The sequence below is a fragment of the Leclercia barmai genome (assembly GCF_049312895.1).
Lineage (GTDB): Bacteria > Pseudomonadota > Gammaproteobacteria > Enterobacterales > Enterobacteriaceae > Enterobacter > Enterobacter barmai.
Map to the genome: position 1 here is coordinate 1 of NZ_JBMNWZ010000001.1, position 230,686 is coordinate 230,686.

The following is a 230,686-nucleotide window of genomic DNA, read 5'->3' on the forward strand; positions in this document are numbered from 1 at the left end:
AAGAAGCCCTGAGCTAACGCTCAGGGCTTTTTTCTTGCCTGTCGTTTGATTATTGCTTCTAACGCAAAAATCCTCTGCTTAATACGCTCTTTTTTCACATAGCACCGATAGCGATAATCCTCTTCATTAACAAACATGATGAAGAAAAGAGGAATTCATGACTATCCCTGCATTCGGTCTTGGCACTTTCCGCCTGAAAGACGACGTTGTTATCGCATCCGTTAAAACAGCCCTGGAGCTGGGCTATCGCGCGGTAGATACCGCCCAGATCTACGGCAACGAAGCAGCTGTCGGTCAGGCCATCGCAGAAAGCGGTGTATCGCGTGACGAACTTTTTATCACGACCAAGATCTGGACTGAGAACCTCAGTAAAGAGAAATTAATCCCAAGTCTAAAAGAGAGCCTGAAGAAACTGCGTACGGAGTATGTTGATCTGACGCTGATCCACTGGCCATCACCGAACGATGCCGTCTCCGTTGAAGAATTTATGCAGGCATTACTGGAAGCCAAAGCCCAGGGGCTGACGCGTGAAATTGGTATCTCCAACTTCACTATCCCATTGATGGAAAGAGCGATTGCCGCCGTTGGCGCAGAAAATATCGCCACCAATCAGATCGAACTTTCACCTTATCTGCAAAACCGTCAGGTGGTGGAGTGGGCGAAGCAGCACAGCATCCATATTACCTCTTACATGACGCTGGCTTACGGCAAGGCGCTGAAAGATGAAACCATTCTGCGCATTGCTGCTAAGCATAATGCAACCGCAGCACAGGTGATTCTGGCATGGGCGATGGGCGAAGGTTATGCGGTGATCCCGTCTTCAACTAAACGTGAAAACCTGGCGAGCAACCTGCTGGCGCGGGATCTGAAGCTGGATCAGGATGACAAAAAAGCGATCGCTGAGCTCAATTGCAACGATCGTCTGGTTAGCCCGGAAGGCCTGGCACCGAACTGGGATTAAGTTAACCCACCCTCTGTACTCCAAACCCTCTTACAGCTCCTTCGGGAGCTGTTTTACATGCTCGCTCAGAAAATCAATAAAGGCCCGGATCCGGGTACTCACCGCTCTGTCGCTGTAATAGACCGCGCTGAAGGGCATCTGAACCGGCAGGCGCTTATCCGCCATCAGCTCGACTAATTCACCCCGCGCGATCTCTTTATCAATCATATAATCCGACAGGCAAGCAATCCCATTTCCTTCCAGGCATAACTGTTTGAGCGTCTCGCCGCTGTTCGATGATAAACCGCAGACCACTTCATGCAGCTGGCCATCGTGGCAGGCAACGGGCCAGGTATTTAGCGATACCGGCTCCGTGAAGCCTAGGCACAGATGCTGCTTCAGCTCATCAATCGTCTCAGGCTTGCCGAAGCGGGCAATATAGTCCGGAGAGGCGATAATTTTGCGATAGCTGGTAAACAGAGGACGAGCCCGCAGACTGGAATCCGTTAATGTCCCGGCGCGGATCGCGACATCCACCTTGCGCTCGATCAGATTGATAAAGGTTTCTGAGGAGACCAGTGAGAGCGTCATTTCCGGATAACGTTCGCGGAAAGGCTTAATAAGAGGCATCAGGAAATGCAGCACAACGGGGGTCGCTGCATCGATACGTAATAGTCCTCGCGGTGTGCTGCGCGTTTCCATGATCTCTGTTTCGGCGGCGGCCATCTCCTGCAGGATGGACTGTACGCGCCGGAAATAGCGTTCACCTTCTTCTGTCAGGCTGAGCTGGCGGGTTGTCCGGTTCAGCAGGCTGACGCCCAGCTTCATCTCCAGCTTTTTGACCGAGCGGCTGACGGCAGAATTGGCCTGTCCCAGCTGTTCAGCCGCACGGCTAAAACTGCCGCTCTCAACGACGGCGACGAATATCGCCAGCTCCTCAGAGGTTGCTTTCATTGTTGCTTTATCCGCAAAATTTTATTGATACTTTGAGCATTTTTGTTATTTAAACACTGGCGCATACTTCGTGTCATCTTAATCCTGATGAGACGGAGTTTTTTATGCCTCTGGCGCTACTTGCCCTGACGATCAGTGCCTTTGCAATCGGCACGACTGAATTTGTTATTGTAGGTCTGGTTCCAACGATTGCTGACCAACTTGCTATCTCGCTGCCTTCAGCGGGTCTACTGGTTTCTATCTATGCTCTTGGCGTGGCAATCGGCGCGCCGGTGCTGACCGCGCTTACAGGCCGTCTACCGCGTAAGCAGCTGCTGATGGCATTGATGGTGCTGTTCACCGCGGGCAACATTCTTGCCTGGCAGGCACCGGATTATACGACGCTGGTCATTGCCCGCCTGCTGACGGGTCTTGCTCATGGCGTCTTCTTCTCTATCGGCTCAACAATTGCCACAAGTCTGGTGCCGAAAGAGAAGGCCGCCTCCGCCATCGCCATTATGTTTGGTGGTTTAACCGTCGCGCTGGTCACAGGGGTTCCGCTAGGCACCTTTATTGGGCAGCATTTTGGCTGGCGCGAAACTTTTCTTGCGGTCTCACTGCTGGGCGTGATTGCGCTGATTAGCAGTCTGGTACTGATCCCGTCCAATATTCCGGGGCGTGCGGCAGCGACGTTGCGCGATCAACTGAAGGTACTGACACATCCTCGTTTGCTGATGATCTATGCTATTACGGCATTGGGTTACGGCGGGGTCTTTACCGCGTTTACCTTCCTGGCACCCATGATGCAGGACCTGGCCGGGTTCTCACCGAGCGCCGTCAGCTGGATCCTGCTGGGCTATGGTGTTTCGGTGGCGATTGGCAATATCTGGGGTGGCAAGCTGGCGGATAAGCATGGTGCAGTCCCGGCCCTTAAAATTATCTTTGCCGCCCTGGTTGTGCTGCTTTTGGTCTTCCAGTTTACCGCCTCCATGCAGTATGCCGCGCTGGCGACGGTACTGGTGATGGGGATCTTCGCCTTCGGCAACGTACCGGGTCTCCAGGTGTACGTTGTGCAGAAAGCCGAGCTGTATACGCCCAACGCTGTGGATGTGGCCTCCGGTTTGAATATCGCCGCGTTTAACGTCGGTATCGCGCTGGGTTCGATTATCGGTGGGCAGACGGTTGAGCATTTCGGTCTGTCGCAAACACCGTGGATTGGGGCGGTCATTGTTCTCGTGGCATTTCTGTTGATTGGTCTTAGTGGCCGCCTGGATAAGCCTGCTCGCGTCGCTCTGGGATAGCTTAATGTAAGTACTTACTGACAAAACTACTCAGGAGTTTCTTAGTAATTGCGTTGAAAGTGTGAGCTGAAAACCCTATAACATTAGAACCCGCTCCTGATTCTGGACGGGTTCTTGTTGATAGAGGTCGTTTCACACCGTGCGAAAAAATACCTATGCCATGCGTTATGTTGCCGGACAACCCGCGGAGAGGATCTTACCTCCGGGGTCGTTTGCGAGCATTGGCCAGGCATTACCTGCGGGGGCGCCTTTAAGCAGCGACGAAAAAATTCGCGTGCTGGTATGGAATATCTTCAAACAGCAACGTGCTGAATGGTTATCTGTCCTGCAGAATTTTGGCAAAGATGCTCATCTGGTGCTGTTGCAGGAGGCGCAAACCACGCCTGAACTGGTCAGGTTTGCAACCACCAACTATCTCGCTGCCGACCAGGTTCCAGCGTTTGTCTTACCCCAGCATCCATCAGGAGTAATGACGCTTTCTGCTGCGCATCCCGTTTATTGCTGCCCATTGCGCGAACGCGAACCGCTTCTGCGCCTGGCGAAATCCGCCCTCGTCACCGTCTATCCGCTGCCGGATACCCGTCTGCTGATGGTGGTGAATATCCACGCGGTCAACTTCAGTCTCGGCGTGGATGTGTACAGTAAGCAGTTGCTGCCTATTGGCGATCAGATTGCGCATCACAGCGGCCCGGTGGTGATGGCCGGTGATTTCAATGCCTGGAGCCGCCCGCGAATGAATGCGCTGTATCGCTTTGCGCGTGAGATGTCGCTGCGCGAAGTACGCTTTACCGATGACCAGCGGCGCAAGGCCTTTGGTCGCCCCCTCGATTTTGTCTTCTATCGTGGTTTGAACGTGAGCGAAGCCTCTGTGCTGGTGACTCGCGCGTCCGATCACAATCCGCTACTAGTTGAATTCAGTCCCGGCAAACCTGAGAGATAGAGGTGCGTCAGGTCTGCCGTGGGGCAGGCCTGCGCGGGTGCTGCCCTTTATTTTTCATCAACCGAAGGACAGCAAAATGACAACACAGTCCCATCATGACAACGTAGAAAAACAGTTTGGCTCCCAGGCTAAGGCCTATCTGACGAGCGCGGTGCACGCATCCGGGCGCGATTTGCAGCGGCTGGCTGAACGTCTGGCCGATTTTCCTGAGGCCAGCGTCCTTGATTTAGGCTGCGGGGCGGGTCATGCCAGCTTCGTGGCGGCGCAGCAGGTGGCGCATGTGACCGCATACGACTTGTCCAGCCAGATGCTGGAGGTGGTATCAGCCGCGGCCAGTGAGAAGGGATTAAGTAATATCACCACCCGTCAGGGCTATGCGGAATCCTTACCCTTTGACGATCAAACGTTTGATATTGTGATTAGCCGCTATTCGGCGCACCACTGGCATGATGTCGGCCAGGCGTTGCGCGAGGTTAAAAGGGTACTGAAGCCGGGTGGTCTGGTTATCATCATGGATATCATGTCGCCGGGCCACCCGGTACGTGATATCTGGTTACAGACGGTGGAAGCGCTGCGGGATACCTCGCATGTCCGCAACTATTCCAGCGGCGAGTGGTTGTCCATGTTAACCGAGGCGGGGCTGATCTCGCGATCGTTGCAGACTGACCGGTTGACGCTGGAGTTTTCTTCGTGGATCGCCCGTATGCGCACCCCAGAGGCTCTGAGTCAGGCGATTCGCCTGTATCAGGATAGCGCCTCTGCCGAGGTCAAAGCCTACTTTGAGCTGCAGGAAGAGGGCTCGTTTACCAGCGATACCATTCTGGTGGAAGCCCAAAAGGCGGGATAAACAAAAAAGGCACCGAGGGGAATCGGTGCCTTTTTCACAGCTGGTCTCTGAAATCAGGAGTCCGGGGTGGCGTTATTTTTCACAAACAACGTTATCCGGTCGCCAGGCTGCAGATTGTCCGTATCGCTGTTCCAGCGCATCACATCTTTGATGTTCACGCCATGACGCTTAGCAATACTGGAAAGCGAATCACCTTTTTGTACGCGATAGGTAATGCTATCGCTGTTATTGGCGAGACGCTGCGCGCTGTTACCTGCGCCAATCGTCAGGTTCTGGCCCACTTTAAGGCTAGAGCCGCGCAGCTTGTTCCACTGCTGCAGATCTTTAGTGCTCACGCCGAGACGTGATGCGATGCCTGAAAGCGTATCGCCTGTACGTACCTGATAGCTACGGCTGTTAAGCAGTGTGTTATCCGCAATCAGCGTAGACTGAACCGCTTCAATTTCACCCGCCGCCAGAGATACCCGTAACTGTTCAGCGTGTTTCTGCGGCACCAGAACGTACTTCGGTCCGCTGTTACCAAGCGTAGAGCCTTTAACACCTGCGTTGAAGGCTTTCAGTTTGGTCACCGAGATACCTGCCATATCCGCAACCTGTCTCAGTTCAACAGGGTTGTTGATACGCACTCTCGCCAGCGCACGACTTTCGTCTGAGGTCGGCAACTGCACGCCGTACTGTTTGCTGTTTTTGAATATTTCACTCAAAGCCAGCATTTTAGGTACGTATAATTTGGTTTCCCGTGGCAGTGGAAGCGACCAAAAGTCGGTAGGTTTACCCCGTGCTTTATTCGCTTTCATTGCCTTCAGTACACGACCCTCACCGCTATTATAAGCAGCGACCGTCAGCAGCCAGTCACCGTCGAACATCTTGTTCAGACGTTGCATCATGTCGAGAGCGGCAGTCGTCGAAGCGACTACATCACGACGCGCATCGTAGTTGCGGGTCTGTTTTAAACCATAATTTCGCCCTGTGCTCGGTATGATCTGCCAAAGACCTGCGGCCTTGGCGCCAGACGTTGCGTGCGGGTCAAAAGCGCTCTCCACTATGGGTAGTAGTACCAGTTCCATGGGCATGTTACGTTTCTTAACTTGCCCTGCTATCCAGTACATATACGGCTCTGCCCGTAAAGTTACATCGTGGAGATAGCTCTTATTGCTTAAATACTTCTGTTTCTGTTCGCGAATCCGGCTGTTTTCCGGAATTCCCATCTTTAGCTCGTCGCCAATAGAGACCCACAAGTCTTGATCCTGTGCGAAAGACGTCCCATCGTCTGCCCATCGCGATTGACTTGTAAACTTCCCTGCTTCCCCTTGACCAGCTGCAGAAAGGCTCTGTGCGTGCTGTTGTACGTTGCCAGTGTTCTGAGACGCCTGGCAACCCACAAGCAGGACAGAGGCGAGTAATATCGCTTTTGCCTTCATGTGTGTGTCAATAGTTGCTTAAAAGACGAGCGATGATAACGACGAATAATTAAAAAGGCAACCCGCAATTGTCAGAAGTCATCTTTCTTTGACCTTAACCATGCAAAACAATCCTCAGGTTGTAACATATTTGTTTCTTCTTTAATTTTTTTAACTAAATCAATATCATCTGTTCTGAGAAATAAATTAATTTTACGTTCATTTTTCAGAGTTACGGGGAGTGTTTTTTGGTTTTTTGCGCGTAACTCATTCACTTTGCGATAATATTCCTGAATCGCTGTATCCTCTGGCAGGATGTGCATCGCAAACTTCATATTCGCTAAAGTGTATTCATGTGCGCAACAAATCAGAGTATCTTCGGGCAGGGCGTCAATTTTCTTAAAGGACTGATACATCTGGGATGGCGTGCCTTCGAACAGCCTTCCGCAGCCGCCAGAGAACATTGTGTCCCCACAGAAAAGATAAGGAAAACTGAAGTACGAAATATGTCCGGAAGTGTGACCAGGTGTGGCAATTACAGAAAATTCCAACCCAAGAATGAGGATCTTTTCGCCATCTTTGACTACGCGCGTTGTTCCCTTATTTTGTGTCTCTGCGGGACCGTATACCACAAGATGCGGAAATTTTGCGCAGATAGCCGCCACGCCGCCAACGTGGTCATGATGGTGGTGCGTCAGCAAAATCGCTTCCGGCTGCCACTGGTTTTGCTCAATGGCTTTCAACACCGGCTCAGCCTCGCCAGGATCGACAATCACACAACGACCATCATCATTGCTCAAAACCCAGATGTAATTGTCCTGAAAAGCAGAAATACTGTTAAGATTCATACATTACCTCTCATAGCGTGGCGGGTGTTTTGATGAAACCGGCAAGGATACCTCAGATTGTTACCGCACCGAAACACTGGGCCGAGTTGCCCTGGGGTGAATACTATCGTGAAGCGCTTGAGCAGCAGCTTAAGCCATGGTTTGCGAAAATGTATGGTTTTCACCTGCTTAAGATTGGCAATCTGAGCGCGGAAATCAACTCTGAAAGCTGCGCGATTTCGCATCAGGTCAATGTTTCTCTGGGCGGTGAGCCCGTTCAGGTGAAGGCCAACCCGTTACAGCTGCCGTTTGCTGAGAAATCCGTTGATGCCTGCCTGCTGGCGCATTCGCTGCCCTGGTGCGATGATCCGCACCGGTTGCTGCGGGAAGCCGATCGGGTGCTGATTGACGACGGCTGGCTCGTGATCAGCGGATTTAACCCGATGAGCCTGATGGGGCTCCGAAAGCTGGTGCCGGTGCTGCGCCGCACCCCGCCGTATAACAGCCGCATGTTTACCCTGATGCGCCAACTGGACTGGCTCTCGCTGCTCAATTATGAGGTGATGTACCAGAGCGGTTTTCAGGTGATACCCTGGACGCGGCAGGGTGGGAAGATGCTCAGCACCCATTTTCCGGCGCTGGGCTGTATGCAACTGATTGTGGCACGTAAGAGAACGATCCCTCTGACGCTAAATCCCATGAAGCAAAGCAAGGCAAAAACGCGGTTGCGTGCCGCCGTCGGCGCCACGCGACAGTACCGAAAGCCCTGATCAGGCTTCCGGTTTGTATCCTACATCCTCATGCTGAGGATTCATTGCGGCAGCGCGCGCCAGTTCGTCGCAACGTTCGTTTTCAGGATGTCCGGCGTGGCCTTTCACCCATTCCCACTGGATTTTATGCTGGCTAAGCGCCGCATCCAGGCGTTGCCAGAGATCGACATTCTTCACCGGTTTTTTATCCGCGGTTTTCCAGCCGCGTTTTTTCCAGTTATGGATCCACTGGGTGATCCCCTGGCGTACATACTGGCTGTCGGTGCTCAGCACGATATCACAGTGCTCTTTCAGCGCCTCGAGAGCCACAATCGCGGCCATCAACTCCATACGGTTGTTGGTCGTCAGGCGAAAACCTTCGTTGAAGGTTTTTTCGTGTTCACGATAACGCAAAATCGCACCGTAGCCGCCCGGCCCCGGGTTGCCGAGGCACGATCCGTCGGTGTAAATCTCTACCTGTTTACGCATCCTGGCAGACATCCTGTAATCAAAACGGTAAGTCTGACATAAATGGTCGCCATCAGCACTGCAAAATAAAGTCCCTGTGAATTAGCCTTTGAACGCCTGGTCAGGTTGTTTACAATGTCGTCGTTAAAACGAACAGGCTGACAGAATGAGTATTGCAGACACACATAACGCCGACAGGATCATTGTCCTCGATACCGAAACCACCGGTATGAACCAGATCGGTGCCCACTATGAAGGGCATAAGATCATTGAGATCGGTGCGGTGGAGGTGGTTAACCGCCGTCTTACCGGCAATAACTTTCACGTTTACCTGAAGCCAGACCGGCTGGTGGACCCGGAAGCCTTTGGGGTTCACGGGATTGCCGATGAATTTCTGCTGGATAAACCCACCTTTGCTGACGTCGCCGATGAATTCATCGACTACATCAAAGGCGGCGAGCTGGTCATTCATAATGCCTCGTTCGATATCGGCTTTATGGATTATGAATTCAGCAAGCTCAACCGAGGCCTGCCGAAGACAGACACCTTCTGCAAGGTCACCGATAGCCTGGCGATGGCAAGGAAGATGTTCCCCGGCAAGCGGAACAGCCTTGATGCATTGTGCTCACGCTATGAAATAGACAACAGCAAACGAACGCTACACGGGGCACTGCTCGATGCCCAGATCCTGGCAGACGTCTATCTGATCATGACGGGCGGCCAGACCGCCCTGGCATTTAGTTCCGATAGCGATGCACAGCAGCAGTCCGGCGAAAGCGAAATTCAGCGCGTTATTCGTCAGTCCAGTGCGCTGCGCGTCATACTTGCCAGCGATGAGGAGTTAATGGCGCATGAATCCCGTCTCGATCTGGTGCAGAAGAAGGGCGGAAGCTGCCTCTGGCGCGGATAAAAGTGGCTGAAACGCTGGTAAAATGACCGTTCGGATCGTTTTTGCAGCAAACGATTCAAAAGCTGAGAAAAAGCATTGACGGGATCGAGGGCAAACCGTAATATCTGCCTCGTTCCCAAGGGAACACAGCGGAGCGGTAGTTCAGTCGGTTAGAATACCTGCCTGTCACGCAGGGGGTCGCGGGTTCGAGTCCCGTCCGTTCCGCCACTATTCAGAAGGCCTGAGTCAGCAATGACTCAGGCCTTTCTCATTTTATTCGCCGGGTAAAATTTGCCGGGCAACCTCCAGGCCACCCGGCACACAGTTAACCGATACTGAACGGATCGGCATCCTGCCAGGCAGGAAACTTCTCCCGGTACTCTCGCAACGCGGTCAGCGACAGCTCGGCATCAATACGTGTGGCGTGATGCGGCTCAGCGGAGGCAATAATCTCGCCCTGCGGACTAATCACCCGGCTGTCGCCACGGTAGTGATGACCATTGCCGTCGGTACCCACCCGGTTGCAGCCAGCGACATAGGCCTGGTTTTCAATCGCCCGTGCCGTCAGCAGCGCCTGCCAGTGCAGCGAGCGTGGGGCAGGCCAGTTAGCGACATACAGGGCCAGATCATAATCGTTACGGTTACGCGACCACACCGGGAAGCGCAGGTCGTAACAGACCAACGGCAGGATGCGCCAGCCGCGCCACTCAAATACGACGCGCTCGTTACCCGCTTCGTAATGCTGGTGCTCGTCCGCCATGCGGAACAGGTGGCGCTTGTCGTAGAAATGCACCTTGCCTTCGGGCTCTACCAGCAGAAAACGGTTAACCGGCCCGCGCTCGGTCTGCAGCGCGGCGCTGCCAGCAATTAATGCCTGGGTTTGCTGCGCTCTGGCCTGCATCCAGGCGATCAGCTCGTCCTGTGGCAGGGACTGTTTAGCCGCTTCCATGGCAAACCCGGTGGTGAACATTTCCGGCAGGATAATGACGTCGCGTCCGGCGATCTCTTCCAGTTGACGATCAAAATGGCGCAGGTTGGCCGGACCATCCATCCACACCAGCGGTTGTTGCAAAAGCGTAATCTTCAAACCAGGCACAGTTAAGACTCCTCGAATAACCCCATTTTGACACTGTAGCACGACAATCACAGAAACGGGTGGCAATAAAAAACCCCGCACCAGGCGGGGTTTTGTCCACTGAAACGGGTTATGCGGCTTCAGGTTTACGCACTATCTCTTTCAGCTTTACCGGCTGCGTCGCCAGCTCTTCAGCGTCAAAATCATCAACGTTAATACTGCGCAGACGGCTCTCTTCCGCTTTGATCAGCAGGTCTGCTTCATCTTTAGTAATGATGCCGCCCGCCAGGGCTTCTTTAGCCAGTTCGTTCAGACGGGTGAACGGCAGGTTTTTACCCAGCTGTTTGCAGATCTTCTGATGAATCGGATCGGCAGCCATCACGTCCAGCAGCGCCTCTTCCAGCAGACCGACCGGGTTATGCTCGGTCGGGGCCAGATACTGACCGCGGCCGATACGTGAGCGGGTGGCGCTCGGAACCTGCAGGATCTTCGCAACTTTATGATCCAGCTTATCGGACGGTGCCAGATAGTGACGGCCGGTCGGGAAGATCACCACGCGCAGGGCGCCCGCCACAAAGCGGTTCGGGAAGTTCACCAGCAGATCGTCGATAGCCTGTTCCGCCTGATACAGCGCATCCTGCACGCCCCAGTGCACCAGCGGCAGATCCGCTTCATGACGGCCTTCATCGTCATATCGCTTCAGCACTGCCGAGGCGAGGAAGATCTGGCTCAGCACATCACCCAGACGGGCAGAAATACGCTCCCGACGCTTCAGGCTACCGCCCAGTACCGCCATCGACACGTCAGAGAGCAGCGCAAGGTTGGCACTCAGACGGTTCAGATGCTGGTAGTAACGACGGGTCGCATCGCCGGTTGGCGTGGCGCTGGTCAGGCCGCGGGTCAGACCCAGCCACAGGCTGCGCATTTTGTTGCTGCCGACGTGACCGATATGTTTAAACAGCAGCTTATCGAAGGCATCAACATCGTTGTTCTGGGCGGCAGCCATCTCTTCGAGCACGTAGGGATGGCAGCGGATTGCGCCCTGGCCGAAGATCATCATGCTGCGGGTCAGAATGTTCGCCCCTTCAACGGTGATGGCAATCGGTGCGCCCTGATAGCCACGCGCCAGGAAGTTGCCTTCACCCAGCATAATGCCTTTACCGCCGGCAATATCCATCGCATCGATGATGGACTGCTGTGCACGGTGGGTACAGTGGTACTTCACGATAGCAGACAGCACGGCCGGTTTTTCGCCCAGCATGATGCCGTAGGTAATTAAGGAAGCGGCGGCATCCATCACGTAGGCGTTGCCTGCGATACGGGCCAGCGGCTCCTCGATCCCTTCCATCTTACCGATAGAGATTCTGAACTGACGGCGGATGTGAGCGTAAGCGCCAATCCCCATTGCTACCGATTTCAGACCGCCCGTGGAGTTCGACGGCAGGGTAATGCCGCGGCCAACGGACAGACATTCCACCAGCATGCGCCAGCCCTGACCGGCCATTTTCGGGCCACCGATGATGTAATCAATCGGCACAAAGATATCCTGACCGCGGGTAGGGCCGTTCTGGAACGGCACATTCAGCGGGAAGTGACGACGACCAATCTCAACGCCAGGGGTGCTGGTTGGGATCAGCGCACAGGTGATGCCCAGATCCTCTTCGCCGCCTAACAGTTTGTCCGGGTCAGAGAGTTTAAACGCCAGGCCCAGCACGGTGGCAATGGGTGCCAGCGTAATGTAACGCTTGTTCCAGGTCAGACGCATACCCAGAACCTGCTCGCCCTGCCACTCGCCCATGCAGACCACGCCGGTATCCGGAATAGCGCCCGCATCGGAACCCGCTTCCGGGCTGGTGAGTGCAAAGCAAGGGATCTCGAGGCCACGCGCCAGACGCGGCAGGTAGTGATTTTTTTGCTCTTCGGTACCGTAATGTTGCAGCAGTTCACCCGGGCCTAAGGAGTTAGGCACGCCGACGGTGATCGCCAGGATCCCGGAGACGCCAGACAGTTTTTGCAGCACGCGAGCCTGGGCGTAAGCAGAGAACTCCAGCCCGCCGTACTCTTTCTTGATGATCATCGCGAAGAAGCGATGCTCTTTTAAAAATGCCCACAGTTCCGGCGGCAGATCGGCCATCTCATGGGTGATCTGGAAGTCATTCGCTATGCGGCAGGCTTCTTCAACCGGGCCGTCAATAAACGCCTGTTCTTCAGCAGTAAGGCGCGGCTGCGGGTAGTTATGCAGCTTTTTCCAGTCTGGGTTGCCCTGGAACAGCTCGCCTTCCCACCAGGTGGTGCCCGCGTCAATCGCCTCTTTTTCGGTACGCGACATCGGCGGCATCACTTTGCGGAAGCCACGGAATACCGGTGCAGAAATCAGCGATTTACGCATGGAAGTGACGTTGAACGGCACCAGAATAATCGCCAGCGGAACCAGCACCCAGGTGTTCCAGATGCCGGTTACGCCCAGCGCAGCGGTCCAGGCCAGTAAGATAAGGCTGCTCAGAATTAAGCTGACCCGGTGATAGAACAACACCCCGAGCAGAACAACGGTTAAGAGAATACTTAAAATCATCATAAAGAATTGCTCCCTGTCTTGTAGGAGGTCTGACCACTTGTGATGATATGGTTGTAGTGGATGTTATTTCTTTTAGCAATGCATTCACAAAATAATTACAACCTGGTTCACATTGTTCAGGTTTTACCCGGCACAAAAAAGCAAAACGCCCGACGATTCGCGCGGCTTTAGCTTCTCGCTTTTACCGCTATCCGGTAAACTTGCTCTGTTATTTCATCAATACTGAAGGATTATCCTCATGTACCAGGATCTTATTCGTAACGAACTGAACGAAGCGGCGGAAACGCTGGCCAACTTTCTGAAAGATGAAGCCAATATCCACGCTATTCAGCGCGCGGCGGTCCTGCTGGCCGACAGCTTCAAAGCGGGCGGTAAAGTCCTCTCCTGCGGCAATGGCGGTTCGCATTGCGATGCCATGCACTTTGCCGAAGAGCTGACCGGCCGTTATCGCGAAAACCGTCCGGGCTACCCGGCGATTGCGATCTCTGACGTCAGCCACATCTCCTGCGTGGGCAATGACTTCGGTTACGATCACATCTTTTCGCGTTATGTCGAAGCCGTGGGCCGTGAAGGGGATGTTCTGCTGGGGATTTCCACCTCAGGCAACTCCGCCAACGTGATCAAAGCGATCGAAGCCGCACGTGAAAAAGGGATGAAAGTGATCACCCTGACCGGTAAAGACGGCGGCAAAATGGCCGGTTCTGCGGATATCGAAATCCGCGTGCCGCATTTCGGTTACGCTGACCGTGTTCAGGAAATTCACATCAAAGTGATTCATATCCTGATTCAACTGATCGAAAAAGAGATGGTTAAGTAAGACTTCGCTGGGGGCAATATGCCCCCGCTGTTGTGGAGGTGATGTATGTGCGAACTGCTCGGGATGAGCGCCAATGTGCCAACCGATATCTGCTTTAGTTTCACCGGGCTGGTGCAGCGCGGTGGAGGAACCGGGCCGCATAAAGACGGCTGGGGTATTACCTTCTACGAAGGAAAAGGCTGTCGCACGTTCAAGGATCCACAACCCAGCTTCAACTCCCCCATTGCCAGACTGGTGCAGGACTATCCCATTAAATCCTGCTCGGTGGTGGCGCATATTCGCCAGGCCAACCGGGGTGAAGTGGCGCTGGAAAACACCCACCCGTTTACCCGCGAGCTGTGGGGACGCAACTGGACCTACGCCCATAACGGCCAGCTGAGCGGTTATAAATCACTGGAGACGGGCAACTTCCGTCCGGTGGGGGAAACCGACAGCGAAAAGGCCTTCTGCTGGCTGCTACACAAGCTGACCGAACGCTATCCGCGCACGCCGGGCAACATGACCGCGGTCTTTAAATACATCGCCTCGCTGGCGGCGGAGCTGCGGGAGAAAGGTGTCTTTAATATGCTGCTGTCGGACGGGCGTTATGTGATGGCGTTCTGCTCGACGAACCTGTTCTGGATCACCCGGCGGGCGCCCTTTGGTGTGGCAAAACTGCTGGATCAGGATGTGGAAATTGATTTTCAGACCGAAACCACACCCAACGATGTGGTCACGGTTATCGCTACTCAGCCGCTGACGGGCAATGAAGCCTGGCAAAAAATCATGCCAGGCGAGTGGATCTTATTTTGTCTCGGGGAGAGAGTAGTTTGACGCCAGCTGTGGCTGGACGACCTCGTGGCTCAGCGGCTTGCTGACCACGTAACGTCCATCCACCACCGAAACGGTCGGCGGCTTATGCGTCTGCTGGAAGTAGTCATAACCCGGCTTCAGCTGTTTCCAGAAATCGGCGTAGTATGAGCTCTTATGACGCTGCATATTGGCATCGGTCATGCGGAACGGATAGATGCTCACCTGCACGGCAGACTGGCCAAACACCAGCGCGCCGGTCACAAACTGGAAGATCTCATCAATACCGCTGTCCGTCATCGCGTAGCAACCCACCGACACGCAGGCACCGTGGATCATCAGGTATTTCCCGTCATAGCCATGCGCACGGTCAAAGGCATTCGGGAAACCAATGTTGATGGCTTTATAGAAGCGGCTGTCGGGTTTTAGCTGGCTACGCTGAACGCTGTAGAACCCCTCCGGGCTTTTGAAATCGCCCTGACGCTGTTTCGGGCCGAGGCCGCCGGAGTAGTTACAGATTTTATAGCTGTCGAGCAGCTGATACGTCTCACCCATCTTCACGAACAGGTCTAACGTGCGCTCTTCCTTATAGATCTGGATATAGACCGGAGAGCCCATCAACTGCTGTTTATATTCTTTGCTAATCGGCGTTGTTGAGCTGTTGCTGCTGAGCAGCCCGGCAAACGAAACGCACGGAATAAGAAGCATCGCAATGAACAATGCGATTTTACGCATACTACATGTTCCTTGATAAAACCTAACCAACTTGCCAGGACGGCAAAAGAGACCCGAACTCAGAATTATCTGTATTAGGAGCGCTCACATTAGCACCACTGCATTTTTTCGCAAGCGTCGGCGCGTGGGTTTACAAAATAGTTTTACCTTATAACCTGGATTGACTCCGCTGGCATTGAGAACTTTGCGTAATCGGTCGCATTTTAGCACCCGCCGCTGCGTTATCTCTGCCTCATGATGGTGGAAAATGGTACACTGCGCGCGTCTTACGACCGAAGGTCAAGAAAGGGAGCTTTTTCAGGATCATCCGCGATCCTGCTGGTCACATCAGCGACTTCTCGCCACCTTTCTTTTCCTGTGCAACGACTTCTGACTTGTCCGGCTTGCTGGCCGGAACGGTTATTCATGGATATCAATTAACACTATGATTAGAATCAGAAAAGGACTTGATTTGCCGATTTCCGGCATTCCAGAACAGCAGATTTCTCCCTGCGCGCCGCCCCGCCACGTTGCGATTCTGGGGGATGATTACGTGGGCATGCGTCCCACTATGCTGGTTCAGGAAGGCGACAGCGTCATCAAGGGGCAGGCGTTATTCGAGGATAAAAAAAATCCTGGGGTCCTCTTTACTGCGCCCGCCAGCGGGACGGTGGTCGCCATCAACCGTGGCGAGCGCCGGATATTGCAATCGGTGGTGATCCGGATTGAAGGGGAGGGTGAGCGCGAGTTTACCCGCCACGAATCTTCGGATCTCGCCACGCTCACCCGCCAGGCCGTACAGTCGCAACTGCTGGAATCGGGGCTGTGGACGGCATTTCGTACCCGCCCCTTCAGCAAAACCCCGGTGCCCGACACCGTCCCGGCGGCTATCTTTGTCACCGCCATAGACACCAACCCGCTCAGCGCCGACCCACAGCCCATCATTCTGGCCGAGCGTCAGGCTTTTGATGCCGGGCTGACCGTGCTTACGCGCCTGACGGAGGGCAAGGTGCATGTCTGCCAGGCGAGCGGCGGCAAACTGGGCGGGCATTCGCAGGGGCAAGTGACCTTCAACACCTTTGCCGGGCCGCATCCGGCAGGCCTTCCAGGCACCCACATCCATTTCCTGGAGGCGGTCAGCCTGACCAAACAGGTGTGGCATCTGAACTACCAGGACGCTATCGCCATCGGCAAGCTGTTCACCACCGGCCAGCTTTGTACCGAAAGGGTGGTCGCCCTGGGCGGCCCGCAGATGCGCAATCCGCGTCTGGTGCGCACCTGTATGGGCGCCGACATCAACGAGCTGCTGGTGGACGAAACCCTTGAGGGCGAAAACCGTCATATTTCGGGCTCTGTGCTGAGCGGCAGGCATGCGGTGGGCACCCAGGCATATCTCGGGCGCTTCCATTTACAGGTCAGCGTGGTGAAAGAGGGGCGTGAGAAAGAGCTGTTTGGCTGGGTGATGCCGGGCAAAGAGAAGTTCTCCGTGACCCGCACGACGCTGGGCCATTTCCTGCGCAACAAGCTGTTTAACTTCTCAACGGATACCAACGGTGGCGAGCGGGCGATGGTGCCTATCGGCAACTACGAGCGGGTGATGCCTCTCGATATTCTGCCGACCATGCTGCTGCGCGATCTGCTGGCGGGTGATACCGATAGCGCACAGGCGCTGGGCTGCCTGGAGCTGGATGAAGAAGACCTGGCGCTCTGCACCTACGTTTGCCCCGGAAAATACGAATACGGACCCGTATTGCGCGAGGTGTTAACCCGCATTGAGCAGGAAGGATAACTGATGGGCCTGAAACATCTCATTGAAAAAATAGAGCCGCACTTTACCCACGGCGGCAAGCTGGAAAAGTACTACCCGCTGTTTGAAGCGACGGCGACGCTCCTCTATACGCCAGGGCAGGTCACTAAAGGCGCCGCGCACGTGCGTGATGCCATTGACCTCAAGCGCATGATGATCCTCGTCTGGTTCGCCGTGTTCCCGGCAATGTTCTGGGGCATGTACAACGTCGGGCTGCAAACCATTCCGGCGCTGAACCATCTTTATGATGCACAGCAGCTGCAGCAGATCATCGCGGGTGACTGGCACTACCGGGTGGCGCAGATGCTGGGCGTCAGCTTTGCTGCGGATGCCGGTTGGATCAGCATGATGACGCTGGGGGCAGTCTACTTCCTGCCCATCTACATGACGGTATTTCTGGTCGGCGGCTTCTGGGAAGTGCTGTTCGCCATCGTGCGCAAGCACGAGATCAACGAAGGCTTCTTTGTTACCTCGATTTTGTTCGCCCTGATTGTGCCGCCGACGTTACCGCTGTGGCAGGCGGCGATGGGGATCAGCTTTGGCGTGGTGATTGCGAAGGAGATCTTCGGTGGAACCGGGCGCAACTTCCTTAACCCGGCTCTCGCCGGACGCGCGTTCCTGTTCTTTGCTTACCCGGCGCAAATCTCCGGCGATCTGGTCTGGACGGCCGCGGACGGTTTTTCCGGCGCGACGCCTCTGTCCCAGTGGGCTGCCCGCGGCGGGGAAGCGCTGGTCAATAACGCCACCGGACAGCCGGTCAGCTGGTTCGATGCCTTTATCGGCAACATTCCAGGCTCAATAGGTGAAGTCTCCACGTTGATGATCCTGATTGGCGGGGCCATCATTCTGTTTGGCCGCGTCGCCTCCTGGCGCATCGTGGCGGGCGTCATGCTCGGCATGATCCTCACCGCAACGCTGTTTAACCTGATTGGCTCGGCGACGAATCCAATGTTTGCCATGCCGTGGTACTGGCATCTGGTGCTGGGCGGTTTCGCCTTCGGCATGATGTTTATGGCTACCGACCCGGTTTCGGCGTCCTTTACCAATAAAGGAAAATGGTATTACGGGGCGCTGATTGGCGCGATGTGCGTGCTGATCCGTGTCGTTAACCCGGCCTATCCGGAAGGGATGATGCTGGCGATCCTGTTCGCCAACCTGTTTGCGCCGCTGTTCGATTACCTGGTGGTGCGTGCCAACATCAAGCGGAGGAAGGCGCGTGGCTGAGATGAAAAATAATGACAGCATCGGCAAGACGCTGATGGTGGTGGTGGTGCTTTGCCTGGTCTGCTCCATTGTGGTGGCAGGATCTGCGGTGGGACTTAAGTCCCGTCAGCAAGAGCAACGCGCCCTCGATAAACAAAGAAACATCCTGGCCGTAGCGGGGCTGATGAACGGTGAAATGAGTGCCGAAGACGTGGCGCAGACCTTTGCCTCACGCATCACGCCGCGTCTGGTGGATCTCAATACCGGCGAACTGCTCGAGACCGACCCGTCTGGCTATAACCAGGCTCAGGCCCTGAAAGATCCGCAGCGCAGCACCGAACTGGATGCCAGCCAGGATCCGGCAGGTATCAAACGCCGCAGCAATACGGCGGAGATCTATCTGGTGCGCGATGAACAACAGCGCGTTCAGGAGCTGGTCCTGCCGATCTACGGCAACGGCCTGTGGTCGATGATGTATGCCTTTGTGGCCCTGAATACCGATGGCCGCACCGTTAAGGGCATCACCTACTACGATCAGGGCGAAACCCCGGGGCTGGGCGGTGAAGTGGAAAACCCGGCCTGGCGCGCGCAGTTTATCGGCAAAAAAGTGCTGGATGACAACGGACAGCCAGCGCTGAAAGTGGTGAAAGGTGGAGCGCGTCAGGGTGATGAGTACGCTGTCGACGGCCTGTCGGGCGCCACGCTGACCTCAAACGGCGTGCAGCACAGCTTTGATTTCTGGATGGGCGAGATGGGTTTTGGTCCTTTTCTTAAGAAGGTACGTGATGGAGAGCTGAACAATGGCTGATGCGGGCGAACTGAAAGAAGTTAAACGGGTTCTTATCGGGCCGCTCATCGCCAATAACCCGATTACCCTGCAGGTGCTGGGTGTCTGTTCGGCGCTGGCGGTCACGACAAAACTGGAAACCGCGGTGGTGATGACCCTGGCGGTGACGCTGGTGACGGCGTTTTCCAGCATGTTTATCTCGATGATCCGCCACCATATCCCGAACAGCGTGCGCATTATCGTGCAGATGGCGATCATCGCTTCGCTGGTGATCGTGGTGGATCAGCTGCTGCGGGCGTTTGCCTATGAAACCTCAAAACAGCTGTCGGTCTTTGTGGGCCTGATCATCACCAACTGCATCGTGATGGGGCGTGCAGAAGCCTATGCGATGAAAATGCCGCCGCTGGCCAGCTTTATGGACGGTATCGGCAACGGTCTTGGCTATGGCGTGATCCTGCTGACGGTCGGTTTCCTGCGCGAGCTTATCGGCAGCGGCAAACTGTTTGGTATCACCGTGCTGGACACCGTACAGAACGGTGGCTGGTATCTGCCAAACGGCTTGTTCCTGCTGGCGCCCAGCGCGTTCTTCATTATCGGTTTGCTGATCTGGGCGGTGAGAACCTGGCGTCCTGAACAGCAGGAAAAGGAGTAACCGACAATGGCTCATTACATTAGTCTGTTTGTGCGCGCGGTGTTTGTCGAAAACATGGCGCTCGCGTTTTTCCTCGGGATGTGTACCTTCCTCGCGGTGTCGAAAAAGGTGTCGACGGCCTTTGGCCTGGGCGTTGCCGTTACGGTAGTGCTGGGTCTGGCGGTGCCGATCAACAACCTGGTCTTTAATCTGGTGCTGCGCGACAGCGCGCTGGTTGAGGGCGTTGATCTGAGCTTTCTCAACTTCATTACCTTCATTGGGGTGATTGCGGCGCTGGTGCAGATCCTCGAGATGATCCTCGATAAGTACTTCCCGTCCCTGTATACCGCGCTGGGCATCTTCCTGCCGCTGATTGCGGTGAACTGCGCCATCTTCGGTGGCGTGTCGTTCATGGTGCAGCGTGATTATAACTTTACCGAGTCGGTGGTGTACGGCTTCGGCTCCGGTATTGGCTGGATGCTGGCTATCGTGGCGATGGCGGGTCTGCGCGAAAAAATGAAGTATGCCAACGTGCCGGCCGGGTTGCGCGGCTTAGGGATCACCTTTATCACCACCGGTCTGATGGCGCTGGGCTTTATGTCCTTCTCCGGTGTGCAGCTGTAAGGGCAAATTTTATGGAAATTATTCTTGGCGTGGTGATGTTCACGCTGATCGTGCTGGTGCTCTCGGGGCTGATTCTGGTAGCGCGATCAAAGCTGGTCAATTCCGGCGATGTGATCATTGAGATTAACGATGAGGCAGACAAGCAGATCCGGACGCCTGCGGGCGACAAACTGCTGAACACGCTCTCTGGCAACGGCATTTTTATCTCCTCTGCCTGTGGCGGCGGCGGCTCGTGCGGACAATGCCGGGTCACTGTTAAAGAGGGCGGTGGCGATATCCTGCCGACCGAGCTGTCGCACATCAGCAAGCGTGAGGCGAAAGAGGGCTGTCGTCTGGCGTGCCAGGTGGCGGTGCGCCAGAACATGAAGATCGAACTGCCGGAGGAGATCTTCGGCGTGAAGAAGTGGGAGTGCGAGGTTATCTCCAACGATAACAAAGCCACCTTCATTAAAGAGCTGAAGCTGCGCGTGCCCGATGGCGAAGACGTGCCGTTCCGTGCGGGCGGCTACATTCAGATCGAGTGCCCGGAACATACTGTCGCCTATAAAGATTTTGATGTGCCTGAGCAGTACCGCGGCGACTGGGACAGATTCAACCTGTTCCGCTTTGTCTCTGAGGTCAAAGAGCCGACGCTTCGCGCCTACTCCATGGCTAACTACCCGGAAGAGAAGGGCATCATTATGCTTAACGTGCGTATCGCTACGCCGCCGCCAGGCGTGCCGGATGCACCACCGGGGATCATGTCTTCCTATATCTGGTCGCTGAAAGCGGGGGATAAAGTCACCATCTCCGGGCCGTTTGGTGAGTTCTTTGCCAAAGAGACCGACGCCGAAATGGTCTTTATCGGCGGCGGAGCCGGAATGGCGCCGATGCGCTCGCACATTTTCGACCAGCTTAAGCGTCTCGGCAGCCAGCGTAAAATCAGCTTCTGGTACGGCGCCCGCTCCCTGCGCGAGATGTTCTATCAGGAGGAGTTTGAGCAGCTGGCGCGGGATAACCCGAACTTTAGCTTCCACATTGCGCTTTCCGATCCGCAGCCGGAAGACAACTGGACCGGCTATACCGGCTTCATTCATAACGTCCTGTATGAAAACTATCTGAAGCACCACGCCGCACCGGAAGACTGCGAGTTCTACATGTGTGGTCCGCCAATGATGAACGCCGCAGTCATTAAAATGCTGCAGGATCTGGGCGTGGAAGATGAGAACATCATGCTGGATGATTTTGGAGGCTGATGATGATGACCTTCGTGCTGACCTTTGCCATCTTCGTGCTGGTGATATTTGGCATGTCCCTCGGCTGGCTGATTAAGCGCAAAAGCATTCAGGGCAGCTGCGGCGGCATCTCCTCCCTGGGGATGGAGAAAGTCTGCGATTGTCCTGAGCCGTGCGACGCGCGCAAAAAGCGCATGGAGCGAGAGGCACAGCGCCAGCAAAACAGGATCCTCTGAAATAAACAGGCCGCAAATAGCGGCCTGATTTTTTTACTTCAGCCACTCTCGCGCCTGAGCGGGAGAATCGACCATCACGCCGTCTGCTCCCAGGGCTTTTGCTTTCTGGTAATCCTCTGCGGAATTCACTCCCAGCAGGATAATGTGTCCATTACCCTGAGAGCGGAAACAGTCCATCGCCTCTTTATCCCAGGTCAGGGTTGCCGGAGAAACACCCTCGCCAAGGGTGAACTTTTCCACCACTTCCACCTTGCGGTTCAGCTCCAGCCCGTACCAGTACGCCTCCATTTTCTTTGCTGGCGTCTGGCACACGTGGTTCAGCGAGATATTTGCCAGCCGGGTACGGGTTTCACTCCGGGAGACAAAGCGTGGAATTTCGACTGGCAGAGCATCCAGATAGCGATCTTCCGTTGAGTACACGCGCACGCGTTTCAGGCTGTTGGTCTCTTTCAGCACGGTAAGCAGCTGTTTGCCCATTTCTGCCGGATCTGCATCAGGGGATTTGATATCAATGTAGAACGGAGTCTCAGGCCAGCGTTCAAGCACGGCTTTCAGCGTCGGGATTGTGGCGCCGGCGACATTCTCTTTCCATTTCGCGCCTGCATTAAATGTCGCGAGTTCCGCCTGGGTATACCGGGACACTTTTCCCTGCGCCGTGGTTAACGCACTTAAATCGCTGGGACGATACAGGACAGGCACGCCGTCACGGCTGAGCTGTACGGTAATCCAGATAGCCTGAGCGTGGTTTTCCAGCGCCAGCGCGATCGCCGGAAGGGTATTCTCTGGTGCGTCTGCGGTTCCACCACGGTGGGCGATAATCTGTGGGTCCGCCCAGGCGTGAGTGGCGATCAGCAGTGAAGCAATAATCATCTTTTTCATGAATAATTTTCCATTTAAAATATTTTAACTTAATGAATTTTAACGATTTATTGACGGGATCTTGTACCACGATTTAGTGACAGAATTGAGACAGTAAAACTGCTGATGCATTTTTTGTACTTTGTTATACTGGATGTAATTACAGGTATGGTGAAGACGATGCGCAAAATCATCCATGTCGATATGGACTGTTTTTTTGCTGCGGTGGAGATGCGGGACAACCCGGCGCTGCGGGATATCCCCATTGCCATTGGCGGCAGTCGCGAACGGCGTGGCGTGATCAGTACAGCTAACTATCCGGCGCGCAAGTTTGGCGTGCGCAGCGCTATGCCCACTGCGATGGCACTGAAACTTTGCCCGCATCTCACCCTCTTGCCGGGGCGCTTCGATGCCTACAAAGAGGCCTCCAACCATATCCGTGAAATCTTTTCCCGCTACACCTCCCTGATTGAACCCCTGTCGCTGGACGAAGCCTATCTGGACGTCACCGACAGCCTGCACTGTCACGGCTCCGCCACGCTGATGGCTCAGGAGATCCGCCAGACGATTTTCAATGAACTGCAGCTCACTGCTTCGGCGGGCGTCGCGCCGGTAAAGTTTCTCGCCAAAATCGCCTCGGACCTCAATAAGCCCGACGGCCAGTATGTGATCACCCCTGACGAGGTTCCGGCGTTTATCAAAACGCTGCCGCTCGGCAAGATCCCGGGCGTGGGTAAAGTCTCCGCCTCCCGGCTGGAGAGCATGGGGCTGCGCACCTGCGAAGATGTGCAAAAAAGCGATCTGGCGATGCTGCTCAAGCGCTTTGGTAAGTTTGGCCGCGTGCTGTGGGAGCGCAGCCAGGGCATTGACGAGCGCAACGTTAACAGCGAGCGGCTGCGTAAATCGGTTGGTGTGGAACGGACGCTGGCCGAGGATATCCACGAGTGGGCCGCCTGCGAAGCCATCATTGTTGAACAGCTTTATCCTGAACTGGAGCGGCGGCTTACGAAGGTCAAACCGGATCTGCTGATCGCCCGCCAGGGAGTGAAGCTGAAGTTTAACGACTTTCAGCAAACCACGCAGGAACACGTCTGGCCGCGTCTCAACAGAGAGGATCTGATTGCGACCGCGAAGAAAACCTGGGAAGAGCGTCGGGCAGGGCGCGGGGTTCGGCTGGTGGGATTACACGTCACGCTGCTGGATCCGCAGCTGGAACGACAGCTGGTGCTGGGGCTGTAAAAAAGCCCGGTGGCGCTAACGCTTACCGGGCCTACAAAGGGCATTAATCCGTATGGCACTGTCAGTAGGCCCGGCAAACGCAGTGCCGCCGGGCATCAGACCGCACCTTACTTAGCCGGAATCGCTTTCAGCAGTTCGGTCAGCAGGGTCCAGTAATTCCCCACGCTTTCGATATGAACCTGCTCATCCGGAGAGTGCGGACCGGTAATGGTTGGCCCGATGGACACCATGTCCATGTCCGGGTACGGCTTTTTAAACAGACCGCATTCCAGACCTGCGTGAATAATCTGGATGTTCGGCGTGCTGTTGAACAGACGCTGATAAGTTTCACGCACCAGCGCCATCACCGGAGAGCTTGCATCCGGCTGCCAGCCCGGGTAGCTGCCCTTGGCGACGGTTTTCGCGCCAGACAGTTTGCCCAGAGATTCCAGCGTGCTCACCACGTAGTCTTTACCGCTGTCGATCAGGGAGCGGATCAGGCAGATGATCTCTGCGCTGTCGTCACCCATGGTCACCACGCCGACGTTCAGGGAGGTCTCCACCACGCCTTTCGCCACGTCGGAGTTGCGGATCACGCCGTTTGGCGTGGCGTTCAGCAGCTGAACAAAACGATCGCGTGACTGTTCAGTCAGCGCCGCTTTATCGCTGGCGATTGCTTCCAGAACCATGGTCAGGTTCTTCTCTTTAGCTTCCAGTTCGTTTTTCAGGATATCCACATAAACGGAGGAGAGCTTTTTCAGCGCATCGGCTTTGTCTGCGGCAACGGCCAGGGTCGCGAAGGCTTCACGCGGGATAGCGTTACGCAGCGTACCGCCGTTGAAATCCACCAGACGCAGATCCAGTTCCGCAGCATGACCGGCCAGGAAACGGGCCAGCAGCTTGTTGGCATTGCCCAAACCTAAGTGAATGTCAGCGCCGGAGTGTCCGCCTTTCAGCCCTTTCAGCGTCAGCTTGAAGGTCTGGAACCCTGCCGGGATCGCTTCACGGGTCAGTGGCAGCGTGGAGATAAAGTCGATACCGCCCGCGCAACCCATGTAGATTTCGCCTTCCTCTTCGGAATCGGTATTGATCAGGATATCCGCCTGCAGCCAGTTTGCCTGCAGACCAAATGCGCCATCCATACCGGCTTCTTCGGTCATGGTCAGCAGCACTTCCAGCGGGCCATGCTCAACGCGGTCGTCGGCCAGCACCGCCAGCGCAGAGGCCATACCGATGCCGTTATCCGCACCCAGGGTGGTGCCGCGGGCTTTAACCCAGTCGCCATCGATGTACGGCTGAATCGGGTCTTTGGTGAAATCGTGAACGGTGTCGTTGTTCTTCTGTGGCACCATGTCCAGGTGAGCCTGCAGCACAACCGGTTTACGGTTTTCCATGCCTGCGGTAGCAGGCTTACGGATCAGAATGTTGCCAACCTGGTCGCGTTCGGCGTGCAGCCCTTTTTCCTTCGCCCAGCCCATAATGTGTTCGGCAAGCTGTTCTTCGTGATAGGACGGATGAGGAATGGAGCAGATTTTGGCAAAAATATCCCACAGCGGTTGTGGTGATAGTTGAGACAGTTCAGACACAGTAAGTCTCCTTGTCGATCTCCTGCAGACAATCTTGCAGGTCACGGGGTTAGCAGGTTTAGAGTTACCACAAGTCAGACTTGCGAGGTGGGTTTGAGAATACCACTTTCTCTGTCGGCTGGTAGGGGTAAGCAAGTAAAAACTCCCGCTGTAACCGCTTAGCACTGGTTTTTAGTGCTTCAGATCTCTATAATCTCGCGCAACCATTTTCCCCCTCGAACACTTTTTAAGCCGTATAAACACAGGCTGGGACAATTCACATGAGCGAAAAATACATCGTCACCTGGGACATGTTGCAGATTCATGCACGTAAACTGGCTGCACGCCTGATGCCATCCGAACAGTGGAAAGGCATTATCGCTGTCAGCCGCGGCGGTCTGGTACCAGGGGCGCTGCTGGCACGTGAGCTGGGTATTCGTCATGTCGATACCGTGTGCATCTCCAGCTACGACCACGACAACCAGCGTGAGCTGAAAGTGCTGAAACGCGCTGAAGGCGATGGTGAAGGTTTCATCGTGATTGACGATCTGGTTGATACCGGCGGTACGGCAGTCGCTATCCGCGAAATGTATCCAAAAGCGCATTTCGTTACCATCTTCGCCAAGCCGGCCGGTAAGCCGCTGGTTGACGATTATGTCATTGATATCCCGCAGGATACCTGGATCGAACAGCCATGGGATATGGGCGTCGTATTCGTCCCACCTATTTCAGGCCGCTAATAAATACATTTTTAACGCCCGGTGATGCCGGGCGTTATTTTTTTCGCCTCTGTCGCGTTACAATGATGCCCTCTGACGTATCTATAGAGGCAGCGCGCAATGTCCCAGGCGAATCTCAGCGAAATTCTCTTCAAGCCCAAATTCAAGCACCCGGAAACCTCGACGCTGGTTCGTCGTTTTAACAGCGGCGTACAACCCTCAGTGCAATCGGCGCTTGATGGCAAAAACATCCCGCACTGGTACCGCATGGTGAACCGTCTGATGTGGATCTGGCGCGGCATCGATCCCCGTGAAATTCTCGACGTGCAGGCGCGTATCGTCATGAGCCAGGCCGAACGTACCGACGAGGATCTGTACGATACGGTGGTAGGCTATCGCGGCGGCAACTGGATCTACGAGTGGGCAAAACAGGCGATGCTCTGGCAGCAGAAGGCCAGCCAGGAGGAAGATCCTCTGCTTAGCGGCCAGCACTGGCTGCACGCCTGTAACCTTTACAGCATCGCGGCATACCCGCACCTGAAAGGCGATGAACTGGCGGAGCAGGCCCAGGCGCTGGCGAACCGTGCCTACCAGGAAGCGGCCCAGCACCTGCCTGGCCGTATGCGCGAAATCAGTTTTACCATCCCCGGCGGCCCGGCGGTGACCGGCTTCCTGCATATGCCCCCAGGCGACGGCCCTTTCCCGACGGTGATGATGTGCGGCGGCCTCGACTCCCTGCAAACCGATTACTATAGCCTGTATGAGCGCTACCTGGCGCCAAAAGGGCTGGCGATGCTGACCCTCGACATGCCGTCGATTGGCTTCTCGTCAAAATGGAAACTGACGCAGGATTCCAGCTTGCTCCACCAGCATGCCCTGAAAGCGCTGGAACAGAATCCGTGGGTGGATCACACCCGGGTGGCGGCGTTTGGCTTCCGCTTTGGCGCCAATGTCGCCGTTCGTCTGGCCTATCTGGAATCATCACGCCTGAAGGCGGTGGCCTGTCTGGGGCCGGTGGTTCACGCCCTGTTAAGTGAACCCGCCCGTCAGGGCAGCGTCCCGGAGATGTATCTCGATGTGCTGGCCAGCCGACTGGGTATGCACGATGCCTCGGACGAGGCGCTGCGCGTGGAGCTCAATCGCTACTCCCTGAAAATGCAGGGGCTGCTGGGCCGCCGTTGCCCTACGCCAATGCTCTCGGGTTTCTGGAAAAACGATCCGTTCAGCCCGGAAGAGGAGTCCCGCTTAATCACCTCGTCATCTGTGGATGGCAAACTGCTGGAGGTGCCGTTCAGCCCGGTGTATGAGAATTTTGACAAAGCCTTGCAGCAGATCACGCGCTGGATCCATCAGAGATTGAGTTAAGAGATTGCTAATTTTTTGAGGTTTGGTAAAACAGTGGCTTCACAAAAGGAGATCGCAATGACGTTACCGAGTGGACATCCGAAAAGTAGAATGATCAAGAAGTTTATGGCTCTTGGCCCCTACATCCGCGAAGAGCAGTGCGAAGAGAATCGTTTCTTTTTCGATTGCCTGGCCGTGTGCGTTAACGTAAAGCCAGCGCCGGAGAAGCGCGAATTCTGGGGATGGTGGATGGAAATGGAAGCCGAAGAGTCACGCTTCACTTATAGCTACCAGTTTGGCCTGTTCGATAAAGAGGGTCACTGGCAGGCGATGGCCATTAAGGATCCGGAAGTGGTCCAGCGCCTTGAGCACACCCTGCGTGAATTCCATGAAAAAGCCCGTGCGCTGCTGGCAACGTTCGATCTTAAACTCGAGCCTGCTGATGATTTCACCAACGAGCCGGTGAAATTAACGGCATAACGTCTGGCGCGAAAAACAGACAATAAAAAACCCGGCACCGAGCCGGGTTTTTTTTATTTGCATAAATCAGAACTGGTAGGTCACACCCAGCGCAACGATATCATCGCTGCTCACGCCCAGTTTATTATCGTCGTCAATCTGGTTGATTTTATAATCAACAAACGCCGACATATTTTTGTTGAAATAATAGGTCGCGCCGACGTCGATATATTTCACGATATCTTCATCACCGATACCTTCAATATCCTTACCTTTAGACTGGACATAACCCAGGGACGGGCGCAGACCAAAGTCAAACTGATATTGCGCTACGGCTTCGAAGTTTTGCGCTTTATTAGCGAAACCACCAGAGATTGGCGTCATATTACGCGTTTCGGTGTACATGGCTGCCAGGTAAACGTTGTTCGCGTCATATTTCAGGCCGGTGCCCCAGGATTCAGCTTTTTCACCTTCGCCGCGCGCCAGCAGGTTCTGGGCGTTGGTACGATCAGAGTTGGTGTAAGCGCCGCTGATAGCGAAATCGCTGCCGCCGAAATCATAGGTCAGCGCAGTACCAAAGCCGTCGCCGTTCTGTTTTTTGGCTTCGCGGCCTTCGTTTTTACCCTGATATTGCAGGGTCAGATCCAGGCCATCAATGGCGCCGAAGAAGTCGGTATTACGGTAGGTTGCCAGACCGCTGGCGCGTTTGGTCATGAAGTTGTCGGTCTGCGCGGAAGAGTCACCGCCGAATTCCGGGAACATATCGGTCCAGGCTTCAACGTCATACAGCGCGCCCAGGTTACGACCGTAATCGATTGAACCAAAGTCCTTCAGCTTAATACCGGCGAAGGCCAGACGGGTTTTCTGCGTTGCGTCGCTTTCGGCTTTATTGCCGGAGAATTCTGCTTCCCAGCGGCCATAGCCGGTCAGCTGTTCGTTGATCTGCGTTTCGCCTTTAAAGCCGAAACGCACGTAAGTCTGGTCACCATCTTTAGCATCATCATCGCTGATATAACGCATGGCTTTTACTTTACCGTACACGTCCAGTTTATTGCCGTTTTTATTAAATACTTCGGCTGCCTGTACAGATGAAGTTGCCACAACGCTCATTACCACTAATGCCAGAGTACTCTTTTTCATTTTCAATCCTGGTTTTATATATACGCGCTAATATTCGCTGAACAGTCAGCTGATGCTTATGTTCCGTGAAAAAACAGGAAGGGTTTTAACTTTCTGTAATGAACGTTTTATGACAATCTCAGAATAATTTTAAATAAATGTATTTTTCTGTTTCAGTAATAAAAGTGTCAAAGTTTGCCGCTACGCTTCCTGATCCCGCGCAACAAAGTGGTGGCCTTAGTGCTAAGGCGGTTGGCAACAGGCCCCAGTCCTGATAAAAAGTCTGATTGATATCATTTCCCCTATTTTGAACGGCAGAGAATCATGAGTGACAGCCAGACGCTGGTGGTAAAACTCGGTACCAGTGTGTTAACAGGCGGATCGCGCCGCCTTAATCGCGCCCACATTGTTGAGCTTGTGCGCCAGTGCGCGCAGTTGCACGCCGCAGGGCACCGTATTGTGATTGTCACCTCCGGGGCGATCGCCGCCGGGCGTGAGCACCTGGGCTACCCCGAACTTCCCGCCACCATCGCCTCCAAGCAGCTGCTGGCGGCGGTAGGGCAAAGCCGCCTGATCCAGCTCTGGGAACAGCTGTTCTCTATCTATGGCATCCACGTCGGGCAGATGCTCCTGACCCGCGCCGATATGGAAGACCGGGAGCGTTTCCTCAACGCCCGCGACACCCTGCGCGCGCTGCTGGATAACAACATCGTTCCGGTGATTAACGAAAACGATGCGGTCGCCACCGCAGAAATCAAAGTCGGCGATAACGATAACCTCTCCGCGCTGGCCGCCATTCTGGCAGGCGCAGATAAACTGCTGCTGCTGACCGATCAGCAGGGTCTGTTCACCGCCGACCCGCGCACCAACCCGCAGGCTGAGCTGATCACCGATGTGAAAGGCATCGACGACGCGCTGCGCGCCATCGCGGGCGACAGCGTCTCTGGCCTCGGCACCGGCGGTATGGGCACCAAGCTGCAGGCGGCCGACGTGGCCTGCCGGGCGGGGATCGACACCATTATTGCCGCAGGCAGCCGTCCGGGCGTGATTGGCGACGTGGTGGAAGGCATTTCGGTAGGCACCCGTTTCCATGCCGAAGCCACCCCGCTGGAAAACCGCAAACGCTGGATCTTCGGCGCGCCGCCGGCCGGCGAGCTTATCGTGGATGAAGGCGCCACCGCCGCGATTCTGGAAAGAGGCAGCTCATTGCTTCCAAAAGGAATTAAAAGCGTGACAGGTAACTTCTCCCGTGGTGAAGTGATTCGTATCTGCAATCAGGAAGGGCGCGACATTGCCCACGGCGTCTGCCGCTACAACAGCGACGCGCTGCGCCGCATTGCAGGCCACCATTCACAGCAGATCGATGCCATTCTCGGCTATGAGTACGGCCCGGTTGCTGTCCATCGCGACGACATGATCACCCGTTAAGGAGCAGGACATGCTGGAACAAATGGGCGCCGCTGCCAAAGCCGCCTCGTACAAACTGGCGCTCCTTTCCAGCCGCGAGAAAAACCGCGTGCTGGAAAAAATTGCAGAGTATCTGGAAGCCCAGTCTCACGAGATTTTGCTCGCTAACGAGCAGGATCTGCTGGAAGCCCGCCGCAACGGCCTGAGCGAGGCGCTGCTCGATCGTCTGGCATTAAACCCCGCGCGCCTGAAAGGCATTGCCGACGACGTGCGTCAGGTATGCAGCCTCGCCGATCCGGTAGGGCAGGTGATTGACGGCGGACTGCTGGACAGCGGCCTGCGCATCGAACGTCGCCGCGTGCCGCTGGGGGTGATCGGCGTGATCTACGAAGCCCGTCCCAACGTGACCGTGGACGTTGCCTCGCTGTGCCTGAAAACCGGCAACGCCGCCATCCTGCGCGGCGGGAAAGAGACCTGGCGCACCAACGCCGCCACGGTAAAAGTGATCCAGCAGGCGCTGGAAGAGTGCGGCCTGCCGGCTGCTGCGATTCAGGCGATTGAAAACCCGGATCGTGCCCTGGTCAACGAAATGCTGCGCATGGACAAATACATCGACATGCTGATCCCGCGCGGTGGCGCAGGCCTGCACAAGCTGTGCCGCGAGCAGTCGACGATCCCGGTGATCACCGGCGGTATCGGCGTATGCCATATCTTTGTGGATGACACCGCCGACGTCGACCCGGCCCTTAAGGTCATCGTCAACGCCAAAATCCAGCGTCCAAGTGCCTGTAACTCGGTGGAGACGGTGCTGGTGCATCAGGGCATCGCCGACACCTTCCTGCCAGCGCTCAGCAAGCAGATGGCGGAAAGCGGCGTCACCCTGCATGCCGATGCCAACGCGCTGACACAGCTGCAGAGCGGTCCGGCGAAGGTTAAAGCGGTGAAAGCGGAGCAGTACGACGACGAGTTCCTGTCGCTGGATCTGAACGTGAAGGTGGTTGCCGATCTCGACGACGCCATCGCCCACATTCGTGAACACGGCACTCAGCATTCCGATGCGATCCTCACCCGCACCCTGAGCAATGCGAATCGCTTTATCAACGAAGTGGACTCTTCTGCGGTTTACGTCAACGCCTCTACCCGCTTCACCGACGGCGGCCAGTTTGGCCTGGGCGCCGAAGTGGCGGTAAGCACCCAGAAGCTCCACGCCCGCGGCCCGATGGGGCTTGAAGCGCTCACCACCTACAAGTGGATCGGCTTCGGCGACGATACTATTCGCGCGTAATCCCCTGCGCGGGCAGCAACCGCTGTTGCCCGCGCTATCCCTGATTATTCTGGCTTGCCCGTTCCTGTGCCGCCGAGTCCAGCGCGGCGATTTGCTCCTTCAGTGCCGTCAGGCTAAGCGGCCTGCTGATTAAATACCCCTGGGTTTCATCGCACTCCATCATCATCAGCTTTTGCAGCTGCTCTTCGGTTTCCACCCCTTCTGCGGTAATGCTCAGCGAGAACGCTTTGCCGAGGCCGATAATATTTTCGACGATGGTGTTGGCGCTGTCGCTCCCCGGCATGCCGTCGATAAAGGATTTATCCAGCTTGATGCCATCGAACGGGAAATTGCGCAGGTAGCTCAGGGAGGAGTAGCCGGTGCCGAAATCGTCCATCAGCAGCTTCACGCCCAGTTTCTTCAGCGCCAGCATGATTTCTAGGCTGTTCTCCGGGTTCCACAGCGTGGCATTCTCGGTCACTTCGATCTCCAGCCGGGCCGGATCCAGCTGCGACTCCTGCAGCGCCTCCCTGATGCGATCCACCACCTGCCAGGATCGGAACTCGACCGCAGAGATGTTCACCGATACCGAGAGGCCATGCAGCGTCTGCTGCGCATCCCGGCAGGCAGTTTTCAGCACCCAGTCGCTGAGCGGGATAATCAGCCCGGTCTCTTCGGCCAGGGAGATAAACTGATCCGGCATGATCAGACCAAGTTCGGGATGATGCCAGCGGATGAGTGCCTCCACGGCGATGATCCGTGATGAGTTGTGGCCATAGCGCGGCTGGTATACAAGACTGAACTGCTCTTTTTTGATGCCCTCGCGCAGGCTCTCTTCCATCTCCCGGCGCTGCACAATCTGCTCTGCCATTTCCGGGGTGTAGAACATCCACCTGTTACGCCCGGTGGTTTTGGCCCGGTACAGCGCAATGTCGGAGAACCGCAGCAGCTCGCCCGCGTCGACGGCATCATGCGGTGCCATGGCGATCCCGATGCTGGCCCCAATCACGATCTCATTTCCGTTGATCAGGAAAGGGCGCGTCAGCTCGGTGATGATGCGTTCGCACAGGGTCTCAATGTAGCGCCGGTCATGAATGTCGGAGATGATCAGAATAAACTCGTCCCCGCCCTGGCGCGCCACCAGATCGTAATCCCGGATGCAGGCCCGTAACCGGGCCGAGACCTCATGCAGCACGCTATCACCGGCACCGTGGCCGAACAGATCGTTGACCGGCTTAAACTTATCGAGATCGAGACTCAGCATCGCCAGCGGATGTACCTGCGTAGGCTGCGCCCGCAGCTTGCCCTCCAGAAACTCGCGCATGCGCACCCGGTTGGGCAGCCCGGTGAGATCGTCGTGTCGGGAGAGGTACTCCACGCGCGCCTGGGCCTCGACTTCGAGGGTGACATCCGTGGCGGTGCCGCGGTAGCCGGTGATCCCCTCCGGCGCGACAACGGGTTTGATCGCAATATGGCAGTAGCGCTGGTGGCCCATCGCCGACAGATAGCGGCAGTGCAGCAGGCGGCGATGGCCCGACTGGCCGGGCAGGGTGATCCACTCCGCCAGCGACTGGTTTTCTGCCTCCATAAACTCGCTGAGCGGGCGGCCGATCCAGGACGAGATACTGTGCCCCGTGATCCCCGGAAAACGCTCAGAAAGCCAGGTGAAACGCAGTTCGGTGTCCGTCTCCCAGATCCAGTCCGTGGTGGCCTCGGCGACGTCACGAAAACGTCTTTCGCTGGCGGTCAGCGCCAGACGGTTCTGCGCCAGCAGCCAGGTATTTTCGTCATACATACGCGCCTTTTTCAGCGCGTTGCGCCCTAATATCACGCCGGGAACAGCGGTGCAGAGCGCGAGCAGGATCAGCAGCGGCAGGATATAGCGCATCAGCTCCCGCCCCGGATCCTCACTTTTCCACTCAAAAGTGACCTGCTGACCATCAACCGGGAGCGTCGCCGTCCCGCGCCGACCAGCCAGCTTCGGCGCGCCCTTATGCTGCACGCGGGTTTCGGCGATTCCGTACTCCTCACCGAGCGCGGTGAGCTTACGCGCATCGAGCACGTCCACAAACACCAGCACCGAGGCGGACCCAGGAGCAACATTAATGCTTGAGTCATCACCCGTGGTGATGCGCGCTGCCGCCACGAGTGCCGGATGGCCATCCTTCATCACCACCGTACTCGCCACTGGCATGGCGTCAGGCTTATCTATTTTTTGCGTCAGGTCGGGCAGGGGATCGTCACCCAGCCAGGATTGCAGGGAGTGCGCCACCAGCTTGCCGTTAATCACGCTGTAGCGAGTCTGCCCGCTACCGTCGAGCACGAACACCCCTTCGTACTCAAAATCGCGCCACAGCGAAGCGCCCATATTCTGGCGGGTATAGGCCCAGTCAGTGTCCACCCTGGGGTGAAGATGCTGGTAGGCCTCGCCCCACCAGGCATAGTCTTTGATGTGGGTCGTGAGCGTATCGACACGGTTATAGATCGCCTTTTGCAGCAGCATGGCGCTGTGCTTATCGCTGTCTTCGTTGATATTGCGCACGATGGTCAGCAACGCGATGATGGCGATGATAAACAGCATCGCCAGCAGAGACACCATCACCAGCAGGGCGCGTTTGATAAAGCTGGCGGTTCTTTTCGGCTCAAGGTCCGTGCCGGCTACGTCATCGGAGACAAAAAATTTATGCATTATTCACCCACTCTCTCAGGCTTTTCTTCGTTCCGGTCTCTGTAAGTATCGACCTGTTCTGGCGGGGCTTGATTTTAATAAGTTAAAACTGAAGATAGACGATTCTGGAAAGATGCGGGGAGAGGGGGCAGGCAGTGTGGGTAAATAGTCGCCAGCGGAGCGGTTGAAAAAGCCAAAAGAGGGCAGTAACCCTTCAGTTTGTGTTGATTTTGTTCATGGTGCTGCAAAAAACAACAACCAAAAGGCGAAGGCTTGACGGGGTGGGCGCTTTTTCTTACCCTTTTACACCGAAGCACCCCTCCTGAAAGCCGATATAGCTCAGTTGGTAGAGCAGCGCATTCGTAATGCGAAGGTCGTAGGTTCGACTCCTATTATCGGCACCATTTCAAACTCCCATAAGAAGGTTGTGACACATCCTGTCCCAGAGGCTAATGATTTACTTATAGATTTCAGCAACCCCGTGCAACCGGCTATTCCCCGTGGTTGACAGGATTTTGAATGACGTTGCTCCTTGCTCATCAGCTTTACGGGAAAGCGCATTCGATAATTCATCAAGCGTATAGGCATTGCTGGCTGAGACGACACCGATCTTCTCTTTCCCATCGGCATGGTTAATTTCCTGAGCGGCAGAGGCGGAATTCACAGAAATAAATCCCATGACCAATGTAGTAATAAGCAATGCTTTCATATCTAATACCTCTTTTAAATTTATGTTTGAAACTGGAGTCATTTTCTCCATCTGTGTATTCAAATATACAGACCTAAGCTGTCATGATGCTGACCGCTTTATGACAAAATTGTCAGGGTTGTCGATTGGTTAATTTTTTTGAATACAAATTCAGCTCGTTAATAATGCACTCAGGTTCTTCACGCAGAAGCATATTGTCTATGTCCAGAACCCCATCAATTTTTTGTGGATCATCAGCCAGCAGATCTGCAAATAATGGGGTAAGATCCTGCTGTGCTTCACCTCGTTCAGCCACCAGCTCGAAGGTTTTATTTTTTGCCTCTTCGTTGGTCAGGGCACTGACCAGAACCAGGGCGATTTGCTCCCGGGATATCACACCATCTTCTGGTGTTCCCGCATGGCGACGATCTCCCTGAAGCATAACGATTCGGTGTTCATTGTCATTGTTGTAATCAAACCAGCCGGGCCGGACGATGGTATAGGGATGACCACTGGCCCTGACCAGACGCTCGGCACGTCTTTTCCAGTCATGAACCTCAGTACGTTGATTCCAGGTACTGAGTCGTTCAGTCACGCCAATCGTGGTCATCAGGCTGATATGAACAGGTGTATCCTTGAAAATTCGTAAAATATTACGCACTCCGCCGTAGTCGATCGCTCTGGCACCAATACGACCCTGACCATCAGAACCGAGCGTGAAAATGATGGCATCAATATCTTTCGGCAATTCGGTGAGTGTTTCAGGTAGTGATACATCGCCGTAAAAAACATCCGTTCCACGAGGAAGTAATTTTATTTTGCGTTTATTTCTGACCAGCGCGACGGGCTGATGGCCCATTTCAATAGCGCTATTCACGACATGAAGACCAATACTTCCTGTCGCGCCTGCTATGAGTATTTTCATGATAAACCTTCTGATAATTCGGACTTATTTTCGATAGGGTCACAATATCAATTATCATTATTGTCAGTAATAGGGCTAAAATGATTGTGTCTATGAACACCCTTCATGAGTGTGCGATGAAGGGAATGCCTCCATAAGGAAATCGCCGATGCTTAAAGAAAACTTCAATGAACTGCAAATCTTTCTTGTAGTGGCGAGGGAACGAAGTTTTACCAAAGCAGCGGGTAAACTGGGCGTTTCTCAGTCTGCACTCAGCCACGCGATGAAGGCCCTGGAAGAAAGGCTGAATATACGCCTCTTGACCCGTACGACCCGAAGCGTTGCCCCTACGGAAGCCGGTGAGAGAATTATTGCCTGTCTTGAACCTCGTATTGCCGATCTGGAGCAGGAGCTTGAATCGCTTGTTCAACTGAACGGCACTGCCTCCGGCAATATCCGTTTATCTGCCGGGGAGCATGCCGCACGAAGTCTGGTATGGCCGAAGCTAAAACCCTTCCTCAGGGAATATCCGGAAATCAATGTTGAACTGGTGGTTGATAACGGCTTTGTCGATATTGTTGAGGGGCGTTTTGACGCCGGGATCCGCCTGGGAGAAAGCGTGGATAAGGACATGATTGCGGTAAGAATTGGGCCGGACATGAGAATGGCCGTGGTAGGAGCGCCGTCTTATTTCGCTGCAAATCCTGCACCTGAAACGCCGCACGAGCTACAAAATCATCGGTGTATCAATATGCGCCTGCCAACAGCCGGTGGGCTTTACCACTGGGAGTTTGAGAAGGATGGGAAACCGTTACGGGTCAGAGTGGAAGGGCAGCTAACGTTTAATCTGCAGGCGGAAAGGATTGATGCGGCGTTATCGGGTTTTGGCCTCGCCTGCATACCTGAAGACAGGGTGCAGGATTATATAAAGTCGGGAGAGCTTATTCAGGTTTTGCAGGACTGGTGCCCATCTTTCCCCGGATATTATCTTTACTACCCGAGCCGTAAGCAGCATCCGCCCGCATTTGCGCTGATGATCGATGCGCTTCGCTACCATGAATAACGGGTCCGCCAGTCTCAGCGGACCCGTCCGGATATTAACGTCCTGTGCGGGCCTGATGCTCAGGAGAGTAACGTTCGCCGACGATTTTAATCGTTTCAAGCGCCTGGGTTATCTGTCGCGAGTCATCCTGAGAAAGGATGATGTCGGCGGCCCCAAGGTTTTCCTCCAGCCGGTGCAGTTTCGTGGTACCAGGGATAGGAACAATCCACGGCTTTTGTGCCAGCAGCCACGCCAGCGCGATTTGTGCAGACGTCACACCTTTCTCTGCCGCCAGTTCACCCAGCAATAAGACCAGTTTTTCATTGGCTTCAATCGCCTGCTCTGCGAAACGCGGCACTTGGCTTCTGTAATCATCCTTGCCAAAAGTGGTTCCTGGCTTAATCGAGCCCGTCAGGAAGCCCTTGCCTAATGGGCTGAAGGGCACAAAACCAATGCCCAGTTCTTCCAGCAACGGCAGGATCTCCCGCTCAGGCTCGCGCCACCACATGGAGTATTCGCTTTGAAGCGCAGTGACCGGTTGTACGGCATGCGCACGACGAATGGTTTGCGCACCCGCTTCGGACAGACCGAAATGTTTAACTTTGCCTTCAGCTATCAGGTCTTTTACCGTACCCGCAACATCTTCAATCGGGACATCCGGATCGACACGGTGTTGATACAGCAGGTCAATGACATCAGTCTTAAGACGGCGTAATGATCCTTCCACAGCTTCACGGATATGCTCCGGACGGCTGTTTAAAATCTGCTGCTTGTTGTCGTCGCCAAAAGTAAAACCAAACTTAGTGGCAATGACCACACGGTCACGAAGCGGTTTTAAGGCTTCGCCGACAACTTCTTCATTGAGGAAGGGGCCATACACTTCAGCGGTATCGAAGAAGGTGACGCCACGTTCAACCGCTGCGCGAATGAGCTCGATAGCCTGACGAGTATCGGTCGCCGGGCCGTAGCCGTGGCTTAAGCCCATGCAACCGAGCCCAAGCGCGGAGACTTCGAGTCCGGATTTACCCAGATAACGTTTTTGCATTGAATTAATACCTCTTTTATCGCGACTTAAACATCAAGTTTGCGGCCAGTCAGCCATTTCACCATCGCCGGGTCGCGGTGAGAGAAGAAGGCGCTGGTTGCGGTGTCGAGGGCGGAAATCTGCAGCATATCTTCAGAGCTGAGTTCAAAATCGAGAATGTTGATGTTCTCTTCCATGCGTTCTTTGCGCACCGATTTCGCCAGCGAAACGATGCCTCGCTGGAAGATCCAACGCAGCACAACCTGACCCACGCTTTTGCCGTACTTCTGGCCAATCGCCGTTAACACGGGATGCTGGAACAGGCCATTTTTACCCTCAGCAAACGGTGCCCAGGCTTCCGGTTGAATGCCATGGCTTTGATTCCATGGAACGGCATGCAGCTGCTGGTTGAAGGGGTTAACTTCAATCTGGTTCACCGCTGGGGCCACGTTGTTGAAGGCGATAAGGTCGGCCAGTCGGTCAGGATGGAAATTGCTGACGCCAATGGCGCGAATTTTGCCTGCCTGATGCAGTTCTTCCATAGCACGCCATGCTCCATGGACATCGCCATAAGGCTGGTGAATCAGATACAGGTCGACGTAATCAAGTTGCAGCCGATTCAGGGAGCGTTCGAACTGGGCTTTAGCGCCTTCGTAATTCGTATCCTGTAGCCAGAGTTTGGTCGTCACAAAGAGCTCGTTACGGGCGATACTGGTCTGTTTCAGTGCATTCCCGACCTGGGTTTCGTTCTGGTAAGACGCGGCGGTATCGATCAGGCGGTATCCCGTATCGATGGCATCAAGAACGGCTCTTTCGCATTCAGCAGCATCCGTCATCTGGAAGACACCAAAGCCCACCAAGGGCATTTCAATACCGTTGTTCAGTTTTACAGTTTGCATGACGTTATCCTTCAGCTGTTGTGTTGGAAAAGCATAACGCAAACTGATTTATTCGATTAGATGGGGTAATTAGCTAGGGTTTATTAGATGTGTTCATTAATCAAATGGTACTGGTTCTGGGTATCATCAAAAGGCTCTATTCTTTTCGTAAGGGATGCAGATATTTATCTGCATCCCTTAAATAAGCCCATAATTTACTCAGCTGGTTATTTGTGGTGACGTATATACTTAGCTTATTTTGATGTCATCCAGGTTAATATCCTCCTCTTCATGATCATTGTTTATGACAACATCCCGAGGAACATCTTTTTTGATAACTGCATAGACAGTCGCTGTGACCAATATATTAACCAGTAATGCCATAATACCCGCCATTGGGTGTGACATTGTTGGAATCATTAAAACGCCGCCAAAAGGGACGGTTGCATCTGCGCCATATACCATGGTGATGGCACCGCCACAGGCACCACCAATTGCAGCAGCCGCAATACCGCGAACGATGTCATTCATCACTATGGGTATAGATCCTTCAACAATATTGACTACCCCCATAGGAACCGCCGATTTTAACATTTCGATCTCTTCGTTATTGTAGATGTTTTTGCGAAGAAGTTTGGCGATAAAGAATGCAAGCCCGAAACCGATAGGTGTTGCCGTGTTAACTAACTGCAGAGCCGTAATGGGCTCATTTATACCTTGCGCCTGAAGCGTTAAAACGAATGCAAAGCACGTTTTATTAATCGGCCCGCCAAAGTCAATGATACATAGCGCTCCAATAACAGCACCTAAGAGTAAATTAGATGAAGTCCCCATACTTCTCAGGAAAGATGTCAGCGCATCGGTAAAAATACCAATCGGCGTACCGATGATATAGACCATGATTAACGCACTGAGAATCGATGCAAAAAAGGGCACAATCAGTGTCGGCATTAAGCCCCGGGCCCAGTCCGGGACCTTCATATTTTTAATGATAGCAAGGGCGATATAGCCTGAAATGTAGCCCCCGATCATGCCTCCGATAAAACCTGCACCAATGGCGTTAGCAGCCAGACCTACGACAAAACCGGGTGCAATGCCGGGCTTGCCTGCAATCGAGCCAGAAATACCGATGGCAATCACGACGGGTAATAGTCCGAGCGCCTTGGCTCCCATGGTTGCCAGGGCCTGCCACAGATCAAACTCACCGGGTACTAAAGCGTCCTGAACCGTACCCCCAAGACCCATACCGATAGCAATAATAAATCCAGCGCCACATACTATGGGAATTAAGAACGAGATAGCAGTTAGCAGATGACCTTTAGGATTCGCTGCTTTCCATATTTCTTTTATATTCATAAATTACGCCCTTTAATTTATAGAGGATACGCACAGGTAAAAGTTATGAATTCACTAATTCACCGAGCTTTTCAATAAGCTTGTTGGGAGATTTCACAGCCATTTCCGTTGGAACTTTTACTATTCTCTTTCCGGCGAACCGTTCTTCTCCAGATACCTGAACATCAGCGGCGAGCAGCACAATATCGGCCTGGGCAATTTCTTCAGCGGTTAAAGCGTTCTCGATACCAATAGTTCCTTGCGTTTCAATTTTGACATTGTGACCCGCTTTTTTTGCTGCAGTTTCAATTTTCTTTTGGGCAATATAGGTATGCGCAATCCCTACGGTACAGGCGGTAATTCCGACAATATTCATCTCTTTCACCTTGATTTATTTAATGGTAAGCAGTTACACAACCCATTTTTTAAACGCCAGCACCTTCGCTTTCAGCATTTAAAAGATCAATAATTCTCTGAGGGTCATTCTCTTGCAGTAATTTATCAATAATATCTTCATCCGCCAGCGAGCCAGAAACATGAGCCAGCAGCCGAATATGGGTCGCATTCTGATCGACTAAGCACACCGCAAATAAAATAATGCATCGGACATCACTGCCATCCATGGTTTCCCAGGGAATATCATGTTGGGTTCGTCCGATTGCCAGTGCCGTCCGCGCTACGCCGGAAGATTTGCCGTGCGGGATTGCAATATGATTTTCAAACCCGGTTGAATCCAGTTCTTCACGAAGCCAGACATCTTTCAAAAAATCAGCTTTATTAATGACGGCGCCATCCTGCACCAGGAGATCCGTTAATTCTTCAATGGCCTCTTCTTTCGTTTTTGCCGCCATGTTTAATTTGATGTTTTTTACATTAAGTACATGAGAAATATCCATCATCGACCTTCGTTAAAATAAAGTCAGGGTTAATTATCAAAGTGCATAGATTTCACCTTGATAATAAATGAGGTACAGCACCCTCAACCGTAAAAATCAGGCGCGAGGGCAAAGAGACAGACCGGTTAAATAGACTCTTAGTCCTGCGCGATGGCTCAATACGGCTGAGCGCGCTGCAATTTTCAGGCAGCGACTTCGCGCTGGTAGATATCGACCATTTTATCCCAGGCATCGCTGACATTATCCGCCAGCGAGAACAGGCCCGATGTTCCCACAATAAAGACGTCGACGCCGGACTGGGAGATGACATTAAAGGTCTTCTCGTTGCAGGAGCCGTCAATTTCCGTCAGGTAGTGGTAACCATGCGCTTCGCGCATCGCAATCAGTTGTTTGATTTTGTTGAGTGATTCTGGAATAAATTTCTGCCCCGCATAGCCTGGATCAACCGACATGACGGTTACTTTATCCAGCAGGTGCGCGTACTCTTTAATAGCATCCGCTGGAGTAGCCGGGTTCAAAACCACGCCACAGCGGCGACCAGCGTCTTTAATCTGGTTCAGCAGACGGAAGATTTTGTTATTCGCCGTCTCCGGATGGAAGCTGATAATATCTGCCCCTGCATCAATACACATTGGAATAATATCTTCCGGGTGATTCACCATCAGATGCACATCAATTGGCACATCGGTAATTTTCTTCAGGTTTTCGATAAAGAACGGTGATAGCGTAATATTCTTCACATAGTTACCGTCCATAATATCAACGTGATAAAAATCAGCCCGTCCGTTCATTGCCGTAATTTGTTCTCTGAACTGCGTTAAATCCATACACATTAACGAGGGCGAAAATTTAGCTGCCATACCTCACCTCCAAAAGAGTTAATTAATTAAACAGTGACACGACATGCCCAAGAATGATGCCAACAACGCCGAAGTCTGCATCGCCAAAGGTGGTGGATGCAAAGCCAAGGTCGCCCATCAGAGGCAGCAAAATCGCAGGCAAAAATGAAATCAGCAGACCGTGAGCGAATGCACCCACCACCGCGCCGCGCCGACCGCCGCAGATGTTGCCGTAAACGCCCGCCGTCGCGCCGCAGAAGAAGTGCGGCACCAGGCCGGGAACGATGACGCTCAATCCAAACAGTGGGCACAGGAACATACTCACCAGACCGGCGGCAAAGCTTGACAGAAATCCGACGATCACCGCGTTCGGGGCGAATGGAAAGACGGTAGGGCAGTCGAGCGCCGGTTTGGCGTCTTTCACCAACTTGTCGGCGATGCCTTTAAAGGCCGGAACAATTTCGGCAATAATCATGCGCACACCTGCGAGGATGATCCACACGCCTGCCGCGAAGGTCAGCGACTGAATAATGGCGAAGATGATAAAGTTCTGACCGCCGCTGATGCTGGTTTCAACGAACTCTTTGCCTGCTATCAGGACCAGAATCACGAACAGGATCATCATTGTCAGCGAAATGGCGACGGAGGAGTCACGCAGGAAGTTCAGCGATTTCGGGACCTTCAGCTCTTCAATCGACGGACTGCCTTTACCGATCGCTTTCCCCACCAGCGCCGACAGCAGATAGCCGGTTGAACCAAAGTGGCCCAGCGCCAGGTCATCAGTACCAGTAATTTTGCGTGTGAACGGCTGCAGAATAGCCGGAGAGACCATCATCATGATGCCGAGGATCATCGCCCCTACCAGTACCACCCAAAACGGCGACAGACCGCCGACAGAGAGGATGACAGCCAGCATTGCCGACATATAGAGCGTGTGGTGCCCCGTCAGGAAGATGTACTTCAGCGGCGTGATACGGGCAAGGACGATGTTAAACAACATCCCCAGCACCATGATCATTGCCGTCGCGGTGCCGTAGTTTTTCTGCGCCAGCGCTGCCATGGCGTCGGTATTGGGTACCACCCCCTGAATATGGAAGGAATGCTCAAACAGCTGGCTAAAGGTTGTTAACGTCGTGGCGACAATCGCCGCCCCGGATGTTAATATCACAAAACCCATAATGGTTTTGAGGGTTCCGGAAATAACTTCGGAAATGGCTTTTTTCTGCAATAATAAGCCGATCAGGGAAAACAGACCGACCAGTATTGCTGGTGTACCCAACACATCATGAATAATAAACTGCAGCATAGAATGACTCCGTAAGGCCGCAAATAATTAATCAGAGATTTTCGGAAAGAATTTCTTTGATTTTATTGTTATCCAGCAGATTAGATAAACCAAATACCTGTGCAGAATGGTTTGACAAATGTTCAGCAATATCTCTGGCGCTAAGAATAATATCGGCCGTTTCGCTTTTTGCTGACGTCAGATCGGTATGGGAAACCTCGGCTTCTTTATTCAGCTCTTTAATTATTTTTTTTACCTTCATTTCAACGATAAAACTGCTGCCTAAACCGTTACCGCAAACAATCAGAACTTTTTTCATCTCTACCTCACTGCCCGTTGATAACGGTCTGAATTGATTCCATTGATGATGCCTTCAGCAGTGCTGAGAGTCGTTCATCATCGCTAAAAATGTCCGCCAGGGCTGTAATCATATTGATGTGCTCATCTCCCGAAAGCGCACATAACATAATCACAACGTAAATAGGGTCATTCTCTTCTGCGGCAAAAGAAACGCCTTGTTTAATATGTAAAAGCGATAGCCCGTTTTTAATTGCTCCTTGTTCCGGGCGAGCATGAGGCATCGCCAGGCCAGGTGCCAGAACATAATAAGGACCAAGTTCCCGGTGGCTGTTAAAAATGGCTTGAATATAGTCTTCAGTAATCGTCTTTTTCGCCAATAAGGGTTGAGCCGATAATGTAATGGCCTGTTTCCAGTCGCTAACTGAATCTACAATCTGGATATTTTCTGCAGGTAACCATGTCGTAATCATAAATACCCCGATAGCGTTGAAAGTGGGACTACTATAGTGGAATGTTTTCGTGGCTTACCGTGATCATTCTCTCAAAGTTAGCGCTAACATGGATGTAATGTTAAAATTCTTGTTACCGCTAACTTTGCTAATCAAACTTATCATTACTTTTCAGTTGTGCAATGCGCAAAACGCTAAACATCAATTACAATGGCTGCCCATTCAGGCGAGAGGAGGACATCAGTGCAGACGTTAGAAGCGGACGATAGCGGGAGAGAAAAACGCAGAAAAAACACCGGTAAAATCACGCTCGCTGAAGTTGCTAAACTGGTCGGCGTTAGCACGATGACCGTGTCGCGCGCGTTACGTATGCCTGAAAAAGTGAATCCTGAACTGCGCACCCGTATCGAAGCGGCGGTGAGCGAGTTGGGCTATGTGCCAAACCTGCAGGCCCGTAGCCTTGCCTCTGCTGACTCCAGCCTGGTGATGGGCGTGGTTCCCTCTTTTTCCTCCCCGGGCTTTCTTGCCGTCTCCGAAACGCTGCAGACCGTGCTCGGGACCCAGGGCTACAGCATGATGTTTATCGAGTCCGGCCAGGGGGGGCAGAGTGAAGAGAATGCGTTTGCGCAAATGCTCGCCTACAACCCGGCGGCGATTGTCCAGTTCAATATTGATAACATCGGCAGTTGCTCGCAAATGATAATCAACACCGGCGTGCCGGTGGTTGAGATTGGTGCCATCAATCGCGACGCAAGCTGGGTCAGCATTGGCGTTGACTACGCTGCAGCCATCAAAAAGCTGGTCACGTCGCTGGTACAGGCCGGATATAAAAATATTGGCCTGCTTTGCACCGCCTCCAATAACATTATGTTTCGCCAGGTACTGAGCGGTTGGAACAGCGCTATGCTCTCGGTTAACAACTCCCCGCATCGCGTGGTTACTTCTCACCTGCCAGCGGGTATTACAACCGGTTTGAACCTGCTGGGCGATATTCGTATCACCTGGCCTGAGCTGGATGCCCTGATTTGTACATCTGATGAAATTGCCTGCGGCTGCATCATGGCCTGCAACGGTGCGGGGCAAAAAGTGCCCGACGCGCTGGCATTGGCAAGTTTGAGTGGAGGGACCCTTGCAGCGGTTTGCTCCCCGGCTCTGACTGCGGTCGAATTCCCCTGGAGTGAAACGGGAACTGTGGCAGGTAAAACGTTGCTGGATCTGCTGGCGGATAAATCGACAGATAAAGTCATTGAATTACCTTCAACTTTACAAGTTCGTGCCAGCACAAGAAAACAATAGGGCGATTAACATTATTGATTTGTTATCCCGCCAGATACGGCAGGATAACTGTTGGTCACTGGGCGTCGGCATGAGAGTGTGTCGGGCTGATACTCTCTGTTGATAACATTTCTCCCTATTGCAGATTTTTCTCTTTCAAAAATTGACTCACCAAATCAGCAATCTGCACATTATTTAAATCAGAGAACGGGAAGTGTGTATTCCCTTTGATTCCCACTTCTGGCAGATGTGTCACGGTGACATCCCCGCCATGCTTATTCACCACGTCACGCCACTCACGGGCCATCGCCAGTCTTACGCGCCAGCTGTCCTGCGCGGGCATGGCTACAGGTTTATCCGGTATGTTATCGCCGTAAATAATCAGAATCGGGATTTTGGTCAGTGCCATAAACTGCGCCATCGGCACCGGCTCACCCTTCAGCGTGTCGAACGCGCTTGGCATAGGGGCTGGGAGTTCTTTTTCCGGGAAGACAAAGCTGCTGCCGGGCTCGAAGGCGACAATGGCTTTGACCTTGTCATTTTTCATCGCCGTGTACCAGCCTGGTCCGCCACCCTGAGAGTGGGTGAAGAGGATAGCGGGGCCGGATTTATCCACGACGGCGGACATCGCATCAGAGATGACATTGATATCAAACGGCCCGGTATTTGGGGTCATCTGACGGAAATACTGATTCAGCGCTTCTTTGTCGTGAGAGAACTGAACGCCCTTAAAATACTCTGGCCACACGCCAACGCGGAACTGGTTGAACCACATCTGTTCATCCGGCTTAGGCGTAACAGTACCTTCTACAGTCGTGCGCCCGGCGCTGCCCCGACGCGGCTGATCGACAAGATAGGTTGAGAACCCGCGACGCAGGAAGATGTTCTGGAACCCTTCGCGACCATCCGGAGTGCTTTCCCATGTACGGGAGAACTGACCTGCGCCGTGCAGCATCACAATAGGGTATTTATGCGGATTCTCCGGGATTTGGTAGAACACAGAGGCATGATCGCCATGCCAGGTTTGGCCAGCTGAATTCAGCGGCTTTTTCGCGTCAAATGTTCCTGGTGCGGTTATGATAGTGCCACCAGCAGAAAAGCTTCCCTGTTCCTGAATGACCAGCGGCTCGGCGTATACCGACTGAGCCACCAGGCCACCCGCCATTACGCAGATGGCCAGCGTTTTTAAGATTGTCTTCAAGATTACATCCTCTGTTATGTTTGCCGTTCAATCATATCTGAGTAGTCAGCGTTAATTATTTAGCACCCCTGATTGCCCTTATTTGGCAGACTCATGAATGCGGACGATTAACTGCGTATTGTCTCTAACCAACTTGTTACCGTTTCAGTGGTTCTTCGCTCCTGGTCGCATTCAATGACCAGCGGTTTTTCCCGACGCGCAGTTGGGGCGAGACTGGCAAGGATGTCGTCGCTGTCTCCTTTACCGTAGCCACCGTGAGTAATAAAGGGGATGAGTAATTTGCCCGCAAGGTTGTGGCTGCTGAGAAATGCTTGCACGACAGGCGGCACGCTGGTCCCCCAGATCGGAAAGCCTAAATACAGGGTCTCGTAGCGTGAGATATCTGCAACGCTATTTTTTAATGCCGGTTTTACGCCTCGCTCACGCTCATTTTTCGCCTGTTCAACGGTCTGAAAATAGTCTTCCGGATAAGGCATAGCCGGTTCGATTTCAAACAGATCGGTATTCAGGCTGCGGTGAATGACGCCCGCAATCACCCGTGTATTTCCGCTGCGGGAAAAGTACGCCACCAGAACACGGCTTTTACCCTGCACGTTTGCGGTTCCGGTCGCAGCTGATGCAAAAGAAACGTTCGCCAGCGTCAGCCCGGCAAGTGCGGTGATTAACATTCTGCGGTTGGGATCATGCTCCATAATCCACTCCTAATTGTTTGCAAGCGCCTGCTGCAGCGCCTTTTCAGCTCGCGTTGCTGCATCACTTTCGCCATGTTCACGCAGAACCTGTGCCAGCTGGCGCAGCTGCGACGCCATCAGGCCGACCCGCATGCTTGCTCGCGTATGCGACAGCAGTTGTGATTCGACGCCCGGCGTGGCCGCTAATGCGCCAACCGTTGCCAGCTCGCGGCTTTGCCAGTCGAGGTTATCACGGGCGAAAATGTCGCCGAAAAGGTGCGTTTGCAGGAACTGGTTAATCACCGGGGCAAAATCAAACAGCGGGCCCTGGACGGGAGCGCCTGAGATTTTTGTCTGGTTTGCGGTACCGACACGGCGAAGCTCATCCCCGACAGGGATCGGGGCAACCGGTTCTTTACCCTCAACGTCTTTGATACCACGTTGTTTACGTGCTTCGACGACTTTCATCAGTTCATTAAGCGCATTCAGGCTACGAGGGAAGCCCGTATAGGCATAAAGCTGGACGAGAATCTCTTTGGTTTCGTTTATCGTAAGCCCGGCATCCAGTCCCTGATTCAGGGCTGCATTCAGCTTATCCATCTGACTGCTGGCCATCGATGCCGCAATCAACGGGATGGCCTGTTGGCGAGCTGACAGCGTATCTGAAACCTTTTGTTCGTGGTTCATTTCTGAGGCTCCTTTACTGACGGGTGCAGCATGTGCCGCGAGACCAAAACCAAAGGTCAGCAGTACCGCTGCCGCTAATGCTTTAATGGCCGTGGTATTGTTCATCTGTCACTTTCTCCATCCAGTTAACGCTTTTGCCATCCACAATCCCGGTTATCGCCAGATGCGTCATCGCGCTGCCGGGTGCCGCCCCGTGCCAGTGTTTGACGCCCGCCGGGCAAGAGACAACGTCACCGGCGCGGATAACCTGCACCGGCTGGCCTTCTTGTTGGGTGAGCCCAACACCCGAGGTCACAATCAGCCGCTGACCTGCCGGATGCGTATGCCAGGCGGAACGAGCGCCGGGTTCAAAGGTGACATAAGCCCCGGAAACACTGATGTCGTTATCCGGTTTGAAGAGAGGATCAACCCTGACGCGACCGGTAAAGTTCTCGGCTGACCCGAACACCGCATTCTGACTTCCTGCAGGGGCGATATGGACAGCGGGATTTCGCTCCGCTGCCCAGGATGAAAATGTAATAGGCAGTAACAACCCGAGGTAACGTAAATGTCCGATCATGCAAAGCGTCCTTATCAATGAAGAGGGGATTGCCTGCGATGATTTTATCGAGAGGGTGATGACGTCAGGCTGACGCCCCCCTGACAATTCTGTCAGTTAACCCGGGTCCCGGCTCAGCGCCGGATTGAGTATTGCCCGCCGCTTTATCCGCATGTATCGCAAAGGTGAGGCCAAATGTATTGATGCCACCTTCACTACGGGCAAAGACATCTCCCCTGTGCATAATGGCGACGGCACGCACGATCGACAGGCCCAGTCCATGATGGGTATCACTCCTGGCTCGGGAGGTATCAACGCGATAGAACCGCTCGAAAAGTCGGTGTAAGTGCTCTGGTGCTATCGGATCGCCCGGGTTTGACACTTCAATACAGGCTTGGTGACCGGTTTCGCTTAACCGCACCGTAACCGTACTGTCAGAGGGCGAATGCCTTGCGCTATTTTCCAGTAAATTAGCCAGTGAGCGGTGGAACAGTCGTCGGTCGATGTCCGCGGTGACGTCGCCCTGAACATCGAGAGAGAGCTGTTTTTCAGCAAAAGAGGGTTCCACATACTCCGCTGTTTTTAGGGTTTCTTCGCGCAGGGACACCTGCGTAAGCTGGGAAGCATGTTCACCCGCATGGGCATGGGACAGGAACAGCATGTCGTTAACGATAGACGTCATGCGTTCAAGTTCTTCCAGATTGGAACCCAGTAACTCTTCCAGTTCATCCTGCGAGCGTCGGCGCGAAAGCCCCAGCTGCGTCTGGCCGATCAGGTTAGTCAGCGGAGTCCGGAGTTCATGCGCAACATCGGCATTAAAGCTTTCGAGCTGCCGCCAGGCGACCTCCTGCCGTTCCAGCACGCCATTAAAAGATGATGCTAATTGCTGTAATTCGTCAGGTAATGCTTCGGTATTCAGGCGCTGACCATGGTCCCCGGGAGCGAGTTGCCTCGCCTGTTTACTGAGCGCCCCAACGGGACGAAGACCGATCCTTGACACGACGTATCCCAGTAAGGCGACAATCACGACGCCCAGTGCGGTAATGATCAGTAATGTACGCGTGAACGCATCGAGTGTGCCCATGTACGGCGTGGAGTCGATGGCAACCACATAGCGCAGCTCAGGCCTTTCACCGTTGGCGGGTATCGTTTTCACTAAAAGGAACAGCGAGCAGGCACCTTCTGATGCGCCGGGCACTTTATTAAAGCCTTCCTGTAAAGAAGACCACTGAACGCCCACCGGTGGCGTTCCCCCCATGCTAAAGCGTGGGTTATCGCTCACTATCCAGTAGCGAACGCGTTCACCTTCAGAATTGGTTAACACGGTGAATTTATTGGCAAGCAGTGACCAGCCGTCAGCCGAGGTTCGTGCGGTGATCCACGGACTCATTAATGATTCGCGAAACAGCAGCTCGTTGTGCATCTGCTTTTGCAAAGAGTCATGCAAGGAGCTTCTGAGCAGGATACCGATAACGGACACAATCAGCAGCGCGGATAAGGCAAACATCAGCGCCAGGTGAACGGAGATGGAACGCTTAGGCATGCTTATCCCCTTCATTTATTCGGACCGGACTTCGAGGACATACCCCATGCCACGAACGGTATGTAACAGCTTGATATCGAACGGCGCATCCACTTTGGCCCGAAGTCGTTTAATGGCCACTTCAACCACGTTGGCATCGCTGTCGAAATTCATGTCCCAAATCTGCTCCGCAATCATCATTTTTGACAGAATCTCCCCCTGATGCCGGGCCAGAAGGCTCAGCAGGGAAAACTCTTTCGCGGTCAGCTCCAGTCTCGTTCCGGCGCGAAATACGCGACGAGCCAGCAGGTCGAGATGCAGATCGTGAATTTGCAGCTGGGTGATGTCTGCGCCATCCGTAGCGCGGCGGCGCACCAGCGCCTGAATACGCGCCACCAGCTCAATCAGCGAGAAGGGCTTGGGCAGATAATCATCCGCGCCAAGACGCAGCCCTTTAACGCGCTCGTCGACCGAGCCGCGCGCCGAGAGCATCAGTACCGGCGTCTGTTTGACTGCCCGCACGCCCTCGAGAACCCGATAGCCGTCCATCCCCGGCAGCATCACATCCAGTATTATCGCGTCGTAGTCGAACTCCAGCGCGTAATGAAGACCTTCAGCGCCATCTGCAGAGACATCTACCGTAAACCCGGACTCACCCAGCGCACGGTTGAGATAGGTTGACGTTTTTTCTTCATCTTCGACTAACAACAGACGCATAACGGGACTTCCTCTTAACTATCCAATCGGGATCATTCTGCTTCTTGATTGCCAACATAAAGCTGACGGCTACCTGACAGCGCTGTCAGAAATGCTTCCCACCCGTTCTGTTCCTGACAAAAATGTTATTTCTCTGTCACTATGCTGACAGCCCTCTCCGCCTAATCTGAGCCTGCAAATTTGATTCTGCGGGCCTGTATAACCAGGCCGACACTCATCGGGAGAGACCATGAAATTCACGCTTATCAGTGCAATGCTACTCACGGCAATGGCTGGGGTGTCCTCAGTCAATGCGGCTGATTATAAAAAGAATCCATTCACACTCGTCTATGACGGTGCCATTACCGAGAACGTCAAAGGCAAGGTCAACATTCATCCCGTGAAATACGATCTGCATGGCATCCAGATTGCTGCGAATGTCTATACCCCTGCTAACTACGATCCCGCCAAAAAATACCCGGCGGTAGTGGTTGCACATCCTAATGGCGGCGTAAAAGAACAGGTCGCAGGGTTATATGCCCAGCGTCTCGCCGAACAGGGCTACATCACCATTACCGCCGACGCGGCTTATCAGGGTGCCAGCGGCGGAATGCCTCGCAGCGTGGATAAACCCGCTAATCGCATTGAGGATATCCATGGCATGGCTGACTACATCAGCCAGTATCCTGGTGTAGATACCGCCCGCCTTGGTCTGCTGGGTATTTGCGGTGGCGGCGGGTATTCACTTGTTGCGGCTGAAACTGACAAGCGGTTCAAATCGATAGCAACCATCAGCATGTTTAATTCAGGCCTTGTGCGCCGCAACGGTATGCAGGATTCACAGCTGGATACTGTCCAGCAGCGTCTTCAGCAGGCTTCTGACGCACGGGCTCAGGAAGCCGCCGGAGGCGAAGTCCTATACTCCGGCGATGCCAACCTGACTGATGAACAGATTGCTAAATTACCTTTTGCCTTATATCGCCAGGGCTACGAGTACTACTGGAAAACCCATGCGCATCCGAACTCCACGTTTAAATACACCACCAGCAGTCTTCTGGATTTGATGAGCTTTGACGTAACGGACCATATCAATCTCATCAATAAACCGCTGCTGATGATTGCCGGTACAAAAGCCGATACGCTCTATATGACTGAAGATGCGTTCGCGAAAGCCACCGGGACGAAGGACAAAGAACTCTTCCTGATCGACGGCGCTACCCATATCGAGACGTACTGGGTGCCAAAATACGTTGACCAGGCGATGCAACAGTTAGACGTCTTCTTCGATAAGAATATTTAACTAGCCTGCGATGACGCCCCAGCCGTACAGGCTGGGGTATGCCTGTCAGTTACAGCCACTTTCCGCTTGAATATTCACTCGATAGATTCAGATTAACGAAGTTGCGGTTAAAGATAATTACGCTATTTAAATAGGCGCTATGAGTTAAATTCATAAGCGTGGCGGAAATGTAATAGTCACTTTTTTATCTGAACAATCAGTGCCATCAGGACGCTGGCTGCTGTAAACAACGCAATTATCCAGCCCATCGTCCATGGCGTGCCATCACTGAACAGGGCGAGAAGCAGTGAAGAGATGATGCCGCTGCCATATTGTAACGCGCCCATTAGCGCCGACGCGGAGCCCGCCACATTAGGCACTGCGTCTAATGCGCAGGCCGTGGATGTCGCCGCGATGATGCCATTCATAGAGAAGAACACGAACACAGCGCCGACAATCACGGTAATTCCACCTACGCCCAGGCCGGTGGTGACCGCCAGCACTATTGCCGCAAGAGTGGCGATGAATACGGCATTCCTGAGCAACGCTTCCAGCGGGTAGCGGTGAACCAGACGTCTGTTGACCATGCTCACCGTCATCAGTCCAACAATGTTTACTGCAAACAGCCAACCGTAATGCTGCGGATCAACGCCGAAGTACGTGATGTAGACAAACGGAGAACCGGTGATAAAGGCATAGGCTGCAACGTAGTAGAACGTCAGGCAGAGGGTAAAACGCATATATTTTGCGTTGGTCAGTAATGCGTAATAGTTACTAAAGGCGCTGGATACGGAAGCTTTTGAACGCTTTTCAGCAGGTAACGTCTCCGGTAACCAGAATAAAGACATCAGCATTAATGTTCCGATAATCGCCAGCAGCCAGAAAATGGCATGCCACGAGGTAACTTTAATCATCTGCCCGCCGATCAGGGGCCCGGCAATCGGCGCGATGGCCATGATTATCATCAGTGTAGAAAGCATTTGTGCTGCACGAGTGCGGCTAAACAGGTCGCGGATCATGGCTCGTGCCAGCATCGGCCCGGTACAGGCACCTAACGCCTGAAAAACACGCCAGAAGACTATTTGCACGATATCTGTTGATAACGCACAGCCCACCGAGCCGATGATGAACAGCCCTAAACCGATAAACAGTGGCAGACGACGCCCATAACGATCGCTAATCGGCCCCCAAATCAGTTGCGCAATGCAAAAACCGATAAGAAACCCAGTGATTGTCAGCTCTGCATCACCCTGCAAATCTTTGGCCATCAGGGGCATAGCAGGAAGATAGATGTCGGTTGATAAAGAGGTAACAGCCATCAGGGCGCTGAGAATGAGTAAAAACGACAGGCCGGTTTTTTTCACTGTAGCCGACTGTGTTTGTGCCTGTTGATTAAGCATGGTGATCCGTTGGACATGAAAAGATAAAGCATGTTAACGGGTTTATGCTCGCTGATAATCACCGACGGGAGGATAGGGACTATGAATGGTGTTCATTAATGAAAGTTGATTTATCAGATAACGCGTTATAAGCCTCTTGCTATGCCCTGAATCGCCACCCCCTCTCAGGGCCAGCAACATTCTCTTTCGCAACCAAACAATCAACACCTCCCGCTCCTGCTTTTTGGTTAAGCAAAATTATCCACTGCCTTATCATATATTTATTTAATAATGTTTCTGTTAATGCAGGATATATTTGGCTTAAGTGAACTTATCTTCTCAAATAGCCCTCTTTTACAGCTTTTATTACACGATTACACATATTGACACTAATGTTGTCGATCGGTAATTATTGCGTAAAACAATAAGCTTATTCTTATTTTTAACTTGTTATTCCGGCCGTGCCATTTATCAAATCATTGTTATGTCGGGATAACCTGAGAAAAATCGTGATCGGTGGGCCATTTACTCTTTCTTCAATACAGGGCTCTTCAGACGATGGGGATTTTTCCAGGTCGACGCGGTTGCAACATCCTTCCTGCAATCATACTTTCTTTACCCTTTGTCATTTCTGTGACGACGACTCAGGCGAGGGACCTTTCGTCCTCCTCGCACTCTGTTTCTGACGACACCCCGGCAGGCGGTTTGTTTGCCGCACTGCGCAGCACAATGCTCCATCACCCCGGTCTGGCCAGTCAGCAGGCGCTTGTGCGTTCCAAAGAGGCCAACGCCGACAGCGCGCGCGCGGCACGTTTACCTACGCTTGGGGCCAGCGCGGGGGCGGGGCAAATTTCGGGTTACAATGATTCCAGTTCGACCACGCTGAGCGTATCGCAGCCGCTATGGGCTTTTGGGCGTATCGACAGCGCCATTGACTACGCCGACAGTGACACCCTTGCCCAGCAAGCTACGGCCTGGGCTACGCGTCGTGAACTGCTGGAAGAGACCGCAGTGGCCTATGCAAATGTGCAGGGTGTTCGCGAGCGTCTTGCCGTTGCACAATCGAATGTGACCAACCATCAGGCATTGCAGGAACAAATTCAGCGCCGTGCGCAGGGGGGACTGGCGTCTTCCGCTGATGTCAGCCTGGCGAAGGCCCGGTTGTTACAGGCACGCTCCTCGTTCGAACAGGCCAAATCGGACCTGCTTACCGCCGAATCCACGCTGTTATCCCTGACCCAGGAGCCGATCGCAAGCGACCTGCCGGTTCCTGACAGCATCCTCCAGCTGCCTGCCGATCGGTCTGTACAGGAACAAATTCTTGCGCAAAGTGCCACCGTGCGTGCCCGCGAAGCGGGGGTCACCCTTGCCGAAACGGATGTGGAACGTCAGCGCACCTCATCCATGCCGACCGTCTCCCTGCAGGCCTCTCGCAACGACTACTCCGGCATCCCCAACCAGAGAAATGACAACACGATCAATGTGGTGGTGACTGGCACGATGGAAGGTCTGGGACTGGTGAACCGCGGCCTCAGGAACGCCGCTCTGGAACGCGTGGAGTCCGCACGCCAGGATCTGGCCCAACAACGCCACAGCGAAGACATTCAGACGCGCCAGCTACTCGATCAGCGTGATGCTAACCAGATGCTGATGGCGGGTTATGAGCAGTCCGTCGTTGAACTCAGCGACACGCTGGCATCCTTCCGTCGCCAGTACGAATCGGGCTACAAGAGCTGGCTGGATGTCCTCAACGCCGTGCGCGAATTAACCGAACAACAACAAGCGCTGGTAGCGGTGCGATCGGCATGGCGGGTTGACTGCCTGCGCCTCGCCGCACGCACGGGTCGTATGGACGACACCTCTGGCGCCCTGCCCACGGGCACACAATTAGCTAACACGTCTGCGAGCCAACCCTGATGACACCTGTACCCCTCTCTGCATTACTGGCCCTGCTGGACAAGCTACACGCCCCGGTGAATAAAGCGGCTTTAACCCAGGCCTGGGCGCGTGCGCAGGCCGCTCCTCCGTTGACCGATCGCCCCCAGGATCATGTGCGCAATTTACTGTCAGACGCGGGGATGAAAGATGTCCGGCTGGCGTTGCTTCCCTGGCGGCGTTTTGATCCCCGCCAGCTCCCGGCCCTGATGTGGCACGAACAGTCATGGTGGCTGGCCGAGCGGCACAGTGAGAGAGGGAATACCGACACCCTTACGCTGACCCGTGAAGGTGCCGAATCCCGAACGCTGACGCCAGACGACATCGTGACCGGTGCGCCGGGTACGACTGCGGATGACGAAACGGCTGTGCTCTGGTTCAGCCTGGCGTCACCGGTACAGTCAGAAAACCTCGCTGATAGCGAAAACCCGGCCATGCGCCTGGTCTGGCGAGAACTGTTGCGCGACCGCCGCTGGGTATTTCGGGTCGTCGCCGCCACGCTGCTGGTGAACATCCTGGCCATTCCCACATCGCTCTTCGCGATGCAGGTCTACGATCGCGTGGTTCCCACCCTGGCCTGGGCCACACTGACCACCCTGGTGGTGGGGATGGTGCTGGTTGTGGGGCTGGACTGGCTGCTCAAAACGCTGCGTGCCCGCGTCATGGACAGCGTTGCCAGCAGTGTGGATAAACGCCTTTCCCAGCATGTCTATGAACACCTGCTGCACCTGCAACTCGACCAGCAGCCCGGCAGTCTGGGCACGCTGGCCGCACAGGTGGGAGCCCTGGATTCGGTGCGGCAGGTTGTCTCTGCCGGTCTGGTCTTCGGTATCGTGGATCTGCCGTTTGCCTTTCTGTTTATCGGGCTGATTGGTTTGATCGGCGGGCCCGTCGGCTGGGTTTACCTCGGAATGCTGCCTGTCGCGCTGGCGCTTGGCCTGTTCACCCGTCTGCGCTTACGCCGTCTCACGCGCCAGCAGATGCTTCGCAGCAATGAGCGTCTGGGCCTGCTGGTGGACAGTATTCGCGGTGCCGAGACGCTGCGGGCCAGCCATGCGGGCTGGCGTTTTGCACAAGACTGGCAGACGCTCAGCAATTCCATCGCCGGCTACAGTATTCAGCAAAAATCGCTCAGCCAGTTCTGTACTAACACCACCGGCAGTCTGTCGACGCTGGCGTATGTCATGGGGATCGTGGTCGGGGTCTGGGGCGTCGAAGCCGGATACCTGACCACCGGGGGCATGGTTGCCTGCAGTATTCTGGGGGGACGTGTCATCGGGCCAGTGAGTCAGGGCGTTCAGTACCTGATGCAGTGGCAGCAGGTCAGAGAAGCGCTGGATATGGTGAACAACCTGCTGCGCAAACCGACGGAGCGCCGCCCTGGGCAGACGCTGTTGTTGCCCGATCGCCTGCCAGAACATATCAGTGTGGAAAAGCTGCGCTTCGCCTTTCCGCAGTCTCCGGTGCAACAACTCAATATTCCCGCACTCCGCTTTAACGCCGGTGAACGCGTCCTGCTGTTAGGGCCCGTTGGCGGCGGTAAATCGACGCTGCTGAAGATCCTGGCCGGGCTCTATCGCCCCGGTGAGGGACGCGTGCGCCTGGGCGATGTCGATCTGTGGGAGATTGATCCCCAGCTGGTCAGCGCTCAGGTTGGCTATCTGCCCCAGGCGGTGCAGCTCTTCAAAGGTACGCTGCGAAGCAATCTTATGCTCGCCGGTGCAGTCAGCGACACCACGCTTACGGACGTCACCCGCGATCTGGCGCTGGATCAGGTGGCTGCCGGTAATCCGCTGGGTATGGATATGGCTATCAGTGAAGGCGGCTCGGGTCTTTCCGGCGGTCAGCGCCAGCTGGTCGGCCTGGCGCGTGTGCTGATGTCTCGTCCCCGTATCTGGCTACTGGATGAACCGACGGCCTCGCTGGATGGCGAAGCTGAGGCCCGCGTCTGGAAAGCATTACAGGCCCGGCTACAGCCAGAAGATATTCTCATCGTCGCCACTCACCGTCCGATGGCGGCTATTAACTTAGCCACCCGCGTACTGGTCGTGCAGGAAGGCACCATCGTGCGTGATGGTACGCCAGACAAGCTGCTGCCAGGAATGATGGCCCGCGCCGCAGGCTCGCGGCCTACCGTTGAAGTCATGAATGTCAAACCCCGTATGCCAGAAGCATCCAATACAGCAGGAGTCATAAATGGCCGTTGAACTGTTTGACGACGAGGTCGCTGACGCCGCTCGCGTGCAACGGCTGGAAAACTACCACCGTAGCCGACTCTCAGCCGGGCTGATCTGGAGCAGCGTCGCCCTGGTGCTGGGTTTTGTCATATGGGCTATGTATTTTCACATTGATGAAGTCGCCCGGGCACACGGTGAAGTTATCGCCAGCAGCCGGGTGCAGATAATCCAGACCGTGGACGGTGGCGTACTTTCCGAGCTGCATGTCAAAGAGGGTGACCATGTTAAGGCCGGGCAGGTTCTGGCTCGCCTCGACCCAACCCGCGTTGAGGCAGCGGCGGGTGAAGTGGACGCGCGCATCATCGGTCTCCGGGCGCGTATTGCCCGACTTCGCGCGGAATCAACGGGACAGTCAACTCCCCGTTTCCCTTCCGATCCCGACCCGGCATTGCGCGAGCAGGCAGACATTGAGCGCGCCCTGTTTGTGCAACGTCGTCAGAGCCTGCAGGAAGATATCAGCGCCCTGCAAACCGCCGTAAATTTAGCCAGTCAGAAGCTCAACCTGGTGAACGGGCTTGAACGTTCTGGCGATGTCAGCACCAGCGAGCGGCTTAACGCCCAGCGCGATCTCAATGAAGCCCGTGCACGCCTGCTGGGTCGGCGCAATAAGTTTTTGGATGACGCACGCGCCGATCTCACCAAAGCCGAAGATGACCTGGGCCAGACGCTGCAGCAGATGGCCGGCCGTCGCCAGCAGGTGCACGATACGGTCTTTACGGCTATGGGGCCGGGGATAGTCAAAAACGTCCGCGTCACCACCCTGGGTGGGGTATTACGTGCCGGGGACGAGATCATGCAGATCGTCCCGTCAGATGATGCTCTCATCGTTGAGGCCAAGGTTCTGCCTGCGGATATTGCCCGCGTTCAGGTTGGCTTGCCGGCCACCGTACGCCTTGATCCCTTTGATTACACCATTTATGGCGCACTGCAGGGGGAGGTGATCTATGTGTCGGCTGACACCCTAAAAGAAAACACACCACGTGGCGAGGAGATCTACTACCGCGTCCATGTTCGTCTGAAAAGCCATGCAGAAGACCTTTCAGACCCTCAGGAAGAGGGGCAGTTTGTGCGCAGTACGACAGGGCGTCGGCTGGACATCCTGCCGGGCATGACATCGCAGCTCGACATCCGTACCGGCGATCGCACGCTGATGGACTTCTTACTAAAACCTTTGCGTAAAACACTCAGTGAATCATTCCAGGAGCGATGACACCACAGGTGGTCGTTGCAACCCGATTTTCCTGTTCGCCCCAAATGAAACCAACACACAATGAACTCCGAGACCCAGATGAAGCCAAGCCAATACACGCTCAATACCGGTAAAAACCGTATCACTCTGCAGGCCGGGCAGACCAACATTCACAAGGCCGCGCCGGGTGAAACTTACCGGGTACTCAAGCGCCAGGGCGAAAAGGACCAGGACACGCTGGCCGACGACGTCGTGGCTTCGCGTCACGGACAAGATCTGCAGCTGGACTATGCCGATGGCACTACGCTGACCCTGCAGGACTGGTTTACGCAAAGCGATACCAGCGTAACCCTGCCTGCTGATGGCACCTCTACCCAGGTGATGACCCCCGACAGCACCGAAGGGGCGGCGTTGGCCGACGGCAGTCATGTTTTCTATGCGCACGGTTCTGCGGATGCGCTGGCCAGCATGACCTCAGGCCACCCGGGGTTAGAGAATATCTTAGCCGGCGTGCAGAATGGGTCAGTGGTGTCTGGCCATCCGCTAACCTACCTTCCACAATCGCACTCTTACGTGGGCTACCTCGCCGGCGCCCTCGGACTGGGGGGCGTGGTCGGGGTTGCCGCGGCGAGTGGCCATAGTGGGGGCGACAACGGCGGCAAGCACGATAACGGTGGGGAAGTACCCGCTGTAGAGAACGCCGTCGAGCTTAATTTTGTCGGCGGCCCGGCGCTCAGCAGCAACGATTTGAATGTGGAGATCTATCAGGCCGATGGCAAAACGCTGATTGGCACGGGGACGCTGGGGCCCAACGGCTCGGTAACCCTGTCTGCGGGCAGCTACAGCGGCGTGGTGATTGTTAAGCTCGTCAACAGCGGCAGTGCTGCTGACTACCTGGACGAAGCGACGGGCGCGGGTAAAGACCTCTCTGCCCAGCTCTGGAGCATGGGTGTTATCTCCGGCGACAACAGTACCCTCGTTCTCAATATTAACGTGTTGACCACGCTCGCCTATAACAAGGCGCAGGAAGCCCTCGGCGGCACGACTGACACTCCAGCCACCCTGAGTGCGACGCAGGTGGCCGACACCTCCGCCGCTATCGGCAGCCTGTTTGGCGTGGATGACATTCTGAACACCACGGTCGTCGCAACCAACGGCGGCAGTTATAACGCGACCGATGGCCTGAGTGCCGGTGAAAAATATGGTCTCCTGCTGGCGGCATTCTCCGGCGCGGAAGCTAACGCCGGTGCATCCACCCAGACCATCCTTGACGCCGTCACTGCCGGGATCACACTCGGCAGCACCATCAGTCTGTCCGATGAGGCGCAGTCGTTGCTGATTAAAGGCGCAGCCGCCGCCACCGACACCTCCGGCGGCCTCAGCCTTATTATTGACACCCATGCTCCTGTCTTCACCAGCGCCACTGCGGCCAGCGTGGATGAGAACATCGGGGCAGGCAAGGTGGTCTGGACTGCGGTCGCAACCGACCCGAGCCAGTTTAGCTACAGCCTGAGCACCGCCGGTGATAGCGCGTTGTTCAGCATCAATGCCTCCACCGGCGCGGTTACCCTGATCGGCAATCCGGATTATGAGAGCAAAGCCAGCTACAGCTTCACCGTTGTCGCCACCGATGCCGCAGGCAACGCCAGCAGCCAGACGGTCACGCTGGCTGTTAACAACCTCGACGATTCCGCCCCGACGATCACCAGCGGTACCACCGCCACGGCGATTAACGAAAACAGCGGTGCAGGGCAGGTGATCTACACCGCCACGGCCACCGACACCGGCGATATCAGCGGGGGCGTGACTTTCTCACTGAAAGCGGGTAGCGACGCGGGGCTGACCATCGATCCGACCACCGGGGCGGTCACCCTGACCGGTAATCCGGATTTTGAGAGCAAAGCCAGCTACAGCTTCACCGTTGTGGCTACCGATGCGGCGGGCAACGCCAGCGATCAGACCGTGACGCTGGATATCAACAACCTCGACGAAGTCGCCCCGACCATCACCAGCGGCACAACCGCCACCGCGATTAACGAAAACAGCGGTGCAGGGCAGGTGATCTACACCGCGACCGCCACCGACACGGCGGATATCAGCAATGGCGTCACCTTCTCACTGAAAGCGGGCAGCGACGCAGGGCTAACGATTGATGCGACCACCGGCGCGGTCACCCTGACCGGCAATCCGGACTTTGAGAGCAAATCCAGCTACAGCTTCACCGTTGTGGCTACCGATGCGGCGGGCAACGCCAGCGACCGGATGGTGACGCTCGGTATCAATAACCTCGACGAGGTTGCGCCGACCATCACCAGCGGCGCAACCGCCCCGGCGATCAACGAAAACAGCGGTGCGGGTCAGGTGATCTACACCGCCACGGCGACTGACACAGCAGATATCAGCGGGGGGGTAACTTTCTCGCTGAAAGCGGGCAGCGATGCTGGCCTGACCATCGATCCGATTACCGGCGCGGTCACGCTGACCGGCAACCCGGATTTCGAAGCTAAATCCAGCTACAGCTTTACCGTTGTCGCCACCGATGCGGCGGGCAATGCCAGCAGCAAGACGATCACGCTCGGTATCAACAACCTCGACGAAGTCGCCCCGACCATCACCAGCGGCGCAACGGCCACCGCAATCAACGAAAACAGCGGCGCGGGTCAGGAGATCTACACTGCCACGGCCACCGACACGGCTGATATCAGCAACGGCGTCACCTTCTCGCTGAAAGCGGGCAGCGATGCGGGGCTGACAATTGATGCGCATACCGGCGCGGTCACGCTGACCGGCAACCCGGATTTCGAAGCTAAATCGAGCTACAGCTTCACCGTTGTAGCCACCGATGCGGCGGGCAACCACAGCGACAAGACGGTGACGCTCGGTATCAACAACCTCGACGAGGTTGCCCCGACCATCACCAGCGGCACAACCGCCACCGCAATCAACGAAAACAGCGGCGCGGGCCAGGTGATCTACACTGCCACGGCCACCGACACGGCTGATATCAGCAACGGCGTCACCTTCTCGCTGAAGGCGGGCAGCGATGCGGGCCTGACTATCGACGCGAACACCGGGGCGGTCACGCTGATCGATAACCCGGACTTTGAGGCTAAACACAGCTACAGCTTTACCGTTGTCGCCACCGATGCGGCGGGCAATGCCAGCAGCCAGAAAGTTACCCTGGGTATCAACAACCTCGACGAAGTTGCCCCGACCATCACCAGCGGCACCACCGCTCCGGCCATCAACGAAAACAGCGGCGCGGGCCAGGTGGTTTACACTGCCACGGCCACCGACACGGCGGATATCAGCGGGGGCGTGACCTTCTCGCTGAAAGCGGGCAGCGACGCGGGGCTGACCATCGACCCGGTTACTGGCGCGGTCACCCTGACCGGCAATCCGGATTACGAAGCTAAACACAGCTACAGCTTTACCGTTGTCGCCACCGATGCGGCGGGCAACACCAGCGATAAGAAGGTGACGCTCGGTATCAACAACCTCGACGAAGTTGCGCCGACCATCACCAGCGGCATCACTGCCACGGCGATCAACGAAAACAGCGGTGCGGGCCAGGTAATCTACACCGCCACGGCCACCGACACTGGCGACATCAGCAACGGCGTCACTTTCTCCCTGAAAGCGGGCAGCGACGCGGGGCTGACCATCAACCCTAACACCGGCGCGGTCACCCTGACCGGCAACCCGGATTACGAAGCTAAATCCAGCTACAGCTTTACCGTTGTGGCTACCGATGCGGCGGGCAACACCAGCGATAAGAAGGTGACGCTCGGTATCAACAACCTCGATGAAGTTGCCCCGACCATCACCAGCGGCGCGACGGCCACCGCGATTAACGAGAACAGCGGCGCGGGCCAGGTGATCTACACCGCCACCGCGACCGACACGGCGGATATCAGTAATGGCGTCACTTTCTCACTTAAGGCGGGCAGCGATGCGGGCCTGACGATTGATGCGACCACCGGGGCGGTCACCCTGACAGGCAATCCGGATTACGAAGCTAAACACAGCTACAGCTTTACCGTTGTCGCTACCGACGCGGCGGGCAACGCCAGCGACCAGACGGTCACGCTCGGTATTAACAACCTCGATGAGGTTGCCCCGACGATCATCAGCGGCACAACCGCCCTGGCGATCAACGAAAACAGCGGCGCGGGTCAGGTGGTCTACACCGCCACGGCGACCGATACAGCGGACATCAGCAACGGCGTTACCTTCTCGCTGAGAGCGGACAGCGACGCGGGGCTGGCGATTGACCCGGTTACTGGCGCGGTCACCCTGACCGGCAATCCGGATTACGAAGCTAAAGCCAGCTACAGTTTCACCGTTGTGGCTACCGATGCGGCGGGCAACCACAGCGATCGGACGGTGACGCTGGATATCAAAAACCTCGACGAAGTTGCCCCGACCATCACCAGCGGCACAACCGCCCCGGCGATCAACGAAAACAGCGGCGCGGGCCAGGTGATCTACGCCGCCACGGCGACCGACACCGCCGACATCAGCGGGGGCGTCACCTTCTCGCTGAAAGCGGGCAGCGACGCAGGCCTGACCATTGACCCGGTTACCGGCGCGGTCACCCTGATCGACAACCCGGACTTTGAAAGCAAATCCAGCTACAGCTTCACCGTTGTCGCCACCGATGCGGCGGGTAACCACAGCGATCGAACGGTCACCCTGAATATCAACAACGTCGATGAGCAGGCCCCGAGCTTCACCACCGGCAACAGCAGCGACAGCTATGCCAGCGCCACGGTGAGCGTTGTCGAGAATACCGCCGCCAGCACCGTCCTCTATACCGCGCAGGCCGTTGATAATGACGCCGCCGACGGTGGCGAGCACGTCACCTACAGCCTGGCTGACGAGCCTGGTCGCGCAGACGCCCAGTATTTCACTATCGACGCCGTAACGGGTGCGGTCACCTTTAATTCCAGCCCCGACTATGAAGGTAACCACGCGCCGCAATACACCTTCAGCGTCGTTGCCACTGACGCCGCGGGTCACGCGACCACGCAGAGTGTCACCGTTAATGTGACCGATGTAGACGAAATCGCACCGACTGTCACGCTCGACGGCAGCACGTCAGGGCCGGTGATGTTGAGCCCGGCCACCTACAACATGCTTCCCAACGGTTTTGACACCACCGCGCTGGGTGACGGCAGCTTCCTGGTGACCTGGGCAGGCAACAGCAATGGCAGCTTCGGGATCTATGCGCAGCGCCTGAGCGCACAGGGTGTCGCGATGGGTGATGCCGTACAGCTCGCATCAGGTGCGACCACCACGTTCTACAACTGGTCAGACACTGTTGTCAGCGTGACGGCCATTAATGATGCAGGGGCTTACGCCGTGGCCTGGGTCGGCCAGGACGGCACCAGCAACGACACCAGCATTTATACGCAGTTGTTCAACGCTGACGGCACCGCAATATCCGCCGCTGTGAAACTTGATGGGGCCGCTTCTGTCCATGACGTTGCCCCGCAGATCGCGACGCTGGCCGATGGCGGCTATATCGTGACCTGGTACCTTAGCGGCGGCGACGGCATCTACGTGCAGCGCTTTGACGACGCCGGCGTTACGGTGGGCAACACCCTGCCACTGGCTGTGCCTGGCTCTTACAGCAATGCCAGCCCGCAGGTGACCGTTCTGGACAACGGCAGCTACGTGGTGACCTGGCAGGGCAACACGTCGGGCGACTACCACATCTACCTGCAGCAGTTCGACGCCAACGGCACCGGCACCGCCCCGGTGGTGCTGGATGCCACAACGGGAGTCGACCTCAACAACGAATCCCAGCCGCAGATCACGGCGCTGGCTAACGGCGGCTATGTCGTCACCTGGTCGAGCCTCGACTACAGCAACTCGAACTACACCAACAGCACCTGGGTGCAGCAGTTCGATGCCACCGGCGCGAAAGTCGGTGGCATAGTGGAACTGGACGGCGCAAATAACAGCGGCAATTTCGGTTACAACGATGCCAGTCCGTATGTCGCAGCGCTGGCCGACGGTGGCTACGTCATCACCTGGATGGAATACGACAGCACCAACGGCTCCTACGAAAACTCTGTCTATGTGCAGCAGTTCACTGCGGGGGGAAGCAAAGTGGGCGCTATCGTGCAACTGGATGCACCGCACAACAATACGACCATCAACTACGACGAAAATCCGCGCATCACGGCGCTGGGTGATGGCGGTTACGTCGTCACCTGGATGGGTAATGGCGGCCCGGGCCCGGACATCTATGTGCAGAAGTTCAATGCCAGCGGTGTCGCGGTAGGCGATATCGCGCGACTGGAAGCTTCCGGCGGCGCGATTGACCAGTTCCCACACGTTACCGCCGTCGGTGCAGACGGCGAATACATGGTCACCTGGTACGCTTTCAATCCTGCCAACGGTATTTTTAACTTCAACCTGTATGTGCAGAAATTTAACGCCGACGGCAGCACCTACGAAAACCTCGTCGTGCTGAACCATGACGGCCACGCGACCGTGCAAAGCAGCGAAAACGGCACCGTCTATCTGGTCAACGACACTGTGATGGTCAGCCAGCTCAACGACATTACCGGTGCGGCCAGCGACCAGTGGGCCAGCACAGCCGTCACCGCCAATACCCCTGCAGCGATCTCCGCAGCCAACCTCGCTGACGGCACCTACCATGCCTGGGCTGTTGATGCGGCAGGCAATCTGTCGGTCATTTCCGGCAGCAGCCTGATGGTGGATAACGTCGACCCTGTCTTCACCAGCGCGGCCACCGCCGCCGACATTACCGACAGCACCGTCGCTGGCGACACCGTCTACACCGCTGCGGCAACCGACGCGCACGGCGTCACCTACAGCGTGAACGACACCCAGCACTTCCGCATCAACGCCAGCACCGGCGTCGTGACGCTGATCTCCAGCCCGGCCATGGTCAGCGGTGCGCAATTCATTGTCACCGCCACCGATGCCGCCGGTAATCAGGCCACGCAGACCATCACCTACAACGTTGTCGACACCACGCCGCCTGGCGTCATGCTCGTCAGCGACCTGGATGGCGTGGAGAACAGCAGTGAGGCGGTTATCGTGCAGAGCTCCGAAGCGGGCACGGTTTACCTGGTCAGCGACAGCGTGACGGTGACGGATCTGAACAGCCTCACCCGTGCTGCTGATAACCTGGTGAACAGCGTTGCCGTCGCATCTAACGTCGGCACCGTGCTGGCGCTGACCGGCCTTGCCGACGGCAGTTACCACGCTTACGCCGTGGACGCGTCCGGCAATGTCTCTGCGATCTCCGGCAGCAGCGTGATCGTGGACAACACTGCACCTGTTATTGCAGGCGGTGCGACTGCTACCGGCACCGCCCTCACCAGCGGCGCAGCGGCGGGCACCCAGGTTTACGACGCCAACGCCAGCGATGCCAACGCCGTCACCTACAGCCTGGATCAGGACAGCCTCGGCTGGTTCGACATCAATGCGACCACCGGCGTCGTCACCCTGAACAGCGCCGCCGTGGCTGGTAGCTACAACCTGGTCGTGACCGCCACCGATGTGGCTGGCAACCACAGCAGCCAGACCGTTACCGTTGAGGTGGCGCAAGGCCTCAACCTTGATGGCAGCGCGATGGTCTCGGGCAGCACCAACGACACCTCTACCGAGATGACCATCAACGTCGGGCTGGAGAAGCTGAGTAACGGCTATACGGTTGTCGAGTATATGCGGCAGACCGGCGGCGACTATATCACCTGGGATCCGACCGGCGCGCTGTACGATGGCGTCGTCAGGGTGCTGGACGCGAACAACAACGTCGTTAAGACCCTGGACATCACCATTCCTGCGGGCTACACCATGCTGGATACGCAGATCAAGGCGCTGGCCAACGGCGGCTTCGTCGTGGCCTGGTCGCAGGTGGATACCCTTAACTGGAATGACTACAGCGTTCACTACGCTATCTACGACAACAGCGGCAACCTGCAATCGAGCGATACGCTGGCGTCGCCTGGCTCCGGCGTCACCATTGCGGCGCAGAGCAGCGCGAATGGTGGTGATTTCGCCATCGCCTACCAGACGATGGGCACTGGCACCGATCAGCAGCAGGCCGTCTCTGTCTTCCACTACAACGGCAGCGGAACCAGCTTCACCGAGGGTACACAGAACCTGATCGGCGGCAACAGCACGAGTCAAAACTTCGGCGGCGTTGCAAGCCCGGCAGTCCAGTTGCTGAAATTCCAGCTGTCGCCGGGTGTGCTGACGGCACTGAGCGATGGCAGCTATGTCCTGGCCTCCGAGGTCTACGACTGGATTGGCACGCCGGGCCAGTCGGCGACCAGCACGCCTATCGGTGCCTTCATCTTCAAGCTCGACTCCAGCGGCACGCTGGCCAATTTCGACGGCGGCACCACCTGGCAGCGCGTTAACTGGAATGACGAGCAAACGTCTCCGACCAACGTCATTGCGTTCGACGGCGGTTTTGCCGTCTTCAGCCAGGAATACCGCTCTGCGACCTGGGAGGTCACGCTCTACAACAACAACGGGACGCTGATCACCACCAACGTCCAGAGCAATACCGTCTATAACATGGGGACCCAGAGCTATCACGCCGTGGACGTTGGCGCGATGGACAAAACGCTCCATGACGAGCTGGCGTGGACCAGCAACGGCTCCGTGGCGGCATCGGCCACGGCCTACGACAACGGCACCGATCTGGTGTTTGTGTTCCCTGACGGTAACGGCGGCTTTAGCCAGGTCACCATTTCCAAAACTACCGGCGAGCTGACCAGTGCCGTGACCGACAGCGGTATCACGGTGCCTCAGGGCGGGCAGCTGTATAACCCGCGGATCGTCTCCGACGGCGCGGGCGGCTATGACATCACCTATTCTGTCCTGTTTGATTCCGACTCCAGCGATGGCAGCAAGAGCGGCTACTCAGTGGGTGGTATCTACCAGATCGGCCTGAATGCGCCTGTGGCGCCGACAGTGACCGATGCCCATATCGCCATCGCCTCCACGCCAGGCGGCGCAGACGGCAGCACCTACAAGGTCGGCGATACCGTTACCGCCGTGTGGGACAACTCCGCCAGCGGCGATGCCAATACCAACGCTGTGACCAGCGTCACCATGGACTTCAGCCAGTTTGGCGCCAGCACGCCGACGACCGCCTGGGACGACGGCACCCACGGGGACGCCATCGCGGGCGACGGGAAATACACGGCGCAATACACCCTCAGCGCCGGTGCCATTAACAACGTCGACAGCCGCAACGTCGCCGTTACGGTCATCACGGCGAACCACGGCACGGCGACGGCGGCGGACAGCACCGGCCTGACGGTCGACAACACTGCGCCGGTACTCACCAGCAGCACGCCGCAGGACAACGGCGGCAGCGTTGCCACGGGCACGAATCTCACGCTGACCTTCAGCGAAGATGTGCTGGCCGGCAGCGGCCATATCACCCTCGTCAACGAGAGCAACAGCAGTCTGAACAAGGTCATCGACATCACCGACAGCTCGCAGGTCAGCATCAGCGGTAACACGGTGACGATTAACCCGACAACGGACCTGGCGGCGGGGGCAAACTACCACGTCCAGATCGACAGCACTGCGCTGCACGATACGGCGGGCAACGACTATGCCGGGATCAGCACCTCGACGGGGCTGAACTTCACGACCGTTTCCGCCGGGATGGGGGATCCGTCCATCGTGGTCTTCGACCTGACGACGGGCCAAAGCTCCGATCACAACGGGCGCGTCTTTGATGCCAATACCGCCTACACCATCTATATCCAGGTCAACAGCAATTCCGGCTCGCTGGTTGGGCTGGACAGCAACGAGATGTGGTCGGGGGCGCAGAATCTGGGCCTGGACGACAAGATCGTGCTGGTGGGCACGGGCAGCGATGTTAAGGGACAGTGGGGCGACCCAGTGATGGATATGCATCACGGTGGGAATGCCGTTAACTGGGTGGCGGGGTTCTCTATCTCGATGTCCTCTTATAACGTCGCCGGCGTTGACGCAAACGGCCAGTTCACTCGCAATTACGGGAATAACGTGGATCTCTGGAACGGCACCTGGACCCTAAATCCGAATCAGGATAATACGTTTGCTCAGGCCTATCTGCCGGCTATGCCTGCTGGCCTCCTCACCTCGCAAGGACTGGCGATGCCATGACAGGTTCTCTGACGTTGCTCCGCCGTCTGATGGAGATGCAGCAGTTCGACGTGCTGCAAGAGGCCTGTTATAGCCTGCCGGTGATTTTACCGGCAGAACAGGTGCTGCTGGCTCTGGCCCGGGCCCATCTGGACCAGCCAGAGGCGGCCCGGCAGACGCTGATGGCGCTGGACCCGGCGGCACTGGAGGTCGACGTCCGCGTCGACCTGGCTGCCATCCACCTGTTTTTTGGGGAATGTGACGCGGCGCGGGTGCTGCTGGAGGCCACCCGCCCGGAAGCGCCGGACCACCCGCTTCTGCTGGCGCGTTTGGCTGCCTGTTACGTGGAGCATCAACGGGGGGAGGAGGCTATCCCCCTGTATGAACGTAGTCTGCGCCTGCAACCCGCTATCACTGTCTATCAGCAACTGCTGCGCCTCTACCTGCAACGTGCGGACCTGCCGCAGGCCGGGGAGACGCTGGCCGCCGCCGACCTCTTCTGGGCAGACGAGCGGGAGCACTGGCCCGCGCAGCAGGCGGCTCTGCACGACCAGCAGCTGCGCGGCCTGCGCCTGGAACTGTGGCTGGCCCGTGACGACGTTGCCCGCGCGGATGCCTGGCTGGAAGAACGCCATGCCGATCTGGCTGAAGAGGATTACTGCGGCCTGCTGACCGGTTATGCGCAGCGTCTGGCCGAGCGTGGACGCCATGCCCAGGCTGAAGATGCGCTGCGCCGTGGGCTGGGGCATTACCCGGAACAGCCGAACCTGTACCAGCAGCACGCTGAACTGGCGGAGTTACAGGGGCGACTGCCTCAGGCCATAGCGTTGCTGCACCGTGCCCTCTATCTGGCCGGGCAACAGCAAAAAATGACGCTTCCTTTGCGCCTGAAGCTGTCCAGTGTCGCCACTCAGGGCTATCCGGCGCTGGCACGTCAGATGGCCGAACAGGCTATCGAGGAGGCCGGGGCGCTGAGGCCATCACCCGCTATGGACGCCGCGCAGATCGCCCAGTGGCTGGCGCAGGCACAGGTGACCCTCGCCGGAGTGGATGTCCAGGAGCAGGACTACACCGGGGCAGAGGCGCGATACGTCAAGGTGCTACAAGCGCATCCCCGCCTGGTCCTCGCCCTGCAGGGGCTGGGGCATTTGTATATGCAACTGGGGCGCATCGACGAGGCCGTGGCGTTGTTCGAGCAGGTTCTGGCGATCGACCCGGCACGCGGTCATGCGGCCCTGATCAACGCCCGGCGTTTTCCGCAAGACGACGAGACGTTGCTTCGCCTGGAAAACCTGGCACGCAAGCCGGGCTTGTCCGGCCCGGTGCAGCCTGGACTGCTGCTGCAACTGGCTGCGGCCTGGGAAAAGCGCAAGGACTACACCAAAGCCTTCACTCTGGCCAACGAAGCCAACGCGGCCAGCCGCGCACTTCTGAGCTATGACCCGGCTGCACATCGGCAAGACTCCGCGCGGATCCGTCATGCGTTCAGCCGTTCGCTCTTTGAGCACCGACGCGGCATCGGCAACGACTCAACGCTGCCGGTGTTCGTACTGGGTATGCCGCGTTCCGGTACCACGCTTGTCGAACAGATCCTGGCGGGACACAGCCAAATCCACGGCGCAGGCGAGCTTGGGGTGATTCCCAGCACGATCGCCCGGCTGGAACGCTGGGAACGTCATACGGGTTCAGGACGTCATTACCCGGACTGCGTGGACGATCTGTCGGCCGATGTGGTAGCGGGTATCACCGCCAGCCTGCTCGAGGAACTGCGGGAAACCGTGCCAGAAAACGCGTCTGAAATCCGGCACGTGGTGGATAAGCTGCCGCACAATTTCGAGAACATTGGTCTTATCAAGCTGCTGTTCCCGAACGCGCGGATAATCTCAGTGCGCCGCGACCCACGCGATATCGCCATCTCCAATTACTTCACCGACTACTCAGCAAAGCACGGCGGTATGGGCTTCGCCTATGACCTGCGGTGGATTGGTGAACAGCTTGCCGACCACAACCTCATGATGCACCACTGGAACCAGGTGTTCCCTGGGGACATTCTCGAGGTGCGCTATGAGGACGTGGTCTCTGATCCGGAGCGCGAGGCGCGTCGCATGCTGGATTACGTGGGCGTGCAATGGGAACCGCAGGTGCTCGACACCACGGAACTGGACAGGCCGGTCAAGACCGCCAGCGTGTGGCAGGTGCGTCAGCCTATCTATCAGACCGCGCGCGAACGCTGGCGGCGTTACGCGGACTTTCTGACGCCGTTGATCGCCGGGACCAATGCGAAGATCCTGCATGAACCCGTTGAGATGGTGAGCCTGCCCGTACCCGGCATGCAGACCGATGGCATCGCGCACTATCGTCAGGGGAAGCTTGATGAAGCCGAGACGCTCTTCCGGCGCCTGCTGCACCACGTGCCCGAACACGCTACCGCGCATTTTATAGTGGGCCTGATTTGCGTTCGTAAAGGGCACCTGGCTGACGGCATTGCGCACATGGAAAAGGGGCACCAGGCATGCCCGTGGAATGGCAACTGGCGACGCGATCTGGCGCAGGCATATGAATTAGCGGGGCAAGCGGAAAAAGCACAGTTGTTAAGGGGGCGCCACGTGGGTACGGATGACAGGGTGGTGAGCGCAGGGGATATTGAGCAGGATGATGCAAGTCCGCAGGGCTTTTCCGTTCTCACGTTTGCGATGGCGTCGTTTTAGTTAACACCGGCACGAGCGGGCAGGGACGCCCGCAAACGTCTGAACGGGCCATACATTAGGAGAAATGATAATCCGCTTGTGTCAGAAGCGGACGTTGAGAGTATTAGCGATATGCTCTTCATCGAAGATGCGGGTTCACCCTGAGAAATCCTCAACGCATCGAAAATTTACTGAGAAAAGTCACCATGAATAAACTGGCCTTTTTACTGCTCATCATTTCCGGGTCAGCTTTTGCAGCCCCATCAATTAAAGTGGGTTTTTCTCCAGAGGGCAGTGCACAGAAACTGGTTCTGGATACCATTAATGCAGCGCATTCTTCTATCCAGATGGTTGCATATGCATTTCAGGCTAAAGATATTGTTGCTGCATTGGATGCAGCTCAACAGCGAGGCGTTCGAGTACAAGTTGTTATCGATAAACGTCGAAATAAAGGCACTACATCACTTGCTGCAATGCGCGACGTTACCCGCCATGGAGTGGAGCTTCGCATTGATGGGCATTACCATATTCAGCACGATAAGATGATGATTGTTGATGGTTCAACTTTAGAGACTGGCTCCTTTAATTACGCAAAATCAGCGGAGTATGAGAACAGCGAGAATGTCATCGTAATAAAAAAAATGCCTGAAGTCGTGGCTCAATATCAGAAGCATTTTGCTTCGCGATGGGCGATATCTGAACCCTTTGAACTTAAAAAAAACAGTTAGCCGTTCTTTACGCTAACGGCTTTGACGTTCTGCTTCTCGCTCAAAGCATCCTGTCTTCCTTAACACTTCTGTAGAATAGGAAGACAGGCTGCCCAGCGACGTTAAAACTGCGGCTTGGTCGCGTTTTGCTGATCCATAAATTTTATTCTGGCGTTTTGCCAGGCAGGATCGATCAACGTCAGTTTTGTGCTGGCCACTTTCAGTTCGGCTGTACCCTGTTCGCATCCCATGCCTGTCCCGGGCAGGGGTTTTTCACACCATATAGGGTTCGTATCAGGGGCGGAAACCGGGCCATATTTTGCCAGCGCGGCGTCCTTCATTGACGCTGCATTATCGCTCGTCCAGGGGATCTCATAGGAGATCAAGGCTGCAGCCATCGGGTTGCTTTTGTCGTAAGGGACGCGAGGTTCGAAACTCACCTGCATCCGCGTACCGTTGTTCTCATAGACCAGATACATAACCTGCGGGCTCCCGGTAATCTTGGTTGCCACCTGGTATGTCGCAGACTTAGAGGCTTCGATTTTGTCGGCTGAGACACCAAAATTTTTCTGCATCGCTGCACGGGCTTGTTCAACGCTCATCCCGGTCTTCACGCCGCCGACATCAAAGGATTTTACATCAACAGCATGTACCGGCTGCGCGGCGCTGGCGGGGGAGACGATACAAGGTAAAGCCATAAGAATGGCAGGGGGCAATGCGAAGAGAGTTTTTTTCATCTACTTTCCTGTAGGGGTTAGTTAAGTGCGATTTCCATTTTCAGCTTCAAGTGTGTGGTAACCCGTCCACACGATGAAACAGTGTTAAATAATTTAACATGCACTCAGGAAACCAGGCGTAAAATCAGCCCAACCCATTAATTTTGATAGGTTCTTCCTGATGCAAACGCGCCGCCGCCACGTCCGCCACCACCGACAGTGCCAGGGTATTCGCATCCCGCGCCTGAGGGAAAATCCCAATCGGCGCTTTGATGCGCGCGATATCCGCCTCTTCCCAGCCCAGCTCAAGCAGCTTCTCGACCCGCCGCTGGTGGGTGCGACGGCTGCCGAGAGCGCCAATATAAAAAGGTGCTGCCGTCAGGGCGGCCTCCAGCACCGGAAGCTCCTTGTGCCCATCGTGCCAGAGCAAAATCACCGCCGTGTCGGCATCCATCGGTTCAACCCTGCGCGGGTTGCACTGAACCTCATAACCCGCCGCCTGGGCCACGCGTGCGGTGGCCTGCGCCTCCACTGAGCCCCCGTAAATCAGTATCCGCACACTGGGGCGATAGCCCTGCTCAAAAAGATCGTCCTTCCAACCTGTCCGGGTTGTCCCGGGCACTGAGTGCAACGACTCCGACGGGGCGTGATAGCGCAATCCCACCGGTTTGCGCTGCGCCAGGCTGTTCAATACCGCCAGCAGCGGCTGCACCGAGCGCAGTTTATGGATGTTCAGGGTAATCCCGCCGCCGCAGGGCAGCACGATGTCGAACCACGGCGATCCCTCGCCGTACTTCACCTGACGGTCTTTGCCGCTGGCGAGGGTCTCCAGCGCCTCGTAAGCGGCAGCGGACTCCACGCAGCCGCCGGAGACATAGCCGCAATATAAGCCGTCCTCGCGAACGGCCATCTGCGCCCCTAACGGCCTGGCGGCACCGCCGCGGATCTCCACCAGGGTCACCAGCGCCACCGCCATGCCTGCGTTTAACCCCTCCGCCGCGAAGCGCAGCACCGCCACGCTGTCGTCGGTGGCAAAGGCCTGTTCGGGGATAACTTGTTCTGTCAGCGCAGCGCGTTGCAGCATTCTCTCTCCTTACACCACATCGGGTAGCGCTTCGATCAACTTGTCCAGGGTGATGGGGTACTCCCGCACCCGCACGCCCGTGGCGTTGTACACCGCATTGGCGATAGCCGCGCCCACGCCGCACAGCCCCAGTTCGCCCACCCCTTTGGCTTTCATGGGCGAGGAGATCGGGTCGGTGTCGTCGAGGAAAATGACCTTCTGCTCCGGGACATCGGCATGCACCGGCACTTCATACCCCGCCATGTCGTGATTAACGAAGTACCCCAGCCGGGTATCTACGGCCAGCTCCTCCATCAGCGCCGCGCCGAGCCCCATGGTCATCGCGCCAATCACCTGGCTGCGGGCGGTTTTCGGGTTAAGAATGCGGCCAGCCGCGCACACCGCCAGCATACGCCGGACCTGTACTTCCCCCGTCGCCACGTCCACCGCCACCTCGATAAAGTGCCCGGCAAAGGTCGACTGCTGGTACTGCTTGTCCAGATCGCCAAATTCGATACTGTCTTCGGCGGTCAGCGTGCCGTTGGCGGCGGCCTCGCGAATCTCCGCGCTGCGCGTATCCTGGGCGATCTTCCCGTCGCTAAATTGCGCCTGGTCGGGGTCGAAACCGAGTTTCGTGGCGATGGTTTCGCGCAGCTTCACGCAGGCGGCGTAAACCCCCGAGGTGGAGGTATTCGCCCCCCACTGTCCGCCTGAACCGGCCGATACCGGGAAGCTCGAATCCCCGAGGTGCACCGTCACGTTTTCCAGCGGCACGCCCAGCATTTCCGCCGCCGTCTGGGCAATAATGGTGTAACTCCCGGTGCCGATGTCCGTCATGTCGGTTTCTACCGTCACCTTTCCGTCGGCGTCCAGATGCACCCGGGCGGCGGATTTTTCTAACAGGTTATTGCGAAAACCGGCCGCCATACCGATGCCCACCAGCCAGCGTCCGTCGCGAACCTGGCCTGGCGTCGCGTTGCGCTGCTTCCAGCCGAACTCCTCGGCCCCGGTGCGCAGGCACTCAATCAGCTGACGACGGGAGAAGGGACGCTTGGGATCCGCCGGATCGACCTGCGTGTCATTGAGGATGCGAAACTCAACCGGATCGACGCCCGCTTTCTCTGCCATCTCGTCGATGGCAATCTCAAGCGCCATCAGGCCCGGCGCTTCACCGGGAGCGCGCATGGCGTTGCCCTCGGGCAGATCCAGTTTTGCCAGCCGCAGGCCGGTATGACGATTTTCACCCGCGTAGAGCAGTTCGGTCTGCTGCACCGCCGTCTCCGGCGTGCCGCCGGGCAGATTGCCGGACCAGCTGTCATGGGCGATGGCGGTGATTTTTCCCGCCTTGTCAGTGCCGATGCGAATGTGCTGAATGGTCGCCGGACGGTGAGTGGTGTTGTTAGGGATCGTCGGGCGCGCTAGCATCACTTTAACCGGGCGCTTCACGGCCCGGGCCGCCAGCGCGGCCAGCAGGGCATCGCTTCGCAGGAACAGCTTGCCGCCAAAGCCCCCGCCGATATAGGGGGAGATGATGCGCACGTTCTCCTCGGGGATCTTCAGCGTCGCCGCCAGGTCGGTGCGACACCATGCCACCATCTGATTGGAGGTCCAGAGCGTCACCTTATCGCCGTCCCAGACGGCCATAGAGGCGTGCGGCTCCATCGCCATATGGCTCTGATCGGGGGTGGTATAGGTAACGTCTAACTTCACCTCGGCGGCGCTAAAGGCGGCGTCAAAATCCCCGACGTTTTTGTCCGGGCTCTTCTCTGGCGGCTGGCTGACGGCGGGTTTTTCCTCCGCCAGCGAGTACGCGCCCTGATGACGCCGGTACTGAACCTGCACCAGCGACGCCGCCGCCCGGGCCTGCTCAAAGGTCTCGGCCACCACCAGCGCAACGGCCTGATGGTAGTGCTCGATCTTCGGCCCACCCAACAGTGTGGCCGCGTTGCGCTCACCTTTGCCGAGTGCGCCCGCGCTGCTGGCGGTGATCACCGTCAGCACGCCCGGCGCTTTTTTCGCGGCCTGGGTGTCGATGGTGGCGATCTCGCCTTTCGCGATGGCCGATCCGACCACGTAGCCATAGGCCGCGTTGGGCGCGGTGTCGTGCCATTCGTAGGCATAGTGCGCCTTGCCGGTGGTTTTTAACGGGCCGTCGATACGGTCATGAGGCTGTCCAACCACCTTCAACCGATCGATCGGGTTTTCCCCTGCCGGTTTCTCAAATTTCATACCTGAGCCCTCGCTTCTGTCAGCACGGAGGCAAGCGTTCGCTTCGCCAGGGTAAGTTTGAATCTGTTTTCAGGCGTCGGATGCGCGTCGGCAAACAACGCGTCATACACCGCCTGGGCCCCCTGCGCGACCTGCGCATCGGCCTGCGCCACCCGCCAGGGTTTATGCGCCACGCCGCCCAGCGCGACGCGACCGGTTCCGTCCGGCTGGACAATCGCCGCCACCGACACCAGCGCGAAGGCGTAAGAAGCGCGATCGCGGACCTTACGGTAAATGTGCTGCCCAGCCACCGGCGGCGGCAGGCTGACGGCGGTAATCAGCTCTCCGGGCGTCAGGACGGTCTCGATATGAGGCGTTTTCCCCGGCGCGCGATAAAAGTCGGCGAGGGGGATGTTGCGCGCTTTTCCGTCCGCGTTGATGGTTTCCACCACCGCGTCCAGCAGCCGCATCGCCACGGGCATGTCGCCGGGATGGGTGGCGATACAGGCTTCGCTGCTTGCTACCACCGCATGCTGGCGGCTAAACCCTTCCAGCGCCGCGCAGCCGCTGCCGGGAAGACGCTTATTGCAGGGCTGGTTAGTGTCGTAAAAGTAGGGGCAGCGGGTTCGCTGGAGAAGGTTGCCCGCCGTGGTGGCCTGGTTGCGCAGCTGTCCGGAGGCCCCGGCCAGCAGCGCCCGGGAGAGCACGGCATAGTCACGGCGCACGCGCTCATCGGCGGCCAGATCGGTATTTCGCACCAGGGCACCGATGCGCAGCCCGCCCTCGTCGGTAGCGTCAATCTTATCCAGCCCCAGGCCGTTCACGTCGATCAGATGGGTGGGGGTCTCAATTTCCAGCTTCATCAGATCCAGCAGATTAGTGCCGCCAGCGATAAATTTCGCGCCAGGGGTGCGCCGGGCGCTGGCCGCCGCCTCGGCCGGGGTTTGTACCCGTTCATAGGTGAAGGCTTTCATGATTTCTTCCCTCCGGCGACGTCTTCAATGGCGGCGAGGATGTTGGCGTACGCGCCGCAGCGGCAGATGTTGCCGCTCATGCGCTCGCGGATCTCCTGGGCGCTCATTTCGGGAGGGGAGACCAGATCGAGGGTCACATGGCTGGGGATGCCCGCTTCAATCTCTTTCAGCACCGCCACCGAGGAGCAGATTTGCCCCGGCGTGCAGTAGCCGCACTGATAACCATCGTGTTCGACAAACGCCGCCTGCATGGGATGCAGATTGTCAGGCGTGCCCAGCCCCTCGATGGTGGTGATGTCGGCGTTCTGGTGCATCACGGCCAGGGTGAGACAGGAATTGATCCTGCGCCCGTCAACGATAACGGTGCAGGCACCGCACTGCCCGTGGTCGCAGCCTTTTTTGGTGCCGGTCAGGTGCAGGTTCTCGCGCAGAGCATCCAGCAGGGTGGTGCGGGTATCCACCTCCAGCTGCTGCTGCTCGCCGTTGACGCGAAACGTCACCGGCATCATCTCCGGCGCGGGCGTGACGGCGGGTTGACCCTCGGCCAGCGCGCCACAAGGGTAAACCGCCGCGGTTGCCGCTGCTGCGGCGCTGACTTTTATCAGATCCCGACGGGACAGGCTGAAGTCGTGTGATCGTCCATCATCAGGGTATTCGCCTTGGTTGCTCATGCCAGGCCTCCGGTATTTAAGGGGATAAAAGTGAAAGAGGGTGCGACTGTGTCGTCTGTTTTTTAAACGTTAAGCATAGTCGGCGATGTGAGCAGGATTATTCTTAAATCGTGGATGCTGTTATGAGGCGGCCAGATAAGTACGAACGAAATGGAAGTCGGGCTGGGACCGTGCTAAACACAATATTTAAGCTTTCTTTGACATATATCCAGTCCATGCATAATTCAAAGGCCACACAAACTAAAACCCTTCCCGCTTAGGGCGTATGATGTGCCGCTGTTTACCGCCTGTACGCAACGTCAGGCGCTTATCCGCCAGCTAATGGCATTCAAAAACCCGCTTCCTTGATAAAGATGAAAAATAGACTTTTATTTCTGCTGCTATTCATGCCGTGTATGTCGTATGCAGCAGTATCCGTCACGTTCAACACCATTACGTCAGATCCCATCACTAACTGTTTCGTGATTGTTAACCTGGCTCTGGCCTTCTTTTTCACGTTTATACGCTTCGACAGGTTCGCCATTTCTCATGGCCCCGAAATACTTACTACCGTGGGGATTCTCGGTTGTTTTGCCGGTATTGCCACTTCGTTACTGCATTTTGATTCAACCAACGTGGCAGAGAGCGTACCGCACCTTCTGGAAGGGGTGAAAACAGCTTTTCTGGCTTCATTAAGCGGCGTTGGTGGGTCACTTCTTATTCGAGCAAGACACTATTTTCAGAAGCAGCCCATCCCACAGACACCTGGTACGCCTAAGGCAGCGAGTCTGGATGATGTCGTCGCCGCTACTCAGGCGCTTCAGCAGAGCCTCGCTGGCAGTGAAGACAGTAGTCTCCTGACTCAGCTTAAATTAATGCGTCAGGAACAGGGGGATGAATTACGAGCCCTGCGCAGCGCCTTTGATACGTTTTCTCAGAAAATGGCCGAGGATGGCTCTAAAGCGCTTATCGACGCACTCAGGGAAGTGATCAGCGATTTTAATGCGCAAATTAATGAGCAATTTGGTGAAAACTTTAAACATCTGAACGCGAGTGTTGAAAAGCTGGTTATCTGGCAGCAGCAGTACAAGGAGGAACTCGATACTTTGCAGGCTTTGCAAAAATCCTCTGCAGAAGATCTTAAAGAGGCATCTCTGGGGCTGGCATCCTTTATCGGCCAGGCTGCCAGTTTCGCCCGCACCGCAGATGCTCTGGACGAGACGCTTGAGGAGCTTGGCGTGCAATATGAGGATATCGTTCAGTCTCAGCGCGCCATGAGTGAGGTGTTATCGCAAATGAAAGAGGTAACGCCTCAATTCTCACGCAAAATTGATGAAATGACGGCATCAATGACGCAGGGGGTCACGAAGCTGCAAAACGAGGTCAGTGATATCGTTAAGGGCTTTGGTTCCCAGGCAGAATCCTTCTCCTCAGAAATAAAACAGTTTTTAACCGAGACGCTCAGGCAGTCTCAATCTGAAGTCAATGCTGGGCTGACGCAGTCAGTGGACAAGATCCATCAAAGTGTTGTTGCGCTTGATACGGGATTGCAGGAAGAACTGACGAAAAGCCTCGAAACGCTTGGTCGACAGCTTGCATCACTTTCCGAGAAATTTGTTGCTGATTACACACCACTGACCGAACGCCTGCGAGAAGTTGTACGGATCGCTTCTGCGACGTGAGAAGAATATGAATTTAGAACAGAGCAATCAGTCTTACTGGATACCCCTCGCGGATCTTATGACCGGTTTAATGATGGTATTCATGCTTCTGACTGCTGCATTTATGCTGCGCGTGGAGCAGACGACGACGCTGGTAGTAAAAGAGTATGAAGTCACGAAACGAGATATGCAGATGGCTTTGCAGAAAGAATTTGCGAAGGATTTGAAGCAATGGAATGCAGAAATTCTGGGAGATATGACCATTCGCTTTAACGATCCCTCGGTTCTTTTCGCCACGGGCTCTTCAGAATTGCGTCCTCGTTTCAGGGAGGTGCTTGCTGAGTTTTTCCCTCGCTATATCGCTCTCCTGACATCAGATAAGTATCGGGATGCTGTTAAGGAAATACGTATCGAAGGACATACAAGCACTTTCTGGAGTGGCGCTGCAAATGAAAAGCAGGCTTATTTCAAAAATATGGAGCTCTCTCAGGCAAGGACTCGCAGTGCGCTTGAGTACCTGATGTCATTATCCAAAGTGCAGAGTGAAGAAACATGGCTTGTCCAGCATGTGACAGCAAACGGGCTGTCATCTTCCCACCCTCTGTCGAATGAGTCATCCCAGGCGGCAAACCAACGCGTGGAGTTTCGTATTGTTACTAATGCCAGCGAGAAGATGGACCTCATAGCCGGGAAATTATCTAAAAAATGAGTTTCAAGTTACCTGATTTTCTAAGCTGGTCGTCGCTGGATACTTTACGAAAGAAAATGGGGGCTCCGCTTACGGATAACTTTGTGCTGGCTCCTGTAGATTCTAAAATATCTATTGTTGATCAACTAAATACCGGCGGCGTCGAAATCGATCTCGATGAAATTAGCGTCCACGAGGATGGAACATTAATCTATCGGGGTTATAGGGGACTGCTTCATATCCGGGATGTCGCTACTATTGCGGGTGATATTAGGATGCCAAGATATCATCTGGCTTATTGTCAAACCCTTGAGAAAATGAAGAGAAACTCCCGATTCGACCGATACGTTGTTGCACAAACAACCTCCGGGGAATTTAAAGTTAATATCATTGACCGGAATGTTACATCTGAACATGTAAGACTGAACGTATGTCAGAACTGTCTCGAAAGGATCCACTGGAAAGGTTTTAGCATATCTGGCATGTCAAGAATGGAGCGGCAGAACAGGGTTGAGGGTTTTTCGTTACCCGAATTTTTCAAAGAGTATCCCCGTGATCTGATTCGGGCTAAGCCTTTATATACTTCCGCTACCGCACCCCTGAATGACTATCCCAAAAACTGGGCTGAATTATCAAAAACGATCAGACTAAAACGCGGTTATCAATGTGAATCATGTCGAGAAACTTTCCAACCGGGTGATGGCCGATTCCTCCACGTTCATCATAGAAACGGCCTGAAGAACGACAACAGAGATGAAAACCTGGCAGCGCTTTGTATTGCCTGCCATGCGAAACAGCCTGAGCATGGGCATCTCAAGGCCCATCCTGATTACAAACTCTACATAACATCTTACAAGCGCTAATTACGTGAGACATCAGAACGCCTTTGGCCTGAATAATGACTAAGATTTTTGGACTGTCATGACTGCGGGGATCCTTTTATGTCAGGATCGCCCCGCAGTGGTTGTTGTATAACCCTGGTTACCAGTATTTCGTCCAGGTCTGACGCACCCGGGTCAGCAGCTCGAGGTAGTAATAATCACCCCAGCTACAGCACTCATCCACGCCAATACCGGCGGGCATGTGATACACCGAATGCTTCAGCAATCCTTCACACGGATCCTCGTCATCCGCCAGATAGTTCTCGGTCAGCGACTGGACGATCCGCAGCGCCATCTCCTCATAATGCGCCCGATGTTCATCCAGCACCGGCAAGGCGTTAACCAGCTCAAGCAGGCCGCAGGCGGCGATAGCTGCCGCCGAACTGTCGCGCACGGCATCGGTGCCCAGCAGGGCCAGATCCCAGTGGCAGACATCATCTTCCGGCAGGCGGTTGATAAAGTAGTGCGCCAGGCTGCGGGTCAGGTCTACCAGAGGCTTATCGCCGGTGTAGAGATAGCTGAGCATAAACCCATAGATGGCCCATGCCTGGCCGCGCGACCAGCATGACGTATTGCTGTAGCCCTGATGGGTATCACCAAAACGCGGCTCGCCGGTCGTCACGTCCATGTAAAAGGTGTGGAAGGTCGAGGCGTCCGGGCGGACGATGTATTTTGCCGCCTGCTGCGCATGAGCCGCTGCGGCTTCGGCGTAGCGCGCTTCGCCGGTCTGCTCGCTGGCCCAGTACAGAAGCGGCAGGTTCATATTGCAGTCGATGATCATCCGTCCCTGCTGCGCCGGATCGTTCAGGTCGCCCCAGGCCTGGATAATTTTCGCCACCGGGTTGTAGCGCTCCATCAGGATATCGGCCGCCTTAAGCGCGACCCGGCGGGCAGTATCATTCCCCGTTAAGCGCCAGGCGTTAACGCAGGAGAGGGAGTAGAGAAACCCCAGATCGTGGGTGGCCGTTTCAATGCGCTGCGCCAGTCGCGAGGCGAAAGAGGGCAGATAGCGCTCCGCCGCCTGGCGGTATTTATCCTCCCCGGTCAACTCCCAGGCCAGCCACAGCTGACCGGTCCAGAAGCTGGTGGTCCATTGCGTATTGTCTGAAGGAGTCCATTTTCCCCCTTCGCAGGCTTCGTTAGGGAATTTATCTCCCATCAGGGCCATCGTTTTGTCCAGCTTAGGCGTGATGCGGGTTATCGCCTCATCCAGCTTGCGGCGCAGCTGCAGGCGATCGACCTGATGCAGTTCCACAGGGCGCAGTGACTCGGTCACGACATTTGCAGTGACAGCAGAACGAATCATATTTTGTCCTCAGATTAGTGTTTTACCGGCTCGACCGGGGTAGGTTTCAGTTCAGGGGAAAAGGTGTCGGTCAGGCCACGTTGAGACTTGCAGGGCGAAAGGGTAAAGGCGGAAATCAGGGTAAACAGCAGGGCGCAGCTGCCCATCATCAGGTAGGTGTGCTCAAAGCCGATTGTCTCATACAGGTAGCCCGCAGGCGGTGCCACCACCACGGAGCCGACGTAGACCATCGCCTGATAGCCCAGCAGATACATGGTGGCATTCACTTTTTTATGGAAATGCTCGGCGATGTATTTGAAAACCGAAATCAGCAGCAAGGCAATTTCCACGCCATACAGCGGCTTGATAATCGAGATCATCAGCGGATCGGAGGTCAGCCCCGAGGCAATCAGGCGGATCCCCACTACCAGGCCGCACAGCAACAGCCCTTTTTTGGCGCCGTAATGGTTCACCAGCGCGGGGATAAACATCATCATCAGGAATTCGATCCCGGCCTGCAGGGTACCCAGATAGCCGTACCACGCGTTGCCCTGCTGTTTCGTCTCGAAGAAGGAGACGAAGTAGCGCGGGAACTGCTGCTCGGCGACAAACATCATCCACGCCACCCCGGCCACATAGAGGCTGAACATCCAGAACTTCTGGTTCTTCAGGAGCGAAATCACATCGGCAAAGACAATGCGGTTGTCGGCAATGACGTTGTTATTACGCAGCTGTTCGTCGCCTATTTTCAGGCTCATCAGCACCAGCAGCATCACCACGGAGGTCCCGCTGCTGACAAGAAAGTTCGCCAGCGGGGTGATGTTAAACAGCACGCCGGAGACCGACGCTGCCAGCGCCCAGCCTAATGATCCCCACATGCGAATCCGGCCAAACTCCAGGCTATACAGACGACTAAAGCGATCCGCGTAGGACTCCGCCGCCGCGACGCCGGCATACCAGCCGAGGCTCAGCCAGAACGCGCCGACGATAATGCCGATCGTGGTGTGGGTTAACAGTAGCGGCTGGTAGACCGTGACAAAAAACGGTGCCATCAGAGCCGAGATGACGCAGACAAAATAGAGCAACCACTTGCTCATGCCTATTTTATCCATGATGTAGCCGTAAACCGGTTTAAGGATCACCGCAAAGGCACCGTTAATCGCAAATACGCTGCCAATGGTGATGCTGTCTAATCCCACTTTCTGGCTCAGCCATAAGGCATATAAACCAAAGCTCGATGACCAGGTAAAAAAATAGAGAAAAATAAAACCACTCATTTTTATTTGTGCGGTACGAACGGATGAGGATAGCGTCATCATTATCTCTCCAGATTACTCATTTATTTTATTGCGTGTGGCGGGCACACGGTGAGCGAATCCTGGTGGATTTTCCGCTTTTCTCCGAGTGAGCCACTTCACAAAAACTATCCGTTATTTAAAGAAAGTTGGATTTAAGCCCGTACACGGCAATATTTTATAAATCATGGCCTAAAAACTTAATTCTGTTGCTGTGAGGAAAAATGCAGGAACGACAATTAATGGAGCGCATCGCGCTAAATGACGACGTCATGGCGCTCTATCGTCCGCGCGGCTCCAGCGCCATGTATTACCACTGGCACCAGTGCGTTGAATTTCTGTATGTCTCAGAAGGCTACGGCATTGTGGTGGTCGATAACCGCCATTACACCGCGCGGCCCGGACGGCTGTTTATCTTTCCGCCTTTCCGGCTGCACAAGGTGCACGTCGAAGCGAGCGACAGTAATCGCTACTACCGCACCACCATGCATATTGAGCAATCGTCGGTGATTGCTGCCCTGCGGGATTTCCCCCGCCATCAGGCGCAGTTTGCCGCCCTGGCCGACAGCAACGTGCCTGCGCAGGTGTACGATCTCAGCGAACACGCCCAGATGATGGGGTGCATTCTGGATCGGTATTGCGGGCAGGGCAGCGGCAATCAAACGGAAGCCAGCGAGGTGGCGTTTCTGGTGATGCAGATAATGGCCTTTCTGCCCGCACAGCCGCAGACGCCCGTTCAGCAACAACATAGCGTGGCGGCGCAGATCATGCAGTGGGTGGAAGATCATTATCAGGAGAAGTTTTCCCTGGACGATCTGGCCAGCGCTATCGGCCTGTCGCGCAGCTACACGTCGCGAATCTTCCGTCAACAAACCGGCGGCAGCATTCACGAATACCTGCTCACCCGGCGCATCAAGAAAAGCTGTGATCTATTGCGTATGTCGCCGTTAAGTATCAACGGGATTGCCGAAAAGGTGGGGTTTACCGAGATGACGTATTTCATTACCTGCTTTAAAAAGCGGATTGGGCAGACGCCATTACAGTACCGCAAGCAGCATCTGGCTCCGGATGCACGTCAGGAGCACGATGAGGCATGACCGCCATGGTAAATCCCCTCAGGATCCGTAAAGTTTATCGACCATCATCAAAAATTTTTTTACTTTCAAAACTGCTTTTTAATTTGATTTATGGAGCGTAATATCCATACCAGTTATGTTGATTAGGATAATTCTCAAGGATGAGCCGCTCAAATACCCTTTTTATCGACGGACATAAAGCCCTGGTGACCTACGATCCGGTGATTGATATGTTCCGTGGTGTGTTTCTGAATACCAGAAGTGAAGCGCGCTTTATGGCGCGAGATGTGCAGGAGCTGAAGATCGCCGCCCGGGATGCGCTGGATAGCTATCTCAACACCTGCAATATCACCGGTGTACAACCCTTCCAGCAGCGATCCCTGCGGCCTTTGATGGCGCTGAAACGGCTGAAAGCCATTCTGCATTGATCCTGCCATTGCCCCTGACATTCAGGGGCAACTGATCCACAGGGGGTTATCTACACCGGCTCATTAAACTCCACATACACGCTGTAACTCTCGTCCTGCTCCTGGCTCAGATCGATACTGGCGTTCGCTGTACCCTTGAGGGTTTTGATCCCCATTCCGAAGCGGGCTTCTTTGTTGGATGAGAATACGCTCAGCTTTTTAAGTTCCAGTTCGGCACTCACACAGCCGCCTACCTCTCTGGCAAACACAATGGCTTCCCAGGAAGGTTCAAAGTCTAACCAGTTAAACTGCTTTCTTTCGAGAACCATCCCTTTTTTCCACTCCCGACCCGCTAATCTGATGACGCGAACATCGGTGCCGGTATCTGAAGCGTCGGATTCCATTTTTAATCCCGCTTCGACTGAAGCGACAGCGGTACTGGCTTTTACTTTTGCCTTAATCTGATCGGATGCCCGTGATTTCGTCTCTTTACGTATTTCTATTTTTGTTGCCCCCAGGCTGACAAATACTTTTATCATCTCCGTTTCGCGTTCCTGCAGCAGGATGTCATCCAGCGTGTCACTGAGAATATAGTAGGGCTCTTTTTCTGAGCCGGGCTTCGACAGAGGGTGTTTAATATACGCCAGGTTTATTTGCGGGTGTCCAGGTTGAAAACGATAACCATGATCTGATGCAATTGTTGGTGTCATACTGATGCGCTTCATATATTTATCAAACGCATGCGCAGAGTGCTTAAGCGTATCAACCGGAACATCCTTTTCATCTTTCTTACTCAGAAGTTGATACAGGGAAAACGCCGCTGGAGCCGCATTGACGAGAACCGCGACAGGCAATGGAAGCAGTCGTGCTGCGACGGCCATGGCAATACCCGCATTCTGGTAATTCAGAAAGCCTTTCTCTTTTTGTTCTGTTTCTGCTTCAGATTTGTTTTTAGGCGCTATAAACGTTTTGCCTTTTTTTGTAGAGTTCTCAAGTTCTATTTCTTCGCCATCGGTAATTAACGTGGTAATAATCTCTTTGGTTGAAAAATCATCATACGTCTCTTCATCTACAATAAAGATTAAATCATTCATTATTCATCCCGGGTGAAAATTATATAGCTGGTGTGTATTTGAGAAGAGTACCGGGATTATCTTTTTCTTTCTATCTGTTATATGAGGAATGTGATCTTTATTGTCAGCCAATGAAAGCCTGCCTGTTTTACCCCCAGGCAGGCACAGCCATTACCCTTCCGTCGGCCAGTTCTCCAGCACGCGCTGGCTTACCGCTTCCGGATACCCCTGCTCAAACGAGGCATGCAGATGGCGGGTGGATTGCAGCGTATCAAACACCACTTTTGCCCCTTTTCCTGTCACGTACTCCGCTTCTTCGTAGCACTGCGGCAGGCGGATCACCCGCTGATTGTCAAACACCACGCGGCGGCCAACCGGGTGTACGCGGGTTGAGAGGACCCATACCACTTCACGCAGGTTTGTCGGGTCAAAATCATCGTCCACCACGTAGACCTTCGGGATAAACACCATCGCGTCGGTGTTAAACAGCACCTCGCCGATACGTTGCGCCAGAGCTTCGCTGGTGACGCCCGGCAGCTGCTCGCGCCAGTTCTGCGGCACCACCACCAGCAGCCAGTGGACGGTAGAGTCCTCCGGGATCCAGGCGGTGGTAATCGGCAGCTCTGCTTCACGCAGATACGTCAGGGCATCGGCGGCCAGCCCCATCGCCCACAGGGTGTGCGACTCGTCGGTCGGGCGGCCGGTAATCGACATCGGCCAGATGGGATCGTCCCGGTGGGTGATGGTCTCAACGTGGAAGGTCGGCTGGGCCGAGGAGCCTTCCCCAAGGTAGCCGCCGTACTCGCCGTAGGGGCCTTCCTGGCAATCGCGATTGATGGAGACGTGGCCCTCAATCACGATCTCTGCCGTGGCAGGCACGTCCAGATCGATACTAACCGTTTTCACCACCGGCACCGGCTCGCCTGCCAGGGTACCGATGTAGTCCGCTTCATCCGCGTGGGCCGGGATCGGAATACCGGACACGCACGAGATCGCCGGGGCCGGGCCCTGCACCAGCGCGTAAGGCATCGGCTGGCCGAGCTTGACCCATTCGGTCCAGATCTGGCCGATATGCTGGCTCGGCACAATCAGCCCCACCATCCGCTTGCCGTCCACCTTCATCACGCGGGCGATGGACCAGTTCACCCATTTGCCGTCCGGCGTTTTGACGATCAGCGTCCCCCAGGTATTGGCGTAGCGACCGCCGTCCTTGTCGTGGGCAAAGGGGATCGGGAAGCTATCGAGGTTCGCCTCTTCACCGCGCAGGATATTCTGATGACAGAGGGCGTCAGCGGAGGCCACGCGCACCGGAGGAATGCCGGGCTTATGACGCGCCGCCGACAGCGCTTCGACGATCTGCGGCCCGGTGGACTCCGGCGCCAGACCGAGCGACATCGCCACCCGGGCATAGGGCATCTCCTTGCGGGAGGAGAGGCTGGCCGGGGCACCGAACAGGCGGAAACCGGGCGCCACGCCAGCCACCTTATGGAACAGCGGGGCAGGGGACTGGATCTCATAGCTGCGGCGGGTAATGGCGCTTGGTTCAAAATCACCGTCCACTTCCCGGATCACGTGCATGATGTCGCCCATGGCGTCGAGGGCATCGATATAACTGCGTAAATCACCGTAATAGTTCATCAGGCTCTCCTTAAGCCGTGGGAGCGGAGTGAGATTCACCCCAGCGTTTCGTTAAAGCGTTATCCAGGCCGAACTGATCCAGAATGCGCGACACAAAGTGGTTGATGATGTCGTCAGTGCTGGTGGGGTTGTTATAGAAGGCGGGCATCGGAGGCAGCATCATGGCCCCTGCGCGGGTCAGGGCGAGCATGTTTTCCAGATGGATGGCGTTGAGGGGCGATTCGCGCGGCACCAGCACCAGCTTGCGCTGCTCTTTCAGCGTCACGTCGGCGGCGCGGGCAATCAGGCCATCGCCGTAGCCGCAGCGGATGGCGGCGAGAGTTTTCATGCTGCACGGCACCACGATCATACCGTCGACGCGAAAGGAGCCGCTGGAGATCGCCGCCGCCTGATCGTGCTCACTGTAAGTCTTTGAGGCGAGCGCAATAACCTCCTGTACACTGTAGGGCGTTTCCAGTTGAATGGTGGCGCGCGCCCACTTAGAGATGACCAGATGCGTTTCGACATCCAGATCTTTCAGCGCGGCCAGTAAACGAACGCCAATTGCAGCGCCAGTAGCGCCAGTCATGCCTACAACAAGCTTCATGCGGGTTCTCTGAATGTATTCTTTCATGTATAGTTTGAGTTCAAACTGTTTGTGCTCGAACTATATGTTTGTCGTTTTCAGGAGTCAAGAGAGTCGATGGCAGAAAATCGCGACTTAATCCTTGCCGCGCCCCTGTGGCCGCACGGCGATTGTTCACTAATGCACCTGATGCGCCGCGCAGGGCAGCACTCGACCACCTGCTGGTCGCAGTGCGTCGATACCGGGTTATCTGCCGTGCAGTACGCCATACTGGTAGTGCTGGCGGAAGAAACCACCTGCGACCAGCAAACGCTGGGGAGTCGCGCCGGGTTTGATAAAGCGACCGGCACCTACGTGATCGACCGGATGACCAAAAGCGGGCTATTAACGGTAGAGACCGATCCCGCCAACCGCCGCCGCAAGCTGGTTGCCATGACGGCAGAGGGGGAGGCGATGCTGGCCCGGATGATTGAGCAGGCCAAAAGCGCCGAGAAGATGATTACCGCTGGTCTGAATACCCAGGATATCGCTGACCTGAAGCGTCTGCTGAGCAAGCTGGGGGGATTGCAGGAGCCTGATGACGATGTCTCCAACCAAAGTGCCTGACAGCCACATTGAGCCCAAGCCCGATCTGACGATCGGCTTTCTGCTGATGAAACACTTTACGCTGGCCTCGGTGGCGGGGCTGGTAGAGTCCCTGCGCTTTGCGGCGGACGAGTCCTTCTCCAGCCGGCAGATCTTCTGCCGCTGGGAGTGGATGACCTGCGATAACCAGCCGATTACCGCCAGCTGCGGCCTGCCTGTGTCACCCACCGCAAAGCTCGATTTCACTAAAGAGTGGGACTACTTCGTGGTGGCGGGCGGGCTGCTGGAAGAGACCCGCCAGTCCCCCGAATGGCTGTTGCAGGCCCTGCGGGATCTGCATGCCCGCAATATCCCGATCATTACCCTGTGCAGCGGGGCCTTCGTCGCCGGTAACGCCGGGCTGCTGGACGGTCGCCACTGCGCCATCCACTTCACCACCCGGGACGAGTTCCGGCTGCGCTTTCCCAAAGCCATCCCGGTGATCGATAAAACCTACATCAAGGACGGCGGGATTATCTCCTGTCCGGGCGGGACGGCCATTGACCTGGCGGCCGATCTGATCCGCCAGCACTGCGGGCTGGTGCGCTCGCAAAAGGTGCTGAAATATCTGCTGGTGGATGAGGTGCCCACGCCGAAAACGAAGCACAAAGCGTCGCTCAGCGAGCCTGACGTTTACGAAAACCCGCTGGTTACGAAGGTGATTGAGTTTATGAAGCACCATCTCGACTCGCCGGTACCGCTGGCGGAGGTGGCAGACTTTGCCGGGGTGACGTTCCGCCAGCTCAACCTGATCTTTACCCAGTGTACCGGCCACTCGGCGGCGGTGTACTGGCGGCGGATGCGCCTTGAGCAGGCGCGCAAGCTGATGGCCGACTCCAGCAACAGCATTAACGCCATCGCCACCGCCACCGGCTTTGCCGACGCCTCGCACCTGATCGCCTGGTTTCGCAAGCAGTACGGTGAAACGCCCAGCTCGTTCAGAAAGCGGCGGCGGGAAGTGGAAAAGTTGGTGAAGGAGTAACTGACATCGCCCGGCGGCGCTGCGCTTGCACGGGCCTGGATGTCCGATGCTGGTTGTGATTTTGTAGGCCGGGTAAGCGCAGCGCCACCCGGCACAACAGACGGCACCACTACAACATATGACGCTTCGCCATATGCCCCGGCACGCGGGCTTTCTGCGAGGCCTCATCGTCCAGCGAGGCCGCATCGGCCAGGCTGCGGGCGTTGGTTTCCGGTGCCAGCCACCAGGAGACGGCTAAGCCCACAAAGGTGATCGCCGCGGCGATGTACATGGTAGTACCAATCCCCAGACTCTGCAGCGAGGCGGGCACCAGCCAGGTGCCGACCGCTGCGCCAATGCGCGACAGCGATGTCCCCACACCCACCGCACCGGCGCGGATCTCCGTCGGGAAGATCTCGTTCGGGTAGACCAGCTGCAGCACCTGAGCCCCGCCGATAAACAGCGCGTAAGCACCAAACATCAGCAGAATGATCATCGACGGACCGTCACGCATCAGGCCCAGCAGCAGTAACGCCAGCCCCGACCAGAGGAAACTTTGCAGCAGCAGCTTGCGGCGTCCCAGGGTATTTACCAGCCGGGTGGCGATAATGCAGCCGACCACGAACAGCAACGTGATGGCAACGGAACCGTAGGAGGCCCACTTACCGCTGAGGTGCAGGGCATCCAGCACTTTCGGCGCAAAGGCATACACCGCGAAGACCGGGATCACCGAGCAGGTCCAGAAGATGGTCACGAACGCCATGCGTTTGCCGTAACCCGAGTGCAGCAGGTTGAAGAAGGAGAGGTTTTTGCTTTCCGCCTGCTCCGGCAGATTGTCCAGGCCAAAGTCAGGGCCATACACCTTGCGAATGATCGCTTCGGCTTCAGCGTGACGGCCTTTGCTGATTAACCAGCGAGGGGATTCCGGCGTGCCCATACGCACCAGGAACAGCAACGCACCAATGACCGCAGTGCTCGCCAGGGTCAGACGCCAGGCGTCCGGGCCGCCAAAGTGCAGCAGCGCTTCGCCGATCATGTAGGCTGCGGCGGCACCGGCAAACCACAGGATGGTGAGCGTCGCCAGGCACGGCCCGCGGTTTTTCTTCGGCAGAAACTCCACCAGGAAGGCGGTCGCCACCGGGTACTCAATGCCCACCGCCACACCGTTTAGAAAGCGCAGGGCAAACAGCATCTCGCCGCTCTGCACCCAATACTGCGCCACGGAGCAGACCACAAACAGCGTCGGGCCAACGAAATAGAGCATCCGTCTGCCCAGTCGGTCGGTGAGGGCGCCACCGATAAAGCCGCCAAAGAAGATGCCGATCAGCGCCGAGGCGGCAATCAGGCCCTCCCAGAAGGCGGTCAGCCCCAGGGCCGGGGAGACCTTCATCATGGCGATGCCGATAATGCTCAGCACATAGCCATCAACAAAGGAGCCACCGCCGGAGCGCACGGTCAGCAGGCGATGAAAGCGGTTGAGTGGTACATCTTCAACAGAAACGGTATTTGACATGGTAACTCCTGTCTTTCCCCGATATCGTTGAATTAATGGGTCACAGCAAGAATAAACATCATTAGCGATGAATGTTTCTTCAGGCCGAGCGAAACCGCTTTCCATTAATCATCGATTACGGAATAAATATAGGTCTAAGAAGGTTCAAGCGTTAAATAAGAGCGTGCGTTATTTCGCGTAATTCATGGCAAATACTCCTCCGCTGCAGGTGGTCGGATAAGATGTCAGTTATATTTATTATGTTTTTACTGTGTTTGTTATTTTAAGACGCTTCGTCAGATAATCGTTTTATGGCAACCGTGCGTGTCGACCACCAGCAGATAAGCGAGCCCAGGCTCACCATCGCCGTGCCCTGCCAGAAGGCCAGAGTCAGGTGCGAATCCAGCATAAAGGCGGCCAGCACCGCTGAGATGATGGGGATAAAGTACGATGCCGCCGCCAGCACCGTAACGTTGCCGTGCAGGATCCCGACGTTCCAGGCGGCGTAGCCAAAGCCCATTGCCATTGCCGCCAGCAGCAGGCTGATCCACGCGTGCAACGACAGCACAAATTCCGGTTGTGGCGAGGTGAGATATTTCACCCATAACGTCAGCGCCGTTAATATAAAGAACAAGGTGATACCGTTATTTCCCTGGGCGATACGCTGGGTGACCACGCAATATATTGCCCAGATCACCGCTCCGCTGAATGCCAGGCCATAACTTAACGGATTATCCATGACGTTATTACTCATCTCCGTCAGCGAAAATCCGCCGTCGCCGCCCAGCACCCGGCCAATTCCGACGATGGCTAACATCACGCCGGGAATAATCAACGGGCTGGTTTTCTGACGGTTAACCATCACCGCCAGTAAAATAGTCATACTCGGCCAGAGATAATTCACCATCCCCACTTCAATCGCCTGCCGCCCGTTATGGGTAAAGCCCAGCGACAGCGACAGGCACAGCTCATAGCAAACGAACAGCACGCTGCCGATGATGAGATAGCTCAGCGGGAACTTTTGGATCTTCGGAAAGCCGATGGTAAACAGCAGCAGCACCGCGCTACAGGAATAGATCAACGCCGCCCCGCCCACCGGGCCAAAGCCTTCGCTCACGCTTTTGATCAGGCCGACAATCGCGCTCCAGAGCAGGATGGCGATCAGGCCGATGAGTGTCGCTTTCTTATGGGGCATAACCGCTACCTCTGTTTACATTTAGGTCACAACCAGGGGTTCTGGCGTGCCACTTTGTTAAATTCTGGTTAACTACAGGATTAAAACTATGCCTCCCGATGGACGCTGTAAATACGTCTCAGAGAGCGATAATTCGGGAATGTGATCGCTATCTGAAATCATATAGAAAATTACTACGGTAGAATTAACAATTTAATTAATTGATTATTAAGTGTTTATTTTTGATTGATCGTAAAAATCTCCTGTTATCCCGTATTTATGTTGTATTTTTGTTGTATACAAAAAATATTCATCCATTGACCTTTTTCCTCCCTGTGTGCAAATTTTTAACAAACGCAGTCCATCACGGTTGCGTAGCAGACTTAAACGGTCGTGAATTCCCCCTGGAGGTTATCGTGTTGACATTTGAAGGTATCTACACCCCGGCAATTACCCCTTACGCAGCCGATGGCAGCATTGATTTCCCGCGCTTTTCAGAGGTGCTGGAGTCGCTGATCGACGCCCGCGTTCACGGCATCATCATCGGTGGCTCTACCGGTGAGTACTACGCGCAGAGCCCACAGGAGCGTAAGGCGCTGGTAGAGCATGCGCGTCAGGTGATTGGCACCCGCCTGCCGCTGATTGTCGGCACCGGCGCGACGCGTACCGAAGACGCGGTGGACTACGCGAAACATGCCCGTGAGACCAAAGCCGACGCCATCCTGGTGACCTCGCCGCCGTATGCCCTGCCGACCGAGCTGGAAAACGCCCATCACGCGCTGACCGTTGATAAGGCCGCGCAGCTGCCGATCATGCTCTACAACTACCCGGGCCGCATGGGCATCACCATGGGCGAGACCTATTTCCGCGAAGTGAGCCGCTCGCCGAACGTGGTGGCGATCAAAGAGAGCTCCGGCGACTTCAATAACCTGCACCTGCTGGCCTGCAAATTCCCGAACATCGCGCTCTCCTGCGGCTGGGACGATCAGGCGCTGGAGTTCTTCGCCTGGGGCGCGAAAAGCTGGGTCTGCGCCGGTTCCAACTTCATCCCGCGCGAGCACGTGGCGCTGTACGAAGCCTGCGTGGTGGAAAAAGATTTCGCCAAAGGTCGCAAGATCATGGCGGCGATGATGCCGCTGATGAACTTCCTCGACGGCGGAAAGTTCGTGCAGTCCATCCGTTACGGCTGCGAGCTCAACGGCCTGACCTCCGGCACGGTGCGTGCGCCGCTGCAGGATCTGAATGAAGAAGAGAAAGCGCAACTGAAAGCGGTGATTGCCGATGTGAAACGCAACGTCGCTGCGGCGCTGTAAGGGGGCGATATGAGTCAGTTGCAAACGCTGGATGCGGTAACGGCCATCGCCCGGGGGCTTTCTCTGGCAGACAAAGCCTTTATCAACGGCCGCTTCGTGGCCGCGCGTTCAGGCAAGACCCTGGCGACCACTAACCCGGCTACCGGGGAGATCCTCACTCACATTGCCGCCTGCGACGTCACCGACGTCAATGCCGCGGTGGAAGGGGCGCGCAGCGCCTTCGAGGCCGGAAGCTGGAGCAAGCAGGCGCCGGGCGAACGCAAAGCGGTGCTGCTGAAGCTGGCGGCGCTGATGGAGCAGGAGATCGCCTCTCTGGCAGTGCTGGAGAGCCTCGACAGCGGCAAACCGGTCAGCGAATGTGAAGCGGTCGACGTGCCGGAAACCATCCACGTGCTGAAGTGGCACGCCGAAGCCATCGACAAACTGTATGACCACACCGCCCCGGTCGGTAACGGCGCGATGGCGCTGGTGGTGCGCGAGCCGATTGGTGTGGTGGGCTGCGTCCTGCCGTGGAACTTCCCGCTGCTGATGCTGGCCTGGAAAATTGGCCCGGCGCTGGCGGCTGGCTGTTCTGTGGTCGTGAAACCAGCGGAGCAAACCTCGCTGACCGCGCTGCGGGTTGCCGAGCTGGCGTATGAAGCGGGCGTCCCGGCGGGGGTGCTGAATATCGTCACCGGCACCGGCAAGGAGGTCGGGGAGCCGATTGGCCTGCACCCGGATATCGACATGGTGAGCTTTACCGGCTCCACCGCTACCGGACGGCGTTTCCTGCACTACGCGGCAGAATCCAACCTGAAAAAGGTGGTGCTGGAGTGTGGCGGTAAAAATCCGGCTGTGGTCTTTGACGACGCCGGGGATCTGGCCGCCGTCGCCGGACACGTGCTTAACGGGGCATTCTGGAACATGGGTGAGAACTGTTCCGCCACCTCGCGCCTGCTGGTGCAGGAGAATGTTAAAGATGCGCTTCTGAAGGAGATGGCGGCGCAGATCGGCGACTGGCGCATGGGCAACCCGCTCGATCCGAACAACCGGCTGGGGGCCATGGTCTCGACGGAGCATTTCAGCAAGGTGAGCGGCTATCTCGACACCGCCCGTCAGGAAGGGCTGCGGATGGTGCAGGGCGGCGATACCGAGCAGGGCGTTTACGTCCAGCCGACCATTATCGATGGCGTAACGCCTGAGAGCGCGCTGTTCCGGGAGGAGATCTTCGGCCCGGTGCTGTGCGTCACCACCTTCAGAACCGAAGCGGAAGCTATTGCCCTGGCGAACGATACGCAGTACGGCCTGGCCGCGTCGGTGTATACCGGCAGGCTGAACCGGGCCATTCGCGTCTCGCGCGCCATCCGCGCCGGCACGGTGACGGTGAACTGCTTCGGGGAAGGTGACGCCACCACGCCGTTTGGCGGCTACAAGCAGTCGGGCTTTGGCGGGCGCGATAAATCTGTCTTCGCCCTCGACCAGTACACCGAACTGAAGACTCTCTGGATTGATCTCTCTGAAGACGACGCCTGAAGCCGTTTTTAACGGTCTGGAAGAGAGAATTCATTTCTATTTCTGTCTTCTGGTGGCGGTTGGCCTGTCGAGAAAGCAGGGACGCATCTGCTCAAACCGGCAAAAAAATGCCTTTATTATGAAGTGGCTAAAAAATGCCGGGCAGCTGCCGCCGTTTCGCCACGTTGCCGGCAGTGAAATTGTCTGGCTGCGTGGGGAGATCCTGCGCCATCCCCCAGACCGGGATCCGGAGCCCCTCCTGAGGCTGATCTATCAGACGGCCAGAGAAATGCGCAGAGCATGATTGCTGTGGCTGATAATTTTGCTGTTGCACATCTTTATCTGTAGGTTAAGCAACATCATAGTTAAGCATCACAGGTCGATTTTCAGGAGGCGGCAATGAGAACGGGAAAGGTAGCGCTGTATGAGGATCTCAAGCGACATATTCTGACCATGGAGCTGGATCCGGACGAGCTGCTGGATGAAGCCGCGCTGACCGCGCAGTACGGTCTCTCCCGTACGCCGGTGCGTGAAGTATTCCAGCGCCTGGCGGGGGAAGGGTACCTCGAAATTGTGGAAAAACGCGGCGTACGGGTGATCCCGATGAGCCACTCGACGCTGCGCAATTTCTTCCTGGTAGCGCCGATGATCTATGCCGCCACCGGGCGTCTTGCCGTACAGCATTACAAACCGGCGCAGCTAAAAGCGCTGAAAGAGACCCAGAAGCGATTTCGTAAGGCGGTGCAAACCCGCGATGCCGAAGCCCTGGCGCTGGAGAACAACCGTTTTCACGAGATCATGGGCGAGATGGCGGCCAACCCCTATCTGCAGCCGAGCCTGGGACGTTTGCTGATCGACCACTGTCGCATCGGGCACACCTTCTTCCGGCCGCAAAACGAGGACATGGAGCGCCGTTTACAGCTGGCTGCGGATCATCACGATGCCTTTATCGCTGCCATCGAGGCGCGTGATGAACAGGCGGTGGTCGATCTGGTGTTTGAGCACTGGGAACTGTCGCGGGAAAACATGGAGATCTTCATCGCGCCCCAGGGGCTGAAAGCCGATAACTTCGCCCCTTTCCCGGAGGGGGATAACCGCTGAACGCATCCCGCTAAGGCCTGCTGGCACCCGCTGACAGGCCTCCTTTCCCCATTCGTATTTCTTCTCTGACGCCCCGCTGCGCCGGGCTTCGCACGCCTTTTTTATCATTCCTGTAACTATTTTTATACTTGATGTATACATGAGATATACATCACATACACATTTTCTCGGGATGGCTAACATTGATTCAACGCTACTTACCGGAGTAACCCACGTGCAAAAGATCACTTCTCTACCTGCTGACGACGCCCTGCCGGGTTGGTATCACACCAGTCAACCGCGTACCCCGCGTCCTGCCCACACGGGGCAAAAGCATGCCCGCTGGGCCATCGTCGGTGCCGGGTTAACCGGGCTGGCCGCCGCCCGCCAGCTGGCACTCAACTTCCCGGATGATGAAGTGGTGCTGGTTGAAGCGCAGGACGTGGGCTACGGCTCCTCCGGGCGCAACGCCGGTTTCGCCATTGATGTCCCGCACGATATCGGGGCGAAGGACTATATCGGTGATGTCACCACCGCGAATCTGATCCTCAAGCTCAACACCCTCGGGCAGAACTATCTGCGTGAGATTGTGAAGGAGCACGGCATTGAATGTCAGATGAGCGACTCCGGCAAATATCAGGCCGCGGTGGGGGAGAAGGGGATCGCTATTCTGGAGGCCTACCGCAGCGGGCTGGAGAAGATTGGCCGTCACGCGGAGATGATCCCCGGGAAGGATCTGCCGGACCATATCGGCACCTCATACTACCAGCAGGCGCTCTACATTCCGGGCACTATTCTGCTCCAGCCCTCGGCGCTGGTGAAAGGACTGGCGGACAGCCTGCCCTCTAACGTGACCCTGTATGAAAATACGCCGATCACGTCCATCGACTATGGCGACAAAGTGACGCTGGTGCATGACCACGGCAGCATCACCGCCGACACGCTGATCCTGGCGAACAACGCCTTTGCTGCTCACTTTGGCTTCCTGCGCGGTCGCCTGCTGCCGACCTTCCTTTATGGCAGCCTGACCCGTCCGTTGACCGCTGAAGAGCAGGCGCAGCTCGGCGGCAAGCCGGTGTGGGGCGTTATCCCGGCGCATCCGTTTGGCAGCACCGTGCGCCGCACGGTTGATAACCGCATCCTGATGCGTAACAGCTTTAGCTTCCATCCCGATGGCCGTCCGCGTGACAAACAGCTGAAGCACAATATCGAGACCCACCGTAAATCGTTCGAGCGCCGCTTCCCGATGCTGAGCAAGGTTGATTTCGAATACTCCTGGAGCGGGGCCATCTGCCTGTCGGATAATCACGAAGGCTTCTTTGGTCAGCTGGCACCAAACGTCTATGGCGCGCTGTGCTGTAACGGTCTGGGGATCACCCGCGGCACCGCTACCGGCAAGCTGCTGGCGGATATGATCGCCGGGGAGCGCAACGAGCTGATCGACTTCCTGGTGGCATCGCCGGGCCCGAACAGAACCCCGCCGGAGCCGTTCCTGTCGATTGGGGTGAATTCGGTGCTGAAGTGGGGCCAGTTCCGCGCGGGGCTGGAGGTATAGCATCGGTGATGCCCGGCCAGCGGCTGGCCGGGCTCAGCGCTATTTCTCTTCCTGTTGATGATCGCTGATAGCCTGCGCCGCACAGATCAGCGCCAGATGGCTTAACCCCTGAGGCATATTGCCGACCCACTCGCCGGTGCGGGTATCGAACATTTCATTGAAGGTTTCGACATTGCCGCGATGACATAGCGTTTCAAGAATTTCATCCATGTTCTTTTCGGCCTGCTCCGGTTCGCCCATCGAGGCCCAGGCCTCCGCCAGCCAGAAGGCGCAGGCGATAAAGGTGCTCTCCTCCTGCTCAACCCCGCTGTAGCGGTAGATCATCGCGCTGTTATGACCCAGCTCGCGTTGGATGGCCTGATAGGTCAGCTTCATGCGTTTCGGGTTCACTTTCACACCGTAGCGCGACACCAGGGTGAGCGACGCATCCAGCAGCCCGCCGTCCCCGTCGTAAAAACAGTAGGACTGATGGGTCTCCGACCAGCAGTGCTCTTCAATCCAGTCGCGGATGCGGTCCCGCTCCCGGGCCCAGCGCGCTTTCCATGTAGGTTCGATATGGTTGGTCTCGGCCAGCACCACGGCGCAGTCCAGCGCCAGCCAGCAGGCCATTTTTGAGTGGGTGTAATGCCGCTCTTCCGGCAGCTCCCAGATCCCGGAGTCCTTCATGCGCCAGCGGTCGGCGCACTGGTTGGCAAGATGCCCCAGGAAGCGCGAGGTGCCGATATCCAGAATATGCCCCGCCTCGACGAACAGTTTCGCCACGCCAAGCATATCGCCATACATGCTCAGCTGGCGCTGGTTGCGGGCGTTATTGCCGAGGCGTACCGGCTGCGAATCCCGGTAGCCCTGCAGTTCGGGGTAGGTCTCTTCCGGCACCAGTTCGCCGTCGAGGGTGTAGCAGGCCCGCATCTCCGGGCCGTGTTTAATGATGGTTTTCGACAGCCAGGAGAAGGCCGCTTTACACTCTTCAAGGGTGCCCAGATAGGTAAAGGCTTTGATGATCAGGCAGGCATCGCGCACCCAGGCAAAGCGGTAATCATAGTTTTTGCTGCCGCCGGGCCCCTCCGGCAGTGAGGTGGTGGCGGCTGCCGCCAGCGCGCCGGTGGGGGAGTACCAGAGGAACTTCAGCGCCAGCGCGGAGCGGATAACGTGATCTTTATAGAGGCCGTCGTATTTCAGCCCCTTCACCCAGTCCTGCCAGGCGGTGTGGCTGGTTTCAATGCGGTTATCAATCGCCTGAATGTCCGGTACCGCCAGCGGCTCATCCAGGGTCACCAGCAGCGCGACAATCTCCCGGCTCCCTTTCTTCAGGACGATCTCCGCCTCGATCTCTTCATCATCGGCACGGGTAATGACCACGTTTTCGCTGGTGTGGAGCATCGCCATCAGGTCGCCGATATGGTAAACGCTGCCCTTGTCGGTATCGGAGCGCCAGGGCGATCGCGTTTCGATCATCGTTCCGAACCGCAGTTGAAGTCTGAACGTCACGGTGCCGCGCACCCCTTCCATACGGCGGGCCAGCTCGCTCCAGGGCAGACGGCCTGCCAGTGTGCTGTTGATGGATTCGGTTAACAGCGCCGTGCCGTCTTTCGTTTCAAAGCGGGTTTCCAGGATGTTGCTGTCCTCGCGATAGGCGCGGGAGACGGTGTATTCACTCGCCGGCGTCAGGCTGAAAAAACCGCCGATGCCAGGGTCCAGCAAGCGGTCAAAAAGGGGCGGGGAATCGAGGTTGGGTGCGCCCCACCAGTCGATCGAACCATCCGGGGCGATGAGCGCCACCGAGCGCCCTTCACCGATAGCGGCGTAGTCTCCAAGGCCAACGAACCCGTTATCGCGCAAAGGCATGTCGTATTTCGCATTTTTCAAATGAGTGATCCCTTTTCTTTGATGAATATAAAGCCTGGCATAATGTGACGGTTATCGCGCTTTCAGGGGGGATATGATGGGAGAAAATCCTGGCACCATCGGCTCCCTCTCCATTCAGGGAGAGGGCTGGGGTGAGGGGGAATATGCCGCACAGATGCTTTTTTCTTACTCGCCGCACACACTCGTTTAACAAAGCCAATCTGCCGAAATTACATATATCAATGGCGCGTCAATAGAACGCGTAAGTTTCGCGATATGCCCGCTGGTCGGATATGTTGGGCAGGGGGGCAGTCATAACATCCAGGACTGTTCCTCCCCAACCTAAGAAAATTATGAAAAAGTTAATGATGATAGCGTTCGTCGCGGTTGCTCTGTCCGGCTGCGCCCAACAAACTTTCAGGATCAACAGCGGGGTGGCTGAAAAGCCCACTCAGGAAACAAAACAATCCTTCTTTGTTAATGGTATTGGTCAGTCTAAGACGATTGATGCGGCGCAGGTTTGCGGCGGCGCGGATAAAGTTATTCGTACCGAAGTGCAGGAATCCGGCACGGATGTATTATTACGTGTCGTAACGCTGGGTATTTATACCCCTCGTGAAGCGCGGGTCTATTGCGCTAAATAAATATAATGGCGGGCATTTAATAATGCCCGCCATTATTTATTAGCGCCTGGAATCGATTTATTTACGCGTAAACTGTTGCTCTGTAATGGTGCTGCCCCACTGATCGCCTTGCCACTCTTTCGATAATACAAAGCCGAAGGACTCATACAACCGCCGTGCCGCCGTCAGCTTATTAAAGGTCCACAGCTGAACCGCAGAGAACTCCCTCTCATCGCAAAACTTCATCGCTTCAGCAATCAGCTTTCTGCCCACGCCGCCACCGCGACAACCGTCATCCAGGATAAACCAGCGCAAATGCGCCTCGTTGTTTCCGAGATCTTCGCCGTCAATGGCGACTGAGCCAACGATGCGTCCGTTCTGCATCGCCAGCCAGATTTGATTGGTCGCATTGTCCAGACGCCCCGAAAAATCCGCTAAGCCAGCGGCGACCTTCGCCTCAAAAAAAGAGCCAAAGTGATGCTCTCTCGCGTAATAGCTGCCGTGCATCTCCGTGATGCGGCCAATCATGCCTGGATGATAGCCAGAGACAATGGTTACCGCGCTTTTTTCTGGCAGATCAACATCATCCCTGCAGGCTTTGAGGGCGCTGGCATAGACGCTCAGGCCCTGTGATACGACGCGCTGCTGGCTGGCGTCCATTTTTTGCAGGGCGGAAATGACGCGTTCGTTACCGTAGGCATTAATTCTGCGCACCGTTTCTCTGCCCTGAGGGCTCAGGCTAAGCTGCTTGATTCTGGCATCTTCCGGGGAGGCGCTCTCTTCCAGCTCTCCGGCCTTGATCAGTTTGGCGAGCATGCGGCTGACGCTGGATTTCTCCAGTCCCAGGATCTGCACCAGTTGGGCGGCAGTCAGGGAGCCCCTGGCTTCCATCTCAAGCAGGGTATGCACGACGGAAGGGGAGTAGTCCGTTGCCGCAAGGGTGTGGTTCATAAAGCCGAGTTCCCGCACCATCAGACGCGACGAGATACGGATCTCTTCAACAATCGACGAATCAGTCATTATTAGGTTAGCCTGTGAAAGATAGTTGTACTATACAACCATCTTTCACGCATTGCTGTCAATCAGGAAGCGAAACGCCAGGCGACAAGCATCAGCACCGCGACGTTAAGCACCACGCTAACCATAAAATAGGTTTTGAACGGCTGCTTCTGGGTTTTATGACGAAACAGCTGCTGGCCAAAGATAGCGCCTGGCCATCCCCCGACAAACCCGCATATCAGCAGGGTCGATTCCGGGACTCTGCGCCAGGCTTTGCGGGCCGCCAGTTTGTCGGCACCGTAGATCAAAAACGTCAGCGCGCTGGCGAGCAGAAACCACATCGCCAGAGAATGAGGCAACAGGGCGCTGCCCGCGGCGGCAAGGGCGAGAAGGAAATAACAGAGGACATTGAGCATGGTAGGCGGTATCAGTTATCAATCCGGAAGGGCGATGATACGCGATCCTTGCGGGAGTGTAACCGGGCTAGCCGGTTAACCTTTTGGCAAAACAGATGGCCTCGTCGCGCCCGATATAGGGGCCATAGTTTTCTCTCTGCACATAGCCATGCTTCAGATAGAACTGCACCGCGCGAGCGTTGATTTTACGCGTCTCAAGCCACAGCTCGCGGTAGCCCATGCCCCGGGCTGCCTCTTCAAGCCAGGCGAGTAGCGCCGCCCCAGTGCCCGGGCAACTCCGGTCAGAGAACATGCGTTTGAGTTCGGCAGTGGTCTCAGTCAACGGGCGGAATGCACCACAGCCTATGGGCTGATTATTTTCATCTTTCGCTATCACCCACATCGCCCGCGCCCCGGAGACATCCTGCGGGTCGAAGTGGCTTTTGCCACTGTCGCCGGTTATAGCGGCAAGCTCTGAGGAAAGTTGATCGATGAGCGTCTGAGAGTCGGTTGAGATTGGGCTGGATTTTTCGATGGTTATCATTTTGACTGGGGCTGAAATTCGGTTTGGATGCCAGTATAAGTCATTGTAAAACCGGCTTATCATACGCAAACGTTATGATGCTACAGCGCGAAGATGGAAGAAGCACCCGCCGGCGACGGGAGCTTCTTTGAGCTCTGTCAGATATTCGCCCCCGGTGGCTGATTCCCCGCCTCCAGCATCCCGAAACTCACAATCCTTGAACGCCCCAGCTCTTTCGCGCGGTACAGCGCCACGTCGGCGGCGCGCAGCAGGTTTTCGCCCTGAGCGTGCTGCGGATAGCTGGCAATGCCAATCGACACATCCACCGGGCCGATCTCCGACAGCTCATAGCGCAGCGCCAGGCCGTGCACGGCGGTATGGATTTCGCTGGCAGTGGCAAACGCCGCCGCTTCATCCGCGCCCGGCAGCAGGGCCAGAAACTCCTCGCCGCCATAGCGGAACGCCATGCCCTTGTCGCTGACCGCGCGCTGGACAATTGCCGCCACACCCTTAATCACCTGGTCGCCCGCTTCGTGCCCCAGCCTGTCGTTGATGGCTTTGAAGTGGTCGATGTCGATCATCAGGCAGCTTACCGGGTTCCCGCTGTGCAGCGCCTGGTTCATCTGGGTGCGCAGGGCATCTTCCAGATGATGGCGGTTGCGCAGCCCGGTCAGAGGATCGAACAGCGCTTTTTCCAGCAGGGCATCGCGCAGACGCTGGTTAGCCAGCGCCAGACCAAGCGCTTCAGCCATCAGCTCCAGATAGGCGCGGGAAGGGGCCATCGCCGGAGTAAGGTTCTGGAAGGAGAGCAGGCCGATGGCTTCGCCCTGGGCAATCAGCGGCACGCAAAGGGCGTGATGGGCGCAGCTGTCCGGCAGGTGATAGCAGGCGATATCCGGCTCGCCGTTGACCGGCGGATGGCTCTGACCGCGACGCACCGCCCAGCACTGGTCCGGATGGAACGGATCGGGCTCGCCCTGCGGGTTGAGCCACTCGGCGGCGCAGCGCATCTGCCACGGTTCGTGTTCGAGCAGATAGAGGCGCCCGGCGATCCCCGGCGCAATGCTGGGGGCGAACAGCCGCGCGACGTTCAGCACGTCCTCGACGGATTCGCACCCCTGCAGGCGCTGCGTCATGCGCGCCAGCAGTTCGCGGATCGCCCAGTCGGCGTCGCGCTCCTTCTCAAGCCGCTGCCGCACCAGGCCGTTTTCACGAAAGATGCGGATCGCCTGGGCCATGTCGCCAATTTCGTCGATCTGACGGTAATCCGGGGCTTCGACGGCATAATCCTGGGAAGCCAGCCGGTTGACCACGTCGCTCAGGCGCACCACCGGGCGCAGCACCCGGCGCTTAAGGATAAAGCCCAGCACAAACAGGAACATCAGCGCGGTGAGGCCGACCATCACCTCGGAGAGGGTGCGCAGCGCGTGGGATTTTGCCGTGGCATCCTCAATGGCCGCGTCGGTGCGGCGGTCCAGCATCTGGCGAAAATGGTCGAGCTGATTTTGCACCTGCTCCAGTTCGCTCTCGTAACGCTCGCCATAGAGCCGTTCAATGGCCTGCGCCTGCTGCCCGCTATTGACGCTGGCGATGGCGCGCTGCTGTTCATCCTGCAGGGCATCGGCCACGCTTAGCCCTTCGTGCAGCAGGGCCAGCTCTTCATCGCTGGCCCCCGCGTCTTTAAGCTTTTGCAGGCGATGCTCGACGCCGACCATGGAGGCCGCTTTCTGGCGATACTCGTCGGCCACCGCGGGCGTCTGTTTGATGACATACAGCCGCGCCAGATCCGAGAGCGCCCAGGCGTCCACCTCAACTTCTTCGGTCAGTTGATCGAAGACGTAGCGCTGTTCTACGGCCTGTCGCTCCACCTTTTCAGCGCTGGAAGCCATTAACATGGCTATCCCTGAAGCGATGGTCAGACAGACCGTGGCACCGTATGCCCAGTTAGTGATAGTGGCGATACGCAAGTCTTATTCCTTTTTCATAAATCAGGCGAATTTTTGCCTTCTTCGATAATGGCGTCATCTATTTCTTCGGCATTACCGGCATGATCGCGCCCCGAGAGCAGATTCCAGCAGGCGATAAACAGGGCGGCGATCAACGGGCCAATCACAAAGCCATTGATACCGTAAATCTCCATCCCGCCCAGGGTGGTGATGAGGATGAGATAGTCGGGCATTTTGGTGTCTTTACCCACCAGCAGCGGACGCAGAATGTTATCCACCAGGCCGACGATCAGCACAAAGAACCCGACGATAAACAGGCCCTGCCAGATTTGCTGTGTGGCGAAGAGGAAGATGGCCGCGGGCACCCAGATGATGGCCGAACCCACCGCCGGGATGAGGGACAGGAACGCCATCAGCGCGCCCCACAAAATGCTGCCGTTGATACCGACTATCCAGAAGGCGATCCCGCCCAGCAAACCCTGGACCAGGGCCACCACGGCCGTGCCTTTTACCGTCGCTCTGGCGACCCCGGCAAACTTGGCAAACAGATGCTGTTTGGCGAAATTCGACAGCGGCAGGCTGTTGAGGATCTGGCGCACCAGCCAGGGGCCATCTTTCAGCAGGAAGAACAGCAGATAGACCATCACGCCAAAGCTGATGGCGAAGCCAAAGGTGCCCTTACCAATCAGGAAGGCGCTGCCGGCCAGGTATTGTCCGCCTCTTAACGCTGCTTCAGAGAGCTTCTGCTGGATCTGCGCCGCGGTATCGAGATCGTGCTCGATCATCAGGGTGCGCAGCCAGTGGGGCAGATGGGCGAAGAGGCTCGCCACCACGGTGGAAAACTGGGTGTCGTTCTGCTGCAGGCGCGTATAAACGATATTGAGTTCAAAGGCTAATGAGGAAAAGATCACCATCAGCGGAATAAAAACAATCAGGCAGATCAGCAGCACGCTGAGCAGCGCCGCCAGCCCGTTGCGATCCCCCAGCCTGATACGCAGCGCGTTTTTAACCGGGTAGAAAATCACCGCCAGGATAGCGGCCCACAGGATCGCCGAGAAGTAGGGCGACAGCACATCAAAAAACGCCCAGGTAACCAACAGGAGAATAAGTATGAAGAAACCCTTGGTCAGTCCGTTAAATCGCATTGGATCATCCTTTTTTATATAAACACTACGACTATAGGATGTTTTATATGATTTAACATTCTCATGATTGCGTGCGGCCTGTTGCCGGGTGGCGGCGATGCCTTACCCGGCCTACGTTTCGTGGTTTTGTAGGCCCGTGCAAGCGGAGCGCCGCCGGGCGCTGCGCACTTCCCCTAATGAGTTCGCCCTGTTGCCGGGTGGCGGCGATGCCTTACCCGGCCTACGTTTCGTGGTTTTGTAGGCCCGTGCAAGCGGAGCGCCGCCGGGCGCCGCGCACTCCCCCTAAAGTTTAGCGGCCCAAAACAGATCCCACTTTCGTCTGACCGACGGAGGATGCGGGGCGGTACATGCTGTAAGTATCGGCTTGCAGGAGGTATCAGATGGCATGGCGACCCTTTCTCTACGTCATTTATACGGTTCATCCCCGCCTGAGCGCCCGTCGAGGATGTCTTCGTCTGGTGCATGGCTAGCAATTTGTTAACAATCGCGGTATAAAAACACCTTCTTTTGGATGTTTAGATGTCCATACGTATAGAAGGTGATATGCAAACACAACAAAATGGGCAGCTTCAGCGCACCATGAAGACTCGCCACTTAATCATGCTGTCGCTCGGCGGCGTGATTGGCACAGGGCTGTTTTTTAATACGGGTTACATCATTTCAACCACCGGGGCGGCGGGCACGCTGCTGGCCTATCTGATCGGCGCGCTGGTGGTCTGGCTGGTGATGCAGTGTCTCGGCGAACTCTCCGTGGCGATGCCGGAAACCGGCGCCTTTCACGTCTATGCCGCGCGCTATCTTGGCCCGGCAACCGGCTATACCGTGGCGTGGCTCTACTGGCTCACCTGGACGGTGGCGCTCGGGTCGAGCTTTACCGCCGCCGGGTTCTGCATGCAGTACTGGTTCCCGCAGGTGCCGGTCTGGGTGTGGTGCGTGGTCTTCTGCGCGGTGATCTTCGCCCTCAACGTCATCTCGACCCGCTTCTTCGCCGAAGGGGAGTTCTGGTTCTCGCTGGTGAAAGTGATCACCATCATCGCCTTTATTATTCTGGGCGGAGCGGCCATCTTTGGCTTTATCCCGATGCAGGACGGTTCTCCCGCGCCGGGGCTCAGCAACATCACCGCCGAAGGCTGGTTCCCGCACGGCGGCCTGCCGATCCTGATGACCATGGTGGCGGTTAACTTTGCTTTCTCCGGCACCGAGCTTATCGGCATTGCCGCCGGGGAGACCGAGAACCCGCACAAGGTGATTCCGGTCGCCATTCGCACCACCATTGCCCGCCTGATTATCTTCTTTATCGGCACCGTGTTTGTGCTGGCGGCGCTGATCCCGATGCAGCAGGCCGGGGTGGAGAAAAGCCCGTTCGTGCTGGTGTTTGAGAAGGTCGGCATTCCGTATGCCGCGGATATCGTCAACTTTGTCATCCTGACGGCGATCCTCTCGGCGGCCAACTCCGGGCTCTACGCCTCCGGACGCATGCTGTGGTCGCTGTCGAACGAGAAAACCCTGCCGCGCTGCTTTGCCAGGGTGAACAAAAACGGCGTGCCGCTCACCGCGCTGTCGGTGTCGATGCTCGGCGGCGTGCTGGCGCTCTTCTCAAGCGTGGTGGCCCCGGACACGGTGTTTGTCGCGCTGTCTGCCATTTCCGGCTTTGCGGTGGTGGCGGTGTGGATCAGCATCTGCGCCTCGCACTTTGTCTTCCGCCGCCGTCATCTGCAGGCGGGCAAACCCTTGAGCGCGTTGCAGTATCGCGCCCCGTGGTATCCGCTGGTGCCGGTGCTGGGCTTTATCCTCTGCCTGGTGGCCTGCGTCGGCCTGGCGTTTGACCCTAGCCAGCGCATTGCCCTTTACTGTGGGTTGCCGTTTGTGGCGCTCTGCTATGGGGCGTACTACCTTACCCAAAATCTGAAAACCCAGGAGCCTGAACATGTCGCAGAATAATCCGCTTACCGCCATCCTTGAGTCCCAGCCGTTTGTGGTGCTGGACGGGGCGATGGCAACGGAACTGGAAGCGCGCGGCTGCAACCTGGCCGACAGCCTGTGGTCGGCGAAGGTTTTAATGGAGAATCCGGAGCTGATCCGCGACGTGCATCTCGACTACTTCCGCGCCGGGGCGCAGGTGGCGATCACCGCCAGCTACCAGGCCACGCCGGACGGCTTTGCCGCCCGCGGGCTGGACGAGGCGCAGTCCCGGGCGCTGATTAGCAAAAGCGTTGAGCTGGCACGCAAGGCGCGAGAGGCGTATCTGGCGGAAAACCCGCAGGCGGGCGCGCTACTGGTGGCCGGGTCCGTCGGGCCGTACGGCGCGTTCCTGGCCGACGGATCGGAATATCGCGGCGACTACGTGCGTAGCGCAGAGGAGTTCAGCGCCTTTCACCGCCCGCGCGTAGAGGCGTTGCTGGATGCCGGAGCTGACCTGCTGGCCTGCGAAACCCTGCCATCGTTTGCGGAAATAAAAGCCCTGGCGGCGTTGCTGACGGACTATCCCCGCGCCCGGGCGTGGTTCTCGTTTACGCTTCGCGACAGCGAACACCTGAGCGACGGCACGCCGCTGCGCGAGGTGGTGTCGGTGCTGGCGAACTCACCGCAGGTGATTGCCCTGGGCATTAACTGCATCGCGCTGGAGAACACCACCGCCGCGCTGCAGCATCTGCAAAGCCTGACCGCGCTGCCGCTGGTGGTCTACCCGAACTCGGGGGAGCATTACGACGCGACGACCAAAACCTGGCACCACCACGGCGAGGCGTGCGAGACGCTGGCGGGGTATCTGCCGCAGTGGCTGGCGGCAGGGGCGAAACTGATTGGCGGATGCTGTCGGACGACGCCGAAGGACATTGCGGATCTGCACGCCCAAAGGTAACCGTGTTTTTCCCCTCGCCCCTTTGGGGAGAGGGTCAGGGTGAGGGGAACAGGCCGCACCGCTGTAACCATTGCCGGGTGGCGCTACGCTTACCCGGCCTACGGTTCGTGCCGTTCGTAGGCCCGGCAAGCGTAGCGCCGCCGGGCGATGGTGCTTTTACCTATGCCACATCCGCCAGTACAAACATCCCGTACGGGTGGATCTCCAGGAAATACTCCTCCCCCACATCCGGCTGCAGTCTTGTCGCGTTCACCTGCAGCAAAATCTCTTGCCCGTGCCACTCCACAATCACCTCGTACTGCGGGCCCATGTAGGCGACGTGGCGGATCACGCAGCGCTGGCTGGCCTCGCCGTGCTGGCTTAAGGTGATCGCCTCCGGGCGCACCCCGACGGTGCCCGCGCCCATGGCAGCAAAGTGCAGCGGGCGGGGCAGGCGATAGCCGTGGATCGCCACGTAGTCCTGGGTGAAGCTCGCCGGGAACAGGTTGGCATCGCCCATAAAGCTCGCCATAAAGCGCGACGCGGGCTGGCGATAGAGATCCTGCGGGGAGCCAATCTGCATGATGTTGCCCTTGTTCATCACCAGCACCGTATCCGACACCGCAAAGGCCTCGCTCTGATCGTGGGTCACGTACAGAGAAGTAATGTTGAACTGCTTTTGCAGCTCGCGGATCTTATCCCGCATGCTCCGACGCAGGTTGGCATCAAGGTTACTTAACGGCTCATCGAACAGCAGCACTTTCGGCTTGAGGATCAGGGCGCGGGCCAGGGCCACGCGCTGCTGCTGGCCGCCGGAGATCTGGTCCACGTAGCGATCTTCAAAGCCCTCCAGATCCACCATCGCCAGCGCCTCTTTGACGCGGGCTTTGATCTCACTGCGCGACACGCCGAGCATCTTCAGGCCGTAGCCGACGTTCTCGCCCAGCGACATGTGCGGGAAGAGGGCGTAGGACTGAAACACCATGCAGATATCACGCTGCTGAATGGAGCGGTGGGTCACGTCCTCGCCGTCGATGAGGATCTGCCCGTCGGTGGGTTTCTCCAGCCCGGCCACCAGGCGCAGCACCGTGGTTTTACCGCAGCCGGACGGGCCAAGCAGGGTCACCATCTGCCCCTGGGGGATCGCCAGGTTGATGTTTTCAATCACCGTGTTCGCGCCAAAGCGCTTGGTCACGTTACGCAGTTCAACGAAATGTTTCTGAGTCATAGTGTTACGCCTGGTTTTTGGCTTTTGAGCGGGAGATTCGTGCCTCACCGATCAGCCAGTCAAAGAGGAAAATGATCGCCAGCATGACCACAATCAGGATCGAGCCGTAGGCAATCGCCACGCCGTATTCGCCGTCTTCCACGCGGTTCAGGATGTAGGCGGTGGCCACGCGGGTATCCGGCGTGACGAGGAACACAATGGCGCTGACGGTGGTAATGGCGCGCACAAAGCTGTAGATCAGCGCCGACAGAATGGCCGGGCGCAGCAGCGGCAGCAGGATGTGCCTAATGGTGCGTAGCGAACCGGCGCGCAGGCTCAGCGAGGCTTCGTCCAGCGATTTGTCGATCTGCCCCAGCCCCGCGATCCCGGCACGAATACCCACCGGGACGTTACGCATTACCATCGAGATAATGACGATAGCGGCGGTGCCGGTGAGGTACACCGGGGCGCTGTTAAAGGCCAGGATATAGGAGACGCCAGCCACGGTGCCCGGGACGGCAAAGCACAGCATGGTGGTGAACTCGATGGTCTTTTTGCCTTTGAACTGCTGGCGCACCACGATCCAGGCGATCAGCAACCCGAAGGCGGCGGTGATCGGCGCGGCGATCCCGGCGTACAGCAGGGTATCCAGCAGCGAAGGCCATGCGCCGTCGCTCATCCCCTGGCCGAACAGCTTGATAAAGTTATCCAGCGTCAGGGTGTAATCCACCCCCCAGTTGACGGTAAAGCTGCCGTAGAAAATGCTGCCGTAGAGCAGGGCGTTAAAGGCGATCCACACCGCCAGCAGGGCGATCACGCTCCATACCAGAGTCACCGGCAGAGGCTGGACGTCGCCGCGATAGGACTTGCCGGAGACGGTGACGTAGGAGCGCTTGCCGATCCACATGTACTGAATGCAGAACACCAGCAGCGAGAAGAGCAGCAGGAACGCGCCGAGGGTGCTGGCCGCCTGGTAGTCGAGCTGCGATCCGGTGATGTAGAAGTAGATCTGCGTCGCCAGCACGTCGAAGTTGCCCCCCAGCACCAGCGGGTTACTGAAGTCCGCCAGCGACTGGACGATGACGATCAGGAAGGCGTTGGCCAGAGCTGGTTTCAGCAGCGGCACAAAGACGCCGTTGAAGGTCTGCCAGCGGCTGGCGCGCAGGGTGTAGGACGCCTCTTCCAGCGACGGATGAATGGTCTTGATCGCCCCGTCGAGGATCATAAATGCCATCGGGGTGAAGGCCAGCACCTGCGCCAGCCAGATGCCGGTGAAGCCGTACAGCCAGTTGGTATTGGTCAGCCCGAACCAGTCGACCATCAGCTCGGTGATGTAGCCCGAGCGGCCCATCATCAGCGTCACGCCGAGACCCACCACGAACGGCGGGGTGACGATGGGCAGGATCGAGAAGATGCGCCCGATGATGGCGCTGCGCTTCGCGATGCGGGTGGTGTAGATCGCCAGCACCAGGCCGAAGAAGGTGCAGCCGATCCCGACCGCCACGCAGAGCAGGATCGAGTTGATGATCACCTGAATAATGTGCGACTGCGACAGCACGTTCATAAACGCCAGCGGGGCGAACTCGCCTGCGTCATTGGTGAACATCGGAATAAAGATGGCGATGCTCGGCCAGACGATAAAGATGCCGATCAGCGCGACGATGGCGATCAGCGAGCCGATGACAAAGCGGTCGCCGCCAAGCCATTCGAGGCGGGTCAGAGCCAGGGTCATGATCGAACCCAGCGCCACAAACAGCACGATGGTGGCATAGCCTAAACCGCGCCCTTCGAGGGTGGCGCTGATGACCACAAAGGCCATGCACAGCAGGGCCCAGCCGGCGTCGAGGTAGTGGCGGCTGCGCTGCTCGCGCTTCGCTTCACTGAACGGGCGCACCAGCAGCAGGGTGGGGAGCAGATACCACAGCCAGCTGATGTTGAAGTGCGACCAGCTGTAGGCGTCGAGGATCTCGTCGGCGGTGGACTCCAGCAGGCCGTAATCCAGGCTCCAGCTCGGCAGCAGGGCAAAGGCCAGCCAGCCGACGAAAACCCAAAGGAAGACCGCATCCCGTTTTTTCACGGGATAAAGAGCGAGTGTCTGTGACATAGGTGTTCCGGGTGTTGATGAATGTTGTAGGCCGGGTAAGGCGTAGCCGCCACCCGGCATTTACCGCACGAGTGGGCTTATTTACCCATCTTCACGTCGCTGACCCACTTGTTGATCAGCGCCTTGCGCACGTCCGTTGAGCCGTACTTGTCCATGTCGTAGCTGATCAGCTTCAGGTCATCCAGCTTCAGCGAGTTCGGGGAGGTCTCGGCGGTGGTGTTGGTCAGGATCTGATAGGACTTGCCCTGCTTCCACGCCAGCTCCTGAGCCTCTTTCGACAGCACCCAGTCGACGAACAGCTTCGCGTTCTCTTCGTTACGCGCGCCCTTCAGGATGCTGACGCCACCAATCTCATACCCGGTGCCTTCGCACGGAGAGATCAGCTCCAGCGGGGCGCCCTGCTCTTTTTCGAGGGAATAGTCGTGCAGGAAGCCGATGCCGATGGCCGTTTCACCGCGGGCGGCGTTACGCGCCGGGGCGATGCCCGATTTGGTGTACTGGGAGACGTTGCCGTTCAGCTGCTTCAGGTAGTCGAAGGCCTGATCTTCACCCCACAACTGCACGAAGGTCGCCAGCGCGGTGTAGGCGGTGCCGGAGCTTTGCGGATCGGCAATCTGGATCTCACCCTTGTATTCCGGTTTGGTCAGATCTTTCCAGCACTTCGGCACCGGCAGGTTCTTCTCTTTCAGGCGCTGGGTGTTGACGCCAAAGCCCAGAATGCCCACGTAAACGGCGGAGGAGAGGTTGCCTTTCACCTTCGCCGGATCGCGGAATTTCTCCATGATCTGCTCGAGGTTCTTCGATTTGTACGGCTGCAGCAGCCCCATTTCACCGGCCTGGGACTGCGGATCCAGGGTGCCGCCGTACCAGACGTCGGCCTGCGGGTTTTTCTTCTCGGCATCCACTTTCGCCAGCGTACTGCCGGAGCCGTTGCGAATAAACGAGGTTTTGACGTCGTACTTATCGCCAAACGCTTTGGTTTCGGCTTCGCACATTTCGTTGGTGGCGCTGCAGTAGACCACCAGACGGCCTTTGGCCTGTGCGGCACCGGTTAAGGTCGCCAGCGCGATCCCGGAAGCAATGAGGGTAGAGAGAAGCGTTGTTTTCATTATTCAGCCCTTTTATGACGTTATGTGACTGCGAGAAGCGGTGATGCCCGCCATCAGCAGGGGCATCAGGAGTAAACCCATCAGTACGGCGGCGATGGAGAGCAAACTGAACATCCCCGACCAGCCGTAGCGTTCGATAACCTGCGACAGCGGCCACCCGGCCAGCGCCGCCCCCAGATAAGCGAACACGCCGAGAAAACCGGTAATTGAGCCTGCTGCCTGCTTGTGCCCGCACTCCACGGCGGCAAGGCCGATGAGCATCTGCGGACCAAAGACAAAAAATCCCACCGTAAAAAAGCACATCGCCAGCAGGGCGTAGTGGTGAACCGGGGCCAGCCACAGGGCGGCGACCGACACCATCAGCCCCAGCGTGAACAGCAAAATCATCGGCGCCCGCTGGCCGCTGAACAGCAGATCCGAACCCCATCCGGCGAACAGCGCCCCGAGCAGGCCGCCGACCTCAAACAGCATCACCGTGGCGTTGGCGCTCAGCAGGTTTACCCCGTGGCTCTCCGCCAGCCAGATGTTGCCCCAGTCGTTGAGGGCGATGCGGATGAGATACACCAGCACATAGGACGCCCCGAGCAGCCAGATCATCGGGTTTTGCAGCATGGTGGTGCGTAACATCTGCCACAGCCCCATCGGCGGGCTCTGCTGTTCCTGGCGCAGTTCCAGCGGATCGTTGCGCCACTCCCCGACCGTCGGCAGACCCTCTTCCTGCGGTGTGCCCCGCAGTTGTGTGGTCAGCCACAGGCCGAGCACGATACTGATGATCCCCGGTGTCAGCATCGCTGCCTGCCAGCCCCAGCGATGGGCGGCGAAGGCACAGATCAGCGGAATAATGGCTCCGCCGATGTTGATAGAGGTGTTCCAGCATCCCCACCAGAAGCCGCGCTCGTTGCGCGAGTACCAGTGGGTGAGCAACCTGGCGCAGGGCGGCCATCCCCATCCCTGAAAGAAGCCGTTCAGCGTCCAGATAAACAGCAGCAGCGGCAGGGAATCCCCGAAGGCGAACAGCACGTTCAGCACCCCGGTCGCCATCAGGCCGATGCCCATAAAGGCCCGCTGGCCTTTGCTGTCATGCCACAGCCCGGCGGCAAATTTCGACAGGCCGTAGCTCAGGTAAAACAGCGATCCGATCAGGCCGATATCGCTCTTGCTCAGCCCCAGATCCAGCTGCAACGCGGGCAGGATATAGTTGAGGCTTTTACGCGTCAGGTAGAACGCGGCGTAGCCAATCACCATGCAGAGCAGCAGTCGCGGGCGCAGTGCCCGGTAGCGTTGTGTAACCTGTTCAGCTGACAGTGCGGACATGGCGTTCTCCGTTTGCATTGACTGTATGAAAGCGCGACGAAAAAGGGATGAGAGAAAGTCTGGCGTGACTAAGACTTTTTCCTGGTTAGCGGTGTGTTTGTTGCAAAACTGTGGGCAGGTTAACAATTACGCGCGTGCCGCCCTGCGACTCCAGCGTGAACTCCCCGCCCAGGGCATGCACCCGCTCGCGCATCCCCTGGATGCCGAAGCCGGGGATCTGCTGCGTGCTGATGCCGCTGCCGTTATCTTTTACCTCCAGGCGCAGCTGGTTGTCGTGCTCGCAGAGCAGGACGCTGACCTCGCTGGCGTTGGCGTGTTTGCTGACGTTATTCAGCAGTTCCTGGAGTAATCGATAGAGGGTGAACACCAGGGTTTCGCTCTGGGGCGGGGCGCTGAGCCGGTAATCGAACCGGCACTGAATGCCGCGCTCGGCAAAGGCGAACTCGTTCACCAGGTGGTGCAGCGCCTCGTTTAAGGAGAGTTCGTCCAGCACCGGAGGGCGAAGCTGGCGCAGCAGCTGGCGGGTGGAGTGGTGAATGCGCCGGGCCAGCTCGTTGATCTGCCCGGCGGCTTCCAGCGCCTGGGGGGTATCCCCGGCCCGCTTCACCAGCTGGGACTGGATCTGAATGGCGGTAATGTTCTGGCCGATCTCGTCGTGCAGCTCCCGGGCCAGGTGTTTGCGGGTGTCCTCTTCGGTATGGATCAGCTTCTCCGTCAGCTCGCGCCGGGCCTGCAGCTCCGCCTCCAGCCGACGGCGATAGTGATCGAGGTTCATCGCCAGATGCTGCTGGCGGCTGATGGCGATCCCGAGCCCAATCCCCAGCAGCGACTGGGTGGCGAGGAAAATCTCCAGCTCCAGCAGATCGCTGAACCCCACCCCAACCTGACGGGCGATGGTGATCATCATGCTGCCCAGCAGCCCGGAGAGCACGCCGCCCTGCCAGCCGAACTTCCACGCCATCACTACGTTTGGCAGAAACACCACGATCAGCAGCAGCCGCTCAAGAGCCGGGGAGAGCACCATCTGGGTGCCGATGCCGATGATAAAGAACAGGCTGCACCAGATGATAAGCGACGTGCGCAGGGGCGGATTGCTGGTATCGAGCCCCAGCAGATGGTAGCGGTGCTGCTGGCGTAAAAACTCAAACACCAGGTAGACGAACGGGGTCAGCAGCACCCCGCCAGTAAAGGAGGCCAGCACCAGCAGGGTGGGCGGGCTGTCGATAAACGGCGCCAGGATCAGGGTCTGGAGAAGCGCGTTAAGGGTTACCGCGGCAATCAGCAGCGACAGACGCTGCCAGTAAAGGGGATAGCGGTGCCAGTAGCGCTGCGCCAGCCAGGCGCAGAGGGTGCCCACCAGCGGCACCATCAGCATCAGCGGGCGGGTAAGCAGCTGTTCGCCGTGCAGCCAGAGCATCGCCGCCAGGGTGGGCAGGATCAGCGCCGGCCAGAAGCGGCGCGAGAGCAGGATCAGCAGCGCCAGATAGACGCCCTGAGGTAAAAAAAGCGCCGCATGCTGGCCGTTCTGGGTGAGGTAAAAGCTCAGCGTCCAAAGCATCAGCCAGCCGGTGCCCCACGCCAGCATGATAAACAGCGAGAGGATAGTGTGTCGCAGGGAGCGCCGCATCAGTGGCCGGTCAGCAGCTGGTGGTCGAGGGCAAAATGCACCAGCTCGATGGTGCTGTTGCACTGGAGTTTGCCGAGCACGTTGGCGCGATGCACGTGGACGGTTTTGTGGCTGAGTTCCAGCTGGAACGCAATCTCCTTGACGCTTTTGCCGTGAACCAGCAGCTCGAACACCTCTTTCTCGCGCGGAGTCAGCACCGCCAGGGCCCGGGACACCGGCTCGCCGCCGCGCAGGGCTTTGACCGCATCGGCACAGAGGTAATGACCGCCCATGCCGACGGAGCGCACGGCCTGCACCAGCTCCTCCGGGCCGCAGCGCTTGGTGAGATAGCCGCTGGCCCCGGCGTCCAGCGCGCTCTGCACAAAGGCAGGGGTGTCGTAGATGCTGAGGATAATGGCGCGAAATCCGGGGCGCTGCTGGCGCAGGCGTTTGAGCAGGCTCAGGCCGTTCTCATCGGGCATGGCGACGTCGAGCACCGCCACGTCGATCTGTTCGCGGCTGAGCGCGGGCCAGGCCTCGGCGGCGCTGCTGTACTGGCCTTCCACCACCAGATCGTCTTCCAGATTTAACAGCTGGGCGAACCCGGAACGCACCACTACGTGGTCGTCCACCAGCACCACTTTGATCATCTTGCATACCTTTGCTGAATAGTTTGCCTATGATGCCTGTCCGCGTTTGGCTGGCAATGAGATGCCTGTGGTTATGTAACGAATGTAACAAAATTGCAATAAAGGTTTGGGGTGGGGGGGAGGAATATGCTGAGGGCTGTGGTGGTTCCGTTCACTTTATGTTTCTTGCTTCTCTGTAGCCCCAGAACACGTGAACGTGTCAGGGGGGCTCGCCGCCGCCCCCCTGACCACCCCGGCTCCCGGCAAAGAAAATCGCCGCTTCGCGGTCCCTTCGGCTAATGACTTGCGGCTGTCGGGTCGGGGTCGATCCTACATCCCTGTAGGTCGCCCCCTCTCGGCGCATCCATGCGCCTCGCCCCGGCCTCCAGTCAACGCCTCAGCGATTTTCAGCCGGACCAGGGTGCCGCTGGGACATCTGTGCCTGAGAGGCATTTTCATCGCGGTAATTTCTTGTTTTGCGAGGCTGCTTCCGGGAATAGCCCTTCACATAGAATGGATATGGCGGTATCTTTTTTACGCGTCTGCAAAATCAGGCGTCGGGATTGACCTCCTGCTTTCTTCATCGGCGACGTATAATGATGCGTCGTACGCTCTGCTACATCTCAATGGTGGGCTGAGTAGGGGCATCGCAAGGTGCGCCGGTATCCGATGAAGCCGGTAAGGTCAACTCTGCTTAGTCCGCCACCCATGAGATTGACCTCTCTGGTGGTGGTTAATTAAATCATTCATCGGAGGCTGCCTTTATGGCTACGACCCTAAACCACACTCACGCATTACTTACCCTGCCCTTCAATCACAGCACGTCTTTTACCGAACTGGCGGACAACTGCGAACGCTTTATGGATGCGCTGGTTGAATGTGATCTTCCCACTGAAAAACTCGCCCTTTACGGACGACTTTCCGCCTGTCTGGCCCTGCTGCAACCCACGCTGCTGGAGCCCGTGCCGGACTATTTAAAAGCGAGCCTGACCGTAGACGATTTACCGACACGCCTGCCCGCCTTCGACCCTGAACCCGATCAACTGGGCCGTTACTGTCAGGAGCTGACTCGGCATCTGATGAGCGGTGCATTCCCACCTGAAGCCGAAAGAGTCATCAAGGATCTGCTTTATGAGCTGGTCAGCTTCTATGCCGATACGCTAAAAATGCCACGCTGGCTCAGAACAGACGAGGGAACAATCCCCTTAAATTAACCCACGAAAAGCGATGAAAATGCTTGAGTCATTTACCGACTCACAGCAACACCTGGTCCGGCTGAAAATCGCCGAAGCGTTTCCCGCAGGCCGGGGCGAGGCGCATGGACGCGCCGAGAGGGCATAGCCTGCAGGGATGCAGGCTGGTGCCCGACCCGATAGCCGGAGGGAATAAGCTGAGGGAATCGCGAAGCGGCGATTTTCTTGCCGGTAGCCCGGGTAGCCAGGGTGGTGGCGATTGAGCCACCCTGGCACGTTCACGGGTTCTGTTGTAACAGAGAAGCAATGGACTGGAAGTGAACGGAACCACCACCGGTGTAGCATGCTACCCCTCACCCCAACCCTCTCCCTCAAGGGAGAGGGGGTCGACCGCGCCGCCGGGCAATGCAGACCGCACAAAATTCACTATCTATTGCCACTTTTTTTCTAAAAACGATTCGGCATTAACGATGCTTTTTAATTCCTTTATCAAAATACCGCCGCCGGAAATACTGCCTCCATAACAACTACGGGAGCAGACACCATGGCAATTTCATCGCGTATCACCTTACTTGGCGCCCTTGCGCTGTGGGCATTTCAGGCGCAGGCGGTGGACGTCACCGTCGCGTATCAAACCTCCGCTGAGCCCGCCAAAGTGGCCCAGGCGGACAAGACCTTCGAGAAAACCAGCGGCGCCAAAGTGGACTGGCGTAAGTTCGATAGCGGCGCAGCCATCGTGCGGGCCCTGGCCTCAGGCGACGTGCAGATTGGCAACCTCGGCTCCAGCCCGCTGGCGGTCGCCGCCAGCCAGCAGGTGCCGATTGAAGTTTTCCTTCTGGCCTCGCAGCTCGGGAATTCCGAAGCGCTGGTAGTGAAGAAAAACATCACCAAACCCGAAGATCTGATCGGCAAACGCATCGCGGTGCCGTTTATCTCCACCACCCATTACAGCCTGCTCGCCGCCCTGAAACACTGGGGGATCAAGCCGGGTCAGGTGGAAATCATCAACCTGCAACCGCCAGCGATTATTGCCGCCTGGCAGCGTGGCGATATTGACGGGGCGTATGTCTGGTCTCCTGCGGTCAACGAGCTGGAAAAAGACGGCAGCGTGCTGACCGACTCCGCCCAGGTCGGCCAGTGGGGCTCGCCAACCCTCGATGTGTGGGTGGTGCGTAAAGACTTCGCCGAGAAGCACCCGGAGGTAGTTAAAGCCTTCGCCAAAAGCGCCATCGACGCCCAGCAGCCCTACATCGCTAATCCGGATGAGTGGCTGAAACAGCCCGCCAACCTGGAGAAGCTCGCCCGTCTGAGCGGCGTGCCGAAAGCCGACGTGCCGGGTCTGGTGAAGGGCAACACCTACCTGACGCCTGCCCAGCAGGTGCAGCAGCTCTCCGGGCCGGTGAATAAAGCGATTGTCGATACCGCCGGGTTCCTGAAAGAGCAGGGCAAAGTGCCCGCGGTGGCGGCAGATTACAGCCAGTACGTGACCGATCGCTTCGTGAAATAAGGGGGGGCCGGATGCTGAATATTACAAATCTGTCTGCCGATTACGCTGGCAAGCCTGCGCTGGAGGATATCAACCTGACGCTGGACAGCGGCGAGCTGCTGGTGGTGCTCGGCCCGTCCGGCTGCGGCAAGACCACGCTGCTGAATCTGATCGCCGGGTTTGTACCTTATCAGCACGGCACCATTCAGCTGGAAGGAAAAAAGGTGGAGGGCCCCGGCGCGGAGCGCGGCGTGGTCTTCCAGAACGAAGGGCTGCTGCCGTGGCGTAACGTGCAGGAGAACGTCGCCTTTGGCCTGCAGCTGGCGGGTACCGGACGGGAAGAGCGGCTGGCGATCGCCCGGGACATGCTGAAAAAGGTGGGGCTGGAGGGGGCGGAAAAACGCTTTATCTGGCAACTCTCCGGCGGACAACGTCAGCGCGTCGGCATTGCCCGGGCGCTGGCGGCTAATCCGCAGCTGTTGCTGCTGGATGAACCCTTCGGGGCGCTGGATGCCTTCACCCGGGAACAGATGCAAACCCTGCTCCTGCGCCTGTGGCACGAGACCGGCAAGCAGGTGCTGCTCATCACCCATGACATCGAAGAAGCGGTGTTTATGGCTACCGAACTGGTGCTGCTGTCGCCGGGGCCTGGAAGGGTGCTGGAGCGCCTGCCGCTCAATTTTGCCCGCCGCTTTGTGGCGGGGGAGCCGGTGCGCAGCATCAAGTCCGATCCCGATTTTATTGCCCGGCGCGAATACGTGCTGAGCCGCGTCTTTGAACAGCGGGAGGCCTTCTCATGAGCATTGTGGTGAATGACAAAACGGCGCGCAAACGCCTGACCCTGCGCTGGCCCCTTTCCCGCCAGTTGACCCTCAGCCTCAGTACCCTGCTGGTGCTGCTGGCGGTGTGGTGGGCGGTAGCGGCGGCCCAGTGGGTCAGCCCGCTGTTCCTGCCGCCGCCGGGCCAGGTGCTGGTGAAGCTGTTCACCATCGCCGGTCCGCAAGGTTTTATGGATGCCACCCTGTGGCAACATCTGGCGGCCAGCCTGGGACGCATTCTGGTGGCCCTGCTGGCGGCGGTGATCGTCGGGATCCCGGTGGGCATTGCGATGGGCTTAAGCCCGACGGTGCGCGGCATTCTCGATCCGCTGATTGAGCTATACCGCCCGGTGCCGCCGCTGGCCTATCTGCCGCTGATGGTGATCTGGTTTGGCATCGGCGAGACCTCGAAGATCCTGCTCATCTACCTGGCGATTTTTGCCCCGGTGGCGATGTCGGCGGTGGCCGGGGTCAAAAGCGCCCAGCAGGTGCGGATCCGTGCGGCGCAGTCGCTGGGTGCCAGCCGTGCCCAGGTGCTGTGGTTTGTGATTTTGCCCGGCGCGCTGCCGGAAATTCTTACCGGGCTGCGCATCGGCCTTGGGGTTGGCTGGTCGACGCTGGTGGCGGCTGAGCTCATCGCCGCAACGCGCGGGTTAGGGTTTATGGTCCAGTCGGCGGGGGAGTTCCTGGCGACGGACGTGGTGCTGGCAGGGATCGCGGCGATCGCCGTGATCGCCTTCGGATTAGAACTGGGGCTGCGCGCGCTTCAGCGCCGCCTGACGCCCTGGCATGGAGAGATACAATGAGTGAACGTCTGACCATTACCCCGCTGGGGCCGTACATTGGGGCGCAGATTTCCGGCCTGGATGTGACCCGGCCATTAAGCGATAACCAGTTTGAGCAGTTGTATCACGCGGTGCTGCGCCATCAGGTGGTGTTCCTGCGCGAGCAGGCGGTGACGCCTCAGCAGCAGCGGGCGCTGGCGCAGCGGTTTGGCGATCTGCATATCCACCCGGTCTATCCCCATGCCGAGGGGGTAGAGGAGATTATCGTCCTGGATACCCACAACGATAATCCGCCGGACAACGACAACTGGCACACCGATGTCACCTTTATCGAGACCCCGCCCGCCGGGGCGATCCTGGCGGCTAAACTGCTGCCGGAGAGCGGGGGCGATACCCTGTGGACCAGCGGAATTGCGGCATTTGAGGCGTTATCCGCGCCGTTCCGCCTGCTGCTGAGCGGCCTGCGGGCGGAGCACGATTTTAAGAAATCGTTCCAGGAGTATAAGTACCGTAAAACCGAAGAGGAGCATCGGCGCTGGCTGGAGGCTGTGGCCAAACACCCGCCCCTGCTGCACCCGGTGGTGCGCACCCATCCGGTGAGCGGCAAGCAGGCGCTGTTCGTTAACGAAGGCTTCACCACGCGGATTGTGGATCTGAGCGAGAAAGAGAGCGATGCGCTGCTAACCTTCCTGTTTGCGCATGTCACTAAGCCGGAATTCCAGGTGCGCTGGCGCTGGCAGCAGAACGATCTGGCGATCTGGGATAACCGGGTGACGCAGCATTACGCCAATGCCGATTATTTGCCGCAGCGGCGGATTATGCACCGGGCGACGATTTTAGGGGATAAGCCTTTCTTCCGTGCGGGCTGATCCCCTCACCCCAACCCTCTCCCCAAAGGGGCGAGGGAGAAAACCTGTACGGCACCTGACTGTCCCCTCTCCCTTCCAGTTCCCGTAGGCCCGGTAAGGCGTAGCCGCCACCGGGCGTGACAAATGTGCGCTTTTTTTGCCGGGTGGCGCTGCGCTTACCCGGCCTACGAGACATCAACACCTACAAATGTGCCCCAATATACCGCTGGTACCGGCTGGCTTTCAGGTAACAGAGATCCACCAGCACCAGGCCGTCGATGCAGTTGTTGAACGCCGGGTCGCTGCCAAAATCGATAAACTGCACGCCGCCGGGCTCGCACAGCTCGGAATACTGTTTGTAGAGCGGAGGAATGCCGCATCCCAGATTACCCAGCAGCGATTTCAGGCGGGTGAGGTCTTCCACGTAATCTTCGCCGCCAAACTGCGCCAGCACGTCGGGCAACGAGGCGGGATACGGGCGGCGGGAGGTCGCCAGCGGATGGGTTGCCGGGAACCACAGCCGGTAAAAGGCCACCAGCAGATCCCGCGCGGCAGGGGGCAAACCGCCGGAGATAGAGACCGGCCCGAACAGGTAGCGATAGTGCGGATAGCGTGCCAGATAGGCCCCAATTCCTGACCACAGATAGTCGAGGCCGCGACGTCCCCAGTAGCGCGGCTGAATAAAGCTGCGCCCCAGTTCAATCCCCTGATCGAGGATCGCCTGCATCTCGTCATCGTAGTGAAACAGACTGTGGCTGTAGAGCGCCTCCCGTCCCTTTAAGGCACCCGGCATAAAGCGGTAGGCGCCGACGATCTCCAGATCCTCGTCATCCCATAAAATCAGGTGCAGATAGTCATCGTCATAGCGATCGGTATCGCGCCGCTTTCCGCTGCCTTCCCCCACCGCGCGAAAAGCAATCTCCCGCAGGCGACCCAGCTCGCGCAGGATCGGCGCCTCTTCCTGGCCGTTGCGCTGCCACAGATAGATGGTTTTGCCATCGGCGGTGCTCCCCAGACACTCCGCCTGCGTCAGGGCGCGCTTCAGGGTGACCCGGTCTTCCGGGCGGGCAATGGCGGATTCGGTTTTGAACACGCCTGACAGCCCCTTGCCGAGACGCAATACGTGCTGGCGGCACTGTTCGGCCATCTCCCGGGCTGAAAGGGTCGGGCTGTACCAGTGGCTCCAGCCGATCTGCTGGCCGATTTTCACCGGCAGGCGGCTGTGGCGACGGCGAAACATCTGCTGCATCAGCAGAAGCATCGACAGCTGCGGCGAGAGCAGGGTGCTGGCATAAAACAGCAGGCTGTTACGGGCGTGGATGTTCACCGGCAGCAGCGGCGCGCGGAATTTGCCCGCCAGCTTGATAAAGCCGGGATGCCACTTTTTATCGCGGATCCCGGTGCGCGTCGGGCGGGAGACCTCTCCGGCCGGGAAGAAGATCAGCACCCCGGCGTTTTGCAGGTGCTGTTCCATCAGGGTGAACGACGACTTCGCCGTGCGTCCGCCCATATTATCCACCGGGATAAACAGCGAGCTCAGCGGCTCGAGGTGGCTCAGCATGCGGTTGGTGACCACTTTCACGTCCCGGCGCACCCGGGAGAGGGCATACAGCAGCGCCAGGCCGTCCAGCGTCCCGGTGGGGTGGTTAGCGATAACAATCAGCGGGCCGTGAGCGGGAATTTGTTCGAGGTCGTGAGCCGGAATGGCGCAGAGGATATCAAGATGGTCCAGAACCTGTTCCACCATATCGAGCCCTTTCAGGTGACGGTGGTCGGCGGCAAACTGCTGAAACTCCTCTTCGTGTAAGAGCTTCTTTAACAGGCTTTTTTGCCAGGGTGCAGGTTTCGCCTGCGGCCAAAGGTCATCGAGAACGCTGTCGAGACTAAACATGGTGGCTCCTCCTCCTGTTCTGCGAAGACAGTAGAAGCGCCAGATGTCGGTTGTATTGCAGTGTGGTGAAGGTTTGTCGCAGGCCGGGCAGGGCAAAGCCCCACCCGGCACTGGCGGTTAACGCAGGATTTTCTTCTCGGCCAGATCCAGCGCGAAGTAGCTGAAGATCAGATCCGCGCCCGCGCGTTTGATCGCACCCAGGCTTTCGAGGATCACTTTCTCTTCGTCGATCGCACCCGCCTTCGCGGCGAACTTGATCATCGCGTACTCACCGCTCACCTGATACGCGCCCAGCGGCAGCTCGGTGCGCTCGCGGATATCGCGCAGGATGTCCAGATAGGCACCAGCCGGTTTAACCATCAGGCAGTCAGCGCCCTGGGCTTCGTCGAGGAGCGATTCACGGATCGCTTCCCGGCGGTTCAGCGGGTTCATCTGGTAGGTTTTGCGATCGCCCTTCAGCGCGGTACCGGCTGCTTCACGGAACGGGCCGTAGAAGGAGGAGGCGAATTTGGTGGAGTAGGACATGATGGCGGTATCGGTGAAGCCCGCCGCGTCCAGCGCCTGGCGAATGGCCTGCACCTGGCCGTCCATCGCCGCGGAGGGGGCGATAAAGTCAGCACCCGCTGCGGCTGCCACGACCGCCTGTTTGCCCAGGTTGAGCAGGGTCGCGTCGTTATCCACGCCGTGATCGCACAGCACGCCGCAGTGGCCGTGGGAGGTGTATTCGCAGAAGCAGGTATCGGACATGACGATCATTTCCGGTACGGTCTGTTTGGCGATGCGCGACATACGCGCCACCAGACCGTCCTCTTTCCAGGCATCGCTGCCGGTGGCGTCGGTATGGTGGGAGATGCCGAAGGTCATGATTGAGCGGATGCCCGCGTTGGCAATGCGTTCAATTTCGCGCGCCAGGTGCTTCTCAGGAATGCGCATCACGCCCGGCATGGCATCGATGGCTTTGTAGTCGTCGATCTCTTCTTCAACAAAAATTGGCAACACCAGATCGTTTAAGGACAGGGTTGTCTCTTCAAATAATGCGCGCAACGCCGGGGTTTTGCGCAGGCGACGGGGACGAGCAATTAAATCGGTCATGATATGCCTGAAGTCGGTGAATCAAAGAGAGGCAGTGTAACCGAAATGCGCGCAGACTGTTTTACTAAAGTTGTCGTTTTGGCCACAGAGTGCGCAGCGGTAAAATCGGCATTATTTTTGCTTTATATGTTTTTCCGCCTGAAATAAGTTTACGCTTTATCGGCGAGCATTAATTACAGGGCCATGGATATAGTGAATCCAGGTAATATCTCAACTTGCCTTGCTGATGCTGTTAGTTGCTGGTTGTTATTTATTTATTTTATCTCTTATTTTCTTTTATTTTATAATTAGCAATGATCTTTCGCCTCGCCTTATTTTTCTTTCGAATATATATAACACACTGTAAGTAATGTTGTTTTTTATTATTTTTTGTATTTTAAAAAGTGCTGACGTTATTTTGTCTGTTTCCGGACTTAATTGCCGCATTCATTGAACTATTTTCTTTCGAGACTGCATAATTCGCCTCGCAATATATTTGCACTGTATTTACGGACAAACTTGCTTACGTCCCTGAGGAGGGATGACCCAATGCAAACATGGAAAAAGAAATTTGTTGTATCTCAACTTGCATTAGCCTGCACGCTGGCTATCGCTTCTCAGGCCAATGCAAAGGATATTTCTGGTACCACTTACAACACCTTTGGTTACGATAATACCGCCACCTCGGCCTGGTATAACGGATATTCCGACTGGAATGACTCTTCCGCGGCACACGATGGCGATATCTATCCTGTCATCAACAAGTCCACGGTGAACGGCGTGATTTCAACGTACTACCTGGACGATGGCGCAGGCGGTCGCGCCAACGCGCTGTCTATTTCCAACAGCACCATTAACGGGATGATCACCTCGAAGTGCATGACCACTGAATGCGCCAGCGGCCTGAATTCAGACGGCACGACGCATCAGCAGTACGACCGTTTTGCGTTGACGGTGGACAATACCACCATCAACGATACTTATGAGCATTACGCTTACGACGTGGTGAACGGTAACAACACCACCACCTCTTACTGGGATACCTACGCGCTGGGGAATGCCATCACCCTCGACGTGGAGTCGGACATTGTTATTCAGAACAACTCCCGCGTGGCCGGTATCACCCTGACCCAGGGCTATCATCAGCTGGACAACACCCCGTATGACGCGGTCACCGGCATTGAGGACAACGGCCACGTCTTTACCAACACCCTGCAGGTGAAAGATTCTGTCGTCACTTCAGGCGCCTACAGCGATCTGGGCACCAGCGGTTTTTATGGTCAGTCGGCAAAACCGAGCGATTACGGCGAAAACAACGCCACGGCCTCGGATGATGCGGCGCTGATCGTCACCGCCAGCAGCGCGGATAACGCCATGCGCACCACGGCGAACTTCGATCGCTCCACCCTGACCGGCGATGTGCTGTTCACCAGCACCTTCGACAACAACTTCTATCCGAATGGCGATCCGGCCACCGATACCACCGCTGACGGCGTCTATAACCCGACCACCAACGGCTGGGACGGTACCGACAAACTGGATCTGACCCTGACCAACGGCAGCAAATGGGTCGGCGCGGCGGTCTCCAGCGTGGAGGCCATCGGGCCGGGTCAGATGTACGGTCAGGGCTACAGCAGCGTCGACTGGCGTGCGCTGTCGCCAAACAGCATCTGGCCAGCCTCAACGTTCAACAGCAACGGCCATCTGGTGGGTAATCAGGTTTACCAGAGCGGTCTGTTCAACGTCGCGCTGGATAACGGCTCAGAGTGGGATACCCGTAAGCAGTCCAACATCGATACCCTGACCGTGAACAACCGCTCGCAGGTTAACGTCGAGAGCTCCGGCCTGCTGGCTGACAGCATCACCCTGACCAACCGCTCGTCGATGAACATCGGCGATTCCGGTGACGTGGCGACCGACAGCCTGTATCTCGACAGCGCCAGCCGGCTCACCCTGACTCAGGAAACCGCCGGGCTGTACGCCAACACCATTACCGTTGATAACCAGGCTGAACTGGCGCTGGGTCTGGGCCAGGTAGATACCCACAAAATGGTGCTGACCGACGGCGGCGTGCTCAACGTTGCCAGCCGCGATTACGTGTTCAATTCCGATCTGAACAACGCCCGCTATGTCTCTGACGATATCCACCATGCTGAGTACGATTACGGGGTGATTGCCCTCAATTCTGACGGGCATCTGGCGGTGAACGGTGAAGTCTCCGGTAACTACAACGTGCGTCTGGATAACGCAACCGGGGCGGGTTCAGTTGCCGACTATAACAATAACGAGATCGTTCGCGTTTACGACAACAACGCGGATACCCGGTTTAGCTTTACCGCGGCCAATAAAGCGGATCTCGGTGCTTACACTTACCAGGCGCAGCAGCAGGGCGACACCGTGGTGCTGCATCAGGAGCGTCTGACCGATTACGCCAACATGGCCCTGAGCATTCCATCAGCCAACACCAATATCTGGCATCTGCAGCAGGATGCGCTCTCTACCCGTCTGACCAACAGCCGTCATGGCCTGAAGGACAACGGCGGCGCGTGGGTAAGCCTTGTCGGCGGTAACTTCGACGGCGATAACGGCACGATCCACTACGATCAGGACGTCAGCGGCATCATGGTGGGTCTCGATACCTGGATTGATGGCAACAACGCCGACTGGATCTTCGGTGCGGCAGCGGGCTTTGCCAAAGGCGATATGAGCGATCGTACCGGCCAGGTGGATCAGGACAGCCAGACCGCCATGGTCTACTCCGCGGCGCGCTTTGAGAACGCTATCTTCCTCGACAGCTCCCTGAGCTACTCGCGCTTCAATAACGATCTCTCTGCGACCATGAGCGATGGCAAGTACGTCGATGGCAACACCACGACCGATGCCTGGGGCTTTGGCCTGAAGCTGGGCTACGACTGGAAACCGAACAATGCCGGTTACCTGACCCCGTACGCGGCTATCTCCGGGCTGTTCCAGTCTGGCGACGACTACCGTCTGAGCAACGATATGCGCGTGGGCAGCCAGTCTTACGACAGCATGCGTTATGAGGCCGGTTTCGCCGCGGGTTACACCTTCGGTTATGGCGACGATCAGGCGCTGACGCCGTTCTTCAAACTGGCGTACGTCTATGATGATGCCGGTGAAGATGCGCGCGTGAACGGCGACAACATCGACAACGGCGTGAAAGGCTCTGCGGTTCGCGTGGGGCTGGGGACTCAGTTCAGCTTCACCAAACACTTCAGTGCTTACACTGATGCGACTTACCTGGGTGGGGGTGATGTCGATCAGAACTGGGGCGCAAACCTGGGTGTGAAATACACCTGGTAATACGTCTGATGCGGGGAGGCTTGCCTCCCCGTTTTTTAGCTCAGTTAAGGATGACCTGAGGCCTCATGAACCGTTATGCAAAACCCATTTCTGAGTTCTCCCGACTTGAACATTGCCTGGCGTCGCACAGCACGCCATTCAAACTTCCCGCAATGCATCCTCTCTTCGGGGAGGGCGATCGAGAAAATGACAACGCAGTGGTGCTGCAGTCGGGCACGCTCAGTATTCACCGCCAGCAGGACGACCTGCTGATAGAGATTGTCGCCGCGCCTTATATCTTCGGGCTCAATGCCGGCATGATGGGCTGCAGCACCGAATATCTGCTGGTGACGCAATCGCCCTGTACCGGTTTCTGGCTGCCTGCGGCGAGCGCCCGCCAGCTGATCCAGCAGGCCGGACTGTGGTCCGACGCCTTCTGCTGGCTCTCCTGGCACCACCGGATGATGGAGATTCGCGATAAACAGCTGGTAGGCAATAACTCCTACAGCCAGATCCGCTCCACGCTGCTGGACATGGCCCAGTGGGACGAGGGGCTGCGGATGCGGGTGGGGGTGATGAACTACATTCAGCGCCGCACGCGCATTTCGCGTTCGGTGGTGGCAGAAGTGCTGGCGGCGCTGCGGCAGGGGAACTACATCATGATGGAAAGGGGCAAACTGATCGGTATCAACCATTTGCCCGCTGAATATTAAGCCTCAGGATGCCGGAATAACCTGCGGTTTGTTCTCGCTCAACTCCACCACCAGCTGGTTAACGCCGTCGCTCATGTTGACGAAACGCGTGAGCGGCGAGCGCGTCACCACCACGAATACCCCCACGTTAGACTGCGGGATCATCGCCATATAGGTGATGAATCCGCCGCCACCGCCGGTTTTCTGGATAATCCCCGGACGACCGTTTTTCGGCGACATATAGACCCAGCCAAGGCCCAGCGCGTCCGCGCGGCCCGGCACATCCATCCCGATCACCCGCGTTAACTGGCTGCGCTGATAGATCAGGGTCTGCATTCTGTCGGCCTGGTTGCTGCGCGAATAGAAATCCGAGGAGAGGAACTGCTGCATCCAGCGCATCATGTCCCCCGGCGTGGAGTAAACCCCGCCGCTGCCCACTGCGGCCAGAGTGTTGTTACACGGGCTGGCCCCTTTTTCCGCCACCATCAGGCGTTTGCACTGATCGGGGGAGGGGGTAAAGGTGGTGTCTTTCATCCCCAGCGGACGGGTGATCTGCTCTTCGAACAGCTGCGCATAGGGCTTGCCGGCGGCGTTGCCCAGCGCGTCGGCCAGCAGGTCAAACGCCAGGTTGGAGTAGGCGGCCTGCGTGCCCGGCGTCGATTTCAGGGTCGCCGTCGACAGCCAGTTCCAGCGCTGATCCCGGGTGGGCCAGACGAAGACCGGACGATGCGCCGCCCCGCCCGGCTGTTCGCGCGGCAGGGCGCTGGTGTGGGTGGCGAGGTTGACGAGCGTAATCGGCGCGCCCTGATAGGTCGGCACGCGAGCCCCCGGCGGGGCATATTTACTTAACGGATCGTTGAGCCTGACCACGCCCTGATCGAGCAGTTTTACCAGCATCTCGCTGGTCATTAACTTGGTCAGGGAGGCGATGCGCACCACCGAATCCAGCTGCGGGTGAACGTTGTTGCCCGGGCGCGTTTCGCCAAAGCTGCGGAACACGCGCTGGTTGCCGTCAATCGCTACCAGAGCCATCCCCGTTGCGCCACTGCCGTAAAAAATATGATTTGCGTAGCGATCAACCACATCAGAGGCAAAAGCCGGATCGGCGATCGGCTCGACAGCCTGCACGCTGGTGAGGCTGGCCGCATACAGCGCGGCGGAGAGGAACAGACAACGTTTCAACGAAAGTATCCATGAAGTGAATGAAAAAAGTATGCGTATTTATACTACTAATCGGCGTATTGCAAAGGCCTGAACAGCATAACGATAGCGTGAAAAACGTAACCATGGGTAAATACGAACAATTTCGTGATTACCGATCTCATGTTTTGTGACATTGCGCTTATGATACCTGCCAGATTCATTCACTTTTCCGCCCGGGTGGCGGGTGACGGCGAACTAAAACCAGGCCGACAGGTCTGATAATCCGTCGTGCACAGCAGTAAAGATAACAACCAGAAGGAAGCGTTATGTTTAAGTCGTTTTTCCCAAAACCGGGACCCTTTTTTCTCTCGGCCTTTATTTGGGCTCTGATCGCGGTCATTTTCTGGCAGGCGGGTGGTGGGGCCTGGATTGAGCGTCTGGTCGGCGCAACCGGCGATGTACCCATCAGCGCGGCGCGTTTCTGGTCGCGCAGCTACCTGCTCTTTTATGCCTACTATGCGATCTGCGTCGGGGCGTTTGCCCTGTTCTGGTTTGTCTACTCACCGCACCGCTGGCAGTACTGGTCGATTCTCGGCACCGCGCTGATTATCTTCGTCACCTGGTTTCTGGTGGAAGTGGGGGTGGCGGTCAACGCCTGGTACGCGCCGTTCTATGACCTGATCCAGACCGCGCTCAGCTCGCCGCATAAGGTCACCATCAACCAGTTTTATCACGAGGTAGGCATTTTCCTTGGCATCGCGCTGATCGCTGTAATTATCGGCGTGATGAATAACTTCTTCGTCAGCCACTACGTGTTCCGCTGGCGTACCGCGATGAACGAACACTATATGGCCCACTGGCAGCAGCTGCGCCATATCGAAGGTGCCGCCCAGCGTGTGCAGGAAGACACCATGCGCTTTGCCTCCACCCTGGAGGATATGGGCGTGAGTTTTATCAACGCTATCATGACCCTGATCGCCTTCCTGCCGGTGCTGGTGACCCTGTCGGCACACGTGCCGGATCTGCCGATTGTCGGCCATCTGCCGTATGGCCTGGTGATCGCCGCGATTGTCTGGTCGCTGATGGGGACCGGACTGCTGGCGGTGGTCGGGATCAAGCTGCCGGGGCTGGAGTTTAAAAACCAGCGCGTCGAAGCGGCCTACCGTAAAGAGCTGGTCTATGGCGAAGACGATGCCAGCCGCGCCTCGCCGCCGACGGTGCGCGAGCTGTTCGGCGCGGTGCGCCGGAACTACTTCCGTCTCTATTTCCACTACATGTACTTCAACATTGCCCGCATCCTCTACCTGCAGGTGGATAACGTTTTCGGTTTGTTCCTGCTGTTCCCGTCGATTGTGGCCGGTACCATTACGCTCGGTCTGATGACGCAAATCACTAACGTGTTCGGTCAGGTACGCGGCTCGTTCCAGTATCTGATCAGCTCGTGGACCACGCTGGTGGAGCTGATGTCCATCTATAAACGTTTGCGCAGTTTTGAACGTGAGCTGGACGGTCAGGATCTACAGGAAGTTACCCATACGTTAGGTTAATACAGGGAGTGTCTATGTCTTTTACCGTACCGCGCGCGTTACCCCTTTCACTGCTTGCCGTCCTGGTGCTGGCCGGGTGTGCTGAGAAAGGGGCGGCGCCGCTGAAAAAGGGCGAAAAGCCCGTCGACGTGGCAAGCGTGGTGCGGCAAAAAATGCCTGCCACGGTAAAAGACCGGGACCAGTGGGCCTCGGCGCTGGCGAAAACCTTTGAGAGCCAGAAGATCGCCCCCACCGAGGAGAACATCTGCTCGGTGCTGGCGGTGGCGCAGCAGGAGTCCCTGTATCAGTCCGACCCGGCGGTGCCGGGGCTGAACAAAATCGCCTGGAAAGAGATCGACCGGCGCGCCGAAAAGCTGCACATCCCGACGTTCCTGGTGCATACCGCATTGAAAATCACCTCCCCGAACGGCAAAAGCTACAGCGAGCGGCTGGATGCGGTGAAAACCGAGAAGCAGCTGAGCGCCATCTTCGATGACATGATCGGTACGGTGCCAATGGGGCAGACCCTGTTTGGCTCGCTTAACCCGGTGCATACCGGCGGGCCAATGCAGGTGAGTATCGCCTTTGCTGAAAAGCATACCGACGGCTATCCGTGGAAAATCGAAAACACGGTTCGCCAGGAGGTCTTCTCCCTGCGCGGCGGACTCTGGTTTGGCACCTACCATCTGCTGAACTACCCCACCAGCTATACGGTGCCGCTCTACCGCTTTGCTGACTTTAACGCTGGCTGGTATGCCAGCCGCAATGCAGCGTTCCAGAATGCCGTCAGCCGCGCCAGCGGCGTGAAGCTGGCGCTGGATGGCGACCTGATTGTCTATGGCAGCAACGAGGCAGGCAAAACGGAGCTGGCGGTGCGCAAGCTGGCCAGCAAGCTGGATATGAGCGAGAGCGAAATTCGTCAGCAGCTGAGAAAGGGCGACAGCCTGGCGTTTGAGAAAACTGAACTGTATGAGCGGGTGTATAAACTGGCGGAGCAGAAGAGCGGAAAGACGTTACCGAGGGCGATGCTGCCGGGGATCCAGCTTGAGAGTCCGAAAATCACCCGCAATCTGACCACGGCCTGGTTTGCCCAGCGCGTTGACGATCGCCGGGCGAAATGTATGGCGCTGAATTAACGGTAGCGGCGCCAGCGCACCACGACGGCAACGGCGCCTAACACTACCAGACCGACAAGGAAGGGGATCAGTCCGAACACGGTGCCGACGCCCAGGCCAATTTCAACCCGCGGACGGCCGCTGTCTTCGACCTGCATCAGATGTTCGTAGACCCCTGGTGCATGCACCAGAATGTTCAGCAATTGCGAACCTGCCCAGAAGCAGAACAGCACGAACAGCGCGTAAGCAATATTACCCGCCGTGGAGGTTTTGGGTTGTCTGGTGCTGAAGATGGGCTTCGGCATAGTGAAGTCTGCCATAAATACCTCCGAGTGTTCTGCCTGGCTATGTGCCTGTTGTACACGCCAAGTTTGACAGCACATTGCCGTTGTCAATATCGGAATGATGGTAATTTGGCCTGGGGAATTCTCCTGGTTTACCAATTTCTGCCGCGCATCACAGATTTTTTACTTAAGTGAAATTCACTCTCATTTCAGATTTTCCGCATACGCCGCAGACCTGGCGACAAAACTGTGCGAGGATAGATTTTTTCTTCTGGAGCGACCATGAAACTGCCTGCCAAAATTCGCCGTGACTGGCACTTCTATGCTTTTGCTATTGGGCTGATCTTTATTCTGAATGGGGTGGTAGGACTGCTGGGCTTCGAAGCAAAGGGCTGGCAAACCTATGCGGTGGGGCTGGTGACCTGGGTGGTCAGCTTCTGGCTGGCGGGGTTTATCATTCGCCGCCGCCCGGAAGAGACGACGGCGAACGACGCGGATTAACCGCTCACTGAAATCTGCAGCGCGCTGTCAGCGGCATGCCGCTCCAGCGCCAGTTCAATCAGGCGGGTGATTAAATCCGGATAGCTCAGGCCGCTGGCCTGCCACAGTTTCGGGTACATGCTGATGTTGGTGAAGCCGGGCAGGGTGTTGATCTCGTTGATCACCACGCTGTTATCCGCCGTTAAGAAGACGTCGACGCGCGCCATGCCGCGGCAGCCCAGCGCCTGATAGGCTTCGATGGCAATCGCGCGGATCGCGTCGTTAACCTCAGCATCCAGCGCCGCAGGGACCACCACCTGTGCGCCCTTGTCATCGATGTATTTGGTGTCGTAAGAGTAGAACTCGCTGTTCAGCACCACTTCGCCGCAGGTGCTGGCCTGCGGAAAATCATTGCCCAGCACCGCACACTCAATCTCACGCCCTTTAATTCCCTGCTCAACCACCACTTTGTGATCGAAGGTGAACGCCAGACGCACCGCTTCGCTGAACTGCGCTTCGCTGTTCACCTTGCTGACGCCAACGGAAGAGCCCTGGTTAGCCGGCTTGACGAACAGCGGCAGGCCAAAGCGGGCGCTGAGATCGGCAAAGGTGTGTTGCTCGCGGTTGGCGCGGGTGAGGGTGACAAACGGCGCCACGTTCAGCCCGGCATCGCGCAGCAGGCGTTTGGTGACGTCTTTATCCATACAGGCGGCGGAACCGAGCACATCGGAGCCGACGAACGGCAGGTTGGCCATGCGCAGCATCCCCTGCAGGGAGCCATCTTCGCCCAGCGTGCCGTGGACAATCGGGAAGATAACGTCGAGCTGTGAAAGCGTCTGGCCGGTGCCGGCGTCGATCAGTTGGCCCTGTACTACGCCCGGTACGGTGGCAACGCTGATTTCAGACGGGTTCAGCGCAATGTGCGCCGGATCGTCAGCGTTGAGCAGATAGCCCTGCTCGTCGTTAATGTGCCACTGGCCCTGTTTATCAATACCCAACAGCACGACTTCAAAGCGGCTCTTATCAATCGCGTTAACGATATTTTTGGCCGATTGCAGCGACACTTCGTGCTCTGCTGATTTTCCCCCAAAGACAATACCTACCCGCAACTTCGCCATCACTTCGTTCATCCACTCTGACTCAAAACGCTTACCATATCACGATGCCCGGCGGGATTCGCCGCCTTCTGCCATAATGTTTTTGACACATCGCAAAGGGGGGTGAGTGAAAGGAAAAAGCCTGATTATCTGTCTGATACTGATTGTTGCGGCTGTGGCGGGCTATCGCTGGCTGCCGTCTTATTACAATCCTTTCGCGCCGCTCACCCTCGACGATCCCCCCGGCACCCTGACCCAGTTTAAGCTCCGTCGCCTGACGCCTGAGCATTGTGACGTGCTGCTGGCCCAGGCCAATGCGCGGCAGCTGATCCGCACCCAGGCGGTGGCCGACAGCACGGGAGAGTGTCCGTTGAGCGACGTGGTGCGGGTGCGCAGTTTTGGTCACGTCAGCCTCAGCAGCAGCTTTATCGCCAGCTGCCCGCTGGCGCTCAGTACGGCGCTGTTCGTTGATCAACAGGCCCGACCGCTGACCCAAAGCCTGATGGGAAGCAGCCTTTCGCGCATCGACCATTTCGGCAGTTTTGCCTGCCGGAACATTTATCACCGTCCCAACGCCCGGCGCAGCGAGCATGCCACCGCCGAGGCGCTGGACATCAGCGGATTTACCCTGGAAAACGGTCAGCGAATTTCGGTCCTGCGCGGCTGGAAGAACGCCCGAACCGAACCCTGGCTGCGGGCGCTGCTCAGCGCCAGCTGCGGCTACTTCGGCAATGCCCTCGGCCCGGATTACAACGCCGCCCACGCCAACCATTTTCACCTGGGAATGCGCGGTTTTGGCTACTGCCCGCAAAGCATAAATCACCAGCAAAAAGGCGAAAATATGTGACATATTTCACAAATATGATGACTGGGAAGATAAAACACCGAAGTCGCGTCAGGCGCATCTCTGACAACTAACGGCGCAACGTAACTTGCTAATCTGATAACGAATTTACGTAATATGAAGACAGTACCCGCCTATGGAATCGTGGAAGGTTAACCTCATCTCGGTCTGGTTTGGTTGTTTTTTCACCGGCCTTGCCATCAGTCAGATTTTGCCGTTTTTGCCGCTGTATGTGTCTCAGCTTGGCGTCTCGTCCCACGAGGCGCTGTCGATGTGGTCAGGGCTGGTCTTCAGCGTCACGTTTCTGGTGTCGGCCATCGTCTCGCCCATGTGGGGCAGCCTGGCGGACCGCAAAGGGCGCAAGCTGATGCTGCTGCGCGCCTCGCTGGGGATGGCGATTGCCATCCTGCTGCAGGCGTTTGCCACTAACGTCTGGCAGCTGTTCCTGCTGCGCGCCCTGATGGGGCTCACCTCCGGCTATATTCCGAATGCGATGGCGCTGGTGGCCTCCCAGGTGCCCCGGGAGCGTAGCGGCTGGGCCATCAGCACTCTGTCGACGGCGCAGATCAGCGGGGTGATTGGCGGTCCGCTGATGGGCGGATTCATGGCAGACCACGTGGGGCTGCGCGCGGTGTTCGTCATCACCGCCGTCCTGCTGGTGATCAGTTTTCTGGTGACGCTGTTTCTGATTAAAGAGGGGGCGCGCCCGACCGTGAGCAAGGCGGAGCGGCTGAGCGGCAAGGCGGTGTTTGCCTCGCTCCCTTATCCGGGGCTGATGATCAGCCTGTTCGTCACCACCATGGTGATCCAGCTCTGCAACGGCTCGGTGGGGCCGATCCTCGCCCTGTTTATTCAGTCGATGGCGCCCGAGAGTAACAATATTGCCTTCCTCAGCGGGATGATTGCCGCCGTGCCGGGTATCTCTGCGTTAATGTCCGCTCCACGACTGGGCAAGCTCGGGGATCGCATCGGCACGGGCCGTATTCTGATGGCGACGCTTATCGTGGCGGTGGTGCTCTTTTTCGCCATGTCCTTTGTCACCACCCCGTTGCAGCTTGGCGTGCTGCGCTTTTTACTCGGCTTTGCTGATGGCGCCATGCTGCCCGCCGTGCAGACCCTGCTGATCAAGTACTCCAGCGATCGGGTCACCGGGCGCATCTTCGGCTATAACCAGTCGTTTATGTATCTGGGGAACGTGGCCGGTCCGCTGATGGGGGCCGCGGTTTCGGCGATGGCCGGATTCCGCTGGGTATTTGCCGCCACCGCGGTGGTGGTGCTGGTGAATATTCTGCAACTGGCATGGGCGATGCGCCAGCGCCGCCTGCGGGAAGCCCGGACTCAGGCGGCAAAGCGTCTTTAGTGTTGTTGTATAATATAGTGTGATCTGACCGCCATTATCATAAATGTGAAATGGCGGTTCTTCATTTTAATTATTCTGCTAAGAAAGAATTAAATTTAATTTAAAGCACGTCTTATCACGCACCCAGAGATACTATTTTATGATGCATGTGGGGTTTGCTTAAAAATAGTACTTTTACCCACTTTGCAAGCATCAGACATAATGATAACGTCGAAAAAAACTGATAAGGAAATAGCGCTGTGAAAAATCTCATTGCAGAGTTGTTGGTGAAGCTGGCAGAAAAGGAAGAAGAGTCAAAAGAGCTGGTGGCTCAGGTTGAGGCACTGGAAATTGTGGTCACCGCACTGTTACGCCAGATGGCGCAAAGCGATCAGCAGGCGTTGATCAAAAGCGTGGAAGGCGCGCTGGATGAGGCCCGACCAGATGCGGAGGTACCGGCCCAGGATAGCGAGATGCTGCAGCAATACGTAAAAAAGCTGCTACGGCACCCGCGCAGCTGAACGGTTATCTGACTTAAGTTATTGTCATAGAAACGTCACGTCGGTTGCCTGTAGTCGCTCTGTTTTATTTTTCATGTATTTCTCCATGGAGAAAATAAGTGAAACAGAGCGCATTTTATATTGCATTACTCCCTCAGCTGTTTACCCTCACTATTTATGCTGAAAATGTTGCATCCACTACGGTGCTTGATAATCGTGCTGCCCAGGGGATATCACCTGGCCCGGCGGGGCTCGTCGTTTGACGGAAGTTCAGACCGCCGCAATCCGCGCGTCATTAAATGATAAGCCAGCCAAAAATATTATTCTGCTGATTGGCGACGGAATGGTCGATTCCGAAATAACCGCGGAACGAAATTATGCCGAAGGGGCAGGCGCGTGCAGGCTCAGGCCCGTGGCTATCAGTTGGTGAGCGATGCCGCATCAGGGCTGATATAAACTGACTGCCCGACGGGAAAATATCCCGCCGGGTGGTTTTTTTATCAACACGGACCAGACTTAAGGAGATCATTCACAGAAGGAAAGTGCTATGAAAATCACACTGCTGGTCACGCTGCTCCTTGGGCTGTTTTCTCTCACCCCGGCGGGGGCGCAGGATAAACAGCTCACCCCGCAGCAGCAACGCATGACTACCTGCAACCAACAGGCGACCGCCCAGGCGCTGAAAGGCGACTCCCGTAAGACCTACATGAGCGATTGCCTGAAAAACGCCTCTTCTAAACCCAACGAAAAAAGCCTGACGCCGCAACAGCAAAGAATGCGTGAATGTAACTCCCAGGCGACGCAACAATCGCTCAAAGGCGATGACCGTAATAAGTTCATGAGCGCCTGCCTGAAGAAAACCGGCTAGTTCAAAAGGGTGAGCGCTTCGTCTGGCTCACCCGAAATATCATACTTAGCGCCAGATAAGCCTTTCTATAATTTGGGAAAATACTATTGAGTATTCCCAATGCCCATGAATGATGAGAACTTTTACACTAAAGCCTATGCCCGTGAGGGTATAAACCAGGCGCGATCCGCGGATGAACATCACCGCGAAGGCATCCGTCTGGCCCGCCGGTTACGTTTACCCCGTGCTGTGGGTCTGGCTATTCTTTTCTTCCCGATTGGCAGCATGCTGGCCGCGCTGCCGGCGAACGGCCTCTGGTGGCTACTGCTGGTGGGATGGGCGTTCGTCTGGCCGCACCTGGCCTGGCAATTAGCGATGCGCTCGGCGGATCCTCATCATAATGAGATGTTCAACCTCAAAATTGACGCCATTATGGCCGGGGTGTGGATTGGGCTGATGGGCTTCAACGCCATGCCCAGCGCGGCGCTGATCATGATGATGAGCATGAACCTGATGGGCGTGGGGGGCATCCGGCTTTACGCCACAGGCGCGTTAATGACCGCGCTGTCGGCGCTGGTAACCCTGCAAATGATGCACGTGCCGCTGGCCTTCGTCAGCGCCCCGCTGGAAATCTGGCTCGCGCTGCCGGTCATTGTGGGTTATCCGATGCTGTTTGCCTGGGTCAGTTTCCATACTACCAACAGTCTGGTGGAGCATAAGCGGCGGCTGGAGCTGATGAGCACGCTGGACGGGATGACAGGGGTATTTAACCGTCGCCACTGGGAAGTGCTGCTGCGCACGGAGTTTGAAAACTGCCGTCGCTACCACCGGAGTGCGACGATGCTGCTGATCGACATCGATCACTTTAAGGGCATTAACGACACCTGGGGCCACGACGTCGGCGATCAGGCCATTATCGCCGTGACCCGCCAGCTTCAGCTGACGTTACGCGCCAGCGATATGATCGGCCGTTTTGGCGGGGATGAGTTCGCGGTGATCATGAGCGGGACGCCTGCGGAAAGCGCCATTGCGGCGATGTCGCGGGTCCATGAACGGCTGGCGGAACTGCGCCTGCCGGGTGCGCCGCAGGTAAAGCTGTGCATCAGCGTCGGGGTTGCGCCGCTAACGACGTCGATGGTGCATTACCAGGAGTGGCTGAAAGCGGCGGATATCGCACTCTATAAAGCGAAAAATGCCGGACGGAACCGCACCGAGGTGGCCGCATAACGTCCGGCTGTCGATCAGGATTTGCTCAGCAGCTCTGATTTTTCCATGCACTTATTCATGGCTTCAATGACGGCTGCGCGGAATCCGCGCTCTTCCAGCACCCGCACCGCTTCGATGGTGGTGCCGCCCGGTGAGCAGACCATATCCTTCAGTTCGCCAGGATGTTTGCCGGTCTCCAGCACCATTTTGGCTGAACCCATCACCGCCTGCGCAGCAAACTTATAAGCCTGCGCGCGCGGCATCCCGCCCAGCACCGCCGCATCCGCCATCGCTTCGATAAACATGAACACGTAGGCGGGCGCCGAACCGCTGACGCCCACCACCGGGTGGATCATCGCCTCGGCAATTACTTCGGCTTCCCCGAAGCAGCGGAAAATATTGACCACATCGGCAACTTCTTCCGTCGTCACCAGCGCGTTAGGGGTGATGGAGGTCATGCCCGCTTTCACCAGCGACGGCGTGTTTGGCATCGCGCGGACGATTTTACGGTCGTGGCCCAGGGCGCGCGCCAGCTGGTCGAGGGTGACGCCTGCCGCGATTGAGACCACCAGGGTCTCTTTATTGAGGCTGGAGGTGATATCGCTCAGGACTTTGACCATCATGTTCGGCTTCACCGCCCCGAAGACGATATCGGCCACCTGCGCCACTTCCTGGGCGCTCTGCGCAGCGTTGATCCCGTACTGGTCGTGCAGGGCGGCGACCTTGTCCGGTGATGGGGTGTAGACCCAAATCTGACCCGGCAGCACCTGACCGCTGGCAATCAGTCCGCCGAGAATGGCTTTGCCCATATTACCGCAGCCGATAAAACCGATTTTCTTCTCCATCACGTCTCCCTCTTAAACTTTGTTATGATTGTCGAACTTTAGCCTATCAGGTTTTGTTACGCAGCATTATATGCCGGAGAGAGAAGATGGCGATTTGGGTGGATGCCGATGCGTGTCCGAATGTGATTAAAGAGATCCTGTTTCGCGCCGCCGAGCGCGTTCAGATGCCGCTGACGCTGGTGGCGAATCAGAACCTGCGCGTGCCGCCGTCCCGCTTTATCCGCTCCCTGCGCGTTCCGGCCGGTTTTGACGTGGCCGATAACGAAATCGTGCGCCTGTGCAGCGCGGAGGATCTGGTGATCACCGCCGACATTCCGCTGGCGGCGGAAGTGCTGGAGAAAGGGGCGGCAGCCCTCAACCCGCGCGGCGAACGTTACTCCCCGTCCACCATCCGCGAAAAGCTGACGATGCGTGATTTTATGGACACCATGCGCGCCAGCGGCGTGCAGACCGGTGGGCCGGATAGCCTCTCCCAGCGCGACAGGCAGCTGTTTGCCGCCGAGCTGGATAAATGGCTGCTGGAAGTGAAGCGCCGCCAGGGTTAATCATCACTGCGACATATGTTTTGGTCATTATTACTCCAGTCCGGGGTTGTCAACGGCGGGTGGGTTCAGGTAAGGTGGGCGCACCGGCTAGTGCCATCATTTCTTTACAGGTTCTTTCCTTGATATTTCTGGAGTTGACTGAAATGTCAGTAAAAAGCCACGCCTGATGTAATAATTTTTTTACGGTTAACGTGTGTACTAGCTTAATGGTATCATTGCACTCTTTTCGACTTCACGTCCCGCACGTCTGCGGCATCAAGGGGAACACCTGGTCATGACCCAGCCTATTTTTTTAATTGGCCCCCGCGGCTGTGGCAAAACCACCGTCGGTCTTGAACTGGCTCGTCTGTGCCAGAGTGAATTTGTCGATACCGACCACTGGCTGCAGACCCATGCCGGTCAGAGCATCGCCGACATTGTTGAGCAGGAAGGGTGGGAGAGTTTTCGCGCCCGTGAAACGGCCACTCTCGAAGCGGTAACGGCGGGCTCCGGCATTATCGCCACCGGCGGCGGCATTATTTTGTCTGCCTACAACCGGCAGTTTATGCGCGAAAAGGGCATTGTGATTTACCTTTGTGCCCCCGTCTCGGTGCTGGTGGAGCGCCTTGAAGCCTCCCCGGAAGAGGGACAGCGTCCAACCCTGACCGGCAAACCCATCAGCGAAGAGGTGAGCGCGGTGCTGGCAGAGCGTGACGCGCTCTATCGCGAAGCCGCGCATCATGTGGTGGACGCATCGCTTGCGCCTGAAGACGTGGTGCAAAATATCGTCGCTGCGCTGCATCTGGCATGCGCCAGCTAACTGATGTCTATACTGATAGTTCAGCCAACCAAAAAAAGGATGAACTATGCCAACCAGACCTCCCTATCCGCGTGAAGCCCGTATCGTTGCCGTTGAAAAAGGTGCGACGGGCCAGACCGTAACCTGGTATCAGCTGCGCGCCGACCACCCGAAACCGGATTCGCTCATCAGCGAGCATGAAACGGAGCAGGAAGCGCAGGATGCCAAAGTCCGTTACGAAGACCCCGATAAGTCCTGATAAAAATCTGAAAGCATAAAGAACCGTACGGTAATCACATTTTTAACAAAGCGTAAACATCAATCGGAGGGTAATGTTCAGGGTTTACAGACACATTGTGTCAGGCTCGCGGATCTTTACATTCCAGCACCCTAAAGTGCTGCTACGCTTTTCAGCACTTTTTCTGAACAGCGAAGTGAGCCTGTATCTGTGTCACGGTAGTGATGGTTAAGAAAGGCGAGAACAATGAAGGCGACGTTGGCGATCCTCACGATTGGGGTAGTCCCGGTAAGCGAAATATTACCGCTCTTAACAGAGCATATTTCTGAACAACAGATTACGCATTACAGTCTGCTCGGTACGCTGAGCCGGGAAGAGGTCATGGAAGACTACGCCCCTGAACGGGGTGAGGCGCGGCTGCCAGTTCTGCTCAGCGACGGTAAGCTGGGTCACGTCTCGCTGCCAAAGATCGAGCGAGGCCTGCAAAGCGTGATTGAAGTGCTCGATAACCAGGATTATGAGGTGATCCTGTTGATGAGCACGGCCCCCATCACCGGGCTTGTCGCCCGCAACGCGATCCTGCTTGAGCCGATGCGGATCATCCCCCCGCTGGTCGGATCCATTGTCGACAGCCATCAGGTGGGGGTGATCGTCCCGATGGATGAGCTGCTGGAGAACCAGTCGAAAAAGTGGCAGGGTCTGTCCAACGCGCCGCTCCTCGCCGTAGCCAACCCTTTCTGGGACAGCGAAACCAGACTTATCGACGCCGGACGCGATCTGCTCGATCGCGGCGCGGACGTTCTGATGCTCGACTGTCTTGGTTTCCATCAGCATCACCGCGATTTACTGCAAAAAAATCTGGATGTGCCGGTGCTGCTGTCAAACGTGCTGGTGGCCCGGCTGGCCTCGGAATTGCTGGTCTGATGATTTTGCGTGACAGGCATGGAGTGTCACCCCTATATTGGATTGACAACCAACGACAATAAGGACCAGTCCATGCTTCAGAGTAATGAATACTTTTCCGGTAAAGTGAAGTCCATCGGTTTTAGCAGCAGCATTACTGGCCGCGCCAGTGTCGGCGTAATGGAAGAAGGGGAGTACGCCTTCGGGACCGCGCAACCTGAAGAGATGACCGTGGTCAGCGGCTCACTGAAGGTGTTATTGCCGGGTGAAACCGAGTGGAAAATCTATAATCCGGGTGATGTTTTCAACGTACCCGGCCACAGCGAATTCCATCTGCAGGTTGCTGAACCTTCATCCTACCTGTGTCGTTATCTGTAAAAAAAAAGAGCCGGGTTAACCCGGCTCCGATTTCTGACTGGCAGTATGCATTAACGCTGTGCTTCGCCGCCTAATCCTTCCACCACGCTTTTAATCAACGCCGCCAGTTCACCCGTCATCAGAATGAAGTCAGCATCAAAGCGCTGGGCGTAGTCGTCCCGGTCGATATCGTCGTTCTGATCGCGCAGCTCATCGGAAAACTTCAGACGCTTGATTGAGCCATCGTCACACATCATGAACTGAATACGCTGCTGCCAGTCGAGGGCCAGCTTGGTCACCAGCTTGCCGGCTTCGATATGCACGGCGATTTCGTCGCTGACCAGCTCCTGCTTCTTGGCGCGGATCACGCCGCCATCTTCCAGAATCGCTTTCAGCTCGGCTTCGTCCAGCAGCTGGAACCCCTGCGGAACGTTGTTGCCGCGTACCCACTCGGTGAGGGTCAGCTCGATCGGGTTTTCCATCGTCAGCGGCACCACCGGCAGCGAGCCGAGGCTTTTACGCAGCAGCGCCAGGGTGTCTTCTGCTTTTTTGGCGCTGGCGCAGTCGACCATAATCAGGCCGTTTACCGTGTCGATCCACATCATCGTCTGGCTGAAGCGGCTGAAGGCGCGCGGCAGCAGGGAGTGCAGAACTTCATCTTTCAGCGAATCTTTTTCCGTTTTTTTCAGCTTCCGGCCCTGTTCGGCTTCCAGCTTGAAAATTTTGGCTTCCAGCGCCTGCTTCACCACCGGCGTCGGAAGGATCTTCTCTTCCTTACGCGCGCAGATGATGATTTGACCATTGGTGGTGTGGGTCAGCGCATCGCTCTGTGATCCCATAGGCGGAACCCATCCGGTTTTGGCCATGTCCTGGCTGCCACACGGGGTAAATGCGTAAAGGTCTAACTGTTTTTCCATCTCGTCTGCGCGCAGTTCGATATCGCGGCTGAGACGGTAAACCATCAAATTTTTGAACCACAGCATGATAATTTCCACGGTCTTGTCGTTTAATTCAGCGGGCATGATAGCGAATTGTCGCATCGCTTGCATTGCTAATCGGGTAGCAGGCTTCTACTCTGTTGATAATCAAAATAATGAGGAACGTCCTGTGCGAATTGGTATTGATCTCGGCGGCACCAAAACAGAAGTCATCGCCCTTGGCGAGCAGGGGGAGCAGCTGTTCCGCCACCGCCTGCCCACCCCGCGTGACGACTACCGGCAGACCATTGAAACCATCGCTCACCTGGTGGAGATGGCCGAAAAGGCCACCGGCCAGACCGGCACGGTGGGTATGGGCATTCCGGGGTCGATTTCGCCCTATACCGGGGTGGTGAAAAATGCGAATTCGACCTGGCTTAACGGCCAGCCCTTCGACCGCGACTTAAGCCAGCGCCTGAACCGCGAAGTCCGGCTGGCGAACGACGCTAACTGCCTGGCGGTCTCCGAGGCCATCGACGGCGCGGCGGCGGGTGCACAGACTGTATTCGCGGTGATCATCGGAACCGGCTGCGGGGCAGGCGTAGCCTTCAATGGCCGCTCCCATATCGGCGGCAACGGCACGGCAGGTGAGTGGGGGCATAACCCGCTGCCGTGGATGGATGAAGATGAACTGAAGTACCGCGCCGAAGTGCCGTGCTACTGCGGCAAGCAGGGCTGTATCGAGACCTTTATTTCCGGCACCGGTTTTGCCACCGACTACCGTCGTCTGAGCGGCCATCCGCTGAAAGGCAATGAGATCATGCGGCTGGTGGAGGAGCAGGACGCCGTGGCCGAACTGGCGCTCAGCCGTTACGAGATGCGGCTGGCGAAGTCGCTGGCGCACGTGGTGAATATTCTCGACCCGGATGTGATCGTGCTGGGCGGCGGCATGAGTAACGTTGACCGTCTCTATACCACCGTTCCGCAACTGGTGAAGCAGTGGGTGTTTGGCGGCGAATGCGAAACCCCGATCCGCAAAGCGGTGCACGGCGACTCCAGCGGCGTGCGCGGCGCGGCCTGGCTGTGGCCGAACTGATAGTGCCATTGGTGCGGCTTGTTCCCCCCTCACCCCGGACCGTACACCCCTATGGGGAGAGGGTTAGGGTGAGGGGTACAGATAGCACCCATCCTTAACTACTCCACCGCAAACACCTTATCCAGCCTGCTGTACCCCAGCCCGTTGATCTTCTTCACTTTGATTTGCACCGGAATGCGCTCTTTCATCGCCTCCACGTGGCTGATCACGCCGATGGTTTTACCGCTGGCGTTCAGCGCATCCAGCGCATCCAGGGCGGTATCCAGCGTTTCGCTGTCCAGCGTGCCGAAGCCCTCATCGAGGAACAGCGAGTCAATCTGCGTCTTGTGGCTTACCAGATCGGAGAGGGCCAGCGCCAGCGCCAGGCTCACGAGGAAACTTTCCCCGCCGGAGAGCGTGCGGGTATCGCGCACCGCATCCGCCTGCCAGGTGTCCATCACTTCCAGCTCCAGCGCGTCGCTGGCTTTGCGCTGCAGCAGGTAGCGGCCATGCAGGCGGGTCAGCTGCTGGTTGGCGAGCCACACCAGATTGTCCAGGGTTAAGCCCTGGGCGAACTTGCGGAAGCGATCCCCCTCTTTGGAACCGATCAGCGAGTTCAGATAACCCCAGTCATCCGCCTGACGAGCCGCCTCTTCGATCTGCTGCATCAGCGTCTGCTGGTGCTGGCGATTGTCGCTGTCCTGCTTAAGCTGCTGGCGGATCTCCCCCTGACGGGTGGTGTTTTCCCGGAGCTTCAGCGCCAGCTGCTGGAGCTGCTCGTGCAGAACCGGGGCTTGCGTTGTCAGGCCCGCCGGGCGCTGTTCCAGATGTTCGTTCAGCCGTTGACCGGCCTGCTGGAGCAGCGCCGTGGTCTGCTGGATCTGATTCTCCAGGCTGTGTTTCAGCTGCTCCAGACGCTGAACCGTCCCGGCATCCAGCAGGGCCGTGAGAAACGCCTCCCGATCGCTGAAGACGCTGGCGGCCAGCGCGGCGGCAAACTGCGCCCGGGATTGTTGCAGGCGCTCGCTTTCCAGCTTGTGCTGCTGTTGCAGCGTGGCGAGCTGGCTTTGCAGGGAGACGCACTCGGTGTGGATCTCGCGCCAGTTATCCGGGATGGTGCTTTCCGCTTCCGTGAGATCCGTTTCCGGCAGGGTATCCAGTAGCGGTGCCAGGGCAGTGATGCGATCCCGCAGAGCGTTATGCTGCGACTGCCGCTCCTGCCAGGCCAGCGACTCTTTTTCGCGTTCAGCAAGCCAGGCCGCCTCCGTGCCGTCCTCCGGCACCGCCAGCGACAGGGCATCAAGCGTTTTCGCCATCGCCGTGCGCGTTGCCAGAAGCTGCTGCTGGTAGAGTTGTTCCTGGGCTTCCTCTTCGTTCAGCTGGCTTTGCAGGGTCAGACGCTGGCTAAGCTGGTGGAGCTGCTGCTCGTACTGCTCCTGTTCAGCCAGCCAGGGGGTGATATCTTCCTGAATATTCAGGTTAACGTTCAGGGAACCACACACCGCCTGCCACTCTTTAGTGAGCGCTTGCTCTTCCTGCGAGATGGTCTGCGCTTCGCTTGTTTCCCGCTGAAGCTGAGTATTGAGCGCATTCACCTGTCCGAGCACCAGCAGGCCTTCCTCTTTGAGAGCGGCGACCTCTTTTTCCATCGCGTCCCGACGGCGCTGGTTTTCGGTGAGCACTAAGGCCTGGTACTGGGCAATCGCCGGATGCCCGGTGGAGCCGCATAGCGGGCAGGGCTTCCCGGCTTCCAGTTCCGCCCGGTAGCTTTCCAGCTTTTTGATCTTCTCTTCCTGCTCACACAGGGTTTTGAGATCGAGATAGTGTTGGTTTTTCTCTTTGTACTGCTGACGGCGCAGTGTCAGGGTTTCGTTCAGTGTTGCCAGCTCACCCTGCGCCTTTTGCACGCTTTCACCATTCTGGCGCAACCGCTGCTGCAGGGGCTGATAGCGGGCATGCAGGGTGGTCAGGCGCTGGCGTGCCCCGCGGGACTGGGTCTGGAGCGCCATCTCAGCGGCGGCCTGTTCCGCGCTGAGCGTCAGGGTGCTTACCGGTAATCCGGCCAGCTTTTGGCGTAACTCCGTCAGACGCCGGGTCAGGGTCGCCATCTGCGTTTTGTCGCGGTTGAGCTGGGTAAAGTGCGCCCGCCAGCCGGCAATCTCCTGACTCCACTGGCGAAAGCGGTCGTGTTCGGTGAGCCACTGGGTAAGCGCGGTCAGTTCGGTTTGCAGCTCATCGCGCGCGCGCAGGGCCCCGTTGCGAATGCGCGAGCGCAGCTCCACTCTGGACTGTAAGCGAGTATTCACCTCCTGCATCTGCTGCTCGGTTTGCGACAGAAGGGCAAGCTGCTCCTGCTGCCGCTCCCACTGCGGACGCAGCTGGGCCGCAGGCTGGGCCAGATGCAGCTTTTCCAGCTCGGGCATGGCGTCGGTCAGAGCCTGCTGCGCCTGCTGTTGGGCTGCCATCGACTGCTGTTGCTCGCGCACAAGCTCATCGTGGCGGGTAAGCCATTGAAAATCTTTCTGTTGCGCCTGCTGCTGGGCCAGCAGCTGCGCTTCTTCGTCAGTAAGTACCTGCAAACCTTGCTGAAGCTGCTGCTGCTGTTCTTCACTGAGCAACACCACCCCGGCGGCCTGGGCCTGACGTTTCTCCAGCTCGCTGCGCGCCGCTTTATGTTTTTCAAACACCATGGCGGAAATCTGGCCGTAAATTTCCGTGCCGGTCAGCTCTTCCAGCAGTTCGGCGCGCTCTTTCGGTTTGGCGTTCAGGAAGGCGGCAAACTGTCCCTGGGATAAGAGCATCGAGCGGGTAAAGCGGTCGTAGTCGAGCCCGGTCAGGGAGGCGACCAGCTCCAGCTTGTCCTTTACTTTATCCGCCAGAATTTTGCCATCTTCACACTGGGCCAGCTCCACGCGGGGCACCTGCAGGTTGCCGTCCGGCTGGTTGCGCGCCCGGTTCTGGCTCCAGAAGGCACGATAGGCGATGCCTTTGACTTCAAACTCCACTTCGGCGAGGCACTCGGCGGTGTCGCGGGTCATCAGGTCGTTTTGCGACTGCGAGACCGTATTCAGGCGCGGCGTCTCGTGATAGAGCGCCAGGCAGATGGCGTCCAGCAGGGTAGTTTTACCCGCACCGGTCGGGCCGGTAATGGCAAACAGGCCATTGCTGAGGAAAGGCTCGGCGGTAAAGTCAATTTTCCATTCGCCCTTCAGGGAGTTGAGGTTTTTCAGGCGCAGGCTGAGAATTTTCATGCGTCATCCTCCTCATTGCTGAGGGCGTGGAGCGTGTGGCTGAACAGTTCGTTGAGCCGGGCACGCTGGGCATCATCCAGGGTTTCCTGTGCGAGGCGGCGCTCAAAAACTTCCTCCACCCGCAGCTCGCTGAGGGTTTCGCGCAGGCTGCTGGCCAGGCTCTTTTCGCGCTGCTCGCGGCTGCGACGCACCAGCAGCACCTCCACCGGCAGATCTTCCGTCAGGTTCTGGATCTTGCGCTGCATGTCGTGCAGGTACTCATCGGTGGTGAGTTCGATATCCAGCCAGACGGGCGGTGATTGTTCCACGCCGCGCCACTGCTCAAGCTGGGCGGTAATGGCCGCCAGATCGCCCTTCAGCACCGCCAGCGGCTGGGTAATGGGCACCTCGAGCGATTCGACGGCGCTGAGCTTACCCTGGTCGAAACTCACCAGATGCACGCATTTGCTTTTGCCGGTTTCATCAAAGCTGAGGGGAATAGGGGAGCCGCAGTAGCGAATATGCTCGCAGCCGCCAATCATCTGCGCCCGGTGAATGTGGCCCAGGGCGATATAGTCTGCCGCCGGGAAATGCTGGGCGGGAAACGCATCCAGCGTACCGATATAGATGTCACGTACCGCGTCACTTTTACTGGCCCCGACGGTGGTGAGATGCCCGGTCGCGATAATCGGCAGCACGCTGTCGCCGCGAAGCGCGCAGGCCTGGGTATATTGATCGTCATAATAGTGGGTGATGGCTTTTAACAGCTGCTGCTGTTTCTCTGTCCCGGACAGACCCGCCTGGCTCTGCACCACGTCGCGCGGACGTAAAAACGGGATCGGGCACAGCACCGCCCCGGGCGTGCCGTCGCGTCTGTTCAATATTTGCGGAGCATGGCCGGCGCTGGCGACCACGGTGGTATTCAAAAAAGCCAGGATCTCACGGGATTCATTCAACGTGGCGACGGAATCATGGTTGCCCGCTACGATCACCAGATGGCAGCCGGTTTTTTGCAGGTTCACCACGAAGCGGTTATAGAGCTCGCGCGCATAGCTCGGCGGCGAGCCGGTATCGAAGATATCCCCGGCCACCAGGATGGCATCGACGTCCTGTGATTGCGCAGTCTCAAGCAGCCAGTTGAGGAACGCTTCATGTTCGGCGGCGCGGCTTTTGCTGTAAAAATTTTGTCCCAGATGCCAGTCCGAGGTGTGAAGTATGCGCATAACAGATCCGTGGCAAAAAAAGGTTAGCGGGATTATAAACTTTCAGGGTGACGAAGATAACCGTTACAATCGGGGCTGCCATAAAACAACGGCTTGCCATTATTAGCGGGTACGTTTTTCATAAATCTGTCATAAATCTGACGCATAATGACGCCGTATTACAAACATGTAACCTCAATAAGACAGGGCTAAGTATGGCGAGACGTATTCTGGTCGTAGAAGATGAAGCACCCATTCGCGAAATGGTCTGTTTCGTGCTCGAACAAAATGGCTTTCAACCGATAGAAGCCGAAGATTACGACAGCGCGGTGAATCAGCTCAACGAACCCTGGCCCGATCTGATCCTGCTCGACTGGATGTTGCCTGGCGGCTCTGGTCTGCAATTCATCAAACATATCAAACGTGAAGCCTTAACCCGCGATATCCCGGTGATGATGTTAACCGCCCGTGGCGAAGAGGAAGATCGCGTGCGTGGCCTGGAGACCGGCGCGGATGACTACATCACCAAACCCTTCTCCCCGAAAGAGCTGGTGGCACGCATTAAGGCCGTGATGCGCCGTATTTCACCCATGGCGGTGGAAGAGGTGATTGAGATGCAGGGCCTGAGCCTGGATCCTACCTCGCACCGCGTGATGACCGGTGAAAACCCTCTTGATATGGGGCCGACCGAATTCAAACTGTTGCACTTCTTCATGACCCACCCGGAGCGCGTCTACAGCCGCGAGCAGTTGCTCAATAATGTCTGGGGCACTAACGTTTATGTTGAAGATCGAACGGTGGATGTTCACATTCGCCGTTTGCGTAAGGCACTCGAAACCAGCGGTCACGATCGCATGGTACAGACCGTCCGCGGCACGGGTTATCGTTTCTCCACCCGTTTCTGAACAATGACAGGAGTGTGACGCGTGCTGGAACGTCTGTCATGGAAAAGGCTCTGTTTTGAACTGATACTTTGCTGTATCCCGGCCCTGATCCTCGGGGCCTTAATCGGTTATTTACCCTGGTTTTTACTGGCAGCGGTCACAGGACTGCTGATCTGGCATTTCTGGAATTTGCTCCGCCTGTCATGGTGGCTGTGGGTTGACAGAAGTATGACGCCGCCGCCCGGCAGCGGAAGCTGGGAACCTCTTCTGTATGGCCTGCACCAGATGCAGATGCGTAATAAAAAACGCCGTCGTGAGCTGGGTAGCCTGATCAAACGCTTTCGCAGCGGCGCGGAATCGCTGCCGGATGCGGTGATACTGACCACCGAAGAGGGAACAATGTTCTGGTGCAACGGTCTGGCACAACAGCTGCTGGGCCTGCGCTGGCCGGATGATAATGGGCAAAACATTCTCAACCTGCTGCGTTATCCGGAGTTCGCGCAGTATCTGAAAAAACGCGACTTCACCCGCCCGCATAATCTGGTGCTCAACAACGGTCGTCATCTGGAGATCCGCGTGATGCCCTACAGCGACAAACAGTGGCTGATGGTGGCGCGCGACGTGACACAAATGCACCAGCTCGAAGGGGCGCGGCGCAACTTCTTCGCCAACGTCAGCCACGAATTACGCACCCCGCTGACGGTGCTGCAGGGCTATCTGGAGATGATGCAGGAGCAGACCCTGGAGGGCGCGCCGCGGGAAAAAGCGCTGCAGACCATGCGCGAGCAGACGCAACGCATGGAAGGCCTGGTGAAGCAGTTGCTGACCCTCTCGCGCATTGAGGCGGCTCCGACCCTGGCGCTGAATGAAACGATCGATGTGCCGATGATGCTGCGGATGTTAGAGCGCGAAGCGCAGACCTTAAGCCAGCAGCAGCACCAGCTTACCTTCGAGGTGGATAACACCCTGAAAGTGCGCGGCAGTAACGACGAGCTGCGCAGCGCGATCTCGAACCTGGTCTATAACGCGGTGAATCATACCCCCGCCGGGACCCACATCACCGTGCGCTGGCAGCATGTGCCCACGGGGGCGGAGTTCAGCGTTGAGGACAATGGCCCGGGGATCGGTCCGGAGCATATTCCTCGTCTGACCGAGCGTTTTTATCGGGTGGATAAAGCGCGTTCCCGGCAGACGGGCGGCAGCGGCCTGGGGCTGGCGATTGTTAAGCACGCCATCAATCACCACGACAGCCGTCTCGATATCGTCAGTACGCCGGGTAAAAGTACGCGTTTCAGCTTCGTGATCCCGGAACGTTTAATTGCCAGTAACAGCGCCTGACGGCGTCACTGTAATCAGATATTGCCACAGGCCAGCGTATGCTGGCCTGTTTGCTTTGCAGTCAACCGAAGCGCGGGTAAATTTTATACGCCTGTTGCTTTTTTGTTCGCATGATTAGCCATGAGTTTTTCTTATAAATGGTGTAATGTTCCACTCTCATCTTTCAGGCTGGCATATTGTTCTGGTTTTCAGATCCCATATTGCCTTTAAACGTTATAAGCGTTTAAATTGCCCCCCTGATATCGTCGGACAGACTGTATTTGCGTGGTAAATCGAAAAACTATTCTTCTCCACGCCGGTAGGAAAGCATTTCCCGCTGAGGTTGCACATTTTTTCCGCTGTTTTGTTCCGCAACGGATAGCGAAAAATTCAACGTTTTCAACACCACATCCACAGGCAGTAAGGTTTTATGACCCATCAATTGAAATCGCGCGATATCATCGCGCTGGGCTTTATGACATTTGCGCTGTTCGTTGGCGCTGGCAACATCATCTTTCCTCCAATGGTTGGCTTACAGGCGGGTGAACACGTCTGGACGGCGGCTATTGGCTTTTTAATTACCGCCGTAGGTCTGCCGGTACTGACCGTCGTTGCGCTGGCGAAAGTTGGCGGCGGCGTTGACAGCCTCAGCGCGCCGATTGGCAAGGTGGCCGGGGTGATGCTGGCCGTGGTCTGCTACCTGGCGATTGGCCCGCTGTTCGCCACGCCGCGTACCGCGACCGTCTCCTTCGAAGTGGGGATTGCCCCGCTGACCGGCGACGGCCCGCTGCCGCTGTTTATCTACAGCCTGGTTTACTTCGCCATCGTGATTCTGGTGTCGCTCTATCCGGGCAAGCTGCTGGATACCGTGGGTAACTTCCTGGCACCGATGAAGATCCTGGCGCTGGTGGTACTGGCTGTTGCGGCGATTATCTGGCCTGCCGGCCCGCTGAGCTCCGCGACCGAAGCGTACCAGAATGCGGCTTTCTCTAACGGCTTTGTGAACGGCTATCTGACCATGGATACGCTGGGCGCGATGGCGTTCGGTATCGTGATCGTTAACGCTGCGCGTTCCCGCGGCGTGACCGAAGCGCGTCTGCTGACCCGTTACACCGTCTGGGCTGGCCTGATGGCGGGCGCAGGGCTGGCGCTGCTCTATCTGGCGCTGTTCCGTCTCGGTTCCGACAGCAGCGTGCTGGTTGACCAGGGCGCTAACGGTGCGGCAATCCTGCATGCGTACGTTCAGCACACCTTTGGTGGCGCGGGAAGCATGATGCTGGCTATCCTGATCTTCCTGGCCTGTCTGGTGACGGCGGTTGGCCTGACCTGTGCCTGTGCAGAGTTCTTTGCCCAGTACGTGCCGCTCTCTTACCGCACGCTGGTGTTTATCCTGGGCGGCTTCTCCATGGCGGTGTCGAACCTCGGTCTGAGCCACCTGATTCAGGTCTCCATTCCGGTGCTGACCACCATCTACCCGCCGTGCATCGTGCTCGTCGTGCTGAGCTTCACCCGCGGCTGGTGGAACAATTCCACACGAATTATCGCGCCGGCCATGTTTATCAGTCTGCTTTTTGGTATGCTTGACGGCATTAAGGCATCTGCTATCAGCGCCATTCTGCCTGCCTGGACACAGCGTCTGCCGCTGTCCGAACAGGGTCTGGCGTGGTTGATGCCTACCGTTGTTGCACTGGTACTGGCAATTATCTGGGATCGTGCTGCAGGGCGTCAGGTTACATCGAACGCGCACTAATCAACGGCTGAATGTTTAACCACGGGGCGTAATGCCCCGTGGTTTTTTGTTTTTTTTAGTCTGAAATGGCATGACAACAAATGGAAAGCACTAACAAACTCAAGCGTGGATTGAGCGCCCGCCACATCCGCTTTATGGCGCTGGGTTCTGCAATCGGTACTGGTCTTTTTTATGGCTCGGCAGATGCCATCAAAATGGCCGGTCCCAGCGTTCTGCTGGCGTATCTTATCGGCGGTGTTGCCGCTTACATCATCATGCGTGCGCTGGGGGAGATGTCGGTACATAACCCGTCAGCCAGCTCCTTCTCCCGCTATGCGCAAGAAAACTTAGGCCCGCTTGCCGGGTATATCACCGGCTGGACCTACTGCTTCGAAATCCTGATTGTCGCTATCGCCGACGTAACGGCGTTCGGCATTTATATGGGCGTCTGGTTCCCGACCGTGCCGCACTGGATCTGGGTGCTCAGCGTGGTGCTGATCATCTGCGCCATCAACCTGATGAGCGTGAAGGTGTTTGGCGAGCTGGAGTTCTGGTTCTCCTTCTTTAAAGTCGCCACCATTATCATCATGATTGCTGCCGGTATCGGCATCATCATCTGGGGTATTGGCAACGGTGGAGAGCCAACCGGGATCCACAATCTGTGGAGCAACGGCGGTTTCTTCAGTAACGGCTGGATAGGCATGGTGATGTCGCTGCAGATGGTGATGTTTGCCTACGGCGGGATCGAAATCATCGGTATCACCGCCGGTGAAGCGAAAGATCCTGAGAAGTCTATCCCGCGCGCCATCAACTCGGTGCCGATGCGTATCCTGGTCTTCTACGTGGGCACGCTGTTTGTGATCATGTCCATCTACCCGTGGAACCAGGTCGGCACCAACGGCAGCCCGTTCGTGCTGACGTTCCAGCATCTGGGGATCACCTTTGCCGCCAGCATTCTTAACTTCGTGGTGCTGACCGCGTCGCTTTCCGCCATCAATGCCGACGTCTTCGGCGTGGGGCGCATGCTGCACGGCATGGCCGAGCAGGGCAGTGCGCCGAAGGCATTCGCTAAAACCTCCAGCCGCGGTACGCCGTGGGTGACGGTGCTGGTGATGACCGTGGCGCTGCTGCTGTCGGTGTACCTCAACTACATCATGCCGGAGAACGTCTTCCTGGTGATTGCATCGCTGGCAACCTTTGCCACCGTCTGGGTGTGGATCATGATTCTGATGTCGCAGATTGGCTTCCGCCGCCGTCTGTCGCCGGAAGAGGTGAAAGCGCTGAAGTTTAAGGTGCCGGGCGGCGTGGCAAGTACCGTTGCTGGCCTGATCTTCCTGGTCTTTATTATCGGCCTGATTGGTTACCATCCGGAAACCCGCATCTCGCTGTATGTCGGCTTTGCGTGGATTGCGCTGCTGCTGGTGGGCTGGGTGTTTAAACGCCGCCGCGAGCGTCAGTTAGCGCAAGTGCAGTAACAGCAATGCCCGGCAAACGCCGGGCATTTTTCTCCTCCCCCTTCCTCCTCCCCCAATAAACCTCTCCGTGAGGAGTGAACATCAACTACCCTGTGGCAAGGTGACCTCATTTCTGGGAAAGGGGATAAAAGATGTTGAATGCATGGCACCTGCCGGTTGCCCCATTTGTTAAGCAAAACAACGATAAACTTGTCATCACGCTGTGGCTGACGGGCGAGAATTTGCCTGAGCGGGTGACGCTGCGCGCTGAAATCGATAACGAAGAGACGTCGCTGAAAATGCAGAAGCAGCGCAGCCAGCCGCAACCCGGCGTAACGGCCTGGCGGGCCACCCTCGACGTGGAGGAAGGGCAGCCGCGCCGTCGCTACAGCTTTAAGATGCTCTGGCATAACCGCCAGCTGTGGTTCACCCCGCAGGGTTTCAGCCGTTTTCCACCCGCGCGGCTGGAGCAGTTTGCCGTCGATTACCCGGATGCCGGGCCGCAGTGGGTGGCCGACCAGGTCTTTTATCAGATCTTCCCGGACCGCTTTGCCCGCAGCCAGCGGCGCAACCCGGAACTGGATCGCACCTATCATCACCATGCCGCCGGCCATGAGACCCTTTTCCGGGAGTGGGATGAGCCGGTAACCGCCCAGGCAGGGGGATCGACGTTTTACGGTGGCGATCTCGACGGCATCAGCGAGAAGCTGCCCTATTTGAAAAAACTGGGCGTCACGGCGCTCTACCTCAACCCGGTGTTTGTCGCCCCCAGCGTGCATAAATACGACACCGAAGATTATCGTCACGTGGACGAGCGCTTTGGCGGCGACGTCGCCCTGTTACGCCTGCGGGAGAACACCCACCGGGAGGGGATGCGCCTGATCCTCGACGGCGTGTTCAACCACAGCGGTGATTCCCACGCCTGGTTCGACCGCCACAACCGGGGGACGGGCGGCGCCTGCCATAACCCGGACTCGGCCCAACGGGACTGGTACAGCTTTGACGACGAGGGCCGCGCCCTCGACTGGCTGGGCTACGCCAGCCTGCCGAAGCTGGATTATCAGTCGTCCGGGGTGGTGGATGAGATCTACGGCGGCGAGGACAGCATTGTTCGTCACTGGCTGAAAGCGCCGTGGAGCATGGACGGCTGGCGGCTGGACGTGGTGCACATGCTCGGCGAAGGCGGCGGGGCGCGCCATAATTTACAGCACGTCACCGGGATCACCCGTTCGGCGAAGGAGGCCAATCCAGAGGCTTTCGTCTTTGGTGAACATTTTGGCGACGCCCGCCAGTGGTTACAGGCTGATGCAGAAGATTCGGCGATGAACTATCGCGGCTTCACCTTCCCGCTGTGGGGTTTCCTCGCCAATACCGATATCTCCTACGATCCGCAGCAGATTGATGCGGAAACCTGCATGAGATGGATGGATAACTACCGCGCCAGCCTTTCCCATCAGCAGCAGCTGCGCATGTTTAACCAGCTCGACAGTCACGACACCGCCCGCTTTAAGTCGTTGCTCGGCAAAGATGTCGCCCGCCTGCCGCTGGCCATCACCTGGCTGTTCACCTGGCCTGGGGTGCCGTGCATTTACTACGGCGATGAGGTGGGGCTCGACGGCAATAACGATCCGTTCTGCCGCAAGACCTTCCCGTGGGAGGATGAAAAACAGGACAAAACCCTGCTGGCGCTCTACCAGCGCTTAATCAGGCTGCGCAAGCAGAACCAGGCCCTGCGCTACGGCGGCTGTCAGGTGGTGTACGCCCACGACAACGTGGTGGTGTTTGTGCGCGTCTACAACCAGCAGCGGGTGCTGGTGGCCATTAACCGGGGCGATGCCTGTGAAGTGGTGATGGACGATTCGCCGCTGCTCAACGTTAAGCAGTGGCAGCTGAAAGAGGGGAAAGGCGTGGCGCAGGACGGCGTGCTTTCGCTCCCGGCGATCTCGGCTTGCGTCTGGTTCGGTAATTAATTTGCTGTACGGCAGGCGCTGAGCGCCTGCCGCCTGCTTTTCGGGTGGGAAGAATTTCTGAAAAGCGACTAGTTTTACAGTCAGAGATAGCGGAAATGCAACAATTTGTGTCAATCTGCTTAACCCATATACGGTGGAAGGTGGAAACATGGATGAGCTACTGATCTTTGGCTGCATTGTTTTATTGTTCGTGGGGGTGGTGGTGCCCATCCTCGCGATTGTCGCCCTTAACCGCACCTCGGCGTTTCGCTTTGAGCTAACGGTTCTGCGCCGCCGTCTTGAGGAGCTTGAACAGCGCGGCGTGGCAGAAAAACCTGCGATGCCGCAGGCTGAAGCGGTGACAACTGCGCCGACACTTGTTGCCCCGGAACCGGTCGCCGCCGTTGTGCCCGAGCCTGCCGATCCCTGGCTATCCCGGGCGAAGCCTGCACCCGCTGCCCGGGAGCCAGACCCTGTTAACGCGACGACCAAAGACCGGGAGCCTTCTGCCCTGGGCGGCATGATTACCTCGCTGGTACGCTGGTTTATGCAGGGTAACCCGCTGGCGAAGCTTGGTATTTTGCTCCTGTTCTTCGGCCTCTCATTCCTGCTGCGCTATACGGTTGAACATTCACTCTTCCCTCTGGAATTACGTCTCGTCGCGGCCGCGCTATTTGCTCTTGTGCTGCTGGCGACAGGTTGGCGATTACGTCATAAACAGCCGGTTTACGCCCTGATATTACAGGGGGGCGCGACAGGGGCGCTCTATCTCACCGTTTTTGGCGCGTTTCGCCTGTGGCAGATGCTGCCGATGACCCTGGCGTTTGCGCTGCTGGTGGTGATTTGCGCCGCGAGCGTGGGGCTGGCAATCCTGCAAAAGGCGCTCAGCCTGGCGATGCTGGCAAGCCTCGGCGGTTATCTGGCCCCGCTGCTGCTCTCCAGCGGCAGCGGCAACCACGTGGCGCTGTTCTCGTTTTATCTTCTGCTTTCCGTGGGCATTCTTGCCATCAGCATCTGGCAGCACTGGCGGGAGCTGAATCTGCTCGGCCTGTTATTTACCTTTGGCGTCGGGGGATTATGGGGAGCGAATGCTTACCAGCCCGCGTACTACCTGAGCTGTCAGCTGTTCCTGATCGCAAATACGATCCTTTTCGGCGTGTTGAGCGTGGCGCTGTCGCTGCGTGCGCAGGAGAAGGGGAAACAACTTATTGATGGCGTGCTGCTGTTTGCGCCGCCCCTGGTGGGCTTTGGCATGCAGTACGCCATTACCCGGCACTGGGAGTATGGACCAGCCCTCAGCGCGTTGGGGTACGGCGGTTTCTATGTCGCATTAGCCTGGCTGGCCTTGCGTCGCTACCCTTCGCTGGGGAAACCGCTGGTCCTGGCTGCGCTGGCGCTTGGCGGCGCTTTTATCACTCTCGCTATCCCGCTGGCGCTCTCGGCGCGCTGGACGTCGATGGCCTGGGCGCTGGAAGGGGTGGGGATCCTCTGGCTGGGGGTGCAGCAGCACCAGCGACGCATGACGTACAGCGGCACGGCGCTGCTGGTTCTGGCGCTGTGCAGCGCGCTTTGGGCGCAGGTAAATGGCACGGTGCCGCTGTCTCTGATGCTGATCTTCGCGGTTCTCAGCCTGTGCTGGCTGGCGGGGGCATGGCTGTGGCGTGCGGTCCAGCTTCAGGTCAGCCTGGGGCTTCTCGCAGGCGGACTACTTTTCTGGCTGGTCGCGCTGGCGGGCGCATCGCAGTGGGTGCTGAACAATGACTCACGGGTGATGGCGGGCGTACTGGGGCTGCTGGCGATCTCGGTCTGGGGCTGGCGCGGCGTCGCGGGGCGACTGGCATGGCAGGCGCTGGATCACAGTAAATGGCTGCTGTGGCCCATGATGCTGGTGGTGCTGCTGTATCAGATATCACAGCAGCAGATCTTCGCCGCAGGCTGGTCGAATCTGGCGTGGTGTGTTGCGTTACCCGCGGCGGTGGCGTTGCTCTGGCGCGACGGAGCGGCATTGCCGCCGCGGCTGTCCAGGATTGCGCATTTGTCGCTTTTCTGGATGGTTCTGCTGGCGCTGGCGATGGAGCTTTTCTGGTTTGCACGCGATCTGCCGTGGGGCATGGCGGCCTGGGGAAGCGGCTTGATGATGGCGGCGGGTGGCCTGGCGATCTTCCTGATTAACGAGGCGGTGGGGCGAAACATCTGGCCATTCCGCGTCTGGCCTGCGCTGTATGGGGTACAGGCGATGCTACCGGTCGCGGCGGCGTTGACAGGCCTGTTAGTGCTGACCAACTTCCAGGATGGCGTGGTTTATCGTCAGACCTGGCTACCGTTAATCAATCCGCTGGAGGAGGGGGCGGCCCTGGCGTTGCTGGGGCTGGTGATGCTGTATCGCGCGGCGTTGCGCTACTTCCCGGTCTATATCGAGGTCTCCCGCCCCTGGCCGGTTGTCGCCTTGCTTGCCCTGAGCTGCTGGTGGCTGAACGGCATGCTGCTGCGGGCCCTGGCCTGGTACGGAGAAATTGCCTGGGATGCGGACGCGCTATGGCATTCGCGGCTGGTGCAGACCTGCTTTGCGCTGGTCTGGATGCTGGCGGCGCTGGTGGTGATGCTCCATGCCACCCGGCGTCACTCCCGCCACCAGTGGCTGTGCGGCGCGGTGCTGCTGGGAATTGTAATTGTGAAACTGATGCTGGTGGACAGCGCGGGCGGCGGCGGGCTGGCGCGGGCAATCGCGTTTATCGGCGTGGCTATTCTGGTGTTAATCGTCGGGTATTTCTCCCCGTTACCGCCAAAAGCAGGAGAAGCAAAATGAAATGGATGAGAGCGGTATTATGGGGCGTGCTGTTCAGTGCCGCCGGGGCGGCCTCGGGCAACGATAAGGCAGGGGAAACGCCGCAGGATTACGCCACGGGGATGTCACTTGAAACGCTTGACGCATCGCCCTGGTATCGCGTTGCGCTGCCCCAGGCGGTCTATCAGAGCACGGCCTGGCTGGACCTGCGTGATGTGCGGGTCTTTAACCATCGGGGTGACGCTGTGCCCTTTGCCCTCGAGGTGCAAAAACAGCAGCCCGTGACACCAGAGACGCTGGATCTGCGGCTTTTCCCGCTGGACAGGGCACCGGTCTCGTCGACTGAACAGCAGGAAAAGGGGTCGGCATCCGTTGTTTTACGCTCCAGGAGCGGGATTGAAATCCATCTGGAAAGCGACGAGGTAAAAAGGTTCGGCCAGAGTTATCTACTGACGTTGCCCGAGGAGAGAAAAGATCCGCTTTATCTGGCACAACTGCGCCTGAACTGGAACACGCCGCCGGGTAACTGGCAGGGGAAAGCGTCGGTCTATTCCAGCGAGGATCTACGCTACTGGCGACAGGTGCAGGAAGATGCGCCTCTGATGGATCTGACCCGTGACAACGATCGGCTGAAGATGGATACCATCAGCGCCCGTCTGATGCTCTCCGGGGAAGGGACGCGATACCTGCTGGTGATCCTGGATTCGCAAAGCCCGGCGCTGGCCCTGAACGGCGTCAGCGCCATTGCCGATAGCCGCGAGCCGGAACCTGAACGTGTGGTAATCAATGCCCGGGCCGAAAAAGCGGGCGATGACCAGGTCGTCTGGCGCTGGAAAAAGCCGCAGCCGCTGACTTCGCTCAGGATCACCCTGGCAAATGAAGGGGTCTTGCCGGTGGACTTGAGCTGGCGCAGTGGCGAAAAAGAGCCCTGGCAGCCGCTGAGCAAAACCGTGCTCTACCAGCTGGATGGTAAACGTTCGGACGATATCCTGCTTTCCGGTCAGCCGGTTGAAGCGGTGCGGATGGTGACCATCAATACCCGCCTGCCCGAGACGCTGCCTGAAATGAGCGGCGCGCGCGACAGCTATCAGATGGTGTTCAATGCCCAGGGTAAAGGCCCCTATCTGCTGGCCTGGGGAAACCGGGCGGCCAAAAAGGCGGACATCGGGCTGGATATGCTGATCCCGGCATCGCTGCGTAACACCCACCCGGTAAACGCGCTGCCGTGGGCGCTGGCGCAAGAGGACGTCACTTTGGGCGGCGAAGAACGACTGACGGCGACCTCGGTTGCCGAGCAACAGGCACGCTGGAAAACGCTGCTGGTGTGGGGCGCGCTGCTGCTCGGGGTTGGAGCGCTGGCGCTGATGGCCTGGCGTATCTGGCGGGAAGTGAAAAAAGACGGGGCGGCTTAACGGCATAAAAAAGGCCCGCATCTGCGGGCCTTTCTCGTAAACCGTGCCGATTACAGGCTGGATACGTTCTCGGTCAGGTATTTAGCAACGCCTGCCGGAGAGGCTGCCATACCTTCTTTACCTTTTTCCCACTGAGCCGGGCACACTTCACCGTGCTCTTCGTGGAACTGCAGCGCGTCAACCATACGCAGCATTTCGTCGATGTTACGACCCAGTGGCAGATCGTTCACAACCTGGTGACGAACGATGCCGTTCGCGTCGATCAGGAAGGAGCCACGCAGTGCAACGCCAGCGTCCGGATGTTCGATACCGTAAGCCTGCTGGATTTCACGTTTGATGTCCGCAACCATTGCGTATTTCACTGGACCGATGCCGCCGTTGTCGACAGGGGTGTTACGCCATGCGTTGTGTACAAACTCAGAGTCGAAGGAGACGCCAACCACTTCCACGCCACGCTTCTGGAATTCTTCGTAACGCTTGTCGAACGCGATCAGTTCAGACGGGCAAACGAAGGTGAAGTCCATTGGCCAGAAGAACAGAACGGTCGCTTTACCGTTGGTGTGCTGCTTGAAGTTGAAGTTTTCAACGATTTCACCGCTGCCCAGAACGGCTGCTGCTGTAAAATCCGGAGCCGGACGAGTTACCAGAACCATATGATTCTCCTGTGATTACTAAGGTTATTTAGAACGCAACGCGGGCCAGTATAGAGAGTGTTCGTCCTAAAGACAAAGAGGCGCTGACAATCGTTAACCCAGCTTTTACCTATCAATCACATTTATATTAAAGCTGCTTATGCTTCGCCTGCTCCATCATCCGGGGATAGAACTGCCAGAAGCGCTGCTCCAGCGCGTCGTAATGGGCGTCCAGATCCTGCCAGGAGTCGCGCAGGGCGTCGAGACGCGGGCGGCGGCTGGCCATGCCGTTAAGTACCCGCTGAATGAAATCCATCTCGCTGTAGCGCTCCAGCCAGCGCTCTGACCACAGGTAGTCATTCAGATTCACAAAGCGCGGCGGAGAGTCGGGCAGGATAATCGCCACCTGGGCGTGGGCATAGCGCACGAACGCCGGCAGCGGCATCTCGGGGGAGAGTTGCGCCCAGTGGCGGGAGACAAAGTGATCCCACATCACATCCAGCGTAATGGGCGCCACGCGGCGGGTTTCCGGGCGGAACCACTCTTTGGCCTCTTTCACTTCGGGCAGATTGTCGGTGAGAACATCGATCCGGCGATGCATGAAAATGCCCTCCACGACGTCGGCGGGGTAATCCTCAGCAGGGTTGCCGCGCACGAAGTCGGCCAGCAAATTGCCGGAAAGGGAGCTGTCAGCGAGATGGGCGAGGTGCAGGTGAGCGAGAAAATTCATGCGATTCGTTATCCGAAGCGAGGCTAGTTGTTGCAGCAAAGAGGTGTGAGCACTAGACTAAGCCGCCTGTTTTTAAGTCACGAGTATATGCCATGCGCGTCGCCGATTTCTCCTTTGATTTACCCGAGTCCCTGATTGCCCACTATCCTATGCCTGAGCGCAGTAGCTGCCGCTTATTGTCGCTGGATGGGCCGACGGGGGCGCTGACGCACGGTACTTTCACCGATCTGCTCGACAAGCTCAACCCGGGCGACCTGCTGGTGTTCAACAACACCCGCGTGATCCCGGCCCGTCTGTTCGGCCGCAAAGCCAGCGGCGGCAAGATTGAAGTGCTGGTCGAAAGAATGCTCGATGATAAACGTATTCTGGCACATATTCGCGCTTCCAAAGCCCCTAAGCCGGGCGCGGAGCTGCTGCTGGGCGATGACGAGAGCATTAAAGCGACCATGACTGCGCGCCACGATGCGCTGTTTGAAGTCGAGTTTAACGACGAGCGCACGGTGCTGGATATCCTTAACGCTATCGGCCACATGCCGCTGCCGCCGTACATCGAACGTCCGGATGAAGAGGCTGACCGCGAGCTGTATCAGACCGTCTACAGCCAGAAGCCGGGTGCCGTAGCGGCGCCGACGGCGGGCCTGCACTTTGATGAACCTCTGCTGGAAAAACTGCGTGCGAAGGGCATTGAGATGGCCTTTGTGACGCTGCACGTCGGCGCGGGAACCTTCCAGCCGGTGCGCGTTGACAGCATTGAAGACCACATCATGCACTCCGAATATGCCGAAGTACCGCAGGGGGTTGTCGATGCAGTGATGGCGGCGAAAGCGCGCGGTAACCGCGTCATTGCCGTTGGTACAACGTCGGTTCGCTCGCTGGAAAGCGCCGCGCAGGCCGCCAAAAATGACCTGATCGAGCCGTTCTTCGGCGATACTCAAATCTTCATCTACCCGGGTTATCAATATCAGGTGATCGACGCGCTGGTGACCAATTTCCACCTGCCGGAGTCAACCCTGATCATGCTGGTATCGGCCTTTGCTGGTTATCAAAACACCATGAATGCCTACAAGGCTGCGGTAGAACAAAAATATCGCTTTTTTAGTTACGGTGACGCGATGTTTATCACGTACAATCCGCAGGCTTTGAATGAGCGTGTCGGGGAATAAGTCCGCGACAGCAGAATAATGTGTTGGACTGTTTTTCTGGCACAGAGGAATAAGAATGAAATTTGAACTTGATACCACCGACGGTCGCGCTCGCCGTGGCCGCCTGGTGTTCGATCGCGGCGTAGTCGAAACGCCAGCCTTTATGCCAGTGGGCACTTACGGCACCGTAAAAGGGATGACGCCGGAAGAAGTTGAAGCCACAGGCGCGCAAATTATCCTCGGCAACACCTTCCACCTGTGGCTGCGCCCGGGCCAGGAAGTGATGAAGCTGCACGGCGATCTGCATGACTTTATGCAGTGGAAAGGCCCAATCCTGACCGACTCCGGCGGCTTCCAGGTCTTCAGCCTCGGCGATATCCGTAAGATCACCGAAAAGGGCGTGCATTTCCGCAACCCGATCAACGGCGACCCGATTTTCCTCGATCCAGAAAAATCGATGGAGATTCAGTACGATCTCGGTTCCGACATCGTAATGATCTTCGACGAATGTACGCCATACCCGGCGGACTGGGACTACGCTAAGCGCTCGATGGAGATGTCGCTGCGTTGGGCGAAGCGCAGCCGCGACCGTTTTGACTCTCTGCAGAACAAAAATGCGCTGTTCGGCATTATTCAGGGAAGCGTTTACGAAGATTTACGCGATATCTCTGTTAAAGGTCTGGTAGAGATAGGTTTTGATGGCTACGCTGTCGGCGGTCTGGCTGTGGGAGAGCCGAAGGAAGATATGCACCGTATTCTGGAGCATGTTTGCCCGCAAATTCCAACAGATAAACCTCGATACCTGATGGGCGTCGGTAAGCCAGAAGACCTGGTTGAAGGCGTGCGTCGCGGCATTGATATGTTCGACTGCGTTATGCCGACCCGCAACGCCCGTAATGGCCACCTGTTCGTGACCGACGGCGTGGTAAAAATCCGTAATGCGAAGCATAAAAGCGACACCAGCCCGCTCGATGCCGAGTGCGATTGCTATACCTGTCGCAATTATTCTCGTGCCTATTTGCATCATCTTGATCGTTGTAATGAAATATTAGGCGCGCGTCTCAACACGATTCATAACCTTCGCTATTACCAGCGCTTAATGGCTGGTTTACGCAAGGCTATTGAAGAAGGTAAATTAGAGAGCTTCGTGACCGATTTTTACCAACGTCAGGGTCGGGATGTCCCACCTTTGAACGTTGATTAATTTATTTAATGAGGGAATTTTAATGAGCTTTTTTATTTCTGATGCGGTAGCGGCAACAGGTGCACCGGCGCAGGGCAGCCCGATGTCTCTGATTCTGATGCTGGTGGTGTTCGGTCTGATCTTCTATTTCATGATCCTGCGTCCACAGCAGAAGCGCACCAAAGAGCACAAAAAGCTGATGGACTCCATCGCGAAAGGCGATGAAGTGCTGACTAACGGTGGTCTGGTTGGTCGTGTGAGCAAAGTTGCTGATAACGGCTACATCGTCATCGCACTGAACGATACCACTGAAGTGGTTATCAAACGTGACTTCGTTGCTGCCGTTCTGCCGAAAGGCACCATGAAAGCGCTGTAATTAACTTTTCCCAAAGGGAACTGCCGTGTTAAACCGTTATCCTTTGTGGAAGTACATCATGCTGGTCGTCGTCATTGTCGTCGGCCTGCTGTATGCGCTTCCCAACCTGTATGGTGAGGATCCGGCTGTTCAAATCACTGGCGCGCGCGGCGTCGCCGCCAGTGAGCAAACGCTGATCCAGGTCCAGAAAACGTTACAAGAAGAAAAAATTACCGCTAAGTCTGTGGCACTGGAAGAGGGCGCAATTCTTGCTCGCTTCGACTCCACCGACACGCAGCTCCGCGCTCGTGAAGCGCTGATGGGCGTGATGGGTGATAAATATGTCGTGGCGTTGAACCTTGCTCCTGCAACTCCGCGTTGGTTAGCTGCTATTAACGCTGAGCCGATGAAACTCGGTCTCGACCTGCGTGGTGGCGTTCACTTCCTGATGGAAGTGGATATGGAAACCGCACTCGGAAAACTTCAGGAACAAAACATTGATAGCCTGCGCAGCGATCTGCGCGATAAAGGCATCCCTTACACCACCGTGCGTAAGGAAGATAACTACGGGATGAGCATCGCGTTTCGCGACAGCAACGCCCGCGACCAGGCGATGGATTACCTGACCCAGCGTCACCGAGATCTGGTGCTCTCTTCTCAGGGTAGCAACCAGCTGCGTGCGGTGATGACCGATGTGCGTCTGAAAGAAGCGCGTGAATACGCGGTTCAGCAGAACATCAACATCCTGCGTAACCGTGTAAACCAACTCGGCGTAGCTGAACCGCTGGTACAGCGTCAGGGTGCTGACCGTATCGTGGTTGAACTGCCGGGTATCCAGGATACCGCGCGTGCGAAAGAGATTCTGGGCGCTACCGCGACGCTGGAATTCCGTCTGGTGAACACCAACGTCGATCAGTCTGCTGTTGCTTCTGGCCGCGTGCCGGGCGACTCAGAGGTGAAACAGACCCGTGAAGGCCAGCCGGTTGTCATGTACAAGCGCGTGATCCTGACCGGTGACCACATCACTGACTCGACCTCCAGCCAGGACGAGTACAACCAGCCGCAGGTTAACATCTCGCTGGATAGCGCGGGTGGTAACATCATGTCTAACTTCACCAAGGACAACATCGGCAAACCGATGGCGACCCTGTTCGTGGAGTACAAAGACAGCGGTAAGAAAGATGCCAACGGTCGTTCCGTGCTGGTGAAAGAGGAAGAGGTGATTAACATCGCCAATATCCAGTCTCGTCTGGGTAACAGCTTCCGTATCACCGGTATCAGCAACCCGAACGAAGCCCGCCAGCTCTCGCTGCTGCTGCGTGCCGGTGCGCTGATTGCGCCGATTCAGATTGTTGAAGAGCGTACCATCGGTCCAACGCTGGGTATGCAGAACATCACTCAGGGTCTGGAAGCCTGTCTGGCCGGCCTGGCGATCTCCATCATCTTCATGGTCTTCTTCTATAAGAAGTTTGGTCTGATTGCGACGTCGGCGCTGATTGCCAACCTGGTGCTGATTATCGGCATTATGTCCCTGATACCAGGGGCGACGCTGACCATGCCAGGCATTGCGGGTATCGTCTTAACCCTTGCGGTTGCGGTGGATGCCAACGTACTGATTAACGAACGTATCAAAGAAGAGCTCAGCAACGGTCGCTCAGTCCAACAGGCGATTGATGAAGGGTACCGTGGCGCATTCAGCTCCATCTTCGATGCGAACGTAACAACACTGATTAAGGTTCTTATCCTGTATGCAGTGGGTACTGGCGCGATCAAGGGCTTTGCTATCACCACCGGTATCGGTGTGGCAACGTCAATGTTTACCGCTATTGTCGGCACCCGTGCCATCGTGAACCTGCTGTACGGCGGCAAGCGCGTTAAAAAGCTGTCTATCTGAGGAGTGCGTTGTGGCACAGGAATATACTGTTGAACAATTGAACTACGGCCGTAAAGTCTGGGACTTTATGCGCTGGGACTACTGGGCCTTCGGCATTTCAGGTTTTCTGCTGATCCTGTCCCTCGCCATTATTGGCGTGAAAGGCTTCAACTGGGGTCTTGATTTCACCGGCGGTACGGTGATTGAGATCACCCTAGAAAAACCGGTCGACATGGACCAGATGCGTATCTCGCTTGAGAAAGCGGGCTTTGAAGAGCCGCTGCTGCAGAACTTCGGCAGCAGCCGCGACATCATGGTGCGCATGCCGCCAGTGAAGGATGCCAACGGCAGCCAGGAGCTGGGCAGCAAGGTTGTACAGGTGGTTAATGAAACGACCAGCCAGAATGCAACGGTAAAACGTATTGAATTCGTTGGCCCGAGCGTCGGTGCGGATCTGGCCCAGACCGGTGCGATGGCACTGCTGGTGGCGCTGCTCTGTATCCTGACCTATGTCGGTTTCCGCTTTGAGTGGCGTCTGGCTGCCGGGGTGGTAATCGCCCTGGCGCACGACGTGGTGATCACCATGGGCGTTCTGTCGCTGTTCCATATCGAGATCGACCTGACCATTGTGGCCTCGTTGATGTCGGTTATCGGTTACTCTCTGAACGACAGTATCGTGGTATCGGACCGTATCCGTGAAAACTTCCGTAAGATCCGTCGCGGTACGCCGTACGAAATCTTTAACGTGTCGTTGACCCAGACGCTGCACCGTACCTTGATTACCTCCGGGACTACCCTGATGGTGATCCTGATGCTGTATCTCTTCGGCGGTCCGATTCTGGAAGGCTTCTCGCTGACCATGCTGATCGGTGTCTCCATCGGTACGGCCTCTTCCATCTACGTCGCGTCCGCGCTGGCGTTGAAACTGGGCATGAAGCGCGAGCACCTGCTCCAGCAGAAAGTGGAAAAAGAGGGCGCGGATCAACCGTCCATCCTGCCGTAACGGAAACGCTGTTACGTCAGCAAAATCCCGGTCTTATGGCCGGGATTTTTTTTGCCTGCTCCTGACAAACACTCCTGACAGTATGCTGTCAGGAGCCCTGGCGTAGACTCCTTCTGAACCCAAACAACAGGCAGGAGGATGTATGAAAAGTGTGATTAACTGGTTTGAAATTCCGGTTGCTGAGATGGATCGCGCCATCAAATTTTACGAGCCGGTGATGCAGGTGTCGCTGAGACGCGAGAAAATGGACTGCGCTGAGCTGGCTGTTTTCCCTCATGACGATCCGGCTACCGGCGGCGCGCTGGCGAAATTTGATGGCATTACACCGTCGCAGCAGGGCGCTATTATCTATCTGCATACTGACAATCTGGCGGCCACACTGGATCGCGTTTCGTCCGCCGGTGGCGCGTGCGTGTTCGGCCCGCTGGAGCTGCCGCACGGTATTGGCACCATTGCGCTCTTTACCGACAGCGAGGGCAACCGCGTCGGTCTTCATCAACCCGCCTGATCCGGAGAACCTATGACCCGACGCGCTGACCGCCTGTTTCAGATTGTGCAGATCCTGCGCGGCAGGCGTCTGACAACGGCAGCGCATCTGGCGGACAGGCTGGGCGTGTCTGAACGCACGGTCTACCGCGATATCCGGGATCTGTCGCTCTCCGGCGTGCCGGTGGAAGGGGAGGCGGGGAGCGGCTACCGGTTGATGTCGGGTTTCGACCTGCCGCCGCTGATGCTGACCAACCGGGAATCGGAAGCGCTGATGGTGGCGATCCGCCTGCTCAAAACCTGGGGCGGGGAGTCGCTGTCGCGCGAGCTGGAGTCAGCGCAGGAGAAAGTGCTGGCGATCCTGCCGGAGGAGAGCCGCCGCAAGGCCGAGCAGACGCGCATCTACGCCCCGGACATTGCTATGCAGAACCACTCCCGCAGCGGTTTCGATCTGATTCATCAGGCGATATCGGCCCTGCGGGTACTGGCGCTGCATTATCGGGATGAAGCCGGACAGCTCTCTTCCCGCGAGGTGCAGCCGCTGGGGTTGTTCTTCTGGGGAGAGCACTGGCTGCTGGCGGCCTGGTGCGAACGGCGCGATGACTATCGCTGTTTCCGGCTCGACAGGTGTCTGAATATCACAATGACGGACAGGCGGTTTAGCGAAAGCGCGGACAGGTCGTTGGCGGATTTTCTCAGGAAAGTGAAGCAATAAAAAGCCAGCTCTTGAGCTGGCTTTTTTGCCCGGCGGCGCTGCGCTTGCACGGGCCTACAGGTTTTGTAGGCCGGGTAAGGCGTAGCCGCCACCCGGCACCAACCACCAGGTTAGAAGTTATAACCCACAACCAGGTAACCACCCCAGCCGGTAGAACGAACGCTGAAGTCACCGTCGCCGAAGTTCAGGCTTGCGTCGTCGTTCCACTGACCACCGTTGTGCCAGTAACGGGCAACAACAGAGTAGTGCCAGTGATCGTAGTTCAGGGCCAGAATGTGGCTGGACGCGATAGAGTCGTTGGTACGCGCTTTCTTACCGTTCAGGTCACGGAAGTCGTTGTCGCCCAGGTCTGAACCCCAGTCAAAGTTGGTGAAGCCGATGTAGCTCAAGTTGCCGCCCCACAGCTGGGTGATCGGCACAAAGTATTTCACTTTGAAACGGTAGCCATCCCACTCGTTTTCGTTCGCTGCGCCGTAGTTCTGCCACTGGTATTTGGCATAAACGTTCATGGACAGGCTCATCGGCAGACCGGTGTCGATGTCGGTACCCAGACCCATATACCAGGTGCTCTGACGACCGGACTTGTTGCGGCCCATGTCGTAGATGTAGTTGTTCGCGAAGTACCACTCTTTAAACGGACCAAACGCCAGGCTGGTGCCGGTCAGCTTGTCGATAGAGAAGCGCGGTTCAATCTCCATGAACAGTGGGGAACCGTGGTTCCAGATACCTTTCGCGTCAGTGTTACCACCGAAGAAGACCGGCGCATCCATGTAACCATAGAAATCAAACCAGTCTTTCTTGGCAAAGGCTTCGTATTCCAGGTAGGTATCGTTACGGATCTGTGGTCCAAAACGGGTGTGATAGCTGCCGACGACGTTAACGCTCTGGTGCCACCAGTCGGAAACGTACTCTGGTTTGTCGTTTTCTGCTGCCTGCACAGTAAAAGTAGAAGAGAGGGCCAGCGCTGCACCGGCTGCCAGTAATGTTTTTTTCATAATGATGCCACTGATTTGAAATCCCTTACGGGAGTGAAAAAGGCGCGAATTGCGTTTCTAAATATTTCGTGTTTCTGGGAGCCTATTATAGGAATCCTTGCTCACAAAAATATGTGTTGTTTCACAGTTCTCTCACATACGTAATCGATTGCGTTCACGTTTGCGTATTTTTGACGAAGCGGATTGTAATGGCAAACATCTTTGTTGCCAATGTTTACACTTCAGAGGAGAGCGGAACGCGAAACACGTTCCGCTGGGGGATTATTGCTGGACGGGCTGAATATCGTGAATGCGGATAAAGCCGAGCTGATCGGGCGTCATACCGTTTAGCTGTAGCGGAATGTCGACATCGCTCGGTGCCAGCACGCTGGCAGGGGCGTTAATCAGCTGGGTCTGCACGTTCTGTTCCTGGAAGCTGTCGGTGGTGCCCTGAATCTGGCCCCACTCCACGGTGGCGCTGAAGGCCGGCAGCGGGTCGTTAGATTCTCCCTGAATGCGCAGCGTGGCGCGGGTGCCGTCGGCATTTGGCGCGACGTTGACCATCGACATCTTCAGCGTACCAATCTGGCTGTTCAGTCGGGCCGGCGTATTCGAACCCGGAAGCAGATAGACGCCGCTGGTCGATTTGGCGTTCAGCGCGTTCTGCTGGGTGATTTTGACGGTTTCCTGGTTGAGCTTGTTCATGGTCGTATTCAGCGAACTGATGCTCTGGTTCATCTGACGAACTTCGCTTTGCTGCGCGCAGGCGCTGAGGCTAAAGAGGCTTCCCACCAGCAGGATCCTCAGGTAACGTCTTGTCATGGCAATTATTTCCCTGAATTATCGGATTCTGCTAAGGGTAGTCAACCAGGCTGCCATTCGTATAGATCCTTTATCTCAAAAACGCTCCTTCTTTGTTGTGGGGCCAGTTCGGGGTAAAATAGAGTTCAGTCAACCCGATAGTCAGGACACCGTATGCATTGCCCATTCTGTCTCGCCGTGGATACCAAAGTAATCGACTCCCGACTCGTGGGAGAGGGCTCGTCCGTGCGCCGCCGTCGGCAGTGCCTGGTGTGTAATGAACGTTTTACGACCTTTGAAGTGGCAGAGCTGGTGATGCCGCGCGTGGTGAAAAGTAACGACGTTCGCGAACCGTTCAACGAAGAGAAACTGCGTAGCGGGATGCTCAAGGCACTGGAAAAACGGCCAGTGAGCGCAGATGACGTTGAAATGGCGCTTAACCACATCAAAACTCAGCTGCGCGCCACCGGCGAACGTGAAGTGCCGAGTAAAATGATCGGCAACCTGGTGATGGAGCAGCTTAAAAAGCTCGATAAAGTGGCCTATATCCGCTTTGCCTCCGTTTACCGCAGTTTCGAAGACATCAAAGAGTTCGGCGAAGAGATCGCCCGCCTACAGGATTAAGCCCATGCAGGATGAGATTTACATGGCGCGAGCGCTGAAGCTGGCGCAGCGCGGGCGGTTTACCACCCATCCCAATCCGAATGTCGGCTGCGTCATTGTGAAAGATGGCGAGATCGTCGGGGAAGGTTTTCACTATCGCGCTGGCGAGCCGCATGCCGAAGTGCACGCGTTGCGCATGGCAGGAGAGAAGGCGCGGGGCGCAACCGCCTATGTCACGCTGGAGCCCTGCAGCCATCATGGCCGCACCCCGCCGTGCTGCGATGCCCTTATCGCCGCGGGCGTTTCACGGGTGGTGGCGGCAATGCAGGATCCTAATCCTCAGGTAGCCGGCCGCGGACTTTACCGTCTTCAGGAGGCCGGAATCGACGTCAGCCACGGCCTGATGATGAGTGAAGCCGAACGTCTGAACAAAGGCTTCCTCAAGCGGATGCGGACCGGTTTTCCTTACGTGCAGCTGAAACTCGGCGCGTCGCTGGATGGCCGCACGGCAATGGCCAGCGGCGAAAGCCAGTGGATCACGTCGCCGCAGGCAAGGCGCGATGTGCAACGTCTGCGCGCGCAAAGCCATGCTATTCTCACCAGCAGTGCTACCGTGCTGGCGGACGATCCTGCCCTGACCATGCGCTGGGATGAGCTGAACCCTGATACCCAGGCGCTCTACCCGCAGGAGAATTCACGCCAGCCGCTGCGCATTGTGGTCGACCGGCAGAACAGCGTCACCCCTGCGCATCGCATTGTGCAGCAGCCGGGTGAAACCTGGTTTGCCCGCACCCAGCAGGATGACCGCAGCTGGCCGGAAGGCGTGCGCAGCATTATGGTGCCTGAGCATAACGGGCATCTCGATCTCGTGGTGCTGATGATGCTGCTGGGCAAACAGCAGATCAACAGTATCTGGGTTGAAGCTGGCCCAACGCTTGCCGGCGCGCTGTTGCAGGCCGGGCTGGTTGATGAGCTGATCGTTTATCTGGCGCCTAAACTGTTAGGCAGCGACGCCCGCGGCTTATGCACCTTGCCCGGGCTGGAAAAACTGGCGGATGCACCGGCATTTAACTTCAGCGAGATACGTCCGGTTGGACCGGATGTCTGCCTCCACCTGACCACCGCGTAAGGCTTGCCTAAATAGGGAAGCAGTGCGCAAAATATTATGATAAAATCCGCCCCCCTGCGGGGCCACCAAATGAACCCGTTAAGGAAGAGTATGAACATTATTGAAGCAGCCGTTGCTACCCCGGACGCTCGCGTCGCCATCACCATTGCGCGTTTCAACAACTTCATCAACGACAGCCTGCTGGATGGCGCGATTGACGCCCTGAAACGTATCGGCCAGGTGAAAGACGAAAACATTACCGTTGTCTGGGTTCCGGGTGCTTACGAACTGCCACTGGCAGCGGGCGCACTGGCGAAAACCGGCAAGTACGATGCGGTAATTGCGCTGGGTACGGTGATTCGTGGCGGTACCGCGCACTTTGAATATGTTGCGGGTGGCGCAAGCAACGGTCTGGCGCACGTGGCTCAGGATGCAGAAATTCCTGTCGCGTTCGGCGTACTCACCACTGAAAGTATTGAACAAGCCATCGAACGTGCTGGCACCAAAGCCGGTAACAAAGGTGCAGAAGCTGCACTGACCGCGCTTGAAATGATCAATGTATTGAAAGCCATCAAGGCCTGATTTTTTTGTAAGGGGAATTCCGTGAAACCTGCTGCTCGTCGCCGCGCCCGTGAATGTGCCGTTCAGGCACTTTACTCCTGGCAGTTGTCCCAGAACGACATCGCTGATGTTGAATACCAGTTCCTGGCGGAACAAGACGTCAAAGACGTTGACGTCGTGTACTTCCGTGAACTGCTGTCGGGAGTGGCGACTAATAGCGCGTATCTCGACGGTCTGATGAAGCCGTACCTGTCCCGTCTGCTCGAAGAGCTGGGCCAGGTTGAAAAAGCGGTGCTGCGTATCGCACTCTTTGAGCTGTCTAAACGTGACGATGTGCCGTACAAAGTGGCCATCAACGAAGCGATCGAACTGGCGAAAACCTTCGGTGCTGAAGACAGCCACAAGTTTGTGAATGGCGTGCTGGATAAAGCTGCACCTGCGATCCGTCCCCGTAAAAAGTGATCCGCAAGCCGGAGTGTCGTACTGCCCATCGGGCGGTGCGGGCTCCGGTTTTTTTATTTTCTTTGCTGAGGCATAACGTATGGCATGCGGCGAATTTTCCCTGATTGCCCGTTATTTTGACCGAGTCAGAAGCTCGCGTCGCGATGTGGAAACCGGCATCGGCGACGACTGTGCACTTCTCAATATTCCCGATAAACAGACGCTGGCAATCAGCACCGACACGTTAGTGTGCGGCCACCATTTTCTGCCGGATATCGATCCTGCCGATCTGGCGTATAAAGCGCTGGCGGTGAACCTGAGCGATCTGGCGGCAATGGGAGCCGATCCGGCGTGGTTAACCCTCGCGCTGACCCTGCCGAAGGTCGATGAAAGCTGGCTTGAGGCCTTCAGCGACGCGCTGTTTGAACAGCTTAATTACTACGATATGCAGTTGATCGGTGGCGATACCACCGCCGGACCGCTGTCGATGACGCTGGCGATCCACGGCTACGTGCCGGCAGGGCGCGCGCTGAAACGCTCTGGCGCGAAGCCGGGCGACTGGATCTACGTGACCGGCACGCCGGGCGATAGCGCGGCAGGACTGGCCATTTTGCAGAAGCAATTCGTGGTGGAAAACGACGATGACGCGGCCTATTTCCTGCAACGTCATCTGCGCCCGACGCCGCGTATTTTGCAGGGGCAGGCGCTGCGCGATCGCGCCAGCGCTGCCATCGATCTGTCGGATGGCCTGATCTCCGACCTTGGGCATATCCTCAAGGCCAGCGGCGTTGGCGCGCGAGTCGATCTGAACGAATTCCCGCTCTCAGAGGCGATGCGCAGGCATGTCGAGCCAGAGCGCGCCTTACGCTGGGCGCTCTCCGGCGGCGAAGATTATGAGCTGTGCTTTACCGTTCCTGAGCTTAATCGCGGAACGCTGGATGTGGCGTTAGCCAATCTGGGGGCGCGGTACACCTGTATCGGGCAGATCATGCCGGAAAGCGAAGGGCTGCAGTTTGTGCAGAACGGCGAGGCGGTGACGCTCGACTGGAAAGGGTACGATCACTTCGCTTGACCTGTGTTGCCGGGTGGCGCTGCGCTTACCCGGCCTACGGTGAGTGCAAATTTGTAGGCCGGGTAAGGCGAAGCCGCCACCCGGCTTTTTTATTACTTAAACCCAACTACCGGATGCTCTTTGTACGGTGTCTCCAGCTCGGCAATCTGCTCCGGCGTCAGAGTGATATCCACGGCGTTGATCAGCTCATCCAGCTGCTCTTCACGCGAAGCGCCGATAATCGGCGCTGCCACTCCCCTTTTGCTCAGCACCCACGCCAGCGCCACCTGGGCGCGCGTCACCCCGAGATCTTCGGCAACTCCCGCTAAACGCTCGGCGATTTGCGCGTTGTTGGCTTCGGTTTCGTCATACAGCGTTTTGCCAAATTCGTCGGACACCGAGCGGGCCGTAGTTTCGCCCCATGGACGGGTCAAACGCCCGCGCGCCAGCGGACTCCACGGGATCACCGCTACGCCGTGCTGGTAGCACAGGGGCAGCATCTCGCGCTCTTCTTCGCGATAGATCAGATTGTAGTGATCCTGCATGGTGACAAACGGCGCCCAGCCGTGTTGTTCCTGCAGCGCCAGCGCTTCAGCAAACTGGGCGGCATGCATCGATGAGGCGCCGATATAGCGCGCTTTGCCTGCTCTGACCACGTCGTTCAGCGCTTCCAGAGTCTCTTCAATCGGGGTGTTGTAATCCCAGCGGTGGATCTGCAGCAGATCGACATAATCCATATTCAGGCGACGCAGGCTGTCGTCGATGGAGCGCAGGATCTGCGCCCGGGAGAGACCTTCCGGCAGATCCCCCGTCTGATGGTAAACCTTGGTGGCGACCACCACGTCCTCGCGGCGGGCAAATTCGCGTAGCGCCCGGCCGACGATCTCTTCGCTGCTGCCGTCGGAATAGCTGTTAGCGGTATCAAAGAAGTTAATGCCGCCTTCAAGGGCGTGTTTGATAATCGGACGGCTGCTCTCTTCCGGCAGCGTCCAGGCGTGCTTACCCCGGTCCGGTTCGCCAAAGGTCATACAGCCCAGGCAAAGACGGGAAACCTTAAGATCGGTTCTTCCTAATGTATTGTATTGCATGGTTCCACTCCTGCTGATTACTTAAAACGTACCGTTAAGCATAGCAGGAGCGGAAAAGGGAGGGATTATGCCAGCCAGGCGGCGATGCGCGCTTCGATACCAGCAGCATCCAGGCCGATTTCGGCGCGGGCTTCATCCTGGGTACCCTGCGGAATAAAGTGGTCCGGCAGGCCGAGGTTCAGCACCGGCACGACTTTGCGTTTCGCCATCAGCACTTCGTTCACGCCGCTGCCTGCGCCACCCATAATCGCATTCTCTTCGAGGGTGATCAGCGCTTCATGCTCTGATGCCATCTCCAGAATCAGCGCTTCATCGAGCGGTTTCACAAAACGCATATCCACCAGCGTCGCGTTCAGGGATTCCGCCACTTTTGCCGCTTCCGGCATCAGCGTACCGAAGTTGAGGATCGCCAGCTTTTCGCCGCGACGTTTGACCACGCCTTTGCCAATCGGCAGTTTCGCCAGCGGCTCGAGGGTAACACCAACGGCGTTACCGCGCGGATAACGTACGGCGGTCGGGCCATCCTGATAGTGGTAACCGGTGAACAGCATCTGACGGCATTCGTTTTCGTCGCTCGGGGTCATGACCACCATATCCGGGATACAGCGCAGATAAGAGAGATCGAACGCCCCCTGGTGCGTCTGGCCGTCGGCGCCGACAATGCCCGCACGGTCAATGGCGAACAGCACCGGCAGTTTCTGGATCGCGACGTCGTGGATCACCTGGTCGTAGGCGCGTTGCAGGAAGGTGGAGTAGATCGCCACCACCGGCTTGTAGCCGCCAATCGCCAGGCCCGCAGCAAAGGTCACCGCATGCTGTTCGGCGATAGCGACATCAAAATACTGGGTCGGATACTTTCTGGAAAACTCGACCATACCGGACCCTTCACGCATCGCCGGCGTTACGGCCATCAGCTTGCTGTCTTTGGCGGCGGTTTCACACAGCCAGTCGCCGAAGATTTTTGAGTAGCTCGGCATGCCGCCGCTGCTTTTCGGCAGACAGCCGCTGGTTGGGTCGAACTTCGGTACCGCGTGGAAGGTGATCGGATCTTTTTCTGCCGGTTCGTAGCCACGACCTTTTTTGGTCATGATGTGCAGGAACTGCGGGCCTTTCAGATCGCGCATGTTTTTCAGCGTGCTGACCAGGCCCAGAACGTCGTGGCCATCTACCGGGCCGATGTAGTTAAAGCCCAGCTCTTCAAACAGCGTGCCGGGAACCACCATGCCCTTGATGTGCTCTTCGGTGCGACGCAGCAGCTCTTTGATTGGCGGTACGCCGGAGAGCACTTTTTTGCCGCCTTCGCGCAGGCTGGAGTACAGCTTGCCGGAGAGCAGATTTGCCAGGTGATTGTTCAGCGCCCCGACGTTTTCGGAAATCGACATTTCGTTGTCATTGAGGACCACCAGCATATCCGGCTTGATATCGCCCGCGTGGTTCATCGCCTCAAAGGCCATCCCGGCGGTGATCGCGCCATCGCCAATCACGCAGACGGTGCGGCGCTGTTTGCCCTCTTTGGCAGCCGCGACGGCTACCCCGATCCCGGCGGAAATCGAGGTGGAGGAGTGCCCAACGCTCAGCACGTCGTACTCGCTTTCGCCCCGCCACGGGAACGGATGCAGGCCGCCTTTCTGGCGAATCGTGCCAATTTTATCGCGACGGCCGGTGAGAATTTTGTGTGGATAAGCCTGATGACCCACGTCCCAGATCAGCTGATCGAACGGGGTGTTGTAGACATAATGCAGCGCCACGGTGAGCTCCACCGTGCCAAGCCCGGAGGCGAAATGGCCGCTGGAGCGGCTTACGCTGTCGAGCAGATAGCGACGCAGTTCGTCGCACAGCTTCGGCAGGCTCTCTTTCGGCAACAGACGTAACTCCTGGGTGGAGTCAACCAACGCCAGTGTCGGGTATTTGGCAATATCAAAACTCATCAGAGACTCATCGTGGTGTTTTCGTTATTTATCACGCTGGATTATATAGTCCGCTAGCGCTTCCAGTGCCGAGGTGTCCAGTGACTGCGCGGCCAGTTGTTCGAGCGACTGGCGGGCTTCAGCAATCAGGTCCCGGGCTTTTTGTTGGGCTTGCTCAAGGCCCAGAAGGGCGGGATAGGTACTTTTGCCAAGCTGCTGATCGGCACCCTGACGTTTACCCAATGTTGCAGTATCGCCCACGACATCCAGAATGTCATCCTGAACCTGGAAGGCTAAACCGATACTTTCGGCATAACGATCCAGAACGGGCAGGGCTTTACGTCCTCGCTCACCCGCGCTCAGCGCCCCCAGACGAACGGCTGCGCGGATCAGCGCCCCGGTCTTGTGACGGTGAATACGCTCCAGCTGTTCCAGATTAACCTGACGACCTTCCGCCTCCAGATCCAGCGCCTGACCGCCGCACATGCCCGCGACGCCGCTGGCCATCGCCAGTTCGGAAACCATCGCCAGACGGTCGCGATCCGCCACTTCAACCATCGGTGCATCGCTCAGAATTGAAAACGCCAGGGTTTGCAGGGCGTCGCCAGCCAGAATAGCGTTCGCTTCGCCAAACTTAATGTGGCAGGTCGGCTGGCCGCGGCGCAGGTCGTCGTCGTCCATGGCCGGCAGATCGTCATGGATCAGCGAATAGGCGTGGATACACTCGACCGCAGCGGCCGGGGCATCCAGCGTATCGGCGCTGATACCGAACATCCCGCCGGTGGCATATACCAGAAAAGGACGCAGGCGTTTACCGCCTAACAGTGCGCCATAGTGCATGGCCTCAACCAGTGGAGTGTTCTGAAAAGGCTGGGGTTCTATAAAACGGCGCAGTGCGTCGTTAGCACGCTCGACGCACGCCTGAAGCTGGTTCGAAAAATCCATCTACTCGGCATCCGGGGTGAAGGGGGTTGTGGCAGCGTCTTCGTTATCGGAAAGCAGGATCTGCACGCGCTGTTCCGCCTGTTGCAGCTTAACCTGGCCCTGGCGCGCCAGCTGTACGCCGCGTTCGAATTCATTAAGCGCCTCTTCTAACGGCAGATCGCCGCTTTCCAGACGGGTAACGATTTGCTCCAGTTCACTCAGCGCAGTTTCGAAACTGGCAGGTGCATCGTTTTTCTTCGGCATAGTGAATATCTGACTCTCTGTTTTTTATCCCTGACATGGTATCGGACTCAGGGTAATTATCAAATAACGCGCAATGTGCACAGGAGGCGCGCGATGGTGGTATACTTGCGCGCCTGGATGCAGCCGCGGATGTGGGCTGCTTACTTTTCCATTACAAGCTTAAATGCTTGCCAAAGAAACATTGCCGCCATGAAGTTTATCATTAAATTGTTCCCTGAAATCACCATCAAAAGCCAATCTGTGCGTTTGCGCTTTATTAAAATTTTAACCGGGAACATTCGTAACGTTCTGAAGCATTACGACGAGACCCTCGCCGTCGTGCGTCACTGGGATCACGTCGAAGTCCGCGCTAAAGATGAAAACAAGCGCCTGGACATTCGTGATGCTTTAACCCGAATCCCCGGGATCCACCATATTCTGGAAGTGGAAGATGTCCCGTTCACTTCCCTGCACGACATTTTTGAACAGGCGCTGGCCCAGTATCGCGACCAGATCGAGGGCAAAACCTTCTGCGTGCGCGCCAAGCGTCGCGGTAAACATGAGTTTAGCTCCATTGAAGTAGAACGTTACGTCGGCGGTGGTCTGAACCAGCACGTTGAGTCCGCGCGCGTGCGTCTGACCAACCCGGAAGTGACCGTTAATCTGGAGATCGAAAACGACCGTCTGCTGCTGGTGAAGGGCCGCTACGAAGGGATCGGTGGTTTCCCGATTGGCACCCAGGAAGACGTGCTGTCGCTCATTTCCGGCGGTTTCGACTCCGGCGTTTCCAGCTATATGCTGATGCGTCGCGGCTGCCGCGTGCATTACTGCTTCTTTAACCTCGGCGGCGCTGCGCATGAAATTGGCGTGCGTCAGGTTGCGCATTATCTCTGGAACCGCTTCGGCAGCTCCCACCGCGTGCGTTTTGTTGCCATTAACTTCGAACCGGTGGTTGGCGAAATCCTCGAAAAAGTGGACGACGGCCAGATGGGCGTGGTGCTGAAGCGCATGATGGTGCGCGCGGCGTCGAAAGTGGCTGAGCGTTATGGCGTGCAGGCGCTGGTTACCGGCGAAGCGCTGGGTCAGGTTTCCAGCCAGACCCTGACCAACCTGCGTCTTATCGACAACGTATCCGACACGCTGATCCTGCGTCCGCTGATCTCTCACGATAAAGAGCACATCATCGACCTGGCGCGTGAAATCGGCACCGAAGACTTTGCCCGCACCATGCCGGAATACTGCGGCGTGATCTCTAAAAGCCCGACGGTTAAAGCGGTGAAGGCGAAGATCGAAGCGGAAGAGGAGAACTTCGATTTCTCCATTCTGGATAAAGTGGTGGAGGAAGCCTCTAACATTGATATCCGCGAAATCGCCCAGCAGACCGAGCAGGAAGTAGTCGAAGTGGAGACCGTTAACGGTTTCGGCCCGAATGACGTGCTGCTGGATATTCGCTCCGTCGATGAGCAGGACGCGAAGCCGTTTGAGCCGGAGGGTGTGGAAGTGGCCTCGCTGCCGTTCTACAAGCTGAGCACCAAATTTGGCGATCTCGACAAGAGCAAAACCTATCTGCTGTGGTGTGAGCGCGGGGTGATGAGCCGCCTGCAGGCGCTCTATCTGCGCGAGCAGGGTTTCACCAATGTGAAGGTGTATCGTCCGTAGTTGTTAAGCCGGGTGGCGGCTACGCCTTACCCGGCCTACATAAATCGCGTAGGCCCGGCAAGCGTAGCGCCGCCGGGCAATTCCTACGCTTCGTAATAGTTATAAATCCCTGCCGCCATCACCAGGGACGACGCGACTTCATACGCTTTTTCTCGCCCAACCAGCAGTTCGATAATCTTCAGCGCAAAATCAATCGACGTGCCCGGCCCCTGGCTGGTTAACAGGTTCACTCGCGGATCCCAGACCATACGTTTGTCCACCCACTGCTCTTCAGGGATTTTATCCTTGAGGGTCGGGAAACCGGTCATATTGCCGATAGGGAAGATGTTATGCGGCACCAGCACCGTGGCTGCTGCCGCACAGATTGCCGCAACGATTCGCCCGGAATGGTGGAACTGCCTGACCGTCTCGACCAGCAGCGGGCTGTCGCGGAAACACTCCGCGCCTTTCAGGCCACCCGGCAGGACGATCGCGTCGTAATCCCCGTCGGCGACCTCCACCAGCGGCGCATCTGCCACGATCTTCACCCCACGCGAGCAGGTAATAACCAGGTTGCCATCGCTGGCGACGCTCGCCGTCGTGACGCTAATCCCGGCGCGAACCAGCAGATCGATGGTGGTAACCGCTTCGGTCTCTTCGCTACCAGGGGCGAGGCATACCAGTGCCGACGCGCTCATACTCACTCTCCTTACGTTTAACCTGTTCATACAGATGGACATTTTCCGGCACGCTAATACCGTGCGCCCGGGCGCGTTTTAGCAGGTAGCCGGTGATATAGTCAATTTCGGTATGGCGCAGCGCGCGGATGTCCTGCAGCATTGAGGAGATATTCTGCGCGGTGCTCTCAATGACCTCTTCAACGTAGTAGCGGATATCCTCTTCCGACGTGTGAATGCCTTCCCGTTCTACCACCGCAGCCACTTCGGCGCACAGCGTCGCCACTTCCTCGGGATGATTTTTCAGCTCGCCGTTCGGGCAGTTCAGCAGGGCGGTGAGCGGGTTGATCACACAATTTACCGCCAGCTTGCGCCACATCTGGGGACGAATGTTATCGTGCCAGGCGACATCCGGCAGCACCTGCTGGAAGCGATCCGCCAGATAACTGTAGTCGCCCTCCTGGGCTCTGGCAGGGCCGATGTGGGTCATACCGCTGGCGACATGGACAATCACGTTGCCATCACGGCGGGCAGCGTGGGTGGTGATCGCCATCAGTAGCGGCTGGGGTATGTGTCTGAGCTCTTCAATGGTGCCCATACCGTTGTGCAGCAACATAATTGGTGAGGTGCGGGGGAGGGTGGTTGCCAGCGCCCGGACGGCATCGGAAACCTGCCAGGCTTTCAGGGTGACCAGCAGCAGATCGCTTTTTGCGAGAAAATCAGGATCGTTAGCGGTAAGAGATTCGTTAAAGATACTCCCGTCTTCTTCAATCAGGTTTACACTGCAATAGGGCTGTGGCACGCGCAGCCAGCCCTGTACTTCATGCCCATGTTTGCAAAGTGCGGTGAGCCAAAGTTGTCCCAATGCTCCGCATCCGAGCACGGTAATTTTCATCGTTCCTCCTCACCTGCAACTGCGCCAGGTGTTACAGCATTTAGTATAGCGTCGACAACTAAGCTTCTGTTGAGTTATGCCCCGTAGCGGGTATTATGCAACGCAACAAAAGTGAAGGGAGAAGAAAAGATGCCATCTTTCGATATTGTTTCCGAAGTTGATATCCAGGAAGTACGTAACGGCGTGGACAACGCCAGCCGCGAGGTTGAATCTCGCTTCGATTTTCGTGGCGTTGAGGCCTCATTTGAGCTGAACGACGCGAATAAGACCATTAAGGTACTGAGCGAGTCTGATTTCCAGGTAACGCAGCTGCTGGACATTCTGCGTGCCAAGCTGCTGAAGCGTGGTATCGAAGGGACCTCCCTCGACGTGCCGGAAACCTTCGTTCACAGCGGGAAAACCTGGTTTGTTGAAGCCAAACTGAAGCAGGGTATTGAGAGCGCGACGCAGAAGAAAATCGTTAAGCTCATCAAAGACAGCAAGCTGAAGGTACAGGCGCAAATCCAGGGCGAAGAGATCCGCGTTACCGGGAAATCCCGCGACGATCTGCAGGGCGTGATGGCGCTGGTGCGTGGCGGCAATCTCGGCCAGCCGTTCCAGTTCAAAAACTTCCGCGATTAAGAAAAAGCCCGGCAGAGCCGGGCTTTTTTTCAGGCTTTCAGCGCCTGCTCAACTTCGAAGCGGTTAGTTATTTTACTGTCGATTTTGACATACAAACTGCGCTCTTCCGGCACCAGTAATACCTCACTGACACCCTCTTTTGCTTCAAGACGCTGTTTTAACCGATCGTCCACCTCAATGTCCTGCGGAATTTCCACCCGCAGACTGCTGACGTACCGCGGCTCTTTCATGGTACTGGCGACCAGTAACCAAAGCGTTGCCAGCAGCGCACCCGCCAGGAAAACGGTCTGAGAATCAAACACTCCATCGACCCAGCCGCCCAGCGCTCCGCCGATAGCCACGCCGATAAACTGGCTGGTGGAGTAGATCCCCATTGCCGTGCCTTTATAGCCTGCCGGTGACTCTTTGCTGATCAGCGACGGCAGCAGGGCTTCCATCAGGTTGAAGGCGAGGAAGAAGAGTTGTACACCGGCAACCAGCTCCCAGAAGTGCGGGCCTGAGCCCCACAATACGATTTCCGCAATCAACAACAGGGCGACGCAGGAAATGAAGACGCGCTTCATCCGGCGCTTCACTTCGGCATAGATAATAAATGGCACCACGGAGACAAACGAGATGAGCATGGTGACCAGATAGATTTTCCAGTGCTCGGCCGCCGGGAAACCGGCCGCGGCAAGCTGGCCGGGCAGGGCGACGAAGGTGGACATCAGCAGAATATGCAGGCACATGATGCCAAAGTTGAGCTTGAGCAGGCGCGGCTCAACCAGCACTTTGCTGAAGCAGCCTTTAACCATCCCCGATTCACGGTTCAGCACATGGTTTTTGCTGTCCGGCACCACCCAGATCGTCAGGGCGATACCGACGGTCGCCAGCACGGCGATCATCCAGAACAAAGCGTGGAGCCCAAGTGCATGGGTAACGATCGGCCCCAGCACCATCGCGATGGCAAAGGTCACGCCGAAGCTGACGCCAATAAAGGCCATCGCCTTGGTGCGGTTCTGTTCGCGGGTCAGATCGGAGAGTAGCGCCATCACGGCGGCGGCAATGGCGCCGGAGCCCTGCAACGCACGGCCGAGAATAATTCCCCAGATGGAGTGGGAGAGGGCGGCTATCACGCTACCGGCGACGAAGACCAGCAGCCCGCCGACGATTAACGGTTTGCGACCCACGCGATCGGAGAGCAGGCCGAAGGGGATCTGGAATATCGCCTGCGCCAGGCCGTAAATACCGATGGCAAGACCAATCAGCGCCTCGCTTGCTCCCTGTAACGCCATGCCGTATGTCGTCAGTACCGGCAGGACCATAAACATGCCGAGCATACGCAGCGAAAAAACCGTCCCCAAACCCCAGGTGGCACGAAGCTCGCCTGGCGTCATTTTATAATCGTTCATTACCACCTCTGTCTGAAAAGCGCGTCCAGTGTAGTCTGAGAGCGGTGTGGGGTAAACAGAGTGATGATAAACAATTATTTCTATAGTTAATGATTTGTGCGATTAAACATATAGTAGCGTTATGGTTGCTATCTAAGGCAGGTGAAAGTGCGGAATCTAATTATTCAGCAGAGATTTTTACAATAGAAATTGGATATATGAGTGAGAATTAATAAAACTACCAGTAATTATATAAGCCATTTGCAGGGTCAGGATAATTATAGAACTATCCCGACCCTGAACTTATTACGGTTTACGCGCTAGCGCTGACAAGGAAACTATTCCAGTCTGATGCCGCGTTATTTACGAAAGATGACCAGCTGTTACCTGCCGTTTGAACAAAAGCGCCCCAGTTATTTGAACCGCTATCTACGAAGGTTTGCCAGTTAGATTCGCCTGCGACGAACTTACCAAACGAAACAGTGCTGTCAATCACGAAGTTAGCAAAAGCCTCGCCTGAAGTCAGGGCGAAGGAGCCAAAGCCAAAGCCGGAGTTAACGGTAAAATTCAGGAAACCGCTTGCGGCGCCGATCAGATTAAAACCACCGGAGATATAATGCATTTCATTCATTGATAATTCTTTCATTCATATTTCCTTATTAAATGAAAATGGGTAAGTGAGAAAATTACTCACGGCCCAAGGTTACCATTCTGAAATACAAACAAGACAGGGAAATTTACATTAAGTGGTTTACATGCTCTTTTTTTAACTTGATTAATATTTAATGGTTATTTTTGGTGGGATATTAATTTATTTTCAATATAAAATAAAAAAAACAGCCCGCGACCATAAGGTGGCGGGCTGTTGAGCCACTCAGTCTGACGATGTTACCAGACGTAAGTCAGCAGATTACCAGAGTCAGGCACCATAAAATCGAAGGACATCATTACCGAGAGGGAAGTGATAGCGACAATCGAGAACACAAACAGTTTGCGCGCCCAGACTTTATCGTCTTCCACTTTATAACCCCGCAGCGCCATACCGAGCCACCAGACGCTCACCGCGGCAGCAACCACCAGATATTTATATCCAGCGTAACCGCCCAGCGACAGCATCAGGGTAGCAACCGCAAACGCAATGATGTAGAGCGTGATATGGTTCTTGGCGACTGAGATGCCTTTCACCACCGGCAGAACCGGAATGTTCGCTGCCTGATAATCCTTGAAGCGGAAAATCGCAATGGCGTAGGAGTGCGGCATCTGCCACAGGCTAAAGATAGCCAGCAGGATGAGCGCACCGCTGTCGAACTCGTTGGTGACCGCGCAGTAGCCAATCACCGGCGGCGCAGCGCCGGAGAGAGAACCAATCAGCGTACCGTAGACGGAGTGACGCTTCATATACAGGCTGTAGACGCCCACATACACCACGAAACCCATAACCCCCAGCCAGCAGGCCAGAGGGTTGGCGCCGAACCACAGCAGCATAAAGCCAGCAATACCCAGCAAGGTGGCGTACACCAGCGAGACGGCAGGGGACATCAGGCCTTTTACCAGCACCCGATTCTTGGTCCTTTCCATCTTCCTGTCGATATCCATGTCGATGTAGTTGTTAAATACACAACCGGACGCAACAACCAGTGACACCCCAATCAGCGTGTAGATAAAGAGGGTGTAGTCGATGCTGCCTTTAGAAGCCAGCAGGAACCCTCCGATCACCGAGATCAGGTTGCCAAAGATGATGCCTGGTTTTGTTACTTGCAGGTATTGCTTAAACATACTCGCCGCTCTTAGTGAACCATCATGTTGTAGTTGAGGTTCCACATAATCCAGATGGATCCGACTACCAGGATTGCGATGATAATCACGGTAAAGATGAATGCTGTCATATTCCAGCCTTCATCAGACTTGGTGTTCATGTGCAGGAAGCAAACCAGATGCACCAGAATCTGCACTACCGCAGTAACCAGGACAGTGCCCAGGATCGCCGCGTGAGAAGCAGTACCGCTCATCACCATCCAGAACGGGATGACCGTCAGGATGATCGACAGGATAAAACCTGTCATGTAGGTTTTTACGCTGCCGTGGGAAGCGCCATGATCGTTAGAATGACTCATTACATCGCCCCCATCAGATACACAACAGAGAACACACAGATCCAGACCACATCCAGGAAGTGCCAGAAGAGGCTCAGGCACATGATACGGGTGCGGTTAGTGCTGGTCAGGCCGCGACGGGATACCTGGAACATCAGTACCGCCATCCAGATCAGACCGGACGTTACGTGCAGACCGTGAGTGCCTACCAGCGCGAAGAACGCGGACAGGAAGCCACTGCGATCCGGGCCGAAGCCTTCTGCGATCAGGTGATGGAATTCATAGATTTCCATCCCGATAAATCCAGCACCGAACAACCAGGTCAACGCCAGCCAGGAAACAACCTGGCTCTTGTTGTTTTTGTACATGGCGATAGCCGCCATGCCGTAGGTGATGGAGCTGAACAGCAGCAGTGCGGTTTCAACCAGAACGAACGGCAGCTCGAAAATGTCCTTGCCGGTCGGGCCGCCCGCTGTGCCGTTCACCAGAACGGCATAGGTCGCGAACAGACAGCAGAACAGGATGCAGTCGCTCATCAGGTAGATCCAGAAGCCAAAGACTTTCATCGGCCCTGTATCGTGGTGCCCGTGATCATGCGCATGGGCGGTCGCGTGGGTTAAAGTATCAGTTGCCATTTTTCAGCCCCGCTTTAGCAATCTCGTCGAAATGCTGTTTTTCCAGAATTTCAACTTCACGGACTGGTACGTAGTAGTCCACGTCCTCATCAAAGCTCTTCACAATCCAGCTGATTACGATGCCAGCAAAACCGACGATCGCAAGCCACCAGATGTGCCAGATCATTGCGAAACCAAATACCGTAGCGAAGGCGGCGATAACAATGCCCGCACCGCTGTTTTTCGGCATGTGGATCTCTTCGTAATGCGCAGGCTGCTTATACGCTTCGCCTTTCTCTTTCATTTCCCAGAATGCATCACGCTCATGAATGTGCGGCACAACGGCAAAGTTATAGAACGGCGGTGGAGAAGAAGTTGCCCACTCCAGCGTACGGCCACCCCATGGGTCACCGGTCAGGTCACGGTTCTGATCGCGGTCGCGAATAGAGACGTAGAACTGAATCAGCTGAGACGCGATACCACATGCAATCAGAACGGCGCCGCCCGCTGCAATCATCAGCATTGGGTGGAACTGCGGATCGATCTGCTGGCTCAGACGACGGGTCATACCCATGAAGCCCAGCACGTACAGCGGCATAAATGCCACGAAGAAGCCGATGATCCAGAACCAGAACGCGCGTTTACCCCAGGTTTCGTTCAGCGTGAAGCCGAACGCTTTTGGCCACCAGTAGGTTACGCCAGCGAAGCAGCCGAAGACGACGCCGCCGATGATAACGTTATGGAAGTGCGCAATCAGGAACAGGCTGTTGTGCAGAACGAAGTCAGCACCTGGAACAGCCAGCAGTACGCCGGTCATCCCGCCTACGGAGAAGGTCACGATGAAGCCGATGGTCCACAGCATTGCTGAGTGGAACACAATACGGCCCTGGTACATGGTGAACAGCCAGTTGAAGATCTTAACCCCGGTCGGGATTGCGATAATCATGGTGGTGATACCGAAGAAGGCGTTTACGTTCGCGCCCGCACCCATGGTGAAGAAGTGGTGCAGCCAAACGATGAACGACAGGACGGTAATACACACGGTTGCCCACACCAGCGAGGTGTAACCAAACAGACGTTTACGCGAGAAGGTTGCTGCGATTTCGGAGAACACGCCGAAGACCGGCAGAACCAGGATGTACACTTCCGGGTGACCCCATGCCCAAATCAGGTTGATGTACATCATCATGTTGCCACCCATATCATTCGTGAAGAAATGGGTGCCCAGGTAACGATCCAGGGTCAGCAGCGCGATGGTGACGGTCAGAATTGGGAACGACGCGATAATCAGGATGTTGGCGCACAGAGATGCCCAGGTAAATACCGGCATCTTGAACATGGTCATGCCAGGGGCACGCATCTTGATAATGGTCACGAAGAAGTTAATACCGGTCAGGGTAGTACCGACACCGGAGAGCTGCAGCGCCCAAATCCAGTAATCAACACCTACGCCAGGACTGTATTCAATTCCAGAAAGCGGCGGATAGGCCAGCCAACCGGTCTGTGCGAACTCACCGACGCCCAGAGACAGGTTAACCAGAATCACACCGACAACCGTGAACCAGAAGCTCAGGTTGTTCAGGAACGGGAACGCAACGTCACGCGCGCCGATCTGCAGCGGCACAACAACGTTCATCAGACCGATAACCAGCGGCATCGCTACGAAGAAGATCATAATCACGCCGTGCGCGGTAAAGATCTGGTCGTAGTGGTGCGGCGGCAGGAAGCCTGCTTCGCCAGCGGAGGCAAGCGCCTGCTGGCTACGCATCATGATCGCATCCGCAAAGCCACGAATTAACATGACGATACCGACGATGCAGTACATGATACCGAGTTTTTTGTGGTCGACCGAAGTCAGCCACTCATTCCACAGGTAGCTCCACTTACCGAAGTAAGTGATCAGGCCAACTAAGGCCGCGCCACCAATGATAATTGCAGCAATCGTAACCATGATAATGGGTTCATGGTACGGCACTGAATCCAGTGTCAATTTTCCGAACATTTTCTTCCTCGGCCCCTTAGTGAGCGGTTTCCGCGTGGCTCATGTCCATGCCTTCCATACCTTCGTGCGCGCTGTGCTCGCCTTCAGGCTGGGTCACGTCCATGCTCATGCCATGTCCCATAAATTTGCCAATAACATCTTTGAACAAATTCGGTTTCACGTTAGAGAAGTACTCCACTTTGTTGTATTCGCTAGGCGTTGCCACTTTGTCGAACGCGGCCATGTCAGACATGGTGTTCGGGGACTGTTTCGCTTTAGCAACCCACTGGTCGAAAGCGGCACGGTCAGGCGTGGCAATGGCTTTGAACTTCATACCTGAGAAGCCCGGGCCACTGTAGCTGGCGGAGATACCGTCATAGGTGCCTGCTTCATTCGCGATCAGGTGCAGGTTAGTCTGCATACCGGCCATCGCGTAAATCTGGCTGCCCAGACGCGGGATAAAGAAGGAGTTCATCACGGAGTTAGAGGTGACTTTGAACTCTACCGGAGTGTTCGCCGGGAAGGCGATTTCATTCACGGTAGCAATGCCCTGTTCCGGATAGATGAAGAACCATTTCCAGTCCATGGAGACCACTTCGATGGTGATAGGTTTCTCATCGTGAACCAGCGGTTTGCTCGGCTCAAGCGCGTGAGTGGTTTTCCATGTCAGTACGGCCAGGAACAGGATGATCAGGATAGGCACCGTCCAGACCACAGCTTCCACTTTATTGGAGTGTGACCAGTTAGGGCTATACTTCGCATCTTTATTGCTCGCACGGTACTTCCACGCAAAACCAACAGCCATCAAAATGGCAGGAATAACGACGATCATCATCAGGCCGAAAGCCGTCAGAATCAGGGAACGTTGTTCCAGTCCAATCTGTCCTTTGGGGTCCAGAAGCGCAGAATCACAGCCACTGAGTAAAACAGTACCTGCAATTAACGACAACCAGCCCAAACCTTTATTGTATTTCCTAAGTGTCATTTAACGACCTCAATTCCACGGGGACCTTGGTGGCGTTTAAAGTGTGGGGGCATTTTACGGGAAGGTTACATTACTGTAAACATGATTAGGCCTGTGTCAGGAACGTGTTACCGGGTTCTGCCGGATAAGTCACACATGTTGCAAAATATGACCATTTCCAGATGGGAGTCCCGCCGCACGCGGCTTATAACGAATCCAGCCCTGTCTGGGGGGCAAAAAGGGTAATTGGTATAACCATTGTGAAAAAGATACAAATAATTAACAATTAATTATCAATAAAAAGACAAACAAAAAACGGAAAATTAATCTTTCGTTTGCTGAATCGGTTAACGAAATTAGTGCTTATTACAGCTTCCAATAATTTCCGGAATTCTAAGACGCACAAAACAACAAATATTTTTTTTAATAGGACAGGTTTATTTGCCGTTATAATTTCGCAGGGTGATTACAACGGCAAATAACGTTTTTTTATTTTAAGCCGCCTGGGTTTTTCGCATTGCCAGATAGTCGAGCAGTGCCCCGGTCACGATGCCGACCAGCGCCAGCAACGCCCCAACATCAAGCAGCAGCAGGGCAAAAGGCAGATCGAGTGCGGTGGTGGCATTGATAATCAGCACAACCAGCCACAGCGCCAGCATCAGACAGCCCGCCAGCAATACGCGTAAGGCGAAGCGATAGGCCGACGGGTAGAGCGTCCTTTCCATAAAGTGTTCGGTCTGCTGGGTATATTCCAGCGAACGACGGCATATTAATAACAGGAGCAGCCCTGGAATAGCTGCAAACACAGAAAACAGATAGAACTCCGCCCAGCCATGCGCTTCAACAAACCAGCCCGCGATAGGGCCGACGTAGACCCGACCCACCGCAGAGAGCGCAGAGAGCAGGGCGAACTGCGTGGCAGAGAAGGATTTATTGCACAGGGTCATCAGCAGTGCGACAAAGGCGGCTGTCCCCATCCCGCCACACAGGTTTTCGAAGAACACCGCCGCCGCCATGCTGAGCATATGCTTATCGGTGATGGAGAGCAGCCAGTAACCTGCGTTGGATACTCCCTGAAGAATGCCGAATATCAGCAGGGCGCGGAACAGGCTTAAGCGCTGCATTAGTACGCCGCCGTACAGCGCGCCGATAATCGTGGCAATCAGCCCCAGGGTTTTGTTCACGACCCCCACCTCGCCGGCATCAAAGCCCACGCCGCGGATCAGGAAGGTCGTTGTCAGACTCATCGCAAACGCATCGCCAAGTTTATACAACACAATCAGCAGCAGAATGAGCCAGGCGTTGTTGCGGCCAAAGAAGTCGCGCAGCGGTTCAGCGACAGCCTGTTCCAGGGAGCGCGGAACGGGGATCACGTCGCTCGGCTCCGGGGCAAGGAACGTGGCGATCATGCAGGGAATAAGCAGGGCGGCCATCAGCCAGTACATTCCCTGCCAGCCGAGGTATCTGTCTGCCAGCCACAGAGCCAGTCCGCCCGAGACCAGCATGCCCAGACGGTAGCCGAGCACGCTGATAGCGGCACCGGCTCCACGCTCTTCGGCTGAGAGCACGTCCGTTTTCCAGGCATCAAACACGATATCCTGCGATGCGGAACAGAAGGCGATTACCACCGCCAGCGCGGCCATCCAGCGAAGCTGTGACGCCGGTTCAAGGAAGCCCATGGCGGCAACCGCCAGCAGCAGCATCGCCTGGGTCATCAGCAGCCAGCCACGACGCCTGCCGAGGAAAGGCGGCGTGTAGCGGTCCATCATGGGTGACCACAGGAACTTAAACACATAGGCCTGGCCGACCAGAGAGAAAAAGCCGATGGTTTTAAGATCGATATTTTCGACGGTCATCCACGCCTGTAGCGTGCCGGAGGTCAGGGCAAGAGGTAAACCGGAGGCGAAACCAAGGATCAGCAGGATAGCTGATTTAGGCTGCTGGAAAATGCGTAAATATTGACTGGACATGGGCTAAAACTGACCCGACCGGGAGTCGGGTCAGTGGGCAGACTTAACGTGCGTTCTGCTTGATGAACTCGTGAATGCTGGTGTCCTGCGCCATGTCGGCGATGGTGTCGGTCAGCACGCTGTTAACCGCGTTAGCAATGTTCTGGTTGGAAGCCTGGAAGGCACCTTCAACGGAGTAGCTTGCACGGTAGTTTTTGTTCATCTTATTGCCGTTCTTCGCGGTAGCGATGATGGCGATATCGGCTTTGGTGGCGATGTTATAGCGCACGTTGCCCTGAGAGACGTCTGCATACAGGTTGTTCACGATGATCTGCAGATCGACCGCGCCGCTTGGACCAATCATATAACCGCGGGAGGTCATCTGCTTCTCAAGCACTTCCTGCAGCAGGAAACGCAGGTCGCGGGAAGCGGTCAGGGTGACCACCTGGTTGTCGCGGGTGACTTTCGCCAGCGCCTGATCGCGACGCTGATCCGCACCGTTGATGCTCACGGTCACGCCCATCAGGCTTGGATCCTGCTGCGGCAGAGTGATTTTTGGTGAAACATCAATGGTGGTTGGTGGAGTTGCGCAGCCCGCCAGCATAAACAGGGCGACTAAAGGGAAAAAGAGTTTTTTTAACATGTTCAGGCTCTCAAGGAATCGTAAGCATATATAGAAAAAAATTGCCGCCATCATAACATCGCCAACGGCAAGGGGAAGTGGTCAACGCATGTAAATTCATCGCCTTGTCTGAAAACTGACCACCTGAAACGCTTTTCCGTTATTCTGGCGACAAATCGACGCTTCCCTTATATGACTTCATACGGTTGAATGAGAAAATCAGACGAAAGCTAAATTTTTGTTGTCTTGTTGTTATGCAAGCGGTAAAAGCGGCTAACATTTAAAGGGATGGGTGACATCTCAGCGTTGTCGGAGGAGTAATTTCATGATGATACGTGAACAGATTGAAGATAAGTTAAGGGCGGCGTTTGAACCTGTGTTCCTTGAAGTCGTCGACGAAAGCTATCGTCATAACGTACCGGCAGGCTCTGAAAGCCACTTTAAGGTGGTGCTGGTCAGCGACCGTTTCGCTGGCGAGCGTTTTCTCAATCGTCACCGTATGATTTACGGAACCCTGACGGAGGAGCTCTCGACCACGGTCCACGCGCTGGCGTTACACACATATACGATCAAAGAGTGGAAGGGGTTACAGGATACGATTTTCGCGTCGCCGCCGTGCCGGGGAGCCGGGACGATCGCGTAATAAATCCTGTTTGCAACAACGGGAACTTTTCCAGTATGTTGCATAAAGAATACGTCAAAGCGGCCTGCGGGCCGTTTTGTTTTGTCCGGGTTTTGAGCCGGTGGCGCGATTTTAAGGCTAAAAATAGCCTTAAATTGTGAAAAAAGCCGCAGCAACATGCGCCAACCGTTCTCGACTCACTAAAGTGATGCCGCTATAATGCCGCGTCTTAATGAATGTCTTCGGGATGATTCTGGCGACAGGGAATGTGAATCTGCTACAAGAGAGCATCCCGGTATTGCGAGGCAAATTCAGAGTTGACCGAGCACTGTGATTTTTTTGAGGTAACAAGATGCAAGTTTCAGTTGAAACCACTCAAGGCCTTGGCCGCCGTGTAACGATTACAATCGCTGCTGACAGCATCGAAAACGCTGTAAAAAGCGAGCTGGTCAACGTAGCGAAGAAAGTCCGTATTGACGGCTTCCGCAAGGGCAAAGTACCAATGAATGTCGTTGCTCAGCGTTATGGCGCTTCTGTTCGCCAGGACGTGCTGGGTGACCTGATGAGCCGCAACTTCGTTGACGCGATCATCAAAGAAAAAATCAACCCAGCCGGTTCCCCGACCTATGTTCCGGGCGAATACAAACTGGGCGAAGACTTCACCTACTCCGTAGAGTTCGAAGTTTATCCAGAAGTTGAGCTGAAAGGTCTGGACGCGATTGAAGTTGAAAAACCAATCGTTGAAGTGACTGAAGCTGACGTTGACGGCATGCTGGACACCCTGCGTAAGCAGCAGGCGACCTGGAAAGACAAAGACGGCGCTGCTGATGCAGAAGACCGTGTCACCATCGACTTCTCCGGCTCTGTAGACGGTGAAGAGTTCGAAGGCGGCAAAGCGTCTGACTTCGTACTGGCAATGGGCCAGGGTCGTATGATCCCAGGCTTTGAAGACGGTATCAAAGGCCACAGCGCTGGCGAAGAGTTCACCATCGACGTGACCTTCCCGGAAGAGTACCACGCTGAAAATCTTAAAGGTAAAGCGGCTAAGTTCGCGATTACTCTGAAGAAAGTTGAAGACCGCGAACTGCCAGAACTGACTGCAGATTTCATCAAACGTTTCGGCGTTGAAGATGGTTCTGTTGAAGGTCTGCGTGCGGAAGTGCGTAAAAACATGGAACGCGAGCTGAAAGGCGCCGTGCGTAACCGCGTTAAGTCTCAGGCGATCGAAGGTCTGGTTAAAGCTAACGAAATCGAGATCCCGTCTGCCCTGATCGACAGCGAAATCGACGTTCTGCGCCGTCAGGCTGCACAGCGTTTCGGTGGCAACGAGAAACAAGCTCTGGAACTGCCACGTGAACTGTTCGAAGAGCAGGCTAAACGCCGCGTAGTTGTTGGCCTGCTGCTGGGCGAAGTGATTCGTACCCACGAGCTGAAAGCTGACGAAGAGCGCGTTAAAGGTCTGATCGAAGAGATGGCTTCTGCCTATGAAGATCCATCAGAAGTTGTTGCTTTCTACGGCAGCAACAAAGAGCTGATGGAAAACATGCGTAACGTCGCACTGGAAGAGCAGGCTGTTGAAGCCGTTCTGGCCAAAGCGAAAGTGTCCGAAAAAGCCACTTCCTTCAACGAACTGATGAACCAGCAGGCGTAATTCTGCCCGCTTCGTTTAAAGTTTGAGCGAAAAACCCGTTGCCGTCTGGCGACGGGTTTTTTTTATCACAGTTATAAATCACGAAGCGTGATAAAACGCTTTTTCAGTGTTAGCGTTACACCAAAAGATTGTTATGCTTGAAATAGGGCTGAGCCGCCCCCATTAGTGGGGAAGTAGTATTAAAGAGACTGGCTGATAATCCGTCCGCAAGGTTACAATCAGTACAGCAGGTATTTTCATTTTTTATCCAGGAGACGGAAATGTCATACAGTGGCGAACGAGATAACTTTGCACCCCATATGGCGCTGGTGCCAATGGTCATTGAACAGACCTCTCGCGGTGAACGTTCTTTTGATATCTACTCCCGTCTGCTTAAAGAACGCGTTATCTTCATGACCGGCCAGGTGGAGGACCACATGGCGAACCTGATCGTAGCGCAGATGCTGTTTCTGGAAGCGGAAAACCCGGAAAAAGACATTTACCTGTACATCAACTCCCCGGGTGGCGTGATCACCGCCGGGATGTCCATTTACGACACCATGCAGTTCATCAAGCCTGATGTGAGCACCATTTGTATGGGCCAGGCAGCATCGATGGGTGCATTCCTGCTGACTGCAGGGGCGAAAGGCAAGCGTTTCTGCCTGCCGAACTCGCGCGTAATGATTCACCAGCCGCTGGGCGGGTACCAGGGCCAGGCCACAGATATTGAAATTCATGCCCGTGAAATTCTGAAAGTAAAAGGGCGCATGAATGAACTTATGGCTCACCACACGGGTCAATCACTTGAGCAGATCGAGCGCGATACCGAGCGCGATCGCTTCCTGTCCGCACCAGAGGCAGTTGAGTACGGCTTAGTCGACTCCATTTTGACCCATCGTAATTGATGCCCACGACGCGGGTGTGCCGCTATACTATGGTAGGGCGGCACTTTGCTTACGAGCAGCTTGCGTCTGAGAATGGCATTTGCGTCGTCATGTGCGGCACAAAGAACTTAAAAAGAGGTTTTGACTCATGACAGATAAACGCAAAGATGGATCGGGCAAACTGCTTTACTGCTCTTTTTGCGGCAAAAGCCAGCATGAAGTGCGCAAACTGATTGCCGGGCCATCCGTGTATATCTGCGACGAATGTGTCGACTTATGTAACGACATCATCCGCGAAGAGATTAAAGAAGTTGCACCGCACCGCGAGCGCAGCGCGTTACCGACCCCGCACGAGATCCGTCATCACCTTGACGACTACGTCATCGGTCAGGAACAGGCGAAAAAAGTGCTGGCAGTGGCGGTGTACAACCACTACAAACGTCTGCGTAACGGGGATAACAGCAACGGCGTTGAGCTGGGCAAAAGTAACATTTTGCTGATCGGCCCAACCGGTTCCGGTAAAACCCTGCTGGCAGAAACGCTGGCACGCCTGCTGGATGTTCCCTTCACCATGGCTGATGCCACCACCCTGACCGAAGCCGGTTACGTGGGTGAAGATGTGGAAAACATCATCCAGAAACTGCTGCAGAAGTGTGATTACGATGTGCAGAAAGCACAGCGCGGTATCGTGTATATCGATGAGATCGACAAAATCTCACGTAAATCCGATAACCCGTCGATCACCCGTGACGTTTCCGGTGAAGGTGTGCAGCAGGCATTGCTGAAGCTGATCGAAGGGACGGTTGCCGCTGTTCCACCACAGGGTGGTCGTAAGCATCCTCAGCAGGAGTTCCTGCAGGTTGATACCTCCAAAATCCTGTTTATCTGTGGCGGCGCGTTTGCCGGTCTGGATAAAGTCATCGCTAACCGTGTTGAAACCGGCTCGGGTATTGGCTTTGGCGCTACGGTGAAAGCCAAGTCTGAAAAAGCAAAAGAAGGCGAACTGCTGATGCAGGTTGAGCCAGAAGATCTGATCAAGTTTGGTCTGATCCCTGAGTTCATTGGTCGTCTGCCGGTTGTGGCCACGCTGACTGAACTGAGCGAAGATGCGCTGATTCAGATCCTGAAAGAGCCGAAAAACGCCCTGACCAAACAGTACCAGGCGTTGTTCAATCTGGAAGGCGTTGAGCTGGAATTCCGTGATGAAGCGCTGGATGCGATTGCCAAGAAAGCAATGGCACGTAAAACCGGTGCGCGTGGCCTGCGTTCTATCGTTGAAGCAGCCCTGCTCGATACCATGTACGACCTTCCTTCAATGGAAGAGGTCGAAAAAGTGGTTATCGATGAGTCCGTCATTGCCGGCCAAACCAAGCCGCTGCTGATTTACGGCACGCCGGAAGCGCAGCAGGCATCTGGCGAATAATTCACCAGACCATACAAGCAGTTAATCAAAAAGGGGGGATTTAATCCCCCCTTTTATTTTTCCGTAAACATGGCGTTGAATGTGTGGGAAACATCCCCATATACTGGATTACATGTTAATGGTTATGTGAAGCACAGTCTCATGACCAGCTTACCTGGCGGACACTAAACTAAGAGAGAGCTCTATGAATCCTGAGCGTTCTGAACGCATTGAAATCCCCGTATTGCCGTTGCGCGATGTGGTGGTTTATCCGCACATGGTCATACCCTTATTTGTAGGGCGGGAAAAATCTATCCGTTGCCTTGAAGCCGCCATGGATCATGATAAAAAAATCATGCTGGTTGCGCAGAAAGAAGCATCAACGGATGAGCCGGGTGTAAACGATCTTTTCACCGTCGGGACCGTGGCCTCTATTTTACAAATGCTGAAGCTGCCTGACGGCACCGTGAAGGTGCTGGTTGAGGGGCTGCAGCGTGCGCGTATTACCACGCTGTCGGATGATGGCGAACACTTTGCAGCAAAAGCGGAATACCTCGACTCGCCTCAGCTTGATGAGCGTGAGCAGGAGGTGCTGGTACGCACCGCGATCAGTCAGTTTGAAGGCTACATCAAGCTGAACAAAAAAATCCCACCAGAAGTGCTGACGTCGCTGAACAGCATCGACGATCCTGCGCGTCTGGCAGACACCATCGCAGCGCACATGCCGCTGAAGCTGGCTGACAAACAGTCCGTGCTGGAGATGTCCGACGTTAACGAGCGTCTGGAATATCTGATGGCGATGATGGAGTCTGAAATCGATCTGCTGCAGGTTGAGAAACGCATTCGCAACCGCGTTAAAAAGCAGATGGAAAAATCTCAGCGCGAGTACTATCTGAACGAGCAGATGAAGGCCATTCAGAAAGAGCTCGGCGAGATGGACGACGCGCCGGACGAAAACGAAGCGCTGAAGCGTAAGATCGACGCGGCAAAAATGCCGAAAGAGGCGAAAGAGAAAGCGGAAGCCGAGCTGCAGAAGCTGAAAATGATGTCTCCGATGTCGGCTGAAGCGACCGTCGTGCGCGGCTATATCGAGTGGATGGTGCAGGTTCCGTGGAACGCCCGCAGCAAGGTCAAAAAAGATCTGCGTCAGGCTCAGGAGATCCTGGATACCGACCACTACGGTCTGGAACGTGTGAAAGACCGCATCCTTGAGTATCTCGCGGTTCAGAGCCGTGTTAATAAGCTCAAGGGCCCAATTCTGTGCCTGGTAGGGCCGCCGGGGGTGGGTAAAACCTCTCTGGGACAGTCCATTGCCAAAGCCACCGGACGTAAATATATCCGTATGGCGCTGGGCGGCGTGCGTGACGAAGCGGAAATCCGCGGTCACCGTCGGACCTATATCGGTTCCATGCCGGGCAAACTGATCCAGAAAATGGCGAAAGTGGGCGTTAAAAACCCGCTGTTCCTGCTGGATGAGATCGACAAAATGTCGTCCGATATGCGCGGCGATCCGGCTTCAGCCCTGCTTGAAGTGCTTGATCCAGAGCAGAACGTGGCGTTCAGCGATCACTACCTGGAAGTGGACTACGATCTGAGCGATGTGATGTTCGTGGCGACTTCTAACTCCATGAACATCCCGGCACCGCTGCTGGATCGTATGGAAGTGATCCGTCTTTCTGGCTACACCGAAGACGAAAAACTGAACATCGCCCGTCGTCACCTGCTGTCGAAGCAGATTGAACGTAACGCACTGAAAGAGAGCGAACTGACCGTCGATGACAGCGCGATTATCGGCATCATTCGTTACTACACCCGTGAAGCGGGCGTGCGTAGCCTGGAGCGTGAAATCTCCAAGCTGTGTCGTAAAGCGGTGAAACAGCTGCTGCTCGACAAGACGTTGAAGCATATTGTGATCAATGGCGACAACCTGCACGAGTACCTCGGTGTTCAGCGCTACGACTATGGTCGTGCGGACAGCGAAAACCGCGTAGGCCAGGTGACCGGTCTGGCGTGGACGGAAGTGGGCGGCGATCTGCTGACCATTGAAACCGCCTGTGTACCGGGTAAAGGCAAGCTAACCTACACCGGCTCGCTGGGTGAAGTGATGCAGGAGTCCATTCAGGCTGCGCTGACCGTGGTGCGCGCGCGTGCGGAGAAACTGGGTATTAATCCGGACTTTTACGAAAAACGCGACATTCACGTTCACGTGCCGGAAGGGGCGACGCCGAAAGATGGCCCAAGCGCGGGTATTGCGATGTGTACCGCCCTGGTGTCTTGCCTGACCGGTAACCCGGTGCGTGCCGATGTAGCCATGACCGGTGAAATCACCCTGCGTGGTCAGGTATTACCGATTGGTGGTTTGAAAGAAAAACTGCTGGCAGCCCACCGCGGTGGCATTAAAACGGTTCTCATCCCGCATGAGAACAAGCGCGATCTGGAAGAGATTCCGGACAACGTTATCGCCGATCTGGAGATCCATCCGGTGAAACGTATTGAGGAAGTTCTGACACTTGCACTGCAGAATGAGCCTTCAGGAATGCAGGTTGTGACCGCAAAATAGTGACCTCGCGCAAAGAGCGTCAATAAAAACAAGGCTGGTGAGCTATTTCGGGCTTGCCAGCCTTTTTTTGTATAGCTAATTTAGATTGCTGATTGGGCCAGCCATCAACAACGGGTGTTGTAAGGTCATGGCAGGCCTGATATAACTGCTGCGCGGTCGCGTTGTGAAGGATTCAGACGCGATATAAATTATAAAGAGAGGAAGAGAAGAGTGAATAAATCTCAACTGATTGACAAAATTGCTGCGGGTGCTGATATCTCCAAAGCTGCGGCTGGACGTGCGTTAGATGCTTTGATTGCTTCTGTTACCGAATCTCTGCAGGCTGGGGACGACGTAGCGCTGGTAGGTTTTGGTACTTTTGCTGTTAAAGAGCGTGCTGCCCGTACTGGCCGCAACCCTCAGACCGGTAAAGAGATCACCATCGCTGCTGCTAAAGTTCCGGGCTTCCGTGCCGGCAAAGCGCTGAAAGACGCGGTAAACTGATCGCTTTCTTACTTCAGGGAAGTTGAAAAGTACAAGGGCGCATCATTTGATGTGCCTTTTTTGTTTGTCCAGACCTGATTTATGTGAGTTTATGCGAGTTGTGGGCTGACAATCGCCCCGGTTTCTTGTCACAATACGCCTTTACGCGCTGCGGTCAGGATTCCCGCCAGCGTCAGGTCACCAGTCACCTACAGCGGAGTGTGGTTACACCATGATGGACAGCTTACGCACGGCTGCTAACAGTCTCGTGCTCAAGATTATTTTCGGTATCATTATCGTGTCGTTCATTTTGACCGGCGTGAGCGGATACCTGATTGGCGGTAGTGCAAACTACGCCGCAAAAGTGAACGACCAGGAAATCAGCCGTGGGCAGTTTGAGAATGCATTTGCCGGTGAACGTAACCGCATGCAACAACAGCTGGGCGACCAGTTCTCTGAACTGGCGGCGAATGAAGGGTATATGAAGAACCTGCGTCAGCAGACGCTGAACCGTCTTATCGACGAGGCGCTGCTGGATCAGTATGCCCGTGAACTCGGTCTGAGCATCAGCGATGACCAGGTTAAGAAAGCGATTTTCGTCACCCCTGCTTTCCAGAATAACGGCAAATTCGATAACTCCCGTTATACCGCCATCGTTAATCAGATGGGGATGACGCCGGATCAATACGCTCAGGCGCTGCGCAATCAGCTCACCACTCAGCAGCTTATCAACGCTGTCGTGGGCACCGACTTCATGCTCAAAGGCGAAGCGGATGAACTGGCGACGCTGGTTTCTCAGCAGCGCGTCGTGCGCGAAGCCACTTTCGACGTCAATGCTCTGGCTGCTAAACAGCAGGCGAGCGATGAAGAGGTCAAAAGCTACTACGAGCAGAACAAAAACAACTTCACCGCGCCGGAGCAGTTCCGCGTGAGCTACATCAAGCTGGATGCGGCTGCGATGCAGGAAAACGCCACCGATGCCGAGATCCAGTCTTACTACGATCAGCATCAGGATCAGTTCACTCAGCCACAGCGTAATCGTTACAGCGTGATTCAGACCAAAACCGAAGCCGACGCTAAAGCGGCGCTGGATGAGCTGAACAAAGGCACCGATTTCGCCACCGTCGCAAAAGAGAAATCCACGGATATCATCTCTGCGAAAAACGGCGGTGATATGGGCTGGCTGGAAGACGCGACCACCCCGGACGAGCTGAAAAATGCCGGCCTGAAAGAGAAAGGTCAGCTTTCTGGCGTCATCAAATCCTCCGTTGGCTTCCTGGTTGCGCGTCTGGATGATGTTACCCCTGCGACCACCAAACCGCTGGCGGATGTCCACGATGAGATCGCCGCGAAAGTGAAGCAGGAGAAAGCGCTGGATGGCTTCTATGCCTTACAGCAGAAAGTGAGCGACGCGGCCAGCAATGACAACGAATCGCTGGCGGGCGCAGAGCAGGCTGCAGGCGCGAAAGCGGTGACCACCGGTTGGTTTGGTCATGACAACCTGCCGGAAGAGCTGAACTTCAAGCCGGTAGCAGATGCCATCTTCAATGGCGGTCTGGTAGGCGAAAATGGCACCCCGGGCAGCAACTCCGACATCATCTCTGTTGATGGCGATCGCGCTTTCGTACTGCGCGTGAGCGAGCATAAGCCAGAAGCGATCAAGCCGCTGGACGAGGTGAAGGATCAGATTACGGCGCTGGTGAAACACAACAAAGCCGTGCAGCAGGCGAAGCTGGATGCTGAAAAGCTGCTGGCTGACCTGAAAGCCGGTAAAGGTGATGAGGCGCTTAAAGCGGCTGGCCTGAGCTTTGGTGAGGCGAAAACCCTGAGCCGTACCGGTCAGGATCCGATTAGCCAGGCGGCATTCGGCCTGAGCCAGCCGGCGAAAGACAAGCCGAGCTTCGGTATCGCCAACGATATGCAGGGCAACGTGGTCATTCTGGCGCTGGACGAAGTGAGAGCGGGCACCATGCCGGAAGCACAGAAGAAAGCGATGGTTCAGGGTATTACCCAGAACAATGCGCAAATTGCTTTCGAGGCGCTGATGAGCAACCTGCGTAAAGAAGCCAAAATTAAGCTGGGCGATATCATGACTCAGCAGTAATTACGGCGCTGCTCGCAAGTTTAAGCAACGTACTGCAATACCAAAAGGCCGCTTTCGCGGCCTTTTCCATTTCTGCAATCTGCTGTTTGTTCCTGAAAAGCGGTCCGACTAAGGTGAGGGGGCTGTCAACAAACAAGGAGAAAGCAGCATGAAACATGGAATCAAAGCCCTTTTCGTCACGCTTGCTATCGTCACGGCGGGGATGAGCCACAGCGCGCTGGCGGCGACACCGGCGGCCAAAACGCAGGTGTCGCAGAGTAAGGCCGATGTACCGCCCGCGGCCTCCACTTCGCAACAGTCGAAAGCAGTAGAAGAGGATAAGACGCGGGTTAGCATCAATACCGCATCGGCGGAAGATCTGGCAAAGGTGATGAATGGCGTGGGTATGAAGAAAGCGCAGGCGATTGTCAGCTACCGCGAAGAGTACGGCCCGTTTAAAACGCTGGACGATCTCAGGCAGGTACCGGGTATGGGTGGGGCGCTGGTGGAGCGTAATCTTGCGCATCTGACGCTGTAATAACTTGCACAGTGGCAAAAATTTGCCAGGATAAAGAGGTCATACCAGTTATGACCTCTGAATCTTATAATTAACTACCCTAAAGGCTATTGCGCTATGCAGACCCAAATCAAAGTACGCGGCTACCACCTTGATGTTTACCAGCACGTGAATAACGCTCGCTATCTGGAGTTCCTCGAAGAGGCGCGCTGGGATGGCCTGGAAAACAGCGACAGTTTCCAGTGGATGACGGCACACCGCATCGCTTTTGTCGTGGCGAATATCAATATCAACTATCGCCGTCCCGCAGTGCTCAGCGATTTACTGACCGTGACCAGCCAGTTGCAGCAACTGAACGGTAAAAGTGGCGTGCTGAGTCAGGTGATAACCCTGGAGCCGGAAGGGCAGGTGGTGGCAGATGCGTTAATTACCTTTGTCTGCATCGATCTGAAAACGCAGAAAGCGTTGCCGCTGGAAGGGGAGTTACGTGAGAAACTGGAACTATTAATCAAATAACCCGCCGTGTGATGCCGGGCGAAGCAACGCTTTCACCCGGCAGACTGGCGCAGATTATTTCAGGCCGGTTTTCTTTTTCAGGGCCGCCATCACCCCGGCTTTATCCGCCAGATAGTGATTCAGGCCGTTGGCGCGCAGGTTACACGCCGCGCACTGTCCACAGCCATCGCCTTTGATACCGTTATAGCAGGTCAGGGTTTCGGTACGCACCAGATCCAGCTTGCCCCAGTAGTCGGCCAGGGCCCAGGTTTCGGCTTTATCCAGCCACATCAGCGGCGTTTCGAAGCGGATATCTTTGGCCATACCGAGGTTCACGGCGTGGTTGAGGGCTTTCACAAACTCATCGCGACAGTCAGGATAGCCCGAGAAGTCGGTTTCACACACGCCGGTGATCACCGCTTCGGCTTTCACCTGGTACGCGTAGATTGCCGTCAGGGTCAGAAACAGGATGTTACGCCCCGGCACGAAGGTATTGGGAATACCCTCTGCGTCCGGCTCATAGTCGGGTACCGGGATACTGTCGCGGGTAAGGCTGCTCACCGCCAGTTCGTTAAGCAGGGTAACATCCAGCACCTTATGCGCCCGCGCGCCGAGCTTAACGGCCAGTTTCTGCGCCACCTCGATCTCTTCGCTATGGCGCTGGCCATAGTCAAAGGTGACACAATGGACTTCATCATATTGCTGCAGAGCCTGCACCAGACAGGTGGTGGAATCCTGGCCTCCACTGAACACGACAACAGCACGTTTCATAAGACTTCCCAACGTTGAAGATTAAAGACATATGGTAACGTCTGCCCGTGGTGGCGACCAGCTTCTTCACGTTTTCGGTGCGGGTAGCCAGGCCTCGGTAAAATCAAACCAGCCGCGCGGATTCAGCCGGATACCGTTTACCCCCGGCGGGGCGCTGATCTGGTACTGATAGTTGAACAGCGGGGTCAGCACGGCCTGCTCCATCAGGCGGGAATAAACCTCCTTCAGCGCCAGATGGCGGGCAGAGGCGTCTGGCTGCGTCTGCACAGCATCCAGAGTCGCCATCAGGTGGGCAAACTGCGGCGCGCTGAGCAACCAGGACCACAGCGTGTCGCAGCGCAACCACTGCTCAAGGGTGTACTCTGGCGCCTCGCCAATTAATCTGTCCCCCATCATGATATCGGCGTCCGCGAGCGCGGTGCAGCCATCCCAGGTTTTCGCGTCGTGAAAAATCACCCTGAGCTCGCACCCTTCCTGGGCCAGATAGCGTTTAAGCTGCTCCGCCATGGTATGCAGTTCCACCGGCAGGTGATAAAGCAGGGTAAGCGTCTTCGGCAGAACGGTTTCCTGTTCCCGGGTCCACTGGGGGATCGACCAGCCAGGCAGTAACTCCTGGGTCGGGGTGATGAGATTCTCGTCCAGCGGCAGGGTATGCAGAAGCGATGTGTGATGAATAATATCAATCACCCTGCGGGCCTGCGCTTCGCTTAGTCGGTCACTCTGCTTCAGGGTGAGGTAGCAAAAACCGAGGCTAATACTGTTACTGACCAGCCGCAGGCTGGCAAGCTCCTCCGGCTCGCCAATGGCGATCTGCACCGGATGACGACAGCTGGTGCCTAAATCCTGGTCAAAAAGCTGAGGGGTGATCCAGAATTCGATCGCTTTCAGCAGCGGATGGCCGAGATGATACTGCTCGTGGCTCTCCAGCCGGACAAGGTCGGGATCGAAGATCGCCAGGCGAAACGGTCCGCTGCCGATTAAAGGCTGTTCAGGATGGGCAAGATGGCTGCAATAGCTTGCCAGACGGTGCGCCAGCCAGTAGTCGGGGTGATGTAACACAATGGTCAGGCACTGGGGATGCGTGACCTCTATCTGCTTCACGCTGTTAAACAGTTTGCGCAGGGCGGGAAGGGTCAGCAGCTTCGCCAGCTGGCTCTGGAGCTGGGCGGCCTCGATTTTATCGCCGTTATGCCAGTGCAGGGTTGAGCGGAGGTAGAAGTGCCAGCGTAATCCGTCAGATGCGATCTCCCAGTGATGCGCCAGATCGCCCGCAGGCTCGCTGCGGGTGTCGTTGAAGCGCGTCAGACCGGAAAAGATCTGCCCCACCAGATGCTGTTCAGCGCGGCCCGGTAAAAAGCCCGGCCGGAGCGGATCGAGCGGGCGATAATATGGAATACGCAGCGTCGGGGTATCGTTCTGCCACTGTCCGCCCAAAAAAGGATGCAGCAGGGCACGCAGAGCCTGGGGGGCCAGCTGGGCCAGCGCGAGCGCGTTGTGCTGCTGTCCGCTCTTCAGCGCCTCTTCCATCATCGCGTTACGTAACGACTCCGGCGTGACGTGGAATCGCAGCTCGCCGCGTTTTCCGCGTCCGGATTGCGCGTGCCAGCTCAGCCAGCCAGCCTCCTGCGCCTGTCGCAGCAGCGTGCGCACATGCCGTTCACTGCAAAAACAGCGGCTGGCCAGTTCGGCCACGCTCACCTGCTGAGGCGCACCGGCAGAGGGCTGCCACAGGCGCTGGAACTGATTAAGTCGATTAAGCTGGCGCATCGTAAACCCGGAACAATAATTTCCATCTATTCAGTATTACTTCCGTATATAACAGGCAATACTGATGCACAAGTTAATCCCCTTCACATTTTCGGAGTTCCCATGGCGCGGCTGGCTGCATTTGATATGGACGGCACCTTATTAATGCCGGATCACCGTTTAGGTGACAAAACGCTGAGCGTCCTTAAGCGTCTGCACGAACGTGACGTTACGCTCACCTTCGCCACGGGCCGACATGTGCTGGAGATGCGCCATTTAATGGGCGCGCTCTCCCTCGACGCCTTTTTGATTACCGGCAACGGAACGCGTATTCACTCCGTGGAGGGTGATGTGCTTTATCGTCAGGATCTCGCCCCGGATGTGGCTGAACAAGTGCTGCACAGCACCTGGGATACCCAGGCCAGTATCCATGTTTTTAACGATACCGGGTGGCTGACAGGAAAAGACATCCCGGCGATGCTCGAAGCGCACGTCTACAGTGGCTTTCAGTATCAGCTGACCGACCTGCGCCGTATTCCGGCCCATGCGGTAACCAAAATTTGTTTCTGCGGCGATCATGACGATCTGTGCCGCCTGCGCATTCAGCTCAACGAGGCGCTGGGCAACCGCGCGCATCTCACCTTCTCGGCGATCGATTGCCTGGAGGTGCTGCCGGTCGGATGCAACAAAGGTTCCGCTCTGGCGGTACTGAGCGAGCATCTGGGGCTGAGCATGCAGGAGTGTATGGCGTTTGGCGATGCGATGAACGATCGCGAGATGCTGGGCAGCGTAGGGCGCGGCCTGATTATGGGCAATGCGATGCCGCAGCTGATCGCCGAGCTCTCGCATTTACCCGTTATTGGACACTGCCGCAACGAGGCCGTGTCCCATTTCTTAACCCATTGGCTGGATACACCCGATCTTCCTTATTCCCCCGAATAGTGAGACCCTTCCAGCAAGCCAGACGAAAGTCTGGCTTTTTTTATTTCACCAGCCGGGCAATTTCTGCCAGCCACGGCGCCACATCGCCAATATTCGCTTTTACCCATTCGGCGTTGTAGTAGGTGTCCAGGTAGCGCTCGCCGCTGTCGCACAGCAGAGTAACGATGGAGCCGGTTTGCCCCGCGTCACGCATCCGCGCCGCCAGCTGCAACGCGCCCCACATATTGGTCCCGGTGGAGGCACCCACCTTGCGACCGAGCTGGGTTTCCAGCCAGTGAGCGGTGGCAACGCTGGCGGTATCGGGCACGCGGAGCATCTCGTCCACTACATCCGGGATAAACGAAGGCTCGACGCGCGGGCGGCCAATCCCTTCAATTTTGCTGCCCACCGGGCTGCGCAGGGCCGGATCGCGCTGCTGCCAGTAATCGAGGAACACCGAGTTCTGCGGGTCCACTACCATCAGGCGAGTATCATAACCCTGGCAGCGAATATAGCGGCCAATGGTGGCCGAAGTGCCGCCGGTTCCGGCGCTCATCACGATATGCGTCGGCACCGGGTGGGGTTCATTTTGCATCTGCCGGAAGATACTGTCGGCAATGTTGTTGTTACCGCGCCAGTCGGTTGCCCGCTCTGCGAAGGTAAACTGGTCCATATAATGGCCGTTCAGTTCCCGGGCCAGCATTTCTGATGCGGCATAAATTTCACAGGCGCTTTCCACAAAGTGGCAGCGTCCGCCATAAAATTCGATCTGTTCGATTTTGCGTTTTGCCGTGCAGGAGGGCATAACGGCGATAAACGGCAGTCCAAGCAGGCGGGCAAAATAGGCCTCAGAGACGGCGGTTGAGCCGGAAGAGGATTCAATAATGGTGGTGCCCTCATTGATCCAGCCGTTACACAGCCCGTACAGGAACAGCGAGCGCGCCAGACGGTGCTTCAGGCTGCCGGTCGGGTGGGTGCTTTCGTCCTTCAGATAAAGCTGGATACCCGGAAAGCCGGGCAGGGCGAGGCGAATAAGGTGTGTATCCGCCGAGCGCTGATAATCGGCGTTAATTTCACTGATGGCGTTTTTAACCCAGGTGCTATTCATCGAAGTAATCCGTTTGTCATTTTGTGCCCAGCATAGCGAAAAGCACAGAAAAAATTGTTGCTATCTGGCCTTTAAAATAGAATGAGAAGAGAAAATTTTTCTCTGCGGGGGTGGGTGTGCTAGATAAAATTGACCGTAAGCTGCTGTCCTTACTGCAAAGCGACTGCACCCTCTCTTTGCAGGCGCTGGCGGATGCCGTTAATCTGACCACCACGCCCTGCTGGAAACGCCTTAAGCGACTCGAAGACGAAGGCATTTTGCTGGGACGCGTGGCGCTGCTCGATCCTGAAAAACTGGGGCTTGGCCTGACCGCGTTTGTGCTGATAAAAACGCAGCACCACAGCAGCGACTGGTACTGCGGATTCGTCAGCGTGGTATCACAGATGCCGGAAGTGCTGGGCTTCTGGCGCATGGCGGGCGAATACGACTACCTGATGCGCGTTCAGGTGGCGGACATGAAGCGCTATGATGATTTCTATAAACGGCTGGTCAACAGCGTGCCAGGTCTGTCGAATGTCACCTCCAGCTTCGCGATGGAACAGATAAAATACACCACCGCCTTACCCATTGAATAACTTCCCGGCGCTGCCGGAATACGATCCTCAGGAAAAGACCGCGTGCGATTATTTGCTCAATTAAGCTGGTACTTTCGCCGGGAGTGGCAACGCTATCTCGGTGCAGTGGCCCTGCTTATTATCATTGCCATTCTGCAGCTCATCCCGCCGAAAGTGGTGGGCTACGTCGTGGACGGCGTTACCCAACAGCATTACACCACCGCACGGGTGATGATGTGGATCGGCACGCTGGTGCTGACGGCGGTGGTGGTCTATCTGCTGCGCTATGTCTGGCGCGTGCTGCTGTTCGGCGCGTCATACCAGCTCGCCGTGGAGCTGCGGGAAGATTTTTACCGCCAGCTCAGCCGCCAGCATCCGGAATTTTACCTGCGTCACCGCACCGGGGACCTGATCGCCCGCGCCACTAACGATGTCGATCGCGTGGTCTTTGCCGCCGGGGAAGGGGTGCTGACCCTGGTCGACTCGCTGGTGATGGGCTGCGCGGTGCTGATCGTCATGTCAACGCAAATCAGCTGGCAGCTCACGCTGCTGGCGCTGCTGCCGATGCCGATTATGGCGCTGGCGATCAAGCGCTACGGCGACCAGCTGCACCAGCGCTTCAAGCTGGCGCAGGCGGCGTTTTCTACCCTTAACGACCGCACCCAGGAGAGCCTGACCAGCATCCGGATGATCAAAGCCTTCGGCCTGGAAGACCGCCAGTCGTCCCTGTTTGCCGCCGATGCGGCAGATACAGGCGCTAAAAACCTGCGCGTCGCCCGGATCGACGCCCGTTTTGATCCCACGATTTACATCGCCATCGGCACCGCCAACCTGCTGGCCATTGGCGGCGGGAGCTGGATGGTGATTAACGGCTCACTGACGCTCGGGCAACTGACCAGCTTTGCCATGTATCTGGGGCTGATGATCTGGCCGATGCTGGCCCTGGCCTGGATGTTCAACATCGTCGAGCGCGGCAGTGCGGCCTATAGCCGGATCCGCGCCATGCTCGCCGAAGCGCCGGTGGTTAACGATGGCAGCGAGACAGTGCCGGATGGGCGCGGCGAGCTAAAATTCTCAGTACGGGCCTTTGCCTACCCGCATACGGAAAAAACGACGCTCGAAAATGTCCATTTCACGCTGCAGCCGGGGCAAATGCTGGGCATTTGCGGCCCGACCGGGGCGGGGAAAAGTACCGTGCTCTCGCTGATCCAGCGCCACTTCGATATTGACCAGGGCGAGATCCGCTTCCACGACATCCCGCTGACGCAACTGCAGCTGGATAGCTGGCGCAGCCGCCTGGCGGTCGTCAGCCAGACGCCGTTCCTCTTCTCCGATAGCGTCGCCAACAATATCGCCCTCGGTTGCCCGCATGCGACCCAGGAAGAGATTGAGCACGTCGCCCGCCTTGCCAGCGTCCATGACGACATCCTGCGCCTGCCGCAGGGGTACGAAACCGAAGTGGGCGAACGCGGCGTAATGCTCTCGGGAGGGCAAAAACAGCGCATTTCCATCGCCCGCGCGCTGCTGCTGAATGCCGAAGTTCTGATCCTCGACGATGCCTTGTCTGCGGTCGATGGCCGCACCGAACACCAGATCCTGCACAACCTGCGCCAGTGGGGAGAAGGGCGCACGGTGATCATCAGCGCCCATCGTCTCTCTGCTCTGACCGAGGCGAGCGAAATTCTGGTGATGCAGCACGGGCATATTGCCCAGCGCGGCCAGCATGAACAGCTGGCGGAACAGCCGGGCTGGTATCGCGATATGTATCGTTATCAACAACTGGAAGCGGCACTGGATGACGTGCCGGAAACCGACGAGGAGGCCGCCGATGCGTAGTTTTTCCCAGCTGTGGCCCACCCTTAAGCGCCTGCTGGCGTATGGTTCGCCGTGGCGCAAGCCGCTGTCGCTGGCTGTCGTGCTGCTGTGGATTGCGGCGATTGCCGAAGTAACCGGCCCGCTGCTGATCAGCTATTTCATCGACAACATGGTGGCAAAAAATTATCTCCCGCTCGGTTTAGTCACCGGGCTGGCGGTGGCCTACGTTGGCCTGCAGCTGCTGGCGGCCGGGCTGCACTATGCCCAGTCGCTGCTGTTTAACCAGGCCGCCGTCGGCGTGGTGCAGCAGCTGCGTACCGACGTGATGGATGCCGCCCTGCGCCAGCCCCTGAGTGCGTTTGATACCCAGCCAGTCGGGCAGATCATCTCCCGCGTCACCAACGATACGGAAGTTATCCGCGACCTGTATGTCACCGTGGTGGCTACGGTACTGCGCAGCGCCGCCCTGGTGGGCGCTATGCTCGTGGCGATGTTCAGCCTCGAATGGCGCATGGCGCTGGTGGCGATGGCGATTTTCCCGGCGGTAATGATTGTGATGATCATCTACCAGCGCTACAGCACGCCGATTGTGCGTCGCGTGCGGGCCTATCTGGCGGATATCAACGATGGCTTTAACGAGGTCATCAACGGCATGAGCGTTATCCAGCAGTTCCGCCAGCAGGCGCGTTTCGGCGAGCGGATGGGCGAAGCCAGCCGCTCCCACTATATGGCCCGCATGCAGACCCTGCGTCTGGACGGTTTCCTGCTGCGCCCGCTGTTAAGCCTGTTCTCGGCGCTGGTGCTGTGCGGGCTGCTGATGCAGTTTGGCTTTGCCGCCGGTGGCACCATCGAAGTCGGGGTGCTGTATGCCTTTATCAGCTATCTCGGGCGTCTTAACGAGCCGCTGATCGAGCTCACCACCCAGCAGTCGATGCTGCAACAGGCGGTGGTGGCCGGTGAGCGCGTCTTTGAGCTGATGGATCGCCCGCGCCAGGCGTATGGCGATGACGAGCGCGAACTGCAAAGCGGGGCGATTGATTTTGACAACGTCTCCTTTGCCTATCGCGACGATCGGTTGGTGCTGCAGGATATCAACCTGACGGTGCCGCCCCGCAGCTTTGTGGCGCTGGTGGGGCACACCGGCAGCGGTAAAAGCACCCTCGCCAGCCTGCTGATGGGCTACTACCCGCTCACCGAAGGAGAAATCCGTCTCGACGGACGTCCGCTGTCGAGCCTGAGCCACGGCACATTGCGTAAAGGCGTGGCGATGGTGCAGCAGGATCCGGTGGTGCTGGCCGATACCTTCTTTGCCAACGTGACGCTGGGCCGACCGTTCAGCGAGGAGCAGGTGTGGGACGTGCTGGAGAAAGTGCAGCTGGCGGAGCTGGCGCGCGGTCTGCACGACGGCATTCATACCCGGCTCGGCGAGCAGGGGAATAACCTGTCTGTCGGGCAAAAGCAGCTGCTGGCGCTGGCCCGGGTGCTGATTGATACCCCGCAGGTCTTGATTCTGGATGAAGCTACCGCCAGCATCGATTCCGGTACCGAGCAGGCTATCCAGCAGGCGCTGGCCGCGGTACGCGAACACACCACCCTGGTGGTGATTGCCCACCGTCTTTCGACCATCGTAGAGGCGGATACCATTCTGGTGCTTCATCGCGGTCAGGCGGTTGAACGCGGTACCCATAAGCAACTGCTTGAGGCAAAAGGGCGTTACTGGCAAATGTATCAGCTGCAGCTGGCCGGGGAAGAGCTGGCCGCCAGCGCCCGTGAGGAATCTCTCAGCGCCTGATGCACTAAAATTAAGCAACCAGCCAGCCGCTGAATCGGTTGGTGCAAAAATGAAACGCACCCTGCACTGTCATGGTGCGTTTTTTTTGGTCATGCCTTCTCCGTGCCTCGTATTTCCTCTCTTTTCACTTTTGGCACACCCCTTGCAATACCTCTTTCGTTGGCTCGCCAAAACCGAATTCTGACTGGAGGGATATATGAAGCTGGTTACCGTGGTAATCAAACCATTCAAACTCGAAGACGTGCGCGAAGCACTCTCTTCAATGGGTATTCAGGGGCTGACCGTTACCGAAGTGAAAGGCTTCGGTCGTCAGAAGGGGCATGCAGAGCTTTACCGTGGTGCGGAATACAGCGTCAACTTCCTGCCAAAAGTGAAGATTGACGTAGCGATTGCCGACGATCAGCTGGATGAAGTCATCGACGTAATTAGCAAAGCAGCCTACACCGGCAAAATTGGCGACGGCAAAATTTTCGTTGCTGAGCTGCAACGCGTTATTCGCATTCGTACAGGCGAAGCCGACGAAGCGGCACTGTAAAACAGCAGGCACACAGTGATAGGGATCGAGAAAATGAACACAACAACACTTAAAGCAGGTCTGGGGTCTCTGGCGCTGTTGCCGGGCCTGGCAATGGCTGCACCCGCGGTAGCAGACAAAGCCGATAACGCCTTTATGATGATTTGCACCGCGCTGGTGCTCTTTATGACCATTCCGGGGATCGCGCTGTTTTACGGCGGCCTGATCCGCGGCAAAAACGTCCTCTCCATGCTCACTCAGGTAACGGTGACCTTTGCGCTGGTTTGCGTGCTGTGGGTGGTCTACGGCTATTCGCTGGCCTTCGGGGAGGGCAACGCCTTCTTCGGCAGCTTTAACTGGGCAATGCTGAAAAATATCGAACTGACCGCGGTGATGGGCAGCTTCTATCAGTACATCCACGTGGCGTTCCAGGGTTCGTTCGCCTGTATCACCGTGGGGCTGATTGTCGGGGCGCTGGCGGAACGTATCCGCTTCTCCGCCGTATTAATCTTCGTGGTGGTGTGGCTGACCCTCTCCTACGTGCCGGTGGCGCATATGGTCTGGGGCGGCGGTCTGCTGGCCTCTCATGGCGCGCTGGACTTTGCGGGCGGTACCGTTGTGCATATCAACGCCGCAGTAGCTGGGCTTGTCGGTGCTTACCTGATTGGCAAACGCGTCGGTTTTGGCAAAGAAGCGTTCAAACCGCACAACCTGCCGATGGTCTTTACCGGTACGGCGATCCTCTATTTTGGCTGGTTTGGCTTCAACGCCGGTTCAGCCAGTGCGGCAAACGAAATCGCGGCCCTGGCCTTCGTGAACACCGTTGTCGCGACGGCGGGTGCCATCCTCTCCTGGATCTTTGGCGAGTGGGCGGTACGCGGTAAGCCTTCTCTGCTGGGCGCCTGTTCCGGTGCGATTGCCGGTCTGGTAGGTATTACCCCGGCCTGTGGTTTTGTCGGTGTCGGTGGCGCGCTGATCGTCGGTATCGTGGCGGGTCTGGCCGGTCTGTGGGGCGTGACGGCGCTGAAACGTGTTCTGCGTGTGGATGACCCTTGTGACGTGTTTGGCGTCCACGGCGTGTGCGGTATCGTTGGCTGCATTATGACCGGCATCTTCGCTTCAACCTCTCTGGGCGGCGTAGGCTATGCGGAAGGCGTGACCATGGGCCATCAGGTTCTGGTGCAGCTGGAAAGTATCGCCATCACGGTAGTCTGGTCGGGCGTGGTTGCCTTTATCGGCTACAAGCTGGCGGACATGACGGTTGGGCTGCGCGTGCCGGAAGAGCAGGAGCGCGAAGGTCTGGACGTCAACAGCCACGGCGAGAATGCGTATAACGCGTAAATAAAAGCAAACGGCAACCTCGGTTGCCGTTTTAGTGTTTGCACCCTCTCCCGGTGGGAGAGGGCCGGGGTGAGGGCACCAGGCCGCACGTAACATTATCCCCGATTACGCATCACCCCTTCCTGCACGGTGGATGCCACCAGCACCCCATCCTGGGTATAGAACTCACCGCGCACAAACCCGCGAGCGCTGGACGCCGAGGTGCTCTCCACGCTGTAGAGCAGCCACTCATTCATATTGAACGGACGGTGGAACCACATCGAATGGTCGATCGTGGCAACCTGCATCCCTTTCTCAAGGAAGCCCACGCCGTGCGGCTGCAGGGCAACCGGCAGGAAGTTGAAGTCCGAGGCATAACCCAGCAGATACTGATGCACGCGGAAATCTTCCGGCATGGTGCCGTTGGCGCGGATCCACACCTGACGGGCAGGCTCTGCGATGTGGCCTTTCATCGGGTTATGAAACTCGACCGGGCGGATCTCCAGCGGCTTGTCGCAGAGAAACTTCTCTTTAACCTGCGGGGGCAGCAGATGCGCCAGCGCGCGGGCAATGTCGGTCTCAGAACGCAACGCGTCAGGCGCAGGGGCTGGCGGCATCGTCTTCTGATGCTCATAGCCCGGTTCAGGGGCCTGGAACGACGCCGTCATATAGAAAATCGGCTTGCCGTTCTGCACCGCCGCCACGCGACGGGCGCTGAAGCTGTTGCCATCGCGCAGGACTTCAACGTCATATACGATGGGTTTCTGGCTGTCGCCCGGGCGCAAAAAGTAGCTGTGAAAAGAGTGCACAAAGCGCTCCGCAGGTACGGTCTCTTTAGCAGCGTAGAGGGCTTGTCCCACAACCTGGCCGCCGAAAACCTGGCGTAAACCCAGATCTTCGCTTTGTCCCCGAAAGAGTCCTTCTTCTATTTTTTCCAGGTTTAATAATGTCAGCAGATTGCTTAGTGCCTGACTCATAGTCGTCCTCAATTAATACGCCGTGGCGAAAGATACGCAGAGTATAACGCAGAATTGAAAGTGGTCCGATGGGTGCAATAATCTGAATAACAGGGGGATTCCAGGCATAAATAATTGATATGTGCCACACTTAGTCTCGTTATCTTTATGTTAACCACTCATCTGGCGGTATCGATCCCGCTGGTGCATTGATGATAAGGAGAACTCAATGAAACTCGTGCACGTGTTAAGTGGTTTAGCGGTAGCGGTCGCTCTTTCTGCCTGCGCAGACAAAAGCGCAGACATTCAGACGCCAGCGCCGAACCCGAATACTGCTGGCGTAGCCGCTCAGCCGACTATTCAGCAGCCAAATGTCTCTGGTACGATCTGGATCCGCCAGAAAGTTGCTTTACCGCCGGATGCGGTGTTAACCGTTACCCTGTCTGATGCCTCGCTGGCCGATTCGCCATCGAAAGTACTGGCGCAGCAGGCGACGCGTACCGAGGGTAAACAGGCGCCATTCAAATTTGAACTGCCGTTTAACCCGGCGGATGTTCAGCCCAATGCCCGTATTCTGCTGAGTGCGGCGATCACCATTAACGATCAGGTTGTTCTGATGACCGACATCGTGAAGCCGGTGATCAACCAGGGCGGTACGAAAGCCGATCTGGTGTTGGTCCCGGTGCAGCAGACCTCGCTGCCGCTGCAGCCTGGCGGCGGTGCGCCGACCACGGTGCCGTCAACGTCACCAACCCAGGTTAGCCCGTCTACGGCGACCCCGGCGCCAACCCAGCTTTAATGTTCCCTGCCCCTCTCGCCTGAGAGGGGCATTTAGTACCGCCAGCGGTATCGCTGCATATCTATCTCTCCACTGCCTGACACCTGCACCCCTTCACTGAGCAATGCCTGACGCTGACGCTGCAAATCCGGCCCCGTTAAGGAGATCGCTCCGTGGCGGTTGACGACCCGGTGCCAGGGCAGGGTACTGCCTTCCGGCAGCCGTTTGAGGACACCGCCTACCTGCCGGGCTGCGCGGGGAGAGCCCGCCAGTCGTGCCACTTCGCCATAGGTGGTGACCGTGCCTTCGGGAATCGAAGCGACTATCTGCCATACCCGCTGGGAAAAAGAGTCGTGCTCGTCCATTTTTTTCTCCTGTGTTGCGGGCATGATAGAGATTAACGGGTAATTGAGGAAGAAAGCGCCCACTCTGTAAACGCTTTGCGCAATAAAACATCACCCGGACGCGGTTAACTTGCAATTGCCATCCGGTACAGTGATAATGCGCCAGCGCGTTGGTTAACAACGCTCTCAATGGGGGCTCTGTTGGTTCTCCCGCAACGCTACTCTGTTCACCAGGTCAGGTCCGGAAGGAAGCAGCCAGGGCAGACGACGTGTGTGCCGGGATGTAGCTGGCAGGGCCCCCACCCATTTCTGCTCTCCTTAAGTCTGTCGTATCCCCCTTTCTACTATTATCCCCATCAATAGTGCGTATATTTTATATTTTCATATCTGCCTGTCTATTTCGCAAATTGTCATCATACTGAAACGTGACTGTCATTATTCTGTCATAAATTTTCGGCAGGGTAAGTGTGACATTTTTATTATCTATAAGCAGGAAATATATATCTGGATAATAATGTTAACTTCGTGTATTAATTTAAGAAAATAGTGCCAGGGATGTTAAAACCATGACGACTGCTGTCCTGAATGTGAAAATTGACGAAGCGCTGAAAGAGAAGCTTCGTCATTATGCCGAAGTGAATAATGAGAATCTCAGCGTTACCACAGAGAAGCTGCTGCAGATGGCGTTTGCTGTAGCAGATGAGGCGGGAGTAACGGAAGAGGATATCGACAATCAGCATACGGAAGAAGAGAGTGTAGCTCCATTTACTCCTAAAGAAATCAAAGCATTAAGAAAAATTCTGAAGAAGAAAAAATGAAACAACATCAACAATCAACCGCCAGCAGCTACTCAGAGGCCTGCTCGCTTCTGCGCTCTGGCTATGTCAAACATGTCCGCCTGGGCTGGGACGTTGGCAGTGATGAGTTCTTTCGAATTGCGTCTGACTGGTGTGATACCGGCGCAAAAATAAAGAAAGAAGGCGATAGTTTTGTTATTTCCCTGAAAGGTTTCCCTATCCCGGCTCAGCACTGATCTCCCCATGCTGAAAATGTCTGACTGTAACCATTACAGTCAGACATTTTTAAATCTCGTCTTATTAGCGGCTATTTGTGCGCCCGCTCACTCTTTTCCCGTAATAAATATTACTGTTGCATTCGTTCATTGAGTCAAAGCGATTATACCAGCGTGCGTTTTACACTGTGGCCGCTGTTACTCAGCGCCATCCACAGCGGCTTGATCCGCACCAGCGCGTTTTCCAGCTCAGCAGGCGCCAAAGAAAAAGGCATGCGCAGGTAGCGGTCAAAGGCCCCGGAGAGGCCAAAGCGCGTCCCGGTACCCAGATGAATGCCCGCCGCTTCGGCGCGCGAGGCCAGCTGGGTGGCCAGCATATCCGGCAGCTCAACCCAGTAAGAGAGACCCCCTTCCGGCATCCGGAAACGCCAGTCCGGGAAATGTTCCTGCAGCAGCGCCGCACAAGCATTCCGCCGCTCACGCAGCATCTGCCGTCGGGCAGATAAAAATGTTTCGCCATTCTCAATCAGCCACAGGGTTGCCAGCTGTTCCAGCAGCGGCGAGCCAAGATCGAGCGTATCGCGGGTCTGGACAAGCGTGGCGATGGTGCGTGCCGGGGCGCGAACCCAGCCCAGACGCAGACCTCCCCAGAAACTTTTTCCCGCCGAGCCCAGCGTAATGACATTGCCGTTCGGGCAGAAGGAGGCCAGCGGCCGCGGGGGAGGGGCATCGAACCACAGATCCACCATGGTTTCATCCACTACCAGCGTGGTGCAGGCCCGGGCAGCCACGGCGGCGATGGCCTCCCGACTCTTCTCGTCCATGCAGCGGCCAGTAGGATTGTGAAAATCGGGCATCAGGTACGCCAGGCGCGGCGCGGTCTGGGCGAGGGTGGCGGCAAAACCGTCGATATCCCAGCCGGTATGCGGCAGCGACACGCCTACCGGCCGACAGGATGCACCCTGAATCGCCGCGATAGCCAGCGGGTAGGTGGGGTGATCCACCACCACCCGATCGCCCGGGCCGGTGAACATGCGCAGCACCAGCGCCAGCCCGCTGACGGCACCGTTAACTACCATCACCTCTTCAGCCCGGGTAGGTAAACCGCGGCCGGTATAGCGTGCCGCAATGGCTTCGCGCAGCGCCAGCAATCCCAGCTGATCGTAGCCGGTTTGCGTCAGATGCGGGGTAATGGCGGTCAGGGCATGCGTATAGGCCTGATGGATCTCCGGCCCGGCACCCAGCGCGGCGGTAGAGAGATCCAGCGCCGCGCTGGCGTTGGCGCGGGTAGGGGGCGTGCGGCTGTCGGGCAGGATCACCCGCGAGCCACTGCCGTGCCGGCTTTCGAGATAACCTTCGTCCCGCAGATGGGCCAGGGCGCTGCTGACGGTGGTCCGGCTGACCTCGAGGGTTAAGGCCAGTTCCCGTTCCCCGGGCAGGCGCGTATCCAGCGCCAGCCTGCCGTCGAGGATCAGCAGGCGCAGGGCATCGGCCAGCTGCCGCCACAGCGGGGTACGGGAGGCACTCTCCTGCCAGTGACCCAGCAGGCGAACCAATGACTGACTTCCAAAACGACGTGATGACACGGGCAGTCCACTTTTTGAAAACTGGACATTAATCATAGGGCCATTTCAGGCAATGATTAAAGCAGAAACCACCGGAGAAAGATCATGTTGCGTCGATTACTTCAGCTTTACGTCGGATTAAGCCTGTACGGCCTGTCAACGGCGATGTTTGTCCGTGCGGATCTGGGAGCCGATCCGTGGAATGTCTTTCACCTGGGGGTGGCAAAACTGCTGGCAATGGATATTGGCACCGTCATGATCCTCACCGGGGCGCTGGTCCTGCTGATCTGGATCCCGCTGCGCCAGCGTCCCGGTCTCGGCACGATCAGTAACGTGATTGTGATTGGCCTGGCCGCCGATGCCGCATTGGCAGTTATTCCGGCCATTGATTCGCTGATGGCTCGCAGCCTGCTGCTGGCAAGCGCGGTGATTGTCAATGCGCTGGCGACGGGCATGTATATCGGGGCCGGATTTGGCGCCGGGCCGCGCGACGGCCTGATGACCGGGATCAACGCCCGCACCGGCTGGTCGGTTCGCAGCGTACGCACGGCGATTGAAATTACGGTCCTGCTGATTGGCTGCGTGCTGGGCGGCACCTTTGGTGTAGGAACCATACTCTATGCGCTGAGCATCGGTCCGCTGATCCAGATCTGCCTGCCGTGGTTTCGGCAGAAGCCGCGGATCGTTGCCCCAGAGCCGGGCCGCGTTGTCTGATTTTGCGAAGCGCTCACATGCTTTACGCCAGGCGTTATGACAGAATAGACACATCCGTCACTGCACCCTGAAGCGCATGAAAGCCATAACCCTCTACGATGTCGCCCGCCTGGCGGGCGTCTCCTATCAAACCGTCTCGCGGGTCATTAATGATGCGGCCCACGTCTCCGCCCGTACCCGGGAGAAAGTGCTGCAGGCGATGGCCGAGCTGCACTATGTACCCAACCGCGGTGCCCAGCAGCTGGCAGGCAAACGCACCCGTACGCTGGGGCTGATCACCACCGATCTGGCGCTGCATGCCCCCTCGCAGATTGCGTCGGCGGTAAAAACGCGGGCCGGGGAGCGTGGGGCGAGCGTGCTGATCTCGATGGTCGAGGATCCACAGCAGTGCCTGGCGGCGGTGCAGGAGCTGCTGGCCCAGCGCGTGGAAGGATTGCTGGTCAACGTCCCGCTGGAAGATGCGCTGGCCGAAAGCCTGCAGGCGCAGGCCGTTCCGGTGCCGGTGTTATTTCTTGATGTCACCCCCAACGCCCGGGTACACAGCCTGGTGTTCGATGCAGAGCAAGGAGCAAACCTGGGGGCGGAACACCTGCTGGCGCTGGGCCATCAGCGAATTGCCCTGCTCGGCGGGCCGCAAAGTTCCGTCTCTGCCCGGGCACGGCTTGCAGGCTGGTTATCAGCCTTAGGTCAGGCGGGTCTCGAACCTTGCTCCATCGTTCAGGGTGACTGGAGCGCGGCCTCAGGTTATGAAAAAGGCCATCAGCTGCTGGCCGGGGCGATTCTCCCGCAGGCGATCCTGGTGGCAAACGATCAGATGGCCCTGGGCGTGATGCGTGCCTGCGCCGAAAAAGGGATTGCGGTGCCGGGCCAGATATCGGTGGTGGGTTTTGACGATACCACCGACAGCGCATGGTTTACCCCGCCGCTGACTACGGTTCGTCAGGCGTTTCGTGAGGCCGGCCTGCGCAGCGTGGAGTGGCTGCTGGCGCAGCAGGGCAGCACAGAAAAGACGCCCTCACAAACCCGGCTGCCGGTAACGCTGATCGAGCGCCATTCCACCGCCCGGGAAGGGATCCCGCAGGGGAGCGACGATCTTGCCCGGCAGCTAAAATCGCTGGCGCTGCTGGCGGAACAGCTGGCGCGCCGATAACGCTTTTGTGATCGCCCTCGCTTCATGACGCTCTCCCGCTTTACCCTGTCTCCCTGGCAGGGCATTGTATCTAAAATTGTGAGCGCTTCGCAAAGAGGTAAACATGTCCCATCCTGCTCCGCTGACCCTCAGCACCCTGATCACTCGCCGCGACTGGGAAAACCCCGGCGTCACCCAATGGAATCGACTCCCTGCCCACGTGCCCTTGAGCAGCTGGCGCGACGAGCACGCCGCGCGGGATGAGGGTAAGACGCCCAGCGTCCGCTCGCTTAACGGCGACTGGCAGTTCAGCTTTTTTACGGCTCCGGAGCAGGTTCCCGACAGCTGGACGCAACATGATTGCGCGGATGCGGTGGTGATGCCTGTCCCCTCCAACTGGCAGATGCAGGGCTTTGATACCCCGATCTACACTAACGTTACCTATCCGATTGCGGTGAACCCGCCGTTTGTCCCGGCAGAGAACCCGACCGGTTGTTACTCGCTCACATTCGAGATGGAAGAGAGCTGGCTGGCGAGCGGCCAGACCCGGCTGGTCTTCGAGGGCGTCAACTCGGCCTTTTATCTGTGGTGCAACGGCCAGTGGGTAGGCTACTCCCAGGACAGCCGTCTGCCTGCGGAGTTTGATGTTTCTGCGTTCCTGCGCGCAGGCAGTAACCGCCTGGCGGTGATGGTGCTGCGCTGGTGCGACGGTAGCTATCTCGAAGATCAGGATATGTGGCGGATGAGCGGCATCTTCCGCGACGTCACTCTGCTGCACAAACCGGCTACCCATATCGCCGATTATCACGTCGAGACCGAACTGAATGCCGATTATGACCGTGCCCGGCTTAAGCTGGGGCTGACCCTCGGCGGGAGTGATTACGCCGATTGCGAGGTGAGCGTCAACCTGTGGCGGGAAGGGGAGCTTATCGCCAGCGCCGTCGGCCTGCCGGGCTCGGACATTGTCGATGAGCGGGGTCACTGGCAGGAGAGGGTCAATGTTTCACTGAAGGTGGAACAACCGGCGCTGTGGAGCGCGGAAATCCCCGCCCTGTACCGGCTGACCCTTGCGCTGCGCGACGCTCAGGGCAAGGTTCTGGACATTGAAGCCTGCGACGTCGGCTTCCGCCACGTTGAGATAGCCAACGGGCTGCTGAAGCTCAACGGCAAGCCGCTGCTGATCCGCGGGGTGAACCGTCACGAGCATCACCCCGAGCGCGGGCAAGTGATGGACGAAGCCACCATGCGCCGCGACATTGAGCTGATGAAGCAGCACAACTTTAACGCCGTACGCTGCTCGCACTATCCTAACCATCCGCTGTGGTACCGCCTGTGCGATCGCTACGGGCTTTACGTGGTGGATGAGGCCAATATTGAAACCCACGGTATGGTGCCGATGAGTCGACTGGCCGACCATCCGCGCTGGCTGCCCGCCATGAGCGAACGCGTCACCCGGATGGTGCAGCGCGACAGAAATTACCCGTCGATTATTATCTGGTCCCTGGGCAATGAGTCCGGTCATGGCGCGAACCACGACGCCCTTTACCGCTGGATCAAGACAACCGATCCAACCCGCCCGGTACAGTATGAAGGCGGCGGCGCCAATACCGCAGCGACCGACATTGTGTGTCCGATGTACGCCCGTGTCGATCAGGATCAGCCTTTCCCGGCAGTACCAAAATGGTCTCTCAAAAAGTGGATTGGCATGCCGGATGAATCCCGCCCGCTGATCCTCTGCGAATACGCCCACGCGATGGGCAACAGCTTCGGCGGGTTCGCGAAATACTGGGAGGCCTTCCGCAAACATCCTCGCCTGCAGGGCGGTTTCGTCTGGGACTGGGTTGACCAGGCGCTGACGAAATACGACGAGCAGGGCAATCCCTTCTGGGCTTACGGCGGCGATTTTGGCGATAAGCCTAACGACCGACAGTTTTGTCTCAACGGGCTGGTGTTCCCGGATCGCACCCCGCATCCGGCCCTGTACGAAGCCCAGCGCGCCCAGCAGTTCTTCACCTTTACTCTGCACAGCCACTCTCCGCTGGTGGTGGAGGTGCAGAGCGATTATCTCTTCCGCACCACGGACAACGAGCAACTGCGCTGGTCAGTGATGCGCGATGGCGAAGTGCTGGCCACCGATGTTGTCGCTCTGAACATTCCGGCGCAAGGGAAGCAACGACTGGAGATTACCCTGCCACAGTGGGCAGCTGCGCCGGGCGATGTCTGGCTGAACGTGGAAGTGTTCCAGCCTGAGGCCACGCCGTGGTCCGGCGAAAACCACCTCTGTGCCTGGGATCAGTGGCCGCTGCCCGCGCCGTTATTCGTCGCAACACCGAAAGCTGCCGGGGAAACGCCGCAGCTGATCCGCGCGGATGACGCCCTGGTGGTAACGCATCAGCAGCAGCGCTGGCAGTTTGACCGCGCCAGCGGCGACCTGACCCAGTGGTGGCGCGAGGGAGAGCCAGCCCTGCTTTCACCGCTGACCGATAACTTCACCCGCGCCCCGCTGGATAACGATATCGGCGTCAGCGAAGCGACCCGCATCGATCCCAACGCCTGGGCGGAGCGCTGGAAGGCGGCGGGGATGTACAACCTGACGCCGCGTCTGCTGCAGTGCGACGGCGAGCAGCTGGAGCAGGCGGTGATTATCACCACGCTGCATGCCTGGGAGCATGGCAATCAGGTCCTGTTCCTGAGCCGTAAATGCTGGCGTATCGACTGCCAGGGCGTGCTGCATGGCGATATTGAAGTCCAGGTGGCGAGCGATATACCCGAGCCTGCGCGTATTGGGCTCTGCTGTCAGCTGGCCCTGACGCCGCAGACTGTAAGCTGGCAGGGGCTCGGGCCGTATGAGAACTACCCGGATCGCAAGCTCGCCGCCCGTCAGGGGCGCTGGGAGCTGCCGCTGGCTGAGCTGCATACGCCTTACATTTTCCCCACCGACAACGGCCTGCGCTGCGATACGCGTCAGCTGAACCTGGGACAGCATCAGCTGGATGGCGACTTCCACTTCTCGGTAAGCCGCTACAGCCAGACGCAGCTGCGTGAGACGTCGCACCACCACCTGTTACGGGAGGAGTCCGGCTGCTGGCTGAACCTTGATGCCTTCCATATGGGCGTCGGCGGGGATGACTCCTGGAGCCCAAGCGTCTCACCGGAATTTATTCTGCAGGGGAAAAAGGTGCGTTACGCCTTTAGCTGGCAACAGAACTAAACTTAATCGCTGATGCGGCCACAACGCGTGGCCGCACGTTCACTTCGGAGGTTTATCTGATGAAGTATGTCGATGGTTTTGTGGTTGCCGTTCCCGCGGGTAATAAGGAGGCTTATCGCGAGATGGCGGCGAAAGCCGCGCCTTTGTTTAAAGAGTTTGGCGCGCTTCGCATCGTAGAGTGTTGGGCAGATGACGTGCCTGACGGCAAATTAACCGACTTTCGCATGGCGGTGAAGGCGGAAGAGAACGAAGAAGTGGTCTTCAGCTGGATCGAATATCCTTCCAAAGCGGTTCGCGACGAGGCGAATCAGAAGATGATGAACGATCCCAGGATGAAAGAATTTGGCGAAGCCATGCCCTTTGACGGTAAACGGATGATTTATGGAGGCTTCTCGCCTCTGCTGGACGAATAAACCTGCCGCCCGGCGGCGCTCTCCGTCGGGCGCTAAGCGCGACTCTCCGGCTCGAGGTTATTTTCCGCCCACTGAATAAATGCCTCTTTCGGCAGCGCTTTGCTGTAAAACCACCCCTGACCGTACTGCACGCCGTGGCTCCGTAACCATGCCAGCTGGCCTTCGGTTTCAATTCCTTCTGCCACCATATCCAGGTTGAGCGATTTGGCCATCTCGATGATGTGCGAGGTGACGTTTTTGTACTCCAGCGCGTCGACAAAGGACTTATCTATTTTCAGCGTATCGACGTCCAGATCCTGGAGATAGCTGAGGCTGGAATAGCCCGTTCCGAAATCATCGATATAGACCGAGTGGCCTGCACGCCTGAACGCGGCAATGGCCGGAGCGCTGACGGCGGGATCGGCGAACCCGCGCTCGGTGAGCTCCAGCGCAATCTGTGAGGGGGGAAGTTGCCACTGATTCAGCAGGCGGCTCAGCAGCGGAAGCACCTTACCGGAGATCAAATCCTCCGGGGCAAGGTTAATCGAAATATGGTGGCCCGGATGCTGGCGCAGCCACTCGCCCATCTCTTCAAAAACTTTTTCGATGATAAGCGTGGTCAGCTGATTCGTCAGGCCCGTCTGCTCGGCCAGGGAGACGAAAATATCCGGCGACAGATAGCTGCCGTCCGGTTGCGGCCAGCGTGCAAGCGCTTCCGCGCCGGTCAGCCTGCCGCTGTTTAACGCCACAATCGGCTGGAAATGAACCTTAAACTCCCGGGCATTAATGGCATCCAGTAAACGGTACCGGGGCGACTGCAGGCGGCGTAACACGCGCAGGATAAACCAGGCCGTCAGCAGACTGATCAGGACGCCAAAAGGCAGCCAGAAAATAAGCTGGTGGTGCCAGCTCTCTTTTAGAGGTTTGAGGGAGGACCAGGTGACGATGGAAAACCCCAGGTCGGACACGTTATGGACGTTGTACATCGCGCCGTCATGCTGAAAATGGGTGCTGCCGCTGCGCCGCATCTCATTGAATACCTGAATATCCAGGTTATTACTGCTGGCAAAGATCACATTGCGCAGGGTGCCGATCAGGGCCACGTCGATCGGCCAGGAGCCTAAGGGGATCACATCGATCAGCGAGGCCGGGTCAACCAGCACGATATAGTGGTCATTGCCAATTGCAGCCATATAGCGATCGACGGCGAGGTCGTTGTGCGAGGTGATCCAGGCCCGATAGCCATCAGGCGTTACCCGCATTGCAGGCGGAAAGGGGGCGGCATGGCTCTCCTGTTCCAGTGAGGAGCAGCGCGGCTTGAGATCCTCAATGTAGATGACCTCCTGAATATATCGCCAGGAAAAAGAGGTGCGGCGCATGGCCAACGTGTGTTCGTAACTGCAGGGGATCCCTTTAAACGACGCCATCTCAGTAAGCGCTGACTTTGCCTGGGTAATGACTTTGTCGGTTCGGATCTGCACCCGGGAAGAGTAGTTATTCAGATCGTCAACAAACCGCTGCTCCGCATTGCTATGCGCCAGCCATACGCTCAGACAAACAGGAACAAGCACTGAAATAATTAGCACGCAGGTAACCATGCTCACCAGCTGTCGGGTTGTCATGCTCCTGTTTCCTTTTTATAACGCCGGGCCCGGGGCGTGCAAAACGATGACGTTAAAACGAAAAGTACTGTTGAAGTGTAGCGTTATAGCATGCGGCTGGCATTGATTTCATTCTGCAATTTAGGGGGCCAGGAAAACTCCGGCGGCCTGGCTTCCGGCGTGGGTTGTTTTCCGCTCGCCACTCGGATATGCTTATTGTTATGTTATAACAATTCATATTTGAGGTAAGCATGCAGGTTCTGAATTCATTGCGCAGTGCCAAACAACGTCATCCCGATTGTCAAATCGTCAAACGTAAAGGGCGGCTGTATGTGATATGCAAATCCAATCCGCGCTTTAAGGCGGTGCAGGGGCGGAAGAAGAGACGTTAAGCGGGTAAGGTGCCTGCCGCTGAAAGGTAAACTGTCGGCGGCAGGTCTAAACGGGATCAGGCAGGTGTGCGGGAGAGGGTAAAGACGTCGTAGAAAGAGAGCTCGCCCTTGGTGGCGATCATCTTCTGCAGTTTCTCTTTTTGCTGTAACTCGACGTTGGGCGAGTGCAGAATGTTTTCGATCAGCTGTCCAGGCACAAAGCGTGTGTTGTACCACTCCCCGTTGTAGCAAACGCGAAAATCCAGTACATCAATATCTTCATAGCGATAGCGTGGATTAACGTCGAAGAAGAAGAAGGCGTTAAAGACGATGAACAACACCACCAGCAACCAGACGGAACCGATCAGGGTTTCTGATTGCAGCATCACCACCAGCGTCGCCAGCCACGCCGCATACATGGCGACAAACAGACCAGGATGTTTGCGAATAAAGCTGATGCTGAAACGCGGTTTATTGTCACGCTTTTCGCGAACATTGAGATCGTCAATGGTTTCGGTAAGCAGGCGTTGTATCTCGGTCATCTTCTGCCCTTTGTGAATTCAACTCAATACGAAGGATCCGTATATTTTAAGTGACCACAATGTTTGTGGAAAGTAACAGTTAGACTAAGAAAAATCATAACAGTTACCTGAAAAGGGCGGGTGAGATGAAGTGACCAGTCTGTTCTCTACAACGCAAAATTCCCTGGACGATAGCATGAGCCTAACCGGATGAAGAGCTGCCAGTAACGCAAATTTGAAGCGCCGGAGAGTCGCGCAACACCTCTGGCATCTGTAAACAGAATCAGCGTACAAACTTCCATACTGCGGTAGGAATTTTATCATACAGCTTATTCATCGTCAGTTCGGCCAGGCGATGGTCGGCCGCAGAATAGAATACTGCCAGTTCATTATCAGAAAGCTCGTATTTATTTTTTTCAATCACGCGCTCAAGGGTGTCAATTGACTGACAACGTCGCAGACGCATCAAATAATCAGTCTTGGTTAATGGTTTATCAGACATAAATTCACCTAATTGTTTGTAATAGTTTTAACCGGAGAAGCTAACGGATTAGCTCTGCTTGCCGTAACAAAACAACGAAAAAGCCGATTGCCCGATTTACGCCATTTTTGCAAATCCTGTGCGTTAATGCCGTAGCTGCTGAATAACATAAAAGTGTCATCCAGGTATTCGTCAATTTGCTCAATCAACTTATTATCTTCGTTATACTTAATTTTATAATTAAGGGCGAAGGTAGCAATATGTTCAATCAACTCGTTTAACTGCAAATTAATGGCAGAAGTAGGGTCATTTACCCAGCCATGATTGCTCTCGTCGAGATTTGTCAGGCAGTCATGGTACAGGGATTCACAAAGGAATTTCAACTGTGCAATATCTTGCCTTTTGGGCGAGTATTCGTCCATAGCGCATCCCCTTTTTGAGTGATTCTTTACTCACCGAACATCGCTGTCGGGAAGGGTACAACTGGCTTAGCGTCAACGGCTACTGTTATGCCTCTTGCTTTAACTATAATCTACTCTAATCAGGATTTCACCGCGCTATTACGAAAAATTACAATTACGCAGCGCTTTACCGTCTTTGACCTTCACTATGTTATATATTTTTTTCTCCTGACACCGAACTTTACTTATCACCACATGTGATTTCTCAAGCCCGTTTAAAATCAAAAAACACCAGGAATACTCTTAATACCTAAGAAGCAACGCATGAAATTGAGAATTTCTGTAAAAGAACCAGGCTAAATATGATATGTGGTTTAAGCGTTACATTAAATATATAAACCCTCAATAAGCTAATTTTATGATTTTCAATTGCTAAAAAAAAGGCCGCATATGCGGCCTTTTTAACGGTTAAACCCGAATCTGTGTCATCACACCGGGTGATTGTGTTCCACATCATCGCTCTTACGGCTAAAACGACGACGTACAACCACGAAGAACACCGGAACGAAGAAGATCGCCAGGACGGTCGCGGTCACCATCCCACCCATTACGCCGGTACCTACGGCGTTCTGCGCACCGGAACCTGCACCCGAGCTAATAACCAGCGGCATAACGCCGAGGATAAAGGCGAGGGAGGTCATCAGAATCGGACGCAGACGCATACGGACTGCTTCCAGCGTTGCTTCAATCAGGCCTTTGCCTTCTTTATCCATCAGATCTTTGGCGAATTCGACGATTAATATCGCGTTCTTCGCCGACAAGCCAATGGTTGTCAGCAGGCCCACCTGGAAGTACACGTCATTACCCAGCCCGCGGAACGTCGCTGCCAGCAGGGCACCAATGACCCCCAGCGGTACAACCAGCATAACCGAGAACGGAATCGACCAGCTCTCGTACAGCGCCGCCAGACACAGGAACACTACAATCAGCGAGATGGCATACAGGGCAGGGGCCTGGTTACCGGACAGACGTTCCTGATAGGACATCCCCGTCCAGTCGTAGCCAATACCCGCAGGCAGTTTACCCGCCAGCTCTTCCATCAGGTTCATGGCTTCACCGGTACTTCTGCCCGGTGCCGCCTGGCCCAGGATCTCCATGGATGGCAGACCGTTGTAACGTTCCAGACGCGGTGAACCGTATTCCCAGCGAGAAGTAGAGAAGGCTGAGAACGGCACCATCTGCCCGTTGCTGCCGCGCACATACCAGTTATTGATATCGCTTGGCAACATACGGTATTGCGCTTCAGACATTACGTACACCTTCTTCACACGACCACGGTCGATGAAGTCGTTGACGTAGCTCCCGCCCCAGGCTGCGCCCAGTGTGGTGTTGATGTCGCTGATAGAGACGCCCAGCGCCTGTGCTTTTTCCTGATCGATATCCACTTTGAACTGCGGGGTATCTTCCAGGCCGTTTGGACGAACGCCAACCAGCAGGTCAGGGTGCTTGGCCACTTCGCCGAACAGCTGGTTACGCGCCTGAGTCAGTTTTTCATGGCCCAAACCACCCTGGTCGATAAGCTGGAAGTCAAAGCCGGTCGCCGTACCCAACTCAACAATCGCTGGCAGGTTAAAGGCGAAGACCATCGCATCTTTAATCTGCGAGAAGGTGCCCATGGCGCGACCGGTAATGGCTTCTACCTTATTCTCGTCACCCGGACGATCAGCCCAGTCTTTCAATGAGACGAAGGCAATACCGGTGTTCTGACCACGACCTGCAAAGCCAAAGCCGTTAACCGCAAACACCGATTCAACGTTGGCTTTCTCTTTATTGAGGTAATAATCAGTGACTTCATCCAGCACTTTCTGGGTACGCTCTTGCGATGCACCCGCCGGGAGCTGGGCCATCGTCAGGAACACGCCCTGGTCTTCATCCGGCAGGAAGGAGCTTGGCAGACGAACGAACAGGTAGGCCATGCCGACCACGATGATGATATAGAGCAGCAGGTAACGACCGGTGCTGCGCAGGATATTGCCTATGCTGTCGGTGTAGTGGTGCGTGCTCTTATCGAACATGCGGTTAAACCAGCCGAAGAAGCCTTTTTTGTTTTCTCCGTGATCGCCTTTAGCCACCGGTTTCAGCATGGTGGCGCACAGCGCAGGGGTCAGGATCAGAGCGACCAGTACCGACAGGGCCATCGCGGAAACGATGGTGATCGAGAACTGGCGATAAATCGCACCGGTAGAACCACCGAAGAAGGCCATCGGGATAAATACCGCCGACAGAACCATAGCGATACCGACCAGCGCGCCCTGAATCTGACCCATGGATTTACGGGTCGCTTCTTTCGGCGGCAGTCCCTCTTCGGACATCACACGCTCGACGTTTTCGACCACCACGATGGCGTCATCCACGAGCAGGCCGATGGCCAGCACCATCCCGAACATCGTCAGGGTGTTTATCGAGAAGCCGAAGGCCGCCAGGATAGCAAAGGTCCCGAGCAGAACCACCGGTACGGCGATGGTTGGAATCAGCGTCGCACGGAAGTTTTGCAGGAACAGATACATCACCAGGAATACCAGGATGATCGCTTCTACCAGCGTTTTCACTACTTCGTGGATAGAGATTTTAACGAACGGCGTGGTGTCATACGGGTAAACGATCTTCAGGCCTGACGGGAAGAAAGGTTCCATTTTCTTCAGTTCAGCACGGATCGCGGTCGCCGTATCAAGGGCGTTAGCACCGGTCGCCAGTTTAATACCCAGACCGGATGCCGGCTGGCCGTTAAACTTGGCGATAACGTCGTAGTTCTCACCACCCAGTTCCACCTTCGCAACGTCGCGCAGGCGAACCTGTGAACCGTCCGGATTCACCTTCAGCAGAATCTTACTGAACTCATCTGCGGAGGTCAGTCGGGTCTGTGCGATGATAGAGGCGTTCAGCTGCTGGCCTTTCACCGGCGGCGTACCGCCTAACTGACCGGCTGCAACCTGGGCGTTCTGCGCTTTAATGGCGGTGATCACGTCCACTGGCGTCAGCTGGAAGTTGTTCAGCTTGTTCGGGTCCATCCAGATACGCATCGCGTACTGAGAACCGAACAGCTGTACGTCACCCACACCAGAAGTACGGCTGATGGCGTCCTTCATGTTGGCGCCCACGTAGTCGGAAATATCCTCCTGCGTCATGGTGCCGTTGGTGTTGATAACGCCGACAACCATCAGGAAGCTACTGGAGGATTTCTCCACACTCACACCCTGCTGTTGTACTTCCTGCGGCAGTAACGGCATCGCCAGCTGCAGTTTGTTCTGCACCTGTACCTGGGCGATGTCCGCATCCGTACCGGATTCGAAGGTCAGCGTGATCTGCACCGTACCGGTGGAGTCACTGTTGGAGGACATGTACATCAGGTTATCGATACCGTTCATGTTCTGTTCGATAACCTGCGTCACGGTGTCCTGCACCGTTTTCGCATCAGCCCCTGGGTAGGTTGCGGCGATTGAAATTGCTGGCGGCGCAATGGTTGGATATTGCGCGACAGGCAGCTTCAGGATCGCGAGTCCCCCGGCTAGCATGATGATTATGGCGATCACCCACGCGAAAATGGGGCGATCGATAAAGAAATTAGGCATGTCTTAACGGCTCCTGTTTAAGTTAAGACTTAGGTTGTTCTGACTGACCGCCTGCTGAGGCTTGTTGTTGATTGTCAGACGTGACCTCTTGCGCTTTTACCTTGGCGCCTGGGCGAACTTTTTGTAATCCGGTAATAATGACGCGATCGCCATCTTTCAGACCGTCGGTCACCAGCCATTTATCACCAATGGCCTGGGTTGCCGTGATCTGACGAACTTCGACTTTGTCTTCAGCGCCAATCACCATCGCACTGGCATCGCCGCGCGGTGTGCGGGTCACGCCCTGCTGTGGAACCAGCAGTGCGGTTGGGTTGGTCCCTTCTTCCAGGCTGGCGCGGACGAACATGCCCGGTAACAGCGTATGGTTCGGGTTCGGGAAAATTGCGCGCAGGGTGATGGAACCGGTGGTCTGATCGACCGTGACGTCAGAGAACTCAAGGCTGCCGGCCTCAGGGAACTTAATGCCGTCACTGGTAACCAGTTCAACTTTCGCTTTGCCGTTTTCCTGCTTCAGCGTGCCGTTCTCCAGCTCCTGTTTCAGGCGCAGGAAATCATTGCTCGACTGGGTAACATCGACATAGATCGGGTCGAGCTGCTGCACGGTTGCCAGCGCGTTAGTCTGGCCGTTCTGCACCAGCGCACCTTCAGTCACGGACGATTTACCAATGCGACCGCTGATAGGGGAGGTCACTTTGGTATAGGCCAGGTTAATGCGTGCGGTTTCAACAGCGG

At 56.6% G+C, this 230,686-nt stretch carries 202 protein-coding genes, 2 tRNA genes, 1 other RNA gene and 2 pseudogenes (1 of these 207 cut by a window edge); 114 read left to right on the plus strand and 93 right to left on the minus strand.

Annotation, left to right across the window (positions count from 1 at the left end):
* Positions 1–157 precede the first annotated feature (157 nt).
* Entirely contained in the window at positions 158–961 is an 804-nt protein-coding gene (gene dkgB, locus ACOYA6_RS00005; RefSeq protein WP_039032071.1) for a 2,5-didehydrogluconate reductase DkgB, read from the plus strand.
* Between the two features lies 1 nt (position 962).
* On the opposite strand, the pseudogene yafC reads toward dkgB, so the two are convergent.
* Positions 963–1,894 (minus strand): annotated as a pseudogene (gene yafC / locus ACOYA6_RS00010) (DNA-binding transcriptional regulator YafC).
* A gap of 104 nt (positions 1,895–1,998) precedes the next feature.
* Here yafC and ACOYA6_RS00015 point away from each other — a divergent pair.
* From ACOYA6_RS00015 to ACOYA6_RS00025, 3 genes are all read left to right on the plus strand, one after another.
* Positions 1,999–3,174 (plus strand): MFS transporter, encoded by a 1,176-nt coding sequence (locus ACOYA6_RS00015; protein ID WP_039032073.1) that lies wholly within the window; start codon positions 1,999–2,001, stop codon positions 3,172–3,174.
* 139 nt (positions 3,175–3,313) lie between these two features.
* The gene (locus ACOYA6_RS00020; protein WP_039032074.1) at positions 3,314–4,114 is read left to right on the plus strand and encodes an endonuclease/exonuclease/phosphatase family protein; all 801 of its coding nucleotides are present in this window, start codon (positions 3,314–3,316) and stop codon (positions 4,112–4,114) included.
* A gap of 76 nt (positions 4,115–4,190) precedes the next feature.
* Positions 4,191–4,961, plus strand: a complete 771-nt coding sequence (locus ACOYA6_RS00025) for a class I SAM-dependent methyltransferase (protein ID WP_039032115.1) — start codon at positions 4,191–4,193, stop codon at positions 4,959–4,961.
* 53 nt (positions 4,962–5,014) lie between these two features.
* Here ACOYA6_RS00025 and mltD read toward each other — a convergent pair whose 3' ends face one another.
* The gene (gene mltD, locus ACOYA6_RS00030) at positions 5,015–6,382 is read right to left on the minus strand and encodes a murein transglycosylase D (protein WP_422653781.1); all 1,368 of its coding nucleotides are present in this window, start codon (positions 6,380–6,382) and stop codon (positions 5,015–5,017) included.
* Positions 6,383–6,453: 71 nt separating this feature from the next.
* Entirely contained in the window at positions 6,454–7,209 is a 756-nt protein-coding gene (gene gloB, locus ACOYA6_RS00035; RefSeq protein WP_422653782.1) for a hydroxyacylglutathione hydrolase, read from the minus strand.
* A 32-nt stretch (positions 7,210–7,241) separates the two neighbouring features.
* Between gloB and ACOYA6_RS00040 the strand changes: the two genes are divergently transcribed.
* Positions 7,242–7,958, plus strand: a complete 717-nt coding sequence (locus tag ACOYA6_RS00040) for a class I SAM-dependent methyltransferase (protein WP_039032077.1) — start codon at positions 7,242–7,244, stop codon at positions 7,956–7,958.
* On the opposite strand, the gene rnhA is transcribed toward ACOYA6_RS00040, so the two are convergent.
* On the minus strand, positions 7,959–8,426 hold the full coding sequence (rnhA, locus tag ACOYA6_RS00045) for a ribonuclease HI (RefSeq protein ID WP_039032078.1): 468 nt from the start codon (positions 8,424–8,426) through the stop codon (positions 7,959–7,961). It abuts the gene before it with no gap.
* 145 nt (positions 8,427–8,571) lie between these two features.
* On the opposite strand from rnhA, the gene dnaQ reads away from it, so the two are divergent.
* The gene (gene dnaQ, locus ACOYA6_RS00050) at positions 8,572–9,315 is read left to right on the plus strand and encodes a DNA polymerase III subunit epsilon (RefSeq protein WP_138370696.1); all 744 of its coding nucleotides are present in this window, start codon (positions 8,572–8,574) and stop codon (positions 9,313–9,315) included.
* A 130-nt stretch (positions 9,316–9,445) separates the two neighbouring features.
* Positions 9,446–9,522: transfer RNA gene (locus tag ACOYA6_RS00055), tRNA-Asp, on the plus strand.
* Positions 9,523–9,619: 97 nt separating this feature from the next.
* On the opposite strand, the gene ACOYA6_RS00060 is transcribed toward ACOYA6_RS00055, so the two are convergent.
* Entirely contained in the window at positions 9,620–10,390 is a 771-nt protein-coding gene (locus tag ACOYA6_RS00060) for an amidohydrolase (protein ID WP_039032080.1), read from the minus strand.
* Positions 10,391–10,499: 109 nt separating this feature from the next.
* Positions 10,500–12,944: an acyl-CoA dehydrogenase FadE gene (gene fadE / locus ACOYA6_RS00065; protein WP_422653783.1), complete on the minus strand. Its 2,445-nt coding sequence runs from the start codon at positions 12,942–12,944 to the stop codon at positions 10,500–10,502.
* A gap of 238 nt (positions 12,945–13,182) precedes the next feature.
* Here fadE and lpcA point away from each other — a divergent pair, with 238 nt between their 5' ends.
* Together lpcA and ACOYA6_RS00075 are read left to right on the plus strand one after the other, a co-directional pair.
* A complete protein-coding gene (lpcA, locus tag ACOYA6_RS00070) occupies positions 13,183–13,761 on the plus strand; it encodes a D-sedoheptulose 7-phosphate isomerase (RefSeq protein WP_039032082.1) in 579 nt (192 codons plus the stop codon).
* A gap of 45 nt (positions 13,762–13,806) precedes the next feature.
* Positions 13,807–14,574, plus strand: coding sequence for a class II glutamine amidotransferase (locus ACOYA6_RS00075; protein WP_039032083.1), 768 nt, complete (start codon positions 13,807–13,809; stop codon positions 14,572–14,574).
* On the opposite strand, the gene dpaA is transcribed toward ACOYA6_RS00075, so the two are convergent.
* Positions 14,545–15,285, minus strand: a complete 741-nt coding sequence (gene dpaA / locus ACOYA6_RS00080; protein ID WP_039032084.1) for a peptidoglycan meso-diaminopimelic acid protein amidase — start codon at positions 15,283–15,285, stop codon at positions 14,545–14,547. The two genes, ACOYA6_RS00075 and dpaA, sit on opposite strands and share 30 nt — an antisense overlap.
* A 424-nt stretch (positions 15,286–15,709) precedes the next feature.
* On the opposite strand from dpaA, the gene ACOYA6_RS00085 reads away from it, so the two are divergent.
* From ACOYA6_RS00085 to nqrM, 7 genes are read left to right on the plus strand one after another with little or no spacing between them, the layout of a single operon-like run.
* Positions 15,710–17,053 (plus strand): Na(+)-translocating NADH-quinone reductase subunit A, encoded by a 1,344-nt coding sequence (locus ACOYA6_RS00085; RefSeq protein ID WP_422653784.1) that lies wholly within the window; start codon positions 15,710–15,712, stop codon positions 17,051–17,053.
* A gap of 3 nt (positions 17,054–17,056) precedes the next feature.
* Positions 17,057–18,295, plus strand: a complete 1,239-nt coding sequence (locus ACOYA6_RS00090; protein ID WP_039032086.1) for an NADH:ubiquinone reductase (Na(+)-transporting) subunit B — start codon at positions 17,057–17,059, stop codon at positions 18,293–18,295.
* On the plus strand, positions 18,288–19,082 hold the full coding sequence (locus tag ACOYA6_RS00095) for a Na(+)-translocating NADH-quinone reductase subunit C (RefSeq protein ID WP_422653785.1): 795 nt from the start codon (positions 18,288–18,290) through the stop codon (positions 19,080–19,082). The genes ACOYA6_RS00090 and ACOYA6_RS00095 overlap by 8 nt, the downstream gene beginning before the upstream one ends.
* Positions 19,075–19,713: an NADH:ubiquinone reductase (Na(+)-transporting) subunit D gene (locus ACOYA6_RS00100; protein WP_032616678.1), complete on the plus strand. Its 639-nt coding sequence runs from the start codon at positions 19,075–19,077 to the stop codon at positions 19,711–19,713. Before ACOYA6_RS00095 ends, ACOYA6_RS00100 begins: the two co-directional genes overlap by 8 nt.
* 6 nt (positions 19,714–19,719) lie before the next feature.
* On the plus strand, positions 19,720–20,316 hold the full coding sequence (nqrE, locus tag ACOYA6_RS00105) for an NADH:ubiquinone reductase (Na(+)-transporting) subunit E (RefSeq protein ID WP_039032088.1): 597 nt from the start codon (positions 19,720–19,722) through the stop codon (positions 20,314–20,316).
* A gap of 11 nt (positions 20,317–20,327) precedes the next feature.
* Positions 20,328–21,551 (plus strand): NADH:ubiquinone reductase (Na(+)-transporting) subunit F, encoded by a 1,224-nt coding sequence (gene nqrF, locus ACOYA6_RS00110; protein WP_039032089.1) that lies wholly within the window; start codon positions 20,328–20,330, stop codon positions 21,549–21,551.
* Positions 21,551–21,766, plus strand: coding sequence for a (Na+)-NQR maturation NqrM (gene nqrM, locus ACOYA6_RS00115; protein WP_039032090.1), 216 nt, complete (start codon positions 21,551–21,553; stop codon positions 21,764–21,766). Before nqrF ends, nqrM begins: the two co-directional genes overlap by 1 nt.
* Positions 21,767–21,799: 33 nt before the next feature.
* On the opposite strand, the gene ACOYA6_RS00120 is transcribed toward nqrM, so the two are convergent.
* Positions 21,800–22,645, minus strand: coding sequence for a glycerophosphodiester phosphodiesterase family protein (locus ACOYA6_RS00120; protein WP_039032091.1), 846 nt, complete (start codon positions 22,643–22,645; stop codon positions 21,800–21,802).
* Between the two features lie 159 nt (positions 22,646–22,804).
* On the opposite strand from ACOYA6_RS00120, the gene dinB reads away from it, so the two are divergent.
* Positions 22,805–23,863 carry a DNA polymerase IV gene (gene dinB / locus ACOYA6_RS00125; RefSeq protein ID WP_422653786.1) on the plus strand — a complete coding sequence of 353 codons (1,059 nt, stop codon included), beginning with the start codon at positions 22,805–22,807 and terminating at the stop codon, positions 23,861–23,863.
* Positions 23,864–23,970: 107 nt separating this feature from the next.
* On the opposite strand, the gene pepD is transcribed toward dinB, so the two are convergent.
* Positions 23,971–25,428 (minus strand): cytosol nonspecific dipeptidase, encoded by a 1,458-nt coding sequence (pepD, locus tag ACOYA6_RS00130; protein WP_422653787.1) that lies wholly within the window; start codon positions 25,426–25,428, stop codon positions 23,971–23,973.
* Positions 25,429–25,688: 260 nt separating this feature from the next.
* Between pepD and gpt the strand changes: the two genes are divergently transcribed.
* The 3 genes from gpt to crl all read left to right on the plus strand — a co-directional run bounded on the left by gpt (position 25,689) and on the right by crl (position 27,950).
* Entirely contained in the window at positions 25,689–26,147 is a 459-nt protein-coding gene (gene gpt, locus ACOYA6_RS00135; RefSeq protein ID WP_032616685.1) for a xanthine phosphoribosyltransferase, read from the plus strand.
* A gap of 99 nt (positions 26,148–26,246) precedes the next feature.
* Positions 26,247–27,491: an esterase FrsA gene (gene frsA / locus ACOYA6_RS00140; RefSeq protein ID WP_039032093.1), complete on the plus strand. Its 1,245-nt coding sequence runs from the start codon at positions 26,247–26,249 to the stop codon at positions 27,489–27,491.
* A gap of 57 nt (positions 27,492–27,548) precedes the next feature.
* The gene (gene crl, locus ACOYA6_RS00145; RefSeq protein ID WP_422653788.1) at positions 27,549–27,950 is read left to right on the plus strand and encodes a sigma factor-binding protein Crl; all 402 of its coding nucleotides are present in this window, start codon (positions 27,549–27,551) and stop codon (positions 27,948–27,950) included.
* Positions 27,951–28,016: 66 nt separating this feature from the next.
* Here crl and phoE read toward each other — a convergent pair whose 3' ends face one another.
* Positions 28,017–29,069, minus strand: coding sequence for a phosphoporin PhoE (phoE, locus tag ACOYA6_RS00150; protein ID WP_422653789.1), 1,053 nt, complete (start codon positions 29,067–29,069; stop codon positions 28,017–28,019).
* 303 nt (positions 29,070–29,372) lie between these two features.
* On the opposite strand from phoE, the gene proB reads away from it, so the two are divergent.
* Positions 29,373–30,476, plus strand: a complete 1,104-nt coding sequence (gene proB, locus ACOYA6_RS00155) for a glutamate 5-kinase (protein ID WP_039032096.1) — start codon at positions 29,373–29,375, stop codon at positions 30,474–30,476.
* A 10-nt stretch (positions 30,477–30,486) separates the two neighbouring features.
* Entirely contained in the window at positions 30,487–31,740 is a 1,254-nt protein-coding gene (proA, locus tag ACOYA6_RS00160; protein ID WP_422653790.1) for a glutamate-5-semialdehyde dehydrogenase, read from the plus strand.
* Positions 31,741–31,774: 34 nt separating this feature from the next.
* Here proA and ACOYA6_RS00165 read toward each other — a convergent pair whose 3' ends face one another.
* The gene (locus ACOYA6_RS00165) at positions 31,775–34,408 is read right to left on the minus strand and encodes a bifunctional diguanylate cyclase/phosphodiesterase (RefSeq protein ID WP_422653791.1); all 2,634 of its coding nucleotides are present in this window, start codon (positions 34,406–34,408) and stop codon (positions 31,775–31,777) included.
* A gap of 307 nt (positions 34,409–34,715) precedes the next feature.
* Here ACOYA6_RS00165 and ACOYA6_RS00170 point away from each other — a divergent pair.
* Positions 34,716–34,791, plus strand: a tRNA-Thr gene (locus ACOYA6_RS00170).
* A gap of 53 nt (positions 34,792–34,844) precedes the next feature.
* Here ACOYA6_RS00170 and ACOYA6_RS00175 read toward each other — a convergent pair.
* Together ACOYA6_RS00175 and ACOYA6_RS00180 are read right to left on the minus strand one after the other, a co-directional pair.
* A complete protein-coding gene (locus ACOYA6_RS00175) occupies positions 34,845–35,096 on the minus strand; it encodes a YdgH/BhsA/McbA family protein (protein WP_223075579.1) in 252 nt (83 codons plus the stop codon).
* 112 nt (positions 35,097–35,208) lie between these two features.
* Positions 35,209–36,000 carry an SDR family oxidoreductase gene (locus ACOYA6_RS00180; RefSeq protein WP_422653792.1) on the minus strand — a complete coding sequence of 264 codons (792 nt, stop codon included), beginning with the start codon at positions 35,998–36,000 and terminating at the stop codon, positions 35,209–35,211.
* 148 nt (positions 36,001–36,148) lie between these two features.
* Between ACOYA6_RS00180 and ACOYA6_RS00185 the strand changes: the two genes are divergently transcribed.
* Positions 36,149–37,042, plus strand: coding sequence for a LysR family transcriptional regulator (locus ACOYA6_RS00185; protein ID WP_139564380.1), 894 nt, complete (start codon positions 36,149–36,151; stop codon positions 37,040–37,042).
* Between the two features lie 34 nt (positions 37,043–37,076).
* Here the strand turns inward: ACOYA6_RS00185 and ACOYA6_RS00190 are convergent, their stop codons facing one another.
* From ACOYA6_RS00190 to ACOYA6_RS00230, 9 genes are all read right to left on the minus strand, one after another.
* A complete protein-coding gene (locus ACOYA6_RS00190; RefSeq protein ID WP_422653793.1) occupies positions 37,077–38,066 on the minus strand; it encodes an aldo/keto reductase in 990 nt (329 codons plus the stop codon).
* 26 nt (positions 38,067–38,092) lie between these two features.
* Positions 38,093–38,944: an aldo/keto reductase gene (locus ACOYA6_RS00195; protein ID WP_422653794.1), complete on the minus strand. Its 852-nt coding sequence runs from the start codon at positions 38,942–38,944 to the stop codon at positions 38,093–38,095.
* A gap of 228 nt (positions 38,945–39,172) precedes the next feature.
* On the minus strand, positions 39,173–40,279 hold the full coding sequence (locus ACOYA6_RS00200) for a PTS fructose transporter subunit IIC (protein ID WP_039032103.1): 1,107 nt from the start codon (positions 40,277–40,279) through the stop codon (positions 39,173–39,175).
* Positions 40,280–40,322: 43 nt separating this feature from the next.
* Positions 40,323–40,634: a PTS fructose transporter subunit IIB gene (locus ACOYA6_RS00205; protein WP_039032104.1), complete on the minus strand. Its 312-nt coding sequence runs from the start codon at positions 40,632–40,634 to the stop codon at positions 40,323–40,325.
* A gap of 49 nt (positions 40,635–40,683) precedes the next feature.
* Positions 40,684–41,154 carry a PTS sugar transporter subunit IIA gene (locus tag ACOYA6_RS00210; RefSeq protein WP_039032105.1) on the minus strand — a complete coding sequence of 157 codons (471 nt, stop codon included), beginning with the start codon at positions 41,152–41,154 and terminating at the stop codon, positions 40,684–40,686.
* A gap of 182 nt (positions 41,155–41,336) precedes the next feature.
* On the minus strand, positions 41,337–42,014 hold the full coding sequence (gene alsE / locus ACOYA6_RS00215; protein WP_422653795.1) for a D-allulose 6-phosphate 3-epimerase: 678 nt from the start codon (positions 42,012–42,014) through the stop codon (positions 41,337–41,339).
* 22 nt (positions 42,015–42,036) lie between these two features.
* Positions 42,037–43,299, minus strand: a complete 1,263-nt coding sequence (locus tag ACOYA6_RS00220) for a PTS ascorbate transporter subunit IIC (RefSeq protein ID WP_422653796.1) — start codon at positions 43,297–43,299, stop codon at positions 42,037–42,039.
* 31 nt (positions 43,300–43,330) lie between these two features.
* On the minus strand, positions 43,331–43,597 hold the full coding sequence (locus ACOYA6_RS00225; RefSeq protein ID WP_422653797.1) for a PTS sugar transporter subunit IIB: 267 nt from the start codon (positions 43,595–43,597) through the stop codon (positions 43,331–43,333).
* 7 nt (positions 43,598–43,604) lie between these two features.
* Positions 43,605–44,048, minus strand: a complete 444-nt coding sequence (locus tag ACOYA6_RS00230; protein ID WP_422653798.1) for a PTS sugar transporter subunit IIA — start codon at positions 44,046–44,048, stop codon at positions 43,605–43,607.
* A gap of 222 nt (positions 44,049–44,270) precedes the next feature.
* Between ACOYA6_RS00230 and ACOYA6_RS00235 the strand changes: the two genes are divergently transcribed.
* Positions 44,271–45,323, plus strand: a complete 1,053-nt coding sequence (locus ACOYA6_RS00235) for a LacI family DNA-binding transcriptional regulator (RefSeq protein ID WP_251929845.1) — start codon at positions 44,271–44,273, stop codon at positions 45,321–45,323.
* Positions 45,324–45,438: 115 nt separating this feature from the next.
* On the opposite strand, the gene ACOYA6_RS00240 is transcribed toward ACOYA6_RS00235, so the two are convergent.
* The 6 genes from ACOYA6_RS00240 to ACOYA6_RS00265 form a co-directional block, all read right to left on the minus strand.
* Positions 45,439–46,503: an alpha/beta hydrolase gene (locus ACOYA6_RS00240; protein WP_422653799.1), complete on the minus strand. Its 1,065-nt coding sequence runs from the start codon at positions 46,501–46,503 to the stop codon at positions 45,439–45,441.
* 107 nt (positions 46,504–46,610) lie between these two features.
* Positions 46,611–47,195, minus strand: a complete 585-nt coding sequence (locus tag ACOYA6_RS00245; RefSeq protein WP_422653800.1) for a flavodoxin — start codon at positions 47,193–47,195, stop codon at positions 46,611–46,613.
* A gap of 9 nt (positions 47,196–47,204) precedes the next feature.
* Positions 47,205–47,966, minus strand: a complete 762-nt coding sequence (locus ACOYA6_RS00250; RefSeq protein WP_422653801.1) for a carboxymuconolactone decarboxylase family protein — start codon at positions 47,964–47,966, stop codon at positions 47,205–47,207.
* Entirely contained in the window at positions 47,944–48,420 is a 477-nt protein-coding gene (locus ACOYA6_RS00255) for a (R)-mandelonitrile lyase (RefSeq protein ID WP_422653802.1), read from the minus strand. The genes ACOYA6_RS00250 and ACOYA6_RS00255 overlap by 23 nt, the downstream gene beginning before the upstream one ends.
* Positions 48,421–48,484: 64 nt before the next feature.
* On the minus strand, positions 48,485–49,942 hold the full coding sequence (locus ACOYA6_RS00260) for a heavy metal sensor histidine kinase (RefSeq protein ID WP_422653803.1): 1,458 nt from the start codon (positions 49,940–49,942) through the stop codon (positions 48,485–48,487).
* A gap of 15 nt (positions 49,943–49,957) precedes the next feature.
* Positions 49,958–50,638, minus strand: a complete 681-nt coding sequence (locus tag ACOYA6_RS00265; protein ID WP_422653804.1) for a heavy metal response regulator transcription factor — start codon at positions 50,636–50,638, stop codon at positions 49,958–49,960.
* A gap of 229 nt (positions 50,639–50,867) precedes the next feature.
* Here ACOYA6_RS00265 and ACOYA6_RS00270 point away from each other — a divergent pair, with 229 nt between their 5' ends.
* The gene (locus ACOYA6_RS00270; protein ID WP_422653805.1) at positions 50,868–51,917 is read left to right on the plus strand and encodes a CocE/NonD family hydrolase; all 1,050 of its coding nucleotides are present in this window, start codon (positions 50,868–50,870) and stop codon (positions 51,915–51,917) included.
* Between the two features lie 176 nt (positions 51,918–52,093).
* On the opposite strand, the gene ACOYA6_RS00275 is transcribed toward ACOYA6_RS00270, so the two are convergent.
* Entirely contained in the window at positions 52,094–53,296 is a 1,203-nt protein-coding gene (locus tag ACOYA6_RS00275; RefSeq protein WP_422653806.1) for a multidrug effflux MFS transporter, read from the minus strand.
* Positions 53,297–54,004: 708 nt separating this feature from the next.
* Here ACOYA6_RS00275 and ACOYA6_RS00280 point away from each other — a divergent pair.
* The 6 genes from ACOYA6_RS00280 (at position 54,005) to ACOYA6_RS00305 (ending at position 72,188) form a co-directional block, all read left to right on the plus strand.
* Positions 54,005–55,192, plus strand: a complete 1,188-nt coding sequence (locus ACOYA6_RS00280; protein ID WP_422653807.1) for a TolC family protein — start codon at positions 54,005–54,007, stop codon at positions 55,190–55,192.
* Positions 55,192–57,417: an ATP-binding cassette domain-containing protein gene (locus ACOYA6_RS00285; RefSeq protein ID WP_422653808.1), complete on the plus strand. Its 2,226-nt coding sequence runs from the start codon at positions 55,192–55,194 to the stop codon at positions 57,415–57,417. The genes ACOYA6_RS00280 and ACOYA6_RS00285 overlap by 1 nt, the downstream gene beginning before the upstream one ends.
* The gene (locus ACOYA6_RS00290; protein ID WP_422653809.1) at positions 57,407–58,657 is read left to right on the plus strand and encodes a beta-barrel domain-containing protein; all 1,251 of its coding nucleotides are present in this window, start codon (positions 57,407–57,409) and stop codon (positions 58,655–58,657) included. The genes ACOYA6_RS00285 and ACOYA6_RS00290 overlap by 11 nt, the downstream gene beginning before the upstream one ends.
* A gap of 78 nt (positions 58,658–58,735) precedes the next feature.
* A complete protein-coding gene (locus ACOYA6_RS00295) occupies positions 58,736–68,794 on the plus strand; it encodes a beta strand repeat-containing protein (RefSeq protein ID WP_422653810.1) in 10,059 nt (3,352 codons plus the stop codon).
* Between the two features lie 308 nt (positions 68,795–69,102).
* The gene (locus ACOYA6_RS00300; protein ID WP_422653811.1) at positions 69,103–71,481 is read left to right on the plus strand and encodes a tetratricopeptide repeat-containing sulfotransferase family protein; all 2,379 of its coding nucleotides are present in this window, start codon (positions 69,103–69,105) and stop codon (positions 71,479–71,481) included.
* Between the two features lie 185 nt (positions 71,482–71,666).
* The gene (locus ACOYA6_RS00305) at positions 71,667–72,188 is read left to right on the plus strand and encodes a phospholipase D family nuclease (protein ID WP_039031313.1); all 522 of its coding nucleotides are present in this window, start codon (positions 71,667–71,669) and stop codon (positions 72,186–72,188) included.
* A gap of 101 nt (positions 72,189–72,289) precedes the next feature.
* Here the strand turns inward: ACOYA6_RS00305 and ACOYA6_RS00310 are convergent, their stop codons facing one another.
* The 5 genes from ACOYA6_RS00310 to paoA form a co-directional block, all read right to left on the minus strand.
* Positions 72,290–72,904: a hypothetical protein gene (locus tag ACOYA6_RS00310; protein ID WP_422653812.1), complete on the minus strand. Its 615-nt coding sequence runs from the start codon at positions 72,902–72,904 to the stop codon at positions 72,290–72,292.
* Between the two features lie 124 nt (positions 72,905–73,028).
* Positions 73,029–73,967, minus strand: coding sequence for an XdhC family protein (locus tag ACOYA6_RS00315; RefSeq protein ID WP_422653813.1), 939 nt, complete (start codon positions 73,965–73,967; stop codon positions 73,029–73,031).
* Positions 73,968–73,976: 9 nt separating this feature from the next.
* Positions 73,977–76,175 (minus strand): aldehyde oxidoreductase molybdenum-binding subunit PaoC, encoded by a 2,199-nt coding sequence (gene paoC / locus ACOYA6_RS00320; RefSeq protein ID WP_422653814.1) that lies wholly within the window; start codon positions 76,173–76,175, stop codon positions 73,977–73,979.
* A complete protein-coding gene (locus tag ACOYA6_RS00325) occupies positions 76,172–77,128 on the minus strand; it encodes an FAD binding domain-containing protein (protein WP_422653815.1) in 957 nt (318 codons plus the stop codon). The genes paoC and ACOYA6_RS00325 overlap by 4 nt, the downstream gene beginning before the upstream one ends.
* Positions 77,125–77,799 (minus strand): aldehyde dehydrogenase iron-sulfur subunit PaoA, encoded by a 675-nt coding sequence (gene paoA, locus ACOYA6_RS00330; protein WP_139564396.1) that lies wholly within the window; start codon positions 77,797–77,799, stop codon positions 77,125–77,127. Before paoA ends, ACOYA6_RS00325 begins: the two co-directional genes overlap by 4 nt.
* Before the next feature lie 353 nt (positions 77,800–78,152).
* Here paoA and ACOYA6_RS00335 point away from each other — a divergent pair, with 353 nt between their 5' ends.
* From ACOYA6_RS00335 to ACOYA6_RS00345, 3 genes are read left to right on the plus strand one after another with little or no spacing between them, the layout of a single operon-like run.
* Positions 78,153–79,460, plus strand: coding sequence for a coiled-coil domain-containing protein (locus ACOYA6_RS00335; protein WP_422653816.1), 1,308 nt, complete (start codon positions 78,153–78,155; stop codon positions 79,458–79,460).
* Positions 79,461–79,467: 7 nt separating this feature from the next.
* Positions 79,468–80,148: an OmpA/MotB family protein gene (locus tag ACOYA6_RS00340; RefSeq protein WP_422653817.1), complete on the plus strand. Its 681-nt coding sequence runs from the start codon at positions 79,468–79,470 to the stop codon at positions 80,146–80,148.
* Positions 80,145–80,990 (plus strand): HNH endonuclease, encoded by an 846-nt coding sequence (locus tag ACOYA6_RS00345; protein WP_422653818.1) that lies wholly within the window; start codon positions 80,145–80,147, stop codon positions 80,988–80,990. Before ACOYA6_RS00340 ends, ACOYA6_RS00345 begins: the two co-directional genes overlap by 4 nt.
* A 118-nt stretch (positions 80,991–81,108) precedes the next feature.
* Here the strand turns inward: ACOYA6_RS00345 and ACOYA6_RS00350 are convergent, their stop codons facing one another.
* The gene (locus ACOYA6_RS00350) at positions 81,109–82,314 is read right to left on the minus strand and encodes a glycoside hydrolase family 88 protein (RefSeq protein ID WP_422653819.1); all 1,206 of its coding nucleotides are present in this window, start codon (positions 82,312–82,314) and stop codon (positions 81,109–81,111) included.
* A 14-nt stretch (positions 82,315–82,328) separates the two neighbouring features.
* The gene (locus tag ACOYA6_RS00355; RefSeq protein WP_422654493.1) at positions 82,329–83,609 is read right to left on the minus strand and encodes an oligosaccharide MFS transporter; all 1,281 of its coding nucleotides are present in this window, start codon (positions 83,607–83,609) and stop codon (positions 82,329–82,331) included.
* 203 nt (positions 83,610–83,812) lie between these two features.
* Here ACOYA6_RS00355 and ACOYA6_RS00360 point away from each other — a divergent pair, with 203 nt between their 5' ends.
* Both ACOYA6_RS00360 and ACOYA6_RS00365 read left to right on the plus strand, forming a co-directional pair.
* Complete coding sequence (locus ACOYA6_RS00360) at positions 83,813–84,685, plus strand: AraC family transcriptional regulator (RefSeq protein WP_039031319.1); 873 nt, start codon at positions 83,813–83,815, stop codon at positions 84,683–84,685.
* 140 nt (positions 84,686–84,825) lie between these two features.
* Positions 84,826–85,092, plus strand: a complete 267-nt coding sequence (locus ACOYA6_RS00365) for a type II toxin-antitoxin system HicB family antitoxin (RefSeq protein ID WP_052246227.1) — start codon at positions 84,826–84,828, stop codon at positions 85,090–85,092.
* A 50-nt stretch (positions 85,093–85,142) separates the two neighbouring features.
* On the opposite strand, the gene ACOYA6_RS00370 is transcribed toward ACOYA6_RS00365, so the two are convergent.
* The 3 genes from ACOYA6_RS00370 to ACOYA6_RS00380 form a co-directional block, all read right to left on the minus strand.
* Entirely contained in the window at positions 85,143–86,165 is a 1,023-nt protein-coding gene (locus ACOYA6_RS00370; protein WP_422653820.1) for a hypothetical protein, read from the minus strand.
* Positions 86,166–86,315: 150 nt separating this feature from the next.
* Positions 86,316–87,782, minus strand: coding sequence for a UbiD family decarboxylase (locus tag ACOYA6_RS00375; protein WP_422653821.1), 1,467 nt, complete (start codon positions 87,780–87,782; stop codon positions 86,316–86,318).
* A 10-nt stretch (positions 87,783–87,792) separates the two neighbouring features.
* Positions 87,793–88,368 (minus strand): UbiX family flavin prenyltransferase, encoded by a 576-nt coding sequence (locus tag ACOYA6_RS00380; RefSeq protein ID WP_039031322.1) that lies wholly within the window; start codon positions 88,366–88,368, stop codon positions 87,793–87,795.
* 96 nt (positions 88,369–88,464) lie between these two features.
* On the opposite strand from ACOYA6_RS00380, the gene ACOYA6_RS00385 reads away from it, so the two are divergent.
* The gene (locus ACOYA6_RS00385) at positions 88,465–88,953 is read left to right on the plus strand and encodes a MarR family winged helix-turn-helix transcriptional regulator (protein WP_422653822.1); all 489 of its coding nucleotides are present in this window, start codon (positions 88,465–88,467) and stop codon (positions 88,951–88,953) included.
* On the plus strand, positions 88,925–89,953 hold the full coding sequence (locus ACOYA6_RS00390) for a GlxA family transcriptional regulator (protein WP_422653823.1): 1,029 nt from the start codon (positions 88,925–88,927) through the stop codon (positions 89,951–89,953). The genes ACOYA6_RS00385 and ACOYA6_RS00390 overlap by 29 nt, the downstream gene beginning before the upstream one ends.
* 109 nt (positions 89,954–90,062) lie before the next feature.
* Here the strand turns inward: ACOYA6_RS00390 and ACOYA6_RS00395 are convergent, their stop codons facing one another.
* Together ACOYA6_RS00395 and yddG are read right to left on the minus strand one after the other, a co-directional pair.
* Entirely contained in the window at positions 90,063–91,445 is a 1,383-nt protein-coding gene (locus tag ACOYA6_RS00395) for an MFS transporter (protein ID WP_422653824.1), read from the minus strand.
* Between the two features lie 262 nt (positions 91,446–91,707).
* Positions 91,708–92,619, minus strand: a complete 912-nt coding sequence (gene yddG, locus ACOYA6_RS00400) for an aromatic amino acid DMT transporter YddG (RefSeq protein ID WP_422653825.1) — start codon at positions 92,617–92,619, stop codon at positions 91,708–91,710.
* Positions 92,620–93,014: 395 nt separating this feature from the next.
* Between yddG and ACOYA6_RS00405 the strand changes: the two genes are divergently transcribed.
* The 5 genes from ACOYA6_RS00405 to ACOYA6_RS00425 all read left to right on the plus strand — a co-directional run bounded on the left by ACOYA6_RS00405 (position 93,015) and on the right by ACOYA6_RS00425 (position 98,037).
* Positions 93,015–93,911 (plus strand): dihydrodipicolinate synthase family protein, encoded by an 897-nt coding sequence (locus tag ACOYA6_RS00405; protein WP_156126909.1) that lies wholly within the window; start codon positions 93,015–93,017, stop codon positions 93,909–93,911.
* 9 nt (positions 93,912–93,920) lie between these two features.
* Positions 93,921–95,423, plus strand: coding sequence for an aldehyde dehydrogenase (locus tag ACOYA6_RS00410; RefSeq protein ID WP_422653826.1), 1,503 nt, complete (start codon positions 93,921–93,923; stop codon positions 95,421–95,423).
* A gap of 118 nt (positions 95,424–95,541) precedes the next feature.
* On the plus strand, positions 95,542–95,706 hold the full coding sequence (locus tag ACOYA6_RS00415) for a hypothetical protein (protein ID WP_226842336.1): 165 nt from the start codon (positions 95,542–95,544) through the stop codon (positions 95,704–95,706).
* Between the two features lie 95 nt (positions 95,707–95,801).
* The gene (locus ACOYA6_RS00420; protein ID WP_032707853.1) at positions 95,802–96,503 is read left to right on the plus strand and encodes a GntR family transcriptional regulator; all 702 of its coding nucleotides are present in this window, start codon (positions 95,802–95,804) and stop codon (positions 96,501–96,503) included.
* A gap of 214 nt (positions 96,504–96,717) precedes the next feature.
* Complete coding sequence (locus ACOYA6_RS00425; RefSeq protein WP_422653827.1) at positions 96,718–98,037, plus strand: NAD(P)/FAD-dependent oxidoreductase; 1,320 nt, start codon at positions 96,718–96,720, stop codon at positions 98,035–98,037.
* 39 nt (positions 98,038–98,076) lie between these two features.
* On the opposite strand, the gene ACOYA6_RS00430 is transcribed toward ACOYA6_RS00425, so the two are convergent.
* On the minus strand, positions 98,077–99,903 hold the full coding sequence (locus ACOYA6_RS00430; RefSeq protein ID WP_422653828.1) for a glycoside hydrolase family 15 protein: 1,827 nt from the start codon (positions 99,901–99,903) through the stop codon (positions 98,077–98,079).
* 332 nt (positions 99,904–100,235) lie between these two features.
* On the opposite strand from ACOYA6_RS00430, the gene ACOYA6_RS00435 reads away from it, so the two are divergent.
* Positions 100,236–100,526 carry a Bor family protein gene (locus ACOYA6_RS00435; RefSeq protein ID WP_138370663.1) on the plus strand — a complete coding sequence of 97 codons (291 nt, stop codon included), beginning with the start codon at positions 100,236–100,238 and terminating at the stop codon, positions 100,524–100,526.
* 57 nt (positions 100,527–100,583) lie between these two features.
* Here ACOYA6_RS00435 and ACOYA6_RS00440 read toward each other — a convergent pair whose 3' ends face one another.
* From ACOYA6_RS00440 to ACOYA6_RS00460, 5 genes are all read right to left on the minus strand, one after another.
* Complete coding sequence (locus tag ACOYA6_RS00440; RefSeq protein ID WP_039032449.1) at positions 100,584–101,525, minus strand: bifunctional helix-turn-helix transcriptional regulator/GNAT family N-acetyltransferase; 942 nt, start codon at positions 101,523–101,525, stop codon at positions 100,584–100,586.
* Between the two features lie 62 nt (positions 101,526–101,587).
* A complete protein-coding gene (locus tag ACOYA6_RS00445; protein ID WP_422653829.1) occupies positions 101,588–101,920 on the minus strand; it encodes a DUF1294 domain-containing protein in 333 nt (110 codons plus the stop codon).
* A gap of 67 nt (positions 101,921–101,987) precedes the next feature.
* A complete protein-coding gene (locus ACOYA6_RS00450) occupies positions 101,988–102,443 on the minus strand; it encodes a GNAT family N-acetyltransferase (protein WP_422653830.1) in 456 nt (151 codons plus the stop codon).
* Positions 102,444–102,580: 137 nt separating this feature from the next.
* Entirely contained in the window at positions 102,581–104,389 is a 1,809-nt protein-coding gene (locus ACOYA6_RS00455) for a diguanylate cyclase (protein WP_422653831.1), read from the minus strand.
* A 14-nt stretch (positions 104,390–104,403) separates the two neighbouring features.
* Complete coding sequence (locus ACOYA6_RS00460) at positions 104,404–105,513, minus strand: AI-2E family transporter (protein WP_422653832.1); 1,110 nt, start codon at positions 105,511–105,513, stop codon at positions 104,404–104,406.
* 543 nt (positions 105,514–106,056) lie between these two features.
* On the opposite strand from ACOYA6_RS00460, the gene mmuP reads away from it, so the two are divergent.
* Both mmuP and mmuM read left to right on the plus strand, forming a co-directional pair.
* Entirely contained in the window at positions 106,057–107,454 is a 1,398-nt protein-coding gene (mmuP, locus tag ACOYA6_RS00465) for an S-methylmethionine permease (RefSeq protein WP_138370658.1), read from the plus strand.
* Complete coding sequence (gene mmuM, locus ACOYA6_RS00470; protein ID WP_422653833.1) at positions 107,441–108,373, plus strand: homocysteine S-methyltransferase; 933 nt, start codon at positions 107,441–107,443, stop codon at positions 108,371–108,373. Before mmuP ends, mmuM begins: the two co-directional genes overlap by 14 nt.
* 160 nt (positions 108,374–108,533) lie before the next feature.
* Here mmuM and fbpC read toward each other — a convergent pair whose 3' ends face one another.
* From fbpC to ACOYA6_RS00500, 6 genes are all read right to left on the minus strand, one after another.
* The gene (gene fbpC, locus ACOYA6_RS00475; RefSeq protein ID WP_138370656.1) at positions 108,534–109,580 is read right to left on the minus strand and encodes a ferric ABC transporter ATP-binding protein; all 1,047 of its coding nucleotides are present in this window, start codon (positions 109,578–109,580) and stop codon (positions 108,534–108,536) included.
* A 4-nt stretch (positions 109,581–109,584) separates the two neighbouring features.
* Complete coding sequence (locus ACOYA6_RS00480) at positions 109,585–111,663, minus strand: ABC transporter permease (protein ID WP_422653834.1); 2,079 nt, start codon at positions 111,661–111,663, stop codon at positions 109,585–109,587.
* A gap of 77 nt (positions 111,664–111,740) precedes the next feature.
* A complete protein-coding gene (locus ACOYA6_RS00485) occupies positions 111,741–112,772 on the minus strand; it encodes an ABC transporter substrate-binding protein (protein WP_039032440.1) in 1,032 nt (343 codons plus the stop codon).
* Between the two features lie 12 nt (positions 112,773–112,784).
* A complete protein-coding gene (gene uhpC / locus ACOYA6_RS00490) occupies positions 112,785–114,104 on the minus strand; it encodes an MFS transporter family glucose-6-phosphate receptor UhpC (RefSeq protein ID WP_422653835.1) in 1,320 nt (439 codons plus the stop codon).
* Positions 114,105–114,171: 67 nt separating this feature from the next.
* Positions 114,172–115,713, minus strand: coding sequence for an MASE1 domain-containing sensor histidine kinase (locus tag ACOYA6_RS00495; protein ID WP_422653836.1), 1,542 nt, complete (start codon positions 115,711–115,713; stop codon positions 114,172–114,174).
* Complete coding sequence (locus ACOYA6_RS00500) at positions 115,713–116,342, minus strand: response regulator transcription factor (RefSeq protein WP_039032437.1); 630 nt, start codon at positions 116,340–116,342, stop codon at positions 115,713–115,715. The genes ACOYA6_RS00495 and ACOYA6_RS00500 overlap by 1 nt, the downstream gene beginning before the upstream one ends.
* Before the next feature lie 743 nt (positions 116,343–117,085).
* On the opposite strand from ACOYA6_RS00500, the gene ACOYA6_RS00505 reads away from it, so the two are divergent.
* The 5 genes from ACOYA6_RS00505 to tauD all read left to right on the plus strand — a co-directional run bounded on the left by ACOYA6_RS00505 (position 117,086) and on the right by tauD (position 121,472).
* Positions 117,086–117,535 carry a hypothetical protein gene (locus ACOYA6_RS00505; RefSeq protein WP_039032436.1) on the plus strand — a complete coding sequence of 150 codons (450 nt, stop codon included), beginning with the start codon at positions 117,086–117,088 and terminating at the stop codon, positions 117,533–117,535.
* A 523-nt stretch (positions 117,536–118,058) separates the two neighbouring features.
* Entirely contained in the window at positions 118,059–119,021 is a 963-nt protein-coding gene (gene tauA / locus ACOYA6_RS00510) for a taurine ABC transporter substrate-binding protein (protein WP_422653837.1), read from the plus strand.
* Positions 119,022–119,032: 11 nt separating this feature from the next.
* Complete coding sequence (gene tauB, locus ACOYA6_RS00515; RefSeq protein WP_039032434.1) at positions 119,033–119,800, plus strand: taurine ABC transporter ATP-binding subunit; 768 nt, start codon at positions 119,033–119,035, stop codon at positions 119,798–119,800.
* The gene (gene tauC / locus ACOYA6_RS00520; RefSeq protein ID WP_039032433.1) at positions 119,797–120,624 is read left to right on the plus strand and encodes a taurine ABC transporter permease TauC; all 828 of its coding nucleotides are present in this window, start codon (positions 119,797–119,799) and stop codon (positions 120,622–120,624) included. Before tauB ends, tauC begins: the two co-directional genes overlap by 4 nt.
* Positions 120,621–121,472: a taurine dioxygenase gene (tauD, locus tag ACOYA6_RS00525; protein ID WP_422653838.1), complete on the plus strand. Its 852-nt coding sequence runs from the start codon at positions 120,621–120,623 to the stop codon at positions 121,470–121,472. The genes tauC and tauD overlap by 4 nt, the downstream gene beginning before the upstream one ends.
* A gap of 181 nt (positions 121,473–121,653) precedes the next feature.
* Here the strand turns inward: tauD and olsF are convergent, their stop codons facing one another.
* Together olsF and hemB are read right to left on the minus strand one after the other, a co-directional pair.
* Positions 121,654–123,342 (minus strand): bifunctional ornithine lipid synthase OlsF, encoded by a 1,689-nt coding sequence (gene olsF, locus ACOYA6_RS00530; RefSeq protein ID WP_422653839.1) that lies wholly within the window; start codon positions 123,340–123,342, stop codon positions 121,654–121,656.
* A 117-nt stretch (positions 123,343–123,459) separates the two neighbouring features.
* Positions 123,460–124,434 carry a porphobilinogen synthase gene (hemB, locus tag ACOYA6_RS00535; RefSeq protein WP_039031458.1) on the minus strand — a complete coding sequence of 325 codons (975 nt, stop codon included), beginning with the start codon at positions 124,432–124,434 and terminating at the stop codon, positions 123,460–123,462.
* A gap of 528 nt (positions 124,435–124,962) precedes the next feature.
* Here hemB and ACOYA6_RS00540 point away from each other — a divergent pair.
* Positions 124,963–127,737 (plus strand): autotransporter outer membrane beta-barrel domain-containing protein, encoded by a 2,775-nt coding sequence (locus tag ACOYA6_RS00540; protein WP_422653840.1) that lies wholly within the window; start codon positions 124,963–124,965, stop codon positions 127,735–127,737.
* Positions 127,738–127,802: 65 nt separating this feature from the next.
* Complete coding sequence (locus tag ACOYA6_RS00545; protein ID WP_039031460.1) at positions 127,803–128,429, plus strand: helix-turn-helix domain-containing protein; 627 nt, start codon at positions 127,803–127,805, stop codon at positions 128,427–128,429.
* A 3-nt stretch (positions 128,430–128,432) separates the two neighbouring features.
* Here the strand turns inward: ACOYA6_RS00545 and ampH are convergent, their stop codons facing one another.
* The gene (gene ampH / locus ACOYA6_RS00550; protein ID WP_039031461.1) at positions 128,433–129,590 is read right to left on the minus strand and encodes a D-alanyl-D-alanine-carboxypeptidase/endopeptidase AmpH; all 1,158 of its coding nucleotides are present in this window, start codon (positions 129,588–129,590) and stop codon (positions 128,433–128,435) included.
* A 287-nt stretch (positions 129,591–129,877) separates the two neighbouring features.
* On the opposite strand from ampH, the gene sbmA reads away from it, so the two are divergent.
* Positions 129,878–131,098, plus strand: coding sequence for a peptide antibiotic transporter SbmA (gene sbmA, locus ACOYA6_RS00555; RefSeq protein ID WP_138370645.1), 1,221 nt, complete (start codon positions 129,878–129,880; stop codon positions 131,096–131,098).
* A 14-nt stretch (positions 131,099–131,112) separates the two neighbouring features.
* The gene (locus ACOYA6_RS00560) at positions 131,113–132,213 is read left to right on the plus strand and encodes a DUF1615 domain-containing protein (RefSeq protein WP_138370644.1); all 1,101 of its coding nucleotides are present in this window, start codon (positions 131,113–131,115) and stop codon (positions 132,211–132,213) included.
* Here the strand turns inward: ACOYA6_RS00560 and ACOYA6_RS00565 are convergent.
* Positions 132,210–132,512, minus strand: a complete 303-nt coding sequence (locus ACOYA6_RS00565) for a DUF2755 family protein (protein WP_039031464.1) — start codon at positions 132,510–132,512, stop codon at positions 132,210–132,212. The two genes, ACOYA6_RS00560 and ACOYA6_RS00565, sit on opposite strands and share 4 nt — an antisense overlap.
* 246 nt (positions 132,513–132,758) lie before the next feature.
* Between ACOYA6_RS00565 and ACOYA6_RS00570 the strand changes: the two genes are divergently transcribed.
* Positions 132,759–132,977, plus strand: a complete 219-nt coding sequence (locus ACOYA6_RS00570) for a DUF2754 domain-containing protein (RefSeq protein ID WP_039031465.1) — start codon at positions 132,759–132,761, stop codon at positions 132,975–132,977.
* Here ACOYA6_RS00570 and ddlA read toward each other — a convergent pair.
* Positions 132,974–134,074, minus strand: a complete 1,101-nt coding sequence (ddlA, locus tag ACOYA6_RS00575) for a D-alanine--D-alanine ligase (protein WP_138370643.1) — start codon at positions 134,072–134,074, stop codon at positions 132,974–132,976. The genes ACOYA6_RS00570 and ddlA overlap by 4 nt on opposite strands.
* 106 nt (positions 134,075–134,180) lie before the next feature.
* Between ddlA and ACOYA6_RS00580 the strand changes: the two genes are divergently transcribed.
* The 6 genes and pseudogenes from ACOYA6_RS00580 (at position 134,181) to adrA (ending at position 138,810) form a co-directional block, all read left to right on the plus strand.
* On the plus strand, positions 134,181–134,900 hold the full coding sequence (locus ACOYA6_RS00580) for an extensin-like domain-containing protein (protein ID WP_052246231.1): 720 nt from the start codon (positions 134,181–134,183) through the stop codon (positions 134,898–134,900).
* 133 nt (positions 134,901–135,033) lie between these two features.
* Positions 135,034–136,257 carry a multidrug efflux MFS transporter gene (locus ACOYA6_RS00585; RefSeq protein ID WP_422653841.1) on the plus strand — a complete coding sequence of 408 codons (1,224 nt, stop codon included), beginning with the start codon at positions 135,034–135,036 and terminating at the stop codon, positions 136,255–136,257.
* 239 nt (positions 136,258–136,496) lie between these two features.
* Positions 136,497–136,757 (plus strand): anti-adapter protein IraP, encoded by a 261-nt coding sequence (iraP, locus tag ACOYA6_RS00590; RefSeq protein ID WP_039031467.1) that lies wholly within the window; start codon positions 136,497–136,499, stop codon positions 136,755–136,757.
* A gap of 98 nt (positions 136,758–136,855) precedes the next feature.
* Positions 136,856–137,130: pseudogene (locus ACOYA6_RS00595) on the plus strand (alkaline phosphatase); the annotation flags it as partial.
* 153 nt (positions 137,131–137,283) lie between these two features.
* Entirely contained in the window at positions 137,284–137,604 is a 321-nt protein-coding gene (gene psiF / locus ACOYA6_RS00600; protein ID WP_039031469.1) for a phosphate starvation-inducible protein PsiF, read from the plus strand.
* 105 nt (positions 137,605–137,709) lie between these two features.
* Positions 137,710–138,810, plus strand: a complete 1,101-nt coding sequence (adrA, locus tag ACOYA6_RS00605) for a diguanylate cyclase AdrA (protein WP_138370678.1) — start codon at positions 137,710–137,712, stop codon at positions 138,808–138,810.
* Between the two features lie 14 nt (positions 138,811–138,824).
* On the opposite strand, the gene proC is transcribed toward adrA, so the two are convergent.
* A complete protein-coding gene (gene proC / locus ACOYA6_RS00610) occupies positions 138,825–139,634 on the minus strand; it encodes a pyrroline-5-carboxylate reductase (RefSeq protein WP_039031470.1) in 810 nt (269 codons plus the stop codon).
* 86 nt (positions 139,635–139,720) lie between these two features.
* Here proC and ACOYA6_RS00615 point away from each other — a divergent pair, with 86 nt between their 5' ends.
* The 5 genes from ACOYA6_RS00615 to ppnP all read left to right on the plus strand — a co-directional run bounded on the left by ACOYA6_RS00615 (position 139,721) and on the right by ppnP (position 142,476).
* Positions 139,721–140,179: a YaiI/YqxD family protein gene (locus ACOYA6_RS00615; RefSeq protein ID WP_138370642.1), complete on the plus strand. Its 459-nt coding sequence runs from the start codon at positions 139,721–139,723 to the stop codon at positions 140,177–140,179.
* Between the two features lie 274 nt (positions 140,180–140,453).
* Positions 140,454–140,978 (plus strand): shikimate kinase AroL, encoded by a 525-nt coding sequence (aroL, locus tag ACOYA6_RS00620; protein WP_422653842.1) that lies wholly within the window; start codon positions 140,454–140,456, stop codon positions 140,976–140,978.
* Between the two features lie 46 nt (positions 140,979–141,024).
* Positions 141,025–141,216: a protein YaiA gene (gene yaiA, locus ACOYA6_RS00625; RefSeq protein ID WP_039031473.1), complete on the plus strand. Its 192-nt coding sequence runs from the start codon at positions 141,025–141,027 to the stop codon at positions 141,214–141,216.
* Between the two features lie 225 nt (positions 141,217–141,441).
* A complete protein-coding gene (locus tag ACOYA6_RS00630; RefSeq protein ID WP_039031474.1) occupies positions 141,442–142,119 on the plus strand; it encodes an AroM family protein in 678 nt (225 codons plus the stop codon).
* 72 nt (positions 142,120–142,191) lie between these two features.
* The gene (ppnP, locus tag ACOYA6_RS00635; RefSeq protein WP_039031475.1) at positions 142,192–142,476 is read left to right on the plus strand and encodes a pyrimidine/purine nucleoside phosphorylase; all 285 of its coding nucleotides are present in this window, start codon (positions 142,192–142,194) and stop codon (positions 142,474–142,476) included.
* A 50-nt stretch (positions 142,477–142,526) separates the two neighbouring features.
* Here the strand turns inward: ppnP and rdgC are convergent, their stop codons facing one another.
* Positions 142,527–143,438: a recombination-associated protein RdgC gene (rdgC, locus tag ACOYA6_RS00640; RefSeq protein ID WP_039031486.1), complete on the minus strand. Its 912-nt coding sequence runs from the start codon at positions 143,436–143,438 to the stop codon at positions 142,527–142,529.
* 124 nt (positions 143,439–143,562) lie between these two features.
* On the opposite strand from rdgC, the gene mak reads away from it, so the two are divergent.
* Positions 143,563–144,468, plus strand: a complete 906-nt coding sequence (gene mak, locus ACOYA6_RS00645; protein WP_039031476.1) for a fructokinase — start codon at positions 143,563–143,565, stop codon at positions 144,466–144,468.
* A 98-nt stretch (positions 144,469–144,566) separates the two neighbouring features.
* On the opposite strand, the gene sbcC is transcribed toward mak, so the two are convergent.
* Positions 144,567–147,698 carry an exonuclease subunit SbcC gene (gene sbcC / locus ACOYA6_RS00650; RefSeq protein ID WP_422653843.1) on the minus strand — a complete coding sequence of 1,044 codons (3,132 nt, stop codon included), beginning with the start codon at positions 147,696–147,698 and terminating at the stop codon, positions 144,567–144,569.
* Positions 147,695–148,900, minus strand: a complete 1,206-nt coding sequence (sbcD, locus tag ACOYA6_RS00655) for an exonuclease subunit SbcD (protein ID WP_422653844.1) — start codon at positions 148,898–148,900, stop codon at positions 147,695–147,697. Before sbcD ends, sbcC begins: the two co-directional genes overlap by 4 nt.
* Before the next feature lie 194 nt (positions 148,901–149,094).
* Between sbcD and phoB the strand changes: the two genes are divergently transcribed.
* The 7 genes from phoB (at position 149,095) to ACOYA6_RS00690 (ending at position 160,409) form a co-directional block, all read left to right on the plus strand.
* Positions 149,095–149,784 carry a phosphate response regulator transcription factor PhoB gene (gene phoB, locus ACOYA6_RS00660; protein WP_039031479.1) on the plus strand — a complete coding sequence of 230 codons (690 nt, stop codon included), beginning with the start codon at positions 149,095–149,097 and terminating at the stop codon, positions 149,782–149,784.
* A gap of 21 nt (positions 149,785–149,805) precedes the next feature.
* Entirely contained in the window at positions 149,806–151,101 is a 1,296-nt protein-coding gene (phoR, locus tag ACOYA6_RS00665; protein ID WP_422653845.1) for a phosphate regulon sensor histidine kinase PhoR, read from the plus strand.
* Positions 151,102–151,510: 409 nt separating this feature from the next.
* Positions 151,511–152,830 carry a branched-chain amino acid transporter carrier protein BrnQ gene (brnQ, locus tag ACOYA6_RS00670; protein ID WP_039031481.1) on the plus strand — a complete coding sequence of 440 codons (1,320 nt, stop codon included), beginning with the start codon at positions 151,511–151,513 and terminating at the stop codon, positions 152,828–152,830.
* An 80-nt stretch (positions 152,831–152,910) separates the two neighbouring features.
* Entirely contained in the window at positions 152,911–154,284 is a 1,374-nt protein-coding gene (proY, locus tag ACOYA6_RS00675) for a proline-specific permease ProY (protein ID WP_139564421.1), read from the plus strand.
* 131 nt (positions 154,285–154,415) lie between these two features.
* Positions 154,416–156,233, plus strand: coding sequence for a maltodextrin glucosidase (gene malZ / locus ACOYA6_RS00680; protein ID WP_422653846.1), 1,818 nt, complete (start codon positions 154,416–154,418; stop codon positions 156,231–156,233).
* A gap of 148 nt (positions 156,234–156,381) precedes the next feature.
* Positions 156,382–159,018 carry a DUF2339 domain-containing protein gene (locus tag ACOYA6_RS00685; RefSeq protein WP_422653847.1) on the plus strand — a complete coding sequence of 879 codons (2,637 nt, stop codon included), beginning with the start codon at positions 156,382–156,384 and terminating at the stop codon, positions 159,016–159,018.
* A complete protein-coding gene (locus ACOYA6_RS00690) occupies positions 159,015–160,409 on the plus strand; it encodes a DUF3999 domain-containing protein (protein WP_422653848.1) in 1,395 nt (464 codons plus the stop codon). Before ACOYA6_RS00685 ends, ACOYA6_RS00690 begins: the two co-directional genes overlap by 4 nt.
* A gap of 50 nt (positions 160,410–160,459) precedes the next feature.
* Here the strand turns inward: ACOYA6_RS00690 and ACOYA6_RS00695 are convergent, their stop codons facing one another.
* Both ACOYA6_RS00695 and acpH read right to left on the minus strand, forming a co-directional pair.
* Positions 160,460–161,062, minus strand: a complete 603-nt coding sequence (locus ACOYA6_RS00695) for a peroxiredoxin C (protein WP_032616797.1) — start codon at positions 161,060–161,062, stop codon at positions 160,460–160,462.
* A gap of 127 nt (positions 161,063–161,189) precedes the next feature.
* The gene (gene acpH / locus ACOYA6_RS00700; protein ID WP_039032352.1) at positions 161,190–161,771 is read right to left on the minus strand and encodes an ACP phosphodiesterase; all 582 of its coding nucleotides are present in this window, start codon (positions 161,769–161,771) and stop codon (positions 161,190–161,192) included.
* 92 nt (positions 161,772–161,863) lie between these two features.
* Between acpH and queA the strand changes: the two genes are divergently transcribed.
* The 7 genes from queA to ACOYA6_RS00735 all read left to right on the plus strand — a co-directional run bounded on the left by queA (position 161,864) and on the right by ACOYA6_RS00735 (position 168,528).
* Entirely contained in the window at positions 161,864–162,934 is a 1,071-nt protein-coding gene (queA, locus tag ACOYA6_RS00705; RefSeq protein ID WP_139564426.1) for a tRNA preQ1(34) S-adenosylmethionine ribosyltransferase-isomerase QueA, read from the plus strand.
* A gap of 55 nt (positions 162,935–162,989) precedes the next feature.
* Positions 162,990–164,117 (plus strand): tRNA guanosine(34) transglycosylase Tgt, encoded by a 1,128-nt coding sequence (tgt, locus tag ACOYA6_RS00710; protein WP_039032354.1) that lies wholly within the window; start codon positions 162,990–162,992, stop codon positions 164,115–164,117.
* Between the two features lie 22 nt (positions 164,118–164,139).
* Entirely contained in the window at positions 164,140–164,472 is a 333-nt protein-coding gene (yajC, locus tag ACOYA6_RS00715) for a preprotein translocase subunit YajC (RefSeq protein WP_032616800.1), read from the plus strand.
* A 25-nt stretch (positions 164,473–164,497) separates the two neighbouring features.
* The gene (gene secD, locus ACOYA6_RS00720) at positions 164,498–166,345 is read left to right on the plus strand and encodes a protein translocase subunit SecD (RefSeq protein ID WP_072036752.1); all 1,848 of its coding nucleotides are present in this window, start codon (positions 164,498–164,500) and stop codon (positions 166,343–166,345) included.
* Between the two features lie 10 nt (positions 166,346–166,355).
* Positions 166,356–167,327: a protein translocase subunit SecF gene (gene secF / locus ACOYA6_RS00725; RefSeq protein ID WP_039032356.1), complete on the plus strand. Its 972-nt coding sequence runs from the start codon at positions 166,356–166,358 to the stop codon at positions 167,325–167,327.
* A 142-nt stretch (positions 167,328–167,469) separates the two neighbouring features.
* Positions 167,470–167,835, plus strand: a complete 366-nt coding sequence (locus tag ACOYA6_RS00730) for a VOC family protein (RefSeq protein ID WP_138370629.1) — start codon at positions 167,470–167,472, stop codon at positions 167,833–167,835.
* A gap of 12 nt (positions 167,836–167,847) precedes the next feature.
* Positions 167,848–168,528 carry a helix-turn-helix transcriptional regulator gene (locus tag ACOYA6_RS00735; protein ID WP_223074656.1) on the plus strand — a complete coding sequence of 227 codons (681 nt, stop codon included), beginning with the start codon at positions 167,848–167,850 and terminating at the stop codon, positions 168,526–168,528.
* 110 nt (positions 168,529–168,638) lie between these two features.
* On the opposite strand, the gene ACOYA6_RS00740 is transcribed toward ACOYA6_RS00735, so the two are convergent.
* A complete protein-coding gene (locus ACOYA6_RS00740; protein WP_138370628.1) occupies positions 168,639–169,523 on the minus strand; it encodes a nucleoside-specific channel-forming protein Tsx in 885 nt (294 codons plus the stop codon).
* 261 nt (positions 169,524–169,784) lie between these two features.
* Entirely contained in the window at positions 169,785–170,324 is a 540-nt protein-coding gene (locus tag ACOYA6_RS00745) for a SadB/YajI family lipoprotein (RefSeq protein WP_039032360.1), read from the minus strand.
* Positions 170,325–170,477: 153 nt separating this feature from the next.
* Here ACOYA6_RS00745 and nrdR point away from each other — a divergent pair, with 153 nt between their 5' ends.
* The 5 genes from nrdR to thiL all read left to right on the plus strand — a co-directional run bounded on the left by nrdR (position 170,478) and on the right by thiL (position 174,088).
* Positions 170,478–170,927 carry a transcriptional regulator NrdR gene (gene nrdR / locus ACOYA6_RS00750; protein WP_032616812.1) on the plus strand — a complete coding sequence of 150 codons (450 nt, stop codon included), beginning with the start codon at positions 170,478–170,480 and terminating at the stop codon, positions 170,925–170,927.
* Between the two features lie 4 nt (positions 170,928–170,931).
* Positions 170,932–172,035, plus strand: a complete 1,104-nt coding sequence (ribD, locus tag ACOYA6_RS00755; protein ID WP_422653849.1) for a bifunctional diaminohydroxyphosphoribosylaminopyrimidine deaminase/5-amino-6-(5-phosphoribosylamino)uracil reductase RibD — start codon at positions 170,932–170,934, stop codon at positions 172,033–172,035.
* A 90-nt stretch (positions 172,036–172,125) separates the two neighbouring features.
* Positions 172,126–172,596 carry a 6,7-dimethyl-8-ribityllumazine synthase gene (gene ribH, locus ACOYA6_RS00760; RefSeq protein ID WP_039032362.1) on the plus strand — a complete coding sequence of 157 codons (471 nt, stop codon included), beginning with the start codon at positions 172,126–172,128 and terminating at the stop codon, positions 172,594–172,596.
* A gap of 21 nt (positions 172,597–172,617) precedes the next feature.
* Positions 172,618–173,037: a transcription antitermination factor NusB gene (gene nusB / locus ACOYA6_RS00765; protein WP_032616814.1), complete on the plus strand. Its 420-nt coding sequence runs from the start codon at positions 172,618–172,620 to the stop codon at positions 173,035–173,037.
* 79 nt (positions 173,038–173,116) lie between these two features.
* Complete coding sequence (gene thiL, locus ACOYA6_RS00770; protein ID WP_422653850.1) at positions 173,117–174,088, plus strand: thiamine-phosphate kinase; 972 nt, start codon at positions 173,117–173,119, stop codon at positions 174,086–174,088.
* 92 nt (positions 174,089–174,180) lie between these two features.
* On the opposite strand, the gene ACOYA6_RS00775 is transcribed toward thiL, so the two are convergent.
* The 4 genes from ACOYA6_RS00775 to xseB form a co-directional block, all read right to left on the minus strand.
* The gene (locus tag ACOYA6_RS00775; RefSeq protein ID WP_422653851.1) at positions 174,181–175,155 is read right to left on the minus strand and encodes an aldo/keto reductase; all 975 of its coding nucleotides are present in this window, start codon (positions 175,153–175,155) and stop codon (positions 174,181–174,183) included.
* 65 nt (positions 175,156–175,220) lie between these two features.
* Positions 175,221–177,083 (minus strand): 1-deoxy-D-xylulose-5-phosphate synthase, encoded by a 1,863-nt coding sequence (gene dxs, locus ACOYA6_RS00780; RefSeq protein ID WP_039032365.1) that lies wholly within the window; start codon positions 177,081–177,083, stop codon positions 175,221–175,223.
* A gap of 24 nt (positions 177,084–177,107) precedes the next feature.
* Positions 177,108–178,007 (minus strand): (2E,6E)-farnesyl diphosphate synthase, encoded by a 900-nt coding sequence (gene ispA / locus ACOYA6_RS00785; protein ID WP_039032366.1) that lies wholly within the window; start codon positions 178,005–178,007, stop codon positions 177,108–177,110.
* Complete coding sequence (xseB, locus tag ACOYA6_RS00790) at positions 178,008–178,250, minus strand: exodeoxyribonuclease VII small subunit (protein ID WP_032616819.1); 243 nt, start codon at positions 178,248–178,250, stop codon at positions 178,008–178,010.
* A gap of 189 nt (positions 178,251–178,439) precedes the next feature.
* Between xseB and thiI the strand changes: the two genes are divergently transcribed.
* Positions 178,440–179,888 carry a tRNA uracil 4-sulfurtransferase ThiI gene (gene thiI, locus ACOYA6_RS00795; RefSeq protein WP_039032429.1) on the plus strand — a complete coding sequence of 483 codons (1,449 nt, stop codon included), beginning with the start codon at positions 178,440–178,442 and terminating at the stop codon, positions 179,886–179,888.
* Between the two features lie 83 nt (positions 179,889–179,971).
* Here thiI and yajL read toward each other — a convergent pair whose 3' ends face one another.
* A complete protein-coding gene (gene yajL, locus ACOYA6_RS00800) occupies positions 179,972–180,565 on the minus strand; it encodes a protein deglycase YajL (protein ID WP_039032367.1) in 594 nt (197 codons plus the stop codon).
* Positions 180,528–181,439, minus strand: a complete 912-nt coding sequence (gene panE, locus ACOYA6_RS00805; protein ID WP_422653852.1) for a 2-dehydropantoate 2-reductase — start codon at positions 181,437–181,439, stop codon at positions 180,528–180,530. Before panE ends, yajL begins: the two co-directional genes overlap by 38 nt.
* Positions 181,440–181,568: 129 nt before the next feature.
* On the opposite strand from panE, the gene ACOYA6_RS00810 reads away from it, so the two are divergent.
* Positions 181,569–182,060 (plus strand): YajQ family cyclic di-GMP-binding protein, encoded by a 492-nt coding sequence (locus ACOYA6_RS00810; RefSeq protein ID WP_223074661.1) that lies wholly within the window; start codon positions 181,569–181,571, stop codon positions 182,058–182,060.
* A gap of 29 nt (positions 182,061–182,089) precedes the next feature.
* Here ACOYA6_RS00810 and ACOYA6_RS00815 read toward each other — a convergent pair whose 3' ends face one another.
* From ACOYA6_RS00815 to ACOYA6_RS00855, 9 genes are all read right to left on the minus strand, one after another.
* Complete coding sequence (locus ACOYA6_RS00815) at positions 182,090–183,451, minus strand: MFS transporter (protein WP_422653853.1); 1,362 nt, start codon at positions 183,449–183,451, stop codon at positions 182,090–182,092.
* A gap of 292 nt (positions 183,452–183,743) precedes the next feature.
* On the minus strand, positions 183,744–184,076 hold the full coding sequence (locus ACOYA6_RS00820) for a hypothetical protein (RefSeq protein WP_039032371.1): 333 nt from the start codon (positions 184,074–184,076) through the stop codon (positions 183,744–183,746).
* A gap of 242 nt (positions 184,077–184,318) precedes the next feature.
* Positions 184,319–185,206 carry a heme o synthase gene (gene cyoE / locus ACOYA6_RS00825; protein WP_422653854.1) on the minus strand — a complete coding sequence of 296 codons (888 nt, stop codon included), beginning with the start codon at positions 185,204–185,206 and terminating at the stop codon, positions 184,319–184,321.
* Positions 185,207–185,217: 11 nt separating this feature from the next.
* Positions 185,218–185,544, minus strand: a complete 327-nt coding sequence (locus ACOYA6_RS00830; RefSeq protein WP_032616827.1) for a cytochrome o ubiquinol oxidase subunit IV — start codon at positions 185,542–185,544, stop codon at positions 185,218–185,220.
* Positions 185,544–186,158 carry a cytochrome o ubiquinol oxidase subunit III gene (locus tag ACOYA6_RS00835; protein ID WP_138370623.1) on the minus strand — a complete coding sequence of 205 codons (615 nt, stop codon included), beginning with the start codon at positions 186,156–186,158 and terminating at the stop codon, positions 185,544–185,546. Before ACOYA6_RS00835 ends, ACOYA6_RS00830 begins: the two co-directional genes overlap by 1 nt.
* Positions 186,148–188,139 (minus strand): cytochrome o ubiquinol oxidase subunit I, encoded by a 1,992-nt coding sequence (cyoB, locus tag ACOYA6_RS00840; RefSeq protein WP_039032374.1) that lies wholly within the window; start codon positions 188,137–188,139, stop codon positions 186,148–186,150. Before cyoB ends, ACOYA6_RS00835 begins: the two co-directional genes overlap by 11 nt.
* Before the next feature lie 16 nt (positions 188,140–188,155).
* On the minus strand, positions 188,156–189,103 hold the full coding sequence (cyoA, locus tag ACOYA6_RS00845; RefSeq protein ID WP_039032375.1) for a cytochrome o ubiquinol oxidase subunit II: 948 nt from the start codon (positions 189,101–189,103) through the stop codon (positions 188,156–188,158).
* Positions 189,104–189,576: 473 nt separating this feature from the next.
* A complete protein-coding gene (gene ampG, locus ACOYA6_RS00850; protein ID WP_039032376.1) occupies positions 189,577–191,052 on the minus strand; it encodes a muropeptide MFS transporter AmpG in 1,476 nt (491 codons plus the stop codon).
* Positions 191,053–191,095: 43 nt separating this feature from the next.
* Positions 191,096–191,674: a lipoprotein gene (locus ACOYA6_RS00855; RefSeq protein WP_039032377.1), complete on the minus strand. Its 579-nt coding sequence runs from the start codon at positions 191,672–191,674 to the stop codon at positions 191,096–191,098.
* 304 nt (positions 191,675–191,978) lie between these two features.
* On the opposite strand from ACOYA6_RS00855, the gene bolA reads away from it, so the two are divergent.
* From bolA to ACOYA6_RS00900, 9 genes are all read left to right on the plus strand, one after another.
* Positions 191,979–192,296, plus strand: a complete 318-nt coding sequence (gene bolA / locus ACOYA6_RS00860) for a transcriptional regulator BolA (protein ID WP_039032378.1) — start codon at positions 191,979–191,981, stop codon at positions 192,294–192,296.
* 331 nt (positions 192,297–192,627) lie between these two features.
* The gene (gene tig / locus ACOYA6_RS00865; protein WP_039032379.1) at positions 192,628–193,926 is read left to right on the plus strand and encodes a trigger factor; all 1,299 of its coding nucleotides are present in this window, start codon (positions 192,628–192,630) and stop codon (positions 193,924–193,926) included.
* Positions 193,927–194,186: 260 nt separating this feature from the next.
* Positions 194,187–194,810: an ATP-dependent Clp endopeptidase proteolytic subunit ClpP gene (gene clpP / locus ACOYA6_RS00870; RefSeq protein WP_032616835.1), complete on the plus strand. Its 624-nt coding sequence runs from the start codon at positions 194,187–194,189 to the stop codon at positions 194,808–194,810.
* A 127-nt stretch (positions 194,811–194,937) separates the two neighbouring features.
* Positions 194,938–196,212, plus strand: coding sequence for an ATP-dependent protease ATP-binding subunit ClpX (gene clpX / locus ACOYA6_RS00875; RefSeq protein WP_039032380.1), 1,275 nt, complete (start codon positions 194,938–194,940; stop codon positions 196,210–196,212).
* Positions 196,213–196,396: 184 nt separating this feature from the next.
* Complete coding sequence (gene lon, locus ACOYA6_RS00880) at positions 196,397–198,751, plus strand: endopeptidase La (RefSeq protein WP_039032381.1); 2,355 nt, start codon at positions 196,397–196,399, stop codon at positions 198,749–198,751.
* Positions 198,752–198,961: 210 nt separating this feature from the next.
* Positions 198,962–199,234 (plus strand): nucleoid-associated protein HU-beta, encoded by a 273-nt coding sequence (gene hupB / locus ACOYA6_RS00885; RefSeq protein ID WP_002444653.1) that lies wholly within the window; start codon positions 198,962–198,964, stop codon positions 199,232–199,234.
* Between the two features lie 211 nt (positions 199,235–199,445).
* Entirely contained in the window at positions 199,446–201,317 is a 1,872-nt protein-coding gene (ppiD, locus tag ACOYA6_RS00890) for a peptidylprolyl isomerase (protein ID WP_422653855.1), read from the plus strand.
* A 148-nt stretch (positions 201,318–201,465) separates the two neighbouring features.
* Positions 201,466–201,834 (plus strand): helix-hairpin-helix domain-containing protein, encoded by a 369-nt coding sequence (locus ACOYA6_RS00895; protein WP_039032383.1) that lies wholly within the window; start codon positions 201,466–201,468, stop codon positions 201,832–201,834.
* Positions 201,835–201,930: 96 nt separating this feature from the next.
* A complete protein-coding gene (locus tag ACOYA6_RS00900) occupies positions 201,931–202,329 on the plus strand; it encodes a YbgC/FadM family acyl-CoA thioesterase (protein ID WP_039032384.1) in 399 nt (132 codons plus the stop codon).
* Positions 202,330–202,383: 54 nt separating this feature from the next.
* On the opposite strand, the gene queC is transcribed toward ACOYA6_RS00900, so the two are convergent.
* Both queC and ACOYA6_RS00910 read right to left on the minus strand, forming a co-directional pair.
* Entirely contained in the window at positions 202,384–203,079 is a 696-nt protein-coding gene (gene queC, locus ACOYA6_RS00905) for a 7-cyano-7-deazaguanine synthase QueC (protein ID WP_422653856.1), read from the minus strand.
* A gap of 66 nt (positions 203,080–203,145) precedes the next feature.
* On the minus strand, positions 203,146–204,846 hold the full coding sequence (locus ACOYA6_RS00910) for an SgrR family transcriptional regulator (RefSeq protein WP_039032386.1): 1,701 nt from the start codon (positions 204,844–204,846) through the stop codon (positions 203,146–203,148).
* A 102-nt stretch (positions 204,847–204,948) separates the two neighbouring features.
* Between ACOYA6_RS00910 and cof the strand changes: the two genes are divergently transcribed.
* Entirely contained in the window at positions 204,949–205,767 is an 819-nt protein-coding gene (gene cof / locus ACOYA6_RS00915) for an HMP-PP phosphatase (RefSeq protein ID WP_039032387.1), read from the plus strand.
* A gap of 40 nt (positions 205,768–205,807) precedes the next feature.
* Here cof and ACOYA6_RS00920 read toward each other — a convergent pair whose 3' ends face one another.
* Positions 205,808–206,854: a PLP-dependent cysteine synthase family protein gene (locus tag ACOYA6_RS00920; RefSeq protein ID WP_039032388.1), complete on the minus strand. Its 1,047-nt coding sequence runs from the start codon at positions 206,852–206,854 to the stop codon at positions 205,808–205,810.
* Between the two features lie 116 nt (positions 206,855–206,970).
* Here ACOYA6_RS00920 and ACOYA6_RS00925 point away from each other — a divergent pair, with 116 nt between their 5' ends.
* The 5 genes from ACOYA6_RS00925 (at position 206,971) to amtB (ending at position 212,870) form a co-directional block, all read left to right on the plus strand.
* Positions 206,971–207,429 (plus strand): Lrp/AsnC family transcriptional regulator, encoded by a 459-nt coding sequence (locus ACOYA6_RS00925; protein WP_039032389.1) that lies wholly within the window; start codon positions 206,971–206,973, stop codon positions 207,427–207,429.
* A gap of 42 nt (positions 207,430–207,471) precedes the next feature.
* A complete protein-coding gene (locus ACOYA6_RS00930; RefSeq protein WP_223074665.1) occupies positions 207,472–209,244 on the plus strand; it encodes a SmdA family multidrug ABC transporter permease/ATP-binding protein in 1,773 nt (590 codons plus the stop codon).
* The gene (locus ACOYA6_RS00935) at positions 209,237–211,015 is read left to right on the plus strand and encodes a SmdB family multidrug efflux ABC transporter permease/ATP-binding protein (protein WP_422653857.1); all 1,779 of its coding nucleotides are present in this window, start codon (positions 209,237–209,239) and stop codon (positions 211,013–211,015) included. Before ACOYA6_RS00930 ends, ACOYA6_RS00935 begins: the two co-directional genes overlap by 8 nt.
* 196 nt (positions 211,016–211,211) lie before the next feature.
* Positions 211,212–211,550 carry a P-II family nitrogen regulator gene (glnK, locus tag ACOYA6_RS00940; RefSeq protein WP_032616849.1) on the plus strand — a complete coding sequence of 113 codons (339 nt, stop codon included), beginning with the start codon at positions 211,212–211,214 and terminating at the stop codon, positions 211,548–211,550.
* 33 nt (positions 211,551–211,583) lie between these two features.
* Positions 211,584–212,870, plus strand: a complete 1,287-nt coding sequence (gene amtB / locus ACOYA6_RS00945) for an ammonium transporter AmtB (protein ID WP_039032392.1) — start codon at positions 211,584–211,586, stop codon at positions 212,868–212,870.
* 95 nt (positions 212,871–212,965) lie between these two features.
* Here amtB and tesB read toward each other — a convergent pair whose 3' ends face one another.
* Entirely contained in the window at positions 212,966–213,826 is an 861-nt protein-coding gene (gene tesB, locus ACOYA6_RS00950; RefSeq protein WP_039032393.1) for an acyl-CoA thioesterase II, read from the minus strand.
* Positions 213,827–214,034: 208 nt separating this feature from the next.
* Here tesB and ACOYA6_RS00955 point away from each other — a divergent pair, with 208 nt between their 5' ends.
* Positions 214,035–214,604 (plus strand): YbaY family lipoprotein, encoded by a 570-nt coding sequence (locus tag ACOYA6_RS00955; protein ID WP_039032394.1) that lies wholly within the window; start codon positions 214,035–214,037, stop codon positions 214,602–214,604.
* A gap of 32 nt (positions 214,605–214,636) precedes the next feature.
* Here the strand turns inward: ACOYA6_RS00955 and ACOYA6_RS00960 are convergent, their stop codons facing one another.
* Positions 214,637–214,972, minus strand: coding sequence for an MGMT family protein (locus ACOYA6_RS00960; RefSeq protein WP_422653858.1), 336 nt, complete (start codon positions 214,970–214,972; stop codon positions 214,637–214,639).
* Between the two features lie 154 nt (positions 214,973–215,126).
* Here ACOYA6_RS00960 and ffs point away from each other — a divergent pair.
* The 3 genes from ffs (at position 215,127) to ACOYA6_RS00975 (ending at position 215,960) form a co-directional block, all read left to right on the plus strand.
* Positions 215,127–215,223: signal recognition particle sRNA small type (gene ffs, locus ACOYA6_RS00965), an RNA gene on the plus strand.
* Positions 215,224–215,493: 270 nt separating this feature from the next.
* The gene (locus ACOYA6_RS00970) at positions 215,494–215,745 is read left to right on the plus strand and encodes a hypothetical protein (RefSeq protein ID WP_039032396.1); all 252 of its coding nucleotides are present in this window, start codon (positions 215,494–215,496) and stop codon (positions 215,743–215,745) included.
* Positions 215,742–215,960, plus strand: coding sequence for a hypothetical protein (locus ACOYA6_RS00975; RefSeq protein WP_039032397.1), 219 nt, complete (start codon positions 215,742–215,744; stop codon positions 215,958–215,960). Before ACOYA6_RS00970 ends, ACOYA6_RS00975 begins: the two co-directional genes overlap by 4 nt.
* A gap of 143 nt (positions 215,961–216,103) precedes the next feature.
* Here ACOYA6_RS00975 and yczR read toward each other — a convergent pair whose 3' ends face one another.
* Positions 216,104–217,525, minus strand: a complete 1,422-nt coding sequence (yczR, locus tag ACOYA6_RS00980; RefSeq protein ID WP_422653859.1) for a MocR-like transcription factor YczR — start codon at positions 217,523–217,525, stop codon at positions 216,104–216,106.
* Between the two features lie 84 nt (positions 217,526–217,609).
* Here yczR and yczE point away from each other — a divergent pair, with 84 nt between their 5' ends.
* The 4 genes from yczE (at position 217,610) to ACOYA6_RS01000 (ending at position 222,971) form a co-directional block, all read left to right on the plus strand.
* Positions 217,610–218,218, plus strand: coding sequence for a membrane protein YczE (gene yczE / locus ACOYA6_RS00985; RefSeq protein WP_422653860.1), 609 nt, complete (start codon positions 217,610–217,612; stop codon positions 218,216–218,218).
* Between the two features lie 76 nt (positions 218,219–218,294).
* On the plus strand, positions 218,295–219,368 hold the full coding sequence (locus ACOYA6_RS00990; RefSeq protein WP_422653861.1) for a LacI family DNA-binding transcriptional regulator: 1,074 nt from the start codon (positions 218,295–218,297) through the stop codon (positions 219,366–219,368).
* Positions 219,369–219,471: 103 nt separating this feature from the next.
* Positions 219,472–222,558, plus strand: coding sequence for a beta-galactosidase (locus ACOYA6_RS00995; protein WP_422653862.1), 3,087 nt, complete (start codon positions 219,472–219,474; stop codon positions 222,556–222,558).
* Positions 222,559–222,617: 59 nt separating this feature from the next.
* Positions 222,618–222,971 carry a DUF1428 domain-containing protein gene (locus tag ACOYA6_RS01000; protein WP_039032401.1) on the plus strand — a complete coding sequence of 118 codons (354 nt, stop codon included), beginning with the start codon at positions 222,618–222,620 and terminating at the stop codon, positions 222,969–222,971.
* 32 nt (positions 222,972–223,003) lie between these two features.
* On the opposite strand, the gene ACOYA6_RS01005 is transcribed toward ACOYA6_RS01000, so the two are convergent.
* A complete protein-coding gene (locus tag ACOYA6_RS01005) occupies positions 223,004–224,572 on the minus strand; it encodes an EAL domain-containing protein (RefSeq protein WP_039032402.1) in 1,569 nt (522 codons plus the stop codon).
* Positions 224,573–224,802: 230 nt separating this feature from the next.
* On the opposite strand from ACOYA6_RS01005, the gene ykgO reads away from it, so the two are divergent.
* Positions 224,803–224,943, plus strand: a complete 141-nt coding sequence (ykgO, locus tag ACOYA6_RS01010) for a type B 50S ribosomal protein L36 (RefSeq protein WP_003859006.1) — start codon at positions 224,803–224,805, stop codon at positions 224,941–224,943.
* Positions 224,944–224,999: 56 nt separating this feature from the next.
* Here ykgO and ACOYA6_RS01015 read toward each other — a convergent pair whose 3' ends face one another.
* The 5 genes from ACOYA6_RS01015 to acrA form a co-directional block, all read right to left on the minus strand.
* Positions 225,000–225,464 (minus strand): YlaC family protein, encoded by a 465-nt coding sequence (locus ACOYA6_RS01015; RefSeq protein ID WP_039032403.1) that lies wholly within the window; start codon positions 225,462–225,464, stop codon positions 225,000–225,002.
* A gap of 262 nt (positions 225,465–225,726) precedes the next feature.
* Positions 225,727–225,945, minus strand: a complete 219-nt coding sequence (locus ACOYA6_RS01020; RefSeq protein WP_032616864.1) for an HHA domain-containing protein — start codon at positions 225,943–225,945, stop codon at positions 225,727–225,729.
* A gap of 8 nt (positions 225,946–225,953) precedes the next feature.
* Positions 225,954–226,346 carry an Hha toxicity modulator TomB gene (gene tomB, locus ACOYA6_RS01025; protein ID WP_039032404.1) on the minus strand — a complete coding sequence of 131 codons (393 nt, stop codon included), beginning with the start codon at positions 226,344–226,346 and terminating at the stop codon, positions 225,954–225,956.
* 467 nt (positions 226,347–226,813) lie between these two features.
* Positions 226,814–229,954 carry a multidrug efflux RND transporter permease subunit AcrB gene (gene acrB, locus ACOYA6_RS01030; RefSeq protein ID WP_039032405.1) on the minus strand — a complete coding sequence of 1,047 codons (3,141 nt, stop codon included), beginning with the start codon at positions 229,952–229,954 and terminating at the stop codon, positions 226,814–226,816.
* 22 nt (positions 229,955–229,976) lie between these two features.
* On the minus strand, positions 229,977–230,686 hold the 3' portion of the coding sequence (gene acrA / locus ACOYA6_RS01035; RefSeq protein ID WP_039032406.1) for a multidrug efflux RND transporter periplasmic adaptor subunit AcrA. Its footprint extends 484 nt past the window's final position; 710 of the gene's 1,194 nt are visible here — the last part of the coding sequence; the start codon falls outside the window, past its right edge; the stop codon is at positions 229,977–229,979.

What these genes read in the sequence shown, in the direction of transcription:
- proB (WP_039032096.1), top strand. Translation starts at nt 29,373, where the DNA reads ATGAGTGACAGCCAGACGCTGGTGGTAAAACTCGGTACCAGTGTGTTA.
- fbpC (WP_138370656.1), bottom strand. Translation starts at nt 109,580, where the DNA reads ATGACTCAGAAACATTTCGTTGAACTGCGTAACGTGACCAAGCGCTTT.
- dpaA (WP_039032084.1), bottom strand. Translation starts at nt 15,285, where the DNA reads ATGCGTAAAATCGCATTGTTCATTGCGATGCTTCTTATTCCGTGCGTT.
- hemB (WP_039031458.1), bottom strand. Translation starts at nt 124,434, where the DNA reads ATGACCGATTTAATTGCTCGTCCCCGTCGCCTGCGCAAAACCCCGGCG.
- ACOYA6_RS00315 (WP_422653813.1), bottom strand. Translation starts at nt 73,967, where the DNA reads ATGCTGCAACGCGCTGCGCTGACAGAACAAGTTATCCCCGAACAGGCC.
- ACOYA6_RS00345 (WP_422653818.1), top strand. Translation starts at nt 80,145, where the DNA reads ATGAGTTTCAAGTTACCTGATTTTCTAAGCTGGTCGTCGCTGGATACT.
- ACOYA6_RS01020 (WP_032616864.1), bottom strand. Translation starts at nt 225,945, where the DNA reads ATGTCTGATAAACCATTAACCAAGACTGATTATTTGATGCGTCTGCGA.
- panE (WP_422653852.1), bottom strand. Translation starts at nt 181,439, where the DNA reads ATGAAAATTACCGTGCTCGGATGCGGAGCATTGGGACAACTTTGGCTC.
- ACOYA6_RS00545 (WP_039031460.1), top strand. Translation starts at nt 127,803, where the DNA reads ATGAACCGTTATGCAAAACCCATTTCTGAGTTCTCCCGACTTGAACAT.
- tesB (WP_039032393.1), bottom strand. Translation starts at nt 213,826, where the DNA reads ATGAGTCAGGCACTAAGCAATCTGCTGACATTATTAAACCTGGAAAAA.
- nqrE (WP_039032088.1), top strand. Translation starts at nt 19,720, where the DNA reads ATGGCTCATTACATTAGTCTGTTTGTGCGCGCGGTGTTTGTCGAAAAC.
- ACOYA6_RS00275 (WP_422653806.1), bottom strand. Translation starts at nt 53,296, where the DNA reads ATGCTTAATCAACAGGCACAAACACAGTCGGCTACAGTGAAAAAAACC.
- yaiA (WP_039031473.1), top strand. Translation starts at nt 141,025, where the DNA reads ATGCCAACCAGACCTCCCTATCCGCGTGAAGCCCGTATCGTTGCCGTT.
- ACOYA6_RS00440 (WP_039032449.1), bottom strand. Translation starts at nt 101,525, where the DNA reads ATGACTGATTCGTCGATTGTTGAAGAGATCCGTATCTCGTCGCGTCTG.
- paoC (WP_422653814.1), bottom strand. Translation starts at nt 76,175, where the DNA reads ATGAAATTTGAGAAACCGGCAGGGGAAAACCCGATCGATCGGTTGAAG.
- crl (WP_422653788.1), top strand. Translation starts at nt 27,549, where the DNA reads ATGACGTTACCGAGTGGACATCCGAAAAGTAGAATGATCAAGAAGTTT.
- ACOYA6_RS00735 (WP_223074656.1), top strand. Translation starts at nt 167,848, where the DNA reads ATGACCCGACGCGCTGACCGCCTGTTTCAGATTGTGCAGATCCTGCGC.
- tauB (WP_039032434.1), top strand. Translation starts at nt 119,033, where the DNA reads ATGCTGAATATTACAAATCTGTCTGCCGATTACGCTGGCAAGCCTGCG.
- gloB (WP_422653782.1), bottom strand. Translation starts at nt 7,209, where the DNA reads ATGAATCTTAACAGTATTTCTGCTTTTCAGGACAATTACATCTGGGTT.
- ACOYA6_RS00975 (WP_039032397.1), top strand. Translation starts at nt 215,742, where the DNA reads ATGAAACAACATCAACAATCAACCGCCAGCAGCTACTCAGAGGCCTGC.
- ddlA (WP_138370643.1), bottom strand. Translation starts at nt 134,074, where the DNA reads ATGGCGAAGTTGCGGGTAGGTATTGTCTTTGGGGGAAAATCAGCAGAG.
- ACOYA6_RS00485 (WP_039032440.1), bottom strand. Translation starts at nt 112,772, where the DNA reads ATGAAAACAACGCTTCTCTCTACCCTCATTGCTTCCGGGATCGCGCTG.
- ACOYA6_RS00995 (WP_422653862.1), top strand. Translation starts at nt 219,472, where the DNA reads ATGTCCCATCCTGCTCCGCTGACCCTCAGCACCCTGATCACTCGCCGC.
- ACOYA6_RS00390 (WP_422653823.1), top strand. Translation starts at nt 88,925, where the DNA reads ATGACGATGTCTCCAACCAAAGTGCCTGACAGCCACATTGAGCCCAAG.
- ACOYA6_RS00730 (WP_138370629.1), top strand. Translation starts at nt 167,470, where the DNA reads ATGAAAAGTGTGATTAACTGGTTTGAAATTCCGGTTGCTGAGATGGAT.
- ACOYA6_RS00100 (WP_032616678.1), top strand. Translation starts at nt 19,075, where the DNA reads ATGGCTGATGCGGGCGAACTGAAAGAAGTTAAACGGGTTCTTATCGGG.
- sbcD (WP_422653844.1), bottom strand. Translation starts at nt 148,900, where the DNA reads ATGCGCATACTTCACACCTCGGACTGGCATCTGGGACAAAATTTTTAC.
- ACOYA6_RS01005 (WP_039032402.1), bottom strand. Translation starts at nt 224,572, where the DNA reads ATGACAACCCGACAGCTGGTGAGCATGGTTACCTGCGTGCTAATTATT.
- glnK (WP_032616849.1), top strand. Translation starts at nt 211,212, where the DNA reads ATGAAGCTGGTTACCGTGGTAATCAAACCATTCAAACTCGAAGACGTG.
- ACOYA6_RS00340 (WP_422653817.1), top strand. Translation starts at nt 79,468, where the DNA reads ATGAATTTAGAACAGAGCAATCAGTCTTACTGGATACCCCTCGCGGAT.
- ACOYA6_RS00855 (WP_039032377.1), bottom strand. Translation starts at nt 191,674, where the DNA reads ATGTTAAAAAAACTCTTTTTCCCTTTAGTCGCCCTGTTTATGCTGGCG.
- cyoE (WP_422653854.1), bottom strand. Translation starts at nt 185,206, where the DNA reads ATGTTTAAGCAATACCTGCAAGTAACAAAACCAGGCATCATCTTTGGC.
- ACOYA6_RS00230 (WP_422653798.1), bottom strand. Translation starts at nt 44,048, where the DNA reads ATGATTACGACATGGTTACCTGCAGAAAATATCCAGATTGTAGATTCA.
- ACOYA6_RS00815 (WP_422653853.1), bottom strand. Translation starts at nt 183,451, where the DNA reads ATGAACGATTATAAAATGACGCCAGGCGAGCTTCGTGCCACCTGGGGT.
- nqrM (WP_039032090.1), top strand. Translation starts at nt 21,551, where the DNA reads ATGATGATGACCTTCGTGCTGACCTTTGCCATCTTCGTGCTGGTGATA.
- tauC (WP_039032433.1), top strand. Translation starts at nt 119,797, where the DNA reads ATGAGCATTGTGGTGAATGACAAAACGGCGCGCAAACGCCTGACCCTG.
- ACOYA6_RS00190 (WP_422653793.1), bottom strand. Translation starts at nt 38,066, where the DNA reads ATGCAAAAACGTTATCTGGGTAAATCCGGACTCGAAGTCTCCGCGCTT.
- ACOYA6_RS00585 (WP_422653841.1), top strand. Translation starts at nt 135,034, where the DNA reads ATGGAATCGTGGAAGGTTAACCTCATCTCGGTCTGGTTTGGTTGTTTT.
- mmuM (WP_422653833.1), top strand. Translation starts at nt 107,441, where the DNA reads ATGTCGCAGAATAATCCGCTTACCGCCATCCTTGAGTCCCAGCCGTTT.
- ACOYA6_RS00260 (WP_422653803.1), bottom strand. Translation starts at nt 49,942, where the DNA reads ATGCCTAAGCGTTCCATCTCCGTTCACCTGGCGCTGATGTTTGCCTTA.
- ACOYA6_RS00820 (WP_039032371.1), bottom strand. Translation starts at nt 184,076, where the DNA reads ATGAAAGAATTATCAATGAATGAAATGCATTATATCTCCGGTGGTTTT.
- olsF (WP_422653839.1), bottom strand. Translation starts at nt 123,342, where the DNA reads ATGTTTAGTCTCGACAGCGTTCTCGATGACCTTTGGCCGCAGGCGAAA.
- ACOYA6_RS00920 (WP_039032388.1), bottom strand. Translation starts at nt 206,854, where the DNA reads ATGAATAGCACCTGGGTTAAAAACGCCATCAGTGAAATTAACGCCGAT.
- ACOYA6_RS00085 (WP_422653784.1), top strand. Translation starts at nt 15,710, where the DNA reads ATGATTAGAATCAGAAAAGGACTTGATTTGCCGATTTCCGGCATTCCA.
- ACOYA6_RS00500 (WP_039032437.1), bottom strand. Translation starts at nt 116,342, where the DNA reads ATGATCAAAGTGGTGCTGGTGGACGACCACGTAGTGGTGCGTTCCGGG.
- ACOYA6_RS00960 (WP_422653858.1), bottom strand. Translation starts at nt 214,972, where the DNA reads ATGCCCGCAACACAGGAGAAAAAAATGGACGAGCACGACTCTTTTTCC.
- ACOYA6_RS00040 (WP_039032077.1), top strand. Translation starts at nt 7,242, where the DNA reads ATGAAACCGGCAAGGATACCTCAGATTGTTACCGCACCGAAACACTGG.
- ampG (WP_039032376.1), bottom strand. Translation starts at nt 191,052, where the DNA reads ATGTCCAGTCAATATTTACGCATTTTCCAGCAGCCTAAATCAGCTATC.
- ACOYA6_RS00450 (WP_422653830.1), bottom strand. Translation starts at nt 102,443, where the DNA reads ATGATAACCATCGAAAAATCCAGCCCAATCTCAACCGACTCTCAGACG.
- mltD (WP_422653781.1), bottom strand. Translation starts at nt 6,382, where the DNA reads ATGAAGGCAAAAGCGATATTACTCGCCTCTGTCCTGCTTGTGGGTTGC.
- ACOYA6_RS00415 (WP_226842336.1), top strand. Translation starts at nt 95,542, where the DNA reads ATGAAGTGGCTAAAAAATGCCGGGCAGCTGCCGCCGTTTCGCCACGTT.
- ACOYA6_RS00505 (WP_039032436.1), top strand. Translation starts at nt 117,086, where the DNA reads ATGGCTACGACCCTAAACCACACTCACGCATTACTTACCCTGCCCTTC.
- xseB (WP_032616819.1), bottom strand. Translation starts at nt 178,250, where the DNA reads ATGCCGAAGAAAAACGATGCACCTGCCAGTTTCGAAACTGCGCTGAGT.
- lon (WP_039032381.1), top strand. Translation starts at nt 196,397, where the DNA reads ATGAATCCTGAGCGTTCTGAACGCATTGAAATCCCCGTATTGCCGTTG.
- dkgB (WP_039032071.1), top strand. Translation starts at nt 158, where the DNA reads ATGACTATCCCTGCATTCGGTCTTGGCACTTTCCGCCTGAAAGACGAC.
- ACOYA6_RS00395 (WP_422653824.1), bottom strand. Translation starts at nt 91,445, where the DNA reads ATGTCAAATACCGTTTCTGTTGAAGATGTACCACTCAACCGCTTTCAT.
- ppnP (WP_039031475.1), top strand. Translation starts at nt 142,192, where the DNA reads ATGCTTCAGAGTAATGAATACTTTTCCGGTAAAGTGAAGTCCATCGGT.
- ACOYA6_RS00025 (WP_039032115.1), top strand. Translation starts at nt 4,191, where the DNA reads ATGACAACACAGTCCCATCATGACAACGTAGAAAAACAGTTTGGCTCC.
- ACOYA6_RS00255 (WP_422653802.1), bottom strand. Translation starts at nt 48,420, where the DNA reads ATGATCGGACATTTACGTTACCTCGGGTTGTTACTGCCTATTACATTT.
- ACOYA6_RS00335 (WP_422653816.1), top strand. Translation starts at nt 78,153, where the DNA reads ATGAAAAATAGACTTTTATTTCTGCTGCTATTCATGCCGTGTATGTCG.
- dnaQ (WP_138370696.1), top strand. Translation starts at nt 8,572, where the DNA reads ATGAGTATTGCAGACACACATAACGCCGACAGGATCATTGTCCTCGAT.
- ACOYA6_RS00810 (WP_223074661.1), top strand. Translation starts at nt 181,569, where the DNA reads ATGCCATCTTTCGATATTGTTTCCGAAGTTGATATCCAGGAAGTACGT.
- nrdR (WP_032616812.1), top strand. Translation starts at nt 170,478, where the DNA reads ATGCATTGCCCATTCTGTCTCGCCGTGGATACCAAAGTAATCGACTCC.
- tomB (WP_039032404.1), bottom strand. Translation starts at nt 226,346, where the DNA reads ATGGACGAATACTCGCCCAAAAGGCAAGATATTGCACAGTTGAAATTC.
- ACOYA6_RS00775 (WP_422653851.1), bottom strand. Translation starts at nt 175,155, where the DNA reads ATGCAATACAATACATTAGGAAGAACCGATCTTAAGGTTTCCCGTCTT.
- malZ (WP_422653846.1), top strand. Translation starts at nt 154,416, where the DNA reads ATGTTGAATGCATGGCACCTGCCGGTTGCCCCATTTGTTAAGCAAAAC.
- yczE (WP_422653860.1), top strand. Translation starts at nt 217,610, where the DNA reads ATGTTGCGTCGATTACTTCAGCTTTACGTCGGATTAAGCCTGTACGGC.
- tgt (WP_039032354.1), top strand. Translation starts at nt 162,990, where the DNA reads ATGAAATTTGAACTTGATACCACCGACGGTCGCGCTCGCCGTGGCCGC.
- frsA (WP_039032093.1), top strand. Translation starts at nt 26,247, where the DNA reads ATGTCCCAGGCGAATCTCAGCGAAATTCTCTTCAAGCCCAAATTCAAG.
- acpH (WP_039032352.1), bottom strand. Translation starts at nt 161,771, where the DNA reads ATGAATTTTCTCGCTCACCTGCACCTCGCCCATCTCGCTGACAGCTCC.
- ACOYA6_RS00435 (WP_138370663.1), top strand. Translation starts at nt 100,236, where the DNA reads ATGAAAAAGTTAATGATGATAGCGTTCGTCGCGGTTGCTCTGTCCGGC.
- ACOYA6_RS00290 (WP_422653809.1), top strand. Translation starts at nt 57,407, where the DNA reads ATGGCCGTTGAACTGTTTGACGACGAGGTCGCTGACGCCGCTCGCGTG.
- ACOYA6_RS00910 (WP_039032386.1), bottom strand. Translation starts at nt 204,846, where the DNA reads ATGCGCCAGCTTAATCGACTTAATCAGTTCCAGCGCCTGTGGCAGCCC.
- aroL (WP_422653842.1), top strand. Translation starts at nt 140,454, where the DNA reads ATGACCCAGCCTATTTTTTTAATTGGCCCCCGCGGCTGTGGCAAAACC.
- ACOYA6_RS00270 (WP_422653805.1), top strand. Translation starts at nt 50,868, where the DNA reads ATGAAATTCACGCTTATCAGTGCAATGCTACTCACGGCAATGGCTGGG.
- ACOYA6_RS00385 (WP_422653822.1), top strand. Translation starts at nt 88,465, where the DNA reads ATGGCAGAAAATCGCGACTTAATCCTTGCCGCGCCCCTGTGGCCGCAC.
- ACOYA6_RS00480 (WP_422653834.1), bottom strand. Translation starts at nt 111,663, where the DNA reads ATGTCACAGACACTCGCTCTTTATCCCGTGAAAAAACGGGATGCGGTC.
- ACOYA6_RS00935 (WP_422653857.1), top strand. Translation starts at nt 209,237, where the DNA reads ATGCGTAGTTTTTCCCAGCTGTGGCCCACCCTTAAGCGCCTGCTGGCG.
- ACOYA6_RS00090 (WP_039032086.1), top strand. Translation starts at nt 17,057, where the DNA reads ATGGGCCTGAAACATCTCATTGAAAAAATAGAGCCGCACTTTACCCAC.
- nqrF (WP_039032089.1), top strand. Translation starts at nt 20,328, where the DNA reads ATGGAAATTATTCTTGGCGTGGTGATGTTCACGCTGATCGTGCTGGTG.
- cyoA (WP_039032375.1), bottom strand. Translation starts at nt 189,103, where the DNA reads ATGACACTTAGGAAATACAATAAAGGTTTGGGCTGGTTGTCGTTAATT.
- sbcC (WP_422653843.1), bottom strand. Translation starts at nt 147,698, where the DNA reads ATGAAAATTCTCAGCCTGCGCCTGAAAAACCTCAACTCCCTGAAGGGC.
- ACOYA6_RS00830 (WP_032616827.1), bottom strand. Translation starts at nt 185,544, where the DNA reads ATGAGTCATTCTAACGATCATGGCGCTTCCCACGGCAGCGTAAAAACC.
- ACOYA6_RS00375 (WP_422653821.1), bottom strand. Translation starts at nt 87,782, where the DNA reads ATGAACTATTACGGTGATTTACGCAGTTATATCGATGCCCTCGACGCC.
- bolA (WP_039032378.1), top strand. Translation starts at nt 191,979, where the DNA reads ATGATGATACGTGAACAGATTGAAGATAAGTTAAGGGCGGCGTTTGAA.
- ACOYA6_RS00350 (WP_422653819.1), bottom strand. Translation starts at nt 82,314, where the DNA reads ATGATTCGTTCTGCTGTCACTGCAAATGTCGTGACCGAGTCACTGCGC.
- dinB (WP_422653786.1), top strand. Translation starts at nt 22,805, where the DNA reads ATGCGCAAAATCATCCATGTCGATATGGACTGTTTTTTTGCTGCGGTG.
- ACOYA6_RS00280 (WP_422653807.1), top strand. Translation starts at nt 54,005, where the DNA reads ATGCTCCATCACCCCGGTCTGGCCAGTCAGCAGGCGCTTGTGCGTTCC.
- ACOYA6_RS00895 (WP_039032383.1), top strand. Translation starts at nt 201,466, where the DNA reads ATGAAACATGGAATCAAAGCCCTTTTCGTCACGCTTGCTATCGTCACG.
- ACOYA6_RS00250 (WP_422653801.1), bottom strand. Translation starts at nt 47,966, where the DNA reads ATGAACAATACCACGGCCATTAAAGCATTAGCGGCAGCGGTACTGCTG.
- phoE (WP_422653789.1), bottom strand. Translation starts at nt 29,069, where the DNA reads ATGAAAAAGAGTACTCTGGCATTAGTGGTAATGAGCGTTGTGGCAACT.
- ACOYA6_RS00015 (WP_039032073.1), top strand. Translation starts at nt 1,999, where the DNA reads ATGCCTCTGGCGCTACTTGCCCTGACGATCAGTGCCTTTGCAATCGGC.
- phoB (WP_039031479.1), top strand. Translation starts at nt 149,095, where the DNA reads ATGGCGAGACGTATTCTGGTCGTAGAAGATGAAGCACCCATTCGCGAA.
- ACOYA6_RS00445 (WP_422653829.1), bottom strand. Translation starts at nt 101,920, where the DNA reads ATGCTCAATGTCCTCTGTTATTTCCTTCTCGCCCTTGCCGCCGCGGGC.
- ACOYA6_RS00495 (WP_422653836.1), bottom strand. Translation starts at nt 115,713, where the DNA reads ATGCGGCGCTCCCTGCGACACACTATCCTCTCGCTGTTTATCATGCTG.
- ACOYA6_RS00690 (WP_422653848.1), top strand. Translation starts at nt 159,015, where the DNA reads ATGAAATGGATGAGAGCGGTATTATGGGGCGTGCTGTTCAGTGCCGCC.
- ACOYA6_RS00410 (WP_422653826.1), top strand. Translation starts at nt 93,921, where the DNA reads ATGAGTCAGTTGCAAACGCTGGATGCGGTAACGGCCATCGCCCGGGGG.
- ribH (WP_039032362.1), top strand. Translation starts at nt 172,126, where the DNA reads ATGAACATTATTGAAGCAGCCGTTGCTACCCCGGACGCTCGCGTCGCC.
- ACOYA6_RS00630 (WP_039031474.1), top strand. Translation starts at nt 141,442, where the DNA reads ATGAAGGCGACGTTGGCGATCCTCACGATTGGGGTAGTCCCGGTAAGC.
- ppiD (WP_422653855.1), top strand. Translation starts at nt 199,446, where the DNA reads ATGATGGACAGCTTACGCACGGCTGCTAACAGTCTCGTGCTCAAGATT.
- rnhA (WP_039032078.1), bottom strand. Translation starts at nt 8,426, where the DNA reads ATGCGTAAACAGGTAGAGATTTACACCGACGGATCGTGCCTCGGCAAC.
- ACOYA6_RS00615 (WP_138370642.1), top strand. Translation starts at nt 139,721, where the DNA reads ATGGCGATTTGGGTGGATGCCGATGCGTGTCCGAATGTGATTAAAGAG.
- ACOYA6_RS00285 (WP_422653808.1), top strand. Translation starts at nt 55,192, where the DNA reads ATGACACCTGTACCCCTCTCTGCATTACTGGCCCTGCTGGACAAGCTA.
- yddG (WP_422653825.1), bottom strand. Translation starts at nt 92,619, where the DNA reads ATGCCCCATAAGAAAGCGACACTCATCGGCCTGATCGCCATCCTGCTC.
- ACOYA6_RS00205 (WP_039032104.1), bottom strand. Translation starts at nt 40,634, where the DNA reads ATGAATATTGTCGGAATTACCGCCTGTACCGTAGGGATTGCGCATACC.
- ACOYA6_RS00310 (WP_422653812.1), bottom strand. Translation starts at nt 72,904, where the DNA reads ATGAAAAAAACTCTCTTCGCATTGCCCCCTGCCATTCTTATGGCTTTA.
- adrA (WP_138370678.1), top strand. Translation starts at nt 137,710, where the DNA reads ATGAATGATGAGAACTTTTACACTAAAGCCTATGCCCGTGAGGGTATA.
- thiI (WP_039032429.1), top strand. Translation starts at nt 178,440, where the DNA reads ATGAAGTTTATCATTAAATTGTTCCCTGAAATCACCATCAAAAGCCAA.
- ykgO (WP_003859006.1), top strand. Translation starts at nt 224,803, where the DNA reads ATGCAGGTTCTGAATTCATTGCGCAGTGCCAAACAACGTCATCCCGAT.
- ACOYA6_RS00835 (WP_138370623.1), bottom strand. Translation starts at nt 186,158, where the DNA reads ATGGCAACTGATACTTTAACCCACGCGACCGCCCATGCGCATGATCAC.
- ACOYA6_RS00370 (WP_422653820.1), bottom strand. Translation starts at nt 86,165, where the DNA reads ATGAATGATTTAATCTTTATTGTAGATGAAGAGACGTATGATGATTTT.
- ACOYA6_RS00245 (WP_422653800.1), bottom strand. Translation starts at nt 47,195, where the DNA reads ATGGAGCATGATCCCAACCGCAGAATGTTAATCACCGCACTTGCCGGG.
- cof (WP_039032387.1), top strand. Translation starts at nt 204,949, where the DNA reads ATGGCGCGGCTGGCTGCATTTGATATGGACGGCACCTTATTAATGCCG.
- ACOYA6_RS00355 (WP_422654493.1), bottom strand. Translation starts at nt 83,609, where the DNA reads ATGACGCTATCCTCATCCGTTCGTACCGCACAAATAAAAATGAGTGGT.
- ACOYA6_RS00195 (WP_422653794.1), bottom strand. Translation starts at nt 38,944, where the DNA reads ATGCAAACTGTAAAACTGAACAACGGTATTGAAATGCCCTTGGTGGGC.
- lpcA (WP_039032082.1), top strand. Translation starts at nt 13,183, where the DNA reads ATGTACCAGGATCTTATTCGTAACGAACTGAACGAAGCGGCGGAAACG.
- ACOYA6_RS00225 (WP_422653797.1), bottom strand. Translation starts at nt 43,597, where the DNA reads ATGAAAAAAGTTCTGATTGTTTGCGGTAACGGTTTAGGCAGCAGTTTT.
- clpP (WP_032616835.1), top strand. Translation starts at nt 194,187, where the DNA reads ATGTCATACAGTGGCGAACGAGATAACTTTGCACCCCATATGGCGCTG.
- tauD (WP_422653838.1), top strand. Translation starts at nt 120,621, where the DNA reads ATGAGTGAACGTCTGACCATTACCCCGCTGGGGCCGTACATTGGGGCG.
- ACOYA6_RS01000 (WP_039032401.1), top strand. Translation starts at nt 222,618, where the DNA reads ATGAAGTATGTCGATGGTTTTGTGGTTGCCGTTCCCGCGGGTAATAAG.
- alsE (WP_422653795.1), bottom strand. Translation starts at nt 42,014, where the DNA reads ATGGCAGCTAAATTTTCGCCCTCGTTAATGTGTATGGATTTAACGCAG.
- ACOYA6_RS00305 (WP_039031313.1), top strand. Translation starts at nt 71,667, where the DNA reads ATGAATAAACTGGCCTTTTTACTGCTCATCATTTCCGGGTCAGCTTTT.
- ribD (WP_422653849.1), top strand. Translation starts at nt 170,932, where the DNA reads ATGCAGGATGAGATTTACATGGCGCGAGCGCTGAAGCTGGCGCAGCGC.
- queA (WP_139564426.1), top strand. Translation starts at nt 161,864, where the DNA reads ATGCGCGTCGCCGATTTCTCCTTTGATTTACCCGAGTCCCTGATTGCC.
- ACOYA6_RS00540 (WP_422653840.1), top strand. Translation starts at nt 124,963, where the DNA reads ATGCAAACATGGAAAAAGAAATTTGTTGTATCTCAACTTGCATTAGCC.
- ACOYA6_RS00685 (WP_422653847.1), top strand. Translation starts at nt 156,382, where the DNA reads ATGGATGAGCTACTGATCTTTGGCTGCATTGTTTTATTGTTCGTGGGG.
- thiL (WP_422653850.1), top strand. Translation starts at nt 173,117, where the DNA reads ATGGCATGCGGCGAATTTTCCCTGATTGCCCGTTATTTTGACCGAGTC.
- ACOYA6_RS00120 (WP_039032091.1), bottom strand. Translation starts at nt 22,645, where the DNA reads ATGAAAAAGATGATTATTGCTTCACTGCTGATCGCCACTCACGCCTGG.
- fadE (WP_422653783.1), bottom strand. Translation starts at nt 12,944, where the DNA reads ATGATGATTTTAAGTATTCTCTTAACCGTTGTTCTGCTCGGGGTGTTG.
- ACOYA6_RS00380 (WP_039031322.1), bottom strand. Translation starts at nt 88,368, where the DNA reads ATGAAGCTTGTTGTAGGCATGACTGGCGCTACTGGCGCTGCAATTGGC.
- ACOYA6_RS00075 (WP_039032083.1), top strand. Translation starts at nt 13,807, where the DNA reads ATGTGCGAACTGCTCGGGATGAGCGCCAATGTGCCAACCGATATCTGC.
- ACOYA6_RS00955 (WP_039032394.1), top strand. Translation starts at nt 214,035, where the DNA reads ATGAAACTCGTGCACGTGTTAAGTGGTTTAGCGGTAGCGGTCGCTCTT.
- ACOYA6_RS00185 (WP_139564380.1), top strand. Translation starts at nt 36,149, where the DNA reads ATGCTTAAAGAAAACTTCAATGAACTGCAAATCTTTCTTGTAGTGGCG.
- proA (WP_422653790.1), top strand. Translation starts at nt 30,487, where the DNA reads ATGCTGGAACAAATGGGCGCCGCTGCCAAAGCCGCCTCGTACAAACTG.
- yajC (WP_032616800.1), top strand. Translation starts at nt 164,140, where the DNA reads ATGAGCTTTTTTATTTCTGATGCGGTAGCGGCAACAGGTGCACCGGCG.
- clpX (WP_039032380.1), top strand. Translation starts at nt 194,938, where the DNA reads ATGACAGATAAACGCAAAGATGGATCGGGCAAACTGCTTTACTGCTCT.
- psiF (WP_039031469.1), top strand. Translation starts at nt 137,284, where the DNA reads ATGAAAATCACACTGCTGGTCACGCTGCTCCTTGGGCTGTTTTCTCTC.
- ACOYA6_RS00175 (WP_223075579.1), bottom strand. Translation starts at nt 35,096, where the DNA reads ATGAAAGCATTGCTTATTACTACATTGGTCATGGGATTTATTTCTGTG.
- ACOYA6_RS00990 (WP_422653861.1), top strand. Translation starts at nt 218,295, where the DNA reads ATGAAAGCCATAACCCTCTACGATGTCGCCCGCCTGGCGGGCGTCTCC.
- ACOYA6_RS00900 (WP_039032384.1), top strand. Translation starts at nt 201,931, where the DNA reads ATGCAGACCCAAATCAAAGTACGCGGCTACCACCTTGATGTTTACCAG.
- ACOYA6_RS00165 (WP_422653791.1), bottom strand. Translation starts at nt 34,408, where the DNA reads ATGCATAAATTTTTTGTCTCCGATGACGTAGCCGGCACGGACCTTGAG.
- ACOYA6_RS00570 (WP_039031465.1), top strand. Translation starts at nt 132,759, where the DNA reads ATGAAACTGCCTGCCAAAATTCGCCGTGACTGGCACTTCTATGCTTTT.
- tig (WP_039032379.1), top strand. Translation starts at nt 192,628, where the DNA reads ATGCAAGTTTCAGTTGAAACCACTCAAGGCCTTGGCCGCCGTGTAACG.
- ACOYA6_RS00295 (WP_422653810.1), top strand. Translation starts at nt 58,736, where the DNA reads ATGAAGCCAAGCCAATACACGCTCAATACCGGTAAAAACCGTATCACT.
- ACOYA6_RS00325 (WP_422653815.1), bottom strand. Translation starts at nt 77,128, where the DNA reads ATGAAAGCCTTCACCTATGAACGGGTACAAACCCCGGCCGAGGCGGCG.
- ACOYA6_RS00970 (WP_039032396.1), top strand. Translation starts at nt 215,494, where the DNA reads ATGACGACTGCTGTCCTGAATGTGAAAATTGACGAAGCGCTGAAAGAG.
- ACOYA6_RS00695 (WP_032616797.1), bottom strand. Translation starts at nt 161,062, where the DNA reads ATGGTTCTGGTAACTCGTCCGGCTCCGGATTTTACAGCAGCAGCCGTT.
- dxs (WP_039032365.1), bottom strand. Translation starts at nt 177,083, where the DNA reads ATGAGTTTTGATATTGCCAAATACCCGACACTGGCGTTGGTTGACTCC.
- paoA (WP_139564396.1), bottom strand. Translation starts at nt 77,799, where the DNA reads ATGAGCAACCAAGGCGAATACCCTGATGATGGACGATCACACGACTTC.
- ACOYA6_RS00560 (WP_138370644.1), top strand. Translation starts at nt 131,113, where the DNA reads ATGTCTTTTACCGTACCGCGCGCGTTACCCCTTTCACTGCTTGCCGTC.
- sbmA (WP_138370645.1), top strand. Translation starts at nt 129,878, where the DNA reads ATGTTTAAGTCGTTTTTCCCAAAACCGGGACCCTTTTTTCTCTCGGCC.
- ACOYA6_RS00220 (WP_422653796.1), bottom strand. Translation starts at nt 43,299, where the DNA reads ATGCTGCAGTTTATTATTCATGATGTGTTGGGTACACCAGCAATACTG.
- mmuP (WP_138370658.1), top strand. Translation starts at nt 106,057, where the DNA reads ATGCAAACACAACAAAATGGGCAGCTTCAGCGCACCATGAAGACTCGC.
- ACOYA6_RS00740 (WP_138370628.1), bottom strand. Translation starts at nt 169,523, where the DNA reads ATGAAAAAAACATTACTGGCAGCCGGTGCAGCGCTGGCCCTCTCTTCT.
- ispA (WP_039032366.1), bottom strand. Translation starts at nt 178,007, where the DNA reads ATGGATTTTTCGAACCAGCTTCAGGCGTGCGTCGAGCGTGCTAACGAC.
- yajL (WP_039032367.1), bottom strand. Translation starts at nt 180,565, where the DNA reads ATGAGCGCGTCGGCACTGGTATGCCTCGCCCCTGGTAGCGAAGAGACC.
- ACOYA6_RS00200 (WP_039032103.1), bottom strand. Translation starts at nt 40,279, where the DNA reads ATGAATATAAAAGAAATATGGAAAGCAGCGAATCCTAAAGGTCATCTG.
- ACOYA6_RS00360 (WP_039031319.1), top strand. Translation starts at nt 83,813, where the DNA reads ATGCAGGAACGACAATTAATGGAGCGCATCGCGCTAAATGACGACGTC.
- ACOYA6_RS00460 (WP_422653832.1), bottom strand. Translation starts at nt 105,513, where the DNA reads ATGCGATTTAACGGACTGACCAAGGGTTTCTTCATACTTATTCTCCTG.
- acrB (WP_039032405.1), bottom strand. Translation starts at nt 229,954, where the DNA reads ATGCCTAATTTCTTTATCGATCGCCCCATTTTCGCGTGGGTGATCGCC.
- rdgC (WP_039031486.1), bottom strand. Translation starts at nt 143,438, where the DNA reads ATGCTGTGGTTCAAAAATTTGATGGTTTACCGTCTCAGCCGCGATATC.
- ACOYA6_RS00180 (WP_422653792.1), bottom strand. Translation starts at nt 36,000, where the DNA reads ATGAAAATACTCATAGCAGGCGCGACAGGAAGTATTGGTCTTCATGTC.
- brnQ (WP_039031481.1), top strand. Translation starts at nt 151,511, where the DNA reads ATGACCCATCAATTGAAATCGCGCGATATCATCGCGCTGGGCTTTATG.
- proC (WP_039031470.1), bottom strand. Translation starts at nt 139,634, where the DNA reads ATGGAGAAGAAAATCGGTTTTATCGGCTGCGGTAATATGGGCAAAGCC.
- ACOYA6_RS00210 (WP_039032105.1), bottom strand. Translation starts at nt 41,154, where the DNA reads ATGGATATTTCTCATGTACTTAATGTAAAAAACATCAAATTAAACATG.
- ACOYA6_RS00265 (WP_422653804.1), bottom strand. Translation starts at nt 50,638, where the DNA reads ATGCGTCTGTTGTTAGTCGAAGATGAAGAAAAAACGTCAACCTATCTC.
- gpt (WP_032616685.1), top strand. Translation starts at nt 25,689, where the DNA reads ATGAGCGAAAAATACATCGTCACCTGGGACATGTTGCAGATTCATGCA.
- cyoB (WP_039032374.1), bottom strand. Translation starts at nt 188,139, where the DNA reads ATGTTCGGAAAATTGACACTGGATTCAGTGCCGTACCATGAACCCATT.
- tauA (WP_422653837.1), top strand. Translation starts at nt 118,059, where the DNA reads ATGGCAATTTCATCGCGTATCACCTTACTTGGCGCCCTTGCGCTGTGG.
- uhpC (WP_422653835.1), bottom strand. Translation starts at nt 114,104, where the DNA reads ATGCAAACGGAGAACGCCATGTCCGCACTGTCAGCTGAACAGGTTACA.
- ACOYA6_RS00420 (WP_032707853.1), top strand. Translation starts at nt 95,802, where the DNA reads ATGAGAACGGGAAAGGTAGCGCTGTATGAGGATCTCAAGCGACATATT.
- ACOYA6_RS00565 (WP_039031464.1), bottom strand. Translation starts at nt 132,512, where the DNA reads ATGGCAGACTTCACTATGCCGAAGCCCATCTTCAGCACCAGACAACCC.
- ACOYA6_RS01015 (WP_039032403.1), bottom strand. Translation starts at nt 225,464, where the DNA reads ATGACCGAGATACAACGCCTGCTTACCGAAACCATTGACGATCTCAAT.
- amtB (WP_039032392.1), top strand. Translation starts at nt 211,584, where the DNA reads ATGAACACAACAACACTTAAAGCAGGTCTGGGGTCTCTGGCGCTGTTG.
- proY (WP_139564421.1), top strand. Translation starts at nt 152,911, where the DNA reads ATGGAAAGCACTAACAAACTCAAGCGTGGATTGAGCGCCCGCCACATC.
- queC (WP_422653856.1), bottom strand. Translation starts at nt 203,079, where the DNA reads ATGAAACGTGCTGTTGTCGTGTTCAGTGGAGGCCAGGATTCCACCACC.
- ACOYA6_RS00745 (WP_039032360.1), bottom strand. Translation starts at nt 170,324, where the DNA reads ATGACAAGACGTTACCTGAGGATCCTGCTGGTGGGAAGCCTCTTTAGC.
- ACOYA6_RS00365 (WP_052246227.1), top strand. Translation starts at nt 84,826, where the DNA reads ATGAGCCGCTCAAATACCCTTTTTATCGACGGACATAAAGCCCTGGTG.